Consider the following 222,945-nt stretch of genomic DNA (forward strand, 5'->3'; position numbering starts at 1 on the left):
ATGGCAAAAATCGTGCCCCCGATCCCCATCAGGAAGCGGAAAACAAGGAATGGCATCTTTTCGCGATACCCAACCGGATCATCTTTGACCCGAGCCACAACCCAACGCCGTGCAAAGCGCTTGCCATAGAGTTCGATAGAGAGCCAACGCCCAAGAAGCAGGAACAAAATGTTCCACGCCAATACCTCGGCATAGGTCTGGATGCGGCCATCCGGGCTGGTCTGGCGCAGAACATACTGCACCTCAAAGATCGAATAAGGCAGCGCCTCAAGCCGAGATAGCATCGACTCACGGAATTTCGAGAACCGTTCCTGCGCCTTCATTAACTGCGAACCGTCACCCATGGGATTGTTCGATTCGCTCGCGGCATCACCCGAGCCCGCATCCGCACCACCAGCCGTTGTCACAACCTGACCAGCGCTGTCGATGACAATCACACTTGCGCCCGCTTCGCTGGCTGCACGGATTGCGGCGGCCAGATCGCTTTCTTGCGAGGCTTCAGACGAGCTGCCCGTGCCATAGCCAGGAATAAGGGAAGTTTGCGCTGAAACCTCGACAGGAAATGCCAGAACAAAAGCCCACAAAGCCAGAAAGATTGCGGCCGGAAAGGATTGTTTCATAGGGTTTTGTATCCAGTTTTCTCGATAACGGACAGATTACAGAAGCGTTTCAGACAGTTCAAACACTCGGGCGCAGCCGCCTCAATATCCTCAATTGGCGTGTTCTTGACGCACTGCCTGGCCACAGATGTTTTCAATCTGGTGAAAATTGAATATGAACAAAAGCAAGTTTCAGGCCCTGTCCCCGTTGCCAGTTCCCCGATCCCTTAGCGATCCCTCTCAAGCCTTGGTGCGATATGTCGCGAAATCGTCAATATGCTGTTGCCAAATCGCAATGCTTGGAACATTTGCAGAAGCGCAATTCCGTCTTTGGCAAGCGTGGCTGGGAAATATACAGTAACGCTTGCAAACGCGCGGATTTCGCACCGGGATCAAGAAGACAGGCAATACTATGAGCCTAAGCAAAACCAACTCCAAACCGGACCGCGCGCCGCGTATCCTGTTTTACAGCCATGACACGTTCGGTCTGGGCCATCTTCGCCGGTCGCGGGCTTTGGCGGCCGCGATCACGCAGGCGGATCAGAGCGCGTCGGCTCTGATCCTGACGGGTTCGCCCGTAGCCGGTCGGTTTACTTTTCCTCGCCGCGTCGATCACGTGCGCCTGCCCGGTGTGACCAAGCGCGCTGACGGATCCTATGCCGCACGAACAATCGGGATGGGTATCGAAGAAGTGACCGAATTGCGGTCCGGTCTGATTCAAACAGCCGTTCAGCAATTCGACCCCGATATTCTGATCGTCGATAAGGAACCGACAGGGTTTCGGGGGGAATTGCTTCCGACCCTGAAATACCTGCAACACAACTGCGGAACAAAACTGGTGCTTGGGTTGCGCGATGTTCTGGATGAGCCCGAAGTGTTGGCCGCCGAATGGGCGCGCAAGGACGCCATTGATGCGACCGAGCGGTTTTATCACGAAATCTGGGTTTACGGCCTGAAGTCGATTTATGACCCCACACAAGGGCTGCCGCTGAGCGCGGCAGCTCAATCCCGGATTCACTGGACGGGGTATCTGCGTCGTGATCTCGGCCCGGTCGGCGAGCCCCCGGAACAACCCTATATCCTGATCACACCCGGCGGTGGCGGCGATGGCAAGGCGATGGTCAACCTCGTTCTGTCCGCATACGAAAAAGATCCTGAACTGTCACCGCGCGCGGTTCTGGTCTACGGCCCCTTCCTGTCCGGGGAGTTGCGCGAGGATTTCGAAACCCGCGTAGCCGCATTGAACGGTCGCGTTACCGCGGTCGGGTTCGAATCCCAGATCGAGACACTGTTTGCAGGGGCCGAAGGCGTTGTCTGCATGGGCGGTTACAACACGTTCTGCGAGGTTCTGTCCTTCGACAAACGCGCCGTCATCGTCCCGCGCACTACGCCCCGGCTGGAACAGTGGATTCGGGCTTCCCGTGCGGAAGGGCTGGGGCTTGTCCGGATGCTGGATGAAAGCCGAGATGGCCTGACGCCGGATGCGATGATCCGCGCCATCCGGGATCTGCCGCATCAGTCCCTGCCATCCCAGGCCATCCAAAGCGGTTTGCTGGATGGGTTGGACTATGTCACCGACCGCATCGACAGCCTGCTGACCTGGGAACAGGAACGAGCCACCGGATGACCTCAGATTCTCCTACACTGGCGGTTGTGGTCAAAGGCTGGCCACGACTGTCCGAAACGTTTATTGCGCAGGAACTTGTCGCCTTGCAGGAAGCTGGGCATCGTTTTGACATCTGGTCCCTGCGACACCCGACCGATACGAAACGCCACCCTCTGCATGACCGTTTCACAGGGCAGGTTCGATACCTGCCCGAGTATCTTTATGACGAACCCCAACGGGTCTGGGCGGCACGAACGTTTGCCCAATCGCTTCCCGGTTACGCAGAGGCCTATCGGATTTGGCGTCAGGATCTGAAACGTGACCCGACACCCAACCGCATCCGCCGGTTTGGGCAAGCCTGCGTTCTGGCCGCTGAATTGCCTGCCGAAACGCTCGGTTTGTACGCTCATTTCATGCACACGCCGTCGTCTGTTACCCGTTACGCTGCCATTATGCGCGGATTGCCTTGGAGTTTTTCAGCCCACGCCAAGGATATCTGGACTTCACCGGATTGGGAAAAGCGTGAAAAGTTGCAAGCCGCAACGCGTGGAGCCGCTTTTGGCGCCACCTGCACAGCCATCGGTGCGGAGCATTTGCGTGGCCTGGCCGATGACCCCAAGCGCGTGGACCTGATCTATCACGGTCTGGACCTGTCTCGCTTTCCTGAACCGCCAACGCGAAAGCTGCGCGCTGCGGACGGTCCCTTTCACATGATTTCAGTCGGACGGCTGGTCGAGAAAAAAGGCTTCGACCGTCTGATCGCGTCTTTTGCACTGCTGCCCGATGATCTGGATTGGCACTGGACCCATATCGGTGGTGGCGGTTTGGGCGATACCCTGCGGGAACAGGCGAACACAGCTGGCATCGCGAACCGCATCACCTGGAAAGGGGCCTGCGATCAACCCGAGGTTATCGAAGCGATGCGTGAAGCCGATCTGTTCGTCCTGCCCAGCCGCATCGCGGCGGACGGAGATCGCGACGGTTTGCCGAATGTGTTGATGGAGGCCGCGTCTCAGCTCTTGCCGATCCTGTCGACACCGATCTCGGCGATCCCGGAGTTCATCGAAACCGGAAGACACGGCATCTTGTCCGATGACGACCCATCTGCGTTGGCAGGAGCCCTTGAAGGGTTGGCGGCTGATCCGCAACAGGCCGCGCAAATGGCGCGTGCGGCCTATGATCGCCTGATGGCTGAGTTTCGGATGGATCCGGGTATTGCGAGGCTGTCTGAACGCCTCAAAGCTATGTGCGTGGACAACGCGTAATGGCGCGGGTTGCGTTTTTTGCACCAATGAAATCTCCTGACAGCCTGAAACCCTCGGGTGACCGAGAAATGGCCCGAAACCTGATGCAGGCGCTGACAGCTGAGGGTGATACGGCCGATCTGGTCTCGGGCTTGCGCATCTATGACAAGAGCGGTGACGCAGACCTGCAACGGTCTCTGCTTGAGGCGGCAGAAGAGGAAGCAATACGGCTGATTTCCGACCTACCGTCAGATACCGGTATGTGGGTGACCTACCACAACTATTACAAAGCGCCTGATCTGCTGGGTCCTCAGGTCTGCAGGGCACGCAGCATTCCCTATGTGCAATTGGAAAGCACCCGCGCGTCCAGCCGGTTGAACGGGCCGTGGGCCGAGTTTGCCAAAGCGGCACATCGGGCCAGCGATGCGGCAGATGTGATATTTTATCACACGGCCAATGACCTGATCACTTTAGAACGGGATCGCTTCGGCTCTCAGGCTCTGGTCGAATTGCCACCGTTCCTCCCAGTGTCCGAACTGCCTCCCGCCACCACAGGCGATGGCTCCATGCTGACCGTTGGCATGATGCGGCATGGCGACAAGCTGGAGTCCTATCAGATATTGTCCGAAGCCTTATCGCATTTGACCGGTGACTGGCATCTGAATATAGCGGGCGACGGCCCGGCACGCGCGCAGGTTGAGGCCCTGATGGCACCGTTCGGACATCGGGTGAGTTTTCTGGGTCAGCTTGACCGGGGTGAATTGCAACGCGCCTATCAACAGTCATCGCTGCTTGCGTGGCCCGGAGTAAACGAGGCCTACGGGATGATTTACCTTGAGGCGCAGGCGGCCGGATTGCCTGTCGTCGCTCAGGATCGGCCCGGAGTACGGGATGTTCTGGCCCCTGCGGCCTATCCTGCCGTTGAATGCGCGGCCAAAGGCTTTGCGGATTGCATGCAAGCCCTCCTTGCGGATTCTAGGCTTCGCCGTTCCCTCGGCGCTGCCGCACGAAATTATGTGGCAGAGCGCCATCTGATGCCTCGGGCGACCCAGCGCTTGTGGGAGACCCTCCGACCCCTGCTGAAGGACACATCATGACCCAGCTTGCACTGCTCCGCCATGGGCATACCCACTGGAATCGTGCGGGAAGGATACAGGGGCGCAGTGACATTCCGCTGGACAATGACGCGCGAGCCGAATTAGCGGGTTATGGGTTGCCGGAAGACTGGGCCGATGCCGACATCTGGTCTAGCCCCCTGCTCCGCGCGAGTGAAACGGCGCAAATTGTGTCTGGTCGAAACCCAAACACTTCGGACGCATTGACCGAAATGAACTGGGGCGATTGGGAAGGTCTGCGCGGGGTTGATCTGATCGCAGACACGTCCAGCGGTTATCGTCATATCGAGAATTGGAGTTGGGGTTTCCGCCCACCAAACGGCGAAAGCCCAGCCGACGTGCGGGACAGGCTCAGTCCGTGGTTGTCCGAATTGCGACGGGATACGGTTGCGGTCTGCCATATCGGTATCATGCGGGTCATTCTGGCTCAGGCCTGGGGTTGGAATTTCGAAGGGCCAGCCCCCTTTAAGATCAAACGCAATCGGCTGTATATCGTCTATATGAACACCATGACTGCCGACGCCGACCCCGTTCGCCTGATCAAACGCGAGGCCCCGCAATGAAGGTGATGATCATCGTCACGCACCTGTTGGGCACCGGGCATCTCAGCCGGGCTCTGACACTGGGGCGGGCGTTTCGGGACGACAGTCACGATGTCATGGTCGTGACGGGCGGTATGCCTGCGCCGCAATTGGATAGCACTGGTTTGACCCTGTTTGGATTACCCCCCCTCAGGTCGGACGGGACCAACTTCACCCGCTTGCTTACCGACAGCGGCGAAGAGGCTGATGCAGCCTATCACACCACACGCGAAACAGCTTTGTTGAAGGCGATTGAGAGTTTCCAACCACAGATCCTGATCACCGAGCTGTACCCCTTTGGTCGCCGATCACTGGCCGCCGAGTTCGATGCGGCCCTGAACGCGGCGAAGTCGTTACCAGATCGCCCCATCATTCTCGGATCGATCCGGGACATTCTGGCGCCGCCCTCCAAACCTGCCAAAGCGGAGCGCGCGGATGACATCGTGTCGCGGTATTATGACGGCATTCTGGTTCACTCAACCGAAAGCGTGACACCCTTATCGGTCAGTTGGCCGGTGTCAGATCAGCTGTCGGAACGGTTGCACTATACCGGTTATGTTGCGCCTGCATTGCCTCAACCTCACCCCGATGTGGTAGGTCAGGATGAAATCCTTGTCAGCGCTGGCGGCGGATCTGTGGGGCAACCGATCTTTCGCGCTGCCATCGAGGCCGCCCGAAAGATGCCCAACAGGCGTTGGCGCCTGCTGGTCGGTGGGACGGATGCAAAGGCGCGGATAGCTGAATTGTCTCGGCTGGCCGAAGGTACCTCGGTTATTCTGGAGCCTGTACGACCGGATTTTCGTCAAATGCTGCCCCACGCGGCAGCATCTGTCAGCATGTGCGGCTACAACACCGCCATGGATATCCTTCAAAGCGGAACACCCGCCGTTTTTGTACCTTTCGACGACGGCAAGGAGGTGGAACAAGGACTGCGCGGGCAGAGCCTGTCCGATCTGTCCGCAATCGAAGTTCTGGAAAGCAGGGCTCTGAGCGGCAGTGCATTGGCTCAAGCGGTGGAGCGTGTCGTGGCCGACGGCCCCCGCGCAAAACAGGATTTCGGTTTTGACGGAGCCACTCAAACCGTTCATATCGCCAAGCACTTGCTGGAGCAGCGCCCATGAATCCTGACTGGCGTCCTCTGGACGCAGAATTAGACCAGTGGCGCACCGCAAACTTGTCCTTCCCGCTCTGGTGGCGCGATGATGATGCCATCGCTCCAACACCGCAATTAGACCGCCTTTCCGAGTTGACTGAGAAATTGGAACTGCCTGTGCATCTGGCCGTGATTCCCAGCGAAGCTACTCCCGCACTTGCGGACTATGTCGCGAGGCGACCGTCTCTCATCCCTGTTGTGCATGGGTGGGCGCATACAAACCATGCGCCCAAAGGTGAGAAGAAGGCCGAGTTTCGCCTAAATCGTCCTATGGATGAAATAGTTGCGGATGCAAAAGCCGGAATAACGCGTCTTGGAGCTTTTTTTGGCACAAACGTGCGACCCTTGTTCGTGCCTCCTTGGAATCGCATAGCGCCGGAAGTGGTCCAACAGCTTCCGGCCTTGGGATATCATATCGTGTCCACCGCGACACCGCGAAGAACGAAACTGGCCGCACCGAGGCTTGAGCAGATCAACACTCATCTCGATCCAATCGACTGGCGCGGTACACGCGGCCTGATCTCTCCTGACACCCTGATCGCGCAGGCAGTTGAACTGTTGCGAGACCGACGCGAAGGTCGCGCAGACAACACTGAACCATTTGGCATCTTGACCCATCATCTGGTCCATGATCAGGACATCTGGGCCTTTACCGAGGCCTTGCTGCGCAAACTGCTGAACAGCCCTTCCACGGCCTGGGTCGCACCGAAGAACGAATAAGGACATAACCATGAGCCGACTGGATTCCATGCTGCGCCGACTAACGGCTCAACGCGACGGTCTGAACTGGGCAGCCGAGCAGATCAGCGGTCAGCCGGGCGATGTGCTGGACATGGGGCTGGGTAATGGCCGCACCTATGACCACCTTCGGGAAATCCTGCCGGAGCGCCGGATCTGGGTGATGGATCGGGTCCTGCAATGCCATCCAGACAGCACCCCTCCGGCCAGAGATTTCCTGCAGGGTGAGGCTGAACCAATGCTGCAAAAACTGGCCGGCGACGGCCGCATGATCGCGTTGGCGCACTACGACTTTGGTCGCGGGATCAAGCATGAAGATGTCGCCGAAGCTGCGCGTCTCAGCCCACTGATCGCGCAAGTAATGCAACCCGGCGGGATGTTGATTTCCGGCCAACCCCTTGTCGGCTTCAACCAGATCAAAGGGCCCGAGACGATCGCCCCGGACCGGTACCTGTTCTATACCGCCTGATCACGCCACCCGCCGACCGCGCGCCCAGACCGAGTTCAGGGCCGGTACGCCCGCTCGCATCCTGAAACGGATAACGTCGGCCCGCGCGCCTTCGCGCAGCTCGCCGCGGTCTACCAGCCCCGCAGCTTGCGCCGGGGCCAGCGTTACGGTCTTCATCCCGCGCGCTATGTCGCCCCATATCTCTCCCAGCATGGCCGCCGACAGCAGCAAAGCCGACGGCACATAGTCTGATGACATGATATCCAGATGCCCAAGCTCGGCCAGCTCGTGAGCAGCAACATTGCCTGAATGCGATCCTCCGCGGATAATGTTTGGAGCGCCCATCATGACGCGAATGCCGTTTTCGTGGCAGGCCCGCGCTGCTTCGACGGTTGTCGGGAACTCAGCCAGACGGATGCCGTGGCCTGCGGACACTTTCACTTGATCTTCGGTCGTGTCGTCATGGCTGGCCAAAACAGCCCCAAAACGGCGTGCGGCCTTGACGGTTTCGATTTCGTGTACATCACCATTTCGATCCCGAAGCCCTCTTAATTGCGCCACATGTTGAAAGAACGTGTCATCATCCATGGCAAATTTACCCTTCAGATAGGTTTCCAGCTTGTCCATATCTCGAAACTGACGCTGACCGGGCGTGTGATCCATGATGGACACAAGGCCAACCCTGTCTTCTGGTCCAAATTCATTCAGTTCTTCGAGCAGAGTTTCTGAACACACCTCAGCCCGCAAATGCAGGAAGTGACTGATCTTAAGCGCATCCTGTTCACGCAGGTCCCACAACTCCTGCGACAGACCACGGGCGTATTTCCCATACCGCCGCGCGCCTGAAGGGATCGACCCCACTCGCATGGCGTCAAACACTGTTGTGATCCCGGTGCTGGCCAGCTCCGCATCATGCGCAAGAATCGCAGCGGCATGGGGCCAATCCACGTTAGGGCGGGGTTGAATGTGACGCTCAAGATTATCCGTGTGCAACTCGACGAGGCCGGGGCTGATATAATCGCCCTCGCAATCAATCGCGCCTGCAGGAATCCCGTTTCCAGTGTCGATTTCGGCGATGGTCTCGCCCACAATCCGGACACTGCCGGTTACGGTTTCATTCGGCAATACAAGCGTGGCATTGGCAAGGATCAAGTCTTCTGTCATCTGAACTTCACGCATTTTGAGGTAGGGGAAGGCCACGCAATAGGAGGCCAATGTGACATTCACGCGATACGCTATCTATTTTGCGCCACCCGCTGGTGCGGAATGGACGAAATTTGCAACCAGCTGGCTGGGTTGGGACATGGAAACTGGAACGCAGGTTGCGCATCCGGTCGTTGGTAACGTTAATGTTGCTGCTGTCACGGAAGTGCCGCGAAAATACGGGCTGCATGCGACGCTGAAGCCGCCTTTCCAACTGCGCGAAGGCCAATCCTTTGACGCCTTGCACGCGGCTTGCGGTTCGCTCGCCTCCAGCCAGCCTCCTGTCACTTTGGATGCAATTGAAATCGCCCGGCTTGGCCGCTTTCTGGCGTTGCGCCCGTTGGGCGAAACGCAAGCGCTGAATACTCTGGCTGCCGCCTGCGTACAGGACTTGGACGGATTTCGCGAGGCCGCTACGGAAGCGCAACTGGCCCGCCGCCGCGCCGCGGGGCTGACCCCCGAACAGGAAGCAAATTTGGTTAAATGGGGCTATCCTTATGTGCTGGACGCGTTTCGATTTCACATCACGCTCAGCGGCAAGCTGGACAAACCGACCCTCAGAGCAACCCAAGAGGCGCTGCAAACCCATCTGGCCCCGTTGCTGCCGCAGCCCTTCCAGATCACCGATCTGGCCCTGATGGGTGAGGCCGAGGATGGGCGATTTCACCTGATCCATCGCTACGCGCTCTCTGGCTGAAGCCGCGACAGGATCTCTGCAACCGTCTCTTGGAGCATACCAGAGTTGTCGATCTCGATGACCCGGTTCAAACCGTCGGGCAAAGGCGCTTTGGCGCGGCTTAACCGCCGCGCCTGCTCCGCCGCACTTTCCCGCCCCCTTGACGACAGGCGCTGTGCCAGAACCTCAGCCTCAGCCGTCAAGGAAATCACGATCAGATCGCCAAAAACTTCCTGCGCCTGCACCAAAACCGCACGGGACAAGTTAACCAGAACAGCGTCAGCTTCACGCCGCTGCTGCGCGATCTTGTTAGGGACACCATAAAATAACCCATGCGCAGACCAGCTTAACGCAAATGTCCCTTCACGTTCCATCTGCTGAAACTTCCCGACCGAGACCCGGTCGAAATCCTCGCCCTCTTCACCTTCGGGGCGGGTAATCACACGCCGCAAGCGCTGGATGCGCAGTGCCTTGTCAACCAACGCATCCATCACGCTGTCTTTGCCGACACCCGAGGGGCCGACTATGGCTATGACTGGGGCAAGCGTCATGCCGCCAATCCGGGCGCGAAATCCGAGACATTGACCTCACGGTCACAAACTCGCTCACGTGCTTCGAAGTCGTGGAAAATCCCAACAATCGCCACGCCCCTGTTCTTTGCCTCTTCGATCAGCGACAGAACGGTTTCCCTGTTCTGTGCGTCCAGGCTTGCCGTCGGCTCATCCAGCAGCATCGCTGGGTAATCATGCGCAAAACCGCGCGCAATGTTGACCCGCTGTTGTTCGCCGCCCGAAAAGGTTGTGGGGCTGAGGGTCCACAAACGCTCGGGAATATTCAGCCGTTTCAGCAATTCGGCTGCCTTGTCCAGGGCCGCTTGCTTGTCGCAGCCCACGGCCAGCAGTGGCTCTGCCACGACTTCCAACGTAGGCACGCGAGGCACGACCCGCAGGAACTGACTGACATAGCCCAACGTGTCGCGACGCAGTGACAGGATCTGACGCGGCTCAGCTTTCGCCACGTCCACACCTCCGACCAACACCCGACCAGCGGCCGCTAGGTAGTTGCCATAGATCACCCGCATCAGCGTGGATTTGCCTGTACCGGACGAACCGGTCAAAGCAACACACTCCCCCGGTTCAACCTTCAGCGACGCGCCTTCCATCACAGGGATCACGGCACCGCCCTGATTGTGCAGGGTGAAGCTTTTGCTTACATCGATCAGTTCAATCATCGCTTCATCTTTTCCCAAATACTCAAACCTGCAGAACGCTAGACACAAGCAGCTGCGTATAGGCGTGTTGCGGGTCGTCCAGCACCTGATCGGTTAGTCCGGCTTCCACCACATGACCGTTTTTCATCACCATCAGGCGGTCTGCCAACAGGCGCACCACCGCCAGATCGTGGGTCACGATGATGGCGCTCAGCCCCATCTCGCGCACCAGCCCGCGCAGCAGGTCCAGCAGGCGCGCCTGAACCGATACGTCCAGCCCTCCGGTCGGCTCATCCATGAACACCAGCCGAGGGCCAGTCACCAGATTGCGTGCGATTTGCAGACGCTGCTGCATCCCACCCGAAAACGCGCTGGGGCGATCATCGACACGGGCGGCGTCAATCTCGACCCGGCCCAGCCAGTCGATCGCCTTGTCCCGAATGTCGCCATAGTGCCGGTCGCCCACGGCCATCAGCCGCTCACCGATATTGCCGCCCGCGCTGACTGACATTCGCAGCCCATCGCGCGCGTGCTGATGGACAAAGGCCCAATCGGTGCGGCTCAGCATCCGCCGCTCTGGCTCGGACATGGTGACCGTGTCCACCGGCCCATCGACGCGGGTATCAAAGATCACCTGCCCGGCGTCCGGCACCAGATGTCCTGCCATACAGTTCAGCAAGGTCGACTTGCCGGAACCACTTTCGCCAACGATCCCCATTACTTCTCCGGGGTAGAGATCGAGATTCACATCCGTGCATCCGATCCGCGCGCCATAGCTTTTTTCTATGCCTTTGACTTGCAACAGGGGGGTCATGCTGCATTCTCCTCGACCAGTCGGCCCAAATGGCCTGCCTCGCGGCGCGACCGACAAAAATCAGTGTCAGAGCAGACAAACATCCGGTTACCTGCGTCATCCATGATGACCTCATCCAGATAGCTGTCTTCAGCACCGCACAAGTCACACGGATGATCGGCTTTGGTGGCCTCGAACGGATGGTCCTCGAAATCGAGGTTCACGACCTTGGTATGCGGAGGCACGGCATAGATGCGCTGCTCACGCCCGGCACCGAACAGCTGAATCGCATCCATTTCCAGTTTTGGATTGTCAAATTTCGGGATCGGAGACGGGTCCATCACATACCGGCCTGACACTTTCACCGGATAGGCATAAGCGGTCGAGATCTCCCCGTGCTGGCTGATATCCTCATACAGTTTCACATGCATCAGGCCGTATTCTTCAAGGCTGTGCATCTTGCGCGTCTCGATCTCGCGCGGCTCCAGAAAGCGCAGAGGTTCCGGGATCGGCACCTGATAGACGATGATCTGATCCTCGCGCAGCTTCGCTTCGGGGATGCGGTGGCGGGTCTGGATGACAGTAGCCTTTTCCGTCTCTTCCGTGGTGGCGACCCCGGCGGTGTTCTCAAAGAACTTGCGGATCGACACGGCGTTGGTCGTGTCGTCTGCGCCCTGATCAATCACCTTGAATGTATCTTCCGGCGTTAGCGTCGCGGCCGAGACCTGTACCCCGCCTGTACCCCAGCCGTAAGGCATGGGCATCTCGCGGCTGGCGAAGGGCACCTGATACCCCGGCACGGCCAGACCTTTGAGAATTGCCCGGCGGATCATCCGTTTGGTTTGTTCGTCCAGATAGGCGAAATTGTATTCGCTCATAGGATACCTCTTTCGATCAGCGCGTCTTCCAACGCCTGCGGCGTGGTAAAGTGTATGCCGTCCATGCCAACGGCGCGTGCACCTTCGACGTTGTGCGGTCCATCATCGATGAAAATGCAGTTCTCAGGGGGTAGACCAGTACGCTCACACAACAGATGGAATATCTCTGATTGCGGTTTCAACAGCTTTTCCTGACCGGAAACTACGGTCACGCCAAAGACGTCGCCCAGTTCGGGATGCGCGCCAATACCAACAGGCCATGTTTCCGCTGACCAGTTGGTGATCGCGTGAACCGGCGTGCCCTGTTCTTTCAGGCGATAGAGCAGTTGCCAGCTTCCCTCAATCTTTTGCGGAACGGTCATGGCATAGCGCTCAACATAAGCACTCAGACGTCGTTGGTCCTCAGGGTCTTCCAGTTCAGCCGCCAGATCAGCGAAAACCTCGCCCCCATCGGCCCGCAGGTTACGTTTCAGGAAATCGATGCGTGTGAGGAACTCTGCCACCGCCTCGCGGCTACCCATTTCCTCCAGCCATGCCAAATGCGGATCCCACCGAACCAACACGTTTCCTATGTCAAAAACAACGGCCTTCATTCTGCGGCCTCCTTCAAGGTAATGCGCTCTTCGGCCTCACGGCGCAGTTTGCGAACCAGTTCAAGCTCGGACTGGAAATCGACGTAATGCGGTAGTTTGATATGTTCGAGAAAGCCGGTGGCCTGAATGTTATCCGCGTGGCTCAGGACAAATTCTTCATCCTGCGCTGGTGCACCCAGATTGTCTTCGCCCAGTTCGTCCCAACGCAGCGCGCGATCCACCAGAGCCATCGCGATGGACTTTCGTTCCGACTGACCAAAGACCAGACCATAGCCACGCGTAAATTGCGGTGGTTCGGTTTTGGAACCCGTGAACTGGTTCACCGTTTCACATTCGGTCAGTTCTACTTCGCCGATATCGATGGCAAAGCCCAGCTCGGGGATGTCCATTTCAACCGCGACCTTGCCGATCCGAAGTTCGCCGACAAAAGCATGGTTGCGAGCGTAACCACGTTGGGTGGAATAGGCCATGCCCAGCACAAAGCCCTCATCCCCGCGTGTCAACGATTGCAGGCGCAGAGGGCGGTTGGATGGGAACTCCATCGGCTCACGCGTCAGGTCGCCCGGGGTGCCATCGCTGTCGGGTTCATCCTGAATGATACCCTCATCCTTCAGGAATTCGGTGATATGCGGCGTCGGCTCCTGCCGCGCAGGACCTTCGGGTGCCTTTGGGACTTCGCCATCGGCGGCCAGTTTGAAATCCAGCAAACGGTGAGTGTAATCGAAGGTCGGCCCAAGAACCTGCCCACCTGGCGCATCCTTGAAGGTGGCCGAGATCCGTCGGTCGCAGGCCATCTCACCGGTGTCGACCGGGTTGGAATAGCCAAACCGCGGTAACGTCGTGCGATAGGCGCGGATAAGGAAAATCGCCTCGATCAGATCGCCACGCGCCTGTTTGATGGCCAGCGCGGCAAGATCAGGGTCAAACAAGGACCCTTCAGCCATAACCCGATTCACCGCCAGGCTCAGCTGTTCGCGGATCTGCGCGAGGCTCAATTCCGCGACATCCGTGGCGCCACGACGTTCTTCGGCCAACCACGCATGGGCGTTCTCGATGGCTTTCTCGCCCCCTTTGACAGCAACATACATCGCTTAACCCTCCGACTTGATCTGCGTGCTGCGCGGCAGTGCCGCGACCTTGTCACCGCAGGTAAAGAAGAAGTCGCATCCCAGCGGATAGAGCATCGCATTGCTCTGAAGCGCCGGAGCATCCGGCAGAGACAGCAGCGCAGTATCCTTGATCCCCGGTCCACTCAGAACGGCACCGCTCTGCTCAAGCTGCTCACATTCCACAATCAGGGTCGCGGATCGATCCGGGTATTCCGGCGTACCAATGCGATAGGCTTTGAGCGGGCTGAGTGCGTCCCACGCACCAACGGCGAAGTCGGCGTGGTCCGCCGGCACAATAGGCGCACCCGTATGAAAGGTCAGCCATTTGCGCACAGCATCGGAGTCGGCGACGCCTGCCAAATGAACCTTCGTTTCGGGATCGCACAGCGTCAGCAGCAGCGTGCCTGCCGCCACGGACAGGGGCGCAGGCGGCTCACTGCCCGTCAAGTCGCGAATTTCACCCGGACGCGCCATGACAGTCATGGCCGCGCGGAACGCGTGTGCCGCATCGACTGGTGCGTTTTCAAAGCCTCCGGAAAACTGTGTTTGCGCAGCCATCAGTCTTCTCCCCGAACCAGCGTGAAAAACTCGACCTTTGTGGCTGCCGCCTTGGCGGCACGCGCCGTCTTGTTTGCCTGCATTTGCTGCTGAAGCGGTTGGAGAAGTTGAGCCTGCAGATCATCCGCAGCCGACGTCTGCATCATGGCATCAATCAATGCCGCAGCCTCTGCCTTGGGCTTCGATCTGCCCTGAACATACCCGTGACCGACCGTACCATCCTGCAGCACGACCGAGCAGCGCGTAACGGTCATTTCGCCCAGGTTGAACGGCGCTCCGGTGCCGCCGGTGCGTCCACGCACCATGACGCCGCCCACCTCGGGGCTGCGCAGCCATTCAAAACTCGGGCGGTCCTGAATGCCATCCCAAAGCGTCATCAGGGCTTCGCCCGGCGCACGGGCCAGCAGGCCCATCCATTCCTTCCGCGCCGCAGTCGCGATTTCTGTCTGATCTATCATCAAAGCCTCTTGGCCGGGTTGTCTACATAAACTATACAACTAGACAAATATTAACCTTAAGGCTTCCGAGTCGCAATCTGCAACCGTGTGAAGATTTGATGACATGAGCAAAACGCCGATCTGGAAAAGCATCGCCCTACGCCTGACCTCGGATATCGCAGAGGGGCGATATCAAGCCGGAGGTCGCCTGCCGACCGAAGCCCAACTGGCCGCCACCCATGGCGTCAATCGCCACACGGTGCGGCGCGCACTGGCTGACATGTCGGAACAGGGGCTGGTACATGCCCGGCGTGGCGCAGGCGTGTTTGTGGCAGCGCGACCAACGGATTATCCGATCAGCAGGAGGGTGCGATATCACAAGAACATTTCGGCCAACGGCAAAATACCGGGCAAGAAAATTCTCGCGTTGACCACGCGCGCTGCCGATGGAGCCGAAGCCGAAGCGCTGGATCTGAACAAAGGAGATCCGGTTCACGTCTACGACGGATTGTCTTTGGCTGACGGTCAGCCCATAGCCCTTTTTCAAAGCGTATTCCCTGCGAAACGGTTTCCAGACATCCTGCGAACATTGACCGAGACCCAGTCCGTGACCAAAGCCCTGCAAGCCTGCGGCATCACAGATTATGTCCGCGTCTCGACCCGCTTGACCGCGCGCGGTGCAACCGCGACGCAGGCGCTTCAACTCCAAATGTCAGAAGGTGCTCCCGTTCTCTTCTCGGTCGGTGTCAACGCGGACCCGGATGGAAATCCCGTTGAATACGGCCGAACTGTTTTCGCCGGTGAGCGGGTAACACTGACCCTGAACGAAGATTAATTCAACAAGGGCGCCGTAGCGCTGGTCACACGATCACGAGTTCTACTCGTATTTCTCCAGAAACGCCTCTGCGCTCAGTTTCCGAAAATCGGGCAGAGCTGCCCTTAGGCGAGCGTTGTCCCAATCCCACCAGACCAATTGCTCCATCCGATCCGCAACGTTCTCAGGGAACCTTCGGCGTATGGGCTTGGCGGTGACGCCTGCAACAACTGTATAAGGCGGCACATCCTTGGTTACGACTGCACCGGATGCAACGACTGCACCGTTGCCAATCGTGACTTCCGGCTTGATGATCGCGGCGTGCCCTATCCAGGTATCGTGCCCTATCCGGGCCGTCCGGCTGGCGCGATACGCGAACCAGTCCGCATCATCTTCCGCGTCGTCCCAGTAATCTGCAGAACGGTAGTGGAAATGATGAAGAGATGCTTTTTCCAGCGGGTGATCCGTGGCCCCTATCCGTGTGAAGCTTGCAATATTCGCGAATTTGCCGATCTCGGCATTCGCAATATCGCATGTCCTGTCGCAATAGGAGTAATCCCCCCAAGCTGAATTTGCGATCCGACTACCGGCACCAATTTCCACGTACGCGCCAAAGCTGCTGTTTGTAATCTGGCAGTCGGGATGGATAAACGGGTGATCCGCACTGAACCTTGCCATTTTCTAGATCTTTCCTATCCGGTTCAAGGCAGCAGGAACGACTTGCGACCCGGATCGCGCGGCTTACGCTTTTTACCCACTTCACCCTGGATCAAACGCCGACGCAGCCAACCCGAGAACCAATCCATCAGCATGACCATCAGAATGATCAGCACAATGTAATAGGCGACCTCTTCCCAGTCTTTCTGCGTGATGATCGCCTGCGTCAGCAAAAGACCAATACCACCGCCTGTGATTGCACCAATTATCGTCGCACTGCGGGTATTGGATTCAAGGAAGTACAACAATTGACTCAGTAAAACGGGCGTGACCTGAGGGATAACCCCAAAGCGATACCGTTGCGGGGCATTCGCACCTGTGGACTGCACACCTTCGATCTGCTTTTGATCCACGTTCTCCAACGCCTCCGAAAAGATCTTGCCGAAGGTCCCGGTATCCGTCACCAAGATGGCCAGTGCGCCTGTCAGCGGTCCCGGACCAAAGGCGCGGGCCAGCACCACGGTCCAGATCAACGCATCCACGCCGCGCACGAAATCGAATATCCGGCGCGTCGCAAAGCGGACGGATTTCATCGGGTTGAAATTGCGGGTCGCTAGGAAAGCAAGTGGCAAGGCAACCATGGCCGCTCCCAATGTGCCCAGAAACGCCATCAGGATCGTCTCAAAGATGGCCCAAGCCACGTCCTGATGGCGCCACATCTTGTTGGTCCAGAAGTCGTTAAAAATAGCACCGGCTTCGCCCGACGCTGCGCGCCGTGCCAATTCCGGGAATGATTGTCCATAGTAAGGACTGTCGAGCGTAAACCAGAACAACTCCCAACCCGTGAAGTAGCGGAACACTTCCGAACGGTTACGCGTAACGGTCAGACGCCCCGCATCCGTCTTAACAGACAGACGGTTCTTGGAGACATTGATCCAGTTCGGGATTTCACCAAACGGCAACTCCGCCTGCACACCTGCTGCGCGCGTAGGCGTTGCGCGGATGGTGCCATAGCCTGGAATATCATATTCGACCGCCTCGGGACCGAAGCGCACAATATGACCATCTTCTAGGTCAATCACAGTTATCTCGCCAAGCGTCACCCAATCAGGAGCCTGACCTTCGGGGTATGCGCCTTTGCGCTCGCCTTCAATCGCGGCCGAGACTTTACCCGTTCGGTTGTCCCGTTCGATATGGGTTTTGTAGCTGTAACTGTCGGACACCAGCGTCTTGCCGTTTTCCCAGTTGGCCCGCGCTGCGAGTCCCGGCACGTCAAACGCGAAGAAGACGTAGACCAGATAGGCCAGCACCAGAGCAGGCAGTCCGAAATTGATCAGCCTCTTGCGGCTGAACAACCGGTCGGCTTCGGCTTTGATCTCATCGGCGGAGAGATTGGTTGCGAAGGTGCTCATGCCGTGGCTCCTTTTTCTGACCCGTGGGTCAGACGGTCGCGCAAGCAACCAGACAGCTGATCAACGACCACGATTGTAACGAAGAGAAGGATGAAAATGGCGGCCGCTTCGTCATAACGACCCTGCCCCCACGACATGGCGTTGCGCAGCTCATAGCCCAATCCACCGGCCCCGACGAACCCGAGGATAGCCGAGGCTCGGATATTGATCTCAAACCGTAATAAGGCGTAGCTGACGTAGTTTGGCCCGACCTGCGGTATTACCCCCAGATACATCCGTTGGGACCAGTTGGCACCCACGGAATGCAGACCTTCGACCGGTTTCAAAGAGGCGTTTTCATTCACCTCTGAAAACAGTTTGCCCAAAGCACCAGTGGTGTGGATCGCAATCGCAATCATTGCAGGTGCCGGGCCACCCCCAAGAATGAAGATCAGAACCAATGCAATTACGATTTCCGGAACGGCGCGGAAGATATCCGAGGCTCGGCGAAACAGCGGGATCAATGACGGCCACAGCGCCATTCCCCGCGTCGACATCAGGGCAAGAAGCGTTCCGACTATGGTACCTACCAGCGTTGCAGCCGCTGCGATGTTGATCGTCTCGATCAATGCAGGGAAGAACATGACAAGATTGGCCGGCATCTCTGCGATCTTTTCCCATGCCTCGGAAAGGACCTCGGACGGGTAGTCCAGAATGCGGTGCCAACCGTTGGTGAAGCTACCTGCATTGCGGCTGTCGGCCGTGCGGAACCCTGCCACCATCATGGCCACGAAAAGGATCAGCAGGATACCACCATAAACCCGCTTTCGTCGTATCATGTCCGTGTATTCATTACGGATCTGATCGACGGATAAGGACCCTACAGTAAGGTCTGTCATGGAATGCTCCTGAGCGGGAGACGGGGTCCGGTGCAGCACTGGACCCCGATCATTGGATTTGCGAGCTTAGTTGGATTTCAACTTGCGCGCTTCGATGATGATTTCGTAGGCGTCATGCGTGATGGGCTCGAAAGCCTTCGCTTCACCTGCGGCAACGCCGTAGAAGCATTCGCGGTCTTTCTCGTGCAGACCAGCCATCAGCGCAGTCATCTTTTCTTTAACGTCCGCAGGCAAAGCGGTACGCAACACGACCGGACCTTCCGGGATCGGCTGGGACTGCCAGATCATGACCAGATCGTTCATGTCGACCAGACCCGCATCCACGGCTCGACGCAGAGCGCCCGAGTTGAAGCCGTCTTCCCAGTCACCCAGACCGTCAGCCCAGGTCACACCACCATCGACGTCACCATTGCCGACTGCAACGATGGTCTGCTCGTGGCCACCGGTGAATTTCACTTCGCCGAAGTAATCACCCGAGTCCATGGTCGCGCTTGTGGCCTGAGGGATCTCGATTGACGGGATCAGGTAACCAGAAGTCGAGTTCGGGTCGCCGAAGCCAAAAGTCTTGCCCTTCATGTCTTCCAGCGAGGTGATGCCGCTGTCCTTGCGGGCAAAACCGATCGAATAATAGCCGTAGCCACCGTCCAGATTCACTTTGACTAGGACTGGTTCAACCGCCTCAGGGTCGCTCAGATAGGTTTTTGCATAGCCCGACGCGCCCAGCCAAGCCATATCGATGGTGCCGCCCAACAGGCCCTGAATGACACCGTTATAGTCGGCAGGGGCAAACAGCTTGGTTTCTACACCCAGCTCTTCTTCGGTGTACTGGCGCAAGCATTCATTGTTGTTCAAACGGTCCTGAGCGTTTTCACCGCCCAGGATGCCGATGCGGAATTCGTTAATTTCTTCAGCCATGACTGGTGTGGCAAGTGCTGTGGTTGCCAAAAGGGCAGCAATCAGTTGTTTCATCTGTCTCTCTCCAATTGATATGCCGGCCTTTCATCAGCCGGTCGGTGAAGGGGGGGCTGGCTCAGATGGTGGCTTCTGCCTCCATCAAGGCCTTCTGAGTGGCATCAAGGGTTTCGATTTCAGTCGAGGTTGCCTTTTCCGAGAAGCTGGCATCGGCACCATAGATTTCGCGGGCAACGCCTGTTGTCAGCTGCCCGGGGAGCCCGTCGAAAACGATGCGTCCGTCGCGCATGCCGACCACGCGGTCGCAATAGCGACGCGCAGTGTCCAGAGTGTGCAGATTCGCGATGACAGTACGGCCATCTTCTTCGTGAATGCGGCGCAACGCCTGCATCACGACCTGCGCATTCATCGGATCCAGCGAGGCGATAGGTTCATCCGCCAGAATGATCTTTGGGTCCTGCATCAGTGCACGCGCAATCGCCACACGCTGCTGCTGGCCACCCGACAGGGCTTCGGCACGTTTTGGTGCGTGTTCCGCGATACCAAGACGATCCAGAATATCGATGGCACGATGAACATCTTCCATCGGAAAAAGATTGAACATGGTGGCCAGCGTCGAATGACGGTTCAGGGTGCCATGCAATACATTCGAAACCACATCCATCCGTGGCACCAGATTGAACTGCTGGAAGATCATCGCGCAATCCGATTGCCATGCACGCTTCTCGCGACCTTTCAACTGAGTTACATCACGTCCTTCGAACAGGATCTTACCATCGCTGGAATCCGTCAGGCGGTTGATCATCCGCAGAAGGGTGGACTTGCCTGCGCCCGACCTCCCGATGATCCCGATCATGCAAGGTTTGTCTACATCCAGCGTCGCACCGTCCACGGCTACATTGTCGCCAAAACGTTTGGTCAGTTTTTCAATCCGCAACACGTGCCACCCCCAATTCATGTTGGCGGACTGCTACAAAGGCCGTTCAACGAATATGTGTAAGCGTGGTGAAAGTTTTGTAACGAGCCCAAGGCCGCAGGGGCTATCCATCCCCTTGCCTCGCAGGTATATGCATCCGCGACTCTTCAGCTGATACGAGGCCACCATGAGCTTTGACCGCACCATCAAGATCGCGCCGTCCATTCTTTCCGCCGATTTCGCCAATTTCGGGCAGGAAATTCAGGCCATCGAAGCACAAGGCGCAGACTGGGTTCACGTGGACGTCATGGACGGCCATTTCGTTCCGAACCTCACCTTCGGCCCGCCAGCCGTCAAAGCCTTTCGCCCGCATGTGAAGACGGTGATGGATGTGCATCTGATGATCACACCGGTCGATCCCTACATCCAGGCCTATGCTGATGCCGGAGCAGACATCCTGACCGCGCATGTCGAAGCCGGGCCTCATACGCATCGTACCCTGCAAGCCATTCGCGCAGCGGGAATGAAAGCCGGTGTTGCCCTGAACCCCGGCACCCCTGCCGACGCGGTCGAACATCTGCTGGACTTGACCGATCTGATTTGCGTTATGACCGTGAACCCCGGCTTTGGAGGCCAGAAATTCATCGACATGACCAGCAAGGTCCGCAAACTGCGTCAGATGATTGGCGACCGTCCGGTGCATATCGAGATTGACGGCGGCGTCGATCCGCATACCGCGCCGCTGGTTGCAGCTGCGGGTGCGGATGTGCTGGTCGCCGGATCGGCTGTGTTCAAGGGTGGTTCGGTGTCAGCCCCACAGGTTTACGGAGATAACATCCGCGCTGTACGGGCAGCTGCTGAAGCAGCCGTTTCTTAATTTGATACCAGAAAGTGGCTGACGGCAATTCCGTCAGCCGCCGGTATGGGTCCAGAGCCCTTACCAAGTAAGGGCTCTGCCAAAACGATCAATCCGCGCCGAACGCGCCGATATGCGACACTCCGCCGGATCCAGAAGCCCGGAATGTTCCACCAACTTCCTCGGCGTTCGGGCCATAAAACACGCCGTACGCCTCACCGCTTGTACCCGACCCGGAAATGGTCGCGGTAAAGCCGGAATTCGAAATATTGCCCGAACCGCTGAAATCCAGCTCCGGTGCTGCCCGGTCGGGCACCCCAACCACCAAACTGTCTGCGACTGTATTCGAACTGGAAATTGTGGCGGTCGAAAAATCTGTGGACACGCTGACGTTTGAAGTCGTTTGATACTGGAGGCCGTCTTCTAATCGGGCAACACCAGTACTTGCGCCTTGATAAGAAGCACTGCGTCCACTCGGCATATCCGCTGTTGGTGTGACCGATCCATAAGATCCTGCCGCAGCCGTCCCGGTCGTTTGATTGCGCCCCTGAATCCATGACCCGAACGTTTGATATTCAAAGCGTGTTCGCGACGGATCAAGTAACAGCGCACCATCGTCCAGATCCGGTGAATTGAGGACCACCGCAGCCGCCCCCTGCTGAACAAGGTCGCCAGTGCGGCTGTCCAAAACCACGTTCGACCCCGTCGCGTTGCCGGTCAGTGCAATGATGTTTCCACCGCTTGTCGTCACGGTCACGCTGGAATCAGAGGGCACTGACTCGCTTTGAACACTTACCTGCTGGGTGGTCTGATCCTTCGAGAAAGACTGCACAACCGCACGCCCATTCAAAGTTGCAGTACCATCCTGTGGCAAATTGATTTTCTCTGCGGGTGTCGTCGAAATCGGCCCCTCGACGCCGGAACCGCCAGAACCGCCACCGCCGCCGCCGAAGTCCAAATCCAGGCCTGCGACACCGCCGCAGGCGCCCAGTAAAACAACCGGAAAAAATGCTGCAATCCGGCAACTAATCTTGGTTTTCATAACTGCTCCATAGTCAATTCTTTGACGGAACATTAGATGTTCACCCATGCAGTGCAAGCCGAGTTGCAAGTTCAATCTAAAGGAATTTCATGGTGTTGCCTCAAATCCGACAGGCGCATTTTACAGGTCATATCCATGGTCGTTTGACAAAGGTGATTCCCGTGGGTATCGCCCCGGCTCTTTCATCCTGCCGCCCATGTTGCGGCTACCGCGAGGGCATATGTTGAGAAGTTTCAGCGCGGTTCGGATATTGCTGTTTATTGCCTGCATTTTCATTGCAATCGCGTCTTTTCACCCGATTCGCGCGGATGCAGACACGACCCAACCTGCATCTCAGACGGCGGATCAGTTTCAAATCGAGGCCCTGTTTTTGAGCGGACTGGACGATCTGCAGAATGGCCGGCCGGACGCTGCCATCGAAAAGTTCTCGTCCATTCTGGCCGCCAATCCGAATCTGGTGCGAGTTCGGCTGGAGCTGGCCCGCGCCTATTTCATGGCGCGTCAGTGGAATCGCGCACGTAATGAATTTTTCACCGTTCTGTCCGGTGATTTACCCGACCCTGTCCGAGCCCGCGTTTTGGCATTCATTCGCGAAATCGATGCACGCCGTGGGTTTGATTGGGATCTCAGCCTCAGATTTACGACCGTCGGCAACCCACGGAAATACGATACCGACGAAATCACGCTCCATTTCCTTGGCTTCGACCTGCCTTTTACACTGAACCGGGATACATCGACCGAGATCGGGGTGCGGGCAACAGGCGCTGCCAATTTCCGGCGCCCGGTCAACCTTGGATTTTCTGATCTGCAAACGGTCGCGGTTGCCTCGTTCAACTTCGACGTTACCGAAGCGCGAACCTCGCGCTATGACGATTATATCTTTGTGGGTCGATTCGGCCTGCGTACCTTGTCGCAATACACCACAGCCTCGTTTGGACCTGCAGTCGGAACCCGGTTGATCGGTGGTCAGACATATGAAAACCGCATTTCATTGGAAACCGCCTTCGAAAGGCGCAACCTGCTGGGCGGCTCGGTGTTTGGAGCATTGAACTGGTCACAGCTGCACAGCCCCAGATCCAGCCTCCTGGACGGTCATTCCATCGAAGGTGAACTGGGTATACGACGGTCCGTGGGTGGTCGCGGTGTGATCGGTATAAGCGCGTTTTATCAGGACAAATCAGTAGAAGACGCCCTTGAAAACTATACCCGCAAAAGAGTGACCGCATTCGGCCAATACGACGCCCGGGGCGGTTTCACGTTCCGGCCTTCGGTCTACCTGGAAAGCAAGTCCTTCAAGACACCCAGCCCGCTGCTCACTGCAAGCCCGGACGAAACCTCATGGGGTTCAGCTTTGCGGATTGAAAAGAACGACCTGTTCATAGGCAACGGTTTTTCCCCGTTTGGGCTGATCGAATACAGCCGCACGGATTCCGACATTCCCGCCTATAGCTTCTCTGAAACCAACTTTGAGCTTGGGATCGAAAGACGTTTTTAGGAGTGCACTTGAAGCCTAAAGGCGGGAAACACCCCACCCTTTTGTTTTTTTCCTGAGAACACGCCCGTATTGGTAGGGGTTTTCTTGGGATATCTCTGACTGCCAGAGTACCCAAAGCAGAAAGCCTGCCGGGCGCGCAACAGTTTCATGACCGGTCTCTACGACACAACAAAGTCACCCGCCCCATCTACACACACTCAAAGCAGATCAGCTCCCGGCACGGCCTGCCTGCGCCTGCGTCAACGGCGCTCGGCGATCCAGCAGTGTTTCGATGTATTTCCGGCTCAGAGCGGCTGCCAAAAAGGCCAGTATGATCCCAAGTGATGAATAAACATCACGACTCAGTCCAAACACGTCCCGAGCGAAGTAGATCGTCAAGAGCCAAACCGGAATGTGGCACAGATACAACGAGAACGATATGCCGCCCAACCATTCCAGGACCGCAGAGAAACGACCGAATACCAAATCCCGCGACAGGAAGAAAACCAGGAACACCACGGACATAATCAACCCAATGATGGAATACTTGAAATTGAACCCCATGTACTTCTCAATCGCAGCCGCAGATACGAAGAGAACAATCGTGTAGAGGGGAAAAAACCATCCCCGCATGAGACGCGGGAACGTCCATTTACTATCAGGCAACGACGTCAGCAACTTCCAGAGAAGAACCCCGAATAGCAGGGAATTGAGTCTAAACTGCCAAAACCAAGCGGGGCTGATTGGTGCGAGCGTTAAGAAAAGCAACGCCGAACCAGCAATGACCCAAGCCCATTTTTTCCCGAACATGAACATCAAGGGCAAAACAAGATAGAATTGCATTTCCAATGCAATCGACCAGAAGTATCCGAATGTCCCTGGCATCAGAGAGTTCTTGAAATTTGAAACAAACGTCATCGCTGACAGTACAATCCAAATGAGCTCGCGCTGACCTGGAACTGCCCCCATCTCAATAAAGATCTTGCCAAATACACCGACAACCAAAGCCCAAAAGATAGTGGGCGCGAATATTCGTCGGAAACGTTTTTCGTAGAATTGAAACGCGGCATCAGCATCAGTTTTTTCACGTTTTCCGAAAAACGTATGCATCATCAGAAACCCGGAGATTATGAAAAACAGATCAACGCCAACAGAGAAGTTAAAGTTACTAACAAAATCAGAATAAGATTGGCTGTGAACGATAATCGGAAGGTGCGTCAGGAGAACTAGAAAAATGGCACAACCTCTGAGTGCCTGAATGTTTCGCCGCGTCGTAAGTTGCATTCTTTCTTCCTTAATGAACGAGTTGGTCGTGGCGTTCCGTTGAGCAACCTACTTAGATTTGAGACGTCCGAACATGCTGACGGCACAACTCTCAAATATCCGTGCCCACCACTTCATTTCCTACGAAAAAGGCCGTCCTGGGGGACGGCCTTTCCGTTGTTGTTCGCTAGAACGACTTACTCGACGATTTTCGACACGACGCCGGCGCCGACGGTGCGGCCGCCTTCGCGGATGGCGAAGCGCAGGCCCTGCTCCATCGCGATCGGTGCGATCAGCTCAACGCCGAACGACACGTTGTCGCCGGGCATGACCATCTCGGTGCCTTCGGCCAGGGTCACGGTGCCGGTCACGTCAGTTGTACGGAAGTAGAACTGCGGACGGTAGTTCGCGAAGAACGGGGTGTGACGGCCGCCTTCTTCCTTGGTCAGGATATAGGCTTCGGCTTCGAACTTGGTGTGCGGTGTAACCGAACCCGGCTTACACAGAACCTGGCCACGCTCAACGCCGTCACGGTCAACACCACGCAGCAGCGCGCCGATGTTGTCGCCCGCTTCACCGCGGTCCAGCAGCTTGCGGAACATTTCAACGCCGGTGCAGGTGGTTTTCGAAGTGTCGCGGATGCCGACGATTTCAATCTCGTCGCCAACGTTGATCACGCCACGCTCGACACGACCGGTCACAACGGTACCACGGCCCGAGATCGAGAACACGTCTTCGATCGGCATCAGGAACGGCTGGTCAACAGCGCGCTCAGGCGTGTCGATGTACTCATCAACAGCCGCCATCAGTTCCTTGATTTTCTCTTCGCCGATTTCCGGGTTGTTGCCTTCCATCGCGGCCAGAGCCGACCCTGCGATGATCGGAATATCGTCGCCGGGATATTCATACGAAGACAGCAGCTCGCGGATTTCCATTTCCACCAGTTCCAGCAGCTCTTCGTCGTCAACCTGGTCAACTTTGTTCATGAACACGACCATCTTCGGGATGCCAACCTGGCGGCCCAGCAGGATGTGCTCGCGCGTCTGCGGCATCGGGCCGTCAGCGGCGTTCACAACCAGGATCGCGCCGTCCATCTGGGCAGCACCGGTGATCATGTTCTTGACGTAGTCGGCGTGGCCGGGGCAGTCGACATGCGCATAGTGGCGGTTGTCGGTCTCGTATTCCACGTGGGCGGTCGAGATGGTGATGCCACGTGCTTTTTCTTCAGGCGCGCCGTCAATCTGGTCATACGCTTTGAAGTCACCGAAATACTTGGTGATTGCTGCGGTCAGCGTCGTTTTACCATGGTCAACGTGGCCAATCGTGCCGATGTTGACGTGCGGTTTTGTACGCTCAAACTTTTCCTTTGCCATTCCTCAGGCGCCCTTTTGCGATTTGGGGGACCCTTGGTCCCGTGGTTACATCTGCGCGCGCGAGATATTTGGTTCAAAGGGGAAAATCAAGCACATCCTGAGGGAAAAGCGCTTATCCTGCCGGATTTTGCGTGACCTCGGCAGAATCCAGAGGCTGGATCAGGTCTGGCCGTTTGTCAAACCAGCCATTCTCTTCATGTTCTTCAGCCAGCCATTCCTCGACCCGGTCGGCAACTTTCAGGGCCAGACCACTCATCTGTTCTTCCTTGGTACGCTCGTGTCCCGATCCTTTGAGGGCACTTCCGCCGGTGGTGTCTTCCAGCACCTGGAATTGTTTCCCCTTGGCCAGAAACTCTTTTTTCTTCACGTCATAGACGTTGACCAGCACAATCGCAGTGCTTTTGGGATTGTAAATTACAGGTATTCCAGGCGGAGCCAGCATGTAACCCTCAAGGCTAATGCCGACGTCATACTCCTGCACGCCCTCGTACCGCCCCAAACGAATATCAACGGCATTCTGGATGGCTTTTGTCCATTCATCAGGTGTGGCGTCTCGTGACACCGGTCCCTGAACGGCTTTGTCCGCAAAGGCATAGTTAACACGCAGTTTGAACTCCCCAAGGGACTCGGGCGGCTCGTAAACCTGCGTCTGGGTGCAAGCGGCCATAAGGGCCAGTCCGGTGATCAGCGTCAGAATGCGCAACATGTCTCGTCTCGATAGGCCTGTTTTTTATTGGTCTAGCGCACCGATACGGCTTGTGCCAAGCCGTATCGGCGGATTTCTACCATAATCCTGTTTCGATCACGAAAACTTATAGTCCCGCGGGAAGCCATAGGGTGGCTTTTTCCCTACGCTGGCGCGTTTTGCCAGCCATTGAGTCATATCTGCCTCGTGTCGCGTCTTGTCGCCCCCCATGGACCACTTGAGACCTTCTTCCCAGTTGAAAGTGGTGATGTCGGACAGGCCACCATCCAGCTCAAGTGTGCCCTGCCGCCCGCGCGCCATGTTATATTTTTGCAGGCGCACGCCTTTGCCGCGCGTCATCTCGGGCAGTTCTTCTGTCGGGAAGACAAGAAACTTACCATTCTGGGATACGACTGCCACGTGATCACCCGAAATTGGTTTGCAGATCATCGCTGTTTCGTCGCCCTTGACGTTCAGCACCTGCTTACCATTGCGGGTCTGGGCCAGCACATCATCCTCGGGCACCATGAAGCCGTTGCCCGCATCCGAGGCCACCAGCAGCTTGCGTCCCTGCTTGTGGATCAGGATGTCAATGATCTGCGCCTCGTTCGGCAGGTCGACCATCAGGCGCAGCGGCTCGCCCATGCCGCGCCCGCCGGGCAGGTTGGCGGCACTGACCGTGTAAAAGCGCCCGTTCGACGCAAAGACCAGCAGCCGGTCAGTGGTTTCCGCATGGAAGATGAACCGCGGACCGTCGCCATCCTTGAACTTCAGGTCGCGCTTCAGGTCGATATGGCCGGTCATGGCCCGAATCCAGCCCATCTGAGAACAGACGACCGTGATCGGCTCTTTGTCGATCATCGCCTCAAGCGGCACCTCTTCGACCTGTCCGGCTTCGGCAAACTGGGTCCGACGGGAACCGCCTTCGTAGTCTTTGCCGAAGGTCTTCTTGGTCTCTTTCAACTGCTCAGCGATCTTGGCCCATTGCAAGCCGGGGTCAGCCAGCAGGTCCTCGAGGTTGGCACGCTCTTCCATCAACGCGTCGCGTTCGCGGACCAACTCCATCTCTTCCAGACGACGCAAAGAGCGCAGACGCATGTTGAGGATGGCGTCGACCTGAACCTCGGACAATTCCCCCTCACCCGGCTTGGGCGTGACGTAATCCGACTCGTCGGTGGCGCGGACGTGATCTATTCCCCAATCCTCGCTCATCAGCGCGGCCTTGGGGTCGTCGTCGTAGCGGATGATGTCGATCACGCGGTCGAGATTCAGGAAGGCGACGATAAAGCCCTCCAACACTTCCAACCGATGGTCGATCTTGGCCATGCGGTGACGGGACCGACGCAGCAGCACCTCTTGCCGGTGATCAAGGAAGGCGCGCAGCACTTCCTTCATCGAGCAGACCTTGGGTGTCACGCCGTCGATCAGCACGTTCATGTTCAGGCTGAACCGCACCTCGAGGTCCGAATTGCGGTAGAGCATCCCCATCAGTACCTCAGGATCCACGTTTTTGGAGCGTGGCTCCAGGATCAGGCGAATGTCGTCAGCAGATTCGTCGCGCACATCGGCAAGGATCGGGATTTTCTTGGTCTGGATCAGTTCCGCGATCTTTTCGATCAGCTTGGATTTCTGAACCTGGTAGGGGATCTCGGTGACGATAATCTGCCATTGGCCTCGGCCCAGATCCTCGACCTCATATTTACAGCGCAGCCGGAACGAACCGCGCCCGGTGCGATAGGCCTGGGCGATATTCTCGGGTGGCTCAACGATCACTCCACCAGTCGGGAAATCCGGACCGGGCACATAATTCAGCAGAGTGTCATCCCGCGCATCGGGCGTTTTGATCAGATGCAGACAGGCATCGCACAGTTCTGAAATGTTGTGTGGCGGGATATTCGTCGCCATCCCCACTGCGATACCACTGGCGCCATTGGCCAACAGATTCGGGAACTGCGCGGGCAGTACGACCGGCTCGGTCAGGGTGCCGTCATAGTTGTCGCGGAAATCAACCGCGTCTTCGTTCAGACCCTCAAGCAGCGCCTCGGCCACGATAGTCATCCGCGCCTCGGTGTAGCGCGAAGCCGCCGGGTTGTCGCCATCGATATTGCCGAAGTTCCCCTGCCCGTCGACCAGCGGGTAGCGGACGTTGAAATCCTGCGCCAGACGCGCCATCGCGTCGTATATGGCGGCGTCACCATGCGGGTGATAGTTACCCATCACATCGCCGGAAATCTTTGCAGACTTACGAAAACCTCCGGTTGCACTGAGTCGCAACTCTCTCATCGCATAGAGGATTCGCCGATGTACCGGCTTCAATCCATCCCGCGCATCCGGCAGCGCCCGGTGCATGATGGTGGACAGCGCATAAGTCAAATAGCGTTCACCAATCGCGCGGCGCAATGGTTCCGCCACTTCGCCCCCGTTTTCAGGGGCCTCCATATTGGGGTCGTCGATCGTATCGTTCATATATGATGTGATACGACGCAAGCACGCCTTGGTAAAGCAAGCAGCGCATAATTTGCTGGGGAAAAGTCGCGCTTTTTGCAACAGGGGGAGACAGCCGGTTGTTTTCCCCGGGTTTTCGACTCGTCGGCGGAAATATGCTAGGCTTTCATCAATTGAACTGCTGCCTTTTGTTGATGTTACGATTGCTTGGGGGATGCGCCATGACGCGCCTGATACTTGTTACTTTTGCCGCACTCGGCTGGACATTTTATGTGATGAGCGGAGGTCCCGATTTCGAGCCCCGCGGAGTTCGCGCTGCAAAACCCGAACGCGTTGCCGTTGCACCGAAACCGGTCGACCCGGTCGTTGAACCGGCGCCGATTGAAGGGTTGGTTACGCGCGCCGCAGTGAAACCTTCGGTCGTGGTCCCGCCCGTCACTGAAACCGTCGCCGGGCTGGATGAAGCTGAAACAAAAGCGCTGCTCTCACAGGTTGCGGCAGGCTTGAAGGCGAACCCTTCGCTGTTTAGCGATGAGAGCGTTACTTTGACCCTGGCGTCGCTGGAAGAAGGCGTTGCTGCCCTGGAACAAGTGACCACCGACGCCGAACTGCCAACAGTTGAATTGCCGGTTTTGCCCGAAGCCCCCAAGGATATCCGCGAGATTTCCGGAACGCGTGTAAACCTGCGCGATGGGCCGGGGACGATCTATCCGATCATCGGCAAAGCCAGAATTGGCCAGCAGGTCGAGGTCTTTGGAGATTCGGGTACCGGCTGGTTACGACTGCGCGTGTTGCCGGGGCAACAGGTTGGGTGGATTTCGGCATCACTCGTCCGGAAAACAACGAACTGACATCGAAGCGTCATTGCTCTGCCGCAAGCCCCGCCATAGCTATGGGCGGGGATCAGGCTCGGAAGGCACATGCAGAAATCGATTCTAATTACAGGATGCTCGTCAGGGATCGGCCTGGACGCAGCACACGGAATGCGTGCGCGAGGCTGGCGCGTTTTTGCATCCTGCCGCCAGCAACGCGACTGTGATCGCCTGCGTGCGCAGGGCTTTGAAAGCCCCAGAATCGATTACACTGACACAGACAGCATCACGTCGGGTTTGTCATATGTTCTTGAGACCACAGGCGGCACGCTGGATGCCCTTTTCAACAATGGCGCACACGGCTTGCCGGGCGCGGTTGAGGATGTTCCGACGGACGGCTTGCGCCATATCTTTGAAACCAACGTCTTCGGTTGGCATGAACTGACCCGTCAGGTGATTCCCGTCATGCGGGAGCAGGGTCATGGCCGGATTGTGCAGTGTTCCTCGGTTCTGGGCCTAGTCGCCTTCCCCTGGCGCGGTGCTTATGTTGCCACCAAATACGCCATTGAAGGGCTGACTGACACTCTACGGATGGAGCTTCGCGATACCGGCATCCACGTCGTCCTGATCGAACCCGGCCCTATCACTTCGAAACTTAGGGAAAAAGCGATCCCTGTGTTCGAAAGATACATCGATTGGGAAAACTCGGCGCTAAGGGAAAAATATGAAGGCTCACTGCTGAAACGCCTTTATGAAAGTAGCGGGCCTGACAGGTTCGAACTGCCCGCCTCCGCCGTCACCGAAAAGCTGGCCCACGCGGTTGAGGCACGACGCCCCAAGCCACGCTATTACGTGACCACCCCGACATATATCGCCGGAGTGCTGCGCCGGATTCTGCCCACAAAAGCCACTGACCGCATCCTTTCAGACATCTGAGACGATATTTACCGTTCGCTTTTCGACGCCCTGACGCTAGATGGGTGATAATCGAAAAAAACCGGACGGTGACTTCAAATGGACGTAGTGATGGTCATTCTGCTTCTGGCCATGGCGGCGGTTGTCGTTGTGCTGGCCCTGGGCATCGCAAATTTTGGCAAAGGCGGCATGGAAGCGGCCAAGAAAAGCAACAAGATGATGCGCCTGCGCATCCTCTTTCAGTTCATCGCCGTGTTGCTGATCGTACTTTTCGTGTATCTGCGCGGACAGGGAGTTCAATAGATGGTCGTTCTCAACAAAATCTACACCCGCACTGGCGACGACGGGAAAACTGCTCTGGGCAATGGAGAGCGCGTGGCAAAATACTCAGGCCGTGTTGCCGCCTATGGCACAGTGGACGAATTGAACGCATTTGTCGGCGTGGCACGGACCGAGGCTGAGGGCGATGTCGAAGCCGCGCTGTCGCGTATTCAGAACGACCTGTTCGATCTAGGCGCTGATTTATGCCGCCCCGACATGGAAAAAGACGCAGAGGCCGACTATCCGCCGCTACGCATCGTGTCCGCCCAGATCGATCGGTTAGAAGCCGAGATCGACACAATGAACGAAACGCTGGAACCTCTGCGCAGCTTCATCCTGCCCGGTGGCTCGCGTCTGGCAGCACATCTGCACGTGTGCCGCACCGTTTCGCGCAGGGCAGAACGGCTGGTGGTCGAGTTGACGAATATGGAACCCGTCAACGACGCGGCGGTCAAATATCTAAACCGCCTCAGCGACTGGTTCTTTGTTGCTGCCCGCTGCGCAAATGCGAACGGTAAAGACGACGTTCTATGGGTTCCGGGCGCGAACCGCTGATCGCAAAATGCAGAGGCTGCGGGTAATATTCTTTCGCCACTTTGCAAAAAAATTGCAAAACGCGACGTCCCGACGCCATGACGTGACGATTTTGCTCTGTTGTGCCACTGCAGCAAGCGTTATCTAGTCCGTCGAGAGCATTGGTGGAGTCGCTTCGCGGCTTACCGTTTTTTTGAGGAGAAAGCGCTACAATGAAGGTACTGGTGCCTGTCAAACGCGTGATTGACTACAATGTGAAGGTCCGCGTGAAAGCGGACGGTAGCGGTGTTGATCTCGCCAATGTCAAAATGTCGATGAACCCATTCGACGAGATTGCAGTAGAAGAAGCGATCCGCCTGAAAGAGGCTGGCAAGGCTGACGAAGTTGTTGCCGTTTCGATCGGCGTGAAGCAGGCGCAGGAAACCCTGCGGACCGCGTTGGCCATGGGCGCAGACCGCGCCATCCTGGTTGTTGCCGCCGATGACGTCCATCAGGACATCGAGCCTCTGGCCGTTGCCAAGATCCTGGCCAAAGTGGTCGAAGAAGAACAGCCAGGCATCGTTCTGGCGGGCAAGCAGGCGATCGACAACGATATGAACGCCACCGGTCAGATGCTGTCGGCCCTGCTGGGCTGGTCGCAAGGCACCTTCGCGTCCGAGTTGGACATCGAAGGCGACAACGCCAAGATCACGCGTGAAGTCGACGGCGGCCTGCAGACCATCAGCGTCAAAATGCCGACCATCGTCACCGTTGACCTGCGTCTGAACGAGCCGCGCTATGCGTCGCTGCCCAACATCATGAAGGCGAAGAAAAAGCCGCTGGATGAGAAAACCGCTGCCGATTACGGCGTCGACGTCACGCCGCGTCTGGAAGTCGTCAAAACCGAAGAGCCGCCGGCACGCGCCGCTGGCATCATCGTTGGCTCGGTCGACGAGCTGGTTTCGAAACTCAAAGAAGCGGGGGCTGTGTAATGGCTGTACTTCTGCTTGCCGAAGTCAACAACGGTGAACTGGCGATGGACGCGACCGCAAAGGCCGTGACCGCCGCAAAAGTGCTGGGTGACGTGACCGTTCTGGCCGCTGGCGGTTCCGCCGCCGCTGCGGGTGAAGCTGCCGCCAAGATCGATGGTGTCTCCAAGGTTCTGGTCGCTGAAGACGCGTCTCTGGGTCACCGCCTGGCGGAATCGACCGCGGCCCTGATCGTAGGCCTGGCCGATGGCTACGAACACATCGTTGCCCCCGCCACCACTGACGCCAAGAACGTGATGCCGCGCGTTGCCGCTCTGCTTGACGTGATGGTTGTCTCGGATGCGTCCGGCGTGGTTGACGGTTCGACCTTCGAGCGTCCGATCTATGCAGGCAACGCGATCCAGACCGTGAAATCGAACGACGCCAAAAAAGTCGTTACCATTCGGACCGCCAGCTTTGACGCTGCCGGCGAAGGTGGCTCGGCGGCGGTTGAGACCATCTCGGTTGGCGACAACCCGGGTCTGTCCGAGTGGGTCGAGGACAAGGTGGCCGAAAGCGACCGTCCGGAATTGACCTCGGCGGGCGTTGTTGTCTCGGGCGGCCGTGGTGTCGGCTCGGAAGAGGACTTCAAACTGATCGAAACCCTGGCCGATAAGCTGGGCGCCGCAGTCGGGGCATCACGCGCGGCTGTGGACTCGGGCTATGCCCCGAACGACTGGCAGGTGGGTCAGACCGGTAAGGTTGTGGCCCCTGACCTCTATGTCGCCGTCGGCATCTCGGGCGCGATCCAGCACCTGGCGGGCATGAAGGACTCCAAGGTCATCGTCGCGATCAATAAGGACGAAGAAGCCCCGATCTTCCAGGTTGCAGACTTCGGACTGGTCGCCGACCTGTTCCAGGCCGTCCCGGAACTCACCGAAAAACTCGGTTAAAACCGAGAGCAATCAGTAAACTTAGAAAAGGCTCGCCAGCAGGCGGGCCTTTTTCAGTTCAGATCCCTCAAAGCAACCAACAGTTTTCCGGCAATCTCTCGATGTGCCGAGGGACCGATCATGTGTTCTGCAATCGGCTGCTGCAATGTGCCGAATAATACATCTTCGAGCGCATCTGATTGAGCGGATACACACACCGAAACCTCGACAACACCAGCACAGAGTGGCCGCAGCTGTTCGATCATGGTCGCGTCAGGCAAAATGCGGTCACCATGCGATCCTGCTTGCCTCTCAACATGCAACCAGAGAAGAACCACCTCAGGTTCGAATCCGCCAATCAATTCTGCTGTTGTCCGTACCCAGGTTTCGCGCAACTCCTGCGCTATGATCTCGAAACGTGCATCATTAGCGACACTTAACAGCTCTAACAAATGGCGCACGAAATGGACTTCCGTGAAGTCAACGTCAGGGTAGAGTTCCAGCAAGTCGTCGGTGGGTTCAAGGAACCGGTCATTTCGGCGCGGATGCACGCGGTAAAACCGATTCGATTGGCATGGAACATTCGGCACCTGCAACACGCATAGGTCCGACCGATTGACCAGATTCAGCACCCCCGGATCAGCGGACAACGCTTCGGCCCCGCAAAACAGGCTGCCGAAGTTAATGCACGGTTTTCCCAATCGCTTCTCAAGCACCGCTGGATACGGACAATCGACGAACCTGCCGAAAGTTTCCTCTCCACCCAAGCAAGCCACATATGGCGCATCCAACGCGCCGGGTGGCCCCCGGAACCAAAGCTTCGAACCCGCGTACTGGCAAGCGAACTCCATGCCGCTGTTTGTCTGATGAAAGCTCATTTCAAGCGCCCCCATTTTTCTCACCCGCTGCCACCTTGCGGCCTCAGATATTGAGAATTTCCTAATGCGCGCATTTGAAGCAAAATTGACAGGCTCGATCCTCTTGCCGCCTGCCCCGGTCTGCCGATACTGTCACGATATCCTTCAAGGCAAAGGCATCTGAACATGGAAGTTAAATCGGTCGGGGTGATTGGCGCGGGTCAGATGGGTAACGGCATTGCCCATGTCATGGCTTTGGCGGAATACGACGTCTTGCTGAACGACATCAGCCAGGACGCCCTGGACAGCGCGATTTCCACGATCGAGGGCAACCTGGCGCGGCAGGCGTCACGTGGCAAAATCACGGACGACGCGATGCAGGCCGCCTTGCAAAGGATTTCGACTACACTGGAACTACCGCTACTAGGCCAAACTGATCTGGTTATCGAGGCCGCAACCGAGCGGGAAACGATCAAGCAGGCGATTTTCGAGGACCTGCAACCGCATCTGCTGCCGCATACGATTTTGACGTCAAATACGTCCTCAATTTCCATCACTCGCCTTGCCAGCCGGACGGACCGGCCCGAAAGGTTCATGGGCTTTCATTTCATGAACCCCGTACCGGTAATGCAATTGGTAGAGCTGATCCGGGGCATCGCCACAGACGAAGAAACCTTCAGCGCCTGCAAAACAGTGGTGGATCGATTGGGCAAAACGGCAGCCAGTGCCGAAGATTTCCCAGCCTTCATCGTAAATCGGATTCTGATGCCCATGATCAACGAGGCGGTTTACACTCTGTATGAAGGTGTCGGAAACGTTCAATCCATCGACCAGTCAATGAAGCTTGGAGCGAATCATCCCATGGGGCCGCTGGAGCTGGCAGACTTCATCGGGCTGGATACCTGTCTGGCGATTATGAATGTGCTACATGATGGATTGGCGGATACCAAATACCGCCCCTGCCCGCTGCTGACCAAATATGTCGAGGCGGGCTGGCTGGGACGCAAGACCGAGCGTGGCTTCTATGACTACCGAGGCGAAGTTCCAGTGCCGACACGCTGAGCGGCCAGCCCCCTCACCACAGACACTATTAACCCGTTGAAAACGCGGATCAGGTCTGATCCGACTTACCCAATGACATCGTGTGGCTTCTAAGCCATGCCATGAAACCGCGCGGATCGCGTTCCAGCAGCTCCATATCCTGGTCCGATACCGGATTGCCAATGACCGGAGATTGGGGTTTGTTGCAGGATCGTACGATCTCATGCAGCAACAAACCCTGCCGCAGAATTGCCGAGACCCGGTTGGCGATCTGATACCAGCGCGAATTGCTGCCCGGAAAGAAAATCGGCACCACGCGCGCGCCTGAACGGCGGATCATCTTCGCAGTAAACACGTTCCATTCCCGCTCGATCGCAGGCCCAAACCAATCATCTGAGGACATAACGACACCAGATGGGAACAGCGCCACCACTCCACCGTTTTTCAGATGCTCCATCGCTTTGCCGCGCATTTCCAGCATCTTGGCCTGCGCCTCGGGATCGTGTGGAAACGGAACCGGGATCATGAACGACGTTGCAGCTTCGTCCAGCCCAGTCAGAACTGAACGGGTCAGGATGCGGTAATCGCTGCGGACCTGGCCGATCAGCTCGGCCAGAATCATGCCGTCGACCATCCCATGCGGGTGGTTGGCGACGACGACAACCGGGCCGGTTTTTGGAATTCGGTCAATCTGTTCCTGCGATGTAGTCAGGTCAATTCCCATCGTCTTGAGGGCACCCCCCCAGAACCGCTGCCCGCGATAGTATTCGTTCTTTTTTTCGAACTTGTTGACCATGCGCAAAATGGTCAGCTTCCCAGTGCACCATTCAATGGCCCGAATGGCGGTCGAAGTCCAGGCGTCGTCAAATGAGTTCGCATAGGTCAGAGTTCTACGGTCGTAGATCTCGCCCTGATCTGCGGTCCCATCCACCACCGGGCTTGTCTTGGTCTCGTGCGTCGTTTCCGCCAATTCCTGGTCTTCCCGTTCTTCCTGTCCCGGCGGGGTGGCTTAGAACCCCTCGCCGAACTTGTCGTTCACAAGCGTTTCCAGAGCTTCTGCCAATGCCTCAGCATCCGGTCCGGACGTCTCGACGTCAATAGTTGTTCCGCGCGATGCTGCCAACATCAAAAGGCCCATGATACTGTCTCCTGATGCAGAAAGTCCGTCTTTTGACACCTCAGCATGCGCGTCGAACCCTTCCACTACCTCAACCAGCTTTGCCGAGGCGCGTGCATGCAGGCCCTTTTCATTGATAATTTTCAGGCTTCGGTTAGTCATATTCAATAATCCGCTTTTAATCCAATGTCACATTCTGCGCATTGATGTACTTCCGTCCAGCCTCCATTGCCTGACGGACGGCATCACCAATGGGCAAGTGGCGACTTTTGGCCAATTTGATCAGCATCGGCAGGTTTGCCCCATACAGAATACGCCGGTCCTGAGGCGCGCAAGCACGCAGGCTGAGATTCGAGGGGCTGCCGCCAAAGAGATCGGTGACGACAACAACTCCATCCCCGGTGTCCACTTGATCCGCGGCACGGCAGATTTCTGCCTGTTTTTCTTCCCGGTCATGGTCAGCTTCGATCGCAATGGCCACGAGGCTGGGTTGTGGTCCGACCACGTGTTGCGTGGCGGCCAGATATTCCTGAGCCAACCCCCCATGTGCAACGATCACAATTCCGATCAATCCGACCTCACATTCAACGACCGACGTTCCATCTCGCGATGTCTAATTGCCACCTGCTGCCCGTCTTCCGCAAGGGCCTTTGCAACAGCTTCAGCCAAGGCAACTGATCTGTGCTGCCCCCCCGTGCACCCAAACGCAACGGAAAGATGCGCTTTGCCCTCGGCCCGAAAGGCCGGCAGCAGCAAGGTCAACAAGTCCAGCACACGTTCATAAAACGGTAAGTAATTTTCATCTGATTGCACATAGTTCGCGACGTCGGGGTGTCGACCATCTGCTGTCCGAAGCTCGGGACGCCAATATGGATTGGCCAGAAACCGGCAATCGAACACCATATCCAGCCCGCGCGGCAGGCCGCGCTTATAAGAAAAAGACTCGATGGAAACCGCCAGATGCCGCCCGCCTTGTGGAGCAAACCAATTCTCAACCTCTTCCCGCAACTGATGCACGTTCAGAAGGCTGGTATCGATCAGTGTATCGGCAATCTCGCGGATCGGTTCCAGCAGCTCTTTTTCACGCTGAACACCGGTTTCCGGGCTGGCGTTTTTGGCGACCGGATGTCGTCTTCGGGTTTCCGAAAACCGACGCACCAGAACATCATCGCTGCAATCCAGATATAGAACCGTCAGGTCGACCTGCGCCATCCGACCAAGCTTTTCGGCCAACTCTATGAAACCGATTGTCGAGAAATCGCGATTACGTGCATCGATGCCCAAAGCCATCGGACGGTCGCTGTCCGCGGTGTCCAGCAGGCGCAGCAACAGCCCCATCGGCAGGTTGTCGATGGCTTCAAACCCGAGATCTTCCAAAACATGGATGGCGGTGGATCTACCTGCCCCGGACGGCCCCGTGACCAATACGATCCGCCGTTGCGATGTCATTCGTTCGGCCATTCCGGATTTACACGCCCATTTCTAAGGAGCTGCATCAACGCTGCAGCCAAGTTGGGCACGCCCGCGCCCCGAAGCAAGGGAACAGTTTGCCTCAGCACGGAAATTGTATGGGGATTGGGCAAACGCTGAGGTTCAGGCTGATCCAGATCCACTACACAATCCAACGGAACCGGGCCTAAGATCGCCGCTTTGACCAACCCAATGTGCCGCGCCTCGATCAAACCGCGTATCTGTGGCGCGGGCGAAGCGAACACCTGATGGTTCTGCATCTCCAAATTAACACGGTCATCAGCGACCAAATCCGCTCCGAACGCCATCATTTGCAGCGCCAGCCCGGATTTCCCCGTACCGGACGCGCCGATGATCAAAAGCCCGCGCCCGCCAACCGAAACGCAAGAAGCATGCACGCAGGCCCTATTCTGATCTTTCGCGTGTGACAACGAATCAACGTTCATGGACTTAAACAGGAAGCCCCACAACAAAGCGGGCACCCAGAGGGTCCGATGTGATATCGGCCTCGGTCGGGCGGATGTTTTCCGCCCAGATCACGCCACCATGTGCCTCGACAATCTGCTTCGAGATAGCCAACCCAAGGCCCGAGTTATTGCCGAAATGCTCCGCCGGACGTTGCGAGTAGAACCGCTTGAACACCTTGGTGAGTGCCTGTTCTGGAATGCCGGGGCCGGTGTCTTCGACAACGACCAGCACGCGATTGTCCCGCTGACGGACCCAGACGCGGATGGCGTCGTTTTCCTCGCAGAAAGAAATGGCATTGGTGATCAGGTTAACAAAGACCTGCGCCAGACGCGCTTCCAGCCCATTTATCACAATGGGCTCGGAGGGCAGATCCGTTATGTAATCGATGCCTTTGGAGCGAGCATCCTCGCCCAGATACTGCCCAAGATTGCCCAGTAGTTTGAGAAGGTCAAAGGGCTGCTCTTCTTCTTTGACAAGTTCCGCATCCAGACGCGACGCGTTCGATATGTCACTGACCAGCCGGTCCAGACGCCGGACGTCATGTTCGATCACATCCAACAACTTGTCACGCTGGTCCTCGCGTTTGACCATGCGCAGCGTGCCAACTGCGGATTGCAGGCTGGCCAGCGGGTTTTTGATTTCATGGGCAACGTCGGCGGCGAACTGTTCGTTTGCATCAATCCGGTTGTACAGCGCGGTCACCATACCCCGCAAAGCGCGGCTAAGGCGCCCGATTTCGTCCGGGCGGGCACTGAGGTCCGGAATGCGGATGCGCCCGGGATTTACACCTGTGCCCCGGTCTTTGCCCATCTCGGCCGCAGATGCCAGATCAGCCAGCGGATTGGCAATGGTCGAGGCCAGTACAAGGCTGAGGCCCACGGAAACCAACAGGGCCACCACGAACATCTGAAGAATGCGTTCCTGCTCACGGCGGGCAAGCGCATCGATTTCACCTGCGGGACCGGTAATAGCGACCGCTCCCGCGGGGGCATCCTCATAAAGGATCGGTGCCGCAGCCACGATAACCGTCTCACCCGCACCATCCTGTACTGCCTGCACCTGGCTTTGCCCGCCAATCGCATGAGGAATAATGGTCTGAACACGCTGCGCCAATGTTGGTGCCTCGGCTTCAGTTGACCAGTTGAGCAGGTTGGACAAACCCGTCCACACAGCGTTCAGCGTGTCGCTGATCACCGTGCTGCCGGTCTGTATCTCGGCTTCGGATTGCAGAAGAACCGGCATGTTCGATACTTGCGGGGCACCACGCGTCCAGCCGATTAACGTGCCGCTGGCGTCATAAACAAAAACCTCTCCCCCTTCGGGCAGGGTAAGGCCGGACAGGGTATCTTTGACATCCAGTTTTCCAGCATCCTGTCCGGATTGCTGTGCGCCCTGACGCAGCTGAGTTTCGAAAACGTTACTAACAAGCTGCGCGTCGCCCAGCAGATTGCGCGCAGTCTGCTGAACCTTCTCTTTTCGCGAGTCATCCAGATACAGCAATCCTGTGACCAAAATCACCAGGGCGATCAGATTAAAGGTGATGATCTTGCGTGCCAGAGGTGAACCGCGAAGAGAAAACAGATTCCTCCGGGATCGCTTTTCACTCAGCTCCGCTGACTCGGGGTCCTGGGGTATGACCCAGTCATCCCCAAGAACGACGTCACCGTCGCGCATTTCGCTGGATTGTTCGGTGTCGCGCACGAGACCCCATTACCTCTTACAGGCGGCCGCGCCTATTCTTCGTTGTACCGGTAACCGATACCATACAAAGTTTCGATCGCCGAGAACTCGGAATCAGCCGCGCGCATTTTTTTCCGCAGGCGCTTGATGTGGCTGTCGATCGTCCGGTCATCCACATAGACCTGATCGTCATAAGCGACATCCATCAGCTGGTCGCGGCTTTTGACGAATCCCGGACGTTGGGCCAGTGCCTGAAGCAGCAAAAACTCGGTCACGGTCAGGGACACATCGTTCCCTTTCCAGCTGACTGCATGGCGCAGCGGATCCATCCGCAATTCGCCGCGCTCCATGACTTTGGTGTCATTGTTGTTGGTTGCTACTGCGTCGCCGCTTGTCGCTTCTTGACGCCGCAGCAAAGCCCGGATGCGCTCGACCAGCAAACGCTGCGAAAAAGGCTTTTTCACATAGTCATCCGCGCCCATGCGCAGGCCCAGAACCTCGTCTATTTCATCGTCCTTCGAGGTCAGAAAGATCACCGGCATCTGCGTTTTCTGACGCAACCGTTGCAGCAGATCCATGCCGTCCATTCGCGGCATTTTAATATCCAGAACAGCCATATCCGGCAGTTTCTTGTTGAACGCATCCAACGCGGCCTGGCCATCATTATAAGTTTCAACCTCGAAACCTTCGGCTTCGAGTGTCATGGATACAGACGTCAGAATGTTTCTGTCGTCATCCACCAGTGCAATCTTTGACATCGGGCTCACCCCTATTCCTGCTCACTCGCGCAATAATTCGCTTATTTGTAAGGCATTGTTGGCGGTTTTAAGACGCCGAATCAATCCGTAACTGCGAATCGTGCCTTTGTTGCGGCAGGTCTGCGGCAAATTTGCCTTGATGCCCGCAAAAATCTGCCCGCTTTTCCGTCATTGAATTCGTGATGGCGCTAAACTCGGACTTGGTTGCGCTAACTGCGTCAAACCCGCCTGTTCATGCCCTGAATGACCGTGATAAGACGCGCCCAGCCGCCGGTTTTCCCGGCTCACTGCCCCAAAGGCGTATCGGGCTCAAGGCCTTCGCGCCGCCACAGGAGAAGACACACATGACATCTGGACGGGTTAACCCGCAATTCCGCCTCGAAGATCAGGGCATCGAGGGTCTGGGCAATGTCTATTACAACTTCATGGAACCGGCGCTGATCGAAGAAGCGCTGAAGCGCGGCGAAGGCACACTTGGCAATGGCGGTGCCTTTCTGGTTACCACAGGCAAGTTCACTGGCAGGTCGCCCAAGGACAAACACGTCGTCAAGACCGACAGCGTTGCCGACACCATCTGGTGGGAAAACAACGCCGAAATGAGCCCCGAGGGCTTTGATGCACTGTACGAAGACATGCTGGCCCACATGAAAGGCCGTGACTATTTCGTTCAGGACCTCGTCGGTGGCGCGGACCCGGCTTACGCAATCAATGTACGCATGGTTACCGAACTGGCATGGCACAACCTGTTCATCCGCCACCTGCTGCGCCGCCCGGAGCGCGAGGATCTGGATGAGTTCACTGCTGATTTCACCGTCATCAACTGCCCCAGCTTTCAGGCCGACCCGGCCAAGCACGGTTGCCGCAGCGAGACTGTGATTGCAATGAACTTCGACCGCAAACTGATCCTGATCGGCGGCACCGAATATGCCGGTGAGAACAAGAAATCCGTTTTCACCCTGCTGAACTACATGCTGCCTGAAAAAGGCGTGATGCCGATGCACTGCTCGGCCAACCATGCCGTTGGCAATCCGGTCGACACCGCCGTGTTCTTTGGCCTGTCCGGCACCGGCAAGACGACCCTGTCCGCCGATCCGTCGCGTACGCTGATCGGGGATGACGAACATGGCTGGTCGGATCGCGGCACCTTCAACTTTGAAGGCGGCTGCTATGCCAAGACCATCAACCTGAATGCCGAGGCAGAGCCGGAAATCTACGCGACCACCTCGAAGTTCGGCACGGTGATCGAAAACATGGTCTTCGACCCCGAAACCAAGGAACTGGATTTCGACGATGACTCGCTGACTGCCAACATGCGCTGCGCCTATCCGCTCGAGTATATCTCGAACGCATCCAAGAGCGCGCTGGGTGGTCACCCGAAGAACATCATCATGCTGACCTGCGATGCGTTTGGCGTTCTGCCCCCGATCGCGCGGCTGACGCCCGCACAGGCAATGTATCACTTCCTGTCGGGCTTCACGTCGAAAGTGGCCGGGACTGAACGTGGCATCACCGAGCCGCAGCCGACCTTCTCGACCTGCTTTGGCGCGCCGTTCATGCCGCGTCGCCCAGAGGAATACGGTAACCTGCTGCGTGACAAGATCGCCCAACACGGCGCGACCTGCTGGCTGGTGAACACCGGCTGGACCGGCGGCGCCTATGGCGTGGGCAGCCGGATGCCGATCCGCGCAACACGCGCCTTGCTGACCGCCGCTCTGGAAGGTTCTCTACGCGACGCCGAGTTCCGCAAGGATGCCAATTTCGGCTTTGACGTTCCGGTCTCTGTCCCGGGTGTTGCCGAGGTTCTGCTGGACCCGCGCCGCACTTGGGACGATCAGGCCGCATTCGACAAACAAGCCGAGAAACTGGTTCAGATGTTTGCCGAGAACTTCGAACAGTACCTGCCCTTCATTGACGACGACATCAAAGCCGTCGCAATCGGATAAGTTGGGAAAAGGGGCCGCAGCGCCCCTTTTTCATTGCACCTGTGTCAATTCACTTCGCCTCTAGGTTGATTGACACAAAAAGCACATACAATTGCGTTGTTTCAAAATGCGATTTGCGTTACCCCTATTAACTGCTGAGACGAAAAAAACCCGGCACTTTTGCGCCGGGCACTGACTGAAATTATTTTGGGACCGCTCATGTGCGCACACTCACAACGCTGGATTGAGCAACCTAATCAGACACCTAGTCTAAGTAAATGGGGATGAGTGTCAAGACGAGACCTGCTGACATGCGCATCATTCAGCGTGGCTCAAATGGTCGCATTTAGGCGGCAGATGGCACAGAAAACTGTAGGTAACATTATGACTGAAATCTCGAAACTCACCGAACTGCGCAAATTGATGCAAAGCATGGAGCGCACATTAGGCCTGGAAAAACTATCTCCGGTTGAACGCGACATTTACTACGCCGCAGAAGAGCTTTCCAAATCCGATCAGGAAGTGCGTACATTCGGATTGATCGAACACACGTTGGTCCAGAGCGTTTCCCGCCCGACTTTCTTCCGCGCGCTGAAATCGCTGGTCGAAAAAGGTTATCTTTCGCAAAGCGGCAGCGCCAACCGGGGACGGTATATCGTTCATGCGCCCAGATGACGCTCTCCACGAGCGCAAGGAGCAGTGATCTCTTTGCGCGCGTGGGCTACTGAAACGTTTCTGGCCTCTCTGGCCTATGTGCTGGCGTCGATCCTTACATTCGCCGTCCTGATGCCGTTGCAGAACGTGTTTTTCCCTGAATATCCAAGCCGAGCAAGCCTGTTGTTCCTGCCACATGGCGTCCGGGTTCTGTCGGCATGGCTGATGGGATGGCGTGCTATATTCACATTGTTGCCCGGCGTGTTCATCGTCTTCGCCTATTTGGGAGGAACTGATGTGTTCTTGCCCAGCCGACTGATGGCCATCGCGATTGCGGTCCTGACAGTCCCGGCCGTTTTCTATCTTCTAAAAGCAATCGGGTGGGACCTGTTTCCCCGTGCCGATCAAAAACCCTGCTGGGTATGTGTAATGGGCGTAGGCATCATCACGTCTTTCCTGGTCTCCGGTTTGACCAATCTGGCTTTTGGCAGTGAGACGGTCGAATATATCGCTTTCCTGATCGGCGATATCTCTGGTCTGTTCTTCCTGATGCTGGGTCTGTATTTTGCCTTCCGCTTTGCCGACAAGCGACAAGGTTGAAGCGTCACCCCACCAAACCGCGCCGCAGCAGGTTCAAACCCGCAACCAGCAACACTAACAAGGTCGCCTTACGAAAGCTTGCCTGATCGATACGGTCCTGCAATTTCACACCGACCCACATCCCTGCCATAGCCGGAAGGATCAGGGCAGCAGAAAACGGAAGCGTTTCTGCGCGCAGAATACCCGACCCAAGATGCGCGACCAGTAACAGAACGGCTCCCAGACCGTAGATAACGCCCTGAATACGGATCTGTTCCGCCTTGGGGGTATTCAGCGCGGTCAGATAGGCTACTGTCGGTGGTCCCCAAACACCTGACATTCCGCCGACAAACCCTGCCACGCCACCGACCGCGGCCTCTACGACATTCGACGGGCGGTTCAGCGCCATTCTGAACCCCACAACCTGTAACAGCGCGAAGACTGATACAAACCCACCGATCAGGACCAGAAAGACAGAGTTGGGGACCAGGGTGACTAGCTGTGCGCTCAGCAACAGAAAGAGGCCACCGACTACAAGGAAAACCCGAAACCGCTGAATGGAAGCAATCGCTGCGGCACCACCACCGCGAAGGGCCTGCTGCCCATTGGTCACCAGCGTTGGCAGAATAAGCCCCGCCAAGGTCAGGTCCGGCGGCAGAAACGAGTTCAAGCCCGACACCATAACCATAGGCATGGCAAAACCGACCATGCCCTTGATCCACCCTGCGACAAACGCAATAGCCATGGCCAACAGAAGTTCCTGTGGGGAAAGAATGGAAAACAGGGTCATACCCTCTAGATATCATCTGAATTTTCTTCTGCATTGCAAAAATGATCCGGTAATTTTTGAACTTTTTTGCAGCGTAATAAGTATTTTTGTTGCGCTGCATGTGCAGCATGATATGACCAGACGACCGAGGAAAGGACGCGATTCATGGCCCACGACGGACAGGATATGACCGAGATGACAACTGCTGCAGTTTTGCCCGATCTTCTGAACTTGACCCGGGCCGCCGTGCCCGCGGTGGAAGCCGTTTTTGAAAAAGCGCGTGAGTCTGTGCGCAGCATGGTATCCGCAGACGGTCGCATCTCTGGTGCACTGATCGAGGCGAACCAGACCGCCGCTCATGGTCTGGCATGGTTGGCCACCTACAATCAGTCTCTTCAACAAATGCAACGTTGGGCCGAAGCACTGCAATCCGACGGTAAATTCAGTGAGGTCGAACAGCTGCTACACCAGATCGCCTTTGGCGAGTACCTGCATCAGGTCGCGGGTGGTATTCCGATGAACCAGGGCGAGGTCGTACGCCTTCAGGATATGGGTCTTGGCTGGGATGCACTGTCGGGTTTTCAGTCGACCGAAGTTCAAACCCTGATGGCGCAGGCCAACTCTCAGGCAGCACGCGTCCGTCTGGTCGAACTGATGCAGGATCAGGCCGGTTCGACCATGTTCGGTGCCTCCGGTTTGGACGAAGAACTTGAGATGATCCGCGACCAGTTCCGCCGCTATGCACAGGAAAAGGTCGAACCGTACGCCCATGAATGGCACCTGAAGGATGAACTGATTCCGCTGGAAATCATCGAGGAGCTGGCGGAAATGGGCGTCTTCGGACTGACAATCCCAGAAGAGTTTGGCGGTTTCGGTCTATCCAAAGCGTCTATGTGCGTTGTGTCCGAAGAACTGTCGCGTGGCTATATTGGTGTGGGTTCTCTGGGCACACGTTCGGAAATCGCGGCCGAGTTGATCATCGCGGGCGGTACAGACGAGCAAAAAGCCAACTGGCTGCCGAAACTGGCCAGCGCCGAGATTCTGCCTACTGCTGTTTTCACTGAACCCAACACCGGATCGGACCTAGGCAGCCTGCGCACCCGCGCCGTGAAGGACGAGAATGGTAATTACCAGATCACCGGCAACAAGACGTGGATCACCCACGCCGCGCGCACCCATGTCATGACCCTGTTGGCGCGGACCAATCCGGACAGCACCGATCACCGCGGCTTGTCCATGTTCCTGGCCGAAAAGACGCCAGGCACTGATGAAAACCCCTTCCCAACCCCCGGCATGACCGGAGGCGAGATCGAGGTTCTGGGCTATCGCGGCATGAAGGAATACGAGCTGGGCTTTGACGGCTTCCACGTCAAAGGTGAAAACCTGCTGGGCGGAGAAGAAGGCAAAGGCTTCAAACAGCTGATGGAAACCTTCGAAAGCGCCCGCATCCAGACCGCCGCCCGTGCTATCGGCGTGGCACAAAGTGCGCTGGATATCGCCATGCAATATGCGATCGACCGCAAGCAGTTCGGCAAATCGCTGATCAACTTCCCACGTGTCTCGGGGAAGCTGGCAATGATGGCGGTCGAAATCATGGTCGCGCGGCAGCTGACCTATTTCAGCGCATGGGAAAAAGACCACGGCCAGCGCTGTGACCTTGAGGCTGGAATGGCCAAGCTGCTGGGGGCCCGGGTGGCCTGGGCTGCTGCCGATAACGGGCTGCAAATCCATGGCGGCAACGGCTTTGCGCTGGAATACAAGATCAGCCGCGTTCTGTGTGACGCGCGCATTCTCAATATTTTCGAAGGGGCTGCCGAGATTCAGGCACAGGTTATCGCACGACGTCTGCTCGGATAATCAAGTCCGGCGACCCCGTTTCCCCAACTGGCCCGGCCTTTGCGCCGGGTCTTTTTCTGAAAAGTGGGGTTTGTACGCGCCCTGCCCTTAGAACCTTTCGTTTTGTACAGGCCGCATCGACGCCCCTCACCGCCCCGACAACGACCCGTGTGACTAGCATGTGTCCAAACTTCCCCCTTTGATCCCGGCCCTTTCGCCGTTACAGCGTCAGCTGGACCTGACAAACTCGATCAGCATTTGGTACACCGCATGACCCGATCACTTTTCGCCCTTTGTGCCACTCTGGCGGCGCTCTTTATTGCGGGCTGCACCACCTCCGCGCCAACGGCCGATCAGAGCGATGTCGAAGCGCTTGCCCAGTCGATCCGAATGCTCGGGCCGGATGTCGATCCGACCGAGGCTCAGAGGGCGGCCACCATCGCCTATACCTATTCGCAGCAGTTGGCGCGGGATTGGAACGTCACCGACCCGGCCATCGTCCACAACGCCAAGGTCATCAACGGTTTCCGCGAAAAAGGGTTGTGCAATGACTGGGCCGAAGCCATGACCAAACGCCTGCGGCAGGAAAATTTCCGAACGCTTGATCTGCACTGGACCACGTCTCCGCCGACACCGTTCCGCATCATCCACCATTCGGCGTCGATCAGCGCCAAAGGGGAGTCGATGTACGACGGCATCATCCTGGACCCCTGGCGCAACAGTGGCGCATTATACTGGGCACCGGTGCGAGAGGATACGCGCTACAATTGGAAACCCCGGCAGGAAGTGCGCGCGCAACTGTTGAATGGGTCTCTGCCCTATTGAAGCCGGTTCCACCGACAACCTTGATGCGATAAGACCCTGAAATGATCCGCCTGATCTTGACCCTGACCCTGCTGGCCCTGTTCCAATGCGACAAGGACGAAACTGTCGCCGCCTATGGTGCGGCGGACCGGACTTGGGTGCTGCAGGAGATCGACGGGCAGCCCTTTGAGGCCAGCGCCCTGCTGCGGTTTCCCGAAGAGGGCAAGATCGCCGGAAACGCCCCCTGCAACAGCTATAGTGGCACGCTGAACGCGCCATACCCATGGTTTGAGGTTCAGGAACTCAAAGCGACGCGCGCGGCCTGCGCGGGGCTTGAGGCGGAAGGCTTCTATTTCGCCGCCCTCATGGCCATGACGCAATCCGAAGTGTCAGGCGATGTGCTGATCCTGAGAAATGAGGACGGGCACGAGATGGTGTTCACAGCCGCCGAGTGACCTGATCCACAAACCGCGCCCGTGTCTCGGGCAGCGGATTATGCCCCAGCGAAGGGGCGACACGGTGTTCAAGAAAATACCCGGTCGTGCGCAGGGCCTCTGCGATCTCGGCATCGGGCGCAGCACCTTCCCCGCGCAGGCAGGGTGGCAGTGGCAACAGCTTGCCCGCCCATTCCCCGGCCCCCTTCTCACTGACGGCGCGGCCTGTCTTGGGTGATACGTAGGTCAACCCATCGGTCACGCCGGTCACGGCGCAGTTGGTCAGGTCGAGGCCAAATCCAAGCTCTTCCAGCAACGCGAGCTCCCAGCGCAGGTACGCCAAAGGCCAGATCTCATCCTGACCCAAAAGGTCCATCAACTGTTCGGTCCGCGTATAGAGCGCCGGGTGTGGTTCCCGTTCAGGCAGACAATAGGACAAGAGAGATACGACAGCGTTTAGCCCGGACAGGGCCAGCCGCCCTGAAAACGCCGCTGCCGCACGGGACCGCAGAGGTTCGACCTGAAACGTGCCGATATGCTCTTCCAGCCGCGCCCGCCACAGCACATCCAACTGCGCGCCGGGTTGCAGGACCGGCGCGATCTTGCGGCTTGTTCCACCACGTACGACACCGGCATGACGCCCGTGGCCTTCGGTAAAAACCTCGATAATCGCCGCCGTTTCTCCGTGGCGGCGGGAGGTCAGAAGTATGCCGTGATCGCGCCAGTCCAAAACTCGGCCCTTTATCAATTTGGGTTAGACCGCAGAAAATCCCAAGCGAGGTTGGCACGCAAGAGAAGAACCTCTTTTAACTTCCATTCAACCTGAGTTCTTTTCCCGAAGTCGCCATAGTTTTGTGACTTCGCGCCACCTGTCTTGTCCGCGTTCACGCGACCCCCACCTGCGCTTCAAACGGAAGGGACCGCGCTATGATCGACGACGAACCGCAACCTGTGGCTTATTACGACGAACACAAAATCTGGACACCTGATCCGACGGCTGCAGACATGCAGGTCTACGAGACGTTTGCCACGGCCGTCGTCGAACTTGTGCAGGTGCTGGATGACAACAAGCCCATGTTATCGAGGGATGTCTACGCACGCTTTTTTGCGTCTCTGCTGCAACTGTCCAGAATGTTGGGTGAATACGAAGACGGGTGGAGCCGAGAAAACAGCGCGTGATCTATGGAGCTACTGTGGGATCCGAATAAAAGTCATTCATTCTATTACCCAGCAGTGTGCCGCGTTCTCGCCAACCCACATTAGGTTCACTCTCGTCGCCAGATTGGTCTGTAGCATATTTTAAGGCTTTTTCAGGTTGGGAAACATCGGGCTAGCCGACCCATAGACTGTTGGAAACTCCGTCAGTTGCCGAGCTCGGACAAGTAAAGTGTCGTCAAAAAACGAAACCATAAACGCGTTGCGTGAATCTTGTTCAGGCGCTAGTGTTCCCCTTATGTTCTGAAAAACGGGATTCTTAAAATGTCTCTTAGCTATGTCATGATCGGTTCCAACGATGTTTCCAAAGCGCGCGCTTTTTACGACGCTGTTGTGCCTCAAATAGGCGGGAAAGTCATCGCCGAGTATATGCCGCACGCCGTCTGCTATGAGCTACGTGGCGGCGGGTGCATTTGGGTTGCGACACCGTTCGATAAAGAAGTTGCGACGATCGGAAACGGAAACATGGTTGGCCTGCAGTGCCAAAGCGAAGCAGAAGTTCGAGATGCACACGCAGCCGCACTTGCAAATGGCGGAACAAACGAAGGCGATCCGGGTGATCGTCCCCAATACGGTCCGAACTTCTTTGGCGCTTATGCACGCGACCCTGACGGAAACAAGATGAGCTTTGTCTATTTTGGTGACGCGGACTGATGACGCAGTAAGTAACTTGCGGCCGCGGTGGTGAATAGAATGCCAGGGCCGCGCGACTTCAGAATGTCACACCAGCATGGATCAGAATGCCGATAACCATCAGCAGGTTCAGTACCATCGAGATACCGTTGCCCACATAGATCGGCATCTTTCGGACCGTAAGGCCGTAGACGAACCATAGTAGCGAAAGCGCCGCATAAAGCGACCAGGACAGCAGGGACTGGCCCGTGGCATGCTGGGAATGGGTAAAGTAGAGCTTGATCAGTTGCGGTAAGGTGGCAAATGGTCCGACAACGCCGACGAAGACCATGAAGCCTTCGAACCGTTCCATCCAGCGGCCCAAATTTGTGCGCTTGAACTTCTGAGCACTTGATTGAGACAAGGAACAACCTCCTTCATGTCCGCTTGCCAGGCAAGATGAACCGCCCCGGCGGCCGTCGAAACGGCGCGCGCCAAGATTAGCCGCTTTGCGCGGCAAGACCAAGATGGTTAGGCGGGTTGCGACACCTACCGCAGCAGGCGTTTGCGGCGCCGAGCTGACTGAACACGAAAGGCGTAGTCGCTGATAAGGGTCAGGGGCAGTAGCACGCGCTCTCCCAAGCCATCGATGACGACCAGTTTGCCGCCCCGTTCCTGCGCGCGCACGATGTTCTCGTGACTGATGTCTCCGACAATGATCCGACCACGTTCAAGATCAGTCAGCAGTTCGTCCATCTCTTGCAGTAGCTTCGCACGTTCGGGGCTGCCTTCGGGGGCCTGCCGGAGTTCCTGAGCGAAGTTGGAGGCCAAATCGCCATCAGGGCCGGTCATCTTCTCGACGGCGATCGCCGGTCCTTCCGAAGTCACCGCATAGCCCAGAAACCCCGCCAGACGCCAGATTTCCGGGCAGCCACGGCTGAGCGCAGCCAAATACTCATTGGCCTCACGCGCCCATTGCCGCAGGTTCCCATAGCGGTATTCCGCATAGCGCCGGAACAGTCTGTTTTTGGGCTTGTCGGTGCGAACCTTCAACAACGCCCCATCAATCTGCGGGTGGTTGTATATCTTGTAGTTCTGACTTGCCCGCAGGGGGTTTTCGTTGCTCAAATCAATCATTTCTTAACCATACAATCCCAAATGTCTGAAGAAAGGCCCAAAACCACCTTCTGACCCGGTTGTGAGCTTCCAGGTCAGTCCAAACCTTCCTCGCCCAAAAGATGCCTGCCCTGACGGTCCTCAACCTCGATCACCCAGAGGTCGGGATCAAAGCCGCGTTGGCGCGTGATAGCGGCGTCAACATCGGCATCTGCACCGCTGGAGAGTTCAACCCATTTGCGTTCGCCGCTCATCAGATCAAAGCTGCGTTGGAACGCAACGGCCTGCCCGTCCAGCGTGTTCAGCTTAACCAAAACTGCGCCAGCAGTGTCGTCGCCATGGGCCACGACATAGGCCGGTATGTCCTGAAACCGTAGCCGCGCCAAATAGGCGTGGACCCAGAAATCAGCTGTCAAGCGAGTCATGCGTTACCGTCTTTGAAATCCAGCCCCATTTCCGAATAACGCTCGGATTCCTCCAGCCAATTGGGTCGGACTTTTACTTGCAGAAACAAGTGAATCTTGCGGTCGAGGAACTCTTCCAACTCCGCCCGCGCAGCCTGACTGACGGCCTTGATGGTCTCGCCCTTCTTGCCCAGTACGATGCCCTTGTGACCGTCGCGCATGACATAGATGACCTGATCGATCTTGGCGGAGCCATCCTTGCGTTCTTCCCAGTTCTCGGTCTCGACGGTCAGTTGATAGGGCAGTTCCTGATGCAGGCGCAGCGTCAGTTTCTCGCGCGTCATTTCCGCGGCGATCATGCGCAAGGGCAGATCGGCGATCTGGTCTTCAGGATAGAGCCACGGGCCTTCGGGCAGTTCCGAGGCCAGCCATTTGCGAAGGTCGTCGACGCCGTGACCCTTTTCAGCGGAAATCATGAATGTTTCGATAAACGGGTAGCGCGCATTCAGGTCACTGGTCAGCGCCAGCAGCTTCTCGGACGGCACCTTGTCGATCTTGTTGATGGCCAGCGCGATGGTACGGCCCTGCCCGATCTCTTCCAGACCTTCGAGGATGCGCTCTACCCCTTCGGTGATACCGCGATGCGCTTCAACCATCAGGACAACGACGTCCGCATCGGCAGCGCCGCCCCATGCAGCGGCAACCATGGCACGATCCAACCGACGGCGCGGTTTGAACAGGCCGGGCGTGTCGACAAAGACCAGTTGCGCGTCGCCTTCCATCGCCACGCCGCGGATACGCGCGCGGGTGGTCTGCACCTTATGCGTCACGATCGAGACCTTGGCCCCAACCATGCGGTTCAGCAAGGTAGACTTGCCCGCATTGGGTTCTCCGATGAGGGCGATAAATCCGGCGCGTGTGGTCATGTGTTTGGCGATCCTGTTTGCAAGTGCGCATCCCTATAGCAGAAAGGCCCGGCGGGCCAGAGGGATTTGTCGCATTGCGGCTTTGCGTAAACGGTGGCAAGACAAACGCAGACGCCCAGCCATTCCCAGCCCGGCATCAAATCCATTCAGTGAGGTTCTCATGAAACGTCGCGAGTTTCTTATTGGAAGCGGCGCCGCCGCGAGTGCCGTGGGATTGGGAGGGTTATCTCTGGCAGCAGGTGATAAGGCGCAGGAACTGGTGCTGCAACCTGCCAGCTATCGGTTGCGCGATCAGCTGACCACGGGAATGGTCAGCCTGTCACCCAATGCGCCACCGCCGGTTCTGTACGGCCGTCAGGGCGAAGCGATGCAGCTGACGGTGCGCAATACACTGCCCGATTACACCGCAATGCATTGGCACGGACTGCGGATCGCCAACCAGATGGACGGGGTGCCCTACCTGACCCAGATGCCCATCGGCGAGGGAGCGAATTTTGTTTATGAGTTCACACCGCCGGATGCAGGCACGTATTGGTATCATCCTCATTGCATGACGATGGATCAGATGGCCCATGGACTGACCGGTGTGATGGTGATTGCCGAACCCGAAGATCCCGGCTTCGACAGCGAACAGGTGATCAATCTGCGAGATTTCAGGCTGGACGAGGATGATGCGTTTCTGCCAGCTTATACCGCCCGTGGCGCTGCGCGGGCGGGCACGTTCGGCAACGTGCAGACCGCCAACTGGCAGAGCGAGGCAGTGCATGACCATACAGCGGGCAGCCTGGTACGTCTGCGCGTGGTCAATACGGACACGACCCGTATCTATAAGTTGCACCTTGAAGGAGCTGATGCCCGGATCATAGCGTGGGACGGGCATCCGGTTGAGATCGACGTGACGATGCCCACTGCGGCCGAGCCTCTGTTGCTGGGTCCCGGTCAGCGTGTGGATTTTGCGGTACGAATGCCAGACAGCGAAGGACAATCCGCGGCGCTTATCGCCAAGTTTCCCGGACAAAAACACCGTGCCATGGTCCAATTGCGGGCCACGGGACAATCAATGACGCGTGATCTGCGAGAGCTGCGCCCATTGAGCCCAAACCCGGTGGCGCACCCTTATCTGGATCAGGCCGAGGTGCACGAATTTGTCTTCGGCTGGACCCCGGAAGGTGGTGCTCCTAATGACGGGTTCTGCGGCTCGTTGGGATATAGTTTCTGGTCAATCAACCGCATGCCTTGGGCTGGTGATGCCGCGCAGGGTACCGGACCGCTGGCGGTACTGGAACGGGGCAAGAGCTATGTTCTGCGGTTGCGAAATGAATCGCCGAACCTGCACCCGATCCACCTGCACGGGCTGGCCTTTGTTCCGATAAAGTCAAATCTGCGCAACCTGCCGCCTTTGGTGACCGATACCATGCTATTGTTGAAGGACGAGATCATTGATATCGCGCTGGTGGCCGACAATCCCGGCGACTGGGCATTTCATTGTCACGTGATCGAGCACCAGAAAACCGGGCTGGCCGGGTTCATCCGGGTGGTCTGATCCTAGCCCGGCGCGGACATGTTCAACGCCAGAACATGGTTCGGGTAGGCTTGGTCTTCGATGCGAAAATCCGTGATGCCAACCTGCCGGAACCCTTTGGACAGATAGAAATCAATTGCGGGTGTATTCTCGGAATTTGTCGTCAGCCAAATTTCGTTTCGGCCTTTGTCCCGGCAATAGTCAATCGCCACCTGCAGCAAAGCTGAACCGATGCCCTTACCGTGATGGCGCGGCTGCACGTAAAACGTTACGATTTCAAGATCGGAAAGCCCGTCAATGGGTGGATCGCGACCTTCTGCCAACCGAATAAAGCCGTCGATGCCATCACGGTTTTCCGAGACAACCAGAAAGTCCTTTCCTTCTTCGAGCATCGCTTCGAACCGTTCAGCTGTGAACTCGGACAGAGCAAACTCGGCGAAGAAAGAGCTCACTCCATGTCGCAAGTAGGTGCCGACCCAGACTTCAATCGACAAAGCGGCAAGGCTGGCGGCGTCTGCTTTTCCTGCTGGTCTGAGCTTCATGTCCCTAGGACGAGCTGGCCGGACTCAACCGTTCCAGCAAAGCCTTCGCCGCGGCCTGTTCGGCCTGACGTTTAGATCCGGCGGTGGCCTGTGCCTCGGTGCCGTCCTGCAGCCGCGCCGCAATGGTGAATATCGGTGCGTGGTCGGGGCCGCTGCGTTTGACTTCGACGTATGAGGGCGGCTTTTGCCCGCGTGCCTGCGCCCATTCCTGAAGTGAGGTTTTTGCGTCGCGGGCATCAGCTTCAACCTTGTGTATGCGGTCGCCCCAAAGGGCCAGGATGACATCGCGGGCAGCCTCGAACCCGGCATCGCGGTAGATGGCAGCGATCACCGCCTCCATCGCATCACCCAGCAGGGCTTGTTTGCGCCGGCCGCCAGACAGCATCTCTGACCGGCCGAGTTTCAGGACCGCGCCCAGATCGATCTGGCGAGCCACGTCAGCACAGGCCTCTTTGCGCACCAGCGCATTGAACCGCGGAGCTAACTGGCCTTCGGATGCTTTTTTGTCGGCCTCGAGCAGAGCCGTGGCCATAACAAGACCCAGAACGCGGTCGCCCAGAAACTCCAGCCGCTGGTTGTCGGGCCGGGTGGTCGATGAAACCGAGCCATGGGTCAACGCGCGCACCAACAACTCGGGGTTGGTGAACTCGTACCCCAAACGCTGCTGGAACGCCCTTATTTCAGCCGAAAGCTTCAATTGACCGCCTTGAAGAATCGATCACCGCGCCAGGTCCAGAAGAACAGCATCGACCGGCCAGCGGACGAGAACATGATCCGGTCGGCGCGACCGATCAGGTTTTCGTAAGGAACATATCCCACACCGCCCGCAGACTGCGGAAGGCGGCTGTCGCTGGAATTGTCGCGGTTGTCACCCATGAAGAAATAGTGACCCTCGGGCACGGTATAGATGCCGGTATTGTCTGATCCCTGATTACCGATGTTCAGCACGTCATAAGACACACCGTTGGGCAGGGTTTCGATCAGGCGCGACTTTTCGCAGGTACCGCCAATGCCGACGGGGCCGTTTTCGCAGCGCGGGCGCAAGCGTTGCGGCCCTTGCGGTTCAGCCACTTCGGTAAATACGCCATCGGGTTGCTGAGGAACCGGTGTCCCGTTGAGGATGATCTGACCGTCGCGGACCTGGATACGGTCGCCCGGCAGGCCGATCAGGCGCTTGATGTAGTCCCGCCCGGTGACCGGATGACGAAAGACAATGACATCGCCGCGCTCTGGATCACCACCCCAGATGCGGGTATTGTCTTCGCTCTGCATCCAGCCGCAGATATCTTCGGCATCCACATTCAGACCAACGCTGGGAATGATCAGGCTGGGGCAGGACGCATAGGAATAGCCATAAGCCATCTTGTTGACGAAGAGGAAATCGCCGATCAGCAGCGTCTGCTTCATCGAACCTGAGGGAATCCAGAATGGCTGAAAGAAGAGGGTGCGGAACACGCCTGCGATCAGCAGCGCGTAGACGATGGTTTTGATCGTCTCCCAGACGGGATTTCCGGTTTTGGCGTCCTCGGCCATACTGCTCTCTCCAGTTCTTTGCTTGGCTTCGCTGCTACATGCGGGGGGGATGAGGGCAAGTCAAGGCTGCGTGGCGTGATCTTGAAGCGGACGCGCCTCGATCACCACAAAGGCCTGTGCCCAGGGGTGATCATCGGTCAGGGTGACGTGAATGATCGCCTCGTGCCCTTCGGGGGTCATTTCCTTCAGGCGTTCGGCGGCCCATCCGGTGACGTGCATGACAGGCTGACCGGTACGGAGGTTGGTGACCGCCATGTCTTTCCACGAAATGCCCATGCGCAGGCCGGTGCCGAGCGCCTTGGAACAGGCCTCCTTCGCGGCCCAGCGTTTGGCATAGGTGCCTGCGGTATCGGCACGACGTTCTGCCTTGCGCTGCTCTGTCTCGGTGAAGACACGGTTGCGGAACCGGTCGCCGAAACGGTCGAGCGTACCCTGAATGCGGTCGATATTTGCCAGGTCTGTGCCGATGCCGAGGATCATTTTACGCCACCTTAGCTTGAATGTTCTTTGCTCCGCGAAAGACACGCGAAGCAAGTCTGACGGCCCACCAATTGAGAATGAATGCGACCGAAAGTGCAATCACCGCCAAGCTGATGAAAAAGCCAGCATATTCTCCGGTGAAAAAGAAGATATATGCTTCCACCATTTCTGGCCTCCCAAGCACCAGCGGAAAACCAAAAGTTACCAGTAAATCAACAACGAACACTCTCGCCGTTGCTGCAAATGCAAAACGCCGCGCTTCGCTGCGATTGATCGCTCTTAGATTTTGGCGTTTAAATCGGCGGCCAACAATGAAGGAAGCCAAGACCACTGGAAGCATCGTGACCAGAAACCCATGAAAGGTCACGTCAATTCCCGTACGCAGACGGATCAAAAAAGTAATCACCGGCACCAGAATTCGGAAAACGAAAAACCAAAACGTGTACCTTGAAAGGCTGATCTCAGTCATACTTAAATCATTTCCTGAACATAGTGGTGATTTAAATCTCCACGCTGAAAGCTACCGTTTCTTTTACGACAACCGCACCGTCAATATCTTGTAACTCGCCACCCCAAAGAACCCCGCAAAGGCGAAATCGAACCAGCGGCGGGCGCGGCGGTAGGTGCAGACCATTCTCTCGGATGAAAACAGGAAGGCGTAGCCGATGAAGATCAGCAATGAGCCCGCGTAAAGCATAGCGAAATAGCCCAGTAGCGTCGACAGGCTGGCATCATTGGGCGCGACGATGGCATAGATCGAGCCCCAGCTAAGGATCGCCTTGGGGTTGGTCAGATGAATCGCCGCGCCTTTGGCGAAGATTGTCGGCAGCGAGCCCGTGACCGGTTTGCCCAAAGCGACCTCGTCCGAGGTCATCGCGCGGCGCAGAGCCTTGAAGGCCAGCCAGCCCAGATAGGCAACGCCGACATAGCGGATCACTTCGAACACCCAGACATTGGCCAGCATGACCGCAGACAGGCCAAGTGCTGCGGCAATGCCCCATGCGGCGGACCCGGCACAGATGCCCAGCGCGAAGATTAAACCGGCGCGGCGGCCTTCGTTCATGGCGGTTCCGGCAATTCCCATCGTGGCAGGCCCCGGAGAACCGCCGGCCATCAGCCAGGCCAGCCAGATGGCGACAAAGCCGGGGGTGATCACGCGCGCGCCTCGTCCATCAGGCGGCGCATTTCCTGAATGGCAGGGGTGAGACCCAGAAAGATCGACTCACCGATCAGGAAGTGACCGATATTCAGCTCTTTCACTTCGGGGAAGGCCGCAACCGGTTTGACGGTGTCATAGGTCAGACCGTGGCCCGCATGGACCTCAAGCCCCAGCGAATGGGCGAAAGCGGACATCTGGCGCAGAGACTCAAGCTCACGTTCGGCATCTTCCATGCGGCCCTCTGCATGGGCGTCGCAATAGGCACCGGTATGCAGTTCGATCACTTCTGCACCGATGCGGTGGGCGGCCTCGATCTGGCGCTGGTCAGCCGCAATGAAAATCGACACACGGCAGCCGACATCGCGCAGCGGCGCGATGAAATGCGCCAGCTTGTTTTCCTCACGCGCGACTTCGAGCCCGCCTTCGGTGGTGCGCTCCTCGCGTTTTTCGGGCACGATGCAGACCGCGTGCGGTTTGTGGCGCAGGGCGATTTTTTGCATCTCATCGGTCGCGGCCATCTCAAAGTTCAATGGGACCGACAGAACTTCCATCAGCCCGTCGATATCGGCGTCCGAGATATGACGGCGGTCTTCGCGCAAATGTGCCGTGATGCCGTCGGCACCTGCCTCTTCCGCCAGTTTGGCGGCGCGCAGCGGGTCGGGATACGCCCCTCCCCGGGCATTGCGCACGGTGGCCACGTGATCGATGTTCACACCCAGACGCAGATGGTTCTCAGACATCACTCGATTCCTTTTGAGTACTTTGGCCCGAGCCTAGTGGCTCTGCCGGAGAAACGGCAGCCGATTCTTCGGCCAAACGTTTGATTTCGTCGAACTTCGCCTTGATCCTGGCACGACGGCGTTGCTGGTAAGTCAGGATCAGCGGCAGGCTGAGGTAATAGCAGATCACACCCGCCACAATGCCGGGAATGATGCCACCGATCATGTAGGGGTAGAACACGTCATCGTAGAACTGCGCCAGCCCGTGCCAGTCGGCCACGCGATCCGTAAACAACGCCAGAAAATTATTCTTGAGATCCCCAATGGCGTCGGCGAACTTCCCCATCAGGCCCTGCGTGTCGCCTTCTTCGTATTCGGTGCCCAACAGGAAATGCCCGGCCTGAAGGCAGATCACCCCGATCGGGACATAGGTCAGAGGATTGCCGAAGAACGTGCCGCTGAGCGCGGCCAGAAGGTTGCCCTTGATCAGCCTGGCGCCGATGGCCGCGACCAGAAAGTGCAGCCCGTAAAACGGAGTAAAGGCCGCAAAGACGCCCGCACCAATTCCCCGTGCTATTCGATCAGGCGTGTCGGGCAGTCGCCGGACACGGTGCTTCACGTAGTGAAAAGCGCGGGTCCATCCGCCACGCGGATAGACAAAATCCGACGCAACTTGGACAGCAGAGCGTCGGTCTCGGCGCTTGAATACCACCCGTGATCACCCCTTCTCAGCCAGCCGCGACCGAAGTCTTGGTCCGGTCCCGATACCGTTCGACCGCAGCAACATCGCTTTCAGCCTCCAGCATCAGCATAAGCGAATGCAACTGTTCAAGGTCGCGCAGTTCGACATTGATCAAAAGGCGGTAGAAATCCGGTTTGCGATCAACAAATTCCAGGTTCGAGATATTGGCCTTTTTCTCGCCAATCAATGTGCAAATACGCCCCAGAACCCCGGCATCGTTGCCAATGGTCAGATCCAGCGTCGCGCCATAAACGGCCGGGTGTGTGCCCGAATGCCAGTGCAGATCGACCCAGCGCTCGGGCTCGCTTTCGAACTCACCAAGCCTGTCACAATCAATGGCATGAACGACCACGCCCTTGCCCCGGTAGGTGATGCCGATAATCCGCTCCCCCGGCAGCGGTTGACAGCAGGGGGCGCGGTCGAATTTCTGACCCGGCTCAAGACCGATCACCGCGCGCCGAAGCGGGATAGCGTCGCCTTCGTCTTTGGCCAGCTCGGGATAGACGGCCTGAACCACCTCATGCGCGGTTAGTTCGGCACTGCCCAGACGGGCCAGCAGTTCGTGCCGGTCTTTCAGACGCAGGTGTTTGGCTGCGGTGTCGAGCGCCTTGTCGGTGGCCTTGCGACCCACATGTTCGAACCCCGAACGCGCCAGTTCCTTGCCCAGTTTGATGAAGCGTTCCCGGTCAACCTCGCGCAGAGCACGTCGGATGGCGGTACGGGCCTTGCCGGTGACGGCAATCTCCAACCATGTGACCTGTGGTGTCTGACCATCTGCTGTGATGACATCCACCGACTGGCCGTTTTTCAGCCGCGTCCACAATGGCACGCGAATGCCATCGACCTTGGCGCCGACACAAGCGTGACCGATCCGGGTGTGAATAGCATAGGCAAAATCGATCGGTGTCGCACCGCGTGGCAGCTTTACCACATCTCCTTTGGGCGTGAAGCAGAACACCTGGTCCGAATACATCTCGAGCTTGACGGCTTCGAGGAAGTCTTCGTGATCTTCCTCATTGTCGAACTGCTCGGTCAGGTTGGAAATCCATTTGGCCGGATCGACGGCAAACGGGTTCTCGGTGCGCACACCATCGCGATAGGACCAGTGCGCAGCAACGCCGGTTTCAGCCACGTCATGCATCTGGCGGGTGCGAATCTGAACCTCGACCCGTTTTCCGTCGCGGCCTGAAACCGTTGTATGGATTGAGCGGTAGCCGTTCGATTTCGGCTGGCTGATGTAGTCCTTGAACCGCCCAGGCACCGCGCGCCAGCGCTGGTGGATGGCACCCAGGGTGCGATAGCAGTCTTCTTCAGTCTGCGTAATGATGCGGAAACCGTAGATGTCGGACAGGCGCGAGAAGCCCTGATCCTTTTCCTGCATCTTGCGCCAGATCGAATAGGGTTTCTTGGCGCGGCCAAACACCTCGGCATCGATACCGGCCTTTTCTAACTCGTGCCGCATATCGCCGGTGATGCGGTGGATCACGTCGCCGGTTTCCCGTTGCAGTGTGATAAAACGGCGGATAATCGACTGGCGGCCTTCCGGGTTCAGCACGCGGAACGCGAGGTCTTCCAGTTCCTCGCGCATCCACTGCATACCCATCCGGCCCGCAAGTGGTGCATAGATGTCCATCGTCTCGCGCGCTTTGACGATCTGCTTTTCAGGGCGCATCGCCTTGATGGTGCGCATGTTGTGCAGACGGTCGGCGAGCTTGACCAGAATGACCCGCAGGTCCTTGGACATGGCCATGAACAGCTTGCGAAAGTTCTCGGCTTGCTTGGTTTCGCGGCTGGACAGTTGCAGGTTGGTCAGCTTGGTGACGCCATCGACCAGTTTGGCGACCTCATCCCCGAAAAGCTCGGCCACCTTACCGTAGTTGGCCTTGGTGTCCTCAATCGTGTCGTGAAGCAACGCAGTGATGATCGTCGCATCATCCAGACGCTGTTCAGTCAGAATGGCGGCTACGGCAACGGGGTGGGTGAAATAGGCCTCGCCGGAATGGCGGAACTGCCCTTCATGCATCTGCTGGCCAAACTCATAGGCCAGCGCGATGCGGTCAGCATTCGTCTTGGGATTGTAGTTGCGGACCAGCGCAATCAGGTCGTCAGCAGAAATCATCCGGTCCGCACCTTCGTCTTCAGAGCTTACCCCTGCCCTTGAGCCTCCATCAGAGCGCGCAGGAGCTTCTCTTCGGACATGTCGTCCATCGCGGGTTTGTCCGTCTCGGCACCCATCAGCAGCGCCATCTGATCTTCTTCAGGCTCATCAACTTCGATTTGCGTCTGGTTGGCTTCGATCAGGCGCTCGCGCAGTTCATCCGCGCTTTGGGTTTCGTCGGCGATCTCACGCAAGGACACGACAGGGTTCTTGTCGTTGTCGCGGTCAACGGTAATCGCTGCACCGGCGGAAATCTCGCGCGCCCTATGGGCGGCAAGCATCACCAGCTCGAACCGGTTTGGAACCTTGTCTACGCAATCTTCAACCGTCACGCGGGCCATTGGGCGCTCTCCGTTTCTGAATCCATGTCAGGAAGGGGTTTATCTAAGCGCGAATCCGCGCCTTGACAAGCAGGAAATGCTGCATTTGCACGGATCACAGCGCTGTGACCGCCTCAACCTCTTCCGCAGGAAGGGCCGAGATCATCTCGGAGACCGTGCGATCAAGAACCGGGTGGCGCCAGTCTGGCACGATATCGCCCATTGGCACCAGCACAAAGGCTCGATCCTGAAGACGTGGATGCGGCAACACCAACTGATCCGGCGCTTCCTGCCTTTGCGCCTCGGATGGTAGGGTCAGCCAGCGATCAAACATGGCGCGATCCGGCAGGACCTGGTCGCCGAAACAGACAAGGTCCAGATCTAGGGTTCGCATCCCCCAGCGCTGCACCCGTTCACGCCCGAACTCATGTTCGACCTCGTGCAGCACCTGCAACAATTGGGACGGAGATTTCTCGGTTGCAATCAGCGCCGCAGCATTCACGTAGTCCGGGCCAGCACCGGCTGGGAAGCACGGAGTGGCAAAAAAACGACTGACAGAGCGAATCACCACATCATGACGCAATAGTGCGTCAAGCGCGTGTTGAAGTGTTACCGCGGGACCATTTCCTCTCAAATCGAGATTTGCGCCCAGTGCAACAACAGCATTTGGCATAGATTTGCTCATGTGATACCCTACATTCGACCCATTGCATACTTGCGATAATCGACAGAAGTTCTAATTATAGACCTACCAGAGCGCGTCATTTTATCACTCACTCACTCACGTAACGCGGCGCGGTCTGGATTATACCGGAAGGGACTATTTATGTTTTATAAAGACGAACGGCTAGCGCTGTTCATCGACGGCTCGAATCTTTACGCCGCGGCAAAAGCACTCGGTTTCGACATTGACTACAAACTTCTGCGGCAGGAATTCATGCGCCGCGGCAAGCTGCTTCGGGCTTTCTACTACACAGCGCTGCTGGAAAACGACGAGTATTCGCCGATCCGGCCATTGGTTGACTGGCTGCATTACAACGGCTTCACCATGGTTACGAAACCGGCCAAGGAATACACCGACAGCATGGGGCGTCGGAAAGTCAAAGGTAACATGGATATCGAACTCACCGTCGATGCCATGGAGCTTGCACCGCGCGTGGATCATATCGTGCTGTTTTCGGGCGATGGAGATTTCCGCCCGCTGATCGCCAGTCTGCAGCGTCAGGGCGTGCGCGTGTCCGTCGTATCGACCATCCGTAGCCAGCCGCCGATGATCTCGGACGAGCTGCGTCGCCAGGCTGACAATTTCATCGAGCTGGAAGATTTGCGCGATGTCATCGGTCGCCCGCCGCGTGAAATGCCAACGGAACATCGCAGCGTCGCTGTAGCCAGCAACAGCTGATCAGGCAAACGCCTTTCATGATGGGACGAAATGCGCGCGGTCAGGACCTTGGTCCTGGCCGCGCTTCTTTAACTAGATACAGGTGCTGAAACACCTATCTATCTAGCAACGATTCGTGTCAGAGGAATGACGATGTCCTGTCTGGACCAAGGCCGGGAAAAGACTTACCTGTGCCCTAAGGAGACAGCCCAATGAAAAAGCCGCCACTGACACTTTACCTTGCCGCCCCACGCGGGTTCTGCGCCGGTGTGGACCGCGCCATCAAGATTGTTGAGATGGCCCTGCAAAAATGGGGGCCTCCTGTCTATGTGCGCCATGAGATTGTGCACAACAAATTCGTAGTCGATAGCCTTCGTGCCAAAGGGGCCGTTTTCGTCGAAGAGCTGCATGAATGCCCCGATGACCGCCCCGTGATCTTTTCCGCCCATGGCGTGCCGAAATCGGTACCTGCCGAGGCTGCCCAGCGCGAGATGATCTATGTGGACGCCACCTGCCCTCTGGTCTCCAAAGTGCATGTCGAGGCACAGCGCCATGCGGATGCAGGGCTGCAAATGATCATGATCGGCCACAAGGGCCATCCCGAAACCGTTGGAACCATGGGGCAGTTGCCCGAAGGCGATGTGCTGCTGGTCGAAACCGTGGAGGACGTGGCCACAGTACAGGTACGCGACCCGCAAAAGCTGGCTTTTGTGACGCAAACGACCCTGTCGGTCGATGATACCAAGGATATCATCGCAGCCCTTCAGGCCCGGTTTCCTGCCATAGTCGGACCGCACAAGGAAGATATCTGCTACGCCACCACAAACCGGCAGGAGGCGGTGAAAGCCGTGGCTCCGAAAGCGGATGCCCTGCTGGTTGTGGGCGCGCCAAATTCATCGAACTCACGCCGTCTGGTCGAGGTCGCCTCGCGCGAGGGGTGTCAATATGCGCAGCTGGTCCAACGGGCCACCGAGATCGACTGGCGGGCTCTTGAAGGTATTTCGACCGTGGCAGTAACGGCAGGCGCGTCGGCCCCGGAAGTTCTGGTGAACGAAGTGGTTAACGCTTTCAGTGCGTATTACGATGTCACCGTCGAGCCCGTCGAAACCGCCATAGAAAATGTCGAGTTCAAAGTCCCGCGCGTGTTGAGGCAACCGGCGTGAACGGAGTGCCTAAGGCACCGCTCTATCTAGGGCTGGCGGGGCTGATCCCGTTCATCTGGGGCGCACTGACTTATCTGAATGGCGATCTGAACGCCTGGGGTGCGCAGACTTTTGGCCCGCGCTTTGTGGGGCCTTATGTGCAGTTGTTCTATGGCTCGGTCATCCTGAGCTTCATGTCCGGTGTTCTATGGGGTTTTGCCACCAAAACTTCAGGCAGCAAAGCGGCGCTGTGTTATCTGCTATCCGTTCTGCCTGCCCTGTGGGCGTTTGCCATGACTGGCGGCGGGCCGGTCAATGCGGGCACCAATCTGATGTACGGGTTCGCCGGCGTGCTGCTGCTGGACGCCCTGTTTTCATACTGGCGGCTGACGCCGGTCTGGTGGATGCGGTTACGCGTTCTTCTGACCGCTGTCGTAATAGCCAGCCTTGCAGTCGGAGTGTACTTGTGACCGATAAACGTACAATCACCGCTTATACCAACAGGGTGGCAGAATATCTGAGAATTCCCCTGCCCCCAGAACAGCTTGAAGCCCGTCAGGCTTTCGCCGATGCGGTTAGCCCGGGCGGCTATGTGCTTGATCTGGGGTCCGGGCCGGGGTCGGACAGCAGCTTCCTGATGCGTCAGGGGCTGAAAGTTCGGGCGCTGGACGCCACGCCCGCCTTTGTCGAGCACGCCCGCGAAAACGGTGTGGACGCGCATCTGGGCACTTTTGATGATGTTACGGAAGTCGCCAAATTTGACGGTGTCTACGCCAGCTTTTCTCTGCTGCACGCGCCGCGCGCAGATTTTTCGCGCCATCTGAAAGCGATCCACAAGGCTCTGAAACCCAATGGGCAGCTGTTTCTGGGTATGAAACTGGGCACCGGTGAACACCGGGATGATCTGGATCGTTACTACACCTATTATACAGAGGCCGAGATCAAGGACGCCCTGCGCGACGCCGGGTTCACAATTGACCGCGTGGTCCATGGCATCGGCAAGGGTCTGGCCGGTTCGTATGACGGGTTTATTCTGGTGTTCGCCCATGCCTGATTTGTTTGCCTATACAGACGGAGCTTGTTCCGGCAATCCCGGCCCCGGAGGCTGGGGCGTGCTGCTGCGCGCAATGGACGGAGACACCGTTCTGAAAGAGCGTGAGCTGAAGGGGGGCGAGGTCGAGACAACCAACAATCGGATGGAGTTGCTGGCCGCCATCAGCGCGCTTGAGACGCTGGAGCGGCCATCGAAGATCACCATCGTCACTGACAGCGCCTATGTGAAGAACGGTGTCACCGGCTGGATATTCGGCTGGAAGCGGAACGGCTGGAAAACATCGAACAAGAAGCCGGTCAAGAATGTCGATCTGTGGCAACGTCTGGATGTGGCACAGGACCGGCATGATGTGACCTGGGAATGGGTCAAGGGGCACGCAGGCCATCCCGAAAATGAAAAAGCCGATGAACTGGCCCGCGCGGGCATGGCGCCGTTCAAGCCGAAAAAGGCACAGGCGTGACCGCGCTGACCCTGCTGGACTATGCGTCGGTTCTGATCTTCGCATTGACCGGGGCACTGGTGGCCAGCCGCGCCCAGCTGGATCTGGTGGGGTTTGCCTTTATGGCCTGCCTGACCGCCGTGGGTGGCGGCACAGTACGCGATCTTTTGCTGGACCGGCATCCGATCTTCTGGGTCGGCCAACCGGATTACATCCTGATTGCCGTCGCAGCGGCGGTGTTGGTGTTCTTTACCGCGCACCTGATGGAAAGCCGTTACAACTGGCTGGTCTGGCTGGACAGCTTTGCGCTGTCGGTTGCCGTTGCGGCCGGAACCGGCGCCGCGCTGTCGCTGGATCAGTCCGGCGTCATCGTCGTGTTGATGGGTGTGACAACCGGGTGTCTGGGCGGGCTGATGCGCGATGTGGTCTGCAACGAAGTGCCGCTGGTGCTGAAACAGGGCCAGGTTTATGTCTCTTGCGCATTCGCGGGCGCATTGACGACGGTTCTTGCTGTTGGGTTGGGTTTGGAACCCGTACTTGCGTTGAGCCTCTGCGCCCTTGTGTGCTGGGCATTGCGGGCCGGGTCACTGGTGTTCGGCTGGCAACTGCCTGTTTACAAAGGCCGCCCGCCACGCAACTGAGCCTATCGGTGGACGCAGCGGAGGCGTGCTGATACCTCTAGGGAAAGCACAGCCCGGAGGCCAACGTGTCCTTTAGACTTACATCGATTGCAGCCTGTCTGGCTCTGCTTGCCTCATGCGGTGCGTACTATACTCCTGTCACCTTTGTTGCCCAGGGCGACCAGATCATCGCCTCGGGCACGATTGACGAAACAACGCTGTCTGCCTTTGAGGAAATCACCGCCGAAAACCCCGAAGCACGCACCCTGGTGCTGCAATATGTCGAGGGATCGGTGGATGATGACGCCAATGTCATTTTCAGCCGCGAAGTGCGCAGGGCCGGGTTTGATACCGTCGTTCCGTCAAATGGTCTGGTTGCCAGCGGTGGCACCGATCTGTTTCTGGCCGGAAACCGCCGCATGCTGCAGTCCGGGGCTTGTGTCGGTGTGCACAGCTGGGCCGGTTCGGGGCTGGTTGCGACTGAATTGCCCGAGGATGGCCCCGAACATGACCGGTATCTCGACTATTTCAAAGATATCGGCGTGGATGAGGAGTTTTACTGGTACACTCTTTTCGCCGCCCCGGCCGATAGTATGCACTGGATGACCGCCGCCGAGGCGAACCGTTTCGATATGACCACAAGGGGTGCCCCGGCCCTTGGCTCGGCCACGGTCTGCGACGAACGATAAGTTAGCTGCTTAGCAAGCGCGCGCCGATTTCCTTGACGAATTTCGCGGCCACCATTGCGGTCATTCCATGGGGGTCGCGATGTGGGTTGAGCTCGACAATATCTGCCCCGACCAGTTGACCTTCGAAGCGGTGAATCAGGTTTATGACCTCGCGCGTGCTCAGCCCGCCTGGTTCGTGGTGCGAGACGCCCGGTGCAAAAGCAGGATCCAGAGCATCCAGATCCAGTGACAGGTAGACGGGGCCATCAAAGGATATCTGCTGGTCGGGGCTCCAGTTGCGCATGTCGATCACTTCGACCCCAAACTTGTCGGCTTGTTCGCGCTGATGAGCGTTCATGGTGCGGATGCCGACCTGTACCAGCCGCTTGACCGGGCAGTTCTCCATCACCCGGGCAAAGGGGCAGCCATGACCCAGCGGACCGATGTCCTGTTCGTCGTACAGATCGGGGTGGCTGTCGATGTGCAGGATATTCAGCCCTTCGTACCTATCCGCATGGGCCTTGATCAGCGGAAAGGCCACGGAATGGTCCCCGCCCAGCGACAACAGGCGCGCGCCGGTCGCGATCCGCTTGGTTGCTTCGGCCTCGATCCGGTCTATTGGCTCCTGCCCGCGCATTTCGAACACATCCAGATCGCCGGTATCCCGGAATCGGGCGCTTGCGCCCAGATCAGTGCCATCCTCAGCCGTCAGGTTGGCCGCGCCGGAATGCAGCGCCTCGCGGATGCGTCCGGGGGCGAAGGCAGGGCCTTGCAGGAACGAAGAATGCAGATCCAGAGGAATGCCCATCAGAGCGACATCACCCGGCTTCAAATCGTGTTGCATCGACGTTCTCCATAATCGCTTCGAGGCGATCTGGCCGGAGAGATGGCCCGAGGTCAAGGGGTCAACGGCGCAGGTAGGTCTGCCAAACCCAGATCACCAGCAACGCGCCAAGGACCGCCCCGATAAAGCCAGACAGCCAACCTCCGTCGGGTATTAGGAACCCCAGCAGGATCCAGCCAATCATCCCCCCGATGATGCCGATCAGCATGGTCGTAGGGATTAGCCAGAAGAGCAGATATTCAACCACCGCTTGGATTATGATAAAGGCGACGATGGGCAGGTCATTTCCTCCAATGGGTCGGCACGATGATCAGCGCTCCAACGGACGAAATCACCGCATCCAGACCCGGAGGGCCAAAGCTGATACCAAACATGATGCGCACGAAGTAGAACAGAAACGCCCCGCCCACACAGATGATGATGGATTGCAAATAGCCGTTGTGAGTAAAACCGGTTGTTTCGGACAGATATCCGACGATCCCGGCAATCACGACAGTGCCCATCATCACCATGAACATATGGCTTTACTCCGAAGACAGACGGGTGCCGATTGGGATTGACCAGCCCCGCAGAAACGTTTCCCTATCCTGCGCGCCTTTGCCTGCCCTTTGCAAGCGCAGCAGCTCGACGGCGCCCTGCCCGCATGCCACGTACAGATCGTCGTTCAGAACCTCACCCGGTGCGCCCTGCCCTTCGGCCAAACGTGAGGCGAGAAGTTTTATCCGGTTGCCTTCGATCTCGGTCCAGGCGCCAGGAAAAGGCGACAGACCGCGGATGTGTCTGTCGACTTCGGTGGAGGGGCAAGACCAATCAATCCGCGCCTCGGACTTGTCGATTTTGGCGGCATAGGTGACACCAATCTCGGGCTGCGGTTCAGGCGTCAGGCTCGGCAGTTTTACCAATGCCTCAACAATCAGAGCCGCGCCCATCTCTGAAAGCCGGTCATGCAGTTCCGCGGTGGTTTCCTCGATCCCGATATCGGTGGCCTGGCGCAGCAGAACGGGACCGGTGTCAAGCCCGGCCTCCATTTGCATGATGCAAATGCCTGTCTGGGCATCGCCTGCCATGATCGCGCGATGGATCGGCGCCGCGCCGCGCCAGCGCGGCAACAGACTGGCGTGAATGTTCAGGCAACCATGGGTCGGCGCATCCAGAACAGGCTGGGGCAGGATAAGACCATAGGCTACAACCACCGCCAAATCGGCGTTCAGCGCGGCAAACCTGTCCTGTTCTTCAGCCGATTTCAGCGAGGTTGGATGACGCACGTCCAGACCCAGCGCGTCGGCGCGAGCGTGAACCGGCGTTGGGCGGTCTTTCTTGCCCCGCCCCGCGGGGCGTGGTGGCTGGCAATAGACGGCGGCGATGTCGTGCCCCGCCTCGACCAGCGCATCCAGAATCGGCACCGAGAAATCCGGAGTTCCCATGAAAACAACGCGCATCTTTATCCCTGCTTTTTGGCTTTTCGAAGCAGCATGTCGCGTTTGACCTTGCTGAGCCGGTCGAAAAACATCCGCCCGTGCAGGTGATCAATCTGATGCTGAACGCTGGTCGCTTCGATCCCGACAAAATCGCGACGGTCCACCATGCCTTGTTCGTTCAGGAACTTCACTGTCACCGCGCGCGGACGTTTGATCTTGGCCGACACGCCGGGCAGGTTCGGGCTGGCCTCTTCATGTTCACGCAATTCAATCGAGCTGTGCAGGATCTCAGGGTTTGCCAGACGCACCGCCTTGCCGCGTTCGGCTGACCCATCGACCACGGCCAGACGCAACATCACTCCGATCTGCGGCGCGGCAAGGCCAACGCCCGGCATCGCCTCCATCGTGTCAATCATGTCATCCCAGATGGTGCGGATTTCATCGGTGATTTCGGTCACCTCATCCGCTTTGGTGCGCAGGCGCTTATCGGGCCATGGCAGGCAGGTGCGGACGGTCATGCGCGCGCCCGTTCGCGTTTGAGCTTTTGCATCTTGCGGGTGATCATCTGCCGTTTCAGCGGTTTGAGATAGTCGATGAACAGCTTGCCGTTCAAATGGTCGATCTCATGCTGCACGCAAGTGGCCCAGAGCCCGTCAAATGTTTCCCGGTGAAGCTTGCCGTTTTCATCTATCCAGGTGACATCGACCACTTTGGGGCGGGTCACTTCAGCATATTGATCGGGAATGGACAGGCACCCTTCCTCGTAAACGTTGGTTTCGTCCGAAGATGCGATGACCTCAGGATTGAACATAATCAGAGGGCGCGGTGTTTCACCCTCTTCCTTGACGCAATCAATCACGATCAGCCTATCCAGCACCCCGATCTGCGGCGCGGCCAGGCCGATGCCGGGCGCGTCATACATGGTTTCCAGCATGTCGTCAGCCAGTTTGCGCAGTTCGTCCGTGAGGTCGGCCACGGGCGCGCAGACCTTCTTCAGGCGGGGGTCGGGATGGATCAGAATATTGCGTTTCATGAGGCTGATTTAGGCTATCCCGCCCTGCGCCGCAACGCCCCCCTTGCACCTGCCCGAATTGCGGTTAGCTTTCGTCCAACAGAACGGAGCAGACATGACTTTCAACGACCTGATCGACCGCCGGGGCACCAACAGTTCCAAATGGGACAAAATGGAGATGCTGTACGGCGTTTCACCCGAGGGCGGGCTGGCCATGTGGACGGCAGATTCCGATTATCAAACAGCGCCTTGCGTGATCGGCGCGGTGCGCAAGGCAGCGGATCATGGCGTGTTCGGCTATTCCTGGATGCACCCGGATTACCTGGCTTCGGTCCAATGGTGGATGAAAACCCGCCATGGCTGGGAAATCGACACCGATTGGATTCTGACGACCCAAGGTCTGGGCAACGCAATCGCACTGTCGCTGGATGTCTGGACGGAGCCGGGTGACGGCATCGTGATCTTTACCCCCGTTTACCATGAGTTCGCGCACAAGGTGAACAAGTCGGGCCGCCGGGTTGTGGAATGCCCGCTTGTACGGGAAGGTGATAGTTATGGGCTTGATCTGGAGGACGCCCAGTCGCGGTTGGACGGGTCCGAGAAAATGCTGCTGTGGTGTTCGCCGCAAAACCCGTCGGGTCGGGTCTGGTCGACCGAGGAACTGCGAGCTGTAGCAGCGTTTGCCGAACGCAACGGCTTGATACTGGTGTCGGATGAGATTCACCACGATCTGGTTTATCCCGGTGTCAAGTTCGTGCCGATGGATGTGGCAGCCCCGGATGCACGACCCTGGACAGTAACGCTGACCGCGGCCTCGAAGACCTTCAACATCGCCGGACAGCGCACTGGCAACATGATCATCCCCGATCCCAAACTGCGCGCGGCCATGAAGCATCGGCTGCAGACGCTGGATTACGACCCCAGCGCGTTGGGTGTAGCGATGATCACTGCCGCCTACAGCCCCGAGGGGGCCGAATGGGTGGACGCTCAGATCGCGCATCTGGACGGCAACCGTCGTCTGTTCGATCAGACCATCGCCGAAATTCCTGGCCTGTGGTCGATGCCGTTGCAGGCAACCTATCTGGCCTGGGTCGATTTCTCGGACACCGGCATGGATCACGCTGAATTTGTCCGCCGTCTGCGCGAGGACGCGCGAATTGCAACCTCGTCAGGCCCCGGCTTTGGCGCAGGTGGGGAAACGTTCGAACGATTCAACCTTGCCACGCAACGGGCGCGGGTCGAGGAAGCCTGCGCCCGACTGAAACAGGCCTTCGGGGATCTACAGTAAGACATGCGGTGGCTGGGGCTGATTGGTCTCGCTTTGTTGATCGCGGGTGCTGGCTGGTTTGGCTGGCACCGCTATGCCCCGCGCCCACCAGCCCCTTCGCTGGCGCCCGAGGCCACACGCATTGACCACATCCTGATCGAAAAATCTGCCCGCCGCCTGACGGCCACACTGGGCGGTGCAGTGGTGTTGCAGGCCAACGTCGCGTTGGGCTTTGCCCCGGACGGGGACAAACAGATCGAAGGGGACGGAAAAACACCAGTCGGTCTGTTCAAGATTGATCGACGCAACCCGAACAGCGCCTTTCACCTGTCACTTGGAATCGACTATCCCCAACCAGATGACGTAGAACGCGCGCGTCAGCAGGGCACGGACCCCGGAGGAAATATCTTCATCCATGGTCAACCCAACGGCGTGGTCGGAGTTTCTCTACCCGGAGACTGGACGTTAGGCTGCATTGCGCTGTCGAATGCCGAAATGGAACAACTTTGGAGCCTGACAGAAACCGGGACGACGGTGGAAATCCGACCTTAATCCTCGTGCCCCAGCAGGGCAATCGGCGCATCCGGCGCGCGATAGAAATCCAGCGGAGCCTTGTCATGGGCTGCGGTGCTGCGCTTGAACTCATACCGCATCTCACCGCCTTCATCCTCATCCGCGACGATCAGGCATTGGTAGAGGTGGTTGGCCCCGTCATAGATATCAACGAGCCCACGCAGGCGCGGCGTAGTCTCAGCTTCAACTGTAAAACCATCTTTCCACAATTTGAGGATTTTGTAGGTATTGTCGCCCATTTCCACCCGTAAACGGCTGGCTTTCTTCAACGTGGCGATTCGGGCCGCGTCCAACTCGGCGCGTATTTCCTTTGAAACATAGGTACTCATTAATCCGTTCCCCCGTGAATGACTTCTATTGTGCGGGAACAGTTGTAAAAATCCAGTGAACCACGTCACAGACATGCGATCTATCTGAGGGTTGTTGCACAGAAATCCCGGCTTCGACTGTGCGGGGACGCAGGGCTTTTGCGCGGGCGCTCGCATAGGAAGACGCCAGGTCCGGGCCTATCTTTGGCAAAATACTTATGCGGAGGAAAAGATATGGGGCTGTTGGTCGACGGAACTTGGCACGACACCTGGTATGACACCAAATCCACTGGCGGAGCGTTCAAACGCAAAGCCGCACAGTTTCGGAACTGGCTGACAGCTGATGGCAGTGCAGGTGCATCAGGAACGGGCGGGTTCAAGGCGGAAGCCGGTCGCTATCACCTCTACGTCAGTCACGCCTGCCCGTGGGCGCATCGCACGCTGATTTTTCGCGAGTTGAAAGGGTTGAGCGGTCTGATCCCGGTCTCGGTCGTGCATCCTGATATGCTGGACAAGGGTTGGACCTTTGAGAAAGACGATCACGGCGCCACAGGTGATGATCTTTATGGGTTGGACTTTGCGCATCAGATCTACACTAAAGCCGATCCGAATTACTCTGGTCGTGTCACGGTGCCGATTCTTTGGGACAAAGAGCACGAGACCATCGTGTCGAACGAAAGTTCCGAAATCATCCGCATGTTCAATTCGGCCTTCAACGGGATCACAGGCAATACTGATGACTACTGGCCCGAGGCGATGCGGGATGAAATCGAAGAGGTCAACACCCGCATCTATTCCGATGTGAACAACGGTGTCTACAAATCCGGTTTTGCCACCTCGCAAGCGGCTTATGATGCCGCTGTGGGTCCGTTGTTCGACACGCTGGACTGGCTAGAGGATCGGCTGTCCCGCAGCCGGTATCTGATGGGAGACCGGATCACCGAGGCCGACTGGCGGCTGTTCACCACTCTGATCCGGTTCGACCCGGTCTATCACCTGCATTTCAAGTGCAACAAGCGGCGTCTGGTCGATTATCCGAACCTATGGGCCTATACCCGTGAGCTGTATCAGTGGCCCGGTGTGGCCCCCACGGTGAACATGAACCACATCGTGCGCCACTATCACTTCAGCCATGACAGCATCAATCCGCACCGGATCATCCCGACAAACCCTGTGCTGGACTATGCAGAACCGCATAGCCGCGATCAGCGACCAGCAGCGTAATGCTCGACCATCGCCGCCAGATCCTCTGGCGGCGTTTCGCTTTGCACGTAAGCACACGCGTTCGGGCTATGGGCAAAGATCGACCCGTCCGAGAAGAAGGTGGTATTGGTGACAAAGATCACCCGCGCCCCGGGGCGGCGATAGCTGGCGAAATCGGCCACGGCCAATGCGCTGCCGGTTTCCAGCACCAAATCCAGCACGATGATTTCAAAATCCGTGCCATATAACGCAAGAATGGCGGCCTCCTGCGTCTCGACCAGCGTGACCTCGGCGCCTTGCCTTTCCAGATGTCTTTTCCAGACCCGACCCAGGCCGGGATTACTCTCAACAATCAGAACTTTCATTTGCAACAACCTCGGCACTTGATATGGTGAGTGGTGCCGACCCCCGTGGTCCGTGATCTCGTTATTTCCTTAACAAAGTGTTAACAGCGACCCTACAGGTCCGTGAACGGGCGGATTTGCTTGTGTAAGAGGCAAAAATCCGCTTGAAGCACGCCAAAAGCGGTTTTTTCTCGCAGAGTGAGCAGATGAGCACATTGGATCATGGCCCAGACCCACGCGCAGTTCGCGACCACGGCGGCGGGCTGGACAAGGCGATTGTGAAATACGGCGGGCAACGCACCGACTGGATCGATCTGTCGACCGGCATCAATCCGCACGCCTATCCAATTTCGGGCCTGACTGCCGCAGATTGGACCGAATTACCGGATCACGGTGCCTTTGAACGGCTAAGCAGTGCAGCGCGCCAGTTCTGGACTGTGCCGGACGGTGCAGCGATCCTGCCCGCGCCCGGAGCGTCGGCCGTTATCGCGCGTCTCCCCGCGCTTGCCGCGACGGGCACGGTGCAGATCACACCGCCTACCTACAACGAACACGCCGCCGCCTTTTCGGCGCAGGGGTGGAATGTTCAACCACAAGGGCCGTGTGACGCCCGCGTTATCGTGCACCCAAATAACCCCGACGGACACATCTGGCAGAAAAGCGACGTCTCAGCGCCGCTGACCGTAATTGATGAAAGCTTTTGCGACGTCATACCGGACGCGTCTTTAATCCACCTGGCAGACCGTCCCGGCGTGATCGTGCTGAAGAGTTTTGGTAAGTTCTGGGGGTTGGCCGGGATGAGGCTAGGGTTTGCTATCGGGCAGTCTGACCTGATCAACCGCCTGAACGATCTGACCGGGCCGTGGTCTGTGTCAGGCCCCGCCTTGCGGATTGGAACTCAGGCCCTGTCAGACACCGGCTGGGCAGACGCCACACGTGCGCGCCTGGATGAAGAGGCCGCTCGACTGGATGTGCTGGCAATGGCCAAGGGTGCAGAGGTCGTTGGCGGCACCAGCCTGTTCCGTCTTTACAGAGTGGATGATGCCGCTAAATGGCAGGACCAGCTGGCGCGGTCGCATATCTGGAGCCGCATCTTTCCCTATTCGACGACCTATTTGCGCCTCGGGTTGCCGCCTTCAGACGGCTGGGATCGGCTGGAGGCCGCCCTGTGAGCCTTGGCCTGATGCTGGTCGTTGCCATGTGTCTGGACGCAGCACTGGGAGAGCCCGACTGGCTCTGGTCGCGCGTCAAGCATCCGGCGGTGATGATCGGCAACCTGATCGGCTGGCTGGATAACCGTCTGAACCACGGGGCCGCCCGTCGGACGAAAGGGGTGGGCGTGCTTGTCCTGCTGGTCTGCGGTGCATGGGGGGTTGGCTGGGCTTTGTCCCTGTTCGGGTCCGTGGTTGAAATCCTGCTTTGCGCGATCCTGCTGGCGCAGAAATCGCTGGTTGCGCATGTCCGCGCGGTAGGTGACGGGTTGCTTACCTCGCTGACCGAGGGTCGTGCACAGGTGGCCATGATCGTCTCACGCGACACGCGTGACATGACCGAGGCGCAGGTGGCACGCTCAGCCATTGAAAGCGCGGCCGAAAACCTCAGCGACGGGGTCATCGCGCCTGCGTTCTGGTTTCTGGTAGCGGGGTTGCCGGGGCTGCTGGTCTACAAGGCGGTAAATACTGCTGACAGCATGATCGGCTATCGCAACGAAAAATACCGTGACTTCGGCTGGGCTTCCGCCCGGTTCGATGACCTGCTGAATCTGATCCCGGCTCGTCTGACCTGTGTACTGATCGTGGCACTCTCTGGCGAGCGGTCGCGATGGCGTGAGATTGTGGAAGATGCGCGCCGTCATATCTCGCCCAACGCGGGCTGGCCCGAGGCCGCCATGGCCCGCGCGCTAAACGTCGCCCTCGCTGGCCCGCGCAGCTATGACGGGAAGCTGCGGAACCTGGCCTGGGTCAATGGCGATGCGCCGCGCGAGATCGGAGCGTCAGAGGTTTTCCGCGCATGTCACATGCTTTGGGGCGTTTGGGGGCTTGCGCTTGGGCTCGTGTCAGTGTGGGTTATGGTCAAACTGGTTTTCTGACGGATCCCTTCATGCGTTTTCTTTCCGGCCTGATCGCCGCCGCTCTGTTTGCCTCTCCTGCCCTTGCCCAGTGTGGCGGCGGTTTCAATTCCTTCATCAAAGAGTTGAAGGCCGAGGCCGTGCAGCAAGGCTTTGACAAATCCACCGTGAACGCGTTTTTCAAAGGTGTGCAGCAGGATAGAGCCGTGCTCAAGGCTGATCGGGCGCAGGGCGTGTTTCAGAAACCGTTCATCGAGTTTTCGCGCCACCTGATCTCGGCCAACCGGATTGAGCGTGGTCAGGCGATGTCGCGGAAATACGATGCGGTATTTGACCGGATCGAGCGTGAATACGGTATCTCGCGCGGGGTGCTGCTGGCCTTCTGGGCGTTCGAGACCGATTACGGATCGTTCCAGGGCGATTTCAACACCCGCAATGCGCTGGTGACTTTGGCCCATGATTGTCGCCGCCCCGAACTGTTCCGTCCGCAGATATTTGCCGCCATTGAGCTGTATCAGAATGGTGATTTCGACCCGGCCCGCACAACGGGCGCGTGGGCCGGGGAAATCGGTATGGTCCAGATGCTGCCGCAGGACATTCTGGAAAACGGTGTCGATGGTGACGGTGACGGGCATGTCCGCCTGAAAACTTCGGCCCCCGATGCGCTGATGTCCGGGGCCAAGATGCTGTCACATTTGGGCTGGCGAGCAGGCGAACCCTGGCTGCAAGAGGTCACGGTGCCCGCGCAGATGGATTGGTCTCTGTCGGGGCCCGGCAAGCCCCGTTCGGTGGCGGAATGGCAGGCAATGGGCGTGCAGGCGCGCAATGGGTCTCTGGCGAAACTCCCCGCCTCTCTGATCCTGCCGCAGGGGCGCAACGGCCCGGCTTTTCTGGCCTATCCGAATTTCGACGTTTATTTCGAATGGAACCAGAGCTTTGTCTATGTTCTGACCGCCGCCTATTTCGGCACGCGTCTTGAAGGCGCACAGATTTACGACGCGGGCAATCCGGAACAGGGGTTGTCGGGCGCGCAGATGAAGCAGTTGCAAAGCAAATTGCAGGCCAAGGGCTATAATGTTGGTAAAATCGACGGCATTCTGGGCGCCGGGACAAGGGCCGCCGTGCAGGCGGAACAGGTGCGACTTGGATTGCCCGCGGATGCGTGGCCAACGGCAGAGCTGTTAAACCGCCTATAGGTTGCTTTAGCCGTTTTCAAACACAGGGCGTGGCACACCGGATTCGTCCAGAGCGACAAACACGAAATCTGCATCCGTTACCTTTTGGCCATTGTCGGATTGCCTTGGGCGCGCCCAGACATCCACATGAACGCGCATGGATGTGCGTCCAACATTCACCAGCGTCGCATAAAGCGTCACTTCGTCACCAACCTTGACTGGCTGCAGAAACTGCATTGCCTCGACGGATACTGTCGCTGTTCGCCCCTGCGCCACGCGCGCTGCCATATTACCGGCAGCCAGATCCATCTGTGACATCAGCCATCCGCCAAAAATATCACTTGCCGGATTGGTATCTGCGGGCATCGCAATCGTGCGAATAACCAGAACGCCTTCGTCCTGCTGTCGGCCATGCGATCCGCGTTGTTTTCCCAGAGCGAGCCGGTTGTTGGTGTCTTCTGTCACAAATTCAGTTCCTTGATGAGCCATCGGCTGACACGGTTATATGTTCGGTCTGCAAGCTCTTTTACCATAATGAAGAGATTACCTGTTTTGCGCTTTAGAGTGGGGCCTTGATCACCCAGCGCTTTATTCCGGACGAACCGGATACCGGTTCCCTTTCTGATCAATCAGGATCAGCCGCTCTCCGCTGCGCACGTACAGATCGCACCGGCTGAACCCGTTGCGATAAGCAATACAGACGCTACCGTCATCGGCGATGGAATAAGTCCCAAAGGCGGCGTCTCCACTGGCGTAGGTGTAGGAATAGGCCCCCCCGGCCGAGAATTTCGCCTGCCCATCATCGTAGAAAGTCAGTGTTCGGCCTGCCAAAGCGTCAAGCTCTGCGGTTGTCAGGGGAATGTCCCCTGATTTGACAGGCCAGTCGGCGGCAAAGGCCGGGCTGGCGGCGATGAGGGCGGGGATCAGAAAGCGCGTCATGTACCCAAGTTAGCGCGATAAAGCCGCAACCGTCATAAATTTGCGGTGAGCGGTCAGGCGACCATCTGTTCGGCCTTCTTCAGATCAACTGAGACCAGTTGGCTGACGCCCTGTTCCTGCATGGTAACACCAAACAGGCGATCCATCCGCGCCATGGTCACCGCATGGTGGGTGATGATCAGGAAACGCGTGTCGGTCTGGCGGCACATCTCGTCCAACAGATCGCAGAAACGGGTGACGTTGGCGTCATCCAGCGGCGCGTCGACCTCATCCAGCACGCAGATTGGCGCTGGGTTGGCAAGGAAGACACCGAAAATCAGCGCGGTGGCTGTCAGGGTCTGTTCACCGCCAGATAGCAGGCTGAGGGTCGAAAGCTTCTTGCCCGGCGGCTGGCACATGATCTCAAGGCCCGCATCCAGCGGGTCGTCACTTTCGACCATGACCAAGTTGGCCTCGCCACCGCCGAAGAGATGCTTGAACAGCATCGCGAAGTTCGAGTTCACCTGTTCGAACGCCGTCAGCAGACGCTCGCGCCCTTCGCGGTTGAGGCTGGCGATGCCGCTGCGCAGGGCTTTGATCGCCTCTTCCAGATCGGCCTTTTCGCTGCTGAGCGTATCGAATTCTTCCTGAACCTCTTTGCTGTCTTCTTCCGCCCGCAGGTTCACCGCACCCATCGCGTCACGCTGCCGTTTGTGGCGGTTCACCTCAGATTCCAGAGCATCTGCTGCCGGCATCTGGTCGGGGTTCACATCCAGCTGGTTCAGCAATTGGTTGGGGGTCAATTGCTGATCTTCGGCAATTCGTTCAGCTGCCGCGACAACGCTTTCCTTGGCTGCATCACAGCGCGCCTCAGCCGCAGCACGGCTTTCGCGCGCTTCCGATGCAAGACGCTCCGCTTCCCGCTCTGCCAGAACAACTTCGCGCTGCTGAGTCTCGGCCGCGGCCAATTTATCGGCGGCTTCTGCACGCCGTGCTTCGGCGGCTTCGATCAGTTCGTTCAACTCTTCCCGCGCTTCGGCGATTTCGCCGGGAGCGGCCATCGCCTCGGTCAGCTCCTCTTCCGAGCTTTCCTTACGTTCAGCCAGTTCGGAAATCCGCTTTTCTGCCGTTTCCAGACGATGCCGCCACCCGCTGAGGTCTTTCGTGACCTCCTGCGTACGACGCGTGCGCGCATCCCCTTCGCGGCGCAACTCATCATGGGTCGAGCGGTGGGTCAGCATGGTGATCCGCGCTGCCTCAACAGTTTGTTTGATGTCCTCAACCTCGGCGCGGGCGTTGTCGAGATCACCAAGATCGCTCAAGGCACCTTCGGCCTCACGCAGCTGCGCACGGGCGGACATCGCATCTTCTTTGTGTCGATCGACGGCCAGAGTCAGGGTTTCAAGCTTGCCCTGCGCCAGATTGCGATCCGCTTCGGCTCGACTGAGCAGTCGTGCGGTTTCGGCCATGCGCTGATCGGCAGCGCGGCGGGCTTCGCGCGCACGGCGGTCGGCTTCGGTCACGTCTGCCAATTGCTGAGACAAAGCTTCATGCGCGGCACGGGCACCATCGGCCTGCGCCTCAGTTCGGGCGAGTTCCTGTTTCAGGGCCTCGAGTTTGTTCAGTTGTTCCAGCCGCAGCGCTGCTGCACTGGGAGCATCCTCTGCCCAAGCACGGAACCCATCCCAGCGCCAAAGGTCGCCCGAACGCGACACAAGCCGTTGACCCGGTTTCAACGACGCCTGCAATCGGGCGCCCTGATCCGCGTCCACCAATCCGATCTGAGCAATTCGGCGGCTCAGGCGATCCGGCCCCGAAACATGAAGGGCCAGAGGGTCGGCCCCTTCAGGCAATGGCTGGTCGCTGTCATATCCTGCAACCTGCACCCAGCCAGAGGGCCCATCGCCCTCGACCAGAGGCGCGCGCAGATCGTCGGCCAGTGCTGCGCCCAAGGCCTTTTCATATCCCGGCTCCACGCGCAGCAGATCCAGCACCTGGCCACCCTCGGCCGTATCACGCTCCACCAGCTTGGCCAGCGCCGTGGTTTCGGCCCGGATAGCACCCAACTCGCCTTCCGCCTCGGACCGTTGCGCCCGCGCCTCAGCCTCGCGCCCCTGAGTTTCATTGCGCAGCTCATCCGCTGCGGCAAGGGCTTCTTCAGCGGCCTCTGCCGCCTCGCGGGCTTCTTCCTCGCCTTCCTGGGAAGCCTCAAACGCCTCGCTGGCACGGGTCAGCGCCGTTTTGGCCTCGTCCACGGCCAGCCGGGCTTTTTCTTCTTCGCCCTCAGACCGGGCTAGTGTTTTGCGGCTGTCTTCCACAAGACGCTGGGCCGACTGGTGCCGGGCGACAAGGCGGGCCATATCCTCGGTTTGTTGCGACAGGTGGTCTTCGCGCTCCTGCAGGATCGACGCCGCCTCGCGGGCGATTTCCGCCGCCTCGGCTACTTTCTCATCATGGCCCTCGGCGGCCTTGGCCAACTCGCGCGCTTCCCACTCCAGCCGTTCGATCATCTCACCCGCGTCACGGTTCAATCCTGTTTCGCGTTCGATATCGTTGCCCAGTTGCTGGATTCGGTTGGTCAGCGTCTCAATCGTTTGACGCGCGCGGGTTTCCTGATCGGACAACTGATCGCGCTGCACCTGCTGGCGTTGCAGCACTGCGGCGGCGATGGCCTCTTCCTCGCGCAGTGGCGGCAGGGTTTCCTCAATTTCGGCCCGTTTCGCGGCAGCCGCACGGGCTTCGGCCTCGGCACGGGAGGCTTCGGTGATCCGTTCACGCAGCTTTTCTTCGGCCTGCTGACGGGCCATGTCCGCCTCTTTCCAGCGCCGATAAAGCAACATCCCCTCGGCCTGACGCAGCAGCTCGCCAATTTCGCGATAACGTGCGGCTTGACGCGCCTGACGCGCAAGCTGGGCCAATTGACCGCCCAATTGTTCCAGCACGTCATCGACGCGGGTCAGGTTGGATTCAGTGCCTTTTAGCTTCAGCTCCGCCTCATGGCGGCGCTGATAGAGGCCCGAGATCCCGGCGGCCTCTTCCAGAATGCGGCGGCGGGCGCGGGGCTTGGCGTTGATCAGCTCGGCAATGCGGTTCTGGCCAACCAGCGCGGGCGAATGCGCCCCGGTCGAGGCATCGGCAAACAGCATCTGCACATCGCGCGCACGGACGTCCTTGCCATTGGTCTTGTAGGCACTGCCCACGTCGCGGGTGATGCGACGCACGATTTCCAATTGATCGCTGTCATTGAAACCTGACGGGGCAAGGCGTTCCGAGTTGTCCATAGTCAGGACCACTTCGGCAAAATTACGCGCCGGGCGGGTGGCGGCACCGGCAAAGATCACATCTTCCATCGCCCCTCCGCGCATGGACTTAGGGCGGTTTTCACCCATCACCCAACGCAAGGCTTCCAGAAGATTGGATTTGCCGCAGCCATTGGGACCAACCACTCCGGTCAGCCCGTCCGCAATGATCAGATCGGTCGGGTCCACGAAGCTTTTGAAGCCGGTCAGTTTGAGTTTGCTAAAGCGCAATGGCTGCTCTTGGTATGATTCCTATGGATAAGAAGTCTGCGCAAGGGATGGGGGAGGTGTCAACGTGATTGCGCAGGATATGGGCTATTGGTCCGAGTTATCCACAATATCTTGGCGAATCTACGCGCAAGATCGCGTATCTCAGTAGGGCGTGCATTCAAAGACCTGATAATCATATCCGCTGGAATAGCCGTAGCTGACGCATTCATAGGGTCGGCGAAGGAGCGCACCGAAAATCAGCTTTTCCCCCAACTCGCGGTCGCAGCCCAGTACGCCAACAGTGACGGCCGCGTCGCCCACCACGTCCAGCAACGGACAGCCCGACACATGCTCCATCGCCAGTGCGGCTCGATCGCGGATCGGGCCGAGGCGTGGCGCGTATTGTGCGTTTACACGTACGGCCTCGGCCAGTTCATTACGCACGCGCACGTCAAAGATGCTGCCATTCACCGCAACGCGTGTTGCGGGCAGGTCGCGAAAATAGGGCGTGCCGCCCGAACACGCGGCGAGGAACAGGAAGGCAAGCACTCGGATCATGCCGCCTTTCTAGCGGCAATATGATTAACGAATCCTTTCCCGTTTCAGGCGCGCAAGACGTCTCCCAGCCGACGGATACCCTCACGGATCGTCACCTCATCAGAATTCGAGAAACTGAGGCGGATGGTATTTGCCCCGCTTCCGTCCGGGAAGAACGCCTGCCCCGGCACAAAAGCCACTTTCACCGTGTCCAGTGCCCGTGCCAGCAGGTCAGACCCGCTGGTCCCAGCAGGCAGCGTCGCCCAGATGAACATGCCGCCCTCGGGCCGCGTCCATTCTACCCCGCCCGGCATATGTTGTTCCAACGCGTCCAGCATCGCATCGCGGCGGGTTCTGTAAACATCGCGCACCTTGGGGATGTGGGTGTCAAAACAAGCCTGCGCTACTTGATGCACGGCCATCTGGTTGATGGTCGCGGAATGCAGATCGGCCGCTTGTTTCAGCAGAACCATCTGAGAGATGATTGGCTTGGACGCAACAACCCACCCCATGCGCAACCCAGGTGACAGAGTTTTCGAGAAACTGCCGCAATAGATCGTCCGACAGTTTTCGATCGACCCTTTGCGGGCCTGTTCCAAAGAAAGCATCGGTGGGATCGGATCGCCATCGTAGCGCAACGCCTGATAGGCTCCGTCCTCGATCACCGCGCAGTCCAGATCGTCGGCCAGATCCAGCAGATCCGCCCTGCCCTGCAAATCCACGGTCTCGCCTGTCGGGTTGGCAAAATCTGGCGAGAGGTAGGCGAACTTCACCGCTCCATCCCCGGTTGCTGCCTTGTATTCCTCCGCGCCAAGATTGCCATTGAGCCGGTCAAAGCGCGGCTCATAGGCGTTGAACGCAGCAAGCGCGCCCAGATAGGTCGGCCATCCGACCAAGGCCGTATCGCCGGGGGACAGGAACAGCTTGCCCAGATAATCCAACGCCTGTTGTGAACCCGATGTGATCAGGATGTTGTCGATATCGCACTCCACCCCGATCTCACGCATGTGCTGCGCCAGCCACTGCCGCAATGGGACATAGCCTTCGCTGACCGAATATTGCAGCGCTTGCGCTTGCATATCCGGCCCCAGCGCCTGTTGAAACGCCTGAGCAAATGCATCGGCGGGAAACAGAGCGGGGTCGGGAATTCCGCCGGCAAAGGAAATGATGCCGGGCTGGTCGAGCAGCTTTAGCAGTTCGCGAATTTCTGATGCCTTCATCCGGGAGGCCCGGGTGGCAAACAATGGGTGTTGGGACATGAGGCTCCTCCGATCTCATTTCGGGGCAGCCTATGCCTTCGCAAATTAAAGTCAACATTACTGACCTAATATTTCAATGGATGTGACCGGGGATTCTTGAACAGCCCCGGCGTACATGGTCAAATGAATTGACCAATTTCGGAAGATGAGATGCCTTTTCACAAAGTCCAGACGGAAAAGCTGTCGCTCGCAGTCGTTCGCCAGATCGAGCTTCTGATCCTGCGTGGCATCCTGCGTCCCGGTGAACGTCTGCCATCAGAGCGCGAATTAGCAGAACGCATGGGCGTGTCGCGCCCGTCCCTGCGCGATGCGATTTCCGAACTTCAGGAACAGGGGCTTTTGACCGCGAAAGCCGGGTCCGGGATCTACGTGGCCGAGGTTTTGGGCTCTGCCTTTTCCCCCGCGCTTATCCGATTGTTCGGCAGCCATGACGAAGCCGTATTCGACTACCTGTCTTTTCGCCGTGACATGGAGGGGCTGGCGGCAGAACGGGCCGCGCGCCTGGGGTCAGATAGCGACCTGAAGGTGGTGCAGGCGATCTTCGACAAGATGCAGGCGGCGCATGACCGGAACGCAGCGGATGACGAAGCGCAGCTGGACGCCGAGTTTCATATGGCCATCATCGAGGCCAGCCACAACGTGGTTATGCTGCACATGATGCGGTCGATGTATGATCTGCTGGTTCAGGGGGTGTTCTACAACCGTCAGACCATGTTCCGGCAACGCGCCACCCGCGAGGCCATCCTGGATCAGCACCGCGCCATCAATGCGGCTCTGCAGGCGCGTGATCCCTTGGCTGCACGCAATGCGATTGAACACCATCTGGACTTTGTCGAACGCTGCATGGCAGACCAACAAAAGACCGACCGGAACGAGGCTATTGCGCAACAAAGGTTGCAGCACGAAACCGGGCGCACCTGAAGGCCGTCCTGCTATTGCGGACATTGCGGGAACTAACGGGGATCACGCAGCCCCTGATGCGGCTGGTATCAGATGTTGAGGGAACGGCGCCCCGCTGCCTTCTCCCAGATGATCATCCGCAGCCAATGTTGTCAGCGCTGGGTCGATGAACAGTCTTGCACCACGGTCTCTCAGACGTTTGTGCAGCATCACGTGTTCACATACCTGCTGACCTTTTTCGTCCCGGCAAGAATAGCGCAGGCCGCGGAGCGCGCGGGTTTTGTACAACCCTGCACCGCCAAATGCGCTGTCGACCGGGATCAGGGGCGTGTCGGCAGGAATGTGAAACTGGCGGTCAAAAACTGCTGACTTCACTACGGATTGACGCCATTTGCGTCGTCCAAACAACGGCCTGCGCGTGCTCTGAATACGCTGCCATACATCTTCATCACACCAGCCGGGACAACGCAGCGCATAGATATCGTAATACGCAGGCTTGGGATTGGCGAAAACACCCTCCCACAACGGGGAAACCCGCTGAGCTGCGGTCAGAACGGACTGAGCGTCCAGACAGACATTCGGGCCATCCAGATCCAGCACCAGTGTCAGCTCGTGGTCCCTGTCCTGCTCTTCCAATTTTTTGAGAACTGCGTTTCTGGCGGCCGTTTTACGTTCCAATCTGTCAGGCAGCTTAGAAGCAAGCTCATCCAGCCGAATGATATCGACATGCCGGTTGCGTCCAGCGTAACCGGATAACACCTGATCCGTGCCATCCGTGTTGTCATTGGTCGCAATGGTGACCGTGTACCGTCGCAGCTGGGCAGTCAGGTATTCGATCCTGTTGATTGTATCGATCAGAGCCGACCCGCCATTTCTGACTACGCCAACAATATTCATCGAAACTGCGTTGCCTGACACCGCTTGTCGTTCCCTGTTTTCGTCATGCCCTCTGCGGAGCGTTCCTATCAACCTGATCCCCGGCAGATTGTAGGATTCGGAGTGTTTCAAACAAAAGAAGCAGAAGCACGCCAAAAACAAAAGACCCGACAGCCAAAAGCTCTCGGGTCGTCTGTATCACTTTTCTGTCGGGGTCACCCGTCAGTGCAGCTTGGTACCTACATCTGCAATCGACGCGTCGATCAGCTTGTTGGCCTGCGCTGCTGTCATTTGCTTGGCCAAAACCGAACTGGCAGCGGAAACCGCAACCGAAACGGCCTGATCACGTACTTCTTTCACAGCAGACGCTTCAGCCGAAGCGATCTGGTCTTGAGCGGCGGCCAAACGACGTTCGATCGACTTTTCAAGATCAGCCTTCGCCTGTTCTGCTGCCAAAACGGCGTCTTCTTTTGCTGCAGCTACAATTGCATCGGCCTGCCCCTGAACCTCACGCTGCTTGCGCTCGTACGAGGCCAGCAAAGTGCGTGCTTCTTCATGCAGGGCACGGGCTTCGTCCAGTTCGGACTTGATCCCTTCGGCACGGTTATCCAGCGCACCGCCGATCATACCGGGGACCTTGAAATAGAACAGGACCGCGATGAAGACGATGAAGCCCAGCAGGACGACAAAGTCAGTGTTGCCAAGCGAGAAAAACGGGCCGCTTGCAGCAAAGGCCGGGCTGGCTGCGCCAACGGTCAGGATAAGGGCAAGAGTGTTCCGCATGTCACTTATCCTTTCGTCTGTGCGTCAACAGCACTGGCAATGGCAGCAGCATCTGCTTCACCGCCCAGCGCAGTTACCAGTTCAGCCGCCGTATCCTTGGCAACCACTTGAATGCTTTCCAGCGCACCGGCACGGATTTCGGCGATTGCCTTTTCCGATTCAGCCGCCTTTGCAGCGATTTCCGCGTCAGCCTTTGCAATCGCGTCATCCAGACCAGACTGGATCTCAGCGCGTGCTTCGGCAGCGATACGCTGCGCTTCGGCACGGGCATCGGCCAGCGCCTTGTTATAGGCCTCTTCGGCCTCGACCGCCTTGGCCTTCAGATCTTCGGCCGCAGCCAGGTCATTTGTAATGGTCCCCTGACGTTCAGCCAGGATTGCCGCGATGCGGGGCAGAGCCACGCGGGACAGGACCAGAAAGATGACGACCAGCGTAATGACCAGCCAGAAAATCTGGTTGGGGAACCAATCGAAGCAGAGCTGTGGCATCCCGATGGCAGAGCCATAGGAGTCGACGCACGAGCCAGCTACCTCTTCTGTAAGGGGTTCAGTCGCCATGATATCCTCCGTCGGAAACTTGTCTTTACAACAGGTGGGCCGCTATGGCTTGGACCCACCTGCGCGTAAGGATCAGGTTCCGCAGATTATACGGCGAACATCAGCAGCAGCGAGACCAGGAATGCGAAGATCCCCAGGGCTTCTGCGAATGCGATACCGATGAACAGGGTTGCGGTCTGCGAAGCAGCCGCCGAAGGGTTGCGCAGGGCGCCGGCCAGGAAGTTGCCTGCAACGTTGCCCACCCCGATTGCGGCTGCGCCGGAACCGATTGCTGCCAGGCCTGCGCCGATGTGTGCGAGATCGCCTTCCATGATGTATCTCCTTACGAATTGGAAGTTTCGATGTTGGGGTATCGGACCTTAGTGCGAAGGATGCAGCGCATCTTTCAGATAAACACAGGTCAGAATGGTGAATACGTAGGCCTGAATGAAGGCCACAAGGACCTCAAGGCCGTACATAGCGGTGATCGCCAGAACCGATACGGGCGAGATCACGGCGATCGCGGCGAAGCCTGCGAAAACCTTGATAACCGCGTGGCCAGCCATGACGTTACCGGCAAGACGAATAGAGTGGCTGACGGGCCGTACGAAGTACGAAATCAGCTCGATGATCGCCAGGATCGGACGCAGCGCCAGAGGCGCGCTTGAAACCCAGAACAGACCAAGGAAGCCGGCACCGTTCTTGACGAAGCCCAGAATGGTCACGGTCAGGAACACAGCCAGCGCCAGCGGAATGGTCACGGCGAAGTGCGACGTCGTGGTGAACGAAGTCGGGATCAGGCCCAGGAAGTTCGCACAGACGATGAACATGAACAGGGTCATGACATATGGGAAGAACTTGACGCCTTCCTTGCCGCAGATGTCTTCCAACATCTTGTAGATGAAGCCGTAGGTCAGCTCGGCTATCGACTGCATGCGGGTAGGAACGATGGCGCGCTTGGATGTCGGCAATACCAGCAGGGCGACAACGGCCAGGATCGCAAAGAACAGCCACAGGGTCACGTTGGTAACGGTGAACATGCCAACCGCGCCGTCGCCGAACAGCGGCTTGACGATGAACTGATCCATCGGGTGGAATACCAGGCTGCTGCCTTCTGCTGCGGTGGTCTCAGTTGCCACGTTCAGTCCCTCTCGTCCTTCTCGGCCTGTGTTGAGGCCGCTTGTTTCTCTTGAACCTCTTTCGCGCTGCGGAGCATAACCTTCACGCCCGCGACAAGGCCCAGCAATGTGAACAGCACCAGAAAGATCGGGATCGTCCCGAGCAGGCTGTCCAGCCCGTATCCGATGCCAAATCCGATCCCAAGACCGGATACCATTTCGATGACCATCCTCCAGGCAAGCTCGCCCCCGGACACGTCAGCATCCGCACGCGGCTTCGGCGCCTTGGCCTTTTTCGCCGCTTCGATCTTAGCCTCCAGCTGCGCCATACGCTGCTTTTGGTCATCATCGGTCACGGGCGTTTCCCTCGTACAGTCTTGGGCACGGTGCTAAGGCGCGAAAGGCGCAGAGTCAACGTCCTTGAGCGCCCTGATTGACGCACCTTAACATGTTGTAATCAATAAATAACTTATAGAGTTAAAACTGCACCAGCGGATTGAGTACCTGCGGCTCCGTCCCTAGTGTCGTGAATCTGTATATTCAACCAAATGGTTGACCAATCCGGGCGGCTATGGTTGAGCGGAAGCATGTCCAACGATCTCGACACCGTCTTTGCAGCCCTCGCTGACCCCACCCGCCGCGCCATTCTGGCGATGCTGCTGGAGGATGATATGGCCGTGACAGACGTGGCCGAACCGTTCGAGATGTCGCTGGCGGCGATTTCCAAACACCTGGTCATACTGACCAAAGCAGGTCTGATCAGTCAGGAAAAGCGCGGTCGGGTGAAATGGTGCAAGCTGGAACCAGATGCCCTGCGCGCCGCTTCGGTCTGGATGCAGGGGTTCGGACAGTTCGAACCCGTCAACCTTGACGCGTTCGAACGGTTTCTGGAAACTGAACTGCCGAGGTCGGACGAGGTCTAGCGCACCACAAAGACCGACATGCTGGCGTGTTTGGCAAGATAACCGGCGTGGCTGGAGAAGATATAGTCGGTGATCCGGGGTGCATGAGTGCCAACAATGATCAGGTCTGCACCGATCTCTTCCGCAGCACGGGTCAGATCGCTGTCCACTTCGGCGGCGACGTCGACCGAGTGAATCTTGCGTATGGACACTTCGGCTTCTCCGTCAGCGGCCAATTGTTCGGTGAAGGCGGCAAGGTCCTTGTCGATCTCAGCTTCGGTTTCGGTGGATTCACCCATATGGGCCCCGGTGACGCTGACCAGAGTGATTTGGGCCCCCTGCCATTTTGCAACTTGGGCCGCAACATCGGCAGCTTTGCGAACCTCGGATGGTAGATGCCGGTCAATCGGTAGCATGATGTGTTTGAACATGACCTCCTCCTCTTGCCTGCCAATGAGGTTATTGAAGGGGCTGCAGGGGCGCCTTGATCTGGCTCAACAAATTCGATCTCCGGAACGCTTGTTGGATTCGCCCAGCATTTCATTCCATGGCGCGGCGAACCGGAACTGGGCGCGGGGCTTCCTCTTTCAACAGCATCAGCAAGGCGATGATTGTCAGCGCTACACCACCCAGGATCAAACCGGTTGGTACGCCTTTGCCCAGCGCGATCTCCCACAGGATGACCCAACTGGGCACCAGATAAGTGTAGGCCATGACCTTGGCAGACGGCAGGAGGAGGGATGAAAACTGCACCAGCACGAAACTGGCTGCTGTGGCAAAGAACGAAATATAGAGCAAACCAACCCAGACAACAGCCGGAAGCGCTGCCCAATCGGTCGCCATCAGGTCGGACCAACCGAACACGACCAGCAACAGGCACCCGGCGACAAGTGTGCCGAAGGTGAACACCACTGCGGGCTCTCCTCGGTTCAGCTTGCGGATCATAGGCGTGTAGATCGCGTGTGCGACGCAGCCCCAGAAATAGATAATCTCACCCCCACCGATTTCGAAGGCACGAAACAGCTGCCAGTCGGCCCGAAAGATCACCCACAGCGCCCCCAACGCACCAATGGTCAGTGCCAGCGCCATGCGCGGCGTCGTGATCTGGCGCAACAAGACCCATCCCGCGACAGCAGAGACAACAGGTGTCAGGGTAAACACCGCTGCCGCACTGACAGGCGGGGCAGTTTGCAGCCCATAGAACATCAGGACGAAATAGGTGGCGAATAAAGCCCCGAGTACCAGATAACGCCAAGGAGCCCGCGCGGCGCTGCGCGGCAGGCCGGTTGTCGCCAGCGCGGCCAAACCAATCACGGCAGCGGCAATCGCAAAGCGAACCGCATTCAGGGCGGCTGGCGCGATTTCGTTGGCGATCATGGACCCCAGCGAAAAGCTGCCAGCCACAAGGGCTGAAAAGGCAAGCATGGCCAGATGGCCACGCATCTGCGGGCTCATGGCCGCCAGCCTTTGGCTTCTTCTTTCAGAAAGCTCAGAAAGGCCTGTACCTTGGTGGTGCGGTGCAAGTCCACGTGGGTCACCAGCCACAGATTGCCGAACCATTCGGGGAGAGGATCGATCACCTCGACCAGATTGTCGTGGCGGGCGGCCTCCCAACGGGCCATGAATCCGATGCCCGCACCGGCTAGAACGGCCTCGCGCATGCAGAAGTTGTTGGTACAGCGGAAGGTGATGCGATCGGCAGGTACCGTAGCGCGCAGCCATCGGGTGAACGGCGCGCGGCTGCTTTCGTCGTCAGAACTGACGAAGTGGTAGTTTCCAAAATCCTCGATGCTCGATGGCTTGCCGAACCGTTCGATGTACGAGGTACTGGCATAAAGGCCGACTTCCTCCTGCCGGAAAGGCTGCACGACATTGTCAGGTTGATCGGGAGCCGATCCGGCCCGGATCGCCACATGCGCCTCGCCATATTCCAGCCGGAACAGCCGGTCGCCTGTCAGGTAGCGTACGATCAGGTCCGGATGCATCTTTTGAAACGCGGTGAGTGTTGGCACGACCAACGGTGCAAGAGACCCCAGAGATGTCACAACCAATTCGCCAGAAACATCATCTCCCCTACCCTTCATCCGGCCAACAAGCTGGTTGAACTGATCTTCGGTGGCTTGTGCCACGCGCAGCAAATCGTCGCCCGCTTCGGTCGGTGTGTATCCCCGCGCGTGGCGCTGAAACAGTTTGACGCCCAGCCGCGACTCGATCGCGTCAATGTGGCGGATCACTGTGGCGTGGTGAACTCCAAGAACCTCGGCCGCGCCGCTAACCGTTCCCATGCGGGCCACCTGATAGGCGGTTCTCACTTCGTCCCAATTGTCCATGGCAATGTCGTCACTGTGCAATTTCCAACAATAGCTGTTGATGTATCCGAGTTTTGTTCGCAAACGCAACAATCATATTGGGAGCAAGACAAGATTTCTCTGACCCAAAGGACCTGAACAATGGCTAAAACTATCCTTCATATTGACTCATCCGCCCGCCGCGTTGACTCGACCACCCGCGATCTGTCAGACCGCGCGGTCAAGCAACTGGGCGCGGAACGTATCATCCGCCGCGATCTGGCCACCCCACTGCCCCTGCTGACCGAAGACTGGATTGCCGCCAACTTCACCCCCGCCGACCAGCGCGACGATGTACAGCGTGATCGGCTGGCTCTGTCGGATGAGCTGGTGTCCGAACTTCAGAATGCTGACACCATCGTCATCGGTTTGCCGATCTACAACTTCTCGGTCCCTGCGGCATTCAAGGCGTGGATCGATCTGGTTGCGCGCGCGGGTCTGACCTTTTCTTATACTGAAAATGGCCCCAAAGGCCTGCTGGAAGGCAAACGCGCCATTCTGGCCATCGCCTCGGGCGGTGTCCCTGTCGGATCCGAAGCAGATTTCGCGACCAATTACGCGCGCCATGTTCTGGGCTTTATCGGCATCCATGACGTGGAGGTCATTGCCGCAGATCAGATAGCCGTGAACCCAGAAGCCGCGCTGGAAACCGCCCATAAGGCAGTCGCGGAGCTTGCAGCCTGATCGCCTCTGGTCAATGAGCCTCGAAAGGTCCAGTCTGCCGTTCAGATGAAGCTGGCAGACTGGATCAGACGCATGAAGAAAATCGGCATTCTGGGCGGCGTGGGCTGGGCCTCGACCGTCGATTATTACAGAGCGATTGCCGAAGGGGCCGGGCGTCATTACGCGGAACGCGGCCGCAGTTCGCCTTTACCCATCCCACCGATGACTATCGAATCCGTCACACAGGCAAAAACACGTGCCCTGCGTGGTGTCCCCGGGGACGAGGCGAGTTGGACGGATTTTGACGCGGTGTTTCGCGATGCGCTGCTAACTCTGGAACGCGCTGGCTGCGATTTCGGCATCATTGCATCCAACACGCCACACGCCCGGCTTCACGCGATCCGGCAGGGTGTTTCCATGCCCATCCTCAGCATTTTTGACGCTACCGCTGACACAACGACTGGCACAGGTGCGTCAAGGGCCTTGGTTCTGGGAACCACTGTGACAATGCAGGCCACCAACTACGCAGAGCGTCTGGCTGCCGAGGGCATCACGGCGAACGAGCGGCTGCCCGAACCCGAGATTGCCGAGATGCAGGCCATGATCGACAGTGATTTCTACGGTGGCGCATCCGAAACGGCCCGCACGCGATTGCTGGCGTTTTGCAACAAGCACGCGAAGCCTGGATCCGCGATCCTGCTGGCCTGTACCGAGCTGCCGCTGGCTTTCCCCAACCACCTGGATGATCCGGTGTTCGAGGCTGACGGGCACCTGTTCGTCAACCCGTCAGCCGCGCATGTCACCGCCGCGCTGAAAGAGGCGCTTGAGTAATCAGGGCAGCCAGGTGATCTCGCACCCGATGCGATCGAAGAAAGCCATCATGTTAGCCTGTTTCAGAACCACGGTACGGTCATTGACCAGCGGGTGCATATTTATCACGTCGGCCTGTTGGGCCGCGGCGTCCAGAATGAACTGCACATTGTTCTGAACCCCGTTGATCATAGCAAGCGGACTGACCGCGCCGGGGCGTATGCCAAGGTTCTGTAACAGACGGTCCGCCGAGCCAAAGGACAGGTTACCAATGCCCAACTCTACCCCCAAGGCCTTGAGATCGATCTCGCGGCTTTGCTCGAGCGTCACCAGATAGTTGCGCTTTTTCTTGTCGCGCAAGTACAGGTTCTTGACCCGCAGCACGTTTTCGCCCGGCACCATGAACTGACCTTCGACGGCCTTGGCATCCTCAACTGTACGCAAGGGCACATGAGTGTGCAGGCGATACGCCAGCCCCCAATCGTCCAGTTGCGCCAGCAGCGCGTCGGAACTTAGCGGTAGTGTGTCCTGATAGGCGGATGAGGCGTCCATCCCGATCTCCCTGCTCAGAGTTTTCTGCGCTGTGCCACAGAACGGACCGACCCGCAATCAGTCGAAATGCAGTTCGAACCCCTGCAGCGTCACGAAAGGTGCGCGGAAATTGTCGCCGATGAAGTAATACAACCCCTGATCTTCGTCATGGGCGATATTGAAACAGCCGTAATCCTGCTCTGCCCACAGGCCGGCCCAACTGGAACAATACTGGTCGTCTTCGATCTTGTAGCGCGCCTCGGACGGCGCGTCGTCGCCTTCCTTGATCCAAAGCGTCAAACTGGATGGTGCGAAGTACTGGCGGGTTTCGACGCCGTAATGCAGGCCTTTGATTGTAGTCCCTGTCAGCAGTGTTTCGATTTCGCTTGAGTTCAGGGTCTTTTCAGCGGCAACGCCTGCCGAGGCAGCAAAAATCAGGGCAACGGTGGTCAGGGTTTTGGAAAGCATCACAAGGCCTCGTTTTGAAATCTGTCGGACATATTGCTTTGTCCCCACTGCCGCCAACTACGGTCAGGCTCAACCCCGCAATGGCTTTGTGCCGATCACACCCGCGTGAAGGGTGCGACCTTTGCGTCCCCATCAGCTTTCATCGCAATCAAGCCGATCTCGTACAGATAAGTGACTATTGCTCAGTGGCCCACACGCGCGACACGCACGCCTACTCAATCCACGACAGCCCACAGATTCAGTGTTAGCGTACCGCTATGAAAGTCAAACAAAACGCCCCAAACCAACTGATCATCGCCAACACGCCCTGGTTCATCGACATCACGCTGATCATTTTCATCCTGATCTTTGTCGGCCTTGGCATTTTCCTGATGAGCACCGGCGGTGAAGGCATCTTGTTCGGTCTGATCTTCGCCTTGGGCGGGGGCGGTCTGGGCTTTGGTGCGTTTTGCGCTTTTGTCAGACGGGTTCAGATCATTCTGGACAGGAACAGGGACAGTGTTTTGATCCGCCGCCAGTCTGTCTTTGGCTATGAGGCAGTAGAACACAAGCTATCCAACCTGTCCCACGCAGAAGTTGAAAGCACGACTTCCCGCGGCGACAATGGCACTTCGACGCTGTATCGTCCGGTCCTTGTTCTTGACAAAGGAATGAGCGCCGGTCGCCATCCCATTACCGAAGCGTATTCCAGTGGGTCGGGATCGCACCGGCTGACAGAAGCTGTAAATGAATGGCTTCCTTCGAAGCTCAGGCAAGACGACCGTGACGCCAGAACCGGCTAAGGGGTGCGCCCGCTTTCTAGCCACAAGCGTTCTTCGGGAGTGACAAGTTTGGACATACAGGTGTCATATCGTTCCATGTCTTCCGGCGTCAGTTTGCCTTCCCACTTGTTGCTGGTACCCGAGGAGAAGAACTGCGCGAAATCATGGAACCCGCTGCTGAAACCGGGGGTTTGTTCCAGATGTATGGCATTGTTTTTCATCGACCCGAAGCTGCCGGCCTCGGCTATGTCCTTGACCAGATCCGGGTCAACATCAATGTCCATGATCCGTGCAAGCCGCGCGATCTGTCCCGGCAGATCGCGGCTGAGCTCGGCATAGTGCAAGAAATGAATATTGGGCAGGTCGCGAAACACCCAAAAGGACTGGAAGTGATGGACAAAAGCCCTGAGCGTCAGGTCGTCGGTACCTTTTGACGACGCGGGTCGGTCCAGAAACATGACAAACGCTTCTGAAAGATCGTCAGGGAACAGATAATCCAACCAATCGGCCTTCATGTTGTTTACATGGCTGCGCATGGAGAAATGAACGTCCACCGGATGGCGGTGCACCACCAGGTACTGCGCCTCCGGTGAGAACATGATGCCGTCCAGCGGCGTATGTGTCTTGATGCAGCGCCGATGGTTTTGCGCGTTCAGCGCATTTGCCTGTTCGACCCGATCCCGAAATCCGCAATCCAGCCATGGCGATATCTTATTGTCGTAAACGCTGGGGTCGGCGGTTTGCGTGATAAGCATACGCACCAGCGTTTGCGTCCATGTGGTGCCGCATTTAGGTGGTGTGCAAACAAAGATGTCGTCGGGTCGTATCTCGAATTCGGACCAGATATCCGTGTTGGTGACTTCGCCAACATAGTCGGCGGTCTTTTGCGGAAGATTGTCCTTCATTGCCCCCCCTCCCAAAGCTTGTTTCGATCAGGTTACCCCACAAGAAGGGCCTGCAAATAGCTCATCTTGACTCGCGCGGCCCAGAGGCGTAGATGACTGCCAAACATCCGGAAGCGTCTGACCTTCCGGTCCCTTGAGTCGTTCAGGGATCGCCCCCCACCAGCGAGTTTCGCCCGTGGGGGCGTTTGTGCATTGACCCGTCTGCCCTTATCTAGGGGGCGCCAACTGATAACCGGCTAAGGAGGCCGAAGGCATGTTTGAAAATCTATCCGAACGCCTTTCCGGCGTCTTTGACCGGCTGACCAAACAGGGTGCCCTGTCCGAGGAAGACGTCAAGACCGCCCTGCGTGAGGTACGGGTTGCCCTGCTTGAGGCCGATGTCTCGCTGCCGGTTGCCCGCGCTTTCGTGAAGAAGGTGCAGGAACAGGCGACCGGACAGGCCGTCACCAAATCGATCACTCCGGGTCAGCAGGTCGTTAAGATCGTGCACGACGCGCTGGTCGATACCCTGCGCGGCGAGGAAGACCCCGGCAAACTGAAGATCGACAACCCGCCCGCCCCGATCCTGATGGTCGGTCTGCAGGGTTCGGGTAAGACCACCACCACCGGTAAGCTGGCCAAACGCCTGAAAGAGAAAGAGGGCAAGAAGGTTCTGATGGCCTCGCTCGACGTCTATCGCCCGGCGGCGATGGATCAGCTGGCTGTACTGGGCACGCAGGTTGGTGTCGATACGCTGCCGATTGTTCCTGGCCAGAAACCCGTGGATATCGCAAAGCGGGCCAAGCAGCAGGCAACGCTTGGTGGCTATGACGTCTACATGCTCGACACGGCGGGCCGTCTGCACATCGACGAAGTCCTGATGGACGAGGTCGAGCAGGTCCGCAACGTGGTCGACCCGCGCGAAACCCTGCTGGTCGTCGACGGCCTGACCGGTCAGGTTGCCGTCGAGGTGGCCGAGGAATTCGACGCCAAGGTCGGCATCTCGGGCGTGGTCCTGACCCGGATGGACGGTGACGGGCGCGGCGGTGCGGCGCTGTCGATGCGCGCCGTCACCGGCAAGCCAATCCGCTTTGTCGGTCTGGGCGAAAAGATGGACGCGCTCGAAACCTTCGAGCCGGACCGGATCGCCGGTCGTATTCTGGGCATGGGCGACATCGTTGCCCTGGTCGAAAAGGCCCAGGAAACGATGGAGATGGAACAGACCGAGCGCATGATGAAGCGCATGGTCAAAGGTCAGTTCAACATGAACGACCTGAAAATGCAGCTGGAGCAGATGATCCAGATGGGCGGCATGCAGGGCATGATGGGCATGATGCCGGGCATGGGCAAGATGGCCAAGCAGATGGATCAGGCCGGACTGGACGACAAGATCCTGCGCCAGCAAATCGCAATGATCCAGTCAATGACCAAACGCGAACGCGCCAACCCGCAGCTGCTGCAGGCTAGCCGTAAGAAGCGCATCGCCGCCGGTTCCGGGATGGAGGTCAGCGACCTCAACAAGCTGCTCAAGATGCACCGGCAGATGTCGGACATGATGAAGAAGATGGGCAAGATGGGCAAAGGCAAGATGCTGAAACAGGCCATGAAAGGCATGTTCGGCAAAGGCGGCCCCAGCCCCGAGGAAATGGCCGCAGGCATGGACCCCAAGGCGTTGGAACAGGCGGCCAAGGCGATGGGCGGACGCGGTAGCCTACCCGGACTGGGCGGCGGCATGGGTCTGCCCCCGGGTCTGAGCGGGTTTGGAAAGAAAAAGTGACGCCAGCACGCTGCACCCAGCCCCCGTCCGGTAAGGCGGCGATGGCAGCAGCGCAGTATCGCGCAGCCCTGCCGGTCATTCAGACTCGGCGGCTGGTTCTGCGTGCGCCCACTCTGGACGACCTGCCGGTGTGGACGTCAATCTGCAAGGACAGCTTTGGCGATACCGATCAGGAAGCCTGGACAGAGTTCTCCTATTACACGTCCGGTTGGCTTTTGCATGGTCATGGCCTGTTCACAGTAGTGCTGCGGGAAACCAACCAGCCTATCGGCTTCGTCATTCTGGGTTTGGAATGGGACGACCATGAGCCCGAGCTTGGCTATATGTTTAGCGCTGAACACAGGCTGCAAGGTTATGCCACCGAAGCCTGCGGTGCAGTGCGAGACTTTGGCTTTGATCTTCTGGGATCAGGACAGTTTGTAAGTTATGTGTCTGCCGCCAACACCCGTTCGAACGCGCTTGCCGAACGTTTGGGAGCCCGGCGCGACGAGAACGCTGAGCGTTCCTTCGGTGCAGACCAGCACGTCTGGCGCTATGGCGAGGTGCAGGCATGACGCTCACCATGGCCATACCGACACTGGAAACCGAACGCCTGATCATGCGGGCACCCTGTGAAGCAGATGTCGAAGCAGAAGCTGAGTTCTTTGCCAGCGACGCCTCGAAATTTGTCGGCGGCCCGAAACGCCCGGACGAGACGTGGCGCAGCGTTGCCATGCTGTTGGGCCATTGGGCGATGCGCGGGTATGGATTCTGGGGTGTCGAGGAAAAAGACACCGGCACCTATGTCGGCCATGTTGGTTTGTGGAACCCTCACGGCTGGCCCGAGCCCGAAATCGGCTGGACCCTGATGAACCACGCAACCGGCAAAGGCTATGCGACCGAAGCGGCGCTGGCCGCGCGCGCACATGCCTATGACATACTGGGTTGGGAAACCTCGATCTCTCTGATTGATCCTAACAACCTTGCCAGCAAGGCGGTCGCTGAACGGCTGGGGGCACAGTTCGATTACCTCTTTGAACACCCCGGCTTTGGCACGATGCAGGTTTGGCGGCACCCTGCCCCGGACGATCTGGTCAATGGTGGCATGGAGGCCTACGCATGATCGACCTCCAGATCCCAACGCTCAAAACCGAACGACTGAACCTGCGCGGCCCCGAAGCCCGCGACTTCGACGACGTTGCCAATTTCTTTGCCGATAGAGACCGCAGCTGGGGGTTCGGCGGCCCGTTGAACCGGAATCAGGCTTGGCGCTGGTTTGCCAGTATGATCGGCCATTGGGCTCTGCACGGCTATGGGTTCTGGACAGCGGAAACGAACGACGGAGAGCCTGTTGGTTTCGTTGGCCTCTGGTACCCCGAAGGCTGGCCCGAGCCAGAATTGGGCTGGGTCATGTACGAAGGCAGCGAAGGCAAAGGATATGCGCGCGAAGCAGCGGAAGAGATCCGGCGCTACGCCTATGAAGTGCTGGGCTTTGAAACCCTGAGTTCGAACATAATGCCGGGCAACGACCGCTCGGTCGCCCTGGCCGAGCGGATGGGCGCGTATTACGAGCGCAGCTTTGAAAACGTCACTCACGCCACCGAGATGGTCTATCGCCATCCAGGACCCGACCAGTTGTCCGAGGCGTGCGCATGACAACGTTCCAGATCCCGCAAATCGAAACTGACCGCTTGGTTCTGCGCGCACCACACAATGATGATCTGCCCGCAATGACCGAGTTTTTCGCCTCGGAACGCAGCCATATGGTGGGCGGACCGAAGGACTCGCTTGGCAGCTGGGATTCGCTGGCCAAACGCCTGGGCCATTGGGCGCTCAATGGTTTTGGCCTGTGGCATCTGACCGAGAAATCGAGCGGTGATTTCGTTGGTTGGGTTGGCATGATCAATGTTCCCGGCTGGCAGGAACCCGAGCTTGGCTGGACATTGATGGAACATGCTGAAGGCAAAGGTCTGGCTTTTGAAGCCGCGCAAGCTGCGCGTGAATACGCTGCGCGCCATCAGGGGCTGAATGGCGTCATCAGCTATATAGCACATGCCAATGAACGTTCGCGCACCCTGGCCGAGCGCCTCGGCGCGACGCTGGAGCAACAGGATGCCGAACTGCTGGGCAAACGCGCCCAGATCTGGCGGCACCCGCAAATCGAATTGTCTGAACCCGTTTTGACCTCCGAAAGGACCGGCCAATGACCAACCCCGTGACACAGGCTGCCACGCTGTTGAAGGACCACCGCGAAAGCATCGACCGGCTGGATGCGATCCTTGTTTATACACTGGGCGAGCGGTTCAAGCACACGCAGGCCGTTGGCAAGCTCAAGGCCGAACACGACCTTCCCCCGTCCGATCCATCGCGCGAAGCGGCGCAGATCGCACGGTTAGAAGACCTGGCGAAAGAGGCCGATCTGGACCCCGATTTCGCCAAGGCTTTCCTGAATTTCATCATTCAGGAAGTCATCCGACACCACAAGAAACACCAGAACTAAACCGGCCTTTCGCCGGACACGCCATTCAAAGGAGATACCACCATGGCAATGAAAATTCGTCTCGCCCGCGGCGGCTCGAAAAAGCGTCCCTTCTATCGCATCGTGGCTGCTGACAGCCGTATGCCCCGCGACGGCCGTTTCATCGAGAAACTGGGCACCTACAACCCGCTGCTGCCGAAAGACAGCGAAGAGCGCGTGAAAATGGACATGGAGCGCATCCAGTACTGGCTGGACCAGGGTGCCCAGCCCACCGACCGTATCGCACGTATGCTGGAAGCAGCCGGTGCCCGTGACAAGGCCGAGCGCAACAACCCCAACAAGGGTACCCCGGGCAAGAAAGCTCAGGAGCGCGCAGAAGAGAAAGCGGCAAAGGCAGCTGAAGCGCCCGAAGCTGCTGCAGAAGAATAAGCAGGCAGGCGCGTGCGGGATCAAACCTTTACTGACGATTTTCGCACGCAGTTCGAACTGTTGTTGCGGCTCCGGCGTGATGTGCGCCGGTTCCGCGCCGAACCCGTGGACGAGGCAGTGCTGGTGCGCTGCCTCGACGCATTTCGACTGGCCCCTTCGGTTGGGCTCAGCGAACCCTGGCGCGTGATCCGCGTCGAAAGCGAAGCGGCAAGGGCCGCAGCGCTGAAGAATTTTCAAGCCGCTAATGATGAAGCTTTGGCAGGGTATTCCGGTGACAAGGCGCAGCTTTACAGCCGCCTGAAACTGTCCGGGATGCAAGAAGCCCCTGTGCAGTTGGCCGTCTTCTGCGACGACAGCACGGACAAGGGAATGGGCCTTGGCGCAGGCACGATGCCCGAAATGCGGCGCTATTCCGTCGTTTCTGCCATCACCCTGTTCTGGCTTGCCCTACGGGCCGAAGGGCTGGGGCTGGGCTGGGTTTCTATTCTGGATCCCGACCAGATGATGCGCGATCTGAATGTTCCTGAGAACTGGCGCCTGATCGGATATTTCTGTGTCGGCTGGCCCGAACAGATGTCGGACAAGCCTGAACTGGAACAGGTCGGCTGGGAAAACCGGGCCGAGAGCCTGACGATCGAAACACGGTAAGACCTTATGTTCGGATTGATACGACTTCCCATTTTGTTGCTGATCGCCTTTATTGTGGGCGTGTTCTTTGAGCGCAACAATCAGCGCGAAGCCTGCGATGGGCTTGGCGAGTGGAGAAATGGGATTTGCTTGACGACGGGGGCCGCCAATGAGTGATCTAATCTGCGTCGGCAGCATTGCAGGGTCTTATGGCGTGCGCGGCGAAGTGCGCCTGAAAAGTTATTGCGCCGTTCCCGAAGATATCGAAGCGTATTCGCCACTGACCGATGAAGCGGGCGACGAGCGCTATCCGGTTGTTCTGACGCGCGCAATCAAGAATGGCTTCGCGGCCCGCCTTGGCGGCATTGAAACCAAGGAGCAGGCGGATGCACTGAATGGATTGCGCCTGTTTGCAAGGCGCGATCAGTTGCCCTCGCTGCCGGATGATGAGTTCTACCACAACGATCTGATCGGACTCGAGGTTTATGACACCGGCGGCAACTTGTTGGGCAAGGTCAAATCCGTGCAGAACCACGGAGCTGCAGACTTGCTGGAATTGCACGGGCCGGGCTTGAAAACCACTGTTTTGCTGCCCTTCACGATGCAGGTTGTGCCCACAGTGGACCTGGAGCATGGCCGTATCGTGGCCGACCCGCCCGAAGGCCTGATCTGATGCGACGGGTCCTGCTGCATCTGGGCCTGCACAAGACAGGCATGGCCGCAGCACAGTCTTTCCTCCATGAAAACCGGAAGCTGATCTGGCCACGCTTTGCTTTGGTCCTTCCCTATAAAACACGCAAAAGCGGGTTAAGCGAGACGGCCACGCGTCACTCGCTTTACCGGCTGGATTCCACATTGGCTGGATTTGGCGGTCAATTGCACGAGTTTCTCGACAATCTTGATTTCGGCGCACGCCGGGGGTTGATCCTGAGCGAAGAAAACTTCGCAGGTTTGCGCCCCAGCAGGAACAAGCGCGAAGGTTACGGAGCCGCACCGGAACTGGCAGAAACTGTGGTTAGCCTCGTACGGCGCCGGTTTCTGGGCGACAAGACCGATATCACCATCTACATGTCCTTGCGCGACCGCGATCAATGGCTGCGGAGCCTGTGGGCTCATGACTTGCAGAAATCGCGCTTGGTGCAGGATTTAGATGCCTTCTCTTCCGATCTTGCCCATTTGCCATCGCTACTGGAAACCGCTGACGCCGTCCGGAACCGGCTGCCATCTGTCACTGTTCGAACCGAATGGATGGAGGCACTGAAGAACCATCGCTTTGGCGCAGGCGCACCCTTGGCCGAATTTCTGAACCTGGCGCCTGAACACGCTGCACACCTAGTCAGGCCTGCACATAGCACTCCTGCGTTTTCCGAAGATGTGCTGCAGGAAATGTTGGCGCTGAACCGTTCCTCGCTGGACGAAACCGCCATGATCGCCCAGAAGAAGGCTTTGATTCAAACCGCGCAGAACGAACTGGCCAGCCAGACATGACTGAGAAACCCAGCAGATCCCATGGCCGTAAGGCAATCCGCCCGACCCTGAAGCCACGTGAATTGATGACGCCTACTCCGGACCTGCACGGGGTCTGGAAAGCCAAGATCATCACCTTGTTCCCCTCTGCCTTCCCTGGTGTTTTGGGCGAAAGCCTGACAGGCAAGGCCCTGCAAGAAGGGCTGTGGCAGCTGGAAACCGTTGACTTGCGGCAGTTTGGCGTCGGCAAGCATCGCAACGTCGATGACACCCCTGCCGGAGGGGGCGCGGGGATGGTCCTGCGGGCAGATGTACTGGGCAATGCAATCGAGCACAGCATGGCTGGCATTCAGGGGAACTGGCCACTGATATACCTTAGCCCGCGCGGGCGCCGTATGGACCAGCGCATGATGCAGAACCTTGCAAGATGTGACGGCATGACCCTGTTGTGTGGCCGATTCGAAGGTGTGGACGAACGCGTGCTGGAACACTACGGCGTGCAAGAGGTGTCACTGGGCGATTTCGTCATGACCGGCGGAGAAATCGCCGCACAAGCCCTGATTGATGCCACCGTAAGGCTGATCCCCGGCGTTCTCGGCAATCAGGCTTCGACCGAAGAGGAAAGTTTTTCCTCAGGCCTGCTGGAACACCCGCAATATACTCGTCCGGCAGATTGGAACGGCCGCCCGATTCCGGAAGTTCTGATGTCCGGTCATCACGGACGCATAGCGGAATGGCGTCACAAAATGGCCGAAGACATCACCCGCGAACGACGACCGGATATCTGGGCGGACTATGAGAAGTCCCGTTCGGATACATCGGAATAGAGCGGCTGCATGTGGCGGACATGCCGCAGATTCAATGTTTGTCAGATTGCCATTTGAAGTTGATCACGCCTCATTTTATTCACTTTTAGGTCCCATACGTTTCTTGGGTAACAATAAATGAGACTGACGACATTATGAAAAAGCTATTGCTTGGCGCATTGTTGGTTGCCTCCGCCTGTACCACCAAACCGCTCGGGATGTCCGTTCCCACGCAAGCCGGTCACAATCTGCACTCTGCCAGGGTTGCGGTTGATTCCTGTTCTCAGGAAGCTGACGAAGGTGGCAACAGCGCCGTGGTCGGAGGTTATGCGACCAACATCCTTCTTTGGGGCATCATTTTGGGCCCGGCGGTCACTGCCCCGTTTCAGGACGAACTGCGTGCGCAGGGTGAAATCGATCAGGTGGATCGTTGCCTGCGTGAGCGCGGGTTCGAGCGTCGCGAACTGAGCGCGGGCGAGTCGTTCTGGGTGCGCAATGCCTTTGGTGATGAACGCGAACGGCGGTTGGATCATCTGGTCAGCGGCGGTACAATCGAAACCTACGGAACGCCAAACACCTAACGCTGCGCTTTCCAGCTGGCCCAAGTCTCTGGGGTGCCGTTGAACGTGTTGATATCCACCCGTCCCTGAACTCCCGGCACCAGCCCGGTGCCGGTATATTGCCAAAACCGCCAGACCGTGCGGGGATAGACCTGACGCGGATGACCCGCGACAGATCGCAACCAGAATTCGGTCTTGGGCAAGCGCCCGATATCGGTGTCTTCAAAGAAATCCACCGTGGTGTAGACAATCGGACGTCGGCCATAGTGCTGTTCAAGAATGTCCAGAAAACGTTGCGCTTCGGCGCGGACGGTTCTGCCATCGGGTCGCAATGTGCAGGTCTTGGAATGCGGCGTCCACTCCATATCCAGCACATGCGGCAGGTCCGCACCTTTCGGGACGTTCTGGATAAACCAACGCGCCTGTTCCCGGGCTGATCGGCAGAAATAGTAGTAGTGATAGGCCCCCCAGGGAACGCCCGCAGCCTGAGCACCGCGCCGATGGTCATCGAACATGGGGTCGGCCACATCTCCGCCCTCTGTCGCTTTCATAAACGCAAAACTCACACCCGATGCCTTGGCTGTGCGCCAGTCAATCGGACCTTGCCAACGAGAGATATCCAATCCGTGGATCGGGTATAGTCCGGGATGACGTCCGTCCCAGTCATGGGGATCAGCATCGCCAAAATCGGGATAGATCACGGACGGCGCGGTCCTATCCACCCCGGGCGAGGGTTCCACGGATTGCGGTTTCGGACCGCCGCGCCCGCAAGACATAAGCACAGCGGCCATTACGGCCAGCATGAATGCAAATCGCATCATTGGATCCTGTCTGAAATATCTGCTCTTGTTATTGGGTCCAGAATGCCCGATCTGACGGCTATGGCAACGCCTCAGTTTCCAAATGGCGGAAACCCACCGGATCGGACTGCTATTTGCTGCGGTTTTCTCTTGATCCCTCTGCACAATAGCCTTAAACGACCGCAATCCGGTGTGGCTTTGCGCGACTCCGGTGTTTTGGTTTGCATTCTGACGTAACGCCCGGCTTTCTTCGGCCACGGCGCGACAGGGCGGACCAGATCAAAGGAACAGTCGATCTGACCTCTGGCGGGCTGCGTGCAGGACCCGGTGAAGACCAAGAGCTCTCAGGCCGTGCCCAAACTTCGTGGACCAACCACGAGCAGATAGGAGTAATTGCGATGGACCTGATCGCACAGCTTGAGGCGGAACAGATTGCCGCCCTGGGGAAAGACATCCCCGACTTCAAAGCCGGCGACACCATCCGTGTCGGCTATAAGGTGACCGAAGGGTCGCGCACCCGTGTGCAGAACTACGAAGGTGTCTGCATCGCGCGCAACAACGGCAATGGCATTGCCGGCTCGTTCACCGTACGCAAGATTTCGTTTGGCGAAGGCGTGGAGCGTGTATTCCCGCTGTATTCGACCAACATCGACAGCATCACCGTTGTCCGCCGTGGCCGCGTTCGTCGCGCCAAACTGTACTACCTGCGCACCCGTCGCGGTAAATCCGCGCGTATCGCAGAAGTCACCAACTACAAGCCCAAGGCTGGCGCCGAAGCGTAAGGAACGGAAAGATGAAAAAAGACATCCATCCCGATTATCACGTCATCGACGTCAAAATGACCGATGGCACCGTGGTTCAGATGAAGTCCACCTGGGGCGCCGAAGGCGATCAGCTGGCTCTGGAAATCGACCCTTCCGTGCACCCTGCATGGACCGGTGGCTCGTCGCGCCTGATGGACGCAGGCGGCCGCGTGTCGAAGTTCAAGAAGAAATACGAAGGTCTGGGCTTCTAAGCCTGACTGGTTTCGAATTCAAAAGGCCGTCCCATGGGACGGCCTTTTTTTGTTGAACGCCCCGATCAGAGCGTTGGATCTATTTAGGCGGGGCCAGGTATGTTGCACCACCGCAAACTTGCCTGTGCAAGCTCTCTTCCGGAAGCAAGATGCTCAGCTTGGCACAGATTGCCTGATAACTAACGGGTGGAGTTCTTGACCTCTCCATAAGGTTGTGTTCGGTTCAGAGACATTTCGCGTATTTCGCTTCAACAACTAGCTTATTCCTAAGGGATATGGAGTTTTCGAGTTACAGATATTGCGCCTTCAGGATTATTGTCTGCTGCACGCTTTTTGGATTTTCAACCAGCAGCGTGTCCGCATGTGAGTTTTCCCGCAATATTTGGCCCAACCTGCTTAGTTTTATTTATGAACCGACAGCGAAACGGTATTGGCTTAAGTCAGCAGACGCATCAGATGCAGGCGTAAAAGTCCAAATAGCCGAGCGCTCTTCTATCAGGTCCACTATCGGATCGTCAAAGCGACTTCGTATTGTGGCCGGCTATACACTGGAGATCGACCAGCATCGGGACCTCAAAAGCAACGCAACCACGCTGATCGTCGACTCAACCAAGGGGTTATTCAACGGATCCTTGAGCTTAAGCAGCGATGAGCGCGTCCGACAAATCGGCTTTACGACTTTTTCAGCGGGCGCGCCAAAACACCTGATCCATATCTACTATGAAAATCCCAGACCGGTTCCAGATGCTCTAAGCGACATGATTTGCGTTTTTGAGAATGTGCCTGCCCTGTATGAAGAAGATGAATAAAGCTCTTGCACACCTTGAGCGGTGTCTCCCCCGAAAAGAGCCGGAAAATTCTACAACTGCGCGCGGTGCTGCATTGCTGATAGTATCGTAAGGTTTCACGACAGTTCTTTCCCCTGTGCACCATCAATACCAACCCCGGCACGGAACAATTCCGTCAGTGGCTGGCAAGTGCTAAACTCGGCTGTACCACGCGGCCAGAAACGACGGAGACCAGAATATGCCCCAGTACAATGACATGATCGAGCTTTCGGTCGAGGACATGGATCTGATTGAAACCGCTTTGCGCGGCTCGGTCGCTTCTTTGTCACAAGCCGCTCTGGATGAACCGGAGGTCAGCAAGGCCAGCCGTGAAGACACGTTGCGGCGCATTCACGAACTTCTGGGTAAGCTACACGATCAGAAGGTCTTTTACCGGCCGCAGAAGGGGGTTTACCTCGGCGGCTAGAGCAGGATTATTACGGTTTACGCGTCAATTCGGCTGCACTGTGAACAGGTGGTATAGGTCCACGCAACAACATCAGCGCCAGAACCATCCCGGCAAGCGCCGCAATCGCGGCAACCATCATGGCGCTGTCGAAGGCGTTGTCCTGCACATCCCGCAAAGCTTTCGCCAATGCACTTCCCGTTGTCGGATCCATCCCCGCGATCAATTGCTGTATCTGGTTAGGCGTTCCATGTGTCAGCGCGTGGGCCAGATCTTCGCGCTGGGTCGACCCGGCGGGCAATGCGTCGATTACCTCGGACAAACCCCGACGTTTCGTAATTGCTTCCGCCAGACCTCCGACTACGGCGCCAAGTGTTGCTCCGAAATAGAGGCAGGCGTTTATGACCCCCGAACCCTGCCCCACATGTTGCTCGGGGAGCAGGCGCAGACCAAGACGTGGCAAAAGCGAAAAGCAGATGCCCAGTCCTACCCCGACGATCAACAGCTTCCACCAGATTTCGGTAAAATGCGTGGTGTTCGTCGTCGTCATCAGCAGCAGGAACCCGCAGGCCATTGCGCCCAGGCCAATCGCAATCGGCCACTGAAAGCTATAGGGGGCAAGAAAGCGGGGCGCGGTAACCGAAATCACGAACATGCTGAGACTGAGCGGCATGATCGCCAGACCCGCACCGATGGACGAGTACCCAAAGGCATCAGGCGATTGAACGAAGGTGTTGAAATAGACAAAGAAACAGAACAGCGTAAAGCCGGTAAAGAACATCCCTGCCGCAGCCATCAAGTAACGCGGATGGCGAAAGTAACGTAGCTCGATCAGAGGATCGTCGCTGCGACCGGACACGATAACAAGGGCAACTACCGACACTGCGGCCACAACAAGCGGCACCAACGTCAAAGGCGAAGTCCATCCGCTGCTTTCCCCATTACTAAGCGCAAAAGACAATGGCCCGAGGAAAAACAGGATGGCAACGGCCCCGGCATAATGGAATTTGGCCCCGGCAAGACGTGTGTCGGGAACATATTTCCGTTTGCTGACATGCAGACCGATGGCAAAAGCCACAGCCAGCAGAATCAGGTCGACCGCAAACACCGCGCGCCAACTGACATAGTGTCCGAAAGCACCGCCGACGATTGGACCAACACCGATAGCCAGGCCCACAATCGCACCCCAGATGCCGGTGACGCTGGCGCGCTGCTCCTCAGGGGTGGCCGCAGTCAGCAGTGACAAGGAGGTGCCAAACAGCGCTGCTGCGCCTGCCCCTTGCGCACCGCGCCCGAACAGCAGCATGGCCCCATCCTGTGCAAACAGGGCCGAGGCCGACCCGATTGCAAAGACAATCATACCAAAGAAAAACACCCCCATCTTGCCGGTGATGTCCCCCAGGCGGCTGACGATGCAAACAAGCGTGGCGCTGGCCACGGAATAAGTTGCCATCACCCATTGCAGCCCAGACGGGGTCAAATTGAACTCGGCCTTGAGGTTGGGCAAAATGGTGGTCACGGCTGTGGTGTTAAACCCCACGACCATCATGCAAATTGCCGTCATTGCCAGCACCACGCGGGCGCGGGACTGCGGAGATACATCTGCCGGGGTCTCGTCGCTCATAAAATACCCTCAGACCAAGATTGTTTAATGCAATTATTCATCAGTTTAGCGATTTTTCACCCGCCGCATAGGGTGGCGTCAGATCCAGTAGGACAGCGCTATCGGCAGCACCAGGATCGTGCTGAGTGTTGAGACAAGAATAAACCCGGCCACATCCGGTCCGTATTCCGGAATATGCTGGTCGATAAACAGATATGTCGCCACAGACGAAGGCATCAGACAACACAAGATCAGAGCACCCCGCTCGGTTCCCGTGAATCCAAACAACCAGATCAGAACACTGGCAATTGCTGCGGCCATCACCAGATGCACAGCCGTCAGCAGAACAGCCCGGCCCAGCCTATTCACCTGCAATGTCGCGAGCGTATGTCCCAGGGTCAGCAGCATGAGAGGGATCGACAATCCACCTAATATGTCGAAGGACTTTGCGATCGGTTGCGGAAGGCTTTGCCCTGTTGCCATCAGGATCAGAGAGAGACCTACGGCGTAGATAATCGGGGACATCACCAGTTTCTTGGGCGAGAATTCTCCGGCCGGAATCCACATACCTACGGTGAATATGCTGATCAGCACGACCACCACAAATGCCATGGTGTAGGCCATTCCTGCATCGCCCAGTGCCAGCAGAGCGATCGGCAGGCCGATATTCCCGACATTCCCGTGCATCAACGGCGTCAGAAACGCCCGCACCGGCAAGCGGAGACTCCTGAGCGCGACGTATCCCAAAATGCCGAAACCGGCTACTGCAAGGGCAGCGGCCGTCATCATGTCAAGAAAAGTGCCCACGGTCAGCTTGGTGGTCGACAAATGCGAAATGATCAGTGTCGGGTAGCCGACTTTCGACACGATCCCTCCAATGACCTTGTTATCAAAAGGGGCCTGAATCACAGCCAGAACATAGCCGATACCAGCGCAGATCAGGACTGGCAGAACCACGTTCAAGACGTTGAGGAACAGGTGCTCCAAACAAAAATCCCCTTACCGAAACCATTTTCGACAGTGAATCAGAGCCATTGCAATGGCAAGCGCCCCTGTGTAACCCGCACACTGCGCTAGGTTTTCCAAAATAGCGTCTGATATTGCCCCAATGCGCCGCTTGAGGTTCTTTTCTTCGCGACCGACACAACATATAGTGGCTGCCAACAACGTGTAGTGAAACACGGCAAGACTTGGGAATACAAGCATGGCACATATTATTGTGGTCGGGAACGAAAAGGGTGGCGCAGGCAAATCGACCGTGTCGATGCATGTGGCAACCGCGCTGGCCCGATTGGGACGCAAGGTCAGCACGCTGGATCTGGACCTGCGTCAGCGCAGTTTGGGGCGTTATTTCGAGAATCGAAATAACTTTCTCAAAAGCTCGGATTTGACTCTGCCCAGCCCGCGCCACCACGACCTGCCAGAGATCGACGCCGCCACACTGAAACCGGGCGAGAATATCTATGACCATCGTTTGTCCGCTGCCGTATCCCAGCTGGAAAGCGACAGCGACTTCATCCTGATTGACTGCCCTGGCTCTCACACCCGGCTCAGTCAGGTGGCGCACTCGCTGGCCGACACGCTGATCACGCCGTTGAATGACAGCTTCATTGACTTCGACCTGTTGGCGCGCATCGACTCGAAGGGCGAGAAAATCCTCGGCCCATCCGTCTATTCCGAAATGGTCTGGAATGCGCGTCAGCTGCGCGCACAAGCCGGGCTGAAGCCCATCGACTGGGTCGTTGTCCGCAACCGGGTCGGCACGCAGCGCATGGTCAACAAGGAAAAGATGCAGCGCGCAATCGAGATGCTGTCGCAGCGCATCGGTTTCCGCGTCGCCTCCGGCTTTTCCGAACGGGTTATTTTCCGCGAACTGTTTCCCCGTGGCCTGACCCTGCTGGACCTCAAAGACATTGGTGTCAAACAGCTGAACATCTCGAACATCGCGGCCCGTCAGGAACTGCGCGACATGATGAAAGAGCTGAACCTGCCGGGTGTGGAGATCGATTTCTGATCAGCTGTCTCGGCAGCCGTTATGCGGGACTCTACTGCCGTTCACGCGCAAGCCAGATCTTTAACCAGCCCCTTGTAAACGATGTCTTCCGGCACTGTCTCGAACGGTGACAAAACCCAATCTCGATCAATTTCCAGTCTATGGACTGGCACTAGCTGGCGCGCGATGTCAGGTGGTGTCGTGTGATCCGTCGATCCTGTTTCCCAATCGTGAAGCGCAGAGGAGTATCGCACAACGGCGCCGCTGGTCGGCAACTTGATCAGGCCACCTTCCGCAAAGAACTTGAGCCCGTCGCCCATTTCTTCCCCGACGATCTTTAACTTGCGCCCAAGCCGAAATTTGAGGACCGCAACAAAGACGATCGCTGCGGAAAAGGTGAATTTATCCACCAGCACAGCACAGCCGCGTCGCCGTGCGCTTTCGGCGATGGCATCGATCAACGGCATCGTTACCAAAAAGTCGCCACCGGTGTTGCCTCGAACATCGATCAAAAGGAAACTGTCGCGGTGGGACTGAACGCATGTGGCGGCTCTGTCGATTGCTTCGGGAAACGCACTTTTGTCGGGATCGAAGAAGCTTGGCAGCTTCACAACGAGGCCATTCGCTGAACAGTCGCGAATTTCCACAAACCCATTGTAATTCCAGACGGGATCAACTTGGCCGTGCTCGTTCCTTGGATACAACTCTGACGCCGGAACAGTATCGTCGTTACGCACCTTTACCACGGTTGTTCGCCCGTCGGCACTTTGAAGTTGATATTGGGTCTCACGGGCCATTGATGCAAAACCCAAATGGGCCAACGCCGCAGGCCAAGCAAATAGAAGAGGTCCAATCACGCGCTTTCTTTGCCGTGTTCCCGCCAGAAGGCATGCTGCTGCGCGTTCGATCTTTTCTACAGCTACGCCGTTCACGGTGACCAGTTTGCAGGGCGGAAATTCCGTGAGTGGCCTCGAGGTCCTGGTCAGAAAGACCGACCTCCCGATGGTCACAAATCGAAACGGCAGCACTGAGATTGCATCATTCGGAATCAGGCGTGTGTGACCGTTGCCGGAAAGGGCCAGGAGACGCATGGCCGAAAGCAAGAACCGCTCTTTTGCATTCTGAGACGCGTGCCTTTTGGCATCTTCGATATGAGCGTCAATTTCTTCCGGATCGACCGTAGCAAAGCTCGGATCGGTACGTTTAACAACGTCCAGAATTGGTTCGAGGTCCTGGCTCAGCGACACACGTTACCCTATCGTCTAAGCAAATTGATTGTCCACCTCGGGCGCAAGCCAGCTTTTGGTTCGAGTCCGAGCTAAACTCGAGCATCCGGGCAAACCTGCCTGCTCATGTCCAGTGGAGCAAAAACGTTCCATCAAATCTCTTAGATTCGGAACCGCTGAACGGATCAGCCGCAGTTTCAATCGGTATCTGGTGACCCGCCGGGACTGTATACAGTAAACAGCTCTTTTGGTTCATTCACACCGCGCAGCATGTAGCGGCCGACCGAGACAAGCTCCTGCGCGCAGGGCTGTGCAGCGCGGGCGACGTCGTCCGAGATCAGGATCCTCTGACCCAACGACCGGTGCATCCCCGCGATGCGGGCGGCCTGGTTGACGGCCGGGCCGATCACAGTGAAGTCCAGCCGCGTCTCGGACCCGATATTGCCATAGAGAATTTCGCCCGAATGCAAAGCCAGTGTGTAGTTGGCCACCGGCAGACCCTGCTGACTGCGTCCCGCGTTCAATTCATCCATGCGGGACTGCAACAAAGGCACGGCGCTGAGCGCAGCGCGGGCGTCTTCGTCGATTTCACCGACGTCGAACATGGCCATCAGCCCGTCGCCCATGAACTTCAAGATGTTACCGCCCTTGTCATGAACCACGCCCACAGCCACGGCCAGATAGTCGTTCAGCATGTCGATGATCTCGTGCCCGGGCAGGTCCTCGGACAGAGTAGTGAAGCCCTCGAGGTCGAAATTCCAGATCACTGCATCGATTTGCTGTAAGGACCCGCGCCGGATTTCACCCGACAGAACCCGTCGACCGGCATCCCGGCCCAGGTATACCCGCATCAGATCCTTGGTCAGGTTCTGGTTCTTGGCGGATTTGAGCGCCAATCCCAGATGTGGCAGGACAGTGTGTATACGGTTCAGATCGCTGTCTTCGAATCCGGTCGGTGCGTCGCTGGTCCACGACATCAGAACGCCATCGCTGACCTTTTTCGTGCCGTTGGGGCGCAATTGTTTGACCCCTTCATAAGACAGACCCGTTGCATAATAATCGGTCGCTCCGATTTCACGCAGATCGTTCAGCAGGGGAAAGCGGCTAGGTTCGTTGTGGTCAACCAGTTTGACCCGGATTTCGTCCAAATCCTCGTTCAGCAGCGCATAGAGTGGGCTTTGCTGCCAAACCTCGCTGGGTGTATCCGTGTTTTCGAATTTCTCGGATTCGCCGCCCGTGCCGTTATACCAGCTATAACCGATGCCGCCGTAAACCGGATGGAGAGTCGATTGCGCCGCATGAAACCGCATCAACGGAATACCCATATTAACCAATTGGGTACAAAACCCTTCCAGCAGCTCTTCTTGCCCGGCCCCCTCCAGCCCCTTGTTGACCAGCCAATCGATCAGTGATTGCGTGGAAACCGAAGCGGAACCTAGAGAGGTCATTTTAATATCCATATCAAGCATGATCCCCATTTGGGGGTGGCACGTGGCAATTGCCAGAGTTCAATCCAAACCTGCCAACCTTTGCAACATTTGACGCAGCAGCGCAGCCTCTTCCGGTTTGAACAGGTCCGACAGTTTCGCATCATATTCGGCAGCAACGCCGTTCAAGTCACGATACACAGTTTGCCCTGCCGGTGTTAGTGCCAGCCATTCCGCCCGCCGATCAGTTTCGTCCCGTGTGCGTTTCAGATATCGACGCTCTTCCAGTTTGGCGACCGCACGGCTGATCTTGGTTTTGTGCATTCTGGCACGTTCACCAATTTCCTTGGCCGTCATCTCGCCAAATAGCCCCAGATGGAACAACACCCGCCATTCGGTTCTGAGCATCCCATATCGGCCCTTGTAGACAGCCTGAAATTCAAGCGAAGCCCGTTCGGCAGCCTGATTCAGCAGGAAGGGCAGAAAATTTTGCAGATCAAAGTCATCATTTTTTTCGGATTCATCGTGTGTCATGCTTGTTAGTTACAAAATCAACTATTAACCGACAAGCAGCAAACGGAGGAAAACGCAATGAATCGTCCGACTGATCCGCATACGCTGACACAGGCTGCAACGCCTGTCGGAACTCATGCGGGCTATATGCCCGGCTTTGGAAACGACTTTGAGACCGAGGCCCTGCCAGAGGCTCTGCCGCAGGGGATGAACAGCCCGCAACGGTGCAACTATGGTCTTTACGGAGAGCAGCTGAGTGGCACGGCCTTTACCGCCAACCCACCTGAACGCACCTGGTGCTATCGTATTCGCCCATCCGTAAAGCACTCACATCGTTATGAAAAAATCGATCTTCCATACTGGAAATCAGCTCCCTGCATCGACCCGGACGTGATCAGTCTGGGCCAGTATCGCTGGGATCCCGTCCCGCATTCCGATGAAGGTCTGAACTGGATGACCGGTATGCGGACCATGACGACTGCGGGTGATGTGAACACGCAGGTGGGCATGGCGTGCCACATCTATCTGGTCACGGAATCCATGGTCGATGACTACTTCTTCTCAGCCGACTCCGAACTGCTGGTGGTACCGCAGGAAGGGCGGCTGCGCTTTGCGACCGAGCTTGGAATCATTGACCTCGAGCCCAAGGAAATCGCGATCATCCCGCGTGGTTTGCTGTACCGGGTTGAGGTTCTGGAAGGCCCGGCGCGCGGCTTCGTCTGCGAGAACTACGGTCAGAAGTTTGAACTGCCGGGTCGCGGCCCGATCGGGGCCAATTGCATGGCGAACCCACGCGACTTCAAGGCACCGGTGGCGGCCTATGAGGATCGTGAAACCCCGTCTACCGTGACAATCAAATGGTGCGGGCAATTCCACACCACCAAGATCGGTCACAGCCCGCTGGATGTCGTGGCATGGCACGGAAACTACGCGCCCTATAAATACGACTTGCGCAACTATTGCCCCGTTGGCGCGATCCTGTTTGACCACCCCGACCCCTCGATCTTTACCGTTCTGACGGCCCCGTCCGGCCAGCCGGGTACGGCCAATATCGACTTTGTCCTGTTCCGTGAACGCTGGATGGTGATGGAAGACACGTTCCGCCCGCCGTGGTATCACAAGAACATCATGTCGGAACTGATGGGCAACATCTACGGCCAGTATGACGCGAAACCGCAGGGCTTTGTCCCCGGTGGCACGAGCCTGCACAACATGATGATCCCGCATGGCCCCGACAGGGAAGCCTTTGACAAGGCGTCATATTCCAATCTGGGGCCGGATAAGCTGGACCAGACGATGTCGTTCATGTTCGAAACCCGGTTCCCGCAGCATCTGACCCCGTTTGCAGCCACCGAAGCCCCGCTGCAGGATGACTATATCGACTGCTGGACATCACTTGAGAAGAAATTCGACGGGACACCAGGCAAGAAGTGATGGATGCCGGCTACATAGTCATCGCTGTGTTCTTGAGCATTTTCGGTATATCGATTTGGGTACGGCGCGGGCGCTGGAACGGCAAGCGCGACCACTACAAGCACAATCCAATGCCCGGCCATCGCCAGGAGGGTTCTTCCGGCGGGGCCGACCCGGGCAGCGACTGAAAGATGGAAGCAGGATTATGCGGCAAACCCTTTGCTGATGCCATGCTCGCAACGACGACAAAGACGACAAGGAAGACCGATGACTTTATTGAAATCCTGGGTGGCGTCGGCCAATGGCGCAACCCACCCATTTCCGCTGAACAACCTGCCATATGGTGTATTCTCAACCGAGGGTGATGATCCTCGCTGTGGTGTGGCCATTGGTGACATGATCCTCGACGTTACCGCAGCCGAGGCCGAAGGTCTGATCACCCTGAACGATGAGCCATTGTTCGACATGCCGTTCTGGAACCCTCTGATGGAGGAAGGTCCCGCGGTCTGGACCGCACTGCGCGAACGGCTGATCAGCCTGCTGGCCGAAGGTTCAGACGAGCAAGCCAAGGTCGAACCACTGCTCGTCAAACAAGATGACGCCGAAATGCACCTGCCCTTCGCGGTCAGTGAATACACCGATTTCTATGCTGGTCGGAACCATGCCTTCAATGTGGGCACCATGTTCCGGGGTCCGGAAAACGCACTGCCCCCGAACTGGCTGCATATTCCCATCGGCTATAATGGCCGGGCATCTTCGGTTGTCGTGTCGGGTACAGATATTCGCCGTCCCTGGGGTCAATTGAAATCCCCCGATCAGGACCTGCCCGCCTTCCTGCCCAGCCGTCGCTTTGATATCGAGCTTGAGATGGGCGCGATTGTCGGCACCCCCTCGGATGGTCCGATCACCGTGCAGGAAGCGGACGACAACATTTTTGGCTACGTCCTTCTGAACGACTGGTCTGCAAGGGACATTCAAGCCTGGGAATACCAGCCACTGGGCCCGTTTCAGGCCAAGGCTACTGCAACCTCGATCAGCCCCTGGATCGTGACCAAAGCCGCGCTAGAACCGTTCCGCTGCGATACTCCGGCCCGTGAGTTTGAATTGCTGGATCACCTCAAGGACCGCGGTCCAATGCTCTATGACATCGATCTGGCGATCACCATGGCACCTGAAGGGCAACCGGCCACGACGATTGCGCAGACCAACTACAATCAGATGTACTATTCGGCCGCTCAACAACTGGCCCATCACACCACATCCGGATGTCCGATGAATGCAGGCGACCTGCTGGGATCGGGAACCATCTCCGGGCCAACCAAACCGGAGCGTGGCTCGTTGCTTGAGCTCAGCTGGGGCGGCAAGGAACCCCTGACGTTGGACAGCGGTGAAACCCGCAGTTTCATCGAGGACGGCGACACCCTGACTCTGACTGGCAACGCCAATGGCGACGGCTACACAATCGGCTTCGGTGAGTGTGTCGGCACCGTTTTACCCGCTCTTGAGAACCCATATTCACGATAAGGAACCCACCATGGCCAAAGCATTCGCGTCCCAGGGGGACATGTCGGAAAAGAAAATCTCGTTCACCGAGGTGGGCGAGGGGCTCTATGCTTTTACCGCCGAAGGCGATCCGAATTCGGGCGTCATTATCGGGGACGACAGCGTGATGATCGTCGAGGCACAGGCGACCCCGCGCCTGGCAAACAAGGTCATCGAATGCGTACGGTCAGTTACAGACAAGCCAATCACGCATGTTGCCCTGACCCACTACCATGCCGTGCGTGTTCTGGGCGCAAGCGCATTTGGCGCTCAGCAGATTCTGATGTCGGACATGGCGCGCGCCATGGTCGTGGAACGCGGGCAAGAGGACTGGGACAGCGAATTCCAACGCTTTCCACGCCTGTTCGAAGGGCATGAAAGCATCCCTGGCCTGACCTGGCCCACCACAACTTTCAGCGACACGATGACTGTTTATCTGGGCAATCGCCGGATCGACCTGATGCATCTGGGTCGCGCCCATACGGCGGGCGATATCGTCATCCATGTGCCTGATCAGAACGTGATGTTCACCGGTGACATCGTCGAATATCACTCGGCCTGTTATTGTGGCGACGGCCATTTCAGCGACTGGGGTGACACGCTGGACGAGATCAAGTGGTTCGATGTCGACGCCATTGCACCGGGTCGTGGCGATGCGCTGGTCGGCAAGGACATGGTGAATGCAGCCATCGAGAATACCCGCGATTTCGTCGAAAGCACTTACCGCCCGGCAGCCAAAGTTGCTGCACGTGGTGGCAGTTTGAAGGAAGCATGGGACGCCGTGCGCGCCGAATGCGATCCGAAGTTCGCCGATTACGCGATCTACGAGCACTGTTTGCCGTTCAACGTGGCGCGCGCCTATGACGAGGCGCGTGGCATCGACACACCCCGGATCTGGACCGCCCAGCGCGACCTTGAAATGTGGGAGGCGCTGCAAGGGTGACGGAAAACGGCCCGATTTGATCCAGATCGTTTTGTGCGGCGGGATTCAATGAAACCATAAGCCAAGGCCTCCGGCGCCTGTCGCCGGGGGACAGGATTTGCAGCACATTGGTGCATCTGCTTGGGGGGAGCCCATGAACAAGATCTTTGAAACACCGCTTTACGGATATGAACGCAGCCCGGATCAGGACAGCCCGACGCCCGTCAGGCGCAAGGTTATCGTGATCGGTGCAGGCCCGGTTGGTCTGGCCGCCGCCATCGATCTGGCCCAACAAGGGGTCGAAGTTGTGGTTCTGGACGAGAACGACAAGGTCAGCTTTGGCAGTCGCGCCATCTGTTTTTCTCAACGCACCCTGGAAATCGCAGACCGGTTGGGTTGCGGTCAGCGATTGGTCGACAAGGGCGTTCTTTGGGACCGCGGCAAGGTCTTTTTCGATGATCGTCAGGTCTATGACTTCAACCTGCAACCGGATGAAGGCTATGCCAACCCCGCTTTCATCAACCTGCAGCAATACCACTTCGAAGATTACTTCGTCGAAAGGGTCCGTCAGCTACAGGCGGAAGGCGCACCCATCGAGATACGCGGCCGCAACAAGGTCGAAGCGATTGGCACCCACGACGATCACGTAAGGCTGGAGGTCGAAACACCTGAAGGCCCATACACAATCGAAGCCGAATGGCTGATCGCGTGCGACGGTGCGACCTCCCCCGCTCGGCGCATGTTGGGCATTGATTTCGAAGGGCGTGTTTTCGAAGACAACTTCCTGATCGCGGATGTGATCATGGATGCTGATTTCCCCTCGGAACGCTGGTTCTGGTTCGATCCACCATTCAATCGCGGGCAGTCCGCGCTTTTGCACAAGCAACCCGACAATGTCTGGCGCATCGACCTGCAACTGGGTTGGGACATCGACAAGGAACGCGAAAAGCGCCCTGAGAACGTGATCCCGCGCCTCAAGGCCATGCTTGGCGACGATGTCGAGTTCCAGTTGGAATGGGTTTCAATCTACACCTTCCAATGCCGACGCATGGAAAGCTTCCGCAAGGGTCGTGTCCTGTTCGCAGGCGACAGTGCGCATCAGGTCAGCCCATTTGGCGCGCGCGGGGCCAATTCAGGTCTGCAGGACACCGATAACCTGTGCTGGAAACTGAAACTGGTGCTGGATGGAAAAGCTCCCGATAGCTTGCTGGACAGCTACAATTCCGAACGTGTGCATGGGGCTGATGAGAACATCCAGAAGTCCAGCCGATCGACCGATTTCATCACACCGAAATCCGAGATGTCCCGAGTTCTGAGAGATGCGGTTCTGAATCTGAGCGAACAGTACGAATTCGCCCGTCCGTTGGTGAACTCAGGACGCCTGAGCCAACCTTGCACCTATGACGGCTCTTCGCTGAACTCTGCCGATGCTCTGGACGGCCCAACCCAGACGCGCCCCGGTTCAGCCTGCCCGGACGCACCGCTGGGTGAAGAGTTCCTGCTGCCCAAGCTGGCCGGAAAATTCACCCTGTTGACCATCGACGCAGATGCCCCGGAGATGCTGGAAGAAGACGGAGTCGAGGTCACACGATTGGCGCTGTCGGTCAAGGACGACCTGACACTGGCGCTCAAACGTCGCTATCTGGGCAATGCGACCAGCGCGGTTTATCTGATCCGACCAGATCAGCACGTGGCGGCGAGGCGCGATAGCTATGAAGAAAACAGTTTCCGGCATGCGATCCGCAGAGCCTGTGGTAAGGAGTAAGCGCAATGTCTGATCTGATCCTATCCCCGAATATTGCCAAGGCAGACGACTTCTATGCAGAGCTATTGGCGGCGCATGAAGGGCTTGAAAAAGCCGATAGCGACGCGCTGAACGCCCGACTGGTTCTGGTGCTGGCCAATCACATCGGCGACGGTGCAGTGCTGTCTGACGCCATTCGCGCTGCCGCTTTGGCCGACAATTGACGGCCCCCGACGTGAGCGAAGTCGTTCTTTACGACTATTGGCGGTCTTCGGCCAGCTATCGGGTGCGGATCGCCCTGAATTTGGCCGGGATCGACTATCGCGCGGTTGTTGTCGATCTGGTGGATGGCGAACACAAAAGCGATGCACATATTGCGCGAAACCCACAAGGGCTAGTTCCGGTTCTGGAAATTGATCGGCTACGGTTGACGCAATCTCTGTCCATCATCGACTATCTGGACAGCACGCGCCAACTGAACCTTCTGCCCGTTGATGCGGCAGAGCGTGCGCGTGTGCAGGCGCTGGCCTATGCGATAGCAGTAGACATTCACCCCGTTTGCAACCTTTCGGTTGCTCGTCATGCGACTACCCTCAGTAGAGACCCATCCGATATGCCCGGAGAGTGGATGCGACACTTCATCCGGCCAGGATTGTTGGCATTTGAGACCATGTTGGGTGAGTTTGAACAGGCCCCCTGTTGTGTTGGTTCACAGCCCGGTCTCGCCGATATCTGCCTGATCCCGCAGATCTACAACGCGCGCCGGTGGCAAGTTGATCTGTCGGACATGCCCCGTATTCTGGGAGTGGAAAAGGCCTGCGCCGATCACTCGGCTTTTGTCGCGGCGCACCCGGACGGACACGCCCCCCTATAACCTCGCACAGCCCCTGTGTGCGCGTGCGCCTAGGCGTCCGGTCTGATCGGTCTTAACTTTGTTTGACAAAGCAAAGAGGTCCGCATGCCCGAGATTACCGGTTACCACGCCCATGTTTATTTTGACGCCGACACACAGGACACGGCGCAACAAGTGTGTGAAGAAGCGGCCCGTCTGTTCCCTGTTCAGATGGGGCGCATGCATGCCCGCAATGTCGGCCCTCACCAGCGCTGGAGTTGTCAGTTGGGCTTCGCCGCTGACGCATTCGAGCAAGTCATTCCTTGGCTGATGCTGAACCGAAAGGGCCTGACGGTTTTCACCCACCCTGAAACGGGCAATCATCTGGCCGACCACCGGGATCGCGCAATCTGGATGGGTGAGATACTGGATCTGGACCTGTCGATTTTCGACAAGCTTTAACCCAACGCCCGCGCCTGATCCCGCAGCACGAATTTCTGCACCTTGCCAGTTGAAGTCTTCGGCAAGGTACCGAATACCACGGTCTTGGGCGCTTTGAAATGAGCCATGTTGTCCCGACAGAACGCGATCAGCTCCGCCTCGGTCGCGGTGGCATCAGGTTTCAGCTCGACAAAGGCGCAGGGGGTTTCGCCCCATTTCTCATCTGGCCGCGCAACTACGGCCGCCTCCATGACCGCGGGGTGTTTGTAAAGGATACCTTCCACTTCGACAGAAGAGATATTCTCGCCGCCTGAGATGATGATGTCCTTGGAGCGGTCCTTCAACGCGATATAGCCGTCAGTGTGCATGACACCCAGATCGCCGGACGCAAACCAGCCGCCCTGAAAGGCCCCATCCGTGGCATCGGGGTTCTTGAGGTACCCTTTCATCACCACGTTGCCTCGCATGAAAATCTCGCCCATGGTTTTGCCATCCGCCGGCACAGGTTCCTTCGTTTCGGGATCGGCCACCATCAGGCCAGACAGAGCCGTATATCGCACCCCCTGCCGTACTTTCAGAGCAGCGCGGTCTTCGGCCCCCTTCTCATTCCACTCTTCTTTCCAGGCGCAAACCACCGAAGGCCCATAGGTCTCGGTCAGGCCATAGACATGCGTGACCTCGACGCCCATAGCCTCCATGGCTTCGATCACTGCAGCAGGTGGCGGAGCGCCCGCAGTCATCACCTTGATCTGGTGATCGAAATCTTTCAGGTCATCCGGCGCGTGGGCCAGCATGTTCAACACGATAGGAGCCCCGCAGAAATGGGTGACTTTCTCATCCCGGAATGCCGCATAGATTGGCTCTGCACGGACGGCGCGCAAACACACGGAAACGCCTGCATTGGCAGCCATTGCCCAAGGGAAGCACCAGCCGTTGCAATGGAACATCGGCAGGGTCCAAAGATAGACCGAATGCTTGGGCATATCCCAGTCCAACAAATCCGACTGAGCATTCAGGTTGGCGCCACGGTGATGATAAACGACCCCTTTTGGGTTGCCTGTGGTGCCCGAAGTGTAGTTCAGCGTGATGGCATCCCATTCGTCCTCTGGCAGAGACCAGTCGAACTCAGCGTCTCCCTCAGAAATCAGGGCATCATAGGTCAGGCTACCGAGTTTTTCACCGCCGTCGAAACTGGGATCCTCTATGTCGATGATCAGAACTTCATGGTCGACCTGCTTCAGCGCCTCTTTCACAACGCCCGAAAACTCGAGATCGACCAGCAAAGCCTTCGCCTCGGCGTGGTTCAGGATGAAAGCGACAATCGGCGCGTCCAGCCGGGTGTTGATGGCGTTCAATACGGCACCCGCCATAGGCACGCCAAAATGCGCTTCATACATCTCGGGGATGTTTGCAGCTATGATTGAAACAGTATCGCCCTTTCCGATACCGCGTGCGGTCAAAGCGCCTGCCAGACGGCGGCAACGGGCATAGGTTTCCGCCCAAGTCTGACGGCGGTCGCCATACACGACAGACGGGTAATCCGGGTAGACCTGAGCTGTGCGCTCGATAAACGAAAGAGGAGACAGAGGCGTGTAGTTCGCCTGGCATCTGTCCAAATGACGTTCGTAGATATTCGTCGTGGCCATCCGCTGATCCTCCCAAATCGCAGTTTCGGCGAATTGAGCACAAACTTGTCCGTCTGACAAACCCGTAAAAATACGGCAGAACGTCTGACTGGCAATACGGATGATACGATCTGGCCCTATCTACATCAGGGCTTTCGCGGTGATCTGAAGCATCTTAAACACATGCCGGGTTATACTATTCCCTATCCCGTGCACCGCATCTCACTGAAAGGACTTGTCATGGACGGCACGTTCAACGAAAACGATCTTTCCCGCGTAGTTGAGGCCGATCGCGCCCATATCTGGCACCATCTGATCCAGCATAAACCCTTTGAAACCAATGACCCCCGCATCATTGTCGAAGGCAAAGGCATGCGCGTCTGGGATCAGAAGGGCAAAGAGCACCTGGATGCAGTTTCCGGCGGTGTCTGGACTGTCAACGTTGGCTATGGCCGCGAATCGATCTGTAAGGCCGTTTACGACCAGTTGATGAAGCTGTGCTATTTCGCCAACTCGGCCGGCTCGATCCCCGGCGCAATCTTCGCCGAGAAGCTGATCGATAAGATGCCCGGCATGAGCCGCGTATATTACACAAACTCGGGCTCTGAGGCGAACGAGAAGGCGTTTAAAATGGTGCGCCAGATCGCGCACAAGAAGTACGGCGGCAAGAAGACCAAGATCCTGTATCGCGACCGGGACTATCACGGCTCAACGCTGGCAACCATGTCGGCAGGTGGTCAGGACGAGCGTACTGCGCAATACGGCCCCTTCGCGCCTGATTTCGTGCGTGTGCCGCATTGCATGGAATATCGCAAGCACGAGCTTGACGGCGCGCCCGAAGAGAACTTCGGCGAATGGGCTGCGGACCAGATCGAAGAAGTCATTCTGCGCGAAGGCCCCGACACCGTTGGTGCGCTGTGCCTTGAGCCGGTGACTGCGGGTGGCGGCGTGATCGAAGCGCCCGAGGGTTACTGGCAGCGCGTACAAGAGATCTGCAAGAAATACGACGTACTGCTTCATATCGACGAGGTCGTCTGCGGCGTAGGCCGGACCGGCACATGGTTCGGTTATCAGCAATACGGCATCAAGCCCGACTTCGTGACCATGGCCAAAGGCGTAGCCTCAGGCTATGCGGCGATTGCCTGCATGGTCACCACCGAGGAAGTCTTTGACATGTTCAAGGATGATGCCTCGGACCCGATGAGCTATTTCCGCGATATCTCGACCTTTGGCGGCTGCACCGCTGGTCCGGCTGCAGCGATCGAAAACATGCGTATCATCGAGGATGAAAACCTGCTGGGCAATTGCGCGGCAATGGGTGACCGCATGATGGGCAACCTTCAGGCACTGATGGAAAAACACAAGGTCATCGGTGACGTCCGCGGCAAGGGCCTGTTCCTGGGTGCCGAATTGGTTGCGGATCGTGGCTCGAAAGAGCCGGTGGACGAGAAACTCGCGCAGGCCGTTGTCGCCGACTGCATGGCGCAGGGCGTGATCATCGGCGTCACCAACCGCTCGATCCCGAGCCGTAACAACACTCTGTGCTTCTCGCCTGCGCTGATTGCAACGGCGGATGACATTGACCAGATCACCGACGCCGTCGATGGCGCGCTGGGACGTGTGTTCGGGTAGACAGTTCCGCAATTGAACAGTTTGAAGCCGGCGCATTGTGCGCCGGTTTTTTTGACCTCGGTTCGTGCTTTGGCAATCGATCACACGGAAACCGTTTTCTAGAATGAACCCAAAGACGGATACGTTCCGAAGCCAATTGGAAGTTTGACAGGTAAAAGTCGCAAACCGATTTGAATAACGGCCTGTAAAAGAGCGCGACACGACAGGGCCACTTAGCTTGGCGGGTTGTTTTCACAGCCTTGATTTCGATGAAACAACTGGTAAAGGATGGCCTGCTTTGCCTCATATCCTTGAGGAGCTCGCCTGGACCTCTTATCACTGCCTCAAGATACACATTTAAGGTGCTAAATGACTACCCAAATCAACGTTCTCGCTCACCACAAATGTGGTACACGCTGGTTAAGATCAGTTTTGATACGAGTAGCCGACGACAACAACCTTTCCTTTCTTGAATCGAATGTGGGAGTTTTTGATCGACCCAACGTATCGATTTTTTTTGCGTCAAACTCGTTTTACCCCAATTTGGCAAATTCAATCGACCTGCCCACAATTCACGTGATCAGAAATCCATTGAACTTGATTTGTTCCGCCTATCACTCGCACCTCAAAACACACTCGCTCGATGGATGGGAAATACTCGAGGCTCAGCGAAACACTCTGAACAACTGCGGAAAAAATGAAGGGCTGTATCTGACCCTTTCGTTTCTCCAACAACTGGAGTTTTTCCCCAGAACGCCTGGTCCGCTCTGTTCGCTTTCTGCCTGGGACTTCGACGACTCCAAAATACTCACCTTACGATCAGAAGATCTATTCGAGGACATGAACGGGTGCTTGGGAAAGGCCTTGAAAAGTGTAGGCATTGATAACCTCGCGCTACCGCAAAACAGTGAATTCTCATTTGAGAAATTCTCACTGGGCCGGAAACAAGGCGTTGTTGACGAAGCCTCACACTATCGATCAGGAGGCCAGGTAGATACCTGGCGCGATGAGCTTCCTGAACCTATCATCGACTATGTGAGGACGCACTACAGGGACTTGCTTGAGCGTTTTTACCCAGAAACACTGACTTAACCAATTGCGTCGAGTGTTCGCGCAAGGCGCAAAGTCAGCGATAGCCTAGGTTGCGTAAAGGAGCGGTAGAAACTTGATCACGAATCGTGTTGCGTCCCGCCAGTTTCAACCTAACAAGGCCGATTTACACACGGCAATTCCCTGAGAATTCGAACTTCAGGGAATGGGGGGCTCACTGGTGTAGTCAAGGAGATACCGACCCTGAAAACGCTTAAAGAAAAAAGGCCGCCCCAAACGGGACGGCCTTTCTTTCACTGTCTCTCGAAAGAGGATCAGGCGGTCAGAGCGGCCTGAGCTTTGGCGACGATCGCGCCGAACGCTTCCGGTTCGTGCACGGCCAGGTCGGCCAGAACTTTGCGGTCCACTTCGATACCGGCCAGGTTCAGGCCGTTGATGAAGCGGGAATAGGTCAGTGCCTCGTCGTGCGAACGGACAGCAGCGTTGATACGCTGAATCCACAGCGCGCGGAAGTTGCGCTTGCGGTTCTTGCGGTCGCGGGTTGCATACTGGTTGGCCTTGTCGACGGCCTGACGGGCAACTTTGAAGGTGCTCTTGCGGCGGCCATAGTAACCTTTGGCGGCCTTGATGACCTTCTTGTGACGGGCGTGAGTTACGGTTCCACCTTTAACGCGGGACATCTCTTAATCTCCTCTTAGCGGTCGTAGGGCATGTAGCCCTTGACGATCTTGGCGTCGGGGGCGGACAGGGTGGTGGTGCCACGGGCGTCACGGATGAATTTCTTGGTCCGCTTGATCATGCCGTGCCGTTTGCCGGCCTGGCCTGCCATGACCTTACCGGTCGCAGTCACCTTGAAGCGCTTTTTGGCGCTCGATTTGGTCTTCATCTTAGGCATTTCCGTCTCCTTTTCCGGGTTCGGTTCAAAACGCGACTCGGCATGCCATCTCGGCCGGTCACGCGATCAGAAGCGCCATTTACGCAAGTTCCGTCATACTGGCAAGGGGGATTCGACCAGAATCTGTGGTTTTAGCGGGGACGGTCTGGCACCGGGGCGACAGTTGCCGCCCCGGTGGATTGGATTAATGCTCAAACTTGCGGATTTCACCGGTTTTCAGCCGTTCGGCGTAAGACGCCAATTCCTGACGCACCACTTTCATAAGGAAGTAGAGCGCGAAGACGTTCACCACAGCCATCGCGAAGATTGCCGCATCCGAGAAGTCGATGACCGGGCCAAGGTTGGCCGCTGCACCGATAACCACGAAGACGCAGAAGATGATCTTGAACACCAGTTCTTTGGTGTGACCTTCCCCGAACAGGTAAGTCCAGGCCTTGAGGCCGTAGTAAGACCAGCTGATCATGGTTGAGAAGGCAAACAGGACCACGGCAATAGCCAGGATAAAGGGGAACCAGCTGAAAGCGCTGCCAAAGGCGGCTGAGGTCAGGCTGACACCTGAATTGCCATCAACGGTCGCGATAGCGTTACCCGCTTCGTTCAGCATGTACTTGCCGGTTTCCGGATCAATGATCAGCTGCTGCGTGATGATGATCACCAGCGCGGTCATGGTACAGATCACGACCGTGTCGATGAACGGCTCAAGCAGCGAGACGAACCCCTCGGTGATAGGTTCCTTGGTCCGCACGGCCGAGTGGGCAATCGCCGCCGACCCAACCCCCGCTTCGTTCGAAAACGCAGCACGGCGGAAGCCTTGAATCAGCGCGCCCACCATGCCACCTGCAACGCCGAGGCCAGTAAAGGCACCTGCGAAGATCTGGCCAAAGGCCCAGCCGATCTGATCTGCATGCATGAAGATGATGACCAGCGCGGCCAGCACATACATCACACCCATAAAGGGCACGACTTTCTCGGTCACCCGTGCGATGGACTTCAGGCCACCGACGATCACAGCAAACACGATGGCAGCAAAGACCAGCCCCGTGATCCAGCCGGGATAATCGCCCACGATGCCTGCGATCTGCTGATGTGCCTGATTGGCCTGGAACATGTTGCCCCCACCCAGCGCGCCAAGGATACAGAAGATCGAGAAGAGAACCGCAAGGATCTTGCCCCCCGGCAGGCCAAGCTCAGCAAACCCTTTAGACATATAGTACATCGGGCCGCCCGAAACGGTGCCATCATCGTATTCGTTGCGGTACTTCACGCCCAGCGTACATTCGGTGAACTTTGACGCCATGCCCAGCAGGCCCGCGATAATCATCCAGAATGTGGCACCTGGTCCCCCGATCCCGATAGCAACCGCCACGCCGGCGATGTTACCAAGACCAACCGTCCCGGAAAGCGCCGTGGCCAGAGCCTGGAAATGGCTGACCTCACCGGCATCGTTCGGATCGGAATAGTCACCTTTGACAAGGCTGATCGAGTGTCCGAAAAAACGGAACTGCACGAAGGCGAAGTAAAGCGTAAAGACTGTAGCCGCGACCACCAGCCACCCTACGATCCACGGGAAACCAGTTCCCGGGAACGGTGCAAAGATAAAGCTGACGAACGGCCCGGTTGCATCGGCAAAGGCCTGATTGATTTTGTCATCAAGGCCCGGAGCCTCTTGCGCCGAAGCTGCGGTGGCCATCATGGCGGCAACCGCAGAAAGATACAGGTGTTGTAGCGTTTTCATTGATCTGCCCACCTCAATTTACAACTGTGACCGGAACGTCGGCATGCATCACAAGGTTCTGTGTCGAACTGCCGAAGATACGTTTCTTGATCCCATCAGACGAAGACCGGCCCACAACAATCTGAGAGCCGCCGTTTTCGACTGTGATGGCGTTCAGAGTTTCCGCCACATCACCATGACGAACAACGCCCTGCGCCGCGAATCCAGCCGCCTTCAGGGCATCAACAGCAGGCGTCACAATGCGCGACGTTGCCAGATCCACCTCTTCTTCGCGCCGCTTATGGCGCTGAGCGTTTTCTTCCGGTGTCTGAAACGTGTAAGGGGACCATTCGATTACATAAGCGACCACCAACTCGCATGTTCCGATCAGCTTTGCCAGGTCTTTGGCAAAGGTAATCGCACGTTCGCCGGTCTCTGTCCCGTCGAGTCCTATGACAATCTTTGTTGTCATCTCGTTCCTCCGTTATTGTTGTTAAGTCCGGGGCCCGTGCCCCCGGCAGGGCAGCCGGAACTTGAAACTTTGGCTGAGACTGCCCTTGGGTCAATTATCAGGAAATTCTACCTACGAATGAAGCCCATTGTGCCAAAGTCGCCCCTCCGAGTCAAATTTCTCTTAAAAATCAATATTTTCACCAGAAACAAAAAGAAAACGACCGCTTCACGAGCGGCCGTTTGTCAGTCTCTGCTGATGTTTCACATCAACTTTCTATTCAGGATCGGTACTATAGATCAGGCGTTCATCGCAGGGGGCCACACGCAGAATATTGGTTGTGCCCGGAACGTTGAAAGGCACACCGGCCGTGACTACGATTTGATCTGCTTCGGATGCAAATCCCCCGGCCCGCGCGGCTCGGGCTGCGTTGACCACAGCGCCCTTGAATCGTTGCAGTTCCGGCGTCATGACGCAATTGCACCCCCAACTCAGACATAGCCTGCGCGCCGTGCCCCTTTGCGAGGTCATGGCAATGATCGGCACTCCAGGACGTTCCCGTGCGGTCAACGATGCTGTTGTACCGCTCTGAGTGAAACAGCAGATGGCCTTGATGTCGGTCTTTTCGGCGATCTCACGCGCAGCGGCAACGATCCCGTCTGCAACAGTGGTCCCCTTGGCCGTGCGCGAGGCTGCGATGATCTGCGTATATGTCGGGTCAGCTTCAACTTCGATGGCAACCTTGTTCATGGTTTGCACGGCTTCGATCGGATACGCACCAGCCGCCGATTCCGCGCTGAGCATGATGGCATCCGTCCCTTCATAGATTGCGGTTGCCACATCCGACACTTCGGCCCGTGTCGGCATCGGGCTTTCGATCATGCTTTCCAGCATTTGTGTGGCGACAATGACAGGCTTGGCAGCCCCGCGGCATCTACGAACCAGCCGTTTCTGGATCGGAGGCACGGCAGACACGGGCAGTTCCACACCCAGATCGCCCCGTGCCACCATGATTCCGTCCGACGCATCAAGGATGTCGTCGAACGCCTCAACTGCGGCGGGCTTTTCAATCTTGGACAGGATCGCGGCGCGGCCATCGGCAAGCGCGCGGGCTTCGAAAACGTCCTTGGCGCGCTGCACGAAGCTCAGCGCCAACCAGTCGACACCCAGTTGACAGACAAACTCCAGATCGTCGCGATCTTTTGCTGACAAAGCTGCCAACGGCAACACTACATCAGGAACATTCACCCCTTTGCGGTTCGAGATCGTACCCCCAACTTCAACCGTGCAATTGGCGAAGTCCTGACCGCAGTCTTGAACGGTCAGACGGATCTTGCCGTCATTCACCAGCAGGCGCGCGCCTGGTTCAAGTGCAGCAAAAATCTCGGGGTGCGGCAGGCAGACCCGATTGATGTCGCCAGCAGCGGGGTCAAGGTCGAGGCGGAAAGCCGCGCCTTCTTCCAGCTCCTCTGCCTCATTGGCAAAAACACCAACACGTAGCTTGGGACCCTGAAGGTCGGCCAAAATGGCTATCGGGCTGTCCAGGTCTTTTTCAACCTGTCGAATGATCTTGTGCCGTTCGCGGATCTCATCATGACTGCCATGGCTCATGTTCAGACGAAAGACATCCGCACCAGCCTCGTGCAAGGCTCGAATGGTGTCATAGTCACTGGACGCCGGCCCCAGCGTCGCCACGATTTTCACATTTCTCAGGCGTCGCATTGGTATTGACCTCCTTACGTCATCTCAGGTCTGCAGATCAGCTTCCGCAAAATGTTACCGCAAACATCATTTCGATGCTTATTGCGCAATTCCCTTTTCAAAGCAACTGCCCTACACCTGCGGCAAACTAGATGACAGGCTCATGACATACACCCCGTTTTTCGTCCACGGTGCGGACCGCCCGTCGCGCTGGCTGATCACATGCGACCACGCAACCAATACTGTCCCCCCCGAGGTGAACGGCGGCAACCTTGGCCTGCCGCGCGAGGACATGGAACGTCACATCGCCTATGACGTCGGAGCGTATGAGGTATCGAAGCATCTGGGCGAAATCCTGAACGCGCCGGTGGTTGCCGCCAACTTCTCGCGCCTTGTGATCGATCCCAACCGCGGAGAAGACGATCCGACATTATTGATGAAGCTCTACGACGGCTCGATCATTCCCGGCAACCGCCACGCGGACGCAGCCGAACGTGAACGGCGCCTGAACATGTGCTACCGCCCCTATCACGAGGCATTGGCCCAACTGGCGGCGCTGCCGCACGCTGTGATCGTTTCGATGCATTCCTTTACGCGACAATTGCGCGGACGCGACCCGCGCCCGTGGCACATCGGCGTGCTGCACACCCCGGACGAACGGTTTTCGCGCCCCTTGGTCGACCGGCTGCAACGGGAAGATGACCTGTGCGTTGGCGTCAACGAACCCTATACTGGCGTGTTGCCGGGTGATGCCATTGACAAGCACTGCACCGCTTTTGGCCGTCCCAATGCATTGATCGAGCTGCGCAATGATCTGATTGCGGATCACGCCAGGCAGAGGGAATGGGCGGAGCGGTTGGCGGTGATCCTGCAGGACGCTCTGGCGGACAGCGGCCTTTAGACTTCCACTGTTGCAGTGCCGGCGAGGCAGGTTCATTCCCGTTGATCGTTGCACCCGTCGCGTTCTTGATGCCTCTGGTCGTAACCCCGCCAGCAAAGCTTCCACAATTTTACGATTGCCCACCCGACAAACAGGATCAGCGGAACAAGAAGCAAACCATATAATGCCTCAATAGGCTCGTAATCCAAGGGTGATGGCGAGAACGGCACGAACTTGAATGGTAAAGACATTGCTTGAAAACTCTCCTAAAGCATAAAACGCATCGCGAAACCTATGAAAAATCCGGTATAGCCTTACCTAGAGAAAGTAGCATCTGTGGGAAATTGCAACATGGACAAGCAAACCGAAATCGAACTTCAGGCCGCCGCGTTTCGCCGGTTGCAACAGCATTTGATGGAAGACCGCAAGGACGTCCAGAATATCGACATGATGAACCTCGCCGGGTTCTGCCGCAACTGCCTGTCACGCTGGTATCAGGAAGCAGCCAACGAAAAGGGGATCGAGATGGGCAAAGACGAGGCCCGCGAGATTTTCTACGGCATGACGATGGACGAGTGGAAATCAAACTACCAGACCGAGGCCAGCCCCGAGAAACAGGCAGCTTTCAAAGTCGCGTTCGAAGAGAATGTAACGAAAAAGGGCTGAGTCCAAAACAAAAATGGCCCGCCAGAACGGCGGGCCTTTTTTTTAGATCGCTGCCTTACGGCTTTCGTCCAGGTAGATCTCGCGAAGGCGTTTGGCAATCGGCCCCGGTGTACCGTCGCCCAGCGCGACCCCATCAATCTCGACCACGGGCATAACGAAGGCACTGGCCGAGGTTGTAAACGCCTCATCCGCCTCTTTGGCTTCGTCGATAGTAAACAGACGCTCTTCAACTTCCATCTGGGCTTCTGCCGCCATGCGCAGCACAGCCTTGCGGGTGATCCCGTGCAGGATGTCGGTGGACAATGGGCGGGTGACAATCTTGCCGTTCTTGACGAAATAGGCGTTGTTGCTGGTGCCCTCGGTCACAAAACCGTCTTCAACCAGCCATGCGTCGTCGCAGCCTGCTTTCTTGGCCATCATCTTGCCCATCGACGGGTACAGCAATTGCACGGTTTTGATGTCACGACGGCCCCAGCGGATGTCTTCGATCGAGATGATCTTTGCACCTTTCTGTGCAGCCGGACTGTCGGCCAATCCCGGCTTGTTCTGAGTGAACAGAACGAGGCTGGGCTTGGTATCAGCCGATGGGAACACGAAATCCCGGTCGCCGTCACTGCCGCGCGAGACCTGCAGATAAACCAGACCTTCCTCAATGCCGTTCAGCTCCACCAGCTTGCGGTGAATCGCCAGCAGTTCGTCCTTGGTGCAGGGCTCGGCCATCTCCAACTCGTCCAGAGACCGCTTCAGACGCACCGCGTGACCTTCGAAATCGATCAGCTTGCCATCCAAAACACTGGTGACTTCGTAAACCGCGTCTGCAAATAGGAAGCCACGGTCAAAAATGGACACCTTGGCCTCGGTCTCGGGCAGGTATTCGCCATTTACGTAAACGGTGCGGGTCATGTTTTGTCTCCTCAGCCCCAGAGCGCCGCTTTGGGCGGGTGAACTCCGGCGTCGTCAAAAGTCAGCGGGGTGTCGCGGTCTTCGGCCAACAGAAGCGGGCCGTCAAGGTCCGTTACCATCGCACCTTGCGCCAGCAATGTCGCAGGCGCCATGGCAAGCGAGCTGCCGACCATGCAACCAACCATGATGTCATAGCCTTCGGCGATCGCAGCCTTACGCAACTCCAACGCCTCGGTCAGGCCACCAGTTTTATCGAGCTTGATATTGATGACATCGTATTTGCCCTTCAGCTTTGGCAGGCTGGCACGGTCATGGCAGGATTCATCGGCGCAAACAGGTACAGGACGCTCCATCCCGATCAGCGCATCGTCTTCCCCTGCCGGCAAAGGTTGCTCAACCAGTGCCACGCCCAGCCGCACCAGATGCGGGGCGAGGTCGGCGTAAACCTCGGCAGACCAGCCTTCGTTCGCATCTACGATGATCTTAGAGTTCGGAGCACCGTCGCGCACTGCCTCAAGCCGGGGCATGTCATCAGGCGTGCCAAGCTTGATCTTCAGAAGCGGGCGATGCGCGTTCTCGGCCGCCTGAGCTTGCATCGCCTCCGGAGTGTCCAACGACAGTGTATAGGCCGTGATCTCAGGGCCGGGCACCGGCAGGCCAGCCAGATCCCAGGCACGCTTGCCAGCGCGTTTGCATTCCAGGTCCCACAACGCGCAATCCACGGCGTTCCGGGCAGCACCCGCAGGCAAAAGGTCTTTCAGCGACTGGCGCGAAAAATCTACAGGCAGACCGGCTATCTCGGCCTCGACCGACTCGAGCGTTTCGTCATAGCGCGCATATGGAACGCATTCGCCCCAGCCCTGATGCGCTCCGTCCGATACCCGAACCGTCAGCACCTTTGCTTCAGTTCGCGACCCGCGCGAGATGGTAAATACCTGCGCCAGCCGAAACACATCGCGAGAGACCTCTATCTGCACGCACCCGCTCCTTCATATTTTGCCAAATGCTTTTGCCGGAGGCGGATGAACCCGCCACCGGCACCTGTCTCAGATCACATCGCAGCCAGCGCGTCCACCAGCTTGCCCGAACCAAAGCGGAACGGGTCGGTCGCAGGCAGGCCCATGTCGGCTTCGATCTTGGCCAGATAAGCAGCGGCGTCCTCTTCGGACATGTGCTGCGTGTTGACCGAAACGCCGACGACCTGACAATCCGGGTTTGCTACTTTGGCCAGTGCCAGCGCGGTGTCGCGCAGGGTCTCTAAAGACGGCTGCTGATAGGTCGGCAAGCCGCGCATATGCTCACGGGTCGGTTCGTGGCTCAGGATCAGGGCGTCCGGCTGGCCGCCGTGGATCAGCGCCATCGTCACGCCAGAGTAAGACACGTGGAACAAGGAGCCCTGCCCTTCGATCAGGTCCCAGTGGTCGTCATCATTATCAGGCGTCAGCCATTCGATCGAACCGGCCATGAAGTCGGCAATGACTGCATCAAGCGGCACACCATCACCGGTGATCAGAATGCCCGTCTGACCGGTCGCACGGAAGGTCGATTTCATGCCACGCTTGCGCATTTCAGCATCCATCGCCATGGCGGTGTACATCTTGCCGACCGAACAATCGGTGCCCACGGCCAGACAACGCTTGCCCTTGCGCTTGATTCCGTTGGCAATCGGGTAATCGACTTCGGGCACACGCACATCGTGCAGCTTTTGACCGGTCGCTTCGGCAACGGCCACCAGATCGGGCTCATCGCGCAACAGGTTGTGCAGGCCGGAAGCCAAGTCAAACCCTTCCTCCAGCGCCATGACCAGAACCTTTTTCCATTCCTGACTGATCACACCGCCACGGTTGGCCACGCCGATCACCAATGTCTTGGCTCCGGCCTCTTTCGCCTCGGTCAGGGTCATATCTGTCAGGCCCAGGTCAGCCTTGCAGCCGTCCATACGGTATTGGCCGACGGCGTTTTCCGGGCGCCAGTCCTTGATGCCCACAGCCACTTTGGCCGCCAATTGGTCGGGCGCATCGCCCAAGAACAGCAGGTACGGTGTCTCGATCATTGCGGTCACTCCTTTGATTCCGGCTTAAGCTAGAGAAGCGGCAAAACGAGCGTTTCGCGTTTTGATCTGCGAAACACAGCCTACGCGCGATGTTCTTGCACGTTTTTTTGCAATGGCGCAAAATTCTTCGAAGTTTTCAAAGTGATTAAACTTTAATCACCCCTCCTTCAGCTTCTCGCATACTATATTCTGCAACCGCATTGCCGCAGGCGCACAATCGCCCTTGCGCCACGTTGCGCAATTTAATACCTCATTGAGCAGAAAAATCGCAACTTCATTACCCACACGAGGTCCAGATGAGCTTCCGCATCCAACCCGCTGCCCCTGCACGTCCCAATCGCTGTCAGCTATTCGGTCCGGGATCGAACACCAAACTGTTCCCGAAAATGGCAGCATCTGCTGCGGATGTGATCAACCTCGATCTTGAGGACTCGGTTGCACCTTCGGACAAGGATGCGGCCCGCGCCAATGTCATCGAAGCGCTGAACACTGTGGACTGGGGCAACAAATACATGTCCGTCCGGATCAACGGATTGGATACCCCGTACTGGTACCGCGATGTAGTTGATGTGCTGGAACAGGCAGGCGATCGTCTGGACCAGATCATGATCCCCAAAGTCGGCTGCGCGGCCGATGTTTATGCAGTGGATGCTCTGGTCACTGCGATCGAGCGCGCGAAGGGCCGTACCAAACCGATCAGCTTCGAGGTTATCATCGAATCTTCTGCTGGTATCGCCCATGTCGAAGAGATCGCAGCTTCTTCCCCCCGCCTGCAAGCCATGAGCCTTGGAGCCGCGGATTTCGCTGCTTCGATGGGGATGCAAACCACCGGCATCGGCGGCACACAGGAAAACTACTATATGCTGCGTGACGGCGAAAAACACTGGTCCGACCCGTGGCACTGGGCGCAGGCCGCCATCGTTGCCGCCTGCCGCACCCATGGCGTGTTGCCGGTGGATGGGCCGTTCGGTGACTTCAGCGATGACGAAGGGTACATCGCTCAGGCGAAACGCTCGGCCACGCTGGGTATGGTCGGCAAATGGGCGATCCACCCCAAGCAGATCGCGCTGGCCAATCAGGTATTCACCCCGTCGGACGAAGCCGTTTCCGAAGCCCGCGAAATTCTTGCGGCAATGGAACAAGCCAAGGCAAATGGCGAAGGCGCGACCGTCTACAAAGGGCGTTTGGTCGACATCGCCTCGATCAAGCAAGCCGAAGTCATTGTGGCACAGGCCGAACTGATTGCGGCGGGCAGCTAAGTCACAAAGAAAGGGCGCTCAACCGAGCGCCCTTTTTATTTTTCAACGGCCAAAGACCTCATTGGGCGTCCATGTGAAGCGCTCACCTTTTTTTCCTGACTTCATCATCAGGCAAGACGTTCCCAGTTTCTGATAGTAAACAATCTTCAATGGGTACCAGCCCGCTTTGGGCACTTCTACTTCGGTACGTTGATTGGCTTCACACCCTTGAATACCAGTTACGCGGCCAATCTGTTGACCACCAACCGAAGCTTCTATCCCGTCATTCGACCACGTTTCCAACTCGTAAATTCCGGGTGAGTCAAACCGCATATACCCTGTCACCTCGGCGGCAACATTGTAAGCCTGGTCGAACGTCATAACGTCCTCACCCTTACTGGTGTCCCTGTAATCCAACCCACGCAACGGCTTTCCGGGCTTCGCCTGAGACAGCAGGCTTTTTGCCTGACTCAGATCTCGGATCTTCTTATGTTGGTTGCCTGTACCATAATATTTCACGTTTAACCCTGCCTTCGGGGAGGGCTGTGGATTGGCAGGTTGCAGTTTCAGCGGGGCGGACAAAGCAACCCCGGCAACTACCGACATGGCAACTCCGGTCGCCACTGTTCGAACGAGTTTCATCATAATCTCCCTGTTTGCGTGCCGTTTTGGCTGGGCGTATCCCCTGGCAACGTCATTACTAAGACACTAGGCCCTGTATATTTGCCCTGCAAGAGAGTGAAGCTTCACAATTTAAGAGTTCACGCCCGCAAATCCTTGGGCGATCCCATGACCACATAGGATGTGATCGAGGTGACATGCGGTAGCGTTCCCAGCACCTCGGTGTGAAAAGTTTTGTACGATGGCAGATCGGCGCATTCGACGCGCAGCAGGTATTCGATTGTGCCCGTAATGTTGTGGCATTCGACAACTTCTGGGGCTTGTTGCAGGGCCCGTTCGAACCCTTCCTGAGCTGCTTTTGTGTGTTCGCCGAGACCCACTCCGATGTAAGCCACAAAGCCGACACCCATGGCCACCGGATCCAGAACTGCACGATAGCCAGTGATCACGCCGGCCTTCTCAAGCTCTTGAACACGGCGCAAGCAAGCAGAGGGCGACAGGCCGACCCGCTCGGCCAATTCCAGATTGCTGATACGCCCGTCTCGGGTCAATTCTTGCAATATCTGGCGGTTTATTTGGTCATTTTTCATCATAGATTGCAGAAATACCGGAAAGACGCACGAAAAAGCAATTACATTTGCCAGTACTCGGACGATACTCCGCAGCATGACTTACGACATTCTGCTGGCCCTGATCGCCTTTGCCTTTGTAACCTCGATAACCCCGGGGCCAAATAACCTGATGCTGATGGCATCGGGGGCGAATTTCGGCTTTCGACGTTCGGTCCCGCATATGTTGGGTATTGGCCTTGGCTTTACCTTCATGGTTCTGCTTGTCGGAGCCGGGCTGGTGCAGGTCTTTGACCGGTATCCGGTCAGCTATTCCATCCTGAAAGTCGTATCCGTGATCTACCTGCTTTACCTGGCATGGAAGATCGCACATGCCGCACCTGCTCAGGGTACCGAAACGGTTGGCGTACCCATGACATTCCTGCAAGCGGCCGCTTTTCAATGGGTGAACCCAAAGGCGTGGGCGATGGCACTGACCGCCACAACCGCTTACACGCCAAACCAGACCCTACACGCGATTGTTCTCGTGGCGCTGGTTTTCGGGGCGGTCAACCTGCCGTCGGTCAGCACCTGGACCTTTCTCGGACAGCAGATGGCCCGGGTTCTAACGAACCCGCGCCGATTGGTTGTTTTCAACTGGACAATGGCGGTGCTGCTTGTGGCCTCGCTCTATCCGGTTCTCTGGCCTGATTGAGTTACTTCAGGGGCAGACAGATTTCCGTCAGAAGGTCCTCGGGCGCGGTGTTGCGAGGGTCATTGAGGTAGATTTCATAGCAAGGTTGATCGGCTGGTTCTTCACCTGATTCAGGAAGCCAATTGCCAAACAGGCTGTGATAAGCCGCAGCGATCCCGGAATATGGCCCCTTGTACGTCAACACAGCAGTCTTGCCGCCTGGGATCGCCATCTCCTCCAGTCCATCAGGCACCGCATCACCACAAAACTCAGCACCTGCATAGCTACGCAGCTGATCTTCGGGCACGTCATCCGGACTATCGAGGTAAAGAGCCAGAACAGGCCCGACCTGCGGCCAAAGCTGGCGGGACTCGCACATGGCCCCGAATGCCTCAAAGCTTTTGCCGATTTCGGAATACGCACCTTGATGCGGCAATGCAATGACACGGCGGGCGGGTTCTGTTCGGGTGGTAATCGGGTGCATTGGATAGTCTCCGGTTCTGAAATTGGGATGGGCCGGCATGAACTGTCCGGCCTTGCGAAAGGCAGCAGGGCTGCTGCCGTAGGCCTCGGAAAAGGCCCGTGCAAAAGAGGTAGGGTTGGGATACCCGACAGACAGCGCAATATCGGGAATGGCCCGATCCGACCGCACCAGACATGTGGCCGCTCGGTGCAATCGTATACGACGCACTGCCTGAGCACATGTTTCACCAGTCAGGGCGCGAAATACCCTGTGCCAGTGAAACCGGGACATGGCGGCAACGTCGGCCAGCGCATCCAGCGACAAGTCCCCAGCGGGGTTGTCATGAATATACGCCAAGACGCGCAACACGCGGTCTTCATAGCTGGTGGCCATCGGTGTCCTTCCTTCTCTTTGCTCACCTGAGATTGCATATCCTCAACACACAAATCTTGCTGAGTTGCATCCGGAGCAACGTCAGGCCATATAGCAGAGAACTTTCGCGTTGAGAGGCGTCATGACCCAGTATCTGGATTTCGAAAAACCGCTGGCCGAGATCGAAGGCAAAGCTGAAGAGCTGCGTGCGCTGGCCCGCACCAACGAAGAGATGGACGTGGCCGAAGAGGCCGCCGCGTTGGATGCCAAAGCCGCCAAGCTTCTGGATGAGCTTTATGCCGATCTGACGCCCTGGCGGAAATGTCAGGTGGCGCGTCACCCGGAACGCCCTCATTGCAACAATTACGTGGACGCTCTGTTCACCGAATTCACCCCACTTGCCGGTGATCGCAATTTTGCCGACGATCTGGCTGTGATTGGCGGGCTTGCACGCTTCAACGATCAACCGGTCATGGTGATCGGTCATGAAAAAGGCAGCGATACCAAATCGCGGATCGAACGGAATTTCGGCATGGCCCGCCCCGAAGGCTATCGTAAAGCGGTTCGTCTGATGGAGATGGCCGGGCGGTTTGGTTTGCCCGTGATCACCCTGATCGACACTGCCGGCGCCTATCCCGGCAAAGGAGCTGAGGAACGCGGTCAGTCCGAGGCGATTGCCCGGTCGACCGAGATGTGCCTGAAAATCGGTGTGCCTCTGGTCTCGGTCATCATCGGCGAAGGCGGTTCGGGCGGAGCCGTGGCCTTTGCCACCGCCAACCGCGTGGCGATGCTGGAACACTCGGTATATTCGGTGATCTCACCGGAAGGCTGCGCATCGATTCTGTGGAAAGATGCCGAGAAGATGCGCGAAGCAGCCGAGGCGCTGCGTCTGACTGCTCAGGATCTACACAAGCTTGGCGTCTGCGACCGGATCATCCCTGAGCCTAAGGGTGGTGCACATCGCGATCGCCCGGCAGCTGTCGAGGCCGTGCGCGAGGCGATTACAGCCATGCTGGCGGAGCTGGACGGCAAAGATGCGGCGGGCCTGATTCAGGACCGCCGACAAAAATTCCTGGATATCGGCTCGAAAGGGTTGGCGGCGTAACCGTCAGCCGCCCAACCTACGCAATAGCGCAACCGAAGGTTCTCCGGTAGCTGCCAGGCCATTGGCGTTTTGATAGGCGCTGATGGCTGATGTCGTGTTTTTGCCGATCACGCCATCCGCGCCCTTTGTATCATACCCTGCCGACGTCAGCCGACGTTGCAATTCCTTGCGGTCCTCCAAAGTCAGACCGTTTGCATCTGGCCCGAACGACGCCTGAAACGGCGTACCGCCCGCAATCCTGTCCGCCAGATGACCGACACCGATCGCGTAACTGTCCGAGTTGTTGTAGCGCTTGATGACCTGAAAATTACGGAAGACAGCAATGCGTGGCCCCGGTGTCTGCGGTTGCAATACGGCCACCGGAGTACCGGAAACGGTCCCGGCCTCTCCGCCCCAGGGTTGTCCCCGCACCCAACCGGCGCGCGCCAGATAGGCGGCGGTCGAGGCCAGCGAGTCCGTCGGATCATCAGACCAGATATCCCGCCGCCCGTCGCCGGTGAAATCCACTGCATAAGCCAGGTACGAGGTCGGAATGAACTGAGTGTGCCCCATCGCACCGGCCCAGCTGCCGGTCATGTTGGCAGGCGTGGTATCGCCATTCTGAAGGATCTTCATCGCCGCGACCAACTGGCTTTCAAAGAATTGGCCACGTCGGCCGTCATAGGCCAATGTTGACAGCGCAGACACAACCGGAACATCCCCGCGACGCGCGCCGTAGCGGCTTTCCAACCCCCAGACTGCAACAACGATTTCCTTATCCACCCCGTATTGCGCCTCAATCTGTGACAGGGTGCCGTTATATTGCCGAAGCATTTTCTGGCCTGTGCTGATCCGCTCGTCCGAAGCAGCAATGGCCAGATAGTCTTCGAGCGAGCGCTTGAACTCGACCTGATTGCGGTCCCGCTCAATTACTTCCGGCAGGTATCCTGCCCCCTGAAACGCGCGATCTATGGTGGATTGAGAAATTCCGTGCGATGCCGCCCTGCCCTTGAATCCGGCAACCCAGGCATCCCAACCGGCATTGGGAACTGTTCGCATACGGGATGCGGGTGCGTTGGACGGCGTGCTGCCGCCCGTGCACGCAGCCAATAACGTTGATCCGAGGCAAAAGGAAAAAGTCCGGCGTGTGATCATGATTGAGGTCTGCTCTTGTTTGTGATTTGCCTCAAGAGTAACGCAGCCGGGGTGCGCAGACCAGAACAGTGACGTCCGGAGTAACTGGTGACGGCGTGTCGGCAGGAAGCCGCTCAGCTGACCAGCAAACGCAACCCCTGCGTCACGTCCGAACGCACCGCAAGCCGCAAGCCGGGCTCGTCCCCGGCCTTGAGAGCAGCAATGATCAGTTTGTGGTAATGCGGCGGCTCTGTGCGTCGCAGACGCCCATAAAGCGCGCGCATTGTCGGACCCAACTGCAGCCAGACCGTTTCAGCGATCGCCAGCATCGCAGGCGCTTGCGCCCGCAAGTACAGGGTGCGGTGAAACTCCAGATTCGATCGGATGTAACCAACCGCATCCCGCTTGGTCACCATCTCGGCCACGGTCATATTGATGCTCTGCAACCGGTCGATCAGCGCAATATGCGCCCGCGGCAAAGCCCGGCTGGCAAGTTCAACCTCCAGCAACGCACGCAGCGCCGCCAATTCTTCGATCCGGTCGTTCGTCAGCTCGGGGGTCGAGACCCGGCCTGAAGTAGACAGAAACAAGGCCCCCTCGGCAGCCAGACGGCGCACGGCCTCTCGCGCTGGGGTCATTGAAACGCCGAACTCCTTACCGATACCACGCAAGGTCAGCGCCTGACCCGGCGCCATCTCGCCATGCATGATTCGAGACCTCAGAACCCGGTACACCCGGTCATGAGTTGCGGTTTGGGTTTCGGAAGGGCGTGCGCTCAACATCCGCTTATGTGATCACAAAATAGCGCAAGGTCAACTCGGCTCTGCATCAAATCTATATCGATGCAACTCGGCCCCATTGTCGCGTAACCAATGGCGGGGTTGCTGATAGGGTCCAAAGATCTTTTCGACCTGTGCCCAGAAGGCGGGCGAGTGATTCATCTCGACAAGATGCGCCACTTCATGCGCGGCCACATAGTGCAGCACTTCAGGCGGCGCCAGAATGAGACGCCACGAGAACATCAACCCGCCATGCGAGCTGCAGGACCCCCAACGCGACCGCGTGTCGCGCAGGCTGAGCGTGGTATACGAGCGTCCCAGCATTGCCGCATAATCATCGCACGCACCGATCAACCGGTCCCGCGCCAGTTCTTTGAGGAACCGGGCCAACCGGCGTGCTTCGGCGCCCTCCGGCACCGCGACTTCATCTGCCTGCAACAGAACCCTCCGACCTGATGCAGGTACGATTCGCCGGACAATGCCCTCAATCGGGATCATCTGCCCGAACTGTACCACGGCCAGGTCTGGCCGTGCTTGCAGGTGCTGACGAATCCACTCCTCCTTGGTGCGAGCGAAACTCAGGGCTTCAGATTCAGGCACCCCGACCGGATAGGTCAGCGTAACCCGGCCATCCAGTTGGGAAATTCGCAAACTGATGCGACGCGCCCGGGCAGATTTGCGCAGCCTGAGTGGCACCGGCGGTGTCCCTGGCAATGCATGCTCTCCCATATCGCGACCTCTCTTGCGCAAAGACTTTGACAGTGCCCTCTGCCTGTGGCAGGTGAGCTGAATCATTTAGACGACTCACCTGATATCAAGGGGATTTGACATGCCCAAGGAAGAATGGGGCGTAAAGCGCGTTTGCCCGACAACCGGTAAGCGGTTCTACGACCTGAACAAGGACCCGATCATCAGCCCCTACACTGGCGAGATCGTGGAGCTTGAAACATCCAAAAGCCGCATGATCGCGGCGGATGCGGAAGATGCGGCTTCGGTCAAAGCGCGTGAGAACGCGTCCGAAGAGGATCTGGTTCTGGACGATGACGACAATGTCGACGTGGAACTGGATGACGATCTGCTGGATGACGATGACGACAGCAGTGATGACGTTTCTCTTGACGACATCACCGACATGTCTTCAGAAGACGAAAACTGATCAAGCAAAAGGCGATCCCCAGGGTCGCCTTTTTCATTGGACGGGCAGCGTGACCGGAAATTCGCGTTCAATTTCATTTTTGGACTTGCACTCGTCGTCACTGTCTCCTAAACGTCCGTCCACCGCACCGACGGTACCATGATGGGGCCTTAGCTCAGTTGGGAGAGCGCTTGCATGGCATGCAAGAGGTCAGGGGTTCGACTCCCCTAGGCTCCACCAAAACCTAACAATACAACTAGATAGCAAGCATTAGAGCGGTGTGACACACAGGTGTGACACGAATTGAAGCTGCATGCGTTTCTCTCACTGTCCCGACACGGCATATATTGCTTCCGTTGACCACGACCAGCCCCCCGATCTTCGCGTGCAGTTCATTGACCCGTTCTTGGTCAATCTCTGGGGCTTTCTTGCCGCCACGCTCGAATACGCCTGACGCGCCTTCAAGCGGCGCCTGATTCCAGCTGTGGATCATCGTCGGGTGAACGCCAAACTGGTTTGCCATCTCAGCAACCGTCCGCTCGCCCTTCAAAGCTTCAAGCGCGACTTTGGCTTTGAACTCTGGCTAGCGGTTCTTCCGCTTCGACATCTCTGATCCCCTCTCCGTCGAAGATCAGCAGACAACAAATCGTAGCTTACGTCAGTGTCCGAATTTCAGGGGGGGAGTTCAAAAGTAGAGGCCCAGAAGGAATCAGCGCAGAATTGGTCACACAAATGGAAAGCAGGGAAGCGGATCGCTTAAACTTATGGCAATCCGTTGCCTACCGCGCCATGTCCGAATGCGAATGGTTTTGTGATGGTGGGTTTCGATTTAGGTAACACCAAAAGGGATACTCAGTTTTTACCACAGCAAGCGCTTCATCAACCGTTCTTCCCCCCTGATAAACTGCCGTCGCGATTACAATCGCGATACCAAACTTTTAGTGGTCACAATTGCAATTTAAGCTGGTAAAATATCAAACTGCTTCTGAATTTCACACAATCACAAGTGATGCGAACCATCTGAGATGACCTTTTTCATGGTAGAAGGCCCTTGTTTTGTTGCGAGCATCAAACATAGCCGCATGCTAAAGTAGCCACTATTTTCAGAAAAGATGTCCTTTTGACATCGTGGAATGCAAACAAGGCAGTAAACTCCACACCCAGCAACGAGCCAATAAGGAATGAGCCGGTCAATAGTATAGAAGAGGAATACGCACTCGCTAATAGCCAAACCGCACAGTTCGAACTGATTAAGGCGGCATACGACAGCGGCGATGATCACGAGATCGAACAGGCACTTCTCACTGTACAATACGCGAGAGACAGTTTGCGCAACGGTATCTTAGATATGATCAGAGATATTGATTAGCCGGGCCACTGATTTCTGCGGCGCGGCCCGGTGACACAAGTGGTCAGCTTTGCACACACTTACGGAAGCAACCCTTCATTGGGGTCTGAAATTTCCGACCCCTTCGATCTTCGCCCATTTGCTGAATATCTCCATCGCAGATTTTGCATCAGGTATTTGGCGATCGGTGACACGTTGCAGATCATGACGCAAAAATATTCTACCGCTGCATTCTTTGGGCATCGGTAGCAGCGTCGCGCCACGCTTCAACAGTCCGTACCCCACGGTGCGGATGTGGATTCCCCAAACCTCGGACATCAGCTTTACCGGCACATACTTCGACAGGAATGCGTCCATCGCATCGTAAGTGACGATAGAGATAGCTTTTCGTGATATTGGGTGGCGAGATTTGATGGTCGAAAGCAAACCAATATCAGCCAGATATCTGATCGCCGGATCGTTCACACCCAGAAGCGTTCTAAGTTCTGGTTTCATATATCCCTTGGGAGCAGCCAACCTCATCTGCTCAGCGATCTCGCGAGGATCAACTCGCAACGACAAGTATCCTTTCTGCCCTAACCGCTGGCCGACGAACTTCAATCGCTTAGACAATATGAGATCTACAATCTCCGCCGCCCCTGTCACAGTCTTGCGACACGCAGTCTGAATATCAACGCAGTGTTCGTTGTCCGCATCCACTGGCGTCGAAGTTTCCTGAAGAGATGTAAGAAAATCATCGAGCCTTTCGGGATCATAACTTGGCCGGGCATCACCCGCCCCGCCAATTGGCTGTATGATTCCGGCCTTCAAGAGTACATCGAACTGCGCGCGCGGGGCGTTGATACGCCGACGTGCGGCCAATTGGCAAACTGACCCTTTGAAACGTGCGACTATTGGGTCAACGTCTTCCGCACTGAAGACAACACCCCCTTCGAACTTGCCAGTCCTTTCATCTCTGCCCAGAAGACCGTGGTGATGTAGAATGTGTTTGAGCTTCTTAGGCTCAATTCCGGTCGCCTCTTTCAAAGTCCTGATGCTATAGACCCGTCGGCGTTTGCATGCTTCGCCCAATATAACTTCACCGTCTTCAACCGGATAAGTCTGCGCGATGTGATCTCGCATGATCTTTCTGATGGGTTCGTATAATTCAGAATGCGAAGCCTCTAACCATAGGAAGAAGTAGCCATAGAATTGCCGTTGAAACCAGGTTGGAGCGCCGCCACGTTGGTGGCGGCTTGCCAGACAAGCTCGAATGGCTTCTTCACCATCACGAACCACTCTGAACCCTGCAGCCCCAGCTTCAATTCGCTCTCGGGGTGACAAGGCGCCTATCTTCCTGTCACGACCGAAGGCCAACATCAATCCAAGAGCCTCGCTGGCCATTGCGACGGCATTGAAAGGTAACCCGTCCAACCACGGTTCTCGCAAAAACCCATCCATCCGCCCAGTCAGATAGGCTTCAAGGGTCGATGGGGTGCGCTGGCCACAGTTTTGGGTGAGCTTTTCATGCCTGATCCCAAGGTCTTTCAATCGACCCGTGAAATCATGGGGGCCTCGTGTATGACAGACGCTGTCGATTTCCGAAATTGACACCTGATGCTTTTGACAGGTCCGTATGAATGGAACATGCCAGTGAGCGCGCAGGGCCGAACCATGAAGCGATGGGTCACTTAAGTCCTCGGCGACACAACGGGGGCAGAACCGAAGCCTGGAACGTTGTATCCATCTTTTTTCCAGTCTTTGACCAGCAACCGAATACTGCGTTTCGCCTATTCTCTCGACCGAGAACCGCTTTAGATTGGTTAGGCTCTCCCCGCCAAGCACGGCGAGTGATGACAGAGCATGAGCTCTGCCATCCGCTACATCCTGCAATCGAAAACCCCGATCCAGGCAAAAATCTGCAGCATACTCACTGCCATTCTTACGGCCCAGCCGAACCGCGAATGACGCGGGTGTTTCTCCCTGGACAAGGTTAACGCTAAGAGGAAGCTTGCCTGACATCAGCTTGCCCTCCGATAACTTTCGATCGCCTGACTCATCCTCTCAGATTGGAGATCATCGACCCCGCCCAGTAGCTTCCCAGCATCGATCACTTTGAAATCATCAGCCACAAAGGGGTTGAGAGCTTGGACACACCCAACTCTCGTCTGATACATCTCGGCGAAGTGGTGACTGCTGATGGATCTGCTGTCATCCAGCAAAGCTTCCTCAATCGCATTCACGATCATTTCGACGGTAATGCCGAATTCATTGGATCCGGCATGTATCAAGCGGCGCAAGAACAATTTGTTATCGATGCCTTCACCCAGCTTCAGGCCCACGACACCCACGTAGGATTCCAGTATTGCCAAGATATCCGGGCCATGGGTTGTATAGCTGATTTGCGGGAAATGAATGGGTTTGAAGCGCCTCCACAATTGGGCATCCAGATTCATCAGTTCCTTCAGCCATGGCAATCCTGAGAGCACCAACCCAACCGGCCATTGTTTGTTTTGCATGAATGATTTGAGCGTCTGCATGACCGGTTTGATTTCGGTGCCTTTGGAGTTCGAGATGAAATCCTGAGCTTCGTCATAGTGCACAAAGAGCGTGCCGCGGTTTTTCGCATGAAACTGCACCTTGTCCCAAAACCAATTGCTGGTCCTGTTGCGTTCGATCGTGATCCCAAAGCCGTGTAGAGTTTTCTCACCGACAAACTTCAGGCTGGCTGGGCTGGGCACACGAACCGACAAAGCCTCCAGGGTCTCCGATCCATCCTTACCAAGGTCCAACTGAGGATGGCGCGCGATCAAGCGATCCACGGCCGTAGTCTTACCGCTGCCCGAATTCCCAATGACAATCAGTCCTCGTGCTTCGGGACTACGCCCGGAGGCGATGTTTGCGCGGCGTTTCCAAAGGAGACGATTGAATTCTCGCTCTAACTCTCTGTAGCCGGCGTGACTGACAAAACGGGCGGATAGATCAGCCACTATCTGGCTGATCTCTTCTGGACGATCCAATTCCATCACTCATCCTCCAACTTGCAGGTAAGTTCCCGATTGAAATCCGGCATTTCGTCATTTTCAGCCAAAGCAACCTCGATTTCCGCAGTTTCGGCCGTTCGCCCGCCACCCGGAAAGCGAAGCCCCAACAACCCACGCTTCTTCGCGTTGGAGGCTGTTTTCTGACCCGCTATCACATTCAGACCCAAAAACAGCTTTTTGCGGTTCTGGTTGACTTGTTCCGGCGTCATCGCCTGAGGGGTGACACCTATGCGCAAACACGCTTGGCGATCTAATTCGGAGATATCTTCGATCGCCTGATCGACGCATGACTGACTGATGTCTGCCTCAGCCTTGTACTTACGGCGTAATACCTGGCAGGCATGTGTCCAGGCTTCCAGTGACAACCCGTCAAATCCCTGCGCCAAAGGCTTTGCAGGAACCCAGCCACCATCCAGATTGACCTCAATGCAACCCAGGTCACTGCGATCAACCCTGATCTGGACCTTACGTTTTGTCGAAATCAGAAAGTGATCACGCAACTCCGGGCTTGTATAGTGAATACCGCAAAACCTGACACCTCTGCCGGACACTGTGCGGGTGTAGTTTTGCCCCAGCGCAGCAAGACGATGACGGCGATCCGGTGGGGCAAGTCGCCCCACCTTTTCAACCTGCTCCGCCCAGCAATTGGCCGGTGTTTGACCATCCAGACCAGCATGTGGTTTTTGGTGATACACATCGACCACGAACCGTATGAGCACCTCAGCAAGTTGGTCATCGGTCAACGCGGCAATCGCTTCTGGTTCGAAATCTCCCTTCTCTACCACGTTGGAAAATGTTCTTGCGGACAGCAGTGGCATCAGCTCGATCGCGAATGTATTGAAAAACCGTTCGACATGTCCACGAAGCTTCGGAACACCAGCAGGCGGGAAAGACACCGTTCCCATCAAATCGACGACGGCACGCTTGAACTCGAAACTGATGAAAGCCGAGCCTTGATCGGCCGAAACGCTGTAAATTCCACCGAATTGATCCCAAGGCTTTTGACAACCAAAGGCTTTTGCAAGTTCGGTTTTGTCACGCGTAGCCATTTCCAGGGCGGCAATTGCATCGACCGGGCTGTAATCTGATGCGACTTTCAATCCCAAAACACAGCGGGTCCGGACGTCGATGACAATATAAACCCAGCGACGGCCTTGCGGTAGCGCATTTATCTGTTCATCACTCAGCCGTCCGAACAAACCTGCTTTGGCCAGCAGGGTTATGAGATCGACCTTCCATTCATCAATTTCCAGACGCTCCATCGGTCGCAGGACATCAACGCCTTCTTCTATAATTGCAAAATGCCGATTGGCGGCATCAACCCCCTCTCGCTCACACTTTACGTGGTATGGCTCCAACGCATTGATTGCCCGAATAATTGTCGACTGCGATGGTATGTCCAAAGGCTCGCGACCATCCGCAATACGCTGAACATTTGCTTTGCGGAAAGCACGCTGTGTGTCCTTTGCAACCATGACTTTGGACGGCCGTTTGAAAGACGCATATCCAAGCACGCAGTCATTCATCAAAACTTGCGCCTCATGGCACATCTGAAGTCCAGATCGGCCAGAGAGATAGCGTTTGTCGATCAAGGCAAGCGGCGACCGACCCATCTTTTCGTATCTCCGAAGCCATTTCAGGCCCCGGCTCGCACTCGGGAAATCAAACCGTTCGCAGAAGCTGGTCTTACAAGCGTATTTCTTTCGCTCCTGGGTACTGGAAGTCGTGAACAACTTGTTGGTTAGTTCTTCGATCAAAACCCTGTTGTCTTTGAGGCTCTGTTCAGTGCGCTTGATATCTCCCCTCGAGAGTAGCTCAAGTAGTGCGTCGCAATAGGCCTGCTTGAACAACAATTTCTTTTGCGCATGGACTGGTAGGTTTGAAACCATTTCCACTTCGAAATTCGCCCGCACTTCCGCACAAGACAGCCCAAAGTGGGCATGGTCAGCTTCCACGCGCCCCGTATTGAGGCCCTCAATGATATCGTTGTAGGCATGTTCTTCAAACCCGCCAGTCTCAGAACAGCACGTCACCATCGCGTTGCTTTCATAGCGCACGATATGCTTCGAAATCCCGTCGACTTTGGGCTGTGTTTGCTCGGCGAAAATTACCTTATTGCTCATTTTCCTGCTCCATTTTCCACGATTGTTGAGAGGTTGATTGTTCCTGCCTCGACCTGGCGAAGAACGCCGGAGTAGATCGCGCGGAAGATGGCCGGGAATGCGCGGCCACCCATCTCTGCCTTTTCGACGAGATCGCCCACGGTTGTCGGCGATGTCAGACGCAATCCCAACTCCCTGATCGCTGCGTCCGCTTCCTCATCCAGATCCCTGCGCATCTCCAGAAGACGCTCAGCGTTGATTGCCTCCCATTCCTCATAGGAGTCATCTGAGATCAGGATGATTTCGTCAGCTTGATCTGGTCGCAAGAACTGGCTGAAGAACTCCAACCGTTGCTCGAAGTCGAGCGACACCACTCGCTCTGTCGGCTTGACCTCGATTGCTGCCGAAGACCCATCTTCGAACTCGACGAAATAGTCCGGCACGCTTTTGCAGGGTGTGCCATTCTCACCCGTTGCATGGATCTCAAATGGTTGGTCGACGATGTCGACGACATCCGGGCGCGCCAATAACATCGCACGCACCTTACGCTCTTCACCGCTTTCGAAACCCAAAGAGAACGGATGCGGATGTCGCGAAGTGCAGACCGGACCCACGCCGCTCAACCTGCCTTTTGATTTATTCGAATATCGTCGTTTCGCACGACTTTGAGATGGAAGAAATATTGGATCGTACACTTGCGTGCTCCTCGTTTTCCGAGGTCATCGCAGAGTATGGTCGCGCCTTTCGCACGAGATGTAGCATGTGCTGCTCCGTCCCCGTTTGCCATCAAGGGCAATGAGATTTTGCAAAAACAAGCGGCATCGGACGCAATACTTTATTGCGGCGCACCATTCTTGACTTCTGCTATGAAACACGGGATGAAGAGGTGTCTAATCAACGGCACCCAGTGTTGTTATCCCCCTTCGTAAGCGAGAGCTTTCGTGGGGGGTTTTCGTTTCTAGATCATGTCATTTCCGATCTCCCCCACTCTTTGCGATCACTTCCTCACCGCCAAACACCTCTGCAAAGGGCTTGCCAAGGCGTTCGCATATCTTCTCTTCGATGAAACGGCTTCGCCTCGCCCCCGACAACACGTTTTGCACCGAACTCTGATGTCGTCCAATCTGATCGGCGAAGCCGCATATAGACGACCCAGAAAGGGTCAAAATCGCCTTGAACATGAGGACATGATCGGAACGCATCGGAATTTTTTCTCTCAAGTAGCAACATTTAATTGATTGCTAGAATCGGCGTAGCAGACGCGATTCTCGCAGGTCAACAGCTTAAGTTTTCATGTCAGAGGGCACCCGATCCAGATCTCTGCCGAACAACTGGCCGGCGTGGATTCACTTCACTTTCTTCAGGCAGAAACTCGCCTACCAGGAAGCGTAAACAGTCAAATTAACTATTAACTTTCAATTCCTTACATGAAAAACAGAAAAATAGAGGCAAATCAAACCTTAGCCAGAATTGTACTACTTTTAGCGAAAATTTCTTGTCGGCATGCCTTCACATTTATCGGATTTCAAATGACGGAGCTTCGAAGTGACAGCATTCGTTGTTGACACCTGATCTGGGCCAAAATCAGCAAAACTAACCAAGCCTCAGTTGGCGGAATTTCGCCAATTCACCGGTTGATTTCTGCTCCAAAACTGGGCCTGCTCATCATCGTGTCGGAAAAGGATCGCATATTTCCTGCAGGTTCTGTGTATCGATCTTGGTCTCCATTCTACCAAGCAGTAATACGGACCGCACTCAGAAACCTTGCATAACGCCTTTAAGGTAATGGAAGCAAAAAACTGGATTGGTGGTTACACCAGTAACGACCGTCAAGTTGTGGTGAACCCAGGTACACTTGCTGCTGCTGACAAACTTCCAAAAACAAACAACACAGATGCTTCGGATACCATCAAAAAGCTGTCTTTACTCATCGAAGGTTATGAAACCCGACATTGAACACATGGTGACAATTGGTGGGCCAGCGGACAAACCGGACTTGTGCGATTGCGGCAATTGCTGACGCAGCATTGATTTGCTGTAGCAGCACATTCATCGCTGCGTTGCAGCTGTTGTCGCCAGACCGGTCATTCAAAGCTATGATGATGCGATACTATCAAACTGTAGTTTCGCTGCACATAGGATCAGCAACTTAGACGCCGAACAAAGCCAACGTTTGCGTTGTCGCAGGCAGTGCAGCAGGACAGGCCTGCGGGCCTTCAGCCAGTAAGCAAATTCTCGTTGTGGCTCATGCAGGTCGGCGGGGAAGAGGGAGTAAGTCGCGGTCGTGGAATTTTTCATTAAGTCGAGATATTGCAGAGATTGGAACTTCGGTTCTTGCTTCGTGTTTGAATTGATCGGGAACGAGGCACCAATAGTACTTCTATTTGTTGTTATGCTTTTTTGACGAGTGTAATCTTGTTTTTCTGACACAGAAATTAACGTTACTGCCGAACGCGATAGCCGGAAGCAATGATCTGGTTTATCAGAACAGCGGCGGCCTGGTGCATATCCTTTTCTTCCTTGTTGCCAACCGCTGCTTCGTGGGCAGCGGCTGCGTCACGCAGAACTCCCACAATCTCATGTTCGGGAAGGAGCTCACGATCTTTAATTGCAAGCAAAAGCGCTTCACAGATTGAGAGTGCGGCTATTCCTGAGTAGTCTTGCCGGTCGGCCATGGTAGACGTCCTTTTTTGACAGGCGTCCAAGCAAGGAAGCGCCACGATGAATTGCACCATTCTGGCATGGATTGCAGTATACTTAACTGATCGAAAGCAGTCTTTGCGTGGTATAGTTTTGCGGACGGCTCATTGATGAAGGAAGAATATTTGCCCACTATCAATAACAGCCCCCTCACCCGAAAGCTCTCAAACTTCGTCTCTCTGACTGAGGTTGAACTTGCGGTATTAGCGCGCCTGCACAAGCGTCGCAGGACCTTTGAAGCGGGACGTGACCTTGTGCATCAAGGGCAATCAGAGCAGGCGGCCTACATTCTGGCCTCGGGCTGGGTTTGCTCCTACAAAACCCAGACAGACGGGTCGCGTCAGATAGTCGATTTCCAAATACCGGGTGACTTTCTGGGCTTGCGAAGCGTTCTGCTGCACACCTCGGATCACAGCATAGAACCAATCATGGAAATCCAAGCCATTGAGGTGGCAGTGGATGATCTTCTGGAAGCATTTGCGCAAACGCCCCGGCTGGCGACAGCAGTTCTTTGGGCGGTCTCTCGAGATGAAGCGATGGTGGTTGAGCACTTGGTCAACATCGGACGGCGAGATGCGGGTGAGCGCATGGCGCATTTTCTTCTGGAACTTGGTGTGAGGCTGACTCAGGTCGGGATGGCAACCAAGTTGGGATATGCCTGCCCACTGACACAATACCATCTTGCCGATGCGCTGGGACTGAGTGCTGTACATGTTAATCGTGTCCTACGGCAACTGCGGGAGAAGGGGCTGGTTACTTTTCAATCCGGGCAAGTGGCATTTGATGATTATGACGGATTGGTGACGTTGGCCGGTTTTGACCCCGCTTATCTGAATCAGGTCGGGCCACTGTTGAAGCAATAGGTTCACCCCTTCGGCGATGCCGGGATTTTGACGATAGTTGCCTGGTTAGAGACGGAAGTCGCTTCGGCAGATTTGGCGTTTCACTCAAAAAGAAGCGCAAGATAAATGCAGTCCGATTATGGTACTGGATTTCCTGCGCTTCTTAATTACTCGTTAAGAACACGCCAGCAAATATCCCGCCAACACACATCACGTTGCCGGAATCCAAACATCGTTGCACTGACGCAGGTTAGTCAATTTTTGGCGGTACCTGATCCTCGGGCACCAAATGCATTTGAGATTCCAATAAAATTTCAGGTCATTGGCCGCAGACTAACATCGATCAGCGCGCGTCTGCCATTTGCACATTATTCTAAATTACAACGCCGGTACTACCGTGGCGCTTACGAGCGTAATCCGCGGCAGATTGCGCGGGGAAGATCCAACAAACTATATGGAGGACTAAGGTGAGCACGAGATCGTCCAGTTCTTTGGTGACGTTTTCAAATCCGTTCTCTTTGTCCGGCTATCCAGATGAACTTCCTGCAGGCGAGTATGAAGTAGTTGTTGAAGAAGAACTACTACAGGGCCTGAGTTTCGAAGCATATCGAAGAACCGGAACCTACCTGACAGTTCAGGGCAAAGGCAGCAAGCCAGGCCGCACGGAAATGCGCCCAATTGACCCAGAAGATTTTGAACGGGCGCTCAAGCAAGACCAGACCTTGGCCACATCTAACAATGACAGCGATGCGGCGCTTTCCCCGCAGGAGGAATAGATTATGAACACGCCCGAATGGCTTAAACCCGGAATCTACGGCGCCCTGATCGGAGGGGTTTTCGTAGGCGTCGTTGGATTTTCTTGGGGTGGATGGATGACCGGCGGTAGTGCGGACAAAATGGCCAACGCCATGTCCCGCGACAATGTAATCGCTGCGTTGGTTCCGGTCTGCGTCGACATGGCGAGAACTGACGCCCAACGCGCCGAAAAAATAACGACAATCAAAGAGGCTTCTTCTTTCAAGCGGAAGGATGCCGTCATGGAGGCAGGCTGGGCAACGGTACCGGGATCCCAAACCCCCAATAAAGATCTGGCACAGGCCTGCATTGAGGGGCTGAACCTGGATGGATCGTAACTCAATCACTCAACATTCGGACAACGCCGTTTGCACCAGGACAAATCGAAAAAATCAGCACTGGTTTTACTCTCACTTTATGACGGCGCTGTTTGTTGGCGTTTTCAGTTGCTTGACGGGCTCCTTTATCTCATCAAGTCCCGCCTCGGCCGAAACAAATTCGATCCCGGATAACGCGCATCCCAAAAAGTATGGCGACGGTTGGGAATGCGATTTGTCCTATCGGTTGAAAGGCGAAGAATGCGTGGCCATTGTCGTGCCGGGAAATGCCTACCCTACAAACAGAACCTATGGCTCAGGGTGGGCATGTATGCATGGCTTTGTTGAAGTTGGCGGCACCTCATGCACTGAAGTGATTGTGCCTGAGGGTGGATATCTCGATCCATCAGGTGAGAGGTGGCGGTGCCTGCGGGGGTACACAAAAGTAGACGATAGCTGCCAAAAAATCGTGGTGCCGGAAAATGCTTATCTGACGAACAGCACTTATGGATCTACATGGCGTTGCAACCGTGGCTACGAAATCGACGGAGAAGCATGCGTGGCAGTAGCAGTTCCGGAAAATGCTTTTCTGAACGCATCAACCAGCGGGCGTCCGTGGACGTGCGAGCGTGGATATTTTGAGCGCGACGGAAGGTGCGATACCGTTTTTGTGCCTGAAAATGCTTTCTACGATGACGCGATCCATGGAGTTGGATGGAAATGCGAACGTGGTTACGAGGCGTCCGGTGATCGCTGCAATGCAATCGAGTTACCAGAAAATGCCCATATCGACCGATCCGGTAATAGGTGGGAATGCCACAGAAATTATCATCAGTCAGAAGGTCAGTGTGTTCTGAACAAGTGAGGTTTCAGGCAGAGAGTCCATTTTTCCAAACTTCACAATTTGTGCCCGTTCTTACCAAGGACGGCGCGTTTCACACTCCCAAAAGGAACAGATATGAAACCCCTACCCATTGCGTCGGATGACAGGAAGTTCATTGCCAGCAATGAGCAAAAGCTGCCGCCTGAACAAGCAGTTTTTCCAGAGCTTCACCGCAAGACACTTGTGACAGATACACCGACTGCAATTGTGTATTGCGAAGGAAACTTCGCAAAGATCGATGGCAAGACGGCTAATGGTCTCGTTCGACATTCACAGGCCTATCGCGTTCTTTCGGTGATCGACAGCACGTATGGCGGTTGTGACAGTGGCAAAGTGCTTGATAATGTCGCAAATCAGGTTCCCATCTTCGATGATCTTGATGCCGCCGTCGCTAATGAAGCTACGATCCCCGACACGTTTATTTACGGAATGGCGCCGGCCAGCGGCAGAATGTCCCTTGAAGATCGCGAAGCTGTTGTGGATGCGATAACGCTCGGAATGAACATCGTCAGTGGGCTGCATGAATTTCTTAGCGATGACAAGGAGCTCGCCGGATTTGCCAAAATTCACGATGTCACGATACGCGACATTCGCAAGCCGCGGCCAAATCCCGACCTGCGCCTGTTAGATGGCAGTATTGGAGACGTCCGGGCGATCCGCATTGCGGTGTTCGGCACCGATTGTGCAATTGGAAAGCGTACAACCGCGACAATCCTGACAGGTGCACTTAACGCGCATGGGATCAAAACAGTTTTGGTCGGCACCGGCCAAACTGGTTTGATGCAGGGCGCCAAGTATGGTGTCGCGATGGATTCGGTGCCGCCGCAATTTTGTTGTGGCGAACTTGAGCGCGCTGTCGTTGCGGCATCCGAGGGTGAGCACCCGGATGTAATAGTGATCGAGGGCCAGGGCGCGCTAAGCCATCCGGCTTTTTGCACATCAGCCTTCATTCTGCGAGGCAGTCAGCCACATGCAGTTATTCTTCAACACGCGCCTAAACGAAAACGTCGATGTGATTTCCCCAACATGACTATGCCCGACCCTTGCGATGAAATCACCCTGATCGAGGCTTTTGCGAACACAGAGGTAATTGGCATGACGATCAACCATGAAGGAATGAATGATGTTGAGATTTCAAAGGCCATCACAGACTACAACTGCAAATTGTATCTCCCGGTCACTGACGCATTGAACCGTCCTCCAAAAAACTTGGTGAATATGGTTCTATCTGCCTTTCCGCGCTTGCAACCCGTACGTGCTACGACGATTGAATGAGCAAGCTGCGTATCGACGTTGATCTGGACAAAATTCGGTACAACACACGGTTCCTGGTCGACCACCTTAGACCCCGCGGAATTACGGTGACAGGTGTGACAAAAGCCGTTTGCGGTCATCCTGAGATTGCGAATGCTATGCTTGAAGGTGGCGCGACAGGGCTGGCGGACGCGCGGATCAGCAATATCATGCGTATGCGCGATGCTGGAATCTCGTGCTCCATATCCTTGATCCGAACGCCCATGCTGAGCCAGGTCGCGCAAGTCCTTGATAACTGCGATGTCAGCTTCAACACTGAGATGGACATTATCGCCAGCCTGGCCATCGAGGCGCTGGGGAAGAACATTACTCACAATATTATCCTGATGGTGGAAATGGGGGATATGCGGGAGGGCATCTTGCCTGAACACCTTGAGGGCACTGTGTCTCAAATTCTTAGAATGGAAGGGATTTCTCTGAAGGGGATTGGCGCAAATTTTGCCTGTCTGGGTCATGTGGCACCCTCTGCAGGAGCAATGGAATTGCTTTCGTCGCTTGCCGCCGACACCGAACTTGCAAGTGGACCCGCTCTGGAAACAGTGTCAGGCGGCGGTTCTGCCAGTTTGCCATGGGCGCTTGGCAAGGGGGCGACCGGAAAAATCGACAACCTGCGTCTGGGTGAGGCCATCCTGCTGGGTACCGATCCCGTTTCGGGGTACGCGATCGACGGGCTTTACACAGATGTTTTCACGCTTTGGGCGGAAGTGATCGAAACGAAGACCAAATCAAATCCAAATTCCTTGCAATTGAATTATCCTATACCTTCTATGCAGTGTGTGACTTTAGACAGTCCTTCGAAAACTCGGTCGATCCTTGGCATTGGACTCCAGGACACCGATGCAGCGGGTCTAATATTCCCTGCTGGCGTCACGTTCGTCGGAGCCACCAGTGATCATATCGTTGTTGAAAACACCAATTGTCTGCTTCGCCCTGGTGGCGAGGTAAAGCTGAAATTGAACTATAGCGCGCTCTCGCGCGGCATGGCTGCACCTGATGTAGCAAAAGTCTTCCATGGTGATGGCGCATTGGTTGACTGCACCCCAGCGAACACTGATCGCCCATATTCGAAGCGAAAGTAGCGCGCCAGGGTTGCCGCCGCCTCGGTTCTGCTTCAGCCACCCGTCTTATTCTACGGCTTTACGTAGTAAATGAGGCACCCAATCCCTATATTGGATGTAGCCGCATTCACTTTTCACACCCTATCTGGGCTCGTGGGTGTTGCGGACAATCAAAGGATCAAAATGATGTCTTTCAAAGACCTGACGACCAGAGCGGCTGCCGCACTGAAGGAAAACGATGCGGACGCGTCAAAAAAAGAAGTGACGTCGAAAGGACAGGACGCCGTCCCCGAAAAATCAAAGCCTAAACCTCAAAACTGATAATACCCTGCCGGGAGCGGGTGGCTTGTTCTTGTTTACATCTCCGAGCGAGCGGTATCAGCAAAGGAGAACTACCCAAATGAACCAACTAATCAGCAAGACAATCGCAGTCTTTTCCAGGCCGTTTACTTTCCCTGGCTTTGACGAATTACTCCCGGCGGGCGAATACGACATAGAAACTGAGCTTTCCGCACCACCAGATTATTTGGATCCAGAAGCCTGGAAAGCATCAGTGCTAATCTTTCTGCTTCCACGGAAATCTCACCCCGGTCTGGCGCGAACCTTGACCGTTTCTCTTACTGATTTGGAGAGAGCCCGCGCAAAGGATAAATTGTCTTCAAAGCAGTTGTCGCAGTTCTTGCTCGACCAACTTTTGGCCGATCCCATGGTGCAATTGATTATGGAAGCGGATGGTGTGTCTGAGACTCAACTTCGGCACCTCTACTCGGAGTCGCTCATTTCTGAGGCAGACGACGGATCATCAGATCAACGAGCCATACCACGAGGATGCGCAAGCGGTTCTCGGTATGCTTTCGCTGTCCAAGCTGCTGAGAACGAAGGAATGCCAGTTCGTCCTATTAAAACCCCTCGGATTACAGGCCGTCCCATCGGACAGTCTGAACCAGGCAGCTCCTTCAATCTCAAGGCTTAGGGCTCGGAACTTTCTTTTCCAGTCGCTGTATAAACCAAAACAGAAATCGAGGCTAAGAACTGATGGAAGACTTCGACAACGACGCAGATACGATCATGGCTCGCGCCCACAATGACGTGCCGCAAGAACGCCCGTGTCTTCGTTGCAGAACGCCATTCTGGAGCGAAGGGTTCGGAGAGCGGATTTGTCGACGCTGCAAGGGGTTGAGCGCGTGGCGAAATGGCGTATCAGTAAGCCCTGGGTTAGCTCGGCGTCGCTGATAACCTGACGCCGGTCTTACCAGCTTTTCTGATCATATCTCATTTTATCTTATTGGTGCTGACCCGGGCCTTTTAACGTGGAACCCGATCGGTAATCGGTGCTGAAGACGAAGCGTACGCGCGGTTTGGACTCGAACCGTTCTTATGCGTAGTGATATGGGCTCAAGCCTCCTAATGCACACACTTAAACCATGCCAGTATTCATAATCGGACAGCAGGCATTCACGCCGCTTGTACTATTCGGTGGTCAGCGCGGTGCTGTTGCTTGGGTGCGGAGGGTGGATCGGAGTGCAAAATATGCCAAGAGTCCAACTACCTGCAGTCACCCCAAAACCCAGAGCTTGGAACAAGGGGCGGATCATCGGTCAGAAACGACCGCTACTCCCAAAACAGGTCTGGGCGATCCGTGCCCGGCTCGAACTTTCTGGAAATCTGCGTGATCTCACAATGTTCAACGTCGCGATTGATAGCAAGCTACGCGGCTGCGATCTGGTCAAACTCGCTGTGACCGATCTTGTCAAAGACGATCGCGTCCGTGAGCGTGTTTCGGTGATCCAGAGCAAAACCAAGCGATCTGTTCAATTCGAACTGACGGAAAACACGCGAGAAACTGTATTGGTATGGGTAAAATCACCGGAAATGTTTGCTAGCCGGTTCATGTTTCCAAGCCGATTCCATGATCGACCACACATCTCGACGCGCCAGTATGGCAGGCTGGTTCGAGACTGGGTGACCGCAATCGGATTGGAACCGAGCGGATATGGCACGCATTCGCTTCGCCGAACCAAAGTAGCTGAGATCTACCGCAAGACAGGAAATCTCCGCGCGGTCCAACTTCTGCTTGGGCACACAAAGGTCGATAGCACCGTGCGATACCTGGGCGTTGAATTGGAAGACGCGCTAAGCATTGCAGAGCGCATAGACATCTGAGACAGTTTGGCGAGCGGCGCTGTCGGTCGCCAATCCATAGTGGTTCTAGTTCTTTTACGCAGGAGTGGGACGTAGCGTGCCCTGAGCGGAAGTGTCAAAATCTTGTTGCGTACGCTCGCAGCACAGTTTTCTCGGCTCAGGCGCAATTTACAGGGTGCGGGACCGAGCGGCCATTTGATCACGCCGCGAGTACTTGTGCAGAAGCGGCGCGAAAATCGCTGCGTTGCAGCCAATGTTATCAGGCCAGTCATTCATAGTCACGGGGAAGCCTTGATCACATACTCCTCTTTCGCCGCACTCAGGCCAGACAATTTCTTTCGGTAGTTCACCAAGGATCTTGGTCACCGGCAGTTTCAAAAACTACCTGCCCTGGCGGTACTTGCATTGCGACAAGGGAAACTTCCTTGACTCTATTCTGGCTAAGGACCACAAAAGTGCATTGGTGAAAGTTACTCGTCGCCGCGATGCTGCCGGCTTCGATGATCCAATGGCCTTCAGAATAACTGTAGCATGTGCCCCAGCATAGGAACGGGTTTCGCTGGGGTCTTCGCTATGAGCTCGTTCCTCGCAAGCATTCGCAACTGTCACCTGACAAGCCCCAGTCATCGCGTGAACCATGAAAGAAGGCGCCGTATGAACTGCACATGGCTTATAAATTGCGTGTTTGATGCCCGATAGATCAGGTCTCAGGCTCCTTTTCAATCAGTCATTCATCGTGTTTACGCGCTGCATTCTTTGTTTGATCCCGACACTCTTGGTGTTGCTCTCCGGAACGCAGCTTCCTGCCCAAGTCGCAGGCAATGCTGATGGATCGGTCTGTGACGAAGGCTTCGAAAACAAGAACGGATCGTGTCAAAGAACAGACGTACCAAAAAACGCATATTTGACGGGTAGCTCCTATGGCAGCGGCTGGGAATGCAATCATGGTTTTCAAAACGTTGGAGAACTCTGTGAGGAAATAAGAGTTCCGGAAAATGCCTATCTTGCCTCAACCGGAGATCGGTGGGAATGCAACCGGTTGTTCCAGCGTATCGGGGACGAGTGTGAAGAGGTGATTTCACCTCAAAATGGGTACGTCGAAACTAGGTTTGGCGTACAAGAAATACACTGCAACTGGGGATTTCGTAAGGAGGATCAGGATTGTGTTGCGATTAATGTCCCGAGCAACGGCCGCCTGACTGACAAAAACAGCGCGGATGGTTGGGTGTGCCTCAGAGGTTACAGGGCAGCGGAGAGTAGCTGTGAACCTGTGGCAATTCCACAGCATGCATATCTTGCGCCTGAAACCTTTTCTGGATGGAAATGCAAACGAGGTTATCGCGCAAACCGGGACAGATGCATTGCGATCCTTGTCCCTTCAAATGCTCACTTGAATCGGAGAGGTGACGGTTGGGAATGCAATCGGCCGTTTACACGACAGAACGATAAGTGCACCGAAAATGTGCCGCGACAATAGGTTGGTGGGAACCAATACCTCCTGACATATCCGGAAGGACGAATCCGTGAACCATAACTCGATTGACGAAAACCTGGGTAAAATACTCAAAGCCGAAAAGGCGCAACGCTGGTCCTACAGCATAAAGATGTTTGTCGCATTGGCGGTGATTGTTGCGGCCATAATTGTGGTGGTGTTTCTCTGATGCGTAAAAGCACCCCTCAGGTTAGCCTCCGGCACCCAATATCGGCAATTCGCGACCTAGAACAAAGAGCATTTCAGGAACGCAGTGTTCGTAAGTCGCGGAACGCTGACGTAGCCGGTGTGATTGAGGAACAGTTTGGCAGGTACTTGATTAAGGCCGGCATTCTGAGCGGTAACAGCGTTGCGCGCGCATTCCCCAAGCCACCAGCTAAAACGCAGGTAATGATTGCCGATGCAGTTGGTGAAACACCAGCGTTGGCCATTGAAGCCTTAAAAGGAATTCTCGAAGAACGAGACAGGAAACGTAGCGGTCAACGACGTTTGGAAGGAAACTCCGGCACGCTCGTTCCCAGTGCAAGAGAATATGCAGAGGCATTGCGCCAGATCAGGCTCACCCCTGCGCAGGTCACAATGCTCAAAGCACTTACTATCGCAGGTAGGGAAGGTCTGACCATTGGTCACTTGTCTCAGGCAGCCGGTTACAAATCACGCGAGGCCTCCATCAAGGTTTTCAAGAAAATCGGACTATTGATCGCAGAATATCTGGAACTGGACCTACCCGAAGCCGGATCGGTACAGAATGATGGCGCCGCTCAGGTCCTGGCATTTTCTCACATCGAAAGTGACGATGAGCCAGCAACTTGGATTATGCATCAGGAACTGCGCGACGCTGTTCGTTCGGTTCTATGACGTACGTTCCAGCCCCCGCTTTTGTAGAGAACTCTGAACCGGAACAAATGCACGAAAGGTTGCACACGTAGCTTATGCTGGAGAAGAAACCATACCCGCTCGACCTGATCTATGTACCTGTGAAGCGTGCAAAAACACTTGATCAGCAAAAAGTCCTGACGCTGGCCGAAGATATCCTGAAGAACGGCCAGAAGACCCCGATTCAGATACGCGCGGACAACAAGAGGTTCGTGCTGATTGAAGGCCTTCACCGACTAGAGGCCATTCGCGCCCTCGGCGGTGATACTGTCGACGCCTTTTTGGTGCGCGCCAGATTACACTAAACTCTTGTTGGGATTGGCGTTCGACAAAGCCTGAGAAAACGTCAGCAGGCGCTGACTTTCTTCATCCCAAAGATGCAATCGTGCGCAATGAAGGCTCTCATATAGAGTAATACGCTGGCAATTTTCCAACTCGGAATGGTCACGCAAAACCTCGTTTAGCCGATAAAACGGTATGCGGCTGGCAAGGTGGTGAACATGGTGCACACCGATATTGGCAGAGAACCACCGCAGGATGCCTGGCAGGGCGTAGTGAGAACTTCCATAGAATGCGGCGTTCTGAAGATTCCACACTTCTTCCCGCTCCCAAGTCGTGTGTTCAAACTGGTGTTGAATATAGAATAGCCAAATACCAATCGATGCGGCGACGATCATGGTTGGAAGGAATACAAAAACCAGTACATCCAGGCCTCCGGTCCAAAAAATCAGAGCCAGGACCACCGCAATCGCGGCGTTTGTTCCCATTGCACTTGCCCAATTCAGCCAGCCTGACCGCATGAAACCAAAGGGCAAGCGATTTTGAAAAAAGAACGTGTAGACCGGTACGATACAGAACAGGAAGAAGGGGTTCCGGATTAACCTGTAAGCGGCACGCCCGAACCAATTCCGTTTCAGGTATTCCTCAATGGTCAATGTAGGAATGTCACCCATACCACGCCGATCAAGGTTACCGGTTGAGGCATGGTGAATCGCACGGCTTTGCCGCCAGACGTCATAGGGTGTCAGGGCGAGAACACCCAGAACCCGGCCGGTCCAATTGCAAACGGTGCGGCTTCTAAAGAAAGATCCGTGACCACAATCATGCATGATGATGAAGATACGCACCAGAAATGCGGCGTTCAGGATGGCCAATAGAACAGTGACCCAGATACTAAGGGATAGCGCAAACCACGCTGCGCCCCATAGCGCGAAAAAGGGGATGACAGTGATTGTCAGTTCAATAACGCTACGCTTCGTATCGGGCACACGGTATTGCGCGAGCGCCCGGGTCAATTCCTGCTGTTGCAACTGACTTGTTCTCCAAGGGCTTTTAGCAGCCCATTGTGCAAACGGGCACCCCATAAGGGTGCCCGTAAAAGGTCAGGCCAGTGCCAGATTGGCGGCGCTGTCGCGCCCGTCACGGCCAGCTTCGACGTCAAAAGTGACCTTCTGGCCGTCCTTCAATTCGCTGATGCCGGAACGCTCAAGTGCTGAGATATGCACGAACACATCGCGCTTGCCATCTTCAGGTTCGATAAAGCCAAAACCTTTGGTCGAGTTGAACCATTTTACTGTGCCATTTGCCATGGTGGAAGTCTCCTAATACTTGCCGCCCGCATTATTGCGGCGACTCGGCGTGGTCGGTCTGAATCGAAAGACTGAACGCCGAGTTTGGGAGACAGCAGGTCGAAAAAGAAAAACGTAAGCCCTGTGTATATGGACTTCGAGTACACACGATACAAGCCTTGATACAACGGAAAGCAACAGAAGATCTAAGTCTGCCCAGCCCAATTTGGGACAAAGATAAGCAGAACCATTGCTCTGTGGTTCGGAAATCAGAGGTCGGCTTCCGATAAAACCTGCCGAATGCGTATGCAGCAAATTGATTGCTCAGGCACGGCAGGTAGGGCTCACTGTCCGAAATCGCCGCGTGCTTCAAGAACACCGCGGCAAGGCACAAATGTTCATTGAGTGATTGAAACATTGCTAAATCAACGAGTTGACCTCTCTAACGAACGGTAGATTCTGCGCGGCCCGAATCTTGGGTCATGCTGCGTTGGCATAGGGCGACTGCGAGCCTCAAAGTGCCATTAGTAGGTCCGTATCTGCGCAAGCATCGGGCAAGAAACGTTCCCGATGTTACAGTTGGCCGTAAGTTCATTCAGGGCGGCCTCCAATCGCTTAAGTTCGATTATCTTCATACGCACATTGGAGATATGAAGCTCGGCCAGTTCCTTAACGGATTGGCAATCCTCGCTATCACCTTCGGATAGGTTGAGAAGCACCTTTGCATCGGCAAGCGAAAAACCCATGTCTCGGCACTTCCTTAGAAAACGAAGCCGTCCAACATCGTGCGCGGAGTACATGCGTCGATTATTCGATGCCCTTTCTGGTTTCGGCACGATCCCTTCGCGTTCGTAGTAGCGGATAGTATCAATTCCGACACCGCTTTGCCGGGATGCCTCCCCAATCGCAAACATGTGAGATTCCCTGTCTTGATCCTGTAGTGGCTACAGAAGTTAAACGAGAGGTTGTTGTCTCTACAACTCCGCGCGACGTAGTCCATCAGGGAAACAGAATGCAGAAGTACCTTAGCCTCAGCTATTTGGGATCGCTATCAGCGCTTGGCGTCGCGACTTGCTGCGTTTTGCCCATGACGATGATGTTACTGGGGCTGGGTGGCAGTTGGTTGGCAATCTTTGGGAAGGTTGCCGCAGCGAGTTACTATGTGCTGACGATGTCAACGGCGCTCGTCGTGATATCATGGATGGTATCTTATCGGCGCGGTTCCTTGCCGACGTTGAAATGGTGGCTTGCAGGAACGACTCTAATCACCGGCGTGGGTTGGGTCGTTGTGTTTAACGAGGCATGGATTAACGATTACCTGATCATGCAGATGTGAGACTATGACAAAACAAACTGTAGTCCTAGAAAGCACCCTGATTTGCCCGAAGTGCGGCCACAGTGAAACCGAGCAAATGCCAACGGATGCTTGCCAGTGGTTCTATGAATGCAAGTCGTGCAAAACAGTTTTGAAGCCGTTGGAAGGCGACTGTTGTGTTTACTGTTCATATGCCACGGTCCCGTGTCCACCAATTCAGCTAGGCGATAGCTGTTGCGGATGAAGTGAAGGACGGTTTTGTTGAGCGAACTGTGAGCCGCCGCCGCGAGCATCGCTGCTATTTGCATGAATGACAGTTTTTTCCGCTGCTTGGCCGCACAAGGTATTCGGCAGTTGCAGTGTCGTTACTGCTGCAAGCGCATGCAGCAATAAAATCCAGGGTACAGGTTGGGCTCGGTTTGGTCATTCAGTGAAATCTGTGCAAAGTCTGTATTGCGGGACAAAGGGAACTTTCACCGGGCAGGTGCCAAGGTCTGCTTCCGGATTTCTTTAAGATTTTCGAGCGTTTCTTCTTTGGCTGAATAAGGAGGCGATTGCGGCTTCAAAAAAACACTAATGTCGGCGATCTCGCTTATGCCAGCGTCGATACAGGCGTCCTTTGAAATATCTACTTGCCACGCCACAGCAACCAATACGTGACACCAAACGCCAGACCGAGTCCAGAATACCCAACGAAATAAAGCGGCTCCAGGTCCGTCGTATCGAGTGTAATGACCTTTCTGGCAACGGCCATCAGGGCAGTTGCAACTACCAGCTTCACATGTATGACATCGGCCGTCAGGTAGAGCGTGACATTCGTGTAAATCTCGATAGCGATCAGCACAACAAGCGCGGCCGCAAAAACCTCCAACAGAACACTGACGTCAAGAATCAGGACCGGTGGACTTACAAGCTTGATGTAGAACGAGTAACCGGCGTCGATGACGGCAAATCCGATCACAACGACCATGAACAAAGACATCACCCGAACGGCGTGTCGAATGAGCCGATTGCAGCTTCTGACAATCAGATCCTAATGGTCAGGGTCAAGCTCGACATGCGCTTGCGCATTGCGTTGCATCTGATCGGCCATCAAGACCTCCCTATTTTCGACGTTTCATAAAAAGTTCTTCAGCCAAACGTCAGCGCCCTCTGGGCAAGACGACCTGAGCCTGCAAACGCAAGCGAACGCCTTCGGCACCCACTTCGGGCGCTTCGAGCCAATAGCCCGCCCCCGCTTGCAGATTGACCGGCAGCGCCCCCCATTGGACCAGCTTGGAGACCGAAGCGTTTATAGGCACAGCCCAGGCATCAGTTTCCCAGTCATAGGCGCTTTCGCTTTGCAGCGAATAGGTCCACGCGCCTTCGGTGGAATAAGCAAGAAAGGGCTGGACAAAACTCACATTCGTGGGGGTGTCGGGGTTGCTTTCTAGATCCCACAGATGATTGGCCAGCGCACCATAGGTCCACGGACCGGTCTGTCGCAGTGCAATGCCGGTGATCCCAGCAGCCCATGTATCACTCGATACGTCGCTAAAGGTTGGAAAGCGCACAACGGGACCCACGCCCCACGTTATGTCCCCGGTTCCGATTGGCGAGAACCACGCAGAGAAAAGGATATCTCCGAACCCCTCCTGGCGTGTGCCCGGCACAACGTCTTCCTGCCAGATGTAAGGAATGATAGTTCGGGTGATCAGGTTAAGGTCATCGTTCAGTTGAAAGGGCACGACTGGTTGAAAGTTCAGCGTGGTGCGCGAGCCCTGATCAGAGACGCCCAGATTTTCATCATGGTTCAATTGAAACGGAACCGAGACGATTGCCGCAAGCGGGTTGGCCAGTTCCTGGGCCAGATCGGATGCCTCGTCTGCAACGGTTGTGGTTCCGGCACTGGCTGCAAAAAGCAGCCCCATAAGAGTATGGGATCGACGCATAGCCGTGTACTCCTTTTGAAATGCAGGTTGGGCGAGTGGCCTAGTTGATCGGCTCCAACTTCGGGAAGGTCCAATTGCCGTTCAGGATTGCATCCTCCGGCTCATAAAGGCGGATCGCATAGTTCCAGCCCGAAGTGATCGGCAGACAGTTCACGCGGCCATCGTCGCACCCACCGAAATGCAACGTGACCGAGCCGTCTTCTGCTGCTTCGGCTGTGTAACCGTTGTAGCTGTTTACGCCCAGATCATTGGCTTCCAGAAAGCCGTCACCGTTATAGACAGTCACCGACCAGAACGCCCGAACCGGCACATCCTTGACGGTTACCGCATGCGGTGTTTCGCCGTCATTCTGATCGACCGCGTCCAACAGATAGATCGCGGCCTCAGGCGGAAGACCGCCCCAACCCGAGAACGCACCGACCAGAAACTGAACCGGATCAATCTCGTCCTTTGTTCTGCCAAAGGCGCGGGCTGAATCGGTGCCCAGCAAGGATAAATCGTTTATCGCCTGACGCGCAGTGGCAAGTTGTTCGGTGTTCCAGTTGGGCGCGTCAAACGGGCCCGTTCCACCGCCGCTGACGACAATTCCATCCTGTGCCGCTTGCGCGGCGGCAATATCATCCGGGTCAGTCACATCGACGAATGTGCGAAACGCGATGAAACCAAAGCGCGTACCAAGGTCTTCCTGTGTGATTTGATACGTGCCGGGCTCTGCCTCGGCATACATGAAGTGGTCCTGATTGATGACATGCATCGAGATATAGCGGCCATCCGCTTTAGGCAGTGTCACTTCGACGGGTTCGCTCAAATCCAGCAGAATGCCGGAGTAGAGCGTGTCCTGGTTCATGCGGATGACGGGCTGGTTATCCGGTGTGGTGGCTTCGCGCATATGCCCCAATTCGCCAACAGCGAGGCCGAGATTGGCCATGTTGGTCCGAAACATGTGATCTGTCTCGGCGCGCACAAGGGTGTCGACGGTCACATCGACCATGTCTTCGGCCCAAACGCCTGTCGGGAGTGTAAGCGCGACTGTCAGAAGAAGCTTTTTCATCGTAAGCATCCTGTTGTTCAGTTTGCGGGTTCTACGGAGGGGAAGACCCAGCTTCCGTCGATGACCTCTGGGCCCGGCTGATAAAGGCGCACGGCATAGTTCCAGCCATCCATGATCGGGAGACAGTTCACACGTCCGTCGTTGCAACCGCCGAAGTGCACGGTCACACTGCCATCGTCATTCTTGGTGCCTGAGACCGAGTTGACCACATACGTGTCGAGGGAATTGAGTTCAAAAAACCCGTCTGCATTATAAAGGCTCACGGACCAGAATGCGTTCACTGGCACATCCGCCGGGACCTGGATTTTGTATTCCCCAAGCGGCAGGCCGGGCTCGATATTAAGATAAAAGGCCTCGTCTTCTGGCAGCCCACCAAAGCCGACTGCTGTGCCAAGGAAATGGCGTAATGGGTCTACATGATCTGCCTTACCAAAAGTCCGGACGCTGTCTGTGGCGAACCTGCCCAGCTCAATTGCGGCTTGGCGCAGCGCCTCAAAGCTCTCCGCGTCGTAATTGGGCATCTCGAAGGGCGTCGCGGAGGCAGCATCAATGGTGAACCCGTCCTGAATTGCATTGACCGCCGCAACATCCTTGGGGTTCTCGGCATCCACCAGTATTCTCATGAAAACAAGTACGTAGGGGGTATGGAATGTACCCATGTCAAGCTGGAACACACCGCCACCGTCGAACACTTCATTGATGAAATGATCCTGATTGACCACCATCGTCGTCATGTATCGGTCGCCCACATCGGGCAGAGTCAAGGTTGCGCCTTGGCTGATATCAATAACCGCAACGCTGTAGAGCGTGTCGCGATTCATCCGAATGGTGGGCTGATTGTCGATGGGGGTGGGTTCTTTGAAGTGAAAGAACTGATTTACGCCTCCGGCCAGGCCATTGTACGTCTTCAGTTCATTGTCTGTAGCAGCCCGAACAAAGTTGTTTATGGTAATGGGCACTTCATATGTCTCAGCAAGTGCATCGACCGTGGTATCAAAGCTCTGAGCGGTCGCTGTGCTTCCAATCAGGACAGCTAAAGCAGCAAGTTTCCAGCGTTTGTGCGTGAGATTCATAGTTTGCCCGCTCCACTAGCCAATTACAGAAATGCATTGCTTGATGGTCCCGGCACCTGATCAAAAGCGCATTCTCACGCCTCTCATTTTGTTGTTTTTTAAAATGCTACAATTGGAGCCTTGGCCATCTCTCTCCAACAAACCACAAAGTTCGAATGTATGCCCTGACAGATTGGAGCGACCGCTTCCGAAAACTGGTTAAAAATGACAGGTAGCGATAGCGTTTCGGCCAACAACTAGAAACTCTCTTTGCATATTGACCCGACGGCGGTCCTATTATTCGTGTGGTGATGTCAATCTCTTAGAGCGCACTCTCTGCGGGTAGCGTGGTTCAATTCGATTGAGCCCCTACCAGCGGGCACCTGACTTTTTTACCTCAAAAAGTGACTTCCGCTTTGACGCAGGTCAGGGACACAGAGCCGCGCTGGTCTATGCTTGACGTGCCCGACCTTTCAATTGCGGGGTCTTAAGGAGCTATGATGACAGGGCATGACGCACATGCTCAACACAGAACACCGCCGCTTACACGCGGGCGGGTTATCGTGCCGCTTTTGCTTGCGTTTCAAGAATCCGGTCAATCTGTAGAAAGTCTCCTAGCGGAATTCGATCTATCCTTCTCGGAATTGAACGCTCCGAGTTGTTTCATTCCGCACGACACTGTCTATGCCGTGTTTGAAGCCGTCGCACAAAAGACATCCCCAGACTTTCCAGCACTTGTTGGTCAAACTTCAGATCCGACCGTTGCATCCCCATTCGGACAGGCCTTTCGCGTAGCAAAGTCGCTGGCCGATTTCATTGCCAGGTTTTGCGTTCATGCGGGAAACAACACAAACGCGGTCACCATGACACTCGATGTCTCTGGAGAGTTCGCCGTGCTGTCCGCCAAACGCAGGTTCACGCCATGCTGTTCGCCCGCCTATATGGATGCGTTTCAGATCAGCCGATGGGCTACGTTGCTGCATGAAACCGCAGGTCAGCGTTGGGAAGCAAATAAGGTTCTTGTGCGTGTGAACCGTCCTGATCTGCTCCCGTCTTACTTCTACGGTATCCGGGCGGTAGGTGCGGGCTCAGACGGGTATTCCATCCGCTTCCCAAGTGCCTGGCTTTTGTTTGAACTGGTTAACCGAACCGCGACCGAGTACGTGTTGACCACTCAGGACGAAAAAAACCCTGTACCTACAGACTTGTTGAGTTCGATCCAAAGCGTTGCCAACTCAAGGGTCGGGCGCACGGACTTGTCGGCTACGGCGCTCGCCAAGGCATGCGGTTTTCGAGGCGCGGTTCTCAACCGACGGCTTGCTGCCTATGGGACATCACTGTCGCGCATCGTCATCGAAGCCAAATGTGACCAGGCGAAACATCTGCTTTCCAAGTCTGAATTGTCGGTGGGCGATATCGCTGATCATTTGGGATACTCTGACGCGACGGCCATGACACGGGCCTTCAAGAAATGGACGGGTCAAACACCGTCAGAGTTTCGCGCCCGTGAAATGAATAGCGTTAAGGCATCTGTTCCGATACTCGACCCGGTCGAATGCGATTGTGAAACGTAACAGGACAACGGCGCGGCCCATCTTTTGCCGCGCCTCGAACTCGGGATAGGCAAAGGGGGGAGCGGGCCATGGCGTGCTTAAAAATACGGTGTATCGCAAGCAGTTTTCTGGTTGCGGCGACGATACTGCCCGGCGGATCAACAGCAGTGGCACAGGACTCCGACTGGAGTTTTTCCGGCAGCTTCTACATCTACGCGGCGGACACCAAGACAACCATTGGATCGCTGGAGTCGGAACTCAGCTTCAGTGAAGCGGTTGAAAACCTTGATCTGGCATTCATGGGTACACTTGAAGCGCGAAGTGGCCGGTGGTCGCTGATCGCGGACTACATGCGCACAGACCTGTCCTTTGACAATGACACTCCCGGCCCGGTGTTCAGTGGCGCTGAAACCAGTCTGAAGACGCAGTTTTTAAGTGGATATGCCGCTTACACGGCCTATCAAGACCAAAACCTGGCCGTCGATCTCGGTGGCGGGTTTCGCTGGTTTGAGACGAGCAGCACGATCACTCTGGTCGGCGGCCCCACCCCGGCACCAAGTTCCAGTGCCAGCGACGATTGGATAGACCCTCTGATTGCGGCCCGTATCCGGTATCAGATCAATGACCGATGGTCGGCCGTTGCCTTGGCCGACTATGGTGGATTTCGCTCAGATCGCGAAACCGCACAGTTTTTGGCAACGGTAGGTTATGCGATCGCTCCAAAGTGGAATTTGCGCGCAGGTTATCGCTACATCATGGTCGACAAAGGTGAAGTTGACAGCAGGTTCAAGCTCTCACAATTCGGACCCGTGTTGGGTGTGACCTACAGCTTCTGAGTAAGGGCATTATGCGAAAGGCGGCCATGCCGAACACAAACAGGTCTGTAGTATCGAAGTTGCGCCAAGGCGCGAGCAGCGGTGCCGACATGCTTGGGACCGACAATTGCAGCCGGATGCGAACAGTCGGACAAAGGCAATTCAGAAAAGGAACGACGAGGCGACTGATTGCCAGAGCTTTGCCTGCGGCAACCGTGTGTTCGTTCTGTGTCCTCGCTGCCTGCGGGCCAAACATCTATGACGAAATTGAACTGATGCCCTCCCCAACGGTCTATGCCGAGGCTGCTTTTGACCCTTACAAGGACATCACGGAAGACAATTTCGTGCAGCGTTCGCAGCTATTCTACGCTACAGATCGGCTGCCCGCGGTTCCCGGCGACCCACAAGCCTATTACAACAATGAGCGCGGTCACATTCTGCGTACCGGCATTGGCGAAGTGCAAAGCAACCCCCCATTGGCGACGTTGAAAAAGCTTCGCCACGTTACCATGACGCGCGACCGCGCTAAGGACTACACGCTCAGCTTGTCTGACGTACAAGAGATTGGTGTCATGCCGTTCAGTGTCACGCGCTACATGAACGATCCACCTTCGCAAAAGGAGATGAAGGCAGCCGGACTTCGGTTTGCCCAATGGATTGACGATCACCTTGCAGCCTCTCGCAACAAAGACATTTTCATCTATGTCCATGGCTACAATGTCGATTTTGATTACTCGACCCTTGTCTCCAAAGAGTTGCAACACTTTCTGGGCTATCAGGGCGCCTTCATCAGCTACAACTGGCCCGCTACACCCAATCGCTTGGCGTATTTTCGGGATCAGGAATCTGCATTGGCGACGCGCCGCAATTTGCGGTCTCTTGTCGAATACTTGTCGGCAAACACCAACGCCCGGCGCATTCACCTTATAGGATACAGCGCAGGCTCAAGGCTCGCATTTGAAGCCGCCTATCAGATTGCTTTGCGGCCTGGGCCAAAGCCGCGGCTGGGGCAGTTGATCCTGATCAGCAGCGATCTTGATCGAAGCTATTTCTTGCAATCAATTGAAGACGGCCTTCTGGATGCCGTTATAGGTGTGACACTCTATCAATCGCAGACCGATTCAGCGCTGGCGATGTCACGGTTGGTCTTCGGCCGCGACCGTCTGGGTCAAGTTTCCGATGAAGCAATAAATGGGTCTCTGTTCCAGCGCCGACTGTCTGAGATGAAAACCCTACATATCATCGATGTGACCGAGGCCGAAGCAGCCGATACAGGAAACGGGCATTGGTACTTTCGGTCTTCGCCCTGGGCCAGCAGTGACCTGTTCATTTCTCTGCTTACAGACCGAGATCCTCAAGCGCGCGGGCTTGTGCGTGCTCCGGGCGAAGCTGTCTGGAGTTTTCCATCGAATTATCCGCAGACACTGCAACGCTTTCGAAATGGCAGCTAGTACTGGGACTCCAGTGGGTCAGAACCATTAGAACCAGTTTCTGGATTTAATCTATGAGCCTGACAACGCACCTAGAATGCTCAACGCAAAGCTGACGTTCGAGCAACGCGCAGCATCGGTAGAAGTGGGCTCAAACCAGACATTTGACGCTTTCTGTCGGGCTTGCGGTCGGTCCCAACGTGGTTAACGGCGGCTGTGCGGACAAAAGTGTCAATTCGCTGCGAGCGCACCAACGTCAGCTATGTGGGCAAATCGACTGTGCGCAATAGATCATGTCGACAATCAAGAAATAAAATATGTACGAATTACATCCTTCGATTTCCTGCCAATTGACGGTGTATAGGGAATTGATGAACTTAGTTTGGCAACAAAAAAGAAACGCTGATCATCAGCTTTGGCTACCGGCCTCGGCTTCCAGTGCATTCATCACCGCCGTTGCTTCTTTGTACGCCATGTCAACAAAGTCGACCAGATACTGCTGGTTTCCCTTCGTGGGATAGACGAGCCAGAACGGGACCGCCACGCCATTGTCTGGTTCGAGGCATTTGATGAGTTCCGGAAATCCTGCGGCGACGCTACAGGGCAAAGGCGCAAATCCAACACCATTGCGAACCGCAGACAATACTCCCTGTAGGGTATCGCACCGCAAGACAATCTTGGATTGCGCAAACAAACCTTCCGCCCAGGCCCGGACGATTTGTGGCCCAACCGAATGCTCAAAAAGCACGCATTCTTTGCCCGACAATTCACCAGGGTCCATCGGTGTCGGCAGATCGGTCAGCTTGTTCTGATTGGCATAGAGTGCCCAACTCACATCACCCAGGTGATGATACGTCAATTCCGCCTCATCACCTTTGTTGCCATGACGAAACGCAATATCCGCTTCACCGGCAACAAGATCCAGCGGTTGGTTGGTCAATACAGTTTCGAACACAACCTCTGGCGCCGTTTCACCATAGCGGGACAGGAGCGGGCTAAGGATGCGCTCAAACACTTCAACTGTAGATGTCACGCGAATGACCTTGGACGTAACGGATTTTCGAATTTGGGTTGCGGTACTGTCGAACATTTCAAGGGCGCGCTTAACCTGCGCTGCCTCACCGGAGAGTTTTCGAGCCACCGACGTGGGATCAAATCCACGCGGACTGCGCTCGAACAGGGTCAACCCCAAGGCATGTTCCAAGGCGTCAATACGTCGGCTTACGGTTGGTTGCGAAAGACCAAGCACGTCTGCTGCTGCACGGGTCGATCCGGTCTGCATGACCGCCAAAAAGGCCACAATATCATCGGGAGATGGGCGCGGCATGTTATTCAATCCTGAAGAACGTTCATCCTTCTTGGCCGTATCACAACTACCGGCTGACGGGCTACAATTTTCCACGTGATGGGCTATGGCGTAACCGGAGAGAACGCATGATTTCAAAGACATTGATAGCGTTAATCTTTTGCCTTGGTGCCACGGCCAATCCTGCGGTGGCGCAACTGGCATCAGATCAGATGTTCAGCCATCCGCTGACGGCACGCATCGGAAATGATCTGACAACCATTTACCCGATTGACCGTGAAGCGACAATGATCGAGACCATCATGATCCCGGTTAATGACAATGGATCAGGAACAACCGAACTCTCCGCCAATGTCTTTTACCCCAAGGATGCGGGCCCTGTTCCTGTGATCGTCAGCCTGACCGCCTATGACAAGGATATCGGACCAAGCCGTTATGTGCATACGGCGCGCGGCAATATCAACCGGGAGATCGGGCTTAACCTCGGTGACATGAATATCAGCGATGTCGCCCCGTTCGAAGCTGCTGATCCCGGTTACTTCGTGCCGCACGGGTACGCGGTGGTCATCATTGATGCTCCGGGAACCGGGAAATCGCCTGGTACGGAAGATCCTTTCAGCCAAGCAACGGTTGACGCGTTCAAGCAGGCCATCGAGTGGATTGCCCGTGGCACGGAGAATGGCGGGCCCGGTTGGTCAAATGGCAATGTCGCAACGCAAGGCACATCTTATCTGGGTATCATCCAGTGGTTGGTCGCGGCGACACAGCCCAAAGGTTTGGATGCAATGATTGTCTGGCAAGGATCATCTGACATCATTCGCGATGATCTGTTCAATGGTGGAATTCAGGAAACCGCCTTCATTCCATATTGGCTCTCGGGGAAATCAGCCGCGTTTCAGGATCCTGACACCAAACCTGAATTTGGCCTGACTTTTTCAGAGATCCCGCTGGATCTTGTTCCCGACCTGACTGAATTTGAAATCCCCCCGATCCTGGATGTCGAGAACATTGCAGTACCAGCGCTGGTCGCTGGTACGTGGAGCACTCAAGGCCTGCACTCCCGTGGTAGCTTTGAAGGTTACAGACGGCTCGGCATCGCAGGTGTCCCACGTTATCTGACGACCCATGGCAGGGAAGAATGGAGCGTCTCGAACCAAGATGAATCCCGTGACAAGCAGCGAGTGTTTCTGGACTGTTACCTAAAAGATGTGACGGATGCCTGCGAAGCACTGGAAAACGAACCAGTGCATGTCGAGGTGATGCATGGGGACAATCTCTTTCACGACCGGTATGTAGATGCTTGGCCTGTGCCGGGCACGGAATATCGCCGGTATTACCTCGACGCGGTCACCATGACACTTGGCGACAATGAACCTTCGAGCGCAGCTATCACTCAATACGATTCCGATGTTGTTGTCATTGATGATCCCGAAACAACCAATCCCCGTCTGATCTTCAGCCATACCTTTGAGGAACCAACCGAAATCGCCGGGTATTCGAAGCTACACCTGATCGCCTCACCGGACGTGTTGATGGATCCCAGAGCGCGCGATGATGACCCCAATACAGCCGTCGACATGGATGTATTTGTCGGATTGCGCAAACGCGGCGCTGACGGTGAAGTCCAGTACTTCATCAACCTTCTGGCCAGTGACAGCTTGTTTACCCGAGGCTGGATACGCGCAAGCCTTCGCAAGACCCTTGATACCTACAATGGGCATCCGGTCCCTGACTACCGGACGATCTATGCCTTGGATGAGGTTCAGAACCTCACACCCGGTGAGGCCTATTACCTGGAGATCGAAACTCTGCCAACCGCCGTTTACTTCGAAGCAGGTGAAGCACTTGAACTGATCATTGCAGGGTCAAATGTGAGCTTTACACCGCACAATCAGCATACAAAGTTGGTCAATGTTGGTGTTCATACGGTCTACACCGGTGGCAGTCACCCCGGAGAATTCCCGATTTCTTCACCGTATCTTGAACTTCCCATCGTCAAATTCGCGAGCACACCGCAGCCGATTGCCAAAGGGGAGCCGCTGCCAATCCTGCGCGAGGTAGACTGAGATCCCGGCTGTGAAGTAAATGGATCAGGTCCGCTTTGAGCGAACAATGTTCGTTTGTATAGTGCGCAGCATCAAGCAAAATGGGCTCTTCATGCGCTTTCGCCGTTCTTAGCTTGAACGATCGTTTCAACGTATGGAGCAGCTAAATCGGTCCAATACGCAATAATCGCGGTGACCGTTAAAAGGCGGCCATCGGAAGTCCGTTGCGAGCCACTGAGCGGAACTTCCACGAGCCGACTCCGTTGCCCAGAGGTATACAGTTCAGGCTACTCGAAATAGCTTGGATCAAGTGAAGCGTGGAGTTAAAAAACATGATACTCGTTGGACAATTCGACTCTCCCTTCGTTCGCAGGGTTGCGATTGCATTGCTCCACTATGGGTACCCGTTTGAACGTCGGGTGCTCTCGGTGTTCAGAGACTTCGATGCGATGCTCGCAATAAATCCGATGGGGAAGGTCCCGTCGTTGATCTTAGATGATGGCGAAACGCTGTTCGATAGCCGCGCCATTATCGAGTATCTTGATGAAACTGCGCCCGCCGAACGACGGCTTGCCCCGACCCAACAACCTGAAAGGCGGCGTGTCTTTCAGATTGAGGTTGTGGGTGTCACTTTGGCCGAGAAAATCTATGAACGCGGGATTGAGCACAACAGGCGGGCGCCCGGAACCAGCGATCCCGCTTGGAGGAGGCGACTGGAGCTGCAGATCGGCTCGACATGCAAATGGCTAGAGGACCGACTATCTGGAGACTGGTTCTTCGAGGAGAGCTTTTCCCGTGCCGACCTCGCAGTGGCCGTGGCAATGCAGTATCTCGAAAGGGTGCTGCCAATGTTGGAGAGCGTTGTCCGATATCCTCTACTTCACGCACACCGTCTACGTTGCGAAAGCCTCGAGGCGTTCGCCGCAGTGCAGGATGCACGGGATGAAGCCGTGGGCAGTGGCTGGACTCCGGAAACCTGAACTGTGCCGGGTTGATGGTGTCAGATGCACGGTGAATCCGAACTGGGTCTGCTTTGAGCGGACGATAATCAAACGACCGCAACGCGGACAAAGTTTGAGTTCACCGCATCAAGAAGGAAGGTCCGGTGCTATTTGAGCAGGACCCTAAATTTCTTGCGCGCAGATCATGAAACACACTTTCTTGTTCGATCATCCTTCATTCCCAGTAACTTCACGCCGCTGGGCTGGGCGTTATCGATTGCGCCCGACTTGGCTGAAGATGGCCAAACCCAACGTGGCCAAGGCCAGGCCTGTGGCTACCAGGAAGGTCGTTGAAAAAGCATAGGCAACATCGTCGGCGGGGGCTTTTGCGGCATTACCGGTTCCCAGAATTGTAATAAACAGCGTTGACATGACAGCGGTTCCCGTCATCAGACCGAGATTGCGGGACAGGCCGAGTAAGCCCGAGAGGCGGCCTCGCTGTTCTAGCGCCGCGTCGGCCAAAACCGTTGTATTGTTGGCGGCAAGGAACATCTGAAATCCCGGGGTCAGAACAATGAGCGCGACAACGTATCCGCCGACTCCGAAATACCGTGGGAGGAGGGCCAGGCAAAGCAGACCCAGCATTGTTTGCAAGAGACCGATGACCATTACGCGACCCGCACCGAGCCGATCTGTCAATCGCCCTGCCGGAAATCCGGAGAGTGCGGCGGTCGCAGGTCCGACCGCCAGCACCAGACCGATGAGCGCCTCGTTTAACCCCAGCGAAAAGGCCAGGAAGAACGGTCCGACGACCAGCGTGGACATCATGATCGTGCCTACAGCCACGTTCATGAAAAACCCAAAACCTGCCGTCCGGTCGAACAGCATGCTCATCGGCACCAAAGGCGATGCGACACGCGCTTCGACGATCACGAAGAGGACGATTGTGACCAGCGCGACTGTGAACAGCACACCCGGTGAAACTGGAACACCAGCGGCTCCTCCGCTTGCCGCGAGGGCATAGGCGCCCAGAGCAACCACCAATAGAAACGTCCCCGGTAAATCCAGTTCCCGGAAAGACGTGCCCTTCCGCTCAAAAGCGCGCGGAATGGAGATAACCGACATGAGAAACGTCAAACAGGCAAAGCCGCTGAGAAGCCAGAAAGCCAAACGCCAATCACCCCATGCCAGCAGTACGCCGCCAAGGGATGGGCCCAATGCCGTCCCGACCGCAGAGGTTGTCCCGAGCAAGCCCATTGCCGTGCCAAGCCGCTCTGTCGGAACAAGGTTGCGCGCGATAGACATGGGAAGCGCGATCAGAATTGCTCCGCCAAGCCCTTGCAGAGCTCGTCCTGCAATCAACAGGCTAAGGCTTGGAGCAACGGCATTCAGAACCGACGCGGTAATAAAGACGACGAGCCCGGCGGTTAGAACCCGGCGGTTGCCGAAAAGGTCGCCAAGCCGCCCGGCAGAGACGATGGTGACCGTCACGGTCATGAGGTAGGCCAGCACGACCCATTGCACGTCTGACACCGTCGCAGAGAAGCTGAGTGCCAGCGAGGGAAGCAGGACCGAGGCAATGCTGATACCCAACGATGCGGTCAGAGTTGCGGCTGTGAGAGCCATCAGAATGGCCGTGGGCTTACGGGCCTGTGACGTGTCGATCATGGTGGATTCACTTGTTAGATTGCCAGAGGATTGCTACCCTGCAACTTCAAGTCGACTTGAGGTCAACCATGAAATTGCTTGATATCGGTGTATTGTCGGAACTTAGCGGCGTTCCCCCATCGACCTTGCGTTATTACGAGGAAATCGGACTTATTCATTCGGTCGCAAGGAAAGGGCTGCGGCGGCAGTTCGACACGCCGGTAACGACGCAGCTTGCCTTGATCTCGCTGGGAAAGATGGCGGGGTTTTCTCTTGAAGAAATCAAAGGCATGTTCGCCAAAGATGGAACGCCGCAATTGCCGCGGGCAGAGTTGCATCTCCGCGCGGATGCGCTCGATGAGCAGATCCGGGGTCTCACTAGGCTTCGCGATGCGCTTCGTCACGTGGCAGATTGCTCTGCGGACACGCATATGAACTGCCCAAAATTCATACGCCTTGTGCAATTTGCAGTGCGCGCTTCAGCCCCCAAAGGACGATAAAGAACCGTCATACCCTAAGGACAGCCTTCCCTTGGGTAGCGTCCATTGGGGTTCACTGCAGCATTGGCTAAAATGGGCTCACTGCCAACTTTCTCTGCGACGTGCCCGAACTGGTGCGTAGAGCCCATTGCTGCCGTCGGCCAAGCTTTCGCCTTTCGCCTGTGCAGCACGTCGCAATCCGCGCATTCCGGACGTTCCCAGGCGCTTCACAGATGGCAGGGCTGCGGACATAACCGAAATTGGGCTTTCTAGCTTCGCTGATGCAGCATCCCCTCGCATTTGCGGCATATTTGTTCTTGCGGCGCAGCGCGTGTCTCCGATCCGGTCACTCGCGGATGTCGAATTGGACGGAACCGAAACTGTAAATTCGCCGTAGCCCGGTCAGAAAAGTAAGACACGTAACTAAACGAGCATTCACCGCGCTTGCGCAAATGGCTGTTATTAGGGAAACGATTGTCTTCATTCCTATCAAATTCGGCTAGTCTCCCTGAGGACGGAATGTGGCCAATGGTCACCTGACTTCGTAGTCAAAGCATCAGCTAGAACGAGAATTACAATCTAACTCGTTTCAGGCAGCGTGGTCTTAAGTCGCGAAATCGTAGACCTGCTCACGCCCAACATCCGGCCGATTTCCGCGGCAGTTTTGCCCATGGACAGCAATGAAAGTGCCTCTTCGCGTTCCGTTGCAGTCAGTTTCTTGGGGCGGCCTTTGCTAAGGCCGAAAGACCTGGGACGATCCTCTACGGTGCGGCTTTCCAGATCAGCCAGCCCAAGCTCATAGTCGATAACACCGGTCAAGATCTCCAGAACCATTTCAGCCCGTCCATCTTCGATGTTGATCCAGGGCTCGGACATGGACCGGAACGAGGCCCCCTTCTCGTGAATCTGCTGCAACAGGTTGACTAGTTCGGCGATAGAGTCGGCAATCGCAGACAGGCGTGAGACAACGATGACATCCCCGGCGGATACATCCGCCAAAAAAGTTTCCAGAGTTTCCCCCCGATCATTGCCGTCCTGCGTGGTATCACTCCAGATGCGATCACATCCCTGGCGCTTCAACTCGCTGAGTTGAACTTCGCTTCGATACCATTTTGACGATACCCGCGCATATCCTATTTTTACCATTCTAAATCAGTCTCATAGAATTGGTTTCACAGTAAGTTCTTGACTTTTGCACGCATTTATGACCGTCTATTTGCACGCAGTTCTGCACGATCATAGCGCTGAACCTGTGCAATGACAATCGCCTTAGCGAGTGATCGGGACTCAATGCAGCATTCTGTTTCAGAAGCACCCAGAGATATCAGCCTATATAACGAGGATCTGGCACCTGTGCCCGTCAACAAGCGCGATTGGGGTTGGTTTGAGCTGTTCAATGTCTGGGCCAATGATGTGCAATCACTGTTCGGATACACGTTGGCGGCCTCTCTGTTTCTGACCTATGGGCTGAATGGCTGGGCTGTTTTTGCGGGCATCGTGCTGGCCGGATTCATCGTCATGGGGCTGGTCAACTTGATCGGCAAACCCAGCGTCCAATATGGCATTCCTTTCCCGGTCATGGCGCGCGCAAGTATGGGCGTGCGGGGCGCAAATTTCCCGGCTTTGATCCGCGCGATTGTGGCCATTTTCTGGTACGGCGTGCAGACCTATTTCGCCTCGACTGCGCTCGCCTTGGCCATGGTCGCATTGATCGGAACGCAAGGGCCTCCGGTCTTTTTGGGTCTCAGCGCGATAGAATGGATTGCCTTTCTGGCTGTCTGGTCCTTTCAGATTGCCCTGTTCTGGAACGGAATAGATCCGATTGTGGGCTTCCTCAACTTCGCGGGGCCATTCGTCTATGCGGTGATGGTGGCATTGGCTGTCATGATCTGGATTGAGGCTGGCAACGATCTTTGGCGCGAGCTTGGAACGATCTTTCGCGGAACCGGTAGCTATCAAGGAAGTCAGCTGGGTGCATTCGCAGCCGTGGTCGGCACAATGATCGCTTATTTTGCCGCCGTCGTCATCAATTTCGGGGATTTCTCGCGGTTCGTGCGGTCAGAACATGAAATGCGTAAAGGTAACCTGCTGGGCTTGCCAATCAATATCGCGTTCTTTTCACTGATCGCCCTGATCGTGACTGCGGGAACCGTCGCGATCTGGGGTGAAGCTCTGACCAACCCCACTGCGATCATCGCGCGGATCGATTCATTGCCGTTGACGATTTTGGCCGCAACAACATTTTTTGCGGCCACAGTTGGGATCAACCTTGTGGCCAATTTTATTCCGCCCGCTTACGACCTTGCCAACCTGATGCCCAGTCGGATCAATTTCCGTGTCGCTGGCATCATCACGTCGGCCTATGCGCTGGTGATCGGGGGCTTGTGGGTCTCGACCATCAGTCAGATCGGCATTCTGGGCTTTGTTAATACGCTAGGGGCAGTTCTGGCCCCGGTCTACGGCATCATCATCGCTGATTACTATCTGGTCAAATCCGGTAAGCTGGATGTTGATCAGCTGTTCTCGGCGGCGCGCGACGGGCCTTACTTTTACAGCAATGGCTGGAACATGGCGGCAATCGTGTCGTTCATCCTTCCGGCAATATTTTCCGTTCTCACAGTCTGGGTCCCCCTGCTGAGCACACTTTCGGGCTTTGCATGGGTGATCGGCGCAGGATTTGGAGGTGTGTTCTACTGGGCAATTGCAAAGCGCTGACCGGCTGAGACCTTAGCCAATTCGATGCCTGAGGGCAGCGAAACCGATCGCGACTATGCGTGGTCGGCCGGGAAAGATTTGTCTCAAAGCCAGACTGACATGTGAATGAACGTCGCGACTCTGCGACGGCAACGGTTCGGGCCACGTGCCCGAAGCGAAAGGCGGCTTTTGCCGCAAACTCCGGGGCATACCCCCGGTACCAAAACGGGAGGACCATTATGGTAACCACAGCAACATCTGCCGAGGGTGCAGGCACGACAGATCCGGAAGGCGATACGCTTAATCCAGTGTCACCCAACGAAAAAACATGGGGCGCGTTTGCAATATTCAACATCTGGGCGAACGACGTCCAGTCACTGTTTGGTTATTCCCTTGTCGCGTCGCTGTTCATCTCATACGGCGTTGGTGGCTGGACCGCTTTTCTGGCGCTTATTGTGGCGGGATTGTTCGTCATGTGGATGGTGAACCTATCCGGTGCGCCGGGCGAAAAATACGGCATTCCCTATCCGGTTCTGGCACGCGCCAGTATGGGCACAGCAGGGTCCAAGCTACCGGCAGTGTTACGCGCCACGGTCGCTGTGTTCTGGTACGGCGTTCAGGTCTATTTCGCCTCGACTGCGCTATCGCTTCTGATCCGCTCAATCACGGGTGCCGAAGGGGGTGCCGAGATGTTGGGCCTGACCGGCATCGACTGGTTCGCCTTCTTCATCGTTTGGGTGTTCCACATCGTCATCTTCTGGCGCGGTATGGGCTGGGTCGAAACGTTCCTCAACTTCGCTGGGCCTTTCGTCTATGCAGTCATGATCGGTCTTGTGATCGTGCTGTGGCAGCGCGCCGATGGGCAACTTCTGAGTGCAACCGCGACCATTTTCGCCAACCCCGAAGGCACGTTCGGATCCGAGGTCAAGGGCTTCATCGCCATCTTCGGCACCATGGTTGCTTATTTCTCGGCCGTGATGATCAACTTCTCGGACTTCTCACGCTACTCCCGTGACAAGGCGTCCATGAAGGCGGGGAACCTTGCTGGCTTACCGCTGAACATGATCCTGTTCTCGGCTTTGGCCCTGCTGACAACCGGCGGCGCGGCTGTGGTCTTTGGTGAAGAGATCATCAATCCGACCGAGATCGTTGAAAAGACAGACAGCGTTCTGTTGGGCATCATCGCAGCGATCACCTTCTTCGCAGCGACGGTGGGCATCAATTTGGTTGCGAACTTCATCCCTGCGGTGAACGGCATTGCCAACTTGGCCCCCGGTAAGATCAGCTTTCGTCAGGCGGGTCTGGCAACTTCTGTCTTTGCGCTGGTGATTGGCGGGCTCTGGACAGCAATAATCTCGAATATCGGTATCGCCGGATTCGTGAACACATTGGGTGCGACACTGGCCCCGATCTTCGGGATCATGATCGTCGACTATTATATGATCCGCAAAGAAGAGCTGAACCGCGACGATCTCTACAACATGCAGGAGGGTGAGTATCACTATGGCAATGGTTGGAACGACTCGGCCCTGATCGCCTTCGGCGTCGCTTCGGTTTTCTCGGTCGCTACGGTCTGGGTCCCGGCCCTTGGCATCCTGTCAGGTTATGCCTGGATCATCGGAGCGATCCTCGGCGGCGTCATCTATAACGCTATGGCCAAGAAAAACGCCTAAGCGTTTGGAAACAGGTGGTGGGCAATACGCAGCCCGCCACAATACCCCTATTTTTTATCGCTTGGGTCAGGTTCGTGTGACGCTCAAGACGAACCGTTTGAATAGGGAGCAGCTATCCTCTCGCCAGAGGCGCAGCTCCCCTGATGGTTACGTTGGTGTCAGTCGCGAACCGCCGACGAACCAAGATTGGACCCACAGGACATTGTTCTTCAAGGACCCAGAGAACAACATCATCGAGATCTTTGCGGACATTCATCCGCATGAAACTTTGGCCGAACCTTCCGGGGCTCATCAAACTGTAGCATGACGGTCCCAAGCGGGCTTTTGCTGCAGCTAAGGTAAATTCAAAAGGCCACCAAGCGGACATTCGCTGCAGCTGCATCAAAATCGGCTACGCGCCATGATCTGACCTTTCGATGACCGATCCGGGGTAGCAAAGCTAACAGTACGATACCGTTCCGCTGACTGAAGCTGAACTAGTTCGGTTTTTGGGTGAACGCAAAAGATTAATCAAGGGTTTGAACAAACTAACAAGGCTCATGTTCTATGACCAAGCAATATATGTGCAAAAGCCCTCTGTTGGGACGCTTCAGCCCTATATTGGAATGCGATTTCAACTGTTTGATTATCCGGCATTAGCTTTGCGTCGTTCGTTGCGTTCTTCCGAACGAGACCTAAGATACCACCACTCCGACCCATCTTCGCGCTCGACTCTTCGAGCGTCAACATCATGTAACATTTGCCTCACCTCATCGTCGGAAAAACCACCTATCGGTCTTCTTAGCGCGGCGAATGATCGGTCTATATGTGTCTGGTGGTTCAACATTTCAGTAAGGATATCTTTTGCCACTTCGGCCCCTTGCCGCTGCAGCTTTAGCATCCCAATTTCATGTACGAATTGTCGCCTTTGTAGAAAAAGCTCCACTGCTCCTGTCAATGCTCCACCTACGATGACGCCTATCAATGCCCAGATTGCTTCGCTCATGGCCTTCCCTATTCAATCGTTTGAAGAAATCGCTACAGTCGCTTCGGTTCTAGCAAGTTGCTTGAAAATCGTACCTACAGTTTGCCCAGTCTAGTAATTCCTACAAACGTAACTGGGAGAAATCTCGGCAACACAGTTCTGTTGATGCTTCAAGACGAGTCCTCCCAATCTCTTAAAATGAGATTGTCCGAACTTGCAAAACACTGGTATTGGTAAGAAAATTTTATGACGCTGAGAATTCAAAATGGAAAACAACGAAAACTCCAACTTAGATGATGCTGCCAATGCCGTTACAACAGCGGCGCAAACCGCGCAAGAAGTTGGAAAAATCGGTGTGTTAAACAGACTTTTCGGTCCAGCTGCTGATATTGTCGGCAAGGAGCTCGCTACTCGAGTTCAAGAACACCTTGATAGTAAGCAAAAAGAGAACCTTGAGAAGATCGCTGCTCTTCAAGATCAGCCGAAGCTACTAGAAGCTCCTTCCTTGCGCGCTAGCGCTACTCAAGTAGGGGCATTCGTAGAATGGATTGACGGTGCAAAGGATGTCAATGCTGTGACCGAGCCAGCTCTTGCGCAGGCATGGAGCAATGCGCTCGAAGATATCAGAAGTCAGGATTACACCCTGCTAACCAGCCTCCCTCAGCTTGATGATGAAGTTGTATCTGACATCCAAAAGGGTGAAATTATTTCCAAAAGTACCGCACAGACGATTTCCGCGGCTGGCTTGGGAAAAGTCATTGAACCTAAGCGGATCAGTCGCATTGATCTAAAGGCCGCTCTAATTTTCCCCTTTCTTATTGTGTTTTTGGGCATTCTGAAAACTTTGGAGGTGATATTCCCATCTATTAGTGGATACTACACTGTCATCTTGGTTTTGGCATCACTAACCGTCACGGCAATTCTCCTGAACCTAAAGGTTTTCAAGAGTCGTGATGGCAAGAAAAGGGTAGGTTACGGAACACTGATTGTGGGCGAATACGGTGGTCAATCTTACAAGTGGTTGGAAAAGGACCCGCAATTGGTCAGAGTTGAAAAGTCGCTAACTGGAAGAACCCATGTCTCTCGATACTATTTGGTCGAACGTACGAGGTCATGAGTGCTCGCGCGCGCCGCGGAGTGGGTCTTATCCGAGCTGCGTTTGAGAATTGCTGTGCAAGCAATGCCGCCCGAAGCTGGTTAGATTTGCGGCGGCGATGCCCATAGAGCGGATTTCAAAAGATGAGCATTGAAGACACCCCAAACAACATTCGTACTGCCGATTTCTTTCATCATATCGACATGGGATTCCTAAACCGCAGATTGGCAATCAGCGCGCTAGGTCCTTTAAGAAATCAGTATTTGGAGCGCGTACAACCGGGCTCGGATCACATAACGGTTCTGCGGAACGACCATCTTCTGGTCACCATGTTGATTGATGTCTTCACCAAGGTCGGCGTGCCGACCTTGGCCGAGGCACTCACGCTGGGGAAGTCCAAATCAAGCTTCATGAGTATTGAGCGGTTGGAAAGGTGCCCAGGTATTTACTCCGAGAAGAGAGTGTCTCACGAGGTGCACTTTGAGATTGATCCCGGGAAGCCAGTCTCCCTCTCCTATCATACCGAGCATTTGGTGAATTCGACGGGGACTATGACGCTCGCAGAAGGCTTCCAAAGTGGATACTATCAAGCGGTAATTGGAGTTCTCCACGACAAAGTGGATCGGTTCGAAATTGAACCAATTGTCATTGGAGCGCCGTGGCTCGATCACCCGAGAAACTACGAGGATGGTGACAAAGATGTCATGTGGTACGGGCAGTTGTTTGGTGAGCTCCTGCCGGAGGACATTGAAGAATTCTCCGAACTGCGCGAGATAAAAGTGGAAAGTGCGGACGAGTGGATGTCTGTAATGCAGAGGACACCAGAAGAGCATGTGAAGCGCTCTATCGCCCAATTGCTGACAGAACCGACAAAGGCAGACTGGGGTGGAGAAGAGAATGATCACTTTTCGGCCAACGCGACAGTAGGCGGACGTCGGCGAACTGCCGCTTTCCTGCTCAAAGGCCCGACGAAATTCCAAGAAATGAAGCCCGCGATGTGCGGCAAGAACGGGGACCAGATTTACAGGTTGGTGCGAGTTGGGGCGGATATCTCGGTTGTTCAGCACTCGCACTTAATCGGCACAGCCGTGCGTGAAACTCTCAAGTCGATGGTTGTCCAACCCGGAAGGTCCGGCAAGTTCTGCCTGATGGATGGTCAAGCAACGTATCGACTTCTGAAAGCATATGATCTGCTACCTGCTTAAAACAGGGAAGGCGCCGCTTCAGTTTTTTTCTTTGGCAGTCTTACTGGTGTCGCGAAGCGCCCAGAACGGTCATTTTCCGAGAGAACACCAACGCCCGCTTCATCCGTGCCCTGTGAGTTCGTGAACCAACCGCTTATCCGACCTGTCTCCCTAGAGTCTTTGGATTGATAGAAACGCTCGCCGAGCCAGAAATCAAAAGAACCAGTTTAAACGAAGCTTTCGAGCCAAATCGCCAAGTCATTGGTTTTGTGCGACATATAGTCTATTTGCGACACGCTATGCTATCATCCCTACTAAGTAGTGTATAAGACCCGACGCAATCGACAGAAGTTTTAGGGCTTTTGAGACATGCTTTATTATCCCCATTACACTCCAAGCAAACACCAACTTCGTTCTATATTGCTATTCAGTGACGACGTTAACTTGATTGTTCCTGAAGTTGATCAGGGAGGGGTGGAACAACGTGGAAACGTACGCGACATTTTCTTGAAGCGACCAGAGCTCATTAAGTTTAAGGACCCACACTATCGTTACGACAGTTGGGCGAATAAACCTAAGATGGATTTGGTGATCCAGAGCCTTTTGAAAGAAGCGTCTGATCAAATTCAGTTGGCTGGGTACCAAACTCTGAAGACGGACAAATACGGAAATCTTCAAAACGGGCAGGAAGTGCAGGTAGAGGTTCTTCGCACTAATTTTGGGTGGAAATATGTTGCAGCCGAGAAATTCCCCCATCAAATACACCGAGCCGTTTTTGACAGTAAGTGCGCAGCAAGAGCTGGTCCGTATGTGGACAAGAAAACCGGCAATACTGTCGAACATAACGGGGTAATCTGTCACCCAATGCTCGCTGACTTCATTCTTTGTCGCATGGCTCGCGAGGCCAGTTTTAAAGAAGCAACACCAAGCATAACCTTTGGAGGGATGGACTTTATGAACCATCTGCTTGACGGGGAGCAACCGCTGAACAGTCCGGAACAGGCGTTGATGCAGGCCTCCCTAGACCTATTCGTTCCTGATAATCTCCTAACACTGGATATCGACGAATTTATTTCAGTCCGAAACGACTACGCGCAGCTTCGGCAATCTGTAAGGAGCTATCTCAATTCGATGGCTGTGGCGGAGAACCTGAATATGGCCTCAGCCGATCAAGACGCGCTACTGAAAAGGCTCGCATCGACGCGTAAGAAGATTAAATTGGAGATGGAGGAAGTCGCTGAAACTATAGGTCGCCAACGTTTTATGAGCCAGGTTGCGTTTGCTGTGGAAGCGGCGGCTACGTTCGCTGGTCCCACGCTTGGCGCATTTTTCTCCGGCACCCCAGGCGCGTTGGTAGGAGCTGGTCTAGGGTTCGCGGGTGGAAAGTTTGCACACAAACTGAGCACAATAGGAAATTCAAACGGACAATTGAGCTCCGTCGCCATGACTAAGGCCAAAATTGAAAGACTGGGCTTGCAGAAAAGATGGAACGCTCCCAGTTTTTGGTCAAATTGATATAGCTTGAACCGGCTCTCAGCCAATCTCCAAGCCAGCGGGATTAGGCGTTCCGTCAGGTTCAAACGGCCCATAACAGACGTTCAACTGCCATTCGCTGCGAGAGCAAGAATTGAATCTGCCCCGTGGGAAACTAAAGGGGAGGAAAAACATAGTACACTGCGCCGGCGCAATAGGCGAACTATAAGACTAGTAACATCAAACGCTTTCTCTGCGAGAGAACTTGATTCTATTTCTTGGAGCTATCTAGCTTAAGCTCAGGAACGACAGTGAGGCTCCCGCGCCAGCTACGTCGATCGATTGTGCTTCGCAAATCTGCACTCCGGTGCTCAATCGGCTTTGGAAATCGAGTGTTTATCAAAGTGACACGCGCTTGTGAGACGAGCTCTAGTTCCTCGATGAATTCCCGAGTTTCTTGTGTAAGTTGCTCGAACCGACGCGCATCCTGGTTATCGCTGGAAATGTAATCTGCGAATGTAAGAGCGATATCGGTCGGCGCATTCAAGCGGCAGGACTTCCGGAACAGTTCCCAGTCGAAGTGGCCGACGCGTCTGTCTCTTTTTGTTGTGGAAGTTTTTTCAGCCTTTTTCACTTTCTCAGCGTCGAGCCCAGCCAGAGTGGCCACCGCTTCAAATGTCGTTTCATATTTCAGAACCCCGGAGATTTTGTCGCCGTTTTCCGGATTAGCCACCCTAATAGGGGTCGTCCTGGTGACAAGAATTACGCGCCTTAGCCTGGAGGGAGATACGCCTGCTTCTGCTAAACAACCGGCTACATTGGTGTCACGAGAGGTCACATATGGATAGGGGCCGTGATACAAGCTAAGGCCGCTACCCTGAGTCCCCTCCAGCAGAACGGATTTACCTGATGCAAAAGCTGCTTCGAGGCGACGCAAGGTCGAACCTCTGGATGTTTTCATTCCCCCGACGAATGGTTCTAGTTCTGGAATGTCCTTTGCCAGTTTGGTATTTTCAGCACGCCCCATTATCCTTCGAGCTGCAGCCGCGCCACTTCCGCTCGCCGTCGAGGAGATATTCACCCGGAGGTCGTTTTCCCGTTGAATGTCTTCTTCACTGATGACCATCGCGTCTGGGTCAATGAACAATCGGTCTTCTTTGATTCCAGCCCGCCTCACTTCTTCCAACAGTTTTTCAACGTCGATCGTCATGCCTGGTCCGAGCAAGAGCTCCGCGTCACAGTCTTTCGCTCCCGACGGCAACTGATGGTAGGTAAACTCTCCGCTGGCACTCGCGACTGTGTGGCCCGCGTTCGGACCACCCACTCGGACCAGTACGTCATATTCCTTTGAAAGGTATGCAGCAATATTACCTTTGCCTTCGCTCCCAAACTGTCCTCCGACAATTACATCAACACATCTTACCTGCTGATCTGGGTTTATTCGAAGGGCCGCACAAACCCTTACAAAGGTGTCTTCAGCGTCCGTATTCGTTACGTTCAAACGAATGTCGGCATCTTTCTTAAACCAATTGATATCTTCTTCATTGCCATGAAGAGGATCAGCATCCTCGTAACACTCGGTTTCGGGTTCAGGTTTTAAGTTCTTTCGTTTTTCAAATTCGGAGCTTAGAAATTGGTCGTCGGCATATAAGTGTACATGCACAACGTTGTGCATGTTTTGTGCCCGAAAATGCTCCACCTGTTGACGATGGCGTAAATGATCGACCACGACAGGCTTTTCAGTGGAACCATCTTCGAGGGCTTCGCAAACGAAGTCATACACCCACGCAAAGTCAGTCTCTTTATCTACGGTGTCACCGAGAGCTTGAAGACTTTTTCGGTCCTTGGAGTGATCTCGCTGCTCCGCAAGCTCGCGGAGTTTGCTACTTGTACTTAAGCGTTGGAAACCGCGGCGTCGTTCCAATTTTGAGGACAGGTCCGTTTTCCAGGTGCAAATTCTGCCACTAATCAGAACTACTTTCCTTGGCATGATCCTCGAACCCTCCCCATAATGGCTTCGCAGGCGGAATTTGCGTCATCTTTAGAGGTGTCGACTACCAGTGCTGCAAATTCACCCAAAGACCGGGCCGAAATTTCGTTGGGGTGAGCGACATGTTCCGCAAAGGTCTTCTCGTAGAAAGAGTCTCCGTTGGCTTCGCTTCTTTTCAAAAGTCGCGATTTCAATACATCATCAGGAGCGGTAATGTGGCAATGAAGAACCCGCCCGGGAAAAGCTTCTGTAAATCGATCAATTTGTTCAGGTTTTCTAACGCTGTCGACGAGCCAAAACTGTTGATCACGATGTGCTGCCACCTGTGGCTTAGCCACGTCAAACACTATCCAGTTGAAATCTGTTTCAGCGTCCAAACGATCTCCGATCTCCTGTAGAACCTCTCGAGTTATTTCTCTTTCTAGTGGCGTGACCAAACTACGGAGATATCGACTGGATTTGATCGGAGCAAAACCATGAACTTCTATAAGACGCTCACAAATAGTAGATTTTCCGGCGGCAGCTGGTCCGCTAAGTAGCAATATCATTCTTACACCCGGTCAAATTCGAGACCCTTTCCGGCAATGCTATTTTATTGGGCGGTGCAAATGCAAAAGTTGCACGCAGACCATATTCAGTTCCATTCCGAGATGAGCCAATTCCGACATTATTTGGTCGCACCGTTCCTTCGAGAGATCTTCATTCTCTCGAACAACGGCTCCATCTTGCCGCTTTGCATTTGTTCGCAGAACACCCGCGCCGATAGCTAAGAAATCAAAAAGAAACTGTGAATGCAGGATACCATTTCGACGTTGCCGCTCGGCATGCAAGTGGTGAACCAACGCTTCCAAACGTGCGTCCCATCCTTCGAGTTGATCCGATACGAAAGGCGCCGGAGCAATCACTAGATCGAAGAAAGCATCAATCTTCTGTGCGTTGGTCTTTTTCGCAAGCCAACCAACAGTCTCTTCCCGATTCTCTTGACCTCTACCAAGTATGATTATCTCCTCGATCCTTGATTCAAACCATTGGTAACAAATAACATACTCACCAATAAACCTATAGAATTGATCAGCCTCAGAGATTGCTTGAGGATCTTCTTCCCAGCGGCTCTTTGTCATTGCAGCTCATCAAGGTCGTTAATCGTGACCGTTCTGACTTCGGTGACCAAATCAGCGATGTCAGGCACTCCATTTACTACGCAAACTTCTGCAACCGCCTTCGCCTGCTTGTGACTCTTGAGCCTTTCTTCAAAAGGGAAGTTATCAAAGTTTTTGAACAGTTGGAGATCACGCGGATGCGGAAACGGTTTCGTCGCCCCACTATTCATTGGCGAAAGGCGTATTTCCTTAGCGTGCTGATCAACCAGTTTGGCGGTGTCAATAATTAGTAGATCGTGGCTCATCCCGGTGTAGGCTCTTGCGCCCATCATGGTGCGTAATCGATCCACAGTGGGCCACATGAATACCATAGAGTTTAGCAATGCATACCAATCGGCCGGGTCTATACCACCAAGTGCCTTTCTCACGCCATCGTCACTCATCGGCTTTTGATCTCGTACCGTAGCTGACCCATGCTCATCTGAAACTATTTCGACCCAGCTGGGACGATGCTGGAGCAAGATACGCCTGCTTTCAGTCGTATCCAGTTCGTAAAGATCGACGAGTGACTGAGTAGACAACAAACCGTGTTTCTTTATGCTGTCCCAACTACCTTGCCAAGCCATGTGAAAGAGCCTCGGATAGTATTCCGCAAGTTGCTCTGGGCGCATTACCACCTTCTCCTGTCGATTACGCATTTGAAGTCGAATTTGTTTGCAATCAACGAACAAGTCACTCCTGAAACCGCCTCGACCGCTTCGATGAAGTTGATTGTCTCTTCAGTCAATTTTTCAAAACGCACCGCGTCGGCGTTCTTTGCATCGATATAGTCAACGAAGGTCAAAGCAATGTCTGTAGGCGAGTTGAGGTGGCAAGCTTTGCGAAGCAAAGACCAATCAAATTCGCCGACGCGCCTTTGTGTTCCTGATCTGGAGCCGACTTCGTGCTTCTTCAGCGCGTCAGCATCATGCCCTGAGTTTCCAGCGACCATGTCCCAATCGATTTCTTTTTCCATCTCGCCAGAGTTGCCCCCGACCCTAATTGGGTTGGTCCGACACACAAGAATGATTTTTCGAACCCGTCTAGGAGCGATGCCAGCTTCTGCCAAGCAGCCCGCAACCGTAGTATCCCGCGAGGTCACGGAGGGATAGTCGCCGTGATAGAGACTAAGCGCGGTGCCTTGTGTTCCTTCAAGTAGAATCTTCTTTTTGTCGGAATATGCTCTCTCAAGGACTTCAGATGTCGATCCAACGTAAGGAAGAAGTTCTGGGCATACCTCGCCGAGGTCTTTACCAAGTTTACAGCAGTTCTCGTTTCGAAAGCGATGCTTGACACGACGCGCCGTCGCTGCCCCTACGCCTTTGGCAGTAGAACCGATACCCTCCTTCAAGTGCTCGCGTTCCCACTCGATATCTTCGGGGGTGATCAAGGCTACTTGCTCGTCAATTACAAGGCGATCAGTGCCAAGCTCACAATCCCGAATCTCTCTGAGCAAGTCCGTCGGGTCCACTACTGCACCGGGACCAATAAGCAGATCAGCATGTTCGTTTCTGCGAGACCCACATGGCAGTGAGATATGCGTAAAGGGTGGATCTTCAAACACCTTGTGACCGGCATTTGGTCCACCCACACGCATCAACACGTCATATTCGGGAGACAAGTAATCCGCGATGTTGCCCTTTCCTTCACTGCCAAGTTGTCCCCCGACCAGTACATCTACAAGTTGATCAGCAGTGCGTGACACGAAGTTTAGTCGAGCAGCTATCTGACTGAATACTCCTTGCTGACTTGAGCGATCAGTATTTACGACAATGTCCGCAACTTGGCCCAACTTCAGAACGGTTCGTTCAGACGAGTTGTCACTGACTTCTTCAAAACTTGCTTCGTCGTCGGCAAGTCTCGCACGTTTGTAGAAGCGCTCTCGTCTAACCTCCTCGGCTGCATCAAGGTGAACATGTCGCGTATGCCTGTGCCCAAATGATCGTTGCAGCGCTTCAATTTGTTCCCTTTTTCTAACGCCATCAACTATCACAGTACCGTCGATTTTTTCTCTGCGAAGCAGAAACACAAGCTGCTCTGCGACCCAAGAATAGTCGGTGTCTCGGTCGAGCTTGTTACCGGCGCGTTGCAGAGCTTTTCGATCAAGGTCCTGCCTTCCAAGACGTTCTTTGATCAGGTCTGACGTCTCAATAACAGGAATGCCAAACCCATCCCTTAGAGATCGGGACAGTTCTGATTTCCCACAGGCAATCGGACCGCTTATAATAATGACTTTTGGGCGCATTCAAATCTACTATCGAGGTGGAAGATCAAAAACTTTTACATCTATCCCTCTCAAAACAAGCTCCTCAAAAATCATACCTTCAATCACATCCCAGTTGCCACCGGCCTGCCCACTGCCAATTCTAGGCATTTGGACAGTTCGAATACATCTATCAAGAAGTGAATGGGCGATTTTTTCAAGCGCTGATTGTAACGCACGGTATCTAATGCGCGGCATTCGCGATGCACCATAGCCATGCTGCGCCACGATACTATAAACGGCCTGATTGTCAGTGTTTGCAAATTCGTGAAACTTGCCCAGTCGTAAACTATCTCCGGAAGATGTCCAACTTGCATACTCTTTTGCGGCGTTCGGAAAGGCCCGATACAGCGACTTGGTAAATCCACCGCCACCCCACCTACGCGCTTTGTCATTTACGATGTGAATTACCGCAACGTCCCGCTTCATGATCGGAACACTGGCGTCGCCATAGCGATATTCAATCTCGGTCTTAATCGATTTTGAAGAATTTTCGCAGGCAGAAATAAACCCAGCAAAGCGAAGTGTCCCACTGCCTGGGTATGGTGGCAACCCGACTGCCTGTACTTCGACAGGCGAGTCGAACCCAGGCCAGTTTTCCACCAAGCTAACAGTGTTTCCGATTGCCACACACTGCTCAAGAGCCGCTGAGGATTCCAATATCAGTCCATCCTGCTTCCCTTTGCCCCAAAGCGTCGAAGGTATCGAGTAGTCAATCCGGTACTTTCCATTGGCCGAGCTTCCGAGGCTTGACGCCGCGAAAGTCAGAAGCGGTATCTTCGATATCTTGGCAAGGCGGATCAGGACTGCTTCCGTAGAGACGTTAAACTTTTTACGAAGCTCAAGAACCTCTTGAATTGAAACTGGATCATCGTCGTTTCGCCCAAAGGTGCCCAGCGGCATCAGAATCTCGGCGGCGCCAATGTTGCAGAGCATTTCGAGTTGCCAGTTTTGGCTATCACCTCCTTGCTTTGAACGATTTCGTGGACGCTCGTGCCAATCATCGAAAAATGTGTGAGCAATCTCATGTGCGATAGAAAAATTCACACGCGCCATAGACTTATTTGGATTGAATTCGATTACTCTCTTCGAACCATCCAAGAATATCCTTGCGTCAGGTATGGCGGCGTTGGGGCGTACTTGTATTCCCATCAAGCTCGCCAACTGAAGCGGATCGAACGGCGGGCCTGCCCAACCGTTGCTGATAGCTTCAAGCACCTTATCTTGTGCGACGTGTTCCATTTTTTCGATTGGATCGACGTCGAGAGCGAATGCTAAGACTGATTTGTTTTTCCACTGAAGTGAGGTTTGCATTCTTTCTTTCGCTAGAACAATACGTGAACACAGCCAAGTTGATTGTACGGCAAGCCTATCAGATACGGACCCGAATTCTAGCCCCGAGGACGTGGATAAACGATCTAATTTGCAGCACTTCAACTCGCAATGGTCACTGACTGCGACTTGACGTGCTCCCTTTAATTTTGGGCTACAAAATGGGGTTTTCACCGTAGCCAAAACAACTCGAACATGACACCCTGCGGTCTCGGGTAAGGGCACTATGTATTCTATTAACGACTGCCCCTTGTCGGCATTTTTAACATGTTCTGACTGAACTGAAACGGACCCAAAGACTAGGTCAGGTCTCCAATCAGTTTGGGTAACTCTTTTTCTCGGCAACCGAATGTTGCTCGGGCTCGGAGTTTAACCGCGAATTCAATGATTTCTCTTTTCTGAATGTCCGCTATCCAAATAAGCACTTTTAAGTGCTGCATCCGCGGCGAAGGTCTGTTTCCCGCCCTACCACCCCAAAATACGTCTTGTTGACTTCGGCAGGTAGCCTCACTCCCCGACCCCTAACTGAGACGATCTCGGTTCCACGTCTGCCCAATGCTTGTTTTCCGGCAGCTTTTTCGCCCGGCGTGCGACATCATCGAACGTAACAGGATTGAAGCCCCAGACATCAACGCCAACATTCACCGAGTTCCGCGTGCCATTCCAGTTGTCGTGGACATGACCGAAGAATTGCAACGCTCCTCTGCGGGCGTGGTTCCATGTCACCATCGGATAGTGGCAAAGTGTATTTAACTGGTTTTCCGGGCCATCTCGAAGCTCCTTGTAGTTCGAGATAGAATCCCAAGGCAATTCGAGTGTTGGCTCCAAATCATGGTTCCCAGCCACCAGATGTCGCTCTGCTCCTGGAAGTTGATTGAAGATTGTCTCGACATAAGCGCTGTCTTTCGCCTTGGCCCCAAAAGCGAAATCACCCAAAATCCATAAATGGTCGTCAGGTTTGACCAGTTTCCACATGTTTTCCAATAAGGTCGCATCCATCTGGGAGATGGATGAGAACGGACGATTGCAGAAACGAAGGATGTTTTCGTGGCCAAAATGAGTATCGGCCGTGTACCAGATCGTCATCGACCCACCTCATTGGCACCTAACAGGAGAAAGCTCGAAATTGCTCAGGCAAATAGTCCAACGCCAGCAGCTTCAACAACAACACATCCAACGACAGCTGGGTTTCAGACCATTCCCCATGCTCAGCCAGCACACACAGATCGTAGCCACCGCGCTTGTTTGCGCAGATACGCACCTCACGACCGCTCATGAAATCCCACGATGAAATCATCTTTGATTGATCGTCATCTTCTGGTTTCGTGCTGAAGCACTGACAATGGGCCAGCACAGCAGGAACAGCGTTTCTCAATGCGTTCCAAGCGTTCTGCATTTCCGAAGCTGTCAGAACAGGATCATCTGGACCGAAAACCTTACTTGCCGCTTTGAGTGCAAAAACGGGTGCAAACCTAGTCTCCAAGTCCTGCACGGGGGCCTTTGATCGTGCCGTCATAGTTTAATTTTGCTTTCCGACTGTGGTTGCTCAAGTACTTCAAGGATTTGACGGTCTGTTTCGTCACGGTTTAATCGAACCAGCGCATAGTCGACTAAACCGAAACCAATGGTGGTTTTTCCACCTGTAGCCTGCACCTTCACATGGAAAACCAGATTGCAACCAGCCAGTGGATCGTCTGTGCGCGGCGACTTGAATTGGTAGACCGCAGGCCGCCCGATAGCTGTGATACATGGCGTTTCTTTGTCGAACTGGCCACCTGCCACACCTATGGACGTGCGGAGATTACCCTGTCCAGATTGAGCGACAACTTGAGCGTCCAAGTCTTGCAAGTTCGAAATGAACCCATCCGAGCTATGCAGGTACAGAAGATGAGATTCAAAGCTGTCCAACCTCTCATAAGACGGTGGACCAAAAGTTTCCTTGATTTGAGAAAACACCGCTTCTGCAGAGGGAGGATCTTCGCCTACGGCAACGATGGTTCGCTGAATGCCCAAGACCCGCCCCTCCAAAACATCAGTCGCCAAAGACAGGGTCACTTCCTCATATGGTTCCTGCCCCATGCGCAGGAACGGTGTCACCCATGGGGACAGCAACCGCTGGGCATACTCGTATCGGAATTCACGCCCATTAGAGCTACGGACATTAAGCGTCACTAATTCATCAACAAGTGGTTTACTGAAATGTGTTAGAAGCGCTTCCTTCGCTTCAGAGGCCAGATCATTTGGGCTGACATCCAAGACCGAATATGAGGTCGCCCTACGCGCAGGTTTTGATGTCAGTGGTTGCAGTTTTGTATCTGCAAATGCCTCAATCGGGCAGAGGCCAAAGACCAGGATCACAGAAGAGATTTTGGACCAAAGACGAGCAGAGCTCATTGCTCCGCAACAAGATTGGATAAGTGTTTTCACAAATGCACCCTCTCGGCGTAATACAACTACGAATGTATGTTAAAACAGGTAGTGTTAAAACCGGCGTTGCTCAATAGACTTGTGTGTGAAAAGAACGCCGAAAAGCCCCCTCAGAGACACTGTCGCCCGAAACATGCGCAAGTTTCGGGCTGAGCGAGGCTGGTCTCAAGAGCGTCTCGCGGAAGAGGCTGGTTTGAATAGAACCTACCTTAGTGCAGTCGAGCGTTCTGAACAGAATATATCCATTGATAATCTGTACCGGGTTGCGGTTGGATTGGGTGTCGAAAGCTGGGTTCTCTTAAAAGACTGAGCATGCCTTGTGCGATTGGAAATTCATACCGCCATATCGTTGATCTTTTAATGACGAGATACCGGTCATCTCGTGACTAAAATGGCCGTGTCACCTGACGCACCACAACAAGACAACACTCTCAATCAACCATCACATTTTGAATGTCCGCAGCTACGGCAAGTCATGCAACCTTCGATCATCACCATGTCGTATTGGCCGCAGGATGGGCACGCCTTACCTCGGGGAGCGTCCATGTTGACCACCTGCGCCTGCGGATCGGATTTCAGCCCCATACCTTCGCCTTCCAGGAAACCTATAGCGACCATGTGTTGCTCGATCACTCCGCCGATTGCTGCCAGTATAGACGGAATGTACTTGCCTTTGACCCAGGCACCGCCACGCGGATCAAAGACGGCCTTAAGCTCTTCGACCACAAAGGACACGTCCCCGCCCCGCCGGAACACGGCCGAGATCATCCGGGTCAACGCCAGTGTCCAGGCGTAATGCTCCATGTTCTTCGAGTTGATGAACACCTCGAACGGGCGTCGGCGATTGCTGATGACGATGTCATTGATCGTCAGATATATCGCGTGCTCGCTATCGGGCCATTTCAGCTTGTAGGTTGAGCCTTCCAGCGACTGTGGCCGATCCAACGGCTCGGACATATAGATCACATCGCCGCCATCCGCCTCATGCGGCGCCGCTGCGTTTTCACCCGGTGCGGTGTCCGCGCTTTCCGAAACGGTGAGAACGGAACCCGTTACGTCATTCGGGCGATAGGTGGTGCAGCCTTTGCACCCCAGATCCCAAGCCTGCATATACACATCCTTGAAAGCGTCAAAACTGATGTCTTCAGGGCAATTGATTGTCTTTGAGATTGAACTGTCGATCCACTTCTGCGCGGCTGCCTGCATCCTGACGTGATCCGACGGCGAGAGCGTTTGAGCATTGACGAAAAAGTCTGGCAGTTCCTTTTCACCAAACTTGTCGCGCCACATCTGAACGGCGTAATCCACCACCTCTTCTTCAGTGCGTGAACCGTCTTTCTGAAGCACTTTGCGCGTGTATGCATAAGCAAAAACTGGTTCGATCCCGGACGACACATTCCCTGCATAGAGAGAAATCGTGCCAGTCGGCGCAATTGAAGTCAGCAAAGCGTTGCGGATGCCATGTTCACGGATGGCATCCCGCACGTCGTCATCCATCTGCTGCATTGTTCCGCTTGCAAGATACTTCTCGGCGTCGAACAAGGGGAATGCGCCCTTTTCCTTCGCCAAGTCGACCGAGGCCAGATACGCGGCGCGCGCGATTGCGTGCAACCAGCGCTCGGTTTGACGCGCCGCCTCGTCGGACCCATAGCGGAGGCCCAGCATAAGCAATGCATCCGCCAACCCGGTCACGCCCAAACCGATACGGCGCTTGTCCTGCGCTTCAGCCTCTTGCTCGGCCAGCGGGAATTTCGAAGCATCAACGACGTTGTCCATCATCCGAACAGCCGTGGCGACAAGCTCTTGCAGCGCCTCTTCGTGCAGATGAGCGGTGGCTTCAAACGGTTCAGCTACCAGCCGTGCCAGATTGATCGAGCCCAACAGGCACGCGCCATAAGGTGGCAAAGGTTGCTCGCCACACGGGTTGGTGGCTGCGATGGTTTCGACGTAGCTCAGGTTGTTAGCCTGGTTGATCCGGTCGATGAAAATCACGCCCGGTTCTGCGTAGTCATAGGTCGCCTGCATGATCTTGTTCCAAAGATCACGCGCCTGAACGGTGTGATAGACCTTGTCGCCAAACACAAGTTCCCAAGGGCCGTCCGCCTTGACCGCTTCCATGAACGGATCGGTCACCAGCACCGACATGTTGAACATGCGCAGACGGGCCGGATCGGACTTGGCCGTGATGAATTGTTCGATATCCGGGTGATCGCAACGCATTGTCGCCATCATCGCGCCGCGCCGCGAGCCTGCGGACATGATCGTGCGGCACATGGCGTCCCAGACGTCCATAAAGCTCAGCGGGCCCGAAGCATCCGCTGCCACCCCATGCACATCCGCGCCACGTGGGCGGATGGTTGAGAAATCATAGCCGATTCCGCCACCCTGCTGCATGGTCAACGCGGCCTCTTTCAGCATGTCAAAGATTCCGCCCATGCTGTCAGGCACCGTGCCCATGACAAAACAGTTGAACAGGGTGACTTGCCGCGCGGTACCGGCACCTGCTGTGATGCGCCCGGCTGGCAGGTATTTGAAATCCTCCAGCGCCTCATAGAATTTCTCTTCCCAATGCCCAGGGTCGTTTTCTACCCGCGCCAGATCGCGGGCGATACGCCGCCAACTGTCTTCAACCGTCTGATCGATGGGCGTGCCATCCGCTTGTTTAAAGCGGTATTTCATATCCCAGATCTGCTCGGCGATGGGGGCGGCAAAGCGGCTCATTGGTGATTCCCTGTGCTGAAAGAGGTATCCAGACTACCTCAAATCACATCCTCACCACAACACCTTGATGACACCGAGAACCGAGCTACAATATAAAGATCATCCTCGGGACGACTCTGTGGGAAAGCTGTGGATAACTACGTAAACCTCATAAAACTTTCGGTTGGCTCGGAAAGCGTCGATACGCTGATGGCCTGGCAAGACAGCCGCAAGCCGCTTTACCAGGACGGTTGCCCCCGACACGTCACCCGTATGTGGCCCAAACGCGAAGCCGAGATTCTGAATGGCGGATCAATCTATTGGGTGATCAAGGGCGTGGTTCAGTGCCGCCAACGCATTCTGCGATTGGATGAGGTAATTGGCGAAGATGGCATCCGCCGTTGTGCCATTGTGCTGGAGCCCGAGGTACACCGCACCCAGAATGCCCTGAAGCGCCCATTTCAGGGATGGCGCTATCTCAAGCCTGAAGACACACCAGCTGACTTGCCCAAGAACCGCGAGCAGGACGATGCCCTGCCCGATGATCTGAACCGCGCTCTGGCAGAAATAGGCGTGCTGTAGTTACCGCAGCCGATCCAGCAATTCGGACAGAACCGCTTTCTCCGCCGGGTCATATTTTGCAACCCGGCTGCGCCAGAGCGTGGCCTGCGATTGCAGGATGAGACCGTCCGACAGGATCTTCAGGTGGTTTGCCCGAAGGGTTTCACCAGTCGAAGTGATATCGGCAATCGCCTCTGCGGTTTCATTCATTACCGTGCCTTCGGTCGCACCCTGACTGTCGACCAGAGTGTAATCGGCCACGCCCGCGTCAGTCAGGAATTCCCGCACCAGCCGGTGGTACTTGGTAGCAATCCGCAGCCGGTGGCCGTGGGTCTTGCGAAAAGCTGCCGCCGCCGCATCAAGATCATCCAGCGTTTCCACATCGACCCAGCAGGCTGGTGTGGCAATGATCAGATCGGCCTTGCCGAAACCAAGTTGCGACACCTCTTCAACCTGCTGTTCCCAGCGCGGCAGCTTCTCGTGCACCAGATCGATACCGGTGACGCCCAGATGAATCCGTCCCGCCGCCAGTTCACGCGGGATTTCCCCCGCGGACAGCAGGATCAGAGAGACATCATCGATCCCTTCGACCTTACCCGCATATTCTCGGTCCGAACCGCTGCGTGACAAGGCGATGCCGCGCTTTTCGAACCACGAGAAGGTCTTTTCCATCAACCGGCCCTTCGAGGGCACGCCAAGCTTCAGGCTCATACTTCGGCCTCCTCGATTTCCAGCATCAGATCGGGGCGCAGCACGCCACCCACAGCGGGGATTTCGGCCCCATTACCCAATTGCCGGGTCAGCGCATCATAACGCCCGCCAGTGGCGATTGGCGGAAGATCGGGGCGACCTTCAGCGTAAAAACCAAATACGAAACCGTCATAGTATTCCATCGACGTTCGGCCGTAGGCGGCCTCGAAATCCAGACGTTCCACATCGACGCCGCGCGCTTGTAGCGCAGCCACGCGCGCTTCCAACCGGTCCAGAGCGGGCGTGATCTGTGGCAGGTCCACCGCCACGTCGCGCAATTGTTCCAGCGCAAAAGGCATGGTTTCGCGCACATTTAATAACGTTTCCAGCCCGGCCAGTTCATTGTCTGAAATCGGGGCCGTTTCGCGGTCTTCGCGCAGCGCTTCAATCCGCGCTTCGATCTCAATCACACGGCGCTTGCCGATCATCGGGGCGTCAATCACCATCGGGTCGGCGGCGTCCAGCAGCGCGTCGCGCCCTTCCGGAGACGGCTTGCGACCTGCAAACCGGTCCAGCAGAACGCGGAAGCGGCGCGGCCGCCACAAGTGCCGCATCAGCGCCGCCTTGCGCCGGTCGGTCGTACGCAACCCTTCAACGGCGGCGGTCAGGATACCGATATCCCCTGTCGCAGACCGCAGAGGCAACCCTCGCAGCTGTAGCGCCATCAACGAGAAAACTTCGGCATCCGCCCCCGCAGGATCATCCCGGTCAAAGACCTCATAGCCCACTTGAATATACTCGTTGGCACGATCCGGATCGTGTTCCTGGCGGCGAAACACCTCACCTGAATAAGTATAGCGAGCAGGTTCGGCGCCCTCGTTCATATGCATCTGCACGACAGGCAAGGTGAAATCCGGGCGCAGCATCTGCTCACCCCTCAGCGCGTCCGAAGTCACATAAGCACGGGCGCGTATATCTTCACCATAAAGATCCAACAGCGTTTCTGCCGGTTGCAACAGGGGTGTGTCCACCACCTGAGCGCCCGCAGCCTCAAACCGGACACGCATCATCGCGGCGCGGGCCTGTATCTGTGAACGGTTGGGCATGTGTCAGTCCTGACTGTCCAGAATTTCACGCACTTTCGAGACCAGTTCACCACGCGGCACTTCGAACTGGCTGGGGCGTTCTTTCCATTCCTCAAGCGTCGCGCTTTCGGCGATCTTGGCACCCAGGATCAGGTCTTTGATCTGCACGATCCCGCTGGCCTTTTCGTCACCACCCTCGATCACAGCAATCGGAGAATTCCGCTTGTCCGCGTATTTCAACTGATTGCCGAAATTCTTGGGATTGCCCAGATAAACCTCGGATCGAATGCCTGCGTTGCGAAGCTCGGCCACCATCGCCTGATAATCGGCCATCCTGTCTCGGTCCATGACGGTGACAACAACTGGTCCCGTGGCCTGCGCGCTGAGCCGACCCTTTTCGCGCAGAGCGGCCAGCAGGCGATCGACACCAATGGAAATACCTGTCGCGGGAACCTCTTGCCCAGTGAAGCGCTTGACCAGATCGTCGTAACGGCCGCCGCCCGAAACCGACCCGAATTGCCGCTTGCGGCCTTTCTCGTCGAAAATCTCGAAGGTCAGTTCAGCTTCGTAAACCGGCCCGGTGTAGTAACCGAGACCACGCACAACCGAAGGGTCAATCTCGATCCGGTCCGAACCATAGCCACCTGCATCCAGCAGCGCGCCAATCTGTTCCAACTCGGCGATGCCATCCGCGCCGATCTTGCTGTTGCCCACGGCAGCGCGCAGGTTGGCCAGCGTTCCGGCAGTATCCGCAGCCTTTGAGGTCAAAAACGCAACCACGGGCTCGGCCTGGTCATCGCTCAGGCCCACCCCGTCGATAAACGCGCCGGAGGCGTCCAACCGGCCTTTGGTCAACAACTCACGCACACCGGCCTCGCCCACTTTGTCAAACTTGTCGATGGTGCGCAGAACGTTGTCACGGGCAGCGGCATCTTCGCCCAGCCCCATCGCCTCGAGCACACCGTTCAGAACCTTACGGTTGTTGACCCGCACCAGATAGTCACCGCGCGGAATACCCACAGTCTCCAGCGTGTCCGACAGCATCGCACAGATTTCGGCGTCTGCAGCCATCGAGGCCGTGCCGACCGTATCAGCATCGCATTGATAAAACTGACGATACCGCCCCGGCCCCGGCTTTTCGTTGCGCCAGACCGGACCCATCGCATAGCGGCGATATGGCGTCGGCAAATCATTGCGGTGCTGCGCGTAGACGCGGGCCAAAGGGGCCGTCAGATCATACCGCAGAGCCATCCAATCGCCATTGCCGCCTTCATCAAACTCTTGCCACGCAAAGACACCTTCGTTCGGGCGATCCACGTCGGGCAGGAATTTGCCCAGCGCCTCGACGGTTTCAACCGCGCTGCTCTCCAAGGCGTCGAAACCATAGCGATGGTAAACGCCCGCAATCGTCCGCAGCATCTCGGTGCGCTGCGTGACTTCCTCGCCGAAATAGTCGCGGAACCCTTTCGGCGTTACTGCCTTGGGGCGGGGCTGTTTCTTGGGCTTGGCCATTTGGGGCGTCCTTGGAAGTATCCTAATCCGCGCGCGGTCTAACCCATGGCCCGCATCGGAGCAAGGCGCGCTTTCTCTGGCCATGGCGTCACAGGGTCGCTATGACCAGCGCAAGACAGGAGTGCATCATGCAGCATCTGGAAGAAAAGATCGCCCATCTGACCCGTACCGTGGATGAACTGAACACGGTCGTCACCAAACAACAGTCGGAAATCGACCGCCTGACCCGCCGGGTTGAAATGCTGCTGCAGCGTGAAGCCGAACGCACGCAGGAAGGATCAGGCGGCGTCGTCTTTGGCGACGAACGGCCGCCGCACTACTGAGCGTTACAGCCCCAGCGTTGATTTTACCGCGTTGTCCACTACACCGCCCAACAAGGCGTTTTCGTCACCAGCGCAGCCATCTTTCAAAGCTGCCAGAAATGTTTCGCGCAGCGCGGCCTTCTCCTCATCCGAAGTGGCGTGGGCCTCTATGTCGACCTGACGGTTATAAAGCGACAGGGCGGTCATCTTCCCGACAACGTCCAGAATGTACTCCTCGTTCCCGTCGGCCTCTTCGATGACAGAAGTACAGGTGTGATACATATGCGGCAGCGCGTCCTGCATCATCTGTTCGGCTTCCTCGTCAGCAAAGGCTAGTCCGGGACTGGTCAGTATCGCAGCAGCAGCAACCACGTTAATTGGATTAATACGCATCTGGTGCTCCTCCACTCACTTGGAATTCGCGCCGATCAGCGCACCGGCTACCGCACCTGCGGCAGCGCCTTTGCCGTCACCAATCAAAGCACCAACGCCTGCGCCGATCACAGCACCCTTGATCGTGTTTTCTTTTTTCTTGTCATCTGCCAAACCAGCTGAGGCCGAAACCATAGCCAGTGAAGCCGCCGCTCCAAACACAAATTTTCTGAACTTGAGACCTGCTACCGCCATATCAAAGCCCTCCCGTGGCATGACCTAAAGACATCTCTGTCAAGTCAGCCTAGCGAGGCGCTAACTGTCTGGCAACAAAGCGCGGTCAGATCTCTTCGACGGTCATCACGCCTTCCAGCGATTTGATCGCGCCCTTGATCTGCGGGTTGATCGGGAACTCGCGCCCCAGATCCATTTCAACATCGCCGGGCAGGCTTGGGTCCAGCAACATGAACTGGATTGGCCCCCGAGCGGCCCCTTTCGCGGCAGAGGCGGCATCTTCCAACACCTTGGCGACCGTTGGTACGGCCTGCGCTTCGTCAACAAAGATGCGCAACCCGGTTGCGCCGGCCTCGGCCACAAGAGAATCCGCAGGCCCGACCGACCGCCCAAGCAGTTTGAGCTGATCGGCCTCCATCGTCGCCTCGGCGGTCAGAACCACCTGAGCCCCGGTTTCCAGAAACTCGCGACATTTCTCCAACGTGTCCGAAAACAGCGTAACCTCGTAAGCTCCAGTGGGATCAGACAGTTGAGCAAAAGCAAAGCGGTTGCCCTTTGCCGATTTTCGCTCCTGCCGCCCGGCCACAACTCCGGCCATCTTGGCGATTAGCGGGCCAGAGCGGGCTTTTTCCATCACTTCATCCAGCGTCAGAACCTGTTTACGCTTCAAAGCCGGCATGTAGTCGTCCAGTGGGTGACCGGACAGATAGAAGCCTATGGCCTTGAATTCTTCGCTGAGACGCTCGGCCGGCAGCCAGTCCGGCGTTGGCGACAGGCGTGGCTCGGGCAGGTCGTCACCGGCCTCACCAAACAGAGAAACCTGGTTGGAGTTCTTCTGTTCATGGATCGCCGCCGAATACTGCACCAGCCGGTCAAGGCTTTCGAAGACGCGGCGGCGGTTCTTGTCGAGCTCGTCAAAGGCCCCGGCCCGCGCCAGCATCTCCAGTGGGCGTTTGCCGACTTTCTTCAGATCCACACGACGTGCAAAGTCAAACAGATTGACGAACGGCTTATCGGCGCGCCCTGCAACCACAAGGTTCATCGCCTCGACACCTACATTTTTCAATGCTCCCAGCGCATATACCAGTTCACCGTTCACAACGTCGAACGTCGACAGCGATCGATTCACGCAAGGCGGCACATAGGGCAGTTCCAGTCCTTTGCGCACTTCTTCGAAATACACAGCCAGCTTGTCCGTCAGATGGATGTCGCAGTTCATGACACCCGCCATGAACTCGACCGGGTGGTTCGCCTTCAGCCAGCCCGTCTGGTAACTGACAACCGCGTAAGCGGCGGCATGGGATTTGTTGAAACCATAGTTGGCGAATTTTTCCAGCAGGTCAAACACCTCGGAGGCCTTCTTGGCATCCACGCCGTTCTCACCCGCGCCTTTTTCGAATTTCGGACGCTCGGCGTCCATCGCCTCTTTGATCTTCTTACCCATCGCACGGCGCAACAGGTCAGCGCCACCGAGGCTGTACCCGGCCATCACCTGCGCGATCTGCATCACCTGTTCCTGATAAACAATGATGCCCTGGGTTTCCTCAAGGATATGGTCGATCAGAGGATGCACGGACTCGATCTTCCGTAATCCGTTCTTGACCTCGCAATAGGTCGGGATGTTCTCCATCGGGCCGGGACGATACAGCGCCACAAGAGCAACGATGTCCTCGATGCACGTGGGTTTCATGCGCTTGAGCGCGTCCATCATACCGGTGGATTCCACCTGGAACACTGCCACCGTCTTCGCCGCAGAATAGAGTTTATATGTCGCCTCATCATCCAGCGGAATCGCGTTGATCTGGTTCTCGGCCCCTTCAGCGGGCTGATAAAGCTCGGTGCCGTCGGCGGCGACGTGCAACGGACGCCCTGATTTGAAGATCAGGTCCATCGCGTTCTGGATCACGGTCAGCGTTTTCAGACCCAGAAAGTCGAACTTTACAAGTCCGGCCTGTTCGACCCATTTCATGTTGAACTGGGTTGCGGGCATATCGGACCGTGGGTCCTGATAAAGCGGCACAAGCGCATCCAGAGGACGGTCTCCGATCACCACTCCGGCCGCATGGGTCGAAGCGTTCCGCAGCAACCCTTCAACTTTCTGGCCGTAGGTGAGCAGACGGTCGACAACCTCTTCGTTGCGGGCCTCTTCCCGCAGACGCGGTTCGTCTTTCAGTGCCTTTTCAATGGAGACGGGTTTTACCCCCTCAACCGGGATCATCTTGGACAAGCGATCCACCTGCCCATAGGGCATTTGAAGAACCCGCCCGATATCCCGCACCGCAGCCTTGGACAACAAAGCACCGAAGGTGATGATCTGCCCCACCTTGTCGCGGCCATACTTCTGTTGCACATAACGGATCACCTCTTCCCGGCGGTCCATGCAAAAGTCGATATCGAAGTCGGGCATCGACACCCGTTCGGGATTCAAAAAGCGTTCGAACAGCAGAGAATAGCGCAGCGGATCAAGGTCTGTGATCGTCAGCGCATAAGCCACCAGTGAACCCGCGCCCGAGCCCCGACCCGGCCCTACCGGAATGTCTTCGTCTTTCGCCCATTGGATAAAGTCGGCAACGATCAGGAAGTAGCCGGGAAATCCCATGCCTTCGATGATGTCCAACTCAAAATCCAGCCGCTCCTGATACTCTTCGGGCGTCACCGCATGAGGGATAACCGCCAATCGTTTCTGCAGACCCTCATTCGCAATCCGGCGCAGCTCGGCAACTTCGTCATCGGCGAATTTCGGCAGGATCGGGTCACGGCGATAGGCCATGAAGGCACAGCGTTTGGCGATCTCGACAGTGTTTTCGATAGCCTCGGGCAGGTCAGCGAACAAGGTCGCCATCTCTTGCTGTGACTTGAAATAGTGCTGAGCCGTCAGGCGGCGGCGGCCTTCTTGCTGATCGACATAGGCCCCCTCGGAAATACAGATCAGCGCGTCATGCGCCTCATACATATCTGACGTAGGGAAGTAGACGTCATTCGTAGCCACTAGCGGCAGGTTCTTGGCATAGGCCATCTCGACATGACCGCGCTCGGTCAGGCGCTCTGCCTCGGGCTGGCCGTCCTCACCCGGGTGGCGCTGAAGTTCGATATATACCCGATCGAGGAAAATCCCTGCCAGTCGATCAACCAAAGCTTCAGCCGCCGGGCGCTGACCCTGTTGCAACAGCATTCCAACCGGGCCGTCAGGACCACCGGTCAAACAAATCAGGCCCTCTGACCGGTCAGCCAATTCCTCCAAAGTGACCTGAGGCAATTGCCCGCCCTTGTCCACGTAGAGACACGAACTGAGCTTCATCAGGTTTTCGTACCCGACCTCAGACTGCGCCAGCAGCACCAGCGGCGCGGGCGCCTTCGGCTTCTCGCCTGGCTGGGCCTGCACATAGGTCAAATCAACCTGACAGCCCATGATCGGTTGCACACCGGCTCCGCTAGCCGTCACCGAAAACTCCAGGGCCGAGAACATGGAATTGGTGTCCGTCACGGCTACGGCGGGCATCTCCATCTTTTCACAAAGGGCTGGCAGCTTTTTCAGCCGTACGGCGCCTTCCAGAAGGGAATATTCGGTGTGAACGCGGAGATGAATGAATCGTGGAGTACTGCTCATGAACCGCAGGCTACCCTAGCTGAGAGGCGTGCAAAAGCCGGAACCTGTGCCGTTGTTCGGCAAAATAATCATTTTTGATTATTCGGGTTTTCCAGAAGGTGCTTCGGGATTGACCGTGTGCCACATTCAAAAACTGCTTTATTTACAACTGGCTGCCTTTTACACAAACTAAACGATCAGGGGCAGTGCATGTGCAATGGTGTATAATAAAGGCGGTTTTTCTTGCCAGACAAGCCGCGCTGTTTCTAACATCTCAAGGCAAGCTATTCGCCCGCCACTCTTTCTACGTCGCATCGAAGGAGGGCCGCAGGGGCGCAACCGGGTAAGGCGACGGGTTTCTCGAATGAACATCACGTTTCTTCTGAACGGAGAGACAGTGGAGCTGGCGGATGTCGATCCGACAGCCACCCTGCTGGACTGGCTGCGTGAAGATCGCGGTCTGACCGGCACCAAAGAAGGCTGCAACGAGGGCGATTGCGGGGCCTGCACCGTGATGGTGACGGATGAGGATGGTGCCAAAGCACTGAATTCGTGCATTCTGTTTCTGCCGCAACTGCATGGCAAGGCCGTCCGCACTGTTGAAGGCGCAAGTGGCCCGAACGGCGAAGCGCACCCGGTGCAGCAGGCAATGGTTGATCTGCATGGCTCGCAATGTGGCTTCTGCACACCCGGGTTCGTCATGTCGATGATAGCCGGTCACACGAATGGCGCGACAGACCATGACACACAGCTGGCTGGCAACCTTTGCCGTTGCACCGGTTACGCGCCGATCATTCGCGCTGCCGAGGCAGCAAAAAAACACCCGGTTCCAGTTTGGGTGAAAGACAAACCGGTAACGCCACCGGCCACTTCTCCGTGGCTTCCGGTTTCGTCGGATGAATTGGCGAAGATCTATGCTGAGCGCCCGGAGGCCACTCTGGTTGCAGGGGCAACGGATGTCGGTCTTTGGGTCACAAAACAATTGCGTGATCTTGACCCGGTGATCTTCCTCAACCGGTGTGACGATCTGAAAGAGATTACGATCACCGACGATGAACTCCGCTTCGGTGCGATGGTCGACATGAACCGCATGGGAGAAGCGCTGGCCGACGTGCATCCCTCCTACGCCGAGATGATCCGTCGATATGCCAGCGTTCAGGTCCGCCACGCGGCCACTGTCGGAGGCAACATCGCCAACGGCTCTCCTATCGGAGACAACCCACCCGCGCTGATCGCTTTAAACGCGACTCTGCACCTGCGCAAAGGTAAGGAACGGCGATCTATCCCCTTGGAAGAGTTCTTCATCGATTACGGCAAACAGGATCGTGCTCCGGGCGAGTTTGTCGAAGCCGTCAGCTTCCCGCGACAGGCAGATCGCCTGAAGACTTACAAACTCAGCAAACGGTTCGATCAGGATATCTCGGCCGTGTGCGGGTGTTTCAATATCACCGTTTCAGACGGCAGCGTCACACAGGCGCGTATCGCATTTGGCGGCATGGCCGGGACTCCGAAGCGAGCGGCGAACGTCGAGGCCGCGTTGGTCGGCAAACCGTGGACGGGTGCGACCATCGACGCCGCGCTGCCTGCCTTTGCCGACGACTTTTTGCCACTCTCAGATATGCGCGCATCGGCCACCTATCGTCTGGAATCCGCCAAAGCGATGCTGCAACGCTATTTCCTCGAAGATCAGGGCGAGGTCACCAATGTGCTGGAGGTATCGGCATGAGTGTGACCAAACCCCTCCCCCACGACGCCGCCCCTTTGCATGTTTCGGGCTCGGCGCGCTACGTGGATGACATCCCAACACCCAAAGGTACGCTCCACCTGGCCTTTGGCCTGAGCCCGATTGCCAAGGGCAAGATCACCGCTATGGATCTGTCGGCTGCGAAAGACGCCGAAGGAGTCGTTATGGTTATGACGGCAGAAGATTTGCCTTTTGCCAACGATGTCTCGCCCTCGATCCACGATGAGCCGTTGCTGTCGGACGGCTCGGTGCACTACATCGGTCAGCCGGTGTTCCTGGTCGTCGCCACCAGTCACCTTGCCGCCCGCAAAGCCGCACGATTGGGCAGGGTCGACTATGCTGAAGAGACACCAATCCTGACCGTCGAAGAGGCGTTGGCCGCCGACAGCCGGTTTGAAGACGGTCCGCGGATCTACGCCAAAGGCGACGCGGACGCGGCTATTGCCAGCGCACCGCATGTGATCGAAGGCTCGTTCGAACTTGGTGGCCAGGAGCATTTCTATCTGGAAGGTCAGGCCGCTTTGGCCGTGCCCAACGAAGGCGCGGATATGCTGGTGCACAGTTCGACCCAGCACCCGACCGAGATTCAGCACAAGGTAGCTGACGCTTTGGGCGTTCCAATGCACGCCGTCCGGGTCGAAACCCGCCGCATGGGCGGTGGCTTTGGTGGCAAGGAAAGTCAGGGGAACGCTTTGGCTGTGGCCTGCGCCATTGCCGCACGTGCAACCGGCAAAGCGTGCAAGATGCGCTATGATCGCGACGATGACATGATCATCACAGGCAAACGACACGCCTTTCGCATCGCCTACAAGGCTGGGTTTGATGAACATGGCCATATTCAGGGCGTCTCGTTTCATCACTACGCGATCTGCGGCTGGGCGCAGGACCTGTCTTTGCCGGTGGCCGACCGCGCGATGCTGCATTCGGACAACGCTTACCTGTTGCCAAACGCTCGGATCGAGAGCCACCGACTGAAGACGAACACGCAATCCGCCACGGCCTATCGCGGGTTTGGCGGGCCGCAAGGGATGGTGGGTATTGAGCGCGTAATGGACCACGCCGCGCATGAATTGGGTTTGGATCCCGTCGAGCTGCGCCGCAGAAACTACTATGAACCTGCACACGCTGTGGCCGAGCACGCACCAACCGAAAAACCACTGGGCCATCCAGACCCGCATGAAGACCTGACCAGCCGCGGCGCAGTTGAGATGGGTGACGCACCGGTTCGTCCATTGCCTGCCGGCGGCAATACCACACCTTATGGCATGGAGATCAGCGACTTCGAACTGCATGGCATGACCGAGGCGCTGCTGAAATCCAGTGACTACGCCGCGCGTAAGGCTGAAATTGAGGTTTGGAATGCAGAGAACAGTGTGATCAAAAAGGGTATCGCCTTTTCTCCGGTCAAATTTGGTATTTCATTCACGCTGACACATCTGAACCAGGCGGGCGCACTGGTGCACGTCTATCAGGACGGCTCGGTCCACTTGAACCACGGCGGCACCGAGATGGGTCAGGGTCTGTTCCAGAAGGTCGCGCAGGTTGCCGCTTCGCGCTTTGGCATCCCGCTGGAGATGGTGAAGATCACCGCGACCGATACGGCAAAAGTGCCGAATACTTCGGCCACCGCAGCGTCTTCGGGCAGTGATCTGAATGGCATGGCAGTGAAGGCAGCGTGCGATACAATCCGTGACCGGATGGCCGACTATCTGGCAGAGCGGCATCAGGCCGATCCATCAACAGTCACATTCTCGGACGGCCACGTCTCCGTCGGAGAAGAACGCTACACCTTCGCCGAAGCTGCCGCTCTGACTTATCAGGGGCGTATCAGTCTGTCGGCCACCGGATTCTACAAAACGCCCAAGATTGAATGGGACCGGATCGCCGGACGTGGCCGCCCGTTCTATTACTTCGCCTATGGTGCTTCGGTTACCGAAGTTGCCGTTGACACTCTGACCGGTGAAAACCGCATTCTGCGTACAGATATCCTGCATGACGCGGGCGCATCGCTGAACCCGGCGCTGGATATCGGACAGGTCGAAGGCGGTTATGTGCAGGGCGCAGGCTGGCTGACGACCGAGGAACTGGTCTGGGATGACACGGGCAACCTGCGCACGCATGCGCCCTCGACTTATAAGATCCCGGCCTGCTCGGACCGGCCTGACATCTTCAGCGTCACGCTTTGGGATGGCGAAAATCGCGAAGACACGATCTATCGCTCGAAAGCTGTGGGTGAGCCGCCTTTCATGCTTGGTATTTCCGCATGGCTGGCGCTGTCAAACGCAGTCACCGCCTGTGGAGACACGTACCCGGCCCTGAACGCACCGGCTACGACAGAAGAAGTCTGGCACGGTATCCAGAGGATGAAGGGAGGCGTCTGATGGGATTTGACCTTGAGGCTTTGAAGGAGGCGGTCAAAACCCACGGCAAGGTGGTTCGGGTGGTTGTCGCCGGGATCAAAGGGTCGTCTCCACGTGAAGTGGGCGCTGCTATGCTGGTCTGGAAAGACGGGCAAAGTGGGACTATTGGCGGTGGTACACTGGAGTATCAGGCTGCGGATGCAGCACGATCGCAATCAATGACCGCCCGCCTGACCCACCACACGCTGGGACCGGACATGGGGCAATGCTGTGGCGGAGCTGTCTCGTTGTTGAGCGAGGTCTATGATCTCAAGAAGGTTGAAACGCTTGATGATACTATCATTGCACGGTCAGCATCGGGCGGCGGCGTGCCCCTGTCCGTTAAGCGATTGCTGTCGGCAGCCCGCAGTCAGGGTATTGCGCCCGAACCACGTCTGATCGACGGCTGGATGATCGAACCGGTGCATAAACCGGCAAGAAACCTTTGGATCTGGGGCGCAGGTCATGTGGGACGCGCGCTGGTTGATGTTTTGGCCCCTCTGCCTGATCTTGCGATCACATGGGTCGACACCGGCCCCGAGCGCTTTCCGGACGCGATTCCTGAAGGCGTGACCGATCTGCCAGCCGAAAAACCGGCCGACCTTGTACGCCATGCCCCTCAAGACGCCGAGCATCTTGTGCTGACTTATTCACACAATCTGGATTTAGAACTGTGCAACAGGCTGCTTTTGCACGATTTCCGCTTTGCGGGATTGATCGGCTCGGCTACGAAATGGGCGCGGTTCCGATCACGGCTGGCGGCCCTAGGGCATCCGCCCGACCGGATAAGCCGGATCACCTGCCCGATTGGTGACCCGTCGCTGGGCAAACACCCACATTTGATCGCCGTCGGCGTTGCAGCGCAACTGCTGCGCCCGACCCGACAGAACGAGTTGAAGAAGGACCTGAGCGCGTGACCACACCATTGTTGAGCCTGCAAGGGTTGACCAAAGCCTATCCTGGTGTCGTGGCCAACGATCAGGTGTCTTTTGACATCGGTGAAGGCGAAGTTCACGCCCTGTTGGGTGAAAACGGCGCCGGGAAATCTACGCTGGTCAAGATGATCTATGGGCTGGTGAAGCCTGACAGCGGCACCATGCTTCTGCGCGGTCAGCCCTTCGCACCGGCCGAACCACGCGCCGCACGGACCGACGGGATTGCGATGGTATTCCAGCATTTTTCGCTGTTTGACGCCCTGAACGTGGCCGAGAACATCGCATTGGGGATGGAGAACCCACCTGCCATGGGTGACCTGGCCTCGCGTATCCGCGAAGTGTCCGAAACCTACGGCCTCCCGCTGGATCCGTTCCGCACTGTCGGCGACTTGTCCGCTGGTGAACGTCAGCGTGTCGAAATAATCCGCTGCCTGTTGCAGGACCCCAAACTGCTGATCATGGACGAACCGACCTCGGTTCTGACACCGCAGGAGGTGGAGATCCTGTTCGAGACGCTGAACAAGTTGCGGTCCGAGGGCACATCGATCCTGTATATCTCGCACAAACTGGAAGAAATTCGGACCCTGTGTGACCACGCCACAATCCTGCGTCTGGGCAAGAACGTGGGGGAATGCGTACCCGCTGAAACCTCGGCCCGCGACATGGCCGAAATGATGGTGGGATCAACCCTGCAAACCCCGGAACGTTCGGGGCGTGACTTTGGCGACGTGGCGCTGGATGTCAGCGGCCTGTCGGTGCCTTCGCCAACGGAGTTCGGCACCGCATTGCGCAACGTGCATATGACCGTCCGCAAAGGCGAGGTTCTGGGCATTGGCGGCGTTGCGGGTAACGGGCAGGATGAATTGCTGGGCGTTTTGTCCGGTGAAATCCTGACATCAGCTGACGCAATCAAATTCAACGGTCAGGCGATTGGCAAACTGGGACCAACCGCGCGGCGCAAGCTTGGCGTGTTGACGGCCCCCGAAGAACGGCTGGGCCACGCGGCTGCACCGAACATGAGCCTGACTGAAAACGCCCTGTTGACCGGGTCAGTCCGCGAAAGCCTGGAAAGCAACGGCTTCCTGAAATGGGCCGAAACCAAGAGCTTTGCAGAAAAGATCATCGAGATATTTGACGTCCGAACACCGGGGCCGGAAAATGCGGCGCGGTCCTTGTCGGGAGGGAACCTGCAGAAGTTTGTAATCGGGCGCGAAGTGCTGCAAGACCCGGATGTACTGGTCGTGAACCAGCCGACGTGGGGTGTGGATGCTGCGGCGGCTGCTTCGATCCGGCAGGCCATTCTCGATCTGGCCGCCAAGGGAACGGCGGTTGTATGCATCTCTCAGGACTTGGACGAACTGATGGAAATTTCAGACAGCTTCGCTGCGCTGAACGAAGGCCGTCTGAGTGCACCACGTCCAACCACCGGCCTGACGGTCGATGAGATCGGGTTGATGATGGGTGGCGCCCACGGGATGGAGGTGGCGCATGTGTGATCTTTTGGGCCGCGTTCGGCGAGAATACTCACGGCAAGATGAAGAAATCAGGGGAATGAGCTGATGATTGTGTTGGAGAAACGTCCTCAGCCTTCCAAGGTCTGGTCCTATGCAACGCCTTTGGTAGCAGTTTTGGCGACAATGTTCTTTGGCGGAGTGTTGTTCGCCATTCTGGGTAAGAGCCCGGTCGAGGCCATCGGCACCATCTTCTGGGAACCCCTGTTCGGCGAATTCTCGTATTATTATCGCCCGCAGCTATTGGTGAAAGGTGCACCGCTGGTGCTGATCGCCATCGGTCTGTCCTTGGGCTTTCGGGCCGGCATCTGGAATATCGGGGCCGAGGGGCAGTACATCATGGGGGCCATTTTTGGCGCAGGCGCCGGTCTGGCATTCTATCCGCTTGAGGGGTGGTACATTTTCCCGATTATGGTTCTCGCCGGTGCGTTCGGTGGTTGGCTGTGGGCAATGATCCCGGCTTTTCTAAAGGTGCGCTTTGGTACCAACGAGATCCTCGTGTCGCTGATGCTGGTTTACGTGGCCGAGCAGATACTCGCCTCGGTCTCGCTGGGATTGCTGAAGAACCCAGAAGGGTTCGGCTTTCCCGGGTCGCGCAACCTTCAATCCTATGAAAGTGCCCATAATGCCGAGTTGATCGCAGGTTCCGGTATGCACTGGGGTGTGGTCGCGGCCTTCATTGCGGTGATCTTTGCTTATGTGCTGCTCAACCGCCACATGCTGGGGTTTCATATCCGACTGACGGGTGAAGCCCCCCGCGCGGCCAAGTTCGCGGGCGTGAACCCCGCCCGCCTGATCCTGTTCTGCCTTGGAATGTCGGGCGCTCTGGCCGGGCTGGCGGGGATGTTCGAGGTATCCGGACCTTCCGGTCAGGTCAGCATTGATTTCAATGTTGGTTATGGCTTTACCGCAATTATCGTGGCTTTTCTGGGCCGCCTGCATCCAGTCGGCATACTTCTGGCCGGGTTCCTGATGGCGCTGACCTACATCGGCGGCGAAATCGCGCAGTCTCAACTGGGCCTGCCCGCCGCGGCCATCCAAGTGTTTCAAGGCATGCTGCTGTTCTTCCTGCTGGCCTTCGACCTTCTGACAAACTTCCGCATCCGTGCGGCCCGTAACGAGGTGGCGTAACCCATGGATCTTGGCGAAATCAATCCTGTACTTCTGGTCGCCTCACTAATGGTGGCCGCAACCCCCCTACTGCTGGCCGCGATCGGAGAACTGATCGTCGAAAAGGCAGGCGTACTGAACCTCGGCGTCGAAGGCATGATGATCGTAGGCGCAATCAGCGGGTTTGCGATCTCGGTCGAGACCGGCTCGCCGTGGCTGGGCTTTGTTGCTGCCGCTATCGGCGGCGCTGTTCTTTCGCTGCTGTTTGTCTTGCTGACGCAGTTTGCGCTGGCCAATCAGGTGGCCAGCGGTTTGGCTCTGACTTTGTTCGGCCTTGGGTTCAGTGCACTGATCGGGCAGAGCTATGTGGGGGTCAAACCGCCCAGCATGGGCGACATCCACATTCCGGTGATCAGCGATATCCCGGTTGTCGGCCCGATCCTGTTCCAGCATGACCCGATCCTGTATGTGGGAATTGCGCTGACAGCGGCCGTCTGGGCGGTACTGAAGTACACCCGCGTTGGTCTGATCCTGCGAGCGGTCGGTGAAAATCACGATGCCGCACACGCACTTGGCTATAAGGTGATCAAGATCCGCATACTGGCCATCATGTTCGGCGGTGCCTGCGCTGGTCTGGGCGGAGCCTACATCAGCCTGATCCGCGTACCGCAATGGACCGAAGGCATGACCGCCGGTGTCGGCTGGATCGCATTGGCCCTGGTTGTCTTTGCAAGCTGGAAGCCATGGCGGGTATTGCTGGGCGCTTATTTGTTCGGCGGCATTACAGTGCTGCAGCTTAATTTGCAGGCGGCAGGCGTTGCCATTCCAGTCGAGTATCTGGCAATGTCGCCCTATATCATCACGATCCTTGTGCTTGTGATCCTTTCGGCCGACAAGAGCAGCGCACCTGCCTCACTGGGCCGGACATTCCATGCCTCACACTAGGGGCCAACAGAACCAACTTGGGGAGTAACACATGAAATTCACTGCACTTCTGACAAGCGCCGCCATGGCGTTGGGTCTGGCCTCGGGGGCCATGGCCGAAGACAAGACCAAGGTCGGTTTCGTCTATGTCGGCCCTGTGGGCGATGGCGGCTGGACCTATGAGCACGACAAGGGCCGTCAGGCCGTCGAAAAAGAGTTCGGTGACAAGGTTGAAACCGTATTCGTTGAATCAGTTCCGGAAGGCCCGGACGCCGAGCGTGTGATGACCCAGATGGCGCTGGAAGGCGCAGATCTGATCTTCACCACCTCGTTTGGTTACATGGACCCCACCATCAATGTAGCCAAGAAATTCCCGAACGTGAAATTCGAGCACGCGACCGGTTATAAAACTGCTGACAACGTCTCTGTCTACTCGGCCCGTTTCTACGAAGGCCGCGCCGTTCAGGGCCACATCGCTGGCAAAATGACCAAGTCCAATACCATCGGCTACATCGGATCTTACCCGATCCCTGAAGTGATCCGTGGCATCAACTCGGCCTACATCCACGCCAAGAAGGTGAACCCGGATGTCGAGTTCAAGATCGTCTGGGCCTACACATGGTTCGATCCGGCGAAAGAAGCTGACGCCGCCACCGTTTTGATCGAACAGGGCGCGGACGTCATCCTGCAGCACACCGACTCGACGGCGCCACAAGCAGCAGCGCAAGAGGCGGGCAATGTGATCACTTTTGGTCAGGCATCGGACATGAGCGAATACGCACCGCTCCCGCGTGTGTCTTCGATCATCGACAACTGGGCACCCTATTATATCGCGCGGACAAAAGCCGTGATGGACGGTACATGGGAGACCTCCAACACCTGGGACGGTATCGGGCCGGGCATGGTTGAAATCGGTGAGATTTCGGGTGCGGTTCCCGCAGACGTCAAAGAAGAGGCACTGGCTTTGAAGGCGTCGCTTGCAGACGGCAGCTATCACGCGTTCACTGGCCCGCTGAAGAAACAGGACGGCAGCGATTGGCTGGCTGAAGGCGAAACCGCTGACGATGGCACACTGGCTGGAATGAACTTCTATGTCGAAGGGCTGGAAGGCGAAATTCCGCAGTAAGCTGTGCTAAAAACGAATAACAAAGGCCCGCATCTGAACTGCGGGCCTTTTTTGTGATTTCCGCGCAGATATCGGCAAACCTCAGAACCTATCCGGGCACAGTATGCGGCGGTCGCCCTTAAAACGGGCCAATTAAGCCCTTCCCTGCGTCCGCCATCCGACAAGGCTGAGGCAGGCGAACAAAACTGCGGCCACGCAGACAATCGAAGGCCCTGCAGGAGTATCGAACACGTAAGCCGCTCTTAACCCTGCGATTGCCGAAAACACACCAATTCCCGCAGCTATCAAAGCCATGGATTCCGGTGACCGGGCCAGATTACGCGCAGCCGCCGCGGGAATTATCAGCATCGCTGCAATCAGCAATACACCCACGACCTTGATCGCAACAGCCACGGTTACGGCCAGAGACAGCGTCAGGATCAACTGCTCTCGCTTGGGGTCGAACCCACTGGCATAGGCCAGCTCCTCGTTCAGTGTCGCTGTCAATAGCTGAGACCATCGCCAGGCAATCAGCGCCACAACAAGCGCGGCGCCGCCCCAGATCACAAGCAGGTCCGAACGGGACACTGCAAGAATATCCCCAAACAGATACGCCATCAGATCGATGCGAACACCAGACAAAAACGAGACAGCAACAAGACCGAAGGCCAAAGCGGAATGCGCCAAAACCCCCAGAAGCGTATCCATCGCATAGCCACGGCCAGTCAACAAGGTGACCGTCAGCGCCATAATCAGGGCAACGGCAAGCGCACCCGTGAAGATCGACATCTGAAATGTCAGTGACAGCGCCACACCCAGAATTGCAGCATGTGCGGTTGCGTCACCAAAATAGGCCATACGACGCCACACCACAAAACATCCAAGAGGGGCAGCCGCAAAAGCGACGCCAATACCGGCGAGGGTTGCCCGCATCATAAAATCGTCAAGCATTACTCCGCCGCTTCCTGAGGGTTTGCATCATGGTCGTGATGGTGATCATGCTCGTGCCGGTAAAGCGCAAGCGCACCACCTGTTCCCGTTCCGAACAAGGCCCGGTATTCCGGTGCCGAGGCGACCACCGCTGGCGACCCCTCGCAGCAGACATGCCCGTTTAGACAGATAACCCGGTCCGAGGCGCTCATGACCACGTGCAACTCATGGCTGATCATCAGGATGGCGCATCCGGTTTCGCGGCGCACGGCCTCGATCTGCTGATAGAAACTCGCCGAACCGCGCTGGTCCAGCCCCTGGGTTGCCTCATCCAGAAGCAGGACGTCAGGTTGGTTGATCAGCGCCCGTGCCAACAACACCCGCTGAAACTGCCCGCCCGACAATTGCGACATCTGACGTTTCAACAGATCCGGAACGCCCGCCGTTTCAAGCGCCTCGACGCATTGATGGCGTGACACGCGGTCCGTCAGGCGCATGAACCTTTCGACAGAGATTGGCAACGTGGGATCGACATGCAATTTTTGTGGCACATACCCGATCTTTAAACCGGGTTTCAGAGACACCTGCCCGGCACTTGGCCTGGTTGCACCAATGATGGCTCTTAGAAGGCTGGTTTTACCCGAACCGTTCGGTCCGACGATGGTGACGATCTCACCTGGTTCGACAGCCATATCCACGTGACGCAGAACAGTATTAGCGCCATATCGCACACTAAGATTCTCGACAGAGACGAGTGTCATTTTCAGGCCTTTTCGGTGCAGTCGGGGCAGAGACCTTCGGCTTCTACAACCGTTCGCTCAATCTCGAAACCCGCTGCGCGCGCGGCGGCCCCCAGAACGCCCTTGGCCGGCGCAGACTGCGCCTCGGCAACGGCATCACACTTCCTGCAAATCATAAAAGCCGGAGAATGGGACGCGCCGGGATGAGAACAGGCCACGAATGCATTCAGTCGCTCGATTTTGTGAACGAACCCGTTTTGAACAAGGAAATCGAGCGCCCGATAAGCGACCGGAGGCTGAGATCCAAATCCTTCCTCACGCAAGCGGTCCAGGATCGAATACGCGCCAAGGGCCCGATGCTCTTGCAGCAACATCTCCAGAACCTTGCGCCGGACCGGCGTCAGACGCAGCCCCTCTTCCTTGCACCGCGCCTCGGCGGATACCAAGGCCGTTTTGACGCAAGTCTGGTGGTCATGTTCCTGAAACCCGACTGGGGCCGTTTCACCGGCAGGGACAGGATGCGCATCACTTGTCATGTTATTTCATATCATATATTGCCACTCGTAACGTTATAAAATCACACAGAGGTTCTGATGTCCAGAAAGCTCCTTCCAGTTTCGATCACGGTTGCATTGATGGGTGGCACAGCCCTCGCAGAAGTTCCAAACGTCGCGGTCGACATCGCGCCAATCCATTCGCTCGTCGCTCGTGTCATGGAGGGCGTCGGCTCGCCTGCCTTGATCGTGACACCGGGTGCCTCCCCTCATGAATACAACCTGCGCCCGTCCGAGGCGGCGGCATTGCAGGATGCCGATCTGGTGTTCTGGATGGGAGAAGACCTGACACCGTGGATGGAAAGCGCAGTCGAGACCCTTGCAGACAGAGCGACCGTCACGTCCTTGCTGGACTCCGATGGTACAGTTCTTCTTGATTTCCGTGAAAGCGCTCTGTTCGAGGCCCATGATCATGAGAACGAAGACGATCATGATGATGAGCATGCCGAAGATGACGGGCATGACCACGACGATCATGCGAAGGACGATGACCACGATCATGCGGACCACGAAGATCACGATGATGAGCGTGCGCATGAAGACGAGCATGATCACGATCACGCGCACGGCGAGCACGACCCACATGCTTGGCTTTCACCGGCAAATGCTGAAACCTGGCTGAACCTGATCGCCGCGCAGTTGTCGTCGACCGATCCGGACAATGCAGGCGCATATTTTGCGAATGCCGCAGCCGCACGCGAGGAGATGGACGTGCTTTCTGCGCAAGTGGCAGAGACGCTTGAACCGGTTCGCGGTGGAAGCTTTATCGTTTTCCACGACGCCTACCAGTATTTCGAAGATGCATTTGACTTCCCTGCTGCCGGTGCGATTTCAATCGCCGATGCCTCAGACCCAAGCCCGGCTCGCATTGCTGAAATACAGGGTCGTATCCGCGAAGAAGGTATCAGCTGCGTCCTGGCTGAGCCACAGTTCAACCCTGGCATCGTGAATACAGTGCTGGACGGAACAGAAGCCAATACCGGCGTAATCGACCCGTTAGGCTCCGAACTGGAACCCGGGGCGGATCTCTACTCACATATCATTCTCAATATGGCGAAAACTCTGGCAGAGTGTCTTTGAACGGCCCGATCAGTCCGGTTTTGCTTTTGATGATCTTGTCAGAAGTCCTCAGCACCGTGGTTATCTCGTTTCGGCAGGTTGATCAGCACCATCGAAACGGACATGTATCTCCTTTGTAATGGGTCACCGTCCCGAATAAAACTTGGTATTTGGGACGGTAGCAGAGCACGTCGATGCAATTTCTACTTCGGTGAGCTTGCAGACTGGCTGAGAGATCAACAAACGGATCATATCCGAGGTGCGCCATGTTACCAGCAGGCCCAAGACAGGATCGAGTGCTGACATCGAACTCTCAAGAACCGCATCTTATTGCAAAACTCCTATTTGCGTGGCGTCTTCCAACGTTAGATCGACGCCTTCGGCGGGCACTACAATCACAGGCGCCGCCAAGAATACCTACAATACCTCACACCGGCTGATATCTGCTTCGGGCGTGGGCAGACCATTCTGAAACAACGCGAAAGAACCAAACAGAAGGCAATCGAAACCAGGCGCTTGCTTCACTGCAAATCCACCCCATAATCGAACCGATCAGTTGAGCCAGGTCCTCTATTTGCTCAGGCCGCCTTCTGTCCTAAAACTCCTGACAGCGGACAGTACATCCGGGGAGCGGATGCAACGCTTACTTTCCATTTGGAAAGGGCATGGACCAGTCGCATTTGAGTGCCGCCCCGAGTGTTCGTTCAGGCCACTTTCCGTTCGAATGCGGCAAGGCTTTTCCAGCCCGGAGTTGAGTACCTTTGGCGCGAACTGCAGAAGCCGTTTATGTACTGGAAGATTGCGCGTTCAACGTCCCGTCGCGTTTGCCACGACCTGCGCCAGATCAGTTCGGCCTTGATGGTTTTGAAGAAGGTCTCGACGGCAGAGTTATCATAGCAGGTGCCTATGCCGCTCATCGATACTTGGAAGCCATGCTGGCGCAAAAGTTTCTGATTATCGTGGGAACAGTATTGGCTACCGAGGTCAGTATGGTGAATGCGTCCTTTGGGCGGTTGGCGCAGTGCAAGCACCGCCTGCAGCACATTGTGCGAATGGTGTTTATTCATGGCAAAATAGACTTCCATAAGTGTTTCTTGCCGAGGGCAAATTGTTCCGGTTAGACGACTAGCCGTCGAGCGCTGGCAACCATAAAGCCGGGCCCGGCGGTCCAGGCTTCGGGGTTACGAATGATCGAAAGTGCGTCGGTCAGCATGCCTTTGGTCATAAAGCCGCCACCGATCAACTGAGGCGCTAATGTTGCCAATGTTAATGACCAGGTCTCGGCTTCGGCGGCTCCGGCGGTGTTACCGGAGTGATTCAGAATGGGTTGAACGTGCCGCGCATCAACTTCAGTAAAGCCGGTCTTGGCAAGATAGCCCGGCAATTTTGCGCCAAACTCAAGATCCCACCCCTGAGATGCTGCAAACTCGAGATAAGCGGTCCAGAACATTGCCCAAAAACGGCTGGGGCCGGAAGCAATTCGCCCAAAGTCCATTTCAGTTGCAACAAATGCGCCACCGGGTTTGAGTGACTTCAGGATAGCTGACAATACCTCTGTTCGGGTCGGTAAAAAGCACAACACCGCACGGCAGTGAACCAGATCATACACCTCGGATCCAAGGTCATCGCATCGCAGATCGATCTTTTTCAGGGACAGGTTGGATAGGGTGTTTTCCTTGACAGACGACAGGTCCAGATCGCTGGCGATCACGTCGGCGCCCGGCAATGTCTGTGCCAGCCAGATTGCGACGCTTCCGCGCCCGGCACCTATATCAAGACAGTTTGCATTCTTAGGAAGGTTAAGCCTATTGATGGTCGCGAAGGTATCAGGGTCGTGCGCATGGGCCATGCGATCAAGCCGCTCTGCTTCTGTAGGCAATGTATGTGGTAAGAGATCCTCGTACATCCGGTGCCTCCCTTTTCTGTCCCCAAAATTACACCAGTTTCTCGGATTTTAATACTCGCAGGCACAGCGTTCCGAGTTATGGTGGGGTCGGCTAACCTCATATTTTTGCGGTGATCCGGTTGTTCGGGAAAGCACATTCGTCATGAATAGACCAGTTGCACTCGACTATCTTTTGTTGGTTGGGATCAGCCTGATTTGGGGGTCTCAGTTTGTTTTGAACGAATTGGCCATTCGAAGTTTTTCGCCCTTAGTGGTTGCGACCGGGCGAGTGCTGATCGGCTTTTTCACTCTGACGATCATCGCAGCTGTGATGTACGGGCGCTCTGCAAGGTCTTCGACAAAGGTTGGTAGGCAGCCCTGGTCGCTTTACTGCGCCATCGCAATCGCCGAGGCGGTATTGCCCTGTTTTCTGATCCCCTGGGGGCAGCAACATGTCGACAGCAGTATTGCCGCCATCCTTCTTGCGACCGTGCCCATCTTTACCCTGATACTGGCCCCGTTTTTTGTGAAAGACGAGCATTGGAGTTTGATCGCTGCGCTGAGTGTCATTGTCGGCTTTATAGGTATTCTGGTTCTGATCGTTCCAAGTATCAAAGGCAGCTGGCTGGCAAACATAATTGGCGAGTTGGCGATCCTGGGCGGGGCATTAAGTTTCTCGGCAAGCCTGATCATGATGAAACACCTGTCGAATGTGCCTCCCGTTCTGGCGATGCGAAATGTCTTTATGATCGCATCCGCGGCACTGGTGGCTTTGGCGTTGATCCTCAGTTCCGCATGGAAGCCGGACCCGACATGGCAAAGCACAACTGCGCTTCTGGGACTGGGCATCTTTTGTGGCGGCATTGCCTATGTTCTGTTCATATATATGGTTGGTCGAACCGGCCCGACCTTTACCGCCCTTTCCGGTTATCTGATCACGTTGGTTGGCGTTTTCATCGGCATCGCGTTTCTTGGCGAACGATTGCAGGCGAATGATATCCTCGCACTTGGTCTGAT

At 56.3% G+C, this 222,945-nt stretch carries 244 protein-coding genes, 1 tRNA gene and 2 pseudogenes (2 of these 247 running past the window's edge); 116 read left to right on the forward strand and 131 right to left on the reverse strand.

From position 1 onward, the window contains the following. Positions 1-620 carry the 5' end (the start) of a mechanosensitive ion channel domain-containing protein gene (locus tag ACR0K5_RS09560; RefSeq protein WP_480629475.1) on the reverse strand. 1,756 nt of this gene lie to the left of the window's left edge, so only the first 620 of its 2,376 coding nucleotides appear in the window; its start codon is at positions 618-620; its stop codon lies off the left edge, out of view. A 391-nt stretch (positions 621-1,011) separates the two neighbouring features. On the opposite strand from ACR0K5_RS09560, the gene ACR0K5_RS09565 reads away from it, so the two are divergent. The 7 genes from ACR0K5_RS09565 to ACR0K5_RS09595 are packed head-to-tail and all read left to right on the forward strand — an operon-like array spanning position 1,012 to position 7,505. Beyond that, positions 1,012-2,226 (forward strand): glycosyltransferase family protein, encoded by a 1,215-nt coding sequence (locus tag ACR0K5_RS09565; protein ID WP_480629476.1) that lies wholly within the window; start codon positions 1,012-1,014, stop codon positions 2,224-2,226. Continuing rightward, on the forward strand, positions 2,223-3,470 hold the full coding sequence (locus tag ACR0K5_RS09570) for a glycosyltransferase (RefSeq protein ID WP_480629477.1): 1,248 nt from the start codon (positions 2,223-2,225) through the stop codon (positions 3,468-3,470). Before ACR0K5_RS09565 ends, ACR0K5_RS09570 begins: the two co-directional genes overlap by 4 nt. Next, entirely contained in the window at positions 3,470-4,546 is a 1,077-nt protein-coding gene (locus ACR0K5_RS09575) for a glycosyltransferase family 4 protein (RefSeq protein ID WP_480629478.1), read from the forward strand. Before ACR0K5_RS09570 ends, ACR0K5_RS09575 begins: the two co-directional genes overlap by 1 nt. Continuing rightward, on the forward strand, positions 4,543-5,127 hold the full coding sequence (locus ACR0K5_RS09580; protein ID WP_480629479.1) for a histidine phosphatase family protein: 585 nt from the start codon (positions 4,543-4,545) through the stop codon (positions 5,125-5,127). Before ACR0K5_RS09575 ends, ACR0K5_RS09580 begins: the two co-directional genes overlap by 4 nt. Then, complete coding sequence (locus ACR0K5_RS09585) at positions 5,124-6,266, forward strand: glycosyltransferase family protein (protein ID WP_480629480.1); 1,143 nt, start codon at positions 5,124-5,126, stop codon at positions 6,264-6,266. Before ACR0K5_RS09580 ends, ACR0K5_RS09585 begins: the two co-directional genes overlap by 4 nt. Then, positions 6,263-7,018, forward strand: coding sequence for a polysaccharide deacetylase family protein (locus tag ACR0K5_RS09590; protein ID WP_480629481.1), 756 nt, complete (start codon positions 6,263-6,265; stop codon positions 7,016-7,018). Before ACR0K5_RS09585 ends, ACR0K5_RS09590 begins: the two co-directional genes overlap by 4 nt. Before the next feature lie 10 nt (positions 7,019-7,028). Beyond that, on the forward strand, positions 7,029-7,505 hold the full coding sequence (locus ACR0K5_RS09595) for a class I SAM-dependent methyltransferase (protein WP_480629482.1): 477 nt from the start codon (positions 7,029-7,031) through the stop codon (positions 7,503-7,505). On the opposite strand, the gene ACR0K5_RS09600 is transcribed toward ACR0K5_RS09595, so the two are convergent. Then, the gene (locus ACR0K5_RS09600) at positions 7,506-8,648 is read right to left on the reverse strand and encodes an alpha-D-ribose 1-methylphosphonate 5-triphosphate diphosphatase (RefSeq protein ID WP_480629791.1); all 1,143 of its coding nucleotides are present in this window, start codon (positions 8,646-8,648) and stop codon (positions 7,506-7,508) included. A 52-nt stretch (positions 8,649-8,700) separates the two neighbouring features. On the opposite strand from ACR0K5_RS09600, the gene ACR0K5_RS09605 reads away from it, so the two are divergent. Beyond that, positions 8,701-9,384, forward strand: a complete 684-nt coding sequence (locus tag ACR0K5_RS09605) for a DUF1045 domain-containing protein (protein WP_480629483.1) — start codon at positions 8,701-8,703, stop codon at positions 9,382-9,384. Here ACR0K5_RS09605 and phnN read toward each other — a convergent pair. From phnN to phnG, 8 genes are read right to left on the reverse strand one after another with little or no spacing between them, the layout of a single operon-like run. Beyond that, the gene (gene phnN, locus ACR0K5_RS09610; RefSeq protein ID WP_480629484.1) at positions 9,366-9,914 is read right to left on the reverse strand and encodes a phosphonate metabolism protein/1,5-bisphosphokinase (PRPP-forming) PhnN; all 549 of its coding nucleotides are present in this window, start codon (positions 9,912-9,914) and stop codon (positions 9,366-9,368) included. The genes ACR0K5_RS09605 and phnN overlap by 19 nt on opposite strands. Beyond that, positions 9,911-10,594 carry a phosphonate C-P lyase system protein PhnL gene (phnL, locus tag ACR0K5_RS09615; protein ID WP_480629485.1) on the reverse strand — a complete coding sequence of 228 codons (684 nt, stop codon included), beginning with the start codon at positions 10,592-10,594 and terminating at the stop codon, positions 9,911-9,913. Before phnL ends, phnN begins: the two co-directional genes overlap by 4 nt. 22 nt (positions 10,595-10,616) lie before the next feature. Then, positions 10,617-11,387, reverse strand: a complete 771-nt coding sequence (phnK, locus tag ACR0K5_RS09620; RefSeq protein ID WP_480629486.1) for a phosphonate C-P lyase system protein PhnK — start codon at positions 11,385-11,387, stop codon at positions 10,617-10,619. Continuing rightward, the gene (locus tag ACR0K5_RS09625; protein ID WP_480629487.1) at positions 11,384-12,244 is read right to left on the reverse strand and encodes an alpha-D-ribose 1-methylphosphonate 5-phosphate C-P-lyase PhnJ; all 861 of its coding nucleotides are present in this window, start codon (positions 12,242-12,244) and stop codon (positions 11,384-11,386) included. Before ACR0K5_RS09625 ends, phnK begins: the two co-directional genes overlap by 4 nt. After that, on the reverse strand, positions 12,241-12,837 hold the full coding sequence (locus ACR0K5_RS09630) for an HAD family hydrolase (protein ID WP_480629488.1): 597 nt from the start codon (positions 12,835-12,837) through the stop codon (positions 12,241-12,243). The genes ACR0K5_RS09625 and ACR0K5_RS09630 overlap by 4 nt, the downstream gene beginning before the upstream one ends. Then, the gene (locus ACR0K5_RS09635; protein WP_480629489.1) at positions 12,834-13,925 is read right to left on the reverse strand and encodes a carbon-phosphorus lyase complex subunit; all 1,092 of its coding nucleotides are present in this window, start codon (positions 13,923-13,925) and stop codon (positions 12,834-12,836) included. Before ACR0K5_RS09635 ends, ACR0K5_RS09630 begins: the two co-directional genes overlap by 4 nt. A gap of 3 nt (positions 13,926-13,928) precedes the next feature. After that, complete coding sequence (gene phnH / locus ACR0K5_RS09640) at positions 13,929-14,504, reverse strand: phosphonate C-P lyase system protein PhnH (RefSeq protein WP_480629490.1); 576 nt, start codon at positions 14,502-14,504, stop codon at positions 13,929-13,931. Beyond that, positions 14,504-14,962: a phosphonate C-P lyase system protein PhnG gene (gene phnG / locus ACR0K5_RS09645; protein ID WP_480629491.1), complete on the reverse strand. Its 459-nt coding sequence runs from the start codon at positions 14,960-14,962 to the stop codon at positions 14,504-14,506. The genes phnH and phnG overlap by 1 nt, the downstream gene beginning before the upstream one ends. 103 nt (positions 14,963-15,065) lie before the next feature. Between phnG and phnF the strand changes: the two genes are divergently transcribed. Then, a complete protein-coding gene (gene phnF / locus ACR0K5_RS09650; RefSeq protein WP_480629492.1) occupies positions 15,066-15,776 on the forward strand; it encodes a phosphonate metabolism transcriptional regulator PhnF in 711 nt (236 codons plus the stop codon). Positions 15,777-15,818: 42 nt separating this feature from the next. On the opposite strand, the gene ACR0K5_RS09655 is transcribed toward phnF, so the two are convergent. The 5 genes from ACR0K5_RS09655 to phnC form a co-directional block, all read right to left on the reverse strand. Continuing rightward, positions 15,819-16,433, reverse strand: coding sequence for an LbetaH domain-containing protein (locus ACR0K5_RS09655; protein WP_480629493.1), 615 nt, complete (start codon positions 16,431-16,433; stop codon positions 15,819-15,821). 23 nt (positions 16,434-16,456) lie between these two features. Beyond that, the gene (gene phnE, locus ACR0K5_RS09660; RefSeq protein ID WP_480629494.1) at positions 16,457-17,824 is read right to left on the reverse strand and encodes a phosphonate ABC transporter, permease protein PhnE; all 1,368 of its coding nucleotides are present in this window, start codon (positions 17,822-17,824) and stop codon (positions 16,457-16,459) included. After that, on the reverse strand, positions 17,821-18,702 hold the full coding sequence (gene phnE / locus ACR0K5_RS09665) for a phosphonate ABC transporter, permease protein PhnE (protein ID WP_480629495.1): 882 nt from the start codon (positions 18,700-18,702) through the stop codon (positions 17,821-17,823). Before phnE (ACR0K5_RS09665) ends, phnE (ACR0K5_RS09660) begins: the two co-directional genes overlap by 4 nt. A 66-nt stretch (positions 18,703-18,768) precedes the next feature. Further along, positions 18,769-19,671, reverse strand: a complete 903-nt coding sequence (gene phnD / locus ACR0K5_RS09670) for a phosphonate ABC transporter substrate-binding protein (protein ID WP_480629496.1) — start codon at positions 19,669-19,671, stop codon at positions 18,769-18,771. A gap of 61 nt (positions 19,672-19,732) precedes the next feature. Next, entirely contained in the window at positions 19,733-20,554 is an 822-nt protein-coding gene (gene phnC / locus ACR0K5_RS09675; RefSeq protein WP_480629497.1) for a phosphonate ABC transporter ATP-binding protein, read from the reverse strand. A gap of 163 nt (positions 20,555-20,717) precedes the next feature. Between phnC and rpe the strand changes: the two genes are divergently transcribed. Further along, positions 20,718-21,407 (forward strand): ribulose-phosphate 3-epimerase, encoded by a 690-nt coding sequence (gene rpe, locus ACR0K5_RS09680; protein ID WP_480629498.1) that lies wholly within the window; start codon positions 20,718-20,720, stop codon positions 21,405-21,407. 88 nt (positions 21,408-21,495) lie between these two features. Here the strand turns inward: rpe and ACR0K5_RS09685 are convergent, their stop codons facing one another. Beyond that, positions 21,496-22,428: a transferrin-binding protein-like solute binding protein gene (locus ACR0K5_RS09685; protein WP_480629499.1), complete on the reverse strand. Its 933-nt coding sequence runs from the start codon at positions 22,426-22,428 to the stop codon at positions 21,496-21,498. Between the two features lie 220 nt (positions 22,429-22,648). Between ACR0K5_RS09685 and ACR0K5_RS09690 the strand changes: the two genes are divergently transcribed. Continuing rightward, positions 22,649-23,923, forward strand: coding sequence for a surface lipoprotein assembly modifier (locus ACR0K5_RS09690; protein ID WP_480629500.1), 1,275 nt, complete (start codon positions 22,649-22,651; stop codon positions 23,921-23,923). A 207-nt stretch (positions 23,924-24,130) separates the two neighbouring features. Here ACR0K5_RS09690 and ACR0K5_RS09695 read toward each other — a convergent pair whose 3' ends face one another. The 4 genes from ACR0K5_RS09695 to parC all read right to left on the reverse strand — a co-directional run bounded on the left by ACR0K5_RS09695 (position 24,131) and on the right by parC (position 29,689). Next, entirely contained in the window at positions 24,131-25,186 is a 1,056-nt protein-coding gene (locus tag ACR0K5_RS09695) for an acyltransferase family protein (RefSeq protein ID WP_480629501.1), read from the reverse strand. Between the two features lie 176 nt (positions 25,187-25,362). Further along, positions 25,363-26,538, reverse strand: coding sequence for an elongation factor Tu (gene tuf / locus ACR0K5_RS09700; protein WP_480629502.1), 1,176 nt, complete (start codon positions 26,536-26,538; stop codon positions 25,363-25,365). A 112-nt stretch (positions 26,539-26,650) separates the two neighbouring features. Beyond that, positions 26,651-27,244, reverse strand: coding sequence for a hypothetical protein (locus ACR0K5_RS09705; RefSeq protein ID WP_480629503.1), 594 nt, complete (start codon positions 27,242-27,244; stop codon positions 26,651-26,653). 96 nt (positions 27,245-27,340) lie between these two features. Further along, the gene (gene parC / locus ACR0K5_RS09710; protein WP_480629504.1) at positions 27,341-29,689 is read right to left on the reverse strand and encodes a DNA topoisomerase IV subunit A; all 2,349 of its coding nucleotides are present in this window, start codon (positions 29,687-29,689) and stop codon (positions 27,341-27,343) included. A 200-nt stretch (positions 29,690-29,889) separates the two neighbouring features. Between parC and ACR0K5_RS09715 the strand changes: the two genes are divergently transcribed. The 6 genes from ACR0K5_RS09715 to ACR0K5_RS09740 all read left to right on the forward strand — a co-directional run bounded on the left by ACR0K5_RS09715 (position 29,890) and on the right by ACR0K5_RS09740 (position 34,150). Then, positions 29,890-30,519, forward strand: a complete 630-nt coding sequence (locus tag ACR0K5_RS09715) for an SH3 domain-containing protein (protein ID WP_480629505.1) — start codon at positions 29,890-29,892, stop codon at positions 30,517-30,519. A 69-nt stretch (positions 30,520-30,588) separates the two neighbouring features. After that, entirely contained in the window at positions 30,589-31,416 is an 828-nt protein-coding gene (locus tag ACR0K5_RS09720; protein ID WP_480629506.1) for an SDR family NAD(P)-dependent oxidoreductase, read from the forward strand. A gap of 78 nt (positions 31,417-31,494) precedes the next feature. Then, the gene (locus ACR0K5_RS09725; protein WP_480629507.1) at positions 31,495-31,698 is read left to right on the forward strand and encodes a twin transmembrane helix small protein; all 204 of its coding nucleotides are present in this window, start codon (positions 31,495-31,497) and stop codon (positions 31,696-31,698) included. After that, positions 31,699-32,271: a cob(I)yrinic acid a,c-diamide adenosyltransferase gene (locus tag ACR0K5_RS09730; protein ID WP_480629508.1), complete on the forward strand. Its 573-nt coding sequence runs from the start codon at positions 31,699-31,701 to the stop codon at positions 32,269-32,271. 191 nt (positions 32,272-32,462) lie between these two features. After that, entirely contained in the window at positions 32,463-33,221 is a 759-nt protein-coding gene (locus tag ACR0K5_RS09735) for an electron transfer flavoprotein subunit beta/FixA family protein (protein ID WP_480629509.1), read from the forward strand. After that, a complete protein-coding gene (locus ACR0K5_RS09740) occupies positions 33,221-34,150 on the forward strand; it encodes an electron transfer flavoprotein subunit alpha/FixB family protein (RefSeq protein ID WP_480629510.1) in 930 nt (309 codons plus the stop codon). The genes ACR0K5_RS09735 and ACR0K5_RS09740 overlap by 1 nt, the downstream gene beginning before the upstream one ends. Positions 34,151-34,203: 53 nt before the next feature. On the opposite strand, the gene ACR0K5_RS09745 is transcribed toward ACR0K5_RS09740, so the two are convergent. Continuing rightward, entirely contained in the window at positions 34,204-35,007 is an 804-nt protein-coding gene (locus ACR0K5_RS09745; protein WP_480629511.1) for a DUF6473 family protein, read from the reverse strand. 165 nt (positions 35,008-35,172) lie between these two features. Here ACR0K5_RS09745 and ACR0K5_RS09750 point away from each other — a divergent pair, with 165 nt between their 5' ends. Beyond that, positions 35,173-36,048: a 3-hydroxybutyryl-CoA dehydrogenase gene (locus ACR0K5_RS09750; protein WP_480629512.1), complete on the forward strand. Its 876-nt coding sequence runs from the start codon at positions 35,173-35,175 to the stop codon at positions 36,046-36,048. 49 nt (positions 36,049-36,097) lie between these two features. Here the strand turns inward: ACR0K5_RS09750 and ACR0K5_RS09755 are convergent, their stop codons facing one another. The 7 genes from ACR0K5_RS09755 to ACR0K5_RS09785 are packed head-to-tail and all read right to left on the reverse strand — an operon-like array spanning position 36,098 to position 41,520. Next, positions 36,098-36,997 carry a lysophospholipid acyltransferase family protein gene (locus tag ACR0K5_RS09755; RefSeq protein ID WP_480629513.1) on the reverse strand — a complete coding sequence of 300 codons (900 nt, stop codon included), beginning with the start codon at positions 36,995-36,997 and terminating at the stop codon, positions 36,098-36,100. Between the two features lie 39 nt (positions 36,998-37,036). Further along, on the reverse strand, positions 37,037-37,306 hold the full coding sequence (locus ACR0K5_RS09760; RefSeq protein ID WP_117869849.1) for an HPr family phosphocarrier protein: 270 nt from the start codon (positions 37,304-37,306) through the stop codon (positions 37,037-37,039). Between the two features lie 16 nt (positions 37,307-37,322). Then, entirely contained in the window at positions 37,323-37,715 is a 393-nt protein-coding gene (locus ACR0K5_RS09765; protein WP_480629514.1) for a PTS sugar transporter subunit IIA, read from the reverse strand. Next, on the reverse strand, positions 37,712-38,605 hold the full coding sequence (rapZ, locus tag ACR0K5_RS09770) for an RNase adapter RapZ (protein ID WP_480629515.1): 894 nt from the start codon (positions 38,603-38,605) through the stop codon (positions 37,712-37,714). Before rapZ ends, ACR0K5_RS09765 begins: the two co-directional genes overlap by 4 nt. Further along, positions 38,590-39,060: an HPr kinase/phosphorylase gene (locus ACR0K5_RS09775; protein WP_480629516.1), complete on the reverse strand. Its 471-nt coding sequence runs from the start codon at positions 39,058-39,060 to the stop codon at positions 38,590-38,592. Before ACR0K5_RS09775 ends, rapZ begins: the two co-directional genes overlap by 16 nt. Before the next feature lie 4 nt (positions 39,061-39,064). Beyond that, positions 39,065-40,783 (reverse strand): ATP-binding protein, encoded by a 1,719-nt coding sequence (locus ACR0K5_RS09780; protein WP_480629517.1) that lies wholly within the window; start codon positions 40,781-40,783, stop codon positions 39,065-39,067. A 32-nt stretch (positions 40,784-40,815) separates the two neighbouring features. Further along, the gene (locus tag ACR0K5_RS09785) at positions 40,816-41,520 is read right to left on the reverse strand and encodes a response regulator transcription factor (RefSeq protein ID WP_480629518.1); all 705 of its coding nucleotides are present in this window, start codon (positions 41,518-41,520) and stop codon (positions 40,816-40,818) included. 344 nt (positions 41,521-41,864) lie between these two features. On the opposite strand from ACR0K5_RS09785, the gene ACR0K5_RS09790 reads away from it, so the two are divergent. The 3 genes from ACR0K5_RS09790 (at position 41,865) to ACR0K5_RS09800 (ending at position 44,696) form a co-directional block, all read left to right on the forward strand. Next, positions 41,865-43,463 carry a phosphoenolpyruvate carboxykinase gene (locus ACR0K5_RS09790; protein WP_480629519.1) on the forward strand — a complete coding sequence of 533 codons (1,599 nt, stop codon included), beginning with the start codon at positions 41,865-41,867 and terminating at the stop codon, positions 43,461-43,463. A gap of 336 nt (positions 43,464-43,799) precedes the next feature. Further along, the gene (locus ACR0K5_RS09795) at positions 43,800-44,117 is read left to right on the forward strand and encodes a hypothetical protein (RefSeq protein ID WP_480629520.1); all 318 of its coding nucleotides are present in this window, start codon (positions 43,800-43,802) and stop codon (positions 44,115-44,117) included. Between the two features lie 24 nt (positions 44,118-44,141). Further along, positions 44,142-44,696, forward strand: coding sequence for a hypothetical protein (locus ACR0K5_RS09800; RefSeq protein WP_480629521.1), 555 nt, complete (start codon positions 44,142-44,144; stop codon positions 44,694-44,696). A gap of 4 nt (positions 44,697-44,700) precedes the next feature. Here the strand turns inward: ACR0K5_RS09800 and ACR0K5_RS09805 are convergent, their stop codons facing one another. Further along, positions 44,701-45,465 (reverse strand): TSUP family transporter, encoded by a 765-nt coding sequence (locus tag ACR0K5_RS09805; RefSeq protein WP_480629522.1) that lies wholly within the window; start codon positions 45,463-45,465, stop codon positions 44,701-44,703. Between the two features lie 144 nt (positions 45,466-45,609). Between ACR0K5_RS09805 and ACR0K5_RS09810 the strand changes: the two genes are divergently transcribed. The 3 genes from ACR0K5_RS09810 to ACR0K5_RS09820 all read left to right on the forward strand — a co-directional run bounded on the left by ACR0K5_RS09810 (position 45,610) and on the right by ACR0K5_RS09820 (position 48,539). Beyond that, complete coding sequence (locus ACR0K5_RS09810) at positions 45,610-47,301, forward strand: acyl-CoA dehydrogenase family protein (protein WP_480629523.1); 1,692 nt, start codon at positions 45,610-45,612, stop codon at positions 47,299-47,301. 249 nt (positions 47,302-47,550) lie between these two features. Beyond that, the gene (locus ACR0K5_RS09815) at positions 47,551-48,105 is read left to right on the forward strand and encodes a hypothetical protein (RefSeq protein WP_480629524.1); all 555 of its coding nucleotides are present in this window, start codon (positions 47,551-47,553) and stop codon (positions 48,103-48,105) included. A gap of 41 nt (positions 48,106-48,146) precedes the next feature. Beyond that, positions 48,147-48,539 carry an META domain-containing protein gene (locus ACR0K5_RS09820; RefSeq protein WP_480629525.1) on the forward strand — a complete coding sequence of 131 codons (393 nt, stop codon included), beginning with the start codon at positions 48,147-48,149 and terminating at the stop codon, positions 48,537-48,539. On the opposite strand, the gene recO is transcribed toward ACR0K5_RS09820, so the two are convergent. Beyond that, positions 48,523-49,248: a DNA repair protein RecO gene (gene recO / locus ACR0K5_RS09825; protein ID WP_480629526.1), complete on the reverse strand. Its 726-nt coding sequence runs from the start codon at positions 49,246-49,248 to the stop codon at positions 48,523-48,525. The genes ACR0K5_RS09820 and recO overlap by 17 nt on opposite strands. Positions 49,249-49,445: 197 nt before the next feature. Between recO and ACR0K5_RS09830 the strand changes: the two genes are divergently transcribed. After that, positions 49,446-49,697: a hypothetical protein gene (locus ACR0K5_RS09830; protein WP_480629527.1), complete on the forward strand. Its 252-nt coding sequence runs from the start codon at positions 49,446-49,448 to the stop codon at positions 49,695-49,697. Positions 49,698-49,997: 300 nt separating this feature from the next. Beyond that, the gene (locus tag ACR0K5_RS09835; RefSeq protein ID WP_480629528.1) at positions 49,998-50,387 is read left to right on the forward strand and encodes a VOC family protein; all 390 of its coding nucleotides are present in this window, start codon (positions 49,998-50,000) and stop codon (positions 50,385-50,387) included. A 58-nt stretch (positions 50,388-50,445) separates the two neighbouring features. On the opposite strand, the gene ACR0K5_RS09840 is transcribed toward ACR0K5_RS09835, so the two are convergent. The 4 genes from ACR0K5_RS09840 to era all read right to left on the reverse strand — a co-directional run bounded on the left by ACR0K5_RS09840 (position 50,446) and on the right by era (position 52,791). Next, on the reverse strand, positions 50,446-50,769 hold the full coding sequence (locus tag ACR0K5_RS09840) for a SemiSWEET transporter (protein WP_480629529.1): 324 nt from the start codon (positions 50,767-50,769) through the stop codon (positions 50,446-50,448). Between the two features lie 125 nt (positions 50,770-50,894). After that, entirely contained in the window at positions 50,895-51,482 is a 588-nt protein-coding gene (locus ACR0K5_RS09845; RefSeq protein ID WP_480629530.1) for a YrbL family protein, read from the reverse strand. Between the two features lie 74 nt (positions 51,483-51,556). Then, positions 51,557-51,886: a DUF1491 family protein gene (locus ACR0K5_RS09850; protein WP_480629531.1), complete on the reverse strand. Its 330-nt coding sequence runs from the start codon at positions 51,884-51,886 to the stop codon at positions 51,557-51,559. Further along, on the reverse strand, positions 51,883-52,791 hold the full coding sequence (gene era / locus ACR0K5_RS09855) for a GTPase Era (protein WP_480629532.1): 909 nt from the start codon (positions 52,789-52,791) through the stop codon (positions 51,883-51,885). The genes ACR0K5_RS09850 and era overlap by 4 nt, the downstream gene beginning before the upstream one ends. A gap of 160 nt (positions 52,792-52,951) precedes the next feature. Here era and ACR0K5_RS09860 point away from each other — a divergent pair, with 160 nt between their 5' ends. Continuing rightward, complete coding sequence (locus tag ACR0K5_RS09860) at positions 52,952-54,334, forward strand: multicopper oxidase family protein (RefSeq protein ID WP_480629533.1); 1,383 nt, start codon at positions 52,952-52,954, stop codon at positions 54,332-54,334. Positions 54,335-54,336: 2 nt separating this feature from the next. Here ACR0K5_RS09860 and ACR0K5_RS09865 read toward each other — a convergent pair whose 3' ends face one another. From ACR0K5_RS09865 to folK, 11 genes are all read right to left on the reverse strand, one after another. After that, on the reverse strand, positions 54,337-54,855 hold the full coding sequence (locus ACR0K5_RS09865) for a GNAT family N-acetyltransferase (RefSeq protein WP_480629534.1): 519 nt from the start codon (positions 54,853-54,855) through the stop codon (positions 54,337-54,339). A gap of 4 nt (positions 54,856-54,859) precedes the next feature. After that, positions 54,860-55,552 carry a ribonuclease III gene (gene rnc, locus ACR0K5_RS09870; protein ID WP_480629535.1) on the reverse strand — a complete coding sequence of 231 codons (693 nt, stop codon included), beginning with the start codon at positions 55,550-55,552 and terminating at the stop codon, positions 54,860-54,862. Next, positions 55,549-56,388, reverse strand: coding sequence for a signal peptidase I (gene lepB / locus ACR0K5_RS09875; protein ID WP_480629536.1), 840 nt, complete (start codon positions 56,386-56,388; stop codon positions 55,549-55,551). The genes rnc and lepB overlap by 4 nt, the downstream gene beginning before the upstream one ends. A gap of 60 nt (positions 56,389-56,448) precedes the next feature. After that, complete coding sequence (gene acpS / locus ACR0K5_RS09880; RefSeq protein ID WP_480629537.1) at positions 56,449-56,868, reverse strand: holo-ACP synthase; 420 nt, start codon at positions 56,866-56,868, stop codon at positions 56,449-56,451. Position 56,869: 1 nt separating this feature from the next. Further along, the gene (locus tag ACR0K5_RS09885; protein WP_480629538.1) at positions 56,870-57,337 is read right to left on the reverse strand and encodes an ABZJ_00895 family protein; all 468 of its coding nucleotides are present in this window, start codon (positions 57,335-57,337) and stop codon (positions 56,870-56,872) included. A 63-nt stretch (positions 57,338-57,400) separates the two neighbouring features. Beyond that, entirely contained in the window at positions 57,401-58,024 is a 624-nt protein-coding gene (locus ACR0K5_RS09890) for a LysE family translocator (protein ID WP_480629539.1), read from the reverse strand. Further along, the gene (locus ACR0K5_RS09895; protein ID WP_480629540.1) at positions 58,021-58,767 is read right to left on the reverse strand and encodes a pyridoxine 5'-phosphate synthase; all 747 of its coding nucleotides are present in this window, start codon (positions 58,765-58,767) and stop codon (positions 58,021-58,023) included. The genes ACR0K5_RS09890 and ACR0K5_RS09895 overlap by 4 nt, the downstream gene beginning before the upstream one ends. Beyond that, positions 58,760-59,458, reverse strand: coding sequence for a DUF2062 domain-containing protein (locus ACR0K5_RS09900; RefSeq protein ID WP_480629541.1), 699 nt, complete (start codon positions 59,456-59,458; stop codon positions 58,760-58,762). Before ACR0K5_RS09900 ends, ACR0K5_RS09895 begins: the two co-directional genes overlap by 8 nt. Before the next feature lie 16 nt (positions 59,459-59,474). Next, complete coding sequence (locus ACR0K5_RS09905) at positions 59,475-61,607, reverse strand: RelA/SpoT family protein (RefSeq protein ID WP_480629542.1); 2,133 nt, start codon at positions 61,605-61,607, stop codon at positions 59,475-59,477. Between the two features lie 26 nt (positions 61,608-61,633). Beyond that, a complete protein-coding gene (gene rpoZ, locus ACR0K5_RS09910) occupies positions 61,634-61,987 on the reverse strand; it encodes a DNA-directed RNA polymerase subunit omega (protein WP_117869873.1) in 354 nt (117 codons plus the stop codon). A 94-nt stretch (positions 61,988-62,081) separates the two neighbouring features. Then, positions 62,082-62,639: a 2-amino-4-hydroxy-6-hydroxymethyldihydropteridine diphosphokinase gene (gene folK / locus ACR0K5_RS09915; RefSeq protein ID WP_480629543.1), complete on the reverse strand. Its 558-nt coding sequence runs from the start codon at positions 62,637-62,639 to the stop codon at positions 62,082-62,084. Positions 62,640-62,792: 153 nt separating this feature from the next. Between folK and ACR0K5_RS09920 the strand changes: the two genes are divergently transcribed. From ACR0K5_RS09920 to ACR0K5_RS09950, 7 genes are all read left to right on the forward strand, one after another. Beyond that, positions 62,793-63,368, forward strand: a complete 576-nt coding sequence (locus ACR0K5_RS09920; protein ID WP_117869875.1) for a LabA-like NYN domain-containing protein — start codon at positions 62,793-62,795, stop codon at positions 63,366-63,368. A gap of 191 nt (positions 63,369-63,559) precedes the next feature. After that, positions 63,560-64,510 carry a 4-hydroxy-3-methylbut-2-enyl diphosphate reductase gene (ispH, locus tag ACR0K5_RS09925; RefSeq protein ID WP_480629544.1) on the forward strand — a complete coding sequence of 317 codons (951 nt, stop codon included), beginning with the start codon at positions 63,560-63,562 and terminating at the stop codon, positions 64,508-64,510. Continuing rightward, positions 64,507-64,959: a DUF3429 domain-containing protein gene (locus tag ACR0K5_RS09930; RefSeq protein ID WP_480629545.1), complete on the forward strand. Its 453-nt coding sequence runs from the start codon at positions 64,507-64,509 to the stop codon at positions 64,957-64,959. The genes ispH and ACR0K5_RS09930 overlap by 4 nt, the downstream gene beginning before the upstream one ends. Next, on the forward strand, positions 64,956-65,543 hold the full coding sequence (locus ACR0K5_RS09935) for a class I SAM-dependent methyltransferase (RefSeq protein ID WP_480629546.1): 588 nt from the start codon (positions 64,956-64,958) through the stop codon (positions 65,541-65,543). The genes ACR0K5_RS09930 and ACR0K5_RS09935 overlap by 4 nt, the downstream gene beginning before the upstream one ends. Continuing rightward, positions 65,536-66,003 (forward strand): ribonuclease HI, encoded by a 468-nt coding sequence (rnhA, locus tag ACR0K5_RS09940; RefSeq protein ID WP_480629547.1) that lies wholly within the window; start codon positions 65,536-65,538, stop codon positions 66,001-66,003. Before ACR0K5_RS09935 ends, rnhA begins: the two co-directional genes overlap by 8 nt. Next, positions 66,000-66,623, forward strand: coding sequence for a trimeric intracellular cation channel family protein (locus ACR0K5_RS09945; RefSeq protein WP_480629548.1), 624 nt, complete (start codon positions 66,000-66,002; stop codon positions 66,621-66,623). The genes rnhA and ACR0K5_RS09945 overlap by 4 nt, the downstream gene beginning before the upstream one ends. Before the next feature lie 65 nt (positions 66,624-66,688). After that, a complete protein-coding gene (locus ACR0K5_RS09950; RefSeq protein WP_480629549.1) occupies positions 66,689-67,291 on the forward strand; it encodes a COG3904 family protein in 603 nt (200 codons plus the stop codon). A gap of 1 nt (position 67,292) precedes the next feature. On the opposite strand, the gene speB is transcribed toward ACR0K5_RS09950, so the two are convergent. The 6 genes from speB to def (ACR0K5_RS09980) all read right to left on the reverse strand — a co-directional run bounded on the left by speB (position 67,293) and on the right by def (ACR0K5_RS09980) (position 70,565). Then, positions 67,293-68,114: an agmatinase gene (speB, locus tag ACR0K5_RS09955; protein ID WP_480629550.1), complete on the reverse strand. Its 822-nt coding sequence runs from the start codon at positions 68,112-68,114 to the stop codon at positions 67,293-67,295. Positions 68,115-68,175: 61 nt separating this feature from the next. Continuing rightward, complete coding sequence (locus ACR0K5_RS09960) at positions 68,176-68,322, reverse strand: GlsB/YeaQ/YmgE family stress response membrane protein (protein ID WP_480629551.1); 147 nt, start codon at positions 68,320-68,322, stop codon at positions 68,176-68,178. A 73-nt stretch (positions 68,323-68,395) separates the two neighbouring features. Continuing rightward, a complete protein-coding gene (locus ACR0K5_RS09965; protein WP_480629552.1) occupies positions 68,396-68,632 on the reverse strand; it encodes a hypothetical protein in 237 nt (78 codons plus the stop codon). 6 nt (positions 68,633-68,638) lie between these two features. Then, positions 68,639-69,553, reverse strand: a complete 915-nt coding sequence (gene fmt, locus ACR0K5_RS09970; RefSeq protein WP_480629553.1) for a methionyl-tRNA formyltransferase — start codon at positions 69,551-69,553, stop codon at positions 68,639-68,641. A gap of 2 nt (positions 69,554-69,555) precedes the next feature. After that, on the reverse strand, positions 69,556-70,050 hold the full coding sequence (gene def, locus ACR0K5_RS09975) for a peptide deformylase (protein WP_480629554.1): 495 nt from the start codon (positions 70,048-70,050) through the stop codon (positions 69,556-69,558). After that, positions 70,047-70,565 (reverse strand): peptide deformylase, encoded by a 519-nt coding sequence (gene def / locus ACR0K5_RS09980; protein ID WP_480629555.1) that lies wholly within the window; start codon positions 70,563-70,565, stop codon positions 70,047-70,049. Before def (ACR0K5_RS09980) ends, def (ACR0K5_RS09975) begins: the two co-directional genes overlap by 4 nt. A 94-nt stretch (positions 70,566-70,659) precedes the next feature. Here def (ACR0K5_RS09980) and ACR0K5_RS09985 point away from each other — a divergent pair, with 94 nt between their 5' ends. Next, entirely contained in the window at positions 70,660-71,832 is a 1,173-nt protein-coding gene (locus tag ACR0K5_RS09985) for a MalY/PatB family protein (RefSeq protein WP_480629556.1), read from the forward strand. Positions 71,833-71,835: 3 nt separating this feature from the next. Further along, entirely contained in the window at positions 71,836-72,363 is a 528-nt protein-coding gene (locus ACR0K5_RS09990) for a L,D-transpeptidase family protein (protein WP_480629557.1), read from the forward strand. Here the strand turns inward: ACR0K5_RS09990 and ACR0K5_RS09995 are convergent. Beyond that, positions 72,360-72,713 (reverse strand): hypothetical protein, encoded by a 354-nt coding sequence (locus tag ACR0K5_RS09995; protein ID WP_480629558.1) that lies wholly within the window; start codon positions 72,711-72,713, stop codon positions 72,360-72,362. The genes ACR0K5_RS09990 and ACR0K5_RS09995 overlap by 4 nt on opposite strands. Positions 72,714-72,926: 213 nt before the next feature. On the opposite strand from ACR0K5_RS09995, the gene ACR0K5_RS10000 reads away from it, so the two are divergent. Continuing rightward, a complete protein-coding gene (locus tag ACR0K5_RS10000; protein ID WP_480629559.1) occupies positions 72,927-73,916 on the forward strand; it encodes a glutathione S-transferase family protein in 990 nt (329 codons plus the stop codon). On the opposite strand, the gene ACR0K5_RS10005 is transcribed toward ACR0K5_RS10000, so the two are convergent. After that, the gene (locus ACR0K5_RS10005; RefSeq protein WP_480629560.1) at positions 73,898-74,260 is read right to left on the reverse strand and encodes a response regulator transcription factor; all 363 of its coding nucleotides are present in this window, start codon (positions 74,258-74,260) and stop codon (positions 73,898-73,900) included. The two genes, ACR0K5_RS10000 and ACR0K5_RS10005, sit on opposite strands and share 19 nt — an antisense overlap. Before the next feature lie 185 nt (positions 74,261-74,445). On the opposite strand from ACR0K5_RS10005, the gene ACR0K5_RS10010 reads away from it, so the two are divergent. From ACR0K5_RS10010 to ACR0K5_RS10020, 3 genes are read left to right on the forward strand one after another with little or no spacing between them, the layout of a single operon-like run. After that, the gene (locus ACR0K5_RS10010; protein WP_480629561.1) at positions 74,446-75,411 is read left to right on the forward strand and encodes a threonine-phosphate decarboxylase; all 966 of its coding nucleotides are present in this window, start codon (positions 74,446-74,448) and stop codon (positions 75,409-75,411) included. Then, positions 75,408-76,328 carry an adenosylcobinamide-phosphate synthase CbiB gene (gene cbiB, locus ACR0K5_RS10015; protein ID WP_480629562.1) on the forward strand — a complete coding sequence of 307 codons (921 nt, stop codon included), beginning with the start codon at positions 75,408-75,410 and terminating at the stop codon, positions 76,326-76,328. Before ACR0K5_RS10010 ends, cbiB begins: the two co-directional genes overlap by 4 nt. Positions 76,329-76,339: 11 nt before the next feature. Further along, positions 76,340-77,503: a lytic murein transglycosylase gene (locus ACR0K5_RS10020; protein WP_480629563.1), complete on the forward strand. Its 1,164-nt coding sequence runs from the start codon at positions 76,340-76,342 to the stop codon at positions 77,501-77,503. Between the two features lie 6 nt (positions 77,504-77,509). Here ACR0K5_RS10020 and ACR0K5_RS10025 read toward each other — a convergent pair whose 3' ends face one another. The 5 genes from ACR0K5_RS10025 to ACR0K5_RS10045 form a co-directional block, all read right to left on the reverse strand. Further along, positions 77,510-77,848 (reverse strand): acyl-CoA thioesterase, encoded by a 339-nt coding sequence (locus ACR0K5_RS10025; RefSeq protein ID WP_480629792.1) that lies wholly within the window; start codon positions 77,846-77,848, stop codon positions 77,510-77,512. 222 nt (positions 77,849-78,070) lie between these two features. Continuing rightward, on the reverse strand, positions 78,071-78,421 hold the full coding sequence (locus ACR0K5_RS10030; protein ID WP_480629564.1) for a hypothetical protein: 351 nt from the start codon (positions 78,419-78,421) through the stop codon (positions 78,071-78,073). A 53-nt stretch (positions 78,422-78,474) separates the two neighbouring features. After that, on the reverse strand, positions 78,475-81,930 hold the full coding sequence (locus ACR0K5_RS10035) for a chromosome segregation SMC family protein (RefSeq protein WP_480629565.1): 3,456 nt from the start codon (positions 81,928-81,930) through the stop codon (positions 78,475-78,477). Positions 81,931-82,071: 141 nt separating this feature from the next. Beyond that, positions 82,072-82,467, reverse strand: a complete 396-nt coding sequence (locus ACR0K5_RS10040) for a hypothetical protein (RefSeq protein WP_480629566.1) — start codon at positions 82,465-82,467, stop codon at positions 82,072-82,074. A 44-nt stretch (positions 82,468-82,511) separates the two neighbouring features. Then, complete coding sequence (locus ACR0K5_RS10045) at positions 82,512-83,705, reverse strand: aminotransferase-like domain-containing protein (RefSeq protein WP_480629567.1); 1,194 nt, start codon at positions 83,703-83,705, stop codon at positions 82,512-82,514. Between the two features lie 150 nt (positions 83,706-83,855). Here ACR0K5_RS10045 and ACR0K5_RS10050 point away from each other — a divergent pair, with 150 nt between their 5' ends. Next, the gene (locus ACR0K5_RS10050; RefSeq protein ID WP_480629568.1) at positions 83,856-84,626 is read left to right on the forward strand and encodes a FadR/GntR family transcriptional regulator; all 771 of its coding nucleotides are present in this window, start codon (positions 83,856-83,858) and stop codon (positions 84,624-84,626) included. A 42-nt stretch (positions 84,627-84,668) separates the two neighbouring features. On the opposite strand, the gene ACR0K5_RS10055 is transcribed toward ACR0K5_RS10050, so the two are convergent. The 6 genes from ACR0K5_RS10055 to ACR0K5_RS10080 all read right to left on the reverse strand — a co-directional run bounded on the left by ACR0K5_RS10055 (position 84,669) and on the right by ACR0K5_RS10080 (position 88,274). Further along, positions 84,669-85,574: a hypothetical protein gene (locus ACR0K5_RS10055; protein ID WP_480629569.1), complete on the reverse strand. Its 906-nt coding sequence runs from the start codon at positions 85,572-85,574 to the stop codon at positions 84,669-84,671. Between the two features lie 129 nt (positions 85,575-85,703). After that, positions 85,704-86,264 (reverse strand): F0F1 ATP synthase subunit B, encoded by a 561-nt coding sequence (locus ACR0K5_RS10060; RefSeq protein ID WP_480629570.1) that lies wholly within the window; start codon positions 86,262-86,264, stop codon positions 85,704-85,706. 5 nt (positions 86,265-86,269) lie between these two features. Next, positions 86,270-86,821 (reverse strand): F0F1 ATP synthase subunit B', encoded by a 552-nt coding sequence (locus tag ACR0K5_RS10065; protein ID WP_480629571.1) that lies wholly within the window; start codon positions 86,819-86,821, stop codon positions 86,270-86,272. Between the two features lie 86 nt (positions 86,822-86,907). Continuing rightward, positions 86,908-87,132: a F0F1 ATP synthase subunit C gene (locus ACR0K5_RS10070; protein ID WP_005981269.1), complete on the reverse strand. Its 225-nt coding sequence runs from the start codon at positions 87,130-87,132 to the stop codon at positions 86,908-86,910. Between the two features lie 48 nt (positions 87,133-87,180). Next, positions 87,181-87,939 carry a F0F1 ATP synthase subunit A gene (locus tag ACR0K5_RS10075; RefSeq protein WP_480629572.1) on the reverse strand — a complete coding sequence of 253 codons (759 nt, stop codon included), beginning with the start codon at positions 87,937-87,939 and terminating at the stop codon, positions 87,181-87,183. Between the two features lie 2 nt (positions 87,940-87,941). Beyond that, positions 87,942-88,274, reverse strand: coding sequence for an AtpZ/AtpI family protein (locus tag ACR0K5_RS10080; RefSeq protein WP_480581544.1), 333 nt, complete (start codon positions 88,272-88,274; stop codon positions 87,942-87,944). A gap of 231 nt (positions 88,275-88,505) precedes the next feature. Between ACR0K5_RS10080 and ACR0K5_RS10085 the strand changes: the two genes are divergently transcribed. Beyond that, complete coding sequence (locus ACR0K5_RS10085) at positions 88,506-88,841, forward strand: ArsR/SmtB family transcription factor (RefSeq protein WP_480629573.1); 336 nt, start codon at positions 88,506-88,508, stop codon at positions 88,839-88,841. Here ACR0K5_RS10085 and ACR0K5_RS10090 read toward each other — a convergent pair. The 3 genes from ACR0K5_RS10090 to ACR0K5_RS10100 form a co-directional block, all read right to left on the reverse strand. Then, complete coding sequence (locus tag ACR0K5_RS10090; protein ID WP_480629574.1) at positions 88,838-89,251, reverse strand: universal stress protein; 414 nt, start codon at positions 89,249-89,251, stop codon at positions 88,838-88,840. The genes ACR0K5_RS10085 and ACR0K5_RS10090 overlap by 4 nt on opposite strands. Positions 89,252-89,360: 109 nt before the next feature. Continuing rightward, positions 89,361-90,275, reverse strand: a complete 915-nt coding sequence (locus ACR0K5_RS10095; RefSeq protein ID WP_480629575.1) for a DMT family transporter — start codon at positions 90,273-90,275, stop codon at positions 89,361-89,363. Further along, the gene (locus ACR0K5_RS10100; protein ID WP_480629793.1) at positions 90,272-91,150 is read right to left on the reverse strand and encodes a LysR family transcriptional regulator; all 879 of its coding nucleotides are present in this window, start codon (positions 91,148-91,150) and stop codon (positions 90,272-90,274) included. The genes ACR0K5_RS10095 and ACR0K5_RS10100 overlap by 4 nt, the downstream gene beginning before the upstream one ends. Positions 91,151-91,270: 120 nt before the next feature. Here ACR0K5_RS10100 and ACR0K5_RS10105 point away from each other — a divergent pair, with 120 nt between their 5' ends. Both ACR0K5_RS10105 and ACR0K5_RS10110 read left to right on the forward strand, forming a co-directional pair. Next, on the forward strand, positions 91,271-91,852 hold the full coding sequence (locus tag ACR0K5_RS10105; protein WP_480629576.1) for an FMN-dependent NADH-azoreductase: 582 nt from the start codon (positions 91,271-91,273) through the stop codon (positions 91,850-91,852). A 72-nt stretch (positions 91,853-91,924) separates the two neighbouring features. Then, positions 91,925-92,662: an aspartate/glutamate racemase family protein gene (locus ACR0K5_RS10110; RefSeq protein WP_480629577.1), complete on the forward strand. Its 738-nt coding sequence runs from the start codon at positions 91,925-91,927 to the stop codon at positions 92,660-92,662. On the opposite strand, the gene ACR0K5_RS10115 is transcribed toward ACR0K5_RS10110, so the two are convergent. Together ACR0K5_RS10115 and ACR0K5_RS10120 are read right to left on the reverse strand one after the other, a co-directional pair. Next, entirely contained in the window at positions 92,663-93,193 is a 531-nt protein-coding gene (locus ACR0K5_RS10115; RefSeq protein ID WP_480629578.1) for a prolyl-tRNA synthetase associated domain-containing protein, read from the reverse strand. Positions 93,194-93,250: 57 nt separating this feature from the next. Continuing rightward, entirely contained in the window at positions 93,251-93,640 is a 390-nt protein-coding gene (locus ACR0K5_RS10120; RefSeq protein ID WP_480629579.1) for a hypothetical protein, read from the reverse strand. A gap of 257 nt (positions 93,641-93,897) precedes the next feature. Between ACR0K5_RS10120 and ACR0K5_RS10125 the strand changes: the two genes are divergently transcribed. Then, positions 93,898-94,422, forward strand: a complete 525-nt coding sequence (locus ACR0K5_RS10125; protein WP_480629580.1) for a hypothetical protein — start codon at positions 93,898-93,900, stop codon at positions 94,420-94,422. Here ACR0K5_RS10125 and ACR0K5_RS10130 read toward each other — a convergent pair. Further along, positions 94,419-95,306 (reverse strand): sulfotransferase domain-containing protein, encoded by an 888-nt coding sequence (locus ACR0K5_RS10130; protein WP_480629581.1) that lies wholly within the window; start codon positions 95,304-95,306, stop codon positions 94,419-94,421. The genes ACR0K5_RS10125 and ACR0K5_RS10130 overlap by 4 nt on opposite strands. 253 nt (positions 95,307-95,559) lie before the next feature. Here ACR0K5_RS10130 and ffh point away from each other — a divergent pair, with 253 nt between their 5' ends. The 12 genes from ffh to ACR0K5_RS10190 all read left to right on the forward strand — a co-directional run bounded on the left by ffh (position 95,560) and on the right by ACR0K5_RS10190 (position 103,430). Then, entirely contained in the window at positions 95,560-97,062 is a 1,503-nt protein-coding gene (ffh, locus tag ACR0K5_RS10135; protein WP_480629582.1) for a signal recognition particle protein, read from the forward strand. Further along, positions 97,059-97,616, forward strand: a complete 558-nt coding sequence (locus ACR0K5_RS10140; protein ID WP_480629583.1) for a GNAT family N-acetyltransferase — start codon at positions 97,059-97,061, stop codon at positions 97,614-97,616. Before ffh ends, ACR0K5_RS10140 begins: the two co-directional genes overlap by 4 nt. Beyond that, positions 97,613-98,164, forward strand: coding sequence for a GNAT family N-acetyltransferase (locus ACR0K5_RS10145; protein WP_480629584.1), 552 nt, complete (start codon positions 97,613-97,615; stop codon positions 98,162-98,164). Before ACR0K5_RS10140 ends, ACR0K5_RS10145 begins: the two co-directional genes overlap by 4 nt. Beyond that, complete coding sequence (locus ACR0K5_RS10150) at positions 98,161-98,697, forward strand: GNAT family N-acetyltransferase (protein WP_480629585.1); 537 nt, start codon at positions 98,161-98,163, stop codon at positions 98,695-98,697. Before ACR0K5_RS10145 ends, ACR0K5_RS10150 begins: the two co-directional genes overlap by 4 nt. After that, positions 98,694-99,248 carry a GNAT family N-acetyltransferase gene (locus tag ACR0K5_RS10155; protein WP_480629586.1) on the forward strand — a complete coding sequence of 185 codons (555 nt, stop codon included), beginning with the start codon at positions 98,694-98,696 and terminating at the stop codon, positions 99,246-99,248. Before ACR0K5_RS10150 ends, ACR0K5_RS10155 begins: the two co-directional genes overlap by 4 nt. Next, on the forward strand, positions 99,245-99,541 hold the full coding sequence (locus tag ACR0K5_RS10160; RefSeq protein WP_480629587.1) for a chorismate mutase: 297 nt from the start codon (positions 99,245-99,247) through the stop codon (positions 99,539-99,541). The genes ACR0K5_RS10155 and ACR0K5_RS10160 overlap by 4 nt, the downstream gene beginning before the upstream one ends. Before the next feature lie 42 nt (positions 99,542-99,583). Further along, positions 99,584-99,949, forward strand: coding sequence for a 30S ribosomal protein S16 (rpsP, locus tag ACR0K5_RS10165; protein WP_480629588.1), 366 nt, complete (start codon positions 99,584-99,586; stop codon positions 99,947-99,949). A gap of 12 nt (positions 99,950-99,961) precedes the next feature. After that, positions 99,962-100,597: a 5,6-dimethylbenzimidazole synthase gene (bluB, locus tag ACR0K5_RS10170; protein ID WP_480629589.1), complete on the forward strand. Its 636-nt coding sequence runs from the start codon at positions 99,962-99,964 to the stop codon at positions 100,595-100,597. Between the two features lie 148 nt (positions 100,598-100,745). After that, positions 100,746-101,249, forward strand: a complete 504-nt coding sequence (gene rimM / locus ACR0K5_RS10175; RefSeq protein WP_480629590.1) for a ribosome maturation factor RimM — start codon at positions 100,746-100,748, stop codon at positions 101,247-101,249. After that, positions 101,249-102,064, forward strand: coding sequence for a hypothetical protein (locus tag ACR0K5_RS10180; RefSeq protein ID WP_480629591.1), 816 nt, complete (start codon positions 101,249-101,251; stop codon positions 102,062-102,064). Before rimM ends, ACR0K5_RS10180 begins: the two co-directional genes overlap by 1 nt. Continuing rightward, entirely contained in the window at positions 102,061-102,870 is an 810-nt protein-coding gene (trmD, locus tag ACR0K5_RS10185) for a tRNA (guanosine(37)-N1)-methyltransferase TrmD (RefSeq protein WP_480629592.1), read from the forward strand. The genes ACR0K5_RS10180 and trmD overlap by 4 nt, the downstream gene beginning before the upstream one ends. A 134-nt stretch (positions 102,871-103,004) precedes the next feature. Next, positions 103,005-103,430 carry a hypothetical protein gene (locus tag ACR0K5_RS10190; protein ID WP_480629593.1) on the forward strand — a complete coding sequence of 142 codons (426 nt, stop codon included), beginning with the start codon at positions 103,005-103,007 and terminating at the stop codon, positions 103,428-103,430. On the opposite strand, the gene ACR0K5_RS10195 is transcribed toward ACR0K5_RS10190, so the two are convergent. Next, positions 103,427-104,227: a glycoside hydrolase family 25 protein gene (locus tag ACR0K5_RS10195; protein WP_480629594.1), complete on the reverse strand. Its 801-nt coding sequence runs from the start codon at positions 104,225-104,227 to the stop codon at positions 103,427-103,429. The two genes, ACR0K5_RS10190 and ACR0K5_RS10195, sit on opposite strands and share 4 nt — an antisense overlap. A gap of 380 nt (positions 104,228-104,607) precedes the next feature. Here ACR0K5_RS10195 and rplS point away from each other — a divergent pair, with 380 nt between their 5' ends. The 4 genes from rplS to ACR0K5_RS10215 all read left to right on the forward strand — a co-directional run bounded on the left by rplS (position 104,608) and on the right by ACR0K5_RS10215 (position 106,478). Then, positions 104,608-104,991 (forward strand): 50S ribosomal protein L19, encoded by a 384-nt coding sequence (gene rplS, locus ACR0K5_RS10200; RefSeq protein WP_152457026.1) that lies wholly within the window; start codon positions 104,608-104,610, stop codon positions 104,989-104,991. Positions 104,992-105,002: 11 nt separating this feature from the next. After that, positions 105,003-105,224 (forward strand): 50S ribosomal protein L31, encoded by a 222-nt coding sequence (gene rpmE / locus ACR0K5_RS10205; protein ID WP_050605278.1) that lies wholly within the window; start codon positions 105,003-105,005, stop codon positions 105,222-105,224. A gap of 275 nt (positions 105,225-105,499) precedes the next feature. Then, positions 105,500-106,033 carry a hypothetical protein gene (locus ACR0K5_RS10210; RefSeq protein WP_480629595.1) on the forward strand — a complete coding sequence of 178 codons (534 nt, stop codon included), beginning with the start codon at positions 105,500-105,502 and terminating at the stop codon, positions 106,031-106,033. Between the two features lie 217 nt (positions 106,034-106,250). After that, complete coding sequence (locus tag ACR0K5_RS10215; protein WP_480629596.1) at positions 106,251-106,478, forward strand: hypothetical protein; 228 nt, start codon at positions 106,251-106,253, stop codon at positions 106,476-106,478. Positions 106,479-106,488: 10 nt separating this feature from the next. On the opposite strand, the gene ACR0K5_RS10220 is transcribed toward ACR0K5_RS10215, so the two are convergent. Both ACR0K5_RS10220 and ACR0K5_RS10225 read right to left on the reverse strand, forming a co-directional pair. Next, positions 106,489-108,081, reverse strand: coding sequence for an MFS transporter (locus ACR0K5_RS10220; RefSeq protein ID WP_480629597.1), 1,593 nt, complete (start codon positions 108,079-108,081; stop codon positions 106,489-106,491). A 78-nt stretch (positions 108,082-108,159) separates the two neighbouring features. Continuing rightward, complete coding sequence (locus ACR0K5_RS10225) at positions 108,160-109,047, reverse strand: AEC family transporter (protein WP_480629598.1); 888 nt, start codon at positions 109,045-109,047, stop codon at positions 108,160-108,162. 217 nt (positions 109,048-109,264) lie between these two features. On the opposite strand from ACR0K5_RS10225, the gene ACR0K5_RS10230 reads away from it, so the two are divergent. Next, on the forward strand, positions 109,265-110,074 hold the full coding sequence (locus ACR0K5_RS10230) for a division plane positioning ATPase MipZ (protein WP_480629599.1): 810 nt from the start codon (positions 109,265-109,267) through the stop codon (positions 110,072-110,074). A gap of 41 nt (positions 110,075-110,115) precedes the next feature. Here ACR0K5_RS10230 and ACR0K5_RS10235 read toward each other — a convergent pair whose 3' ends face one another. The 3 genes from ACR0K5_RS10235 to ACR0K5_RS10245 all read right to left on the reverse strand — a co-directional run bounded on the left by ACR0K5_RS10235 (position 110,116) and on the right by ACR0K5_RS10245 (position 113,240). Beyond that, positions 110,116-111,300, reverse strand: coding sequence for a S41 family peptidase (locus ACR0K5_RS10235; protein WP_480629600.1), 1,185 nt, complete (start codon positions 111,298-111,300; stop codon positions 110,116-110,118). A gap of 176 nt (positions 111,301-111,476) precedes the next feature. Next, entirely contained in the window at positions 111,477-112,727 is a 1,251-nt protein-coding gene (locus tag ACR0K5_RS10240) for an adenylate/guanylate cyclase domain-containing protein (RefSeq protein WP_480629601.1), read from the reverse strand. A 60-nt stretch (positions 112,728-112,787) separates the two neighbouring features. Next, complete coding sequence (locus ACR0K5_RS10245; protein ID WP_480629602.1) at positions 112,788-113,240, reverse strand: MarR family winged helix-turn-helix transcriptional regulator; 453 nt, start codon at positions 113,238-113,240, stop codon at positions 112,788-112,790. 57 nt (positions 113,241-113,297) lie between these two features. Here ACR0K5_RS10245 and hmgA point away from each other — a divergent pair, with 57 nt between their 5' ends. The 8 genes from hmgA (at position 113,298) to ACR0K5_RS10285 (ending at position 120,134) form a co-directional block, all read left to right on the forward strand. Then, positions 113,298-114,653: a homogentisate 1,2-dioxygenase gene (hmgA, locus tag ACR0K5_RS10250; RefSeq protein WP_480629603.1), complete on the forward strand. Its 1,356-nt coding sequence runs from the start codon at positions 113,298-113,300 to the stop codon at positions 114,651-114,653. Further along, positions 114,653-114,820, forward strand: coding sequence for a hypothetical protein (locus ACR0K5_RS10255; protein ID WP_480629604.1), 168 nt, complete (start codon positions 114,653-114,655; stop codon positions 114,818-114,820). The genes hmgA and ACR0K5_RS10255 overlap by 1 nt, the downstream gene beginning before the upstream one ends. 79 nt (positions 114,821-114,899) lie before the next feature. Beyond that, on the forward strand, positions 114,900-116,156 hold the full coding sequence (gene fahA, locus ACR0K5_RS10260; protein ID WP_480629605.1) for a fumarylacetoacetase: 1,257 nt from the start codon (positions 114,900-114,902) through the stop codon (positions 116,154-116,156). Positions 116,157-116,166: 10 nt separating this feature from the next. Continuing rightward, positions 116,167-117,117: an MBL fold metallo-hydrolase gene (locus tag ACR0K5_RS10265; RefSeq protein ID WP_039541551.1), complete on the forward strand. Its 951-nt coding sequence runs from the start codon at positions 116,167-116,169 to the stop codon at positions 117,115-117,117. A 133-nt stretch (positions 117,118-117,250) separates the two neighbouring features. Next, a complete protein-coding gene (locus tag ACR0K5_RS10270) occupies positions 117,251-118,861 on the forward strand; it encodes an FAD-dependent oxidoreductase (protein ID WP_480629606.1) in 1,611 nt (536 codons plus the stop codon). A 5-nt stretch (positions 118,862-118,866) separates the two neighbouring features. Beyond that, positions 118,867-119,064, forward strand: coding sequence for a DUF2783 domain-containing protein (locus ACR0K5_RS10275; protein ID WP_480629607.1), 198 nt, complete (start codon positions 118,867-118,869; stop codon positions 119,062-119,064). 11 nt (positions 119,065-119,075) lie between these two features. Beyond that, the gene (gene maiA / locus ACR0K5_RS10280) at positions 119,076-119,714 is read left to right on the forward strand and encodes a maleylacetoacetate isomerase (RefSeq protein WP_480629608.1); all 639 of its coding nucleotides are present in this window, start codon (positions 119,076-119,078) and stop codon (positions 119,712-119,714) included. Between the two features lie 84 nt (positions 119,715-119,798). Further along, positions 119,799-120,134, forward strand: coding sequence for a DOPA 4,5-dioxygenase family protein (locus ACR0K5_RS10285; protein ID WP_480629609.1), 336 nt, complete (start codon positions 119,799-119,801; stop codon positions 120,132-120,134). Here the strand turns inward: ACR0K5_RS10285 and ACR0K5_RS10290 are convergent. Further along, a complete protein-coding gene (locus ACR0K5_RS10290) occupies positions 120,131-121,759 on the reverse strand; it encodes an acyl-CoA synthetase (protein WP_480629610.1) in 1,629 nt (542 codons plus the stop codon). The genes ACR0K5_RS10285 and ACR0K5_RS10290 overlap by 4 nt on opposite strands. 219 nt (positions 121,760-121,978) lie before the next feature. On the opposite strand from ACR0K5_RS10290, the gene ACR0K5_RS10295 reads away from it, so the two are divergent. Then, on the forward strand, positions 121,979-123,370 hold the full coding sequence (locus ACR0K5_RS10295; RefSeq protein ID WP_480629794.1) for an aminotransferase family protein: 1,392 nt from the start codon (positions 121,979-121,981) through the stop codon (positions 123,368-123,370). A 348-nt stretch (positions 123,371-123,718) separates the two neighbouring features. Next, positions 123,719-124,441 carry a sulfotransferase domain-containing protein gene (locus tag ACR0K5_RS10300; protein ID WP_480629611.1) on the forward strand — a complete coding sequence of 241 codons (723 nt, stop codon included), beginning with the start codon at positions 123,719-123,721 and terminating at the stop codon, positions 124,439-124,441. A 272-nt stretch (positions 124,442-124,713) separates the two neighbouring features. Here the strand turns inward: ACR0K5_RS10300 and rplT are convergent, their stop codons facing one another. From rplT to pyk, 5 genes are all read right to left on the reverse strand, one after another. Continuing rightward, on the reverse strand, positions 124,714-125,079 hold the full coding sequence (gene rplT / locus ACR0K5_RS10305) for a 50S ribosomal protein L20 (protein WP_152457001.1): 366 nt from the start codon (positions 125,077-125,079) through the stop codon (positions 124,714-124,716). A 14-nt stretch (positions 125,080-125,093) separates the two neighbouring features. Further along, the gene (rpmI, locus tag ACR0K5_RS10310; protein ID WP_005981143.1) at positions 125,094-125,294 is read right to left on the reverse strand and encodes a 50S ribosomal protein L35; all 201 of its coding nucleotides are present in this window, start codon (positions 125,292-125,294) and stop codon (positions 125,094-125,096) included. A gap of 184 nt (positions 125,295-125,478) precedes the next feature. After that, positions 125,479-127,029 carry an alanine/glycine:cation symporter family protein gene (locus ACR0K5_RS10315; protein ID WP_480629612.1) on the reverse strand — a complete coding sequence of 517 codons (1,551 nt, stop codon included), beginning with the start codon at positions 127,027-127,029 and terminating at the stop codon, positions 125,479-125,481. Positions 127,030-127,042: 13 nt separating this feature from the next. Next, positions 127,043-127,480 (reverse strand): universal stress protein, encoded by a 438-nt coding sequence (locus tag ACR0K5_RS10320; RefSeq protein WP_480629613.1) that lies wholly within the window; start codon positions 127,478-127,480, stop codon positions 127,043-127,045. Between the two features lie 255 nt (positions 127,481-127,735). Then, on the reverse strand, positions 127,736-129,181 hold the full coding sequence (gene pyk, locus ACR0K5_RS10325; RefSeq protein WP_480629614.1) for a pyruvate kinase: 1,446 nt from the start codon (positions 129,179-129,181) through the stop codon (positions 127,736-127,738). 142 nt (positions 129,182-129,323) lie between these two features. On the opposite strand from pyk, the gene ACR0K5_RS10330 reads away from it, so the two are divergent. Then, positions 129,324-130,061, forward strand: coding sequence for an N-formylglutamate amidohydrolase (locus tag ACR0K5_RS10330; RefSeq protein WP_480629615.1), 738 nt, complete (start codon positions 129,324-129,326; stop codon positions 130,059-130,061). Between the two features lie 330 nt (positions 130,062-130,391). Then, positions 130,392-130,706 carry a DUF1244 domain-containing protein gene (locus ACR0K5_RS10335; protein ID WP_480629616.1) on the forward strand — a complete coding sequence of 105 codons (315 nt, stop codon included), beginning with the start codon at positions 130,392-130,394 and terminating at the stop codon, positions 130,704-130,706. A 42-nt stretch (positions 130,707-130,748) separates the two neighbouring features. Here ACR0K5_RS10335 and ACR0K5_RS10340 read toward each other — a convergent pair whose 3' ends face one another. From ACR0K5_RS10340 to dgcN, 3 genes are all read right to left on the reverse strand, one after another. After that, on the reverse strand, positions 130,749-131,609 hold the full coding sequence (locus ACR0K5_RS10340; protein ID WP_480629617.1) for a D-amino-acid transaminase: 861 nt from the start codon (positions 131,607-131,609) through the stop codon (positions 130,749-130,751). 11 nt (positions 131,610-131,620) lie between these two features. Next, positions 131,621-132,586 (reverse strand): N-acetyl-D-Glu racemase DgcA, encoded by a 966-nt coding sequence (gene dgcA, locus ACR0K5_RS10345; protein ID WP_480629618.1) that lies wholly within the window; start codon positions 132,584-132,586, stop codon positions 131,621-131,623. Between the two features lie 74 nt (positions 132,587-132,660). After that, positions 132,661-133,662 (reverse strand): N-acetyltransferase DgcN, encoded by a 1,002-nt coding sequence (dgcN, locus tag ACR0K5_RS10350; RefSeq protein ID WP_480629619.1) that lies wholly within the window; start codon positions 133,660-133,662, stop codon positions 132,661-132,663. Positions 133,663-133,958: 296 nt separating this feature from the next. Here dgcN and ACR0K5_RS10355 point away from each other — a divergent pair, with 296 nt between their 5' ends. Then, positions 133,959-134,921 (forward strand): L-malyl-CoA/beta-methylmalyl-CoA lyase, encoded by a 963-nt coding sequence (locus ACR0K5_RS10355; RefSeq protein WP_480629620.1) that lies wholly within the window; start codon positions 133,959-133,961, stop codon positions 134,919-134,921. Positions 134,922-134,963: 42 nt separating this feature from the next. On the opposite strand, the gene ACR0K5_RS10360 is transcribed toward ACR0K5_RS10355, so the two are convergent. Further along, entirely contained in the window at positions 134,964-135,542 is a 579-nt protein-coding gene (locus tag ACR0K5_RS10360; protein WP_480629621.1) for a PA14 domain-containing protein, read from the reverse strand. A gap of 119 nt (positions 135,543-135,661) precedes the next feature. Next, positions 135,662-136,114 (reverse strand): Lrp/AsnC family transcriptional regulator, encoded by a 453-nt coding sequence (locus ACR0K5_RS10365; protein ID WP_480629622.1) that lies wholly within the window; start codon positions 136,112-136,114, stop codon positions 135,662-135,664. A gap of 73 nt (positions 136,115-136,187) precedes the next feature. Here ACR0K5_RS10365 and ACR0K5_RS10370 point away from each other — a divergent pair, with 73 nt between their 5' ends. Then, complete coding sequence (locus tag ACR0K5_RS10370; RefSeq protein WP_480629623.1) at positions 136,188-136,784, forward strand: LysE family translocator; 597 nt, start codon at positions 136,188-136,190, stop codon at positions 136,782-136,784. Between the two features lies 1 nt (position 136,785). Here ACR0K5_RS10370 and ACR0K5_RS10375 read toward each other — a convergent pair whose 3' ends face one another. Further along, on the reverse strand, positions 136,786-137,619 hold the full coding sequence (locus ACR0K5_RS10375; RefSeq protein WP_480629624.1) for an AraC family transcriptional regulator: 834 nt from the start codon (positions 137,617-137,619) through the stop codon (positions 136,786-136,788). A gap of 121 nt (positions 137,620-137,740) precedes the next feature. On the opposite strand from ACR0K5_RS10375, the gene ACR0K5_RS10380 reads away from it, so the two are divergent. After that, on the forward strand, positions 137,741-138,703 hold the full coding sequence (locus tag ACR0K5_RS10380) for an acetyl-CoA carboxylase carboxyltransferase subunit alpha (protein ID WP_480629625.1): 963 nt from the start codon (positions 137,741-137,743) through the stop codon (positions 138,701-138,703). A 3-nt stretch (positions 138,704-138,706) separates the two neighbouring features. On the opposite strand, the gene ACR0K5_RS10385 is transcribed toward ACR0K5_RS10380, so the two are convergent. From ACR0K5_RS10385 to ACR0K5_RS10395, 3 genes are all read right to left on the reverse strand, one after another. Then, positions 138,707-139,837 carry a lytic murein transglycosylase gene (locus tag ACR0K5_RS10385; protein ID WP_480629626.1) on the reverse strand — a complete coding sequence of 377 codons (1,131 nt, stop codon included), beginning with the start codon at positions 139,835-139,837 and terminating at the stop codon, positions 138,707-138,709. 113 nt (positions 139,838-139,950) lie between these two features. Next, positions 139,951-140,598, reverse strand: coding sequence for a GntR family transcriptional regulator (locus ACR0K5_RS10390; protein WP_298849373.1), 648 nt, complete (start codon positions 140,596-140,598; stop codon positions 139,951-139,953). Between the two features lie 30 nt (positions 140,599-140,628). Then, entirely contained in the window at positions 140,629-141,324 is a 696-nt protein-coding gene (locus ACR0K5_RS10395) for a M48 family metallopeptidase (protein ID WP_480629627.1), read from the reverse strand. Positions 141,325-141,424: 100 nt separating this feature from the next. On the opposite strand from ACR0K5_RS10395, the gene ACR0K5_RS10400 reads away from it, so the two are divergent. Together ACR0K5_RS10400 and ACR0K5_RS10405 are read left to right on the forward strand one after the other, a co-directional pair. Next, positions 141,425-141,751, forward strand: coding sequence for a TIGR02300 family protein (locus ACR0K5_RS10400; RefSeq protein ID WP_480629628.1), 327 nt, complete (start codon positions 141,425-141,427; stop codon positions 141,749-141,751). A gap of 143 nt (positions 141,752-141,894) precedes the next feature. Next, a tRNA-Ala gene (locus tag ACR0K5_RS10405) sits at positions 141,895-141,970 on the forward strand. A 243-nt stretch (positions 141,971-142,213) separates the two neighbouring features. On the opposite strand, the pseudogene ACR0K5_RS10410 reads toward ACR0K5_RS10405, so the two are convergent. From ACR0K5_RS10410 to ACR0K5_RS10440, 7 genes and pseudogenes are all read right to left on the reverse strand, one after another. After that, positions 142,214-142,310, reverse strand: a pseudogene (locus ACR0K5_RS10410) (transposase); the annotation flags it as partial. An 864-nt stretch (positions 142,311-143,174) separates the two neighbouring features. Further along, complete coding sequence (locus ACR0K5_RS10415) at positions 143,175-144,356, reverse strand: hypothetical protein (RefSeq protein WP_480629800.1); 1,182 nt, start codon at positions 144,354-144,356, stop codon at positions 143,175-143,177. Positions 144,357-144,680: 324 nt separating this feature from the next. After that, positions 144,681-145,079: pseudogene (locus ACR0K5_RS10420) on the reverse strand (TniQ family protein); the annotation flags it as partial. Beyond that, positions 145,079-146,083, reverse strand: coding sequence for an ATP-binding protein (locus ACR0K5_RS10425; RefSeq protein ID WP_480629629.1), 1,005 nt, complete (start codon positions 146,081-146,083; stop codon positions 145,079-145,081). The gene ACR0K5_RS10425 and the pseudogene ACR0K5_RS10420, both read right to left, overlap by 1 nt. Next, positions 146,083-148,224, reverse strand: a complete 2,142-nt coding sequence (locus ACR0K5_RS10430) for a transposase (protein WP_480629630.1) — start codon at positions 148,222-148,224, stop codon at positions 146,083-146,085. Before ACR0K5_RS10430 ends, ACR0K5_RS10425 begins: the two co-directional genes overlap by 1 nt. Further along, positions 148,221-148,775 (reverse strand): TnsA endonuclease N-terminal domain-containing protein, encoded by a 555-nt coding sequence (locus tag ACR0K5_RS10435; protein ID WP_480629631.1) that lies wholly within the window; start codon positions 148,773-148,775, stop codon positions 148,221-148,223. Before ACR0K5_RS10435 ends, ACR0K5_RS10430 begins: the two co-directional genes overlap by 4 nt. Positions 148,776-149,171: 396 nt before the next feature. Continuing rightward, entirely contained in the window at positions 149,172-149,384 is a 213-nt protein-coding gene (locus ACR0K5_RS10440; protein ID WP_480629632.1) for a hypothetical protein, read from the reverse strand. 604 nt (positions 149,385-149,988) lie between these two features. Between ACR0K5_RS10440 and ACR0K5_RS10445 the strand changes: the two genes are divergently transcribed. Next, the gene (locus ACR0K5_RS10445) at positions 149,989-150,159 is read left to right on the forward strand and encodes a hypothetical protein (protein WP_480629633.1); all 171 of its coding nucleotides are present in this window, start codon (positions 149,989-149,991) and stop codon (positions 150,157-150,159) included. A 485-nt stretch (positions 150,160-150,644) separates the two neighbouring features. Here the strand turns inward: ACR0K5_RS10445 and ACR0K5_RS10450 are convergent, their stop codons facing one another. Next, a complete protein-coding gene (locus ACR0K5_RS10450; RefSeq protein WP_170619842.1) occupies positions 150,645-150,878 on the reverse strand; it encodes a hypothetical protein in 234 nt (77 codons plus the stop codon). A gap of 135 nt (positions 150,879-151,013) precedes the next feature. On the opposite strand from ACR0K5_RS10450, the gene ACR0K5_RS10455 reads away from it, so the two are divergent. From ACR0K5_RS10455 to ACR0K5_RS10505, 11 genes are all read left to right on the forward strand, one after another. Beyond that, on the forward strand, positions 151,014-151,766 hold the full coding sequence (locus tag ACR0K5_RS10455) for a Crp/Fnr family transcriptional regulator (protein ID WP_480629634.1): 753 nt from the start codon (positions 151,014-151,016) through the stop codon (positions 151,764-151,766). A 446-nt stretch (positions 151,767-152,212) separates the two neighbouring features. Beyond that, complete coding sequence (locus ACR0K5_RS10460; RefSeq protein WP_170520028.1) at positions 152,213-152,521, forward strand: hypothetical protein; 309 nt, start codon at positions 152,213-152,215, stop codon at positions 152,519-152,521. 3 nt (positions 152,522-152,524) lie between these two features. Next, positions 152,525-152,878: a hypothetical protein gene (locus ACR0K5_RS10465; RefSeq protein WP_480617371.1), complete on the forward strand. Its 354-nt coding sequence runs from the start codon at positions 152,525-152,527 to the stop codon at positions 152,876-152,878. Next, complete coding sequence (locus tag ACR0K5_RS10470; protein WP_480629635.1) at positions 152,868-153,722, forward strand: hypothetical protein; 855 nt, start codon at positions 152,868-152,870, stop codon at positions 153,720-153,722. The genes ACR0K5_RS10465 and ACR0K5_RS10470 overlap by 11 nt, the downstream gene beginning before the upstream one ends. A 93-nt stretch (positions 153,723-153,815) precedes the next feature. Next, positions 153,816-155,015 (forward strand): N-acetyltransferase DgcN family protein, encoded by a 1,200-nt coding sequence (locus tag ACR0K5_RS10475; protein WP_480629636.1) that lies wholly within the window; start codon positions 153,816-153,818, stop codon positions 155,013-155,015. After that, a complete protein-coding gene (locus ACR0K5_RS10480; RefSeq protein WP_480629637.1) occupies positions 155,012-156,133 on the forward strand; it encodes an alanine/ornithine racemase family PLP-dependent enzyme in 1,122 nt (373 codons plus the stop codon). Before ACR0K5_RS10475 ends, ACR0K5_RS10480 begins: the two co-directional genes overlap by 4 nt. Positions 156,134-156,512: 379 nt before the next feature. Beyond that, complete coding sequence (locus tag ACR0K5_RS10485; protein ID WP_170743321.1) at positions 156,513-157,085, forward strand: hypothetical protein; 573 nt, start codon at positions 156,513-156,515, stop codon at positions 157,083-157,085. 557 nt (positions 157,086-157,642) lie between these two features. Then, positions 157,643-158,275, forward strand: a complete 633-nt coding sequence (locus ACR0K5_RS10490) for a tyrosine-type recombinase/integrase (protein WP_170403722.1) — start codon at positions 157,643-157,645, stop codon at positions 158,273-158,275. Between the two features lie 1,502 nt (positions 158,276-159,777). Next, positions 159,778-159,915 carry a hypothetical protein gene (locus ACR0K5_RS10495; protein ID WP_170743319.1) on the forward strand — a complete coding sequence of 46 codons (138 nt, stop codon included), beginning with the start codon at positions 159,778-159,780 and terminating at the stop codon, positions 159,913-159,915. Next, positions 159,915-160,604, forward strand: a complete 690-nt coding sequence (locus ACR0K5_RS10500) for a hypothetical protein (RefSeq protein WP_480629638.1) — start codon at positions 159,915-159,917, stop codon at positions 160,602-160,604. Before ACR0K5_RS10495 ends, ACR0K5_RS10500 begins: the two co-directional genes overlap by 1 nt. 74 nt (positions 160,605-160,678) lie before the next feature. Continuing rightward, complete coding sequence (locus ACR0K5_RS10505) at positions 160,679-160,927, forward strand: ParB N-terminal domain-containing protein (protein ID WP_170447556.1); 249 nt, start codon at positions 160,679-160,681, stop codon at positions 160,925-160,927. On the opposite strand, the gene ACR0K5_RS10510 is transcribed toward ACR0K5_RS10505, so the two are convergent. The 3 genes from ACR0K5_RS10510 to ACR0K5_RS10520 form a co-directional block, all read right to left on the reverse strand. Then, the gene (locus ACR0K5_RS10510) at positions 160,919-161,917 is read right to left on the reverse strand and encodes a fatty acid desaturase (protein ID WP_480629639.1); all 999 of its coding nucleotides are present in this window, start codon (positions 161,915-161,917) and stop codon (positions 160,919-160,921) included. The genes ACR0K5_RS10505 and ACR0K5_RS10510 overlap by 9 nt on opposite strands. 87 nt (positions 161,918-162,004) lie before the next feature. After that, positions 162,005-162,211: a cold-shock protein gene (locus tag ACR0K5_RS10515; RefSeq protein WP_170430361.1), complete on the reverse strand. Its 207-nt coding sequence runs from the start codon at positions 162,209-162,211 to the stop codon at positions 162,005-162,007. A 503-nt stretch (positions 162,212-162,714) separates the two neighbouring features. After that, on the reverse strand, positions 162,715-163,104 hold the full coding sequence (locus ACR0K5_RS10520; protein WP_170637988.1) for a MerR family transcriptional regulator: 390 nt from the start codon (positions 163,102-163,104) through the stop codon (positions 162,715-162,717). Between the two features lie 98 nt (positions 163,105-163,202). Here ACR0K5_RS10520 and ACR0K5_RS10525 point away from each other — a divergent pair, with 98 nt between their 5' ends. Next, on the forward strand, positions 163,203-163,526 hold the full coding sequence (locus ACR0K5_RS10525) for a hypothetical protein (RefSeq protein ID WP_170447553.1): 324 nt from the start codon (positions 163,203-163,205) through the stop codon (positions 163,524-163,526). Between the two features lie 4 nt (positions 163,527-163,530). Then, positions 163,531-163,749, forward strand: a complete 219-nt coding sequence (locus tag ACR0K5_RS10530) for a GDCCVxC domain-containing (seleno)protein (protein WP_237217120.1) — start codon at positions 163,531-163,533, stop codon at positions 163,747-163,749. 384 nt (positions 163,750-164,133) lie between these two features. Here the strand turns inward: ACR0K5_RS10530 and ACR0K5_RS10535 are convergent, their stop codons facing one another. The 4 genes from ACR0K5_RS10535 to ACR0K5_RS10550 form a co-directional block, all read right to left on the reverse strand. Further along, positions 164,134-164,487, reverse strand: a complete 354-nt coding sequence (locus ACR0K5_RS10535) for a phosphate-starvation-inducible PsiE family protein (protein WP_170334894.1) — start codon at positions 164,485-164,487, stop codon at positions 164,134-164,136. A gap of 160 nt (positions 164,488-164,647) precedes the next feature. Next, positions 164,648-165,436, reverse strand: a complete 789-nt coding sequence (locus ACR0K5_RS10540; RefSeq protein WP_170400928.1) for a transporter — start codon at positions 165,434-165,436, stop codon at positions 164,648-164,650. A 40-nt stretch (positions 165,437-165,476) separates the two neighbouring features. Then, the gene (locus tag ACR0K5_RS10545) at positions 165,477-166,487 is read right to left on the reverse strand and encodes a DUF1254 domain-containing protein (protein ID WP_170694911.1); all 1,011 of its coding nucleotides are present in this window, start codon (positions 166,485-166,487) and stop codon (positions 165,477-165,479) included. 17 nt (positions 166,488-166,504) lie between these two features. After that, a complete protein-coding gene (locus tag ACR0K5_RS10550; RefSeq protein ID WP_170334888.1) occupies positions 166,505-167,560 on the reverse strand; it encodes a DUF1214 domain-containing protein in 1,056 nt (351 codons plus the stop codon). 479 nt (positions 167,561-168,039) lie between these two features. On the opposite strand from ACR0K5_RS10550, the gene ACR0K5_RS10555 reads away from it, so the two are divergent. The 3 genes from ACR0K5_RS10555 (at position 168,040) to ACR0K5_RS10565 (ending at position 171,358) form a co-directional block, all read left to right on the forward strand. After that, positions 168,040-169,113, forward strand: a complete 1,074-nt coding sequence (locus tag ACR0K5_RS10555) for an AraC family transcriptional regulator (protein WP_170400930.1) — start codon at positions 168,040-168,042, stop codon at positions 169,111-169,113. A gap of 68 nt (positions 169,114-169,181) precedes the next feature. Further along, complete coding sequence (locus ACR0K5_RS10560; protein WP_480629640.1) at positions 169,182-169,928, forward strand: outer membrane protein; 747 nt, start codon at positions 169,182-169,184, stop codon at positions 169,926-169,928. Positions 169,929-170,044: 116 nt separating this feature from the next. Continuing rightward, positions 170,045-171,358 carry an alpha/beta hydrolase gene (locus ACR0K5_RS10565; protein ID WP_480629641.1) on the forward strand — a complete coding sequence of 438 codons (1,314 nt, stop codon included), beginning with the start codon at positions 170,045-170,047 and terminating at the stop codon, positions 171,356-171,358. A 388-nt stretch (positions 171,359-171,746) separates the two neighbouring features. Here the strand turns inward: ACR0K5_RS10565 and ACR0K5_RS10570 are convergent, their stop codons facing one another. After that, complete coding sequence (locus tag ACR0K5_RS10570) at positions 171,747-172,664, reverse strand: LysR family transcriptional regulator (RefSeq protein WP_170400932.1); 918 nt, start codon at positions 172,662-172,664, stop codon at positions 171,747-171,749. A gap of 107 nt (positions 172,665-172,771) precedes the next feature. Here ACR0K5_RS10570 and ACR0K5_RS10575 point away from each other — a divergent pair, with 107 nt between their 5' ends. Beyond that, positions 172,772-174,709: a CocE/NonD family hydrolase gene (locus ACR0K5_RS10575; protein WP_480629642.1), complete on the forward strand. Its 1,938-nt coding sequence runs from the start codon at positions 172,772-172,774 to the stop codon at positions 174,707-174,709. Between the two features lie 311 nt (positions 174,710-175,020). Continuing rightward, complete coding sequence (locus ACR0K5_RS10580; protein ID WP_480629643.1) at positions 175,021-175,668, forward strand: glutathione S-transferase family protein; 648 nt, start codon at positions 175,021-175,023, stop codon at positions 175,666-175,668. A 231-nt stretch (positions 175,669-175,899) separates the two neighbouring features. On the opposite strand, the gene ACR0K5_RS10585 is transcribed toward ACR0K5_RS10580, so the two are convergent. Next, positions 175,900-177,297 carry an MFS transporter gene (locus ACR0K5_RS10585; protein WP_480629644.1) on the reverse strand — a complete coding sequence of 466 codons (1,398 nt, stop codon included), beginning with the start codon at positions 177,295-177,297 and terminating at the stop codon, positions 175,900-175,902. Positions 177,298-177,365: 68 nt separating this feature from the next. On the opposite strand from ACR0K5_RS10585, the gene ACR0K5_RS10590 reads away from it, so the two are divergent. Beyond that, on the forward strand, positions 177,366-177,776 hold the full coding sequence (locus tag ACR0K5_RS10590; RefSeq protein WP_480629645.1) for a helix-turn-helix domain-containing protein: 411 nt from the start codon (positions 177,366-177,368) through the stop codon (positions 177,774-177,776). A 558-nt stretch (positions 177,777-178,334) separates the two neighbouring features. Here ACR0K5_RS10590 and ACR0K5_RS10595 read toward each other — a convergent pair. Further along, a complete protein-coding gene (locus ACR0K5_RS10595) occupies positions 178,335-178,901 on the reverse strand; it encodes a recombinase family protein (RefSeq protein WP_480629646.1) in 567 nt (188 codons plus the stop codon). 111 nt (positions 178,902-179,012) lie between these two features. Between ACR0K5_RS10595 and ACR0K5_RS10600 the strand changes: the two genes are divergently transcribed. Further along, the gene (locus tag ACR0K5_RS10600) at positions 179,013-180,470 is read left to right on the forward strand and encodes an NCS1 family nucleobase:cation symporter-1 (protein ID WP_480629647.1); all 1,458 of its coding nucleotides are present in this window, start codon (positions 179,013-179,015) and stop codon (positions 180,468-180,470) included. Positions 180,471-180,688: 218 nt separating this feature from the next. Next, positions 180,689-182,122, forward strand: coding sequence for an NCS1 family nucleobase:cation symporter-1 (locus tag ACR0K5_RS10605; protein ID WP_480629648.1), 1,434 nt, complete (start codon positions 180,689-180,691; stop codon positions 182,120-182,122). A 625-nt stretch (positions 182,123-182,747) separates the two neighbouring features. Here ACR0K5_RS10605 and ACR0K5_RS10610 read toward each other — a convergent pair. Then, positions 182,748-183,107, reverse strand: coding sequence for a hypothetical protein (locus ACR0K5_RS10610; RefSeq protein ID WP_480555597.1), 360 nt, complete (start codon positions 183,105-183,107; stop codon positions 182,748-182,750). 244 nt (positions 183,108-183,351) lie between these two features. Between ACR0K5_RS10610 and ACR0K5_RS10615 the strand changes: the two genes are divergently transcribed. The 3 genes from ACR0K5_RS10615 (at position 183,352) to ACR0K5_RS10625 (ending at position 186,881) form a co-directional block, all read left to right on the forward strand. Continuing rightward, positions 183,352-184,203 (forward strand): hypothetical protein, encoded by an 852-nt coding sequence (locus ACR0K5_RS10615; protein ID WP_480629649.1) that lies wholly within the window; start codon positions 183,352-183,354, stop codon positions 184,201-184,203. Positions 184,204-184,325: 122 nt separating this feature from the next. Then, the gene (locus tag ACR0K5_RS10620) at positions 184,326-185,387 is read left to right on the forward strand and encodes a hypothetical protein (protein ID WP_480629650.1); all 1,062 of its coding nucleotides are present in this window, start codon (positions 184,326-184,328) and stop codon (positions 185,385-185,387) included. 348 nt (positions 185,388-185,735) lie between these two features. Beyond that, on the forward strand, positions 185,736-186,881 hold the full coding sequence (locus ACR0K5_RS10625) for a hypothetical protein (RefSeq protein WP_480629651.1): 1,146 nt from the start codon (positions 185,736-185,738) through the stop codon (positions 186,879-186,881). Positions 186,882-187,110: 229 nt separating this feature from the next. Here ACR0K5_RS10625 and ACR0K5_RS10630 read toward each other — a convergent pair whose 3' ends face one another. The 9 genes from ACR0K5_RS10630 to ACR0K5_RS10670 form a co-directional block, all read right to left on the reverse strand. After that, the gene (locus ACR0K5_RS10630; RefSeq protein ID WP_480629652.1) at positions 187,111-188,829 is read right to left on the reverse strand and encodes an adenylosuccinate synthetase; all 1,719 of its coding nucleotides are present in this window, start codon (positions 188,827-188,829) and stop codon (positions 187,111-187,113) included. Continuing rightward, entirely contained in the window at positions 188,814-189,377 is a 564-nt protein-coding gene (locus ACR0K5_RS10635) for an AAA family ATPase (protein ID WP_480629653.1), read from the reverse strand. Before ACR0K5_RS10635 ends, ACR0K5_RS10630 begins: the two co-directional genes overlap by 16 nt. A gap of 39 nt (positions 189,378-189,416) precedes the next feature. Then, the gene (locus ACR0K5_RS10640; protein ID WP_480629654.1) at positions 189,417-189,950 is read right to left on the reverse strand and encodes a hypothetical protein; all 534 of its coding nucleotides are present in this window, start codon (positions 189,948-189,950) and stop codon (positions 189,417-189,419) included. After that, entirely contained in the window at positions 189,947-190,600 is a 654-nt protein-coding gene (locus tag ACR0K5_RS10645) for a DUF7002 family protein (protein WP_480629655.1), read from the reverse strand. Before ACR0K5_RS10645 ends, ACR0K5_RS10640 begins: the two co-directional genes overlap by 4 nt. Continuing rightward, the gene (locus tag ACR0K5_RS10650; RefSeq protein WP_480629656.1) at positions 190,600-192,213 is read right to left on the reverse strand and encodes an adenylosuccinate synthetase; all 1,614 of its coding nucleotides are present in this window, start codon (positions 192,211-192,213) and stop codon (positions 190,600-190,602) included. The genes ACR0K5_RS10645 and ACR0K5_RS10650 overlap by 1 nt, the downstream gene beginning before the upstream one ends. Positions 192,214-192,222: 9 nt before the next feature. Continuing rightward, positions 192,223-193,545, reverse strand: a complete 1,323-nt coding sequence (locus ACR0K5_RS10655) for an ImmA/IrrE family metallo-endopeptidase (protein WP_480629657.1) — start codon at positions 193,543-193,545, stop codon at positions 192,223-192,225. Between the two features lie 525 nt (positions 193,546-194,070). Then, positions 194,071-194,649, reverse strand: a complete 579-nt coding sequence (locus tag ACR0K5_RS10660; RefSeq protein ID WP_480629658.1) for a metallophosphoesterase — start codon at positions 194,647-194,649, stop codon at positions 194,071-194,073. 19 nt (positions 194,650-194,668) lie between these two features. Beyond that, entirely contained in the window at positions 194,669-195,079 is a 411-nt protein-coding gene (locus tag ACR0K5_RS10665; protein ID WP_480629659.1) for a hypothetical protein, read from the reverse strand. Beyond that, entirely contained in the window at positions 195,076-195,990 is a 915-nt protein-coding gene (locus ACR0K5_RS10670; protein WP_480629660.1) for a hypothetical protein, read from the reverse strand. The genes ACR0K5_RS10665 and ACR0K5_RS10670 overlap by 4 nt, the downstream gene beginning before the upstream one ends. Positions 195,991-196,123: 133 nt before the next feature. Here ACR0K5_RS10670 and ACR0K5_RS10675 point away from each other — a divergent pair, with 133 nt between their 5' ends. Then, complete coding sequence (locus ACR0K5_RS10675; protein WP_055190019.1) at positions 196,124-196,300, forward strand: helix-turn-helix domain-containing protein; 177 nt, start codon at positions 196,124-196,126, stop codon at positions 196,298-196,300. A 125-nt stretch (positions 196,301-196,425) separates the two neighbouring features. On the opposite strand, the gene ACR0K5_RS10680 is transcribed toward ACR0K5_RS10675, so the two are convergent. Further along, a complete protein-coding gene (locus tag ACR0K5_RS10680) occupies positions 196,426-198,711 on the reverse strand; it encodes an adenosylcobalamin-dependent ribonucleoside-diphosphate reductase (protein ID WP_480629661.1) in 2,286 nt (761 codons plus the stop codon). A gap of 129 nt (positions 198,712-198,840) precedes the next feature. Here ACR0K5_RS10680 and ACR0K5_RS10685 point away from each other — a divergent pair, with 129 nt between their 5' ends. Further along, on the forward strand, positions 198,841-199,272 hold the full coding sequence (locus ACR0K5_RS10685) for a DUF1489 family protein (RefSeq protein ID WP_480629662.1): 432 nt from the start codon (positions 198,841-198,843) through the stop codon (positions 199,270-199,272). On the opposite strand, the gene hisG is transcribed toward ACR0K5_RS10685, so the two are convergent. The 3 genes from hisG to hisS are packed head-to-tail and all read right to left on the reverse strand — an operon-like array spanning position 199,273 to position 202,538. Then, positions 199,273-199,962 carry an ATP phosphoribosyltransferase gene (gene hisG, locus ACR0K5_RS10690; protein WP_480629663.1) on the reverse strand — a complete coding sequence of 230 codons (690 nt, stop codon included), beginning with the start codon at positions 199,960-199,962 and terminating at the stop codon, positions 199,273-199,275. Beyond that, entirely contained in the window at positions 199,959-201,047 is a 1,089-nt protein-coding gene (locus ACR0K5_RS10695) for an ATP phosphoribosyltransferase regulatory subunit (RefSeq protein ID WP_480629664.1), read from the reverse strand. Before ACR0K5_RS10695 ends, hisG begins: the two co-directional genes overlap by 4 nt. A gap of 3 nt (positions 201,048-201,050) precedes the next feature. Continuing rightward, a complete protein-coding gene (hisS, locus tag ACR0K5_RS10700) occupies positions 201,051-202,538 on the reverse strand; it encodes a histidine--tRNA ligase (protein WP_480629665.1) in 1,488 nt (495 codons plus the stop codon). A gap of 128 nt (positions 202,539-202,666) precedes the next feature. On the opposite strand from hisS, the gene ACR0K5_RS10705 reads away from it, so the two are divergent. Further along, positions 202,667-202,861 carry a SlyX family protein gene (locus tag ACR0K5_RS10705; protein WP_480629666.1) on the forward strand — a complete coding sequence of 65 codons (195 nt, stop codon included), beginning with the start codon at positions 202,667-202,669 and terminating at the stop codon, positions 202,859-202,861. A 3-nt stretch (positions 202,862-202,864) separates the two neighbouring features. On the opposite strand, the gene ACR0K5_RS10710 is transcribed toward ACR0K5_RS10705, so the two are convergent. The 3 genes from ACR0K5_RS10710 to dnaE form a co-directional block, all read right to left on the reverse strand. Beyond that, positions 202,865-203,233, reverse strand: coding sequence for a hypothetical protein (locus ACR0K5_RS10710; RefSeq protein WP_480629667.1), 369 nt, complete (start codon positions 203,231-203,233; stop codon positions 202,865-202,867). A 15-nt stretch (positions 203,234-203,248) separates the two neighbouring features. Beyond that, positions 203,249-203,467, reverse strand: coding sequence for a YMGG-like glycine zipper-containing protein (locus tag ACR0K5_RS10715; protein ID WP_480629668.1), 219 nt, complete (start codon positions 203,465-203,467; stop codon positions 203,249-203,251). A gap of 85 nt (positions 203,468-203,552) precedes the next feature. Further along, the gene (gene dnaE, locus ACR0K5_RS10720; protein ID WP_480629669.1) at positions 203,553-207,053 is read right to left on the reverse strand and encodes a DNA polymerase III subunit alpha; all 3,501 of its coding nucleotides are present in this window, start codon (positions 207,051-207,053) and stop codon (positions 203,553-203,555) included. 343 nt (positions 207,054-207,396) lie between these two features. Here dnaE and xdhA point away from each other — a divergent pair, with 343 nt between their 5' ends. The 7 genes from xdhA to ACR0K5_RS10755 all read left to right on the forward strand — a co-directional run bounded on the left by xdhA (position 207,397) and on the right by ACR0K5_RS10755 (position 216,781). Continuing rightward, positions 207,397-208,758, forward strand: coding sequence for a xanthine dehydrogenase small subunit (gene xdhA, locus ACR0K5_RS10725; protein ID WP_480629670.1), 1,362 nt, complete (start codon positions 207,397-207,399; stop codon positions 208,756-208,758). Then, the gene (gene xdhB / locus ACR0K5_RS10730; protein ID WP_480629671.1) at positions 208,755-211,157 is read left to right on the forward strand and encodes a xanthine dehydrogenase molybdopterin binding subunit; all 2,403 of its coding nucleotides are present in this window, start codon (positions 208,755-208,757) and stop codon (positions 211,155-211,157) included. The genes xdhA and xdhB overlap by 4 nt, the downstream gene beginning before the upstream one ends. Then, complete coding sequence (gene xdhC, locus ACR0K5_RS10735; RefSeq protein ID WP_480629672.1) at positions 211,157-212,092, forward strand: xanthine dehydrogenase accessory protein XdhC; 936 nt, start codon at positions 211,157-211,159, stop codon at positions 212,090-212,092. The genes xdhB and xdhC overlap by 1 nt, the downstream gene beginning before the upstream one ends. Beyond that, positions 212,089-213,606 carry an ABC transporter ATP-binding protein gene (locus ACR0K5_RS10740; RefSeq protein ID WP_480629673.1) on the forward strand — a complete coding sequence of 506 codons (1,518 nt, stop codon included), beginning with the start codon at positions 212,089-212,091 and terminating at the stop codon, positions 213,604-213,606. Before xdhC ends, ACR0K5_RS10740 begins: the two co-directional genes overlap by 4 nt. Before the next feature lie 63 nt (positions 213,607-213,669). Further along, a complete protein-coding gene (locus tag ACR0K5_RS10745; RefSeq protein ID WP_480629674.1) occupies positions 213,670-214,752 on the forward strand; it encodes an ABC transporter permease in 1,083 nt (360 codons plus the stop codon). A gap of 3 nt (positions 214,753-214,755) precedes the next feature. Further along, entirely contained in the window at positions 214,756-215,676 is a 921-nt protein-coding gene (locus ACR0K5_RS10750) for an ABC transporter permease (RefSeq protein ID WP_480629675.1), read from the forward strand. A 31-nt stretch (positions 215,677-215,707) separates the two neighbouring features. After that, positions 215,708-216,781 (forward strand): BMP family ABC transporter substrate-binding protein, encoded by a 1,074-nt coding sequence (locus ACR0K5_RS10755; RefSeq protein ID WP_480629676.1) that lies wholly within the window; start codon positions 215,708-215,710, stop codon positions 216,779-216,781. A 132-nt stretch (positions 216,782-216,913) separates the two neighbouring features. Here ACR0K5_RS10755 and ACR0K5_RS10760 read toward each other — a convergent pair whose 3' ends face one another. From ACR0K5_RS10760 to ACR0K5_RS10770, 3 genes are read right to left on the reverse strand one after another with little or no spacing between them, the layout of a single operon-like run. After that, a complete protein-coding gene (locus ACR0K5_RS10760) occupies positions 216,914-217,711 on the reverse strand; it encodes a metal ABC transporter permease (RefSeq protein ID WP_480629677.1) in 798 nt (265 codons plus the stop codon). Further along, complete coding sequence (locus ACR0K5_RS10765) at positions 217,711-218,451, reverse strand: metal ABC transporter ATP-binding protein (RefSeq protein ID WP_480629678.1); 741 nt, start codon at positions 218,449-218,451, stop codon at positions 217,711-217,713. Before ACR0K5_RS10765 ends, ACR0K5_RS10760 begins: the two co-directional genes overlap by 1 nt. A 2-nt stretch (positions 218,452-218,453) precedes the next feature. Further along, positions 218,454-218,966, reverse strand: coding sequence for a transcriptional repressor (locus tag ACR0K5_RS10770; RefSeq protein ID WP_480629679.1), 513 nt, complete (start codon positions 218,964-218,966; stop codon positions 218,454-218,456). A gap of 57 nt (positions 218,967-219,023) precedes the next feature. On the opposite strand from ACR0K5_RS10770, the gene ACR0K5_RS10775 reads away from it, so the two are divergent. Further along, positions 219,024-220,064 (forward strand): zinc ABC transporter substrate-binding protein, encoded by a 1,041-nt coding sequence (locus ACR0K5_RS10775; RefSeq protein WP_480629680.1) that lies wholly within the window; start codon positions 219,024-219,026, stop codon positions 220,062-220,064. A gap of 683 nt (positions 220,065-220,747) precedes the next feature. Here the strand turns inward: ACR0K5_RS10775 and ACR0K5_RS10780 are convergent. Beyond that, a complete protein-coding gene (locus ACR0K5_RS10780; protein WP_480629795.1) occupies positions 220,748-221,215 on the reverse strand; it encodes a transposase in 468 nt (155 codons plus the stop codon). After that, entirely contained in the window at positions 221,161-221,949 is a 789-nt protein-coding gene (locus tag ACR0K5_RS10785; RefSeq protein WP_480629681.1) for a class I SAM-dependent methyltransferase, read from the reverse strand. The genes ACR0K5_RS10780 and ACR0K5_RS10785 overlap by 55 nt, the downstream gene beginning before the upstream one ends. Before the next feature lie 142 nt (positions 221,950-222,091). Between ACR0K5_RS10785 and ACR0K5_RS10790 the strand changes: the two genes are divergently transcribed. Then, positions 222,092-222,945 carry the 5' portion of a DMT family transporter gene (locus ACR0K5_RS10790; RefSeq protein WP_480629682.1) on the forward strand. Its footprint extends 37 nt past the window's final position, so the window shows 854 of its 891 coding nt (coding positions 1-854); the start codon lies at positions 222,092-222,094; its stop codon lies off the right edge, out of view.

This window comes from Ruegeria sp. AB9, from assembly GCF_056542585.1.

Bases quoted from the DNA above. Each gene is read 5' to 3' on its own strand.
- ACR0K5_RS09565 (WP_480629476.1), top strand. From the start codon at position 1,012: ATGAGCCTAAGCAAAACCAACTCCAAACCGGACCGCGCGCCGCGTATC.
- ACR0K5_RS09570 (WP_480629477.1), top strand. From the start codon at position 2,223: ATGACCTCAGATTCTCCTACACTGGCGGTTGTGGTCAAAGGCTGGCCA.
- ACR0K5_RS09575 (WP_480629478.1), top strand. From the start codon at position 3,470: ATGGCGCGGGTTGCGTTTTTTGCACCAATGAAATCTCCTGACAGCCTG.
- ACR0K5_RS09580 (WP_480629479.1), top strand. From the start codon at position 4,543: ATGACCCAGCTTGCACTGCTCCGCCATGGGCATACCCACTGGAATCGT.
- ACR0K5_RS09585 (WP_480629480.1), top strand. From the start codon at position 5,124: ATGAAGGTGATGATCATCGTCACGCACCTGTTGGGCACCGGGCATCTC.
- ACR0K5_RS09590 (WP_480629481.1), top strand. From the start codon at position 6,263: ATGAATCCTGACTGGCGTCCTCTGGACGCAGAATTAGACCAGTGGCGC.
- ACR0K5_RS09595 (WP_480629482.1), top strand. From the start codon at position 7,029: ATGAGCCGACTGGATTCCATGCTGCGCCGACTAACGGCTCAACGCGAC.
- ACR0K5_RS09600 (WP_480629791.1), bottom strand. From the start codon at position 8,648: ATGACAGAAGACTTGATCCTTGCCAATGCCACGCTTGTATTGCCGAAT.
- phnN (WP_480629484.1), bottom strand. From the start codon at position 9,914: ATGACGCTTGCCCCAGTCATAGCCATAGTCGGCCCCTCGGGTGTCGGC.
- phnL (WP_480629485.1), bottom strand. From the start codon at position 10,594: ATGATTGAACTGATCGATGTAAGCAAAAGCTTCACCCTGCACAATCAG.
- phnK (WP_480629486.1), bottom strand. From the start codon at position 11,387: ATGACCCCCCTGTTGCAAGTCAAAGGCATAGAAAAAAGCTATGGCGCG.
- ACR0K5_RS09625 (WP_480629487.1), bottom strand. From the start codon at position 12,244: ATGAGCGAATACAATTTCGCCTATCTGGACGAACAAACCAAACGGATG.
- ACR0K5_RS09630 (WP_480629488.1), bottom strand. From the start codon at position 12,837: ATGAAGGCCGTTGTTTTTGACATAGGAAACGTGTTGGTTCGGTGGGAT.
- ACR0K5_RS09635 (WP_480629489.1), bottom strand. From the start codon at position 13,925: ATGTATGTTGCTGTCAAAGGGGGCGAGAAAGCCATCGAGAACGCCCAT.
- phnH (WP_480629490.1), bottom strand. From the start codon at position 14,504: ATGGCTGCGCAAACACAGTTTTCCGGAGGCTTTGAAAACGCACCAGTC.
- phnG (WP_480629491.1), bottom strand. From the start codon at position 14,962: ATGATAGATCAGACAGAAATCGCGACTGCGGCGCGGAAGGAATGGATG.
- phnF (WP_480629492.1), top strand. From the start codon at position 15,066: ATGAGCAAAACGCCGATCTGGAAAAGCATCGCCCTACGCCTGACCTCG.
- ACR0K5_RS09655 (WP_480629493.1), bottom strand. From the start codon at position 16,433: ATGGCAAGGTTCAGTGCGGATCACCCGTTTATCCATCCCGACTGCCAG.
- phnE (WP_480629494.1), bottom strand. From the start codon at position 17,824: ATGAGCACCTTCGCAACCAATCTCTCCGCCGATGAGATCAAAGCCGAA.
- phnE (WP_480629495.1), bottom strand. From the start codon at position 18,702: ATGACAGACCTTACTGTAGGGTCCTTATCCGTCGATCAGATCCGTAAT.
- phnD (WP_480629496.1), bottom strand. From the start codon at position 19,671: ATGAAACAACTGATTGCTGCCCTTTTGGCAACCACAGCACTTGCCACA.
- rpe (WP_480629498.1), top strand. From the start codon at position 20,718: ATGAGCTTTGACCGCACCATCAAGATCGCGCCGTCCATTCTTTCCGCC.
- ACR0K5_RS09685 (WP_480629499.1), bottom strand. From the start codon at position 22,428: ATGAAAACCAAGATTAGTTGCCGGATTGCAGCATTTTTTCCGGTTGTT.
- ACR0K5_RS09690 (WP_480629500.1), top strand. From the start codon at position 22,649: ATGTTGAGAAGTTTCAGCGCGGTTCGGATATTGCTGTTTATTGCCTGC.
- ACR0K5_RS09695 (WP_480629501.1), bottom strand. From the start codon at position 25,186: ATGCAACTTACGACGCGGCGAAACATTCAGGCACTCAGAGGTTGTGCC.
- tuf (WP_480629502.1), bottom strand. From the start codon at position 26,538: ATGGCAAAGGAAAAGTTTGAGCGTACAAAACCGCACGTCAACATCGGC.
- ACR0K5_RS09705 (WP_480629503.1), bottom strand. From the start codon at position 27,244: ATGTTGCGCATTCTGACGCTGATCACCGGACTGGCCCTTATGGCCGCT.
- parC (WP_480629504.1), bottom strand. From the start codon at position 29,689: ATGAACGATACGATCGACGACCCCAATATGGAGGCCCCTGAAAACGGG.
- ACR0K5_RS09715 (WP_480629505.1), top strand. From the start codon at position 29,890: ATGACGCGCCTGATACTTGTTACTTTTGCCGCACTCGGCTGGACATTT.
- ACR0K5_RS09720 (WP_480629506.1), top strand. From the start codon at position 30,589: ATGCAGAAATCGATTCTAATTACAGGATGCTCGTCAGGGATCGGCCTG.
- ACR0K5_RS09725 (WP_480629507.1), top strand. From the start codon at position 31,495: ATGGACGTAGTGATGGTCATTCTGCTTCTGGCCATGGCGGCGGTTGTC.
- ACR0K5_RS09730 (WP_480629508.1), top strand. From the start codon at position 31,699: ATGGTCGTTCTCAACAAAATCTACACCCGCACTGGCGACGACGGGAAA.
- ACR0K5_RS09735 (WP_480629509.1), top strand. From the start codon at position 32,463: ATGAAGGTACTGGTGCCTGTCAAACGCGTGATTGACTACAATGTGAAG.
- ACR0K5_RS09740 (WP_480629510.1), top strand. From the start codon at position 33,221: ATGGCTGTACTTCTGCTTGCCGAAGTCAACAACGGTGAACTGGCGATG.
- ACR0K5_RS09745 (WP_480629511.1), bottom strand. From the start codon at position 35,007: ATGAGCTTTCATCAGACAAACAGCGGCATGGAGTTCGCTTGCCAGTAC.
- ACR0K5_RS09750 (WP_480629512.1), top strand. From the start codon at position 35,173: ATGGAAGTTAAATCGGTCGGGGTGATTGGCGCGGGTCAGATGGGTAAC.
- ACR0K5_RS09760 (WP_117869849.1), bottom strand. From the start codon at position 37,306: ATGACTAACCGAAGCCTGAAAATTATCAATGAAAAGGGCCTGCATGCA.
- rapZ (WP_480629515.1), bottom strand. From the start codon at position 38,605: ATGGCCGAACGAATGACATCGCAACGGCGGATCGTATTGGTCACGGGG.
- ACR0K5_RS09775 (WP_480629516.1), bottom strand. From the start codon at position 39,060: ATGAACGTTGATTCGTTGTCACACGCGAAAGATCAGAATAGGGCCTGC.
- ACR0K5_RS09785 (WP_480629518.1), bottom strand. From the start codon at position 41,520: ATGTCAAAGATTGCACTGGTGGATGACGACAGAAACATTCTGACGTCT.
- ACR0K5_RS09790 (WP_480629519.1), top strand. From the start codon at position 41,865: ATGACATCTGGACGGGTTAACCCGCAATTCCGCCTCGAAGATCAGGGC.
- ACR0K5_RS09795 (WP_480629520.1), top strand. From the start codon at position 43,800: ATGGCACAGAAAACTGTAGGTAACATTATGACTGAAATCTCGAAACTC.
- ACR0K5_RS09805 (WP_480629522.1), bottom strand. From the start codon at position 45,465: ATGACCCTGTTTTCCATTCTTTCCCCACAGGAACTTCTGTTGGCCATG.
- ACR0K5_RS09810 (WP_480629523.1), top strand. From the start codon at position 45,610: ATGGCCCACGACGGACAGGATATGACCGAGATGACAACTGCTGCAGTT.
- ACR0K5_RS09815 (WP_480629524.1), top strand. From the start codon at position 47,551: ATGACCCGATCACTTTTCGCCCTTTGTGCCACTCTGGCGGCGCTCTTT.
- ACR0K5_RS09820 (WP_480629525.1), top strand. From the start codon at position 48,147: ATGATCCGCCTGATCTTGACCCTGACCCTGCTGGCCCTGTTCCAATGC.
- ACR0K5_RS09830 (WP_480629527.1), top strand. From the start codon at position 49,446: ATGATCGACGACGAACCGCAACCTGTGGCTTATTACGACGAACACAAA.
- ACR0K5_RS09835 (WP_480629528.1), top strand. From the start codon at position 49,998: ATGTCTCTTAGCTATGTCATGATCGGTTCCAACGATGTTTCCAAAGCG.
- ACR0K5_RS09845 (WP_480629530.1), bottom strand. From the start codon at position 51,482: ATGATTGATTTGAGCAACGAAAACCCCCTGCGGGCAAGTCAGAACTAC.
- ACR0K5_RS09850 (WP_480629531.1), bottom strand. From the start codon at position 51,886: ATGACTCGCTTGACAGCTGATTTCTGGGTCCACGCCTATTTGGCGCGG.
- era (WP_480629532.1), bottom strand. From the start codon at position 52,791: ATGACCACACGCGCCGGATTTATCGCCCTCATCGGAGAACCCAATGCG.
- ACR0K5_RS09860 (WP_480629533.1), top strand. From the start codon at position 52,952: ATGAAACGTCGCGAGTTTCTTATTGGAAGCGGCGCCGCCGCGAGTGCC.
- ACR0K5_RS09865 (WP_480629534.1), bottom strand. From the start codon at position 54,855: ATGAAGCTCAGACCAGCAGGAAAAGCAGACGCCGCCAGCCTTGCCGCT.
- lepB (WP_480629536.1), bottom strand. From the start codon at position 56,388: ATGGCCGAGGACGCCAAAACCGGAAATCCCGTCTGGGAGACGATCAAA.
- acpS (WP_480629537.1), bottom strand. From the start codon at position 56,868: ATGATCCTCGGCATCGGCACAGACCTGGCAAATATCGACCGCATTCAG.
- ACR0K5_RS09885 (WP_480629538.1), bottom strand. From the start codon at position 57,337: ATGACTGAGATCAGCCTTTCAAGGTACACGTTTTGGTTTTTCGTTTTC.
- ACR0K5_RS09895 (WP_480629540.1), bottom strand. From the start codon at position 58,767: ATGTCTGAGAACCATCTGCGTCTGGGTGTGAACATCGATCACGTGGCC.
- ACR0K5_RS09905 (WP_480629542.1), bottom strand. From the start codon at position 61,607: ATGATTTCTGCTGACGACCTGATTGCGCTGGTCCGCAACTACAATCCC.
- rpoZ (WP_117869873.1), bottom strand. From the start codon at position 61,987: ATGGCCCGCGTGACGGTTGAAGATTGCGTAGACAAGGTTCCAAACCGG.
- folK (WP_480629543.1), bottom strand. From the start codon at position 62,639: ATGCCAAATGCTGTTGTTGCACTGGGCGCAAATCTCGATTTGAGAGGA.
- ACR0K5_RS09920 (WP_117869875.1), top strand. From the start codon at position 62,793: ATGTTTTATAAAGACGAACGGCTAGCGCTGTTCATCGACGGCTCGAAT.
- ispH (WP_480629544.1), top strand. From the start codon at position 63,560: ATGAAAAAGCCGCCACTGACACTTTACCTTGCCGCCCCACGCGGGTTC.
- rnhA (WP_480629547.1), top strand. From the start codon at position 65,536: ATGCCTGATTTGTTTGCCTATACAGACGGAGCTTGTTCCGGCAATCCC.
- speB (WP_480629550.1), bottom strand. From the start codon at position 68,114: ATGCAACACGATTTGAAGCCGGGTGATGTCGCTCTGATGGGCATTCCT.
- ACR0K5_RS09960 (WP_480629551.1), bottom strand. From the start codon at position 68,322: ATGCTGATCGGCATCATCGGGGGGATGATTGGCTGGATCCTGCTGGGG.
- ACR0K5_RS09965 (WP_480629552.1), bottom strand. From the start codon at position 68,632: ATGTTCATGGTGATGATGGGCACTGTCGTGATTGCCGGGATCGTCGGA.
- fmt (WP_480629553.1), bottom strand. From the start codon at position 69,553: ATGCGCGTTGTTTTCATGGGAACTCCGGATTTCTCGGTGCCGATTCTG.
- def (WP_480629554.1), bottom strand. From the start codon at position 70,050: ATGACCGTCCGCACCTGCCTGCCATGGCCCGATAAGCGCCTGCGCACC.
- def (WP_480629555.1), bottom strand. From the start codon at position 70,565: ATGAAACGCAATATTCTGATCCATCCCGACCCCCGCCTGAAGAAGGTC.
- ACR0K5_RS09985 (WP_480629556.1), top strand. From the start codon at position 70,660: ATGACTTTCAACGACCTGATCGACCGCCGGGGCACCAACAGTTCCAAA.
- ACR0K5_RS09990 (WP_480629557.1), top strand. From the start codon at position 71,836: ATGCGGTGGCTGGGGCTGATTGGTCTCGCTTTGTTGATCGCGGGTGCT.
- ACR0K5_RS09995 (WP_480629558.1), bottom strand. From the start codon at position 72,713: ATGAGTACCTATGTTTCAAAGGAAATACGCGCCGAGTTGGACGCGGCC.
- ACR0K5_RS10000 (WP_480629559.1), top strand. From the start codon at position 72,927: ATGGGGCTGTTGGTCGACGGAACTTGGCACGACACCTGGTATGACACC.
- ACR0K5_RS10005 (WP_480629560.1), bottom strand. From the start codon at position 74,260: ATGAAAGTTCTGATTGTTGAGAGTAATCCCGGCCTGGGTCGGGTCTGG.
- ACR0K5_RS10010 (WP_480629561.1), top strand. From the start codon at position 74,446: ATGAGCACATTGGATCATGGCCCAGACCCACGCGCAGTTCGCGACCAC.
- ACR0K5_RS10020 (WP_480629563.1), top strand. From the start codon at position 76,340: ATGCGTTTTCTTTCCGGCCTGATCGCCGCCGCTCTGTTTGCCTCTCCT.
- ACR0K5_RS10025 (WP_480629792.1), bottom strand. From the start codon at position 77,848: ATGCCCGCAGATACCAATCCGGCAAGTGATATTTTTGGCGGATGGCTG.
- ACR0K5_RS10030 (WP_480629564.1), bottom strand. From the start codon at position 78,421: ATGACGCGCTTTCTGATCCCCGCCCTCATCGCCGCCAGCCCGGCCTTT.
- ACR0K5_RS10040 (WP_480629566.1), bottom strand. From the start codon at position 82,467: ATGATCCGAGTGCTTGCCTTCCTGTTCCTCGCCGCGTGTTCGGGCGGC.
- ACR0K5_RS10045 (WP_480629567.1), bottom strand. From the start codon at position 83,705: ATGTCCCAACACCCATTGTTTGCCACCCGGGCCTCCCGGATGAAGGCA.
- ACR0K5_RS10050 (WP_480629568.1), top strand. From the start codon at position 83,856: ATGCCTTTTCACAAAGTCCAGACGGAAAAGCTGTCGCTCGCAGTCGTT.
- ACR0K5_RS10060 (WP_480629570.1), bottom strand. From the start codon at position 86,264: ATGCGGAACACTCTTGCCCTTATCCTGACCGTTGGCGCAGCCAGCCCG.
- ACR0K5_RS10065 (WP_480629571.1), bottom strand. From the start codon at position 86,821: ATGGCGACTGAACCCCTTACAGAAGAGGTAGCTGGCTCGTGCGTCGAC.
- ACR0K5_RS10070 (WP_005981269.1), bottom strand. From the start codon at position 87,132: ATGGAAGGCGATCTCGCACACATCGGCGCAGGCCTGGCAGCAATCGGT.
- ACR0K5_RS10085 (WP_480629573.1), top strand. From the start codon at position 88,506: ATGTCCAACGATCTCGACACCGTCTTTGCAGCCCTCGCTGACCCCACC.
- ACR0K5_RS10090 (WP_480629574.1), bottom strand. From the start codon at position 89,251: ATGTTCAAACACATCATGCTACCGATTGACCGGCATCTACCATCCGAG.
- ACR0K5_RS10095 (WP_480629575.1), bottom strand. From the start codon at position 90,275: ATGAGCCCGCAGATGCGTGGCCATCTGGCCATGCTTGCCTTTTCAGCC.
- ACR0K5_RS10100 (WP_480629793.1), bottom strand. From the start codon at position 91,150: ATGGACAATTGGGACGAAGTGAGAACCGCCTATCAGGTGGCCCGCATG.
- ACR0K5_RS10105 (WP_480629576.1), top strand. From the start codon at position 91,271: ATGGCTAAAACTATCCTTCATATTGACTCATCCGCCCGCCGCGTTGAC.
- ACR0K5_RS10110 (WP_480629577.1), top strand. From the start codon at position 91,925: ATGAAGAAAATCGGCATTCTGGGCGGCGTGGGCTGGGCCTCGACCGTC.
- ACR0K5_RS10115 (WP_480629578.1), bottom strand. From the start codon at position 93,193: ATGGACGCCTCATCCGCCTATCAGGACACACTACCGCTAAGTTCCGAC.
- ACR0K5_RS10120 (WP_480629579.1), bottom strand. From the start codon at position 93,640: ATGCTTTCCAAAACCCTGACCACCGTTGCCCTGATTTTTGCTGCCTCG.
- ACR0K5_RS10125 (WP_480629580.1), top strand. From the start codon at position 93,898: ATGAAAGTCAAACAAAACGCCCCAAACCAACTGATCATCGCCAACACG.
- ACR0K5_RS10130 (WP_480629581.1), bottom strand. From the start codon at position 95,306: ATGAAGGACAATCTTCCGCAAAAGACCGCCGACTATGTTGGCGAAGTC.
- ffh (WP_480629582.1), top strand. From the start codon at position 95,560: ATGTTTGAAAATCTATCCGAACGCCTTTCCGGCGTCTTTGACCGGCTG.
- ACR0K5_RS10145 (WP_480629584.1), top strand. From the start codon at position 97,613: ATGACGCTCACCATGGCCATACCGACACTGGAAACCGAACGCCTGATC.
- ACR0K5_RS10150 (WP_480629585.1), top strand. From the start codon at position 98,161: ATGATCGACCTCCAGATCCCAACGCTCAAAACCGAACGACTGAACCTG.
- ACR0K5_RS10155 (WP_480629586.1), top strand. From the start codon at position 98,694: ATGACAACGTTCCAGATCCCGCAAATCGAAACTGACCGCTTGGTTCTG.
- ACR0K5_RS10160 (WP_480629587.1), top strand. From the start codon at position 99,245: ATGACCAACCCCGTGACACAGGCTGCCACGCTGTTGAAGGACCACCGC.
- rpsP (WP_480629588.1), top strand. From the start codon at position 99,584: ATGGCAATGAAAATTCGTCTCGCCCGCGGCGGCTCGAAAAAGCGTCCC.
- rimM (WP_480629590.1), top strand. From the start codon at position 100,746: ATGAGTGATCTAATCTGCGTCGGCAGCATTGCAGGGTCTTATGGCGTG.
- ACR0K5_RS10180 (WP_480629591.1), top strand. From the start codon at position 101,249: ATGCGACGGGTCCTGCTGCATCTGGGCCTGCACAAGACAGGCATGGCC.
- trmD (WP_480629592.1), top strand. From the start codon at position 102,061: ATGACTGAGAAACCCAGCAGATCCCATGGCCGTAAGGCAATCCGCCCG.
- ACR0K5_RS10190 (WP_480629593.1), top strand. From the start codon at position 103,005: ATGAAAAAGCTATTGCTTGGCGCATTGTTGGTTGCCTCCGCCTGTACC.
- ACR0K5_RS10195 (WP_480629594.1), bottom strand. From the start codon at position 104,227: ATGCGATTTGCATTCATGCTGGCCGTAATGGCCGCTGTGCTTATGTCT.
- rplS (WP_152457026.1), top strand. From the start codon at position 104,608: ATGGACCTGATCGCACAGCTTGAGGCGGAACAGATTGCCGCCCTGGGG.
- rpmE (WP_050605278.1), top strand. From the start codon at position 105,003: ATGAAAAAAGACATCCATCCCGATTATCACGTCATCGACGTCAAAATG.
- ACR0K5_RS10210 (WP_480629595.1), top strand. From the start codon at position 105,500: ATGGAGTTTTCGAGTTACAGATATTGCGCCTTCAGGATTATTGTCTGC.
- ACR0K5_RS10215 (WP_480629596.1), top strand. From the start codon at position 106,251: ATGCCCCAGTACAATGACATGATCGAGCTTTCGGTCGAGGACATGGAT.
- ACR0K5_RS10220 (WP_480629597.1), bottom strand. From the start codon at position 108,081: ATGAGCGACGAGACCCCGGCAGATGTATCTCCGCAGTCCCGCGCCCGC.
- ACR0K5_RS10230 (WP_480629599.1), top strand. From the start codon at position 109,265: ATGGCACATATTATTGTGGTCGGGAACGAAAAGGGTGGCGCAGGCAAA.
- ACR0K5_RS10240 (WP_480629601.1), bottom strand. From the start codon at position 112,727: ATGACCTCTCTAGGTTCCGCTTCGGTTTCCACGCAATCACTGATCGAT.
- ACR0K5_RS10245 (WP_480629602.1), bottom strand. From the start codon at position 113,240: ATGACACACGATGAATCCGAAAAAAATGATGACTTTGATCTGCAAAAT.
- hmgA (WP_480629603.1), top strand. From the start codon at position 113,298: ATGAATCGTCCGACTGATCCGCATACGCTGACACAGGCTGCAACGCCT.
- ACR0K5_RS10255 (WP_480629604.1), top strand. From the start codon at position 114,653: ATGGATGCCGGCTACATAGTCATCGCTGTGTTCTTGAGCATTTTCGGT.
- fahA (WP_480629605.1), top strand. From the start codon at position 114,900: ATGACTTTATTGAAATCCTGGGTGGCGTCGGCCAATGGCGCAACCCAC.
- ACR0K5_RS10265 (WP_039541551.1), top strand. From the start codon at position 116,167: ATGGCCAAAGCATTCGCGTCCCAGGGGGACATGTCGGAAAAGAAAATC.
- ACR0K5_RS10270 (WP_480629606.1), top strand. From the start codon at position 117,251: ATGAACAAGATCTTTGAAACACCGCTTTACGGATATGAACGCAGCCCG.
- ACR0K5_RS10275 (WP_480629607.1), top strand. From the start codon at position 118,867: ATGTCTGATCTGATCCTATCCCCGAATATTGCCAAGGCAGACGACTTC.
- ACR0K5_RS10285 (WP_480629609.1), top strand. From the start codon at position 119,799: ATGCCCGAGATTACCGGTTACCACGCCCATGTTTATTTTGACGCCGAC.
- ACR0K5_RS10290 (WP_480629610.1), bottom strand. From the start codon at position 121,759: ATGGCCACGACGAATATCTACGAACGTCATTTGGACAGATGCCAGGCG.
- ACR0K5_RS10295 (WP_480629794.1), top strand. From the start codon at position 121,979: ATGGACGGCACGTTCAACGAAAACGATCTTTCCCGCGTAGTTGAGGCC.
- ACR0K5_RS10300 (WP_480629611.1), top strand. From the start codon at position 123,719: ATGACTACCCAAATCAACGTTCTCGCTCACCACAAATGTGGTACACGC.
- rplT (WP_152457001.1), bottom strand. From the start codon at position 125,079: ATGTCCCGCGTTAAAGGTGGAACCGTAACTCACGCCCGTCACAAGAAG.
- rpmI (WP_005981143.1), bottom strand. From the start codon at position 125,294: ATGCCTAAGATGAAGACCAAATCGAGCGCCAAAAAGCGCTTCAAGGTG.
- ACR0K5_RS10315 (WP_480629612.1), bottom strand. From the start codon at position 127,029: ATGAAAACGCTACAACACCTGTATCTTTCTGCGGTTGCCGCCATGATG.
- ACR0K5_RS10320 (WP_480629613.1), bottom strand. From the start codon at position 127,480: ATGACAACAAAGATTGTCATAGGACTCGACGGGACAGAGACCGGCGAA.
- pyk (WP_480629614.1), bottom strand. From the start codon at position 129,181: ATGCGACGCCTGAGAAATGTGAAAATCGTGGCGACGCTGGGGCCGGCG.
- ACR0K5_RS10330 (WP_480629615.1), top strand. From the start codon at position 129,324: ATGACATACACCCCGTTTTTCGTCCACGGTGCGGACCGCCCGTCGCGC.
- ACR0K5_RS10335 (WP_480629616.1), top strand. From the start codon at position 130,392: ATGGACAAGCAAACCGAAATCGAACTTCAGGCCGCCGCGTTTCGCCGG.
- ACR0K5_RS10340 (WP_480629617.1), bottom strand. From the start codon at position 131,609: ATGACCCGCACCGTTTACGTAAATGGCGAATACCTGCCCGAGACCGAG.
- dgcN (WP_480629619.1), bottom strand. From the start codon at position 133,662: ATGATCGAGACACCGTACCTGCTGTTCTTGGGCGATGCGCCCGACCAA.
- ACR0K5_RS10355 (WP_480629620.1), top strand. From the start codon at position 133,959: ATGAGCTTCCGCATCCAACCCGCTGCCCCTGCACGTCCCAATCGCTGT.
- ACR0K5_RS10360 (WP_480629621.1), bottom strand. From the start codon at position 135,542: ATGAAACTCGTTCGAACAGTGGCGACCGGAGTTGCCATGTCGGTAGTT.
- ACR0K5_RS10365 (WP_480629622.1), bottom strand. From the start codon at position 136,114: ATGATGAAAAATGACCAAATAAACCGCCAGATATTGCAAGAATTGACC.
- ACR0K5_RS10370 (WP_480629623.1), top strand. From the start codon at position 136,188: ATGACTTACGACATTCTGCTGGCCCTGATCGCCTTTGCCTTTGTAACC.
- ACR0K5_RS10375 (WP_480629624.1), bottom strand. From the start codon at position 137,619: ATGGCCACCAGCTATGAAGACCGCGTGTTGCGCGTCTTGGCGTATATT.
- ACR0K5_RS10380 (WP_480629625.1), top strand. From the start codon at position 137,741: ATGACCCAGTATCTGGATTTCGAAAAACCGCTGGCCGAGATCGAAGGC.
- ACR0K5_RS10385 (WP_480629626.1), bottom strand. From the start codon at position 139,837: ATGATCACACGCCGGACTTTTTCCTTTTGCCTCGGATCAACGTTATTG.
- ACR0K5_RS10390 (WP_298849373.1), bottom strand. From the start codon at position 140,598: ATGTTGAGCGCACGCCCTTCCGAAACCCAAACCGCAACTCATGACCGG.
- ACR0K5_RS10395 (WP_480629627.1), bottom strand. From the start codon at position 141,324: ATGGGAGAGCATGCATTGCCAGGGACACCGCCGGTGCCACTCAGGCTG.
- ACR0K5_RS10400 (WP_480629628.1), top strand. From the start codon at position 141,425: ATGCCCAAGGAAGAATGGGGCGTAAAGCGCGTTTGCCCGACAACCGGT.
- ACR0K5_RS10425 (WP_480629629.1), bottom strand. From the start codon at position 146,083: ATGGAATTGGATCGTCCAGAAGAGATCAGCCAGATAGTGGCTGATCTA.
- ACR0K5_RS10430 (WP_480629630.1), bottom strand. From the start codon at position 148,224: ATGAGCAATAAGGTAATTTTCGCCGAGCAAACACAGCCCAAAGTCGAC.
- ACR0K5_RS10440 (WP_480629632.1), bottom strand. From the start codon at position 149,384: ATGTTCAAGGCGATTTTGACCCTTTCTGGGTCGTCTATATGCGGCTTC.
- ACR0K5_RS10445 (WP_480629633.1), top strand. From the start codon at position 149,989: ATGGAAGCAAAAAACTGGATTGGTGGTTACACCAGTAACGACCGTCAA.
- ACR0K5_RS10450 (WP_170619842.1), bottom strand. From the start codon at position 150,878: ATGGCCGACCGGCAAGACTACTCAGGAATAGCCGCACTCTCAATCTGT.
- ACR0K5_RS10455 (WP_480629634.1), top strand. From the start codon at position 151,014: ATGAAGGAAGAATATTTGCCCACTATCAATAACAGCCCCCTCACCCGA.
- ACR0K5_RS10465 (WP_480617371.1), top strand. From the start codon at position 152,525: ATGAACACGCCCGAATGGCTTAAACCCGGAATCTACGGCGCCCTGATC.
- ACR0K5_RS10470 (WP_480629635.1), top strand. From the start codon at position 152,868: ATGGATCGTAACTCAATCACTCAACATTCGGACAACGCCGTTTGCACC.
- ACR0K5_RS10475 (WP_480629636.1), top strand. From the start codon at position 153,816: ATGAAACCCCTACCCATTGCGTCGGATGACAGGAAGTTCATTGCCAGC.
- ACR0K5_RS10480 (WP_480629637.1), top strand. From the start codon at position 155,012: ATGAGCAAGCTGCGTATCGACGTTGATCTGGACAAAATTCGGTACAAC.
- ACR0K5_RS10485 (WP_170743321.1), top strand. From the start codon at position 156,513: ATGAACCAACTAATCAGCAAGACAATCGCAGTCTTTTCCAGGCCGTTT.
- ACR0K5_RS10490 (WP_170403722.1), top strand. From the start codon at position 157,643: ATGCCAAGAGTCCAACTACCTGCAGTCACCCCAAAACCCAGAGCTTGG.
- ACR0K5_RS10500 (WP_480629638.1), top strand. From the start codon at position 159,915: ATGCGTAAAAGCACCCCTCAGGTTAGCCTCCGGCACCCAATATCGGCA.
- ACR0K5_RS10505 (WP_170447556.1), top strand. From the start codon at position 160,679: ATGCTGGAGAAGAAACCATACCCGCTCGACCTGATCTATGTACCTGTG.
- ACR0K5_RS10515 (WP_170430361.1), bottom strand. From the start codon at position 162,211: ATGGCAAATGGCACAGTAAAATGGTTCAACTCGACCAAAGGTTTTGGC.
- ACR0K5_RS10520 (WP_170637988.1), bottom strand. From the start codon at position 163,104: ATGTTTGCGATTGGGGAGGCATCCCGGCAAAGCGGTGTCGGAATTGAT.
- ACR0K5_RS10525 (WP_170447553.1), top strand. From the start codon at position 163,203: ATGCAGAAGTACCTTAGCCTCAGCTATTTGGGATCGCTATCAGCGCTT.
- ACR0K5_RS10530 (WP_237217120.1), top strand. From the start codon at position 163,531: ATGACAAAACAAACTGTAGTCCTAGAAAGCACCCTGATTTGCCCGAAG.
- ACR0K5_RS10535 (WP_170334894.1), bottom strand. From the start codon at position 164,487: ATGTCTTTGTTCATGGTCGTTGTGATCGGATTTGCCGTCATCGACGCC.
- ACR0K5_RS10540 (WP_170400928.1), bottom strand. From the start codon at position 165,436: ATGCGTCGATCCCATACTCTTATGGGGCTGCTTTTTGCAGCCAGTGCC.
- ACR0K5_RS10545 (WP_170694911.1), bottom strand. From the start codon at position 166,487: ATGAAAAAGCTTCTTCTGACAGTCGCGCTTACACTCCCGACAGGCGTT.
- ACR0K5_RS10550 (WP_170334888.1), bottom strand. From the start codon at position 167,560: ATGAATCTCACGCACAAACGCTGGAAACTTGCTGCTTTAGCTGTCCTG.
- ACR0K5_RS10555 (WP_170400930.1), top strand. From the start codon at position 168,040: ATGACAGGGCATGACGCACATGCTCAACACAGAACACCGCCGCTTACA.
- ACR0K5_RS10560 (WP_480629640.1), top strand. From the start codon at position 169,182: ATGGCGTGCTTAAAAATACGGTGTATCGCAAGCAGTTTTCTGGTTGCG.
- ACR0K5_RS10565 (WP_480629641.1), top strand. From the start codon at position 170,045: ATGCGAACAGTCGGACAAAGGCAATTCAGAAAAGGAACGACGAGGCGA.
- ACR0K5_RS10570 (WP_170400932.1), bottom strand. From the start codon at position 172,664: ATGCCGCGCCCATCTCCCGATGATATTGTGGCCTTTTTGGCGGTCATG.
- ACR0K5_RS10575 (WP_480629642.1), top strand. From the start codon at position 172,772: ATGATTTCAAAGACATTGATAGCGTTAATCTTTTGCCTTGGTGCCACG.
- ACR0K5_RS10580 (WP_480629643.1), top strand. From the start codon at position 175,021: ATGATACTCGTTGGACAATTCGACTCTCCCTTCGTTCGCAGGGTTGCG.
- ACR0K5_RS10585 (WP_480629644.1), bottom strand. From the start codon at position 177,297: ATGATCGACACGTCACAGGCCCGTAAGCCCACGGCCATTCTGATGGCT.
- ACR0K5_RS10590 (WP_480629645.1), top strand. From the start codon at position 177,366: ATGAAATTGCTTGATATCGGTGTATTGTCGGAACTTAGCGGCGTTCCC.
- ACR0K5_RS10595 (WP_480629646.1), bottom strand. From the start codon at position 178,901: ATGGTAAAAATAGGATATGCGCGGGTATCGTCAAAATGGTATCGAAGC.
- ACR0K5_RS10600 (WP_480629647.1), top strand. From the start codon at position 179,013: ATGACAATCGCCTTAGCGAGTGATCGGGACTCAATGCAGCATTCTGTT.
- ACR0K5_RS10605 (WP_480629648.1), top strand. From the start codon at position 180,689: ATGGTAACCACAGCAACATCTGCCGAGGGTGCAGGCACGACAGATCCG.
- ACR0K5_RS10610 (WP_480555597.1), bottom strand. From the start codon at position 183,107: ATGAGCGAAGCAATCTGGGCATTGATAGGCGTCATCGTAGGTGGAGCA.
- ACR0K5_RS10615 (WP_480629649.1), top strand. From the start codon at position 183,352: ATGGAAAACAACGAAAACTCCAACTTAGATGATGCTGCCAATGCCGTT.
- ACR0K5_RS10620 (WP_480629650.1), top strand. From the start codon at position 184,326: ATGAGCATTGAAGACACCCCAAACAACATTCGTACTGCCGATTTCTTT.
- ACR0K5_RS10625 (WP_480629651.1), top strand. From the start codon at position 185,736: ATGCTTTATTATCCCCATTACACTCCAAGCAAACACCAACTTCGTTCT.
- ACR0K5_RS10630 (WP_480629652.1), bottom strand. From the start codon at position 188,829: ATGCCAAGGAAAGTAGTTCTGATTAGTGGCAGAATTTGCACCTGGAAA.
- ACR0K5_RS10635 (WP_480629653.1), bottom strand. From the start codon at position 189,377: ATGATATTGCTACTTAGCGGACCAGCTGCCGCCGGAAAATCTACTATT.
- ACR0K5_RS10640 (WP_480629654.1), bottom strand. From the start codon at position 189,950: ATGACAAAGAGCCGCTGGGAAGAAGATCCTCAAGCAATCTCTGAGGCT.
- ACR0K5_RS10645 (WP_480629655.1), bottom strand. From the start codon at position 190,600: ATGCGCCCAGAGCAACTTGCGGAATACTATCCGAGGCTCTTTCACATG.
- ACR0K5_RS10650 (WP_480629656.1), bottom strand. From the start codon at position 192,213: ATGCGCCCAAAAGTCATTATTATAAGCGGTCCGATTGCCTGTGGGAAA.
- ACR0K5_RS10655 (WP_480629657.1), bottom strand. From the start codon at position 193,545: ATGCAAACCTCACTTCAGTGGAAAAACAAATCAGTCTTAGCATTCGCT.
- ACR0K5_RS10660 (WP_480629658.1), bottom strand. From the start codon at position 194,649: ATGACGATCTGGTACACGGCCGATACTCATTTTGGCCACGAAAACATC.
- ACR0K5_RS10665 (WP_480629659.1), bottom strand. From the start codon at position 195,079: ATGACGGCACGATCAAAGGCCCCCGTGCAGGACTTGGAGACTAGGTTT.
- ACR0K5_RS10675 (WP_055190019.1), top strand. From the start codon at position 196,124: ATGCGCAAGTTTCGGGCTGAGCGAGGCTGGTCTCAAGAGCGTCTCGCG.
- ACR0K5_RS10680 (WP_480629661.1), bottom strand. From the start codon at position 198,711: ATGAGCCGCTTTGCCGCCCCCATCGCCGAGCAGATCTGGGATATGAAA.
- hisG (WP_480629663.1), bottom strand. From the start codon at position 199,962: ATGAGCCTGAAGCTTGGCGTGCCCTCGAAGGGCCGGTTGATGGAAAAG.
- ACR0K5_RS10695 (WP_480629664.1), bottom strand. From the start codon at position 201,047: ATGCCCAACCGTTCACAGATACAGGCCCGCGCCGCGATGATGCGTGTC.
- hisS (WP_480629665.1), bottom strand. From the start codon at position 202,538: ATGGCCAAGCCCAAGAAACAGCCCCGCCCCAAGGCAGTAACGCCGAAA.
- ACR0K5_RS10705 (WP_480629666.1), top strand. From the start codon at position 202,667: ATGCAGCATCTGGAAGAAAAGATCGCCCATCTGACCCGTACCGTGGAT.
- ACR0K5_RS10710 (WP_480629667.1), bottom strand. From the start codon at position 203,233: ATGCGTATTAATCCAATTAACGTGGTTGCTGCTGCTGCGATACTGACC.
- ACR0K5_RS10715 (WP_480629668.1), bottom strand. From the start codon at position 203,467: ATGGCGGTAGCAGGTCTCAAGTTCAGAAAATTTGTGTTTGGAGCGGCG.
- dnaE (WP_480629669.1), bottom strand. From the start codon at position 207,053: ATGAGCAGTACTCCACGATTCATTCATCTCCGCGTTCACACCGAATAT.
- xdhA (WP_480629670.1), top strand. From the start codon at position 207,397: ATGAACATCACGTTTCTTCTGAACGGAGAGACAGTGGAGCTGGCGGAT.
- xdhB (WP_480629671.1), top strand. From the start codon at position 208,755: ATGAGTGTGACCAAACCCCTCCCCCACGACGCCGCCCCTTTGCATGTT.
- xdhC (WP_480629672.1), top strand. From the start codon at position 211,157: ATGGGATTTGACCTTGAGGCTTTGAAGGAGGCGGTCAAAACCCACGGC.
- ACR0K5_RS10745 (WP_480629674.1), top strand. From the start codon at position 213,670: ATGATTGTGTTGGAGAAACGTCCTCAGCCTTCCAAGGTCTGGTCCTAT.
- ACR0K5_RS10750 (WP_480629675.1), top strand. From the start codon at position 214,756: ATGGATCTTGGCGAAATCAATCCTGTACTTCTGGTCGCCTCACTAATG.
- ACR0K5_RS10755 (WP_480629676.1), top strand. From the start codon at position 215,708: ATGAAATTCACTGCACTTCTGACAAGCGCCGCCATGGCGTTGGGTCTG.
- ACR0K5_RS10760 (WP_480629677.1), bottom strand. From the start codon at position 217,711: ATGCTTGACGATTTTATGATGCGGGCAACCCTCGCCGGTATTGGCGTC.
- ACR0K5_RS10765 (WP_480629678.1), bottom strand. From the start codon at position 218,451: ATGACACTCGTCTCTGTCGAGAATCTTAGTGTGCGATATGGCGCTAAT.
- ACR0K5_RS10770 (WP_480629679.1), bottom strand. From the start codon at position 218,966: ATGACAAGTGATGCGCATCCTGTCCCTGCCGGTGAAACGGCCCCAGTC.
- ACR0K5_RS10775 (WP_480629680.1), top strand. From the start codon at position 219,024: ATGTCCAGAAAGCTCCTTCCAGTTTCGATCACGGTTGCATTGATGGGT.
- ACR0K5_RS10785 (WP_480629681.1), bottom strand. From the start codon at position 221,949: ATGTACGAGGATCTCTTACCACATACATTGCCTACAGAAGCAGAGCGG.